The following is a 230,686-nucleotide window of genomic DNA, read 5'->3' as shown; positions in this document are numbered from 1 at the left end:
TGCTTGTTGCTCTATTTCAAGTAATTCATCAAACAGTTCCGTGCCGTCTTCAACACTGAGTTTTTCCGGAGCTACTGAGAATTCACTGGTTTCAATCGACTCATCATCTAAATCCAAGTCATCAAGCAACTCATCCAACAGTTCCGTGCTATTTTGATCAATATCGAGTTCAGATAGCTCTTCATTCGATATCGGTTCACCCAACACTTCATCCAGTAATTGCGTACTGTCTTGCTCTAATTCTGCTAATGGTTCATCCGCTTGTGCGAGATGAGTCGCTCGCAGCCCAAGCTCATCGGTTTCAGGTGTATCAAATTCATCAAGCAGCTCTTCAAGAAGCTCGGTACTATTTTCAGCAACTGGGGTTTCATGCTCAGCCAATATTTCATCGAGTAATGCGGTTTCATCTACCGCGTTGGCTTCCAGATGTTCAAGATCGGCTTGCTCTTCAATAGAAGCAAACAAGTCATCGAGTTCTTGCTCATCGACAACACCTGCACCACTTAAATCAAACTCATCATCGCCTTCTGTATTGAGCAGGTCTAATTCATCGTTCAATAAAGTATCGAGCGTTTCGGTATCTTGAAGTTCAGGTTCTTCATCAAGAGCGTCCAGCTCACTGGCCAACAAATCATCCAGCAATGACTGATCGATATTCCCATCCTCAAGAGGTTCATCGTGTCCTGCATCGCCAGACAACAGAGCTTCAATATCATCCTCTGACATCTGATGCTCATCAGCCAAGTCAAAAGAATTAAGATCGTCGTCCTCGGTTTCTGTTGTCACATCATTGAGCGCCCGCTCCATCTCTTCAAGTCCGAGCGCTTTATCATCACCATTCACTGAAATACCGTTGGCACTTTCATTCAACGCATCAAATTCAGTGTCTAGATCTCCGTCATCGTCAATGCCAACAAACAGATCCTCACTATCCTGACCATCAAGATTGAAATCCAGATCGGTTTCATTCAAATCAGCGAAAACATCATCATCAGAGAAAGCTTTATCTTCTGAAGCGCTTTCTTCCTTCTCATCAGTGGTGCTGAATAAATCATCATCCAATAACAGATCATCGCCGATATCATCCGTTTGTTCCGGACCCAAGGTTACTGGCGCTGCGGTAGGCGTTTCAGAAACTAGGTTGGATGAATTATTATCTTGCTGTGCGGCCGAACGACGATTGAGCAGCAGTAGCACTACAATCGCAATTAGAAGCCCAGGAATAAGAGCCAGCAGAGCCACTAACCAACCGTTTGAGAGTAGGTTATCCAACGATGAGGGAGCGAGACGCTGTGCTTCTTCGGCTTTGCGTCGTTCTTCTTCGAGCAGTTTTTCAACTTCACTGCGGATCCTATTTTCATCACCCAGCTCTTGTTTTAACGAACTCACTTCAGTCTGGACTTCAGATAACATGACTCGCAGCGTATGGTTTTTCTCTTCCAACGCCATTACTTCAGTCTCTGAGCTCACCGGCTTAACCGCGTTCTTAATCTCAGGGGCTGGTTTTTCTTCGACTTTGGGTTGAGGAACAACCTCAGGTTGTGTTTGAGCAACTTCCTGTACTTTAGGTGGCGCTACAGGACGAGCAGGTACAGCCGGTGCCACTGGAGCTTGGTTTAATTTCACTTGATGAGCAGCCATGATATTGACTGCTTCTTGGTTACTATTACGGCTAATTTGCGCTAATGACGGCACGCGCAATGTGCTACCAGGGATCAGAGTATGGATATTTTGGTTCTCAAACGCTTGTGGATTGAGCTGATAAATCGCCAGTAACGTCTGTTGTACCGTCACACTGGGAGACGGTCTTAATTGAGTCGCGATTGACCACAAGGTCTGATTGCCCGTTGTCGGGCCGAAAAATTTACCGGGTTCGTTATTGGCCGAATTACGAACAATATTGTCACTGTATTGAGGCGTAGGTTGAACTTGGCCATTAGGACCAACAAGACGAATGCTTTCTGCACTGACGAAAGAAATCTGAGTCACGACCATCACTGCGGCAGGCAGTAGTAGTCGTTGGAAAAATCGACGCATAAAAGGCTCAGTATGTGCTTTGAATTTTGAAGTACGGAGATTGGTTAAATATATCGGATCCTTCCAGCAAAACTATAGACTGGCTGGCAAAAAATGTGTCACGACCGGAATAATCGCAGGAATCTCACACAAATTTCAGCCCTAGCGTGAAGCAAACCCATTTTCACGCGACTAAAAATAAAGCCAGCACTCTGGCTGGCTTTATCAATAGTGATCCTTTTCGACTTATTCTTCGTCGATTTTTGCCCAACTGTCACGCAGGCCAACAGTACGGTTAAACACCAGTGCTTGTGCAGTAGAGTCTTTGCTGTCTGCACAGAAATAACCCATACGCTCAAATTGGTAACCGAACTCAGCTTGAGCCGCAACAAGGCTTGGTTCTACGTAACCTTGAACTTTCACCAAAGATTCAGGGTTAATCGTTTCTGCAAAGTTATCTGCCGCACCAGGATTAGGTACAGTGAATAAGCGTTCATAGAGACGGAATTCTGCTGGAACACCTTTTTCAGCAGATACCCAGTGAATCACACCTTTCACTTTACGACCATCCGTTGGGTTTTTGCCCAATGTTTCCGGATCGTATGAGCAGAAGATCGTTGTAATATTGCCTTGCTCATCTTTCTCAATGCGCTCTGCTTTCACTACATAAGCACCACGCAGGCGGACTTCTTTGCCAAGCACAAGACGTTTGTATTTCTTGTTCGCTTCTTCGCGGAAGTCTTCACGCTCAATCCACAATTCACGGGTGAATGGCACTTCACGCTCGCCCATCTCAGGTTTATTTGGATGGTTAGCAATGGTGAGTGTTTCTACCGTATCGGTTGCAAAGTTTTCAAGCACTACTTTAACCGGCTCCAGCACTGCCATAGCACGAGGTGCATTTTCGTTGAGATCATCACGAATGCACGATTCAAGCGCACTGTACTCAATCATGTTTTCTTGTTTGGTTACACCAATGCGCTTACAAAACTCGCGGATTGCGCTTGGTGTGAAACCACGACGACGTAGACCAGAAATGGTTGGCATACGTGGGTCATCCCAACCGTTGACCAGTTTTTCAGTCACTAGCTGGTTCAGCTTACGTTTTGACATCACCGTATATTCGAGGTTCAAACGGCTAAATTCATACTGACGTGGATGGCACGGAATAGTAATGTTATCCAAAACCCAATCGTACAGACGACGGTTATCTTGGAACTCCAAAGTACAGATCGAGTGCGTAATGCCCTCTAGTGCGTCCGAAATACAGTGAGTGAAATCGTACATTGGATAAATGCACCATTTGTCTCCGGTTTGGTGATGCTCGGCAAAACGCACACGATAAAGCACAGGATCACGCATCACGATGAAAGACGATGCCATATCGATCTTCGCACGTAAGCAGGCTTTCCCTTCTTCAAATTCACCCGCGCGCATTTTTTCAAACAGCACTAAGTTCTCTTCTACGCTGCGATCGCGGTATGGGCTGTGCTTACCGGGCTCAGTTAATGTGCCACGATATTCACGAATTTGTTCTGGTGTAAGCTCATCAACATACGCTAAGCCTTTTTGAATCAGTTCAACAGCGTATTCGTACAGCTTGTCAAAATAGTCAGATGAGTAACACACATCACCAGACCATTCAAAACCAAGCCAAGTCACATCTTTTTTGATCGACTCAACATATTCAAGGTTTTCTTTTTCTGGGTTTGTATCATCAAAACGCAGGTTACACTGCCCCTGATAATCCTGAGCAATACCAAAATTCAGACAGATTGACTTGGCGTGACCGATGTGCAGATAACCATTCGGCTCCGGAGGGAAACGAGTATGCACGGTCGTGTGTTTACCATCCGCAAGATCTTTATCGATAATTTGGCGGATGAAGTTCGATGGACGAGCCTCAGCTTCACTCATCTATAGCACCTCAAAATTCATTTAGTATTGTCAGAAAGCGTTTCTTGTTTTCACGCAGTAAAGGCTAGAAAACAGAAAATATTGCCGCTAATCATCCACAATTCTTGCGTTTGGCACAATAAAAAGTATGGATTTCTTGCGATTATTTCTATGGTTCGGTGGTTATATCGCCAGTTCTAAATAAGTAAAAAGCCTCCGCTTTCGCGAAGGCTTTGATTATGGCTAGAGTATTATTGCGATTATGGCAGTTTTACAGCTGACAAATCTTCGCTTGGGCTGATGGCTTTCATCTCACCCGCAACGATTTCAGCTAGAGGGCCAAGGATAACTTGCAAGTTATTCTCACCCAATTTCACTACGCCTTTCGCGCCAAGTTTCTTCAGAACCACTTCGTCAGCAACTGAACGATCTTTCAGAGTCAGACGTAGACGAGTGATACAAGCATCGATAGAAGTCAGGTTTTCATGACCACCCAGTGCTTTCAAGTATTGACGAGCTAGGTCACCTTTTACTGCATCGTTAGAACCGGTTTCAGTCGCCACTTCTTCATCTTCACGACCTGGTGATTTCAGGTTGAATGCACGAATCGCGAAAGAGAAAGTGAAGAAGTACAGAGCAAAGAATGCCAGACCGATGATGAACAGTGTGACTGGTTTTGTTGCTAGACCCCAGTTCAGCAGGAAGTCGATCAGACCTGCAGAGAAACCGAAACCATGCAATGTGCCAAACATGTTAGCAACAACCAGTGACAGACCCGTGAACACAGCGTGCATTGCATACAGAGCTGGAGCTAGGAATACGAACATGAACTCTAGAGGTTCTGTAATACCCGTTAGGAATGAACAGAATGCTACAGAGAACAGTGCACCACCCACTTGGCTACGACGCTCAACTGGAGCAGCTAGGTACATAGCAAGTGCAGCACCTGGTAGACCAAACATCATTACTGGGAAGAAGCCGTTCATGAATACCCCAGCGCTCTTATCGCCACCGAAGAAACGGTGTAGGTCGCCAGATTTAACCACTTCAGTCACTTCTTTAATCACAGCTGTGATTTCAGGTGTTACGGCATTTTTGAACGCAAAAGTATGTTCTTGACCAACCACTAGAGTTTTCGCTAGAGCAGGATCCACACACAGTTTTTCGAGTGCAGGCAGAGCTTGACCAACCGCTTGAGCACCAGAAACTAGGATCTCTTGACAAGTACCCATACCGAACCAGAAGTAAGAGTTCAGAACATGGTGCAGACCAACAGGGATCAGCGCGCGGTTAAGAGTACCGTAAACAAATTGACCAAGAGCGCCAGAAGTTGATACTGCATGAGCCAGAGCGTCTAGACCGCCTTGAATTGAAGGCCAAACCACACCAGAAATAGCACCAGCAACCAGAGCAAACAAGCCAGCCATGATTGGCACTAAACGCTTACCAGCAAAGAACGCTAGCCATTCTGGCAGACGAGTAGTGTGGAATGCATTGTATGCGTGACCTGCAATGATACCCGCGAAGATACCACCGAAGAATGACATGTTGATTGAAGCATCAATCGTTTTTGCTGTTGCAGTCAGAACAAAGTAAGCCACTGCGCCCGCAAGGCCAGCAGCGCCCGATCCATCTTTAGATAGACCGATAGCAATACCAAGACCAAACAATAGTGGCAGTTGGCTAAAGATTGCATCGCCCGCTGCTGCCATGAATGGAATGCCTAACAGGTCAGGTTGACCCAAACGAAGTAAGAGCGCCGCAACGGGTAGCGTCGCGATAGGCAGCATCAATGCTTTACCTAACTTTTGCGCATATCCAAGAATATTCACCTTAAGTTCCCCCTATAGGATTTTTGTATAATATTGGGAGACTTTTTTTAGTCGCCCAATTTAGTCCTGGTCAGTTTATGATATTAATTTTGCTCCGCAAATTAAAACCTCATCATTTGTGATCCTAATCACCAGAGCTATCAAGAACGAAAGGATTTTGCTAGCCAGATCATAAAACTTATTTTATGATGTAAAAAAACATTATTTAAGCGCTAATATCACAGCGTTTGTTGGTCAGACAGTCGCCGTGTTACACTGTTAAGCAGAGTATTTTAAGCTTAAAGCATTGGTTTGAGCACCACACAATGTGGATTGACCAAAACTTATTTTTAGCCGCAGTTCCTGTGGTCTTTTGCACAAAAGATAATTCGCGACCTGATTGAAGTTAAGCCGCTAAGTGAAGCTACCCTACGCTTGGGTTGTAACCTTGTTTGAGTCGCTAAAATGAATCAAAAAATATCGACAAGAGGATTAGCTGATTATGTATGCGCTAACTAACTGCAAAATCTTTACTGGCAATGATGTGCTAGTAAAACACGCGGTCATCATCAATGGTGAAACAATTGACGCGGTTTGCCCAGAGGAGATGTTGCCATCGGGTATTAAGATGGTCGACCTCAATGGCGCTAATCTCAGCCCTGGCTTTATCGATTTACAACTGAATGGTTGTGGCGGTGTCATGTTTAACGATGAAATTACTGCAGAAACCATCGATATCATGCACAAAGCTAACTTAAAATCTGGCTGTACTAGCTTCCTGCCAACTCTCATCACATCGTCAGATGAAAATATGCGTCAAGCCATCGCTGCTGCGCGTGAATACCAAAGCCAATACCCAAATCAGTCGCTCGGTTTGCATCTCGAAGGTCCTTATCTCAATGTAATGAAAAAAGGCATCCACAGCGTTGATTTTATCCGTCCTTCCGATGACGAGATGATTGAAACTATGTGCGCAAATCGTGACGTAATTGCAAAAGTGACTCTCGCTCCAGAAAACAACAAACCTGAGCATATTGAAAAATTGGTTAAAGCAGGGATTGTCGTTTCAATTGGCCATACCAATGCAACTTATGCTGAAGCGCGCCAAAGCTTTGAATCCGGTATCACTTTCGCTACGCATTTGTTTAATGCGATGACACCAATGGTTGGACGTGAACCAGGTGTAGTGGGTGCAATTTATGATACTCCGGATGTCTATGCTGGCATCATTGCTGATGGCTTCCATGTGGATTACGCTAACATTCGGATTGCACATAAAATTAAAGGCGAAAAGCTCGTATTAGTGACCGATGCCACAGCTCCTGCAGGCGCTGATATGGATTACTTTATTTTTGTCGGCAAGAAAGTATATTACCGAGATGGCAAATGTGTTGATGAAAATGGCACGCTTGGCGGTTCAGCCCTAACGATGATTGAAGCAGTTCAGAATACGGTTGAACATGTCGGTATCGCTTTAGACGAAACTCTTAGAATGGCTACTCTGTACCCAGCCAAAGCAATTGGTGTTGATGATAAATTAGGTCGTATCAAAAAAGGTATGATTGCCAACCTAACTGTTTTTGATCGAGATTTCAAAGTTAAGGCGACGGTAGTTAACGGACAATACGAGCAGAATGAATAATGAATGGCGGACAAATTGGTAACGTAGATTTAGTTAAACAGCTAAACAGTGCGGCGGTTTACCGCTTGATTGACCAGCAAGGACCAATCAGTCGGATACAAGTTGCCGATGTTAGTCAGCTGGCCCCAGCCAGTGTTACCAAAATTACCCGCCAACTCCTTGAACGCGGCCTCATCAAAGAGGTCGCTCAACAAGCATCTACCGGTGGCCGGAGAGCGATTTCACTGACCACCGAAGTCAAACCATTCCATTCTATTGCTGTTCGAATTGGGCGTGATTACATCCAACTTAGCCTTTATGATTTAGGCGGCAACTCCTTGGTCGATGAACATCATGAGTTTCACTACAACACTCAAGATGTGTTGATGTCGAGCCTCATAAAGCAAATCAAACAGTTTATTCAGCAACACACTCCAATCATTGATCAATTAATTGCCATTGGTGTTGCCCTTCCAGGTTTAGTCAATCCTGAAACAGGTGTGGTTGAATACATGCCTAATGTGGCAATCAATGAATTGCCGCTCGGAGCAACCATTCGTGAAGAGTTCCACGTTGAATGCTTTGTCGGTAACGATGTGCGTGGTATTGCTCTTGCTGAACACTACTTTGGTGCAAGCCAAGATTGCCAAGATTCTATTCTTGTCAGTGTGCATCGAGGCACGGGGGCAGGCATCATTGTTAACGGACAAGTATTCTTAGGCTATAACCGTAACGTCGGTGAAATTGGCCACATCCAAATCGATCCATTGGGCGAACAGTGTCAATGTGGAAACTTTGGCTGTTTGGAAACGGTAGCGACAAACCCCGCCATTATTTCGCGTGTCAAAAAGCTCATTGCTCAAGGATATGAATCATCACTCTCAAACTTAGACACCATCACCATTGATGACGTTTGTGAACATGCTAATGCTGGTGATGAGCTTGCCAAACAAGCCTTAGTGCGAGTGGGTAATCAGTTGGGTAAGGCTATCGCTATCACGGTTAACCTGTTTAACCCACAAAAAATTGTGATTGCCGGACAAATTACTGCTGCGAAAGAGATTGTTTTTCCTGCCATCCAGCGCAATGTAGAAAATCAGTCGTTAAAAACTTTCCACCAACATTTACCCATTGTCTCTTCGCAAGTTTACAAACAACCTACCATGGGGGCATTTGCGATGATTAAGCGCGCGATGCTAAATGGGGTTCTGTTACAAAAATTGCTTGAAGACTAAACATTTTAGCTAAGCTTAAGCAACTGATTGACCTATAATGACGGTGGCATTTTTATGCCACCGTTTTTTATTATTAAATTAAGAACATAGCTCATGGATTTGATACTTCTCTCAGCCGCATTTATCGCGGGTTTTATCGCGTTAAAATGCCATTTACCGCCACTAGTTGGTTTTTTGATTGCTGGTTTTGCACTAAATGCTTATGGATTTAGCAGTAATGACACCATTTCTCTGCTCGCAGATCTTGGGGTTACACTTCTTCTGTTTACTATCGGTCTAAAGCTCGAAGTCAAAACATTACTCGCAAAAGAAATCTGGGCAGGTTCGACAATACATAATGTACTGTCTACGGCACTCTTTACTATTTTACTTCTTATTTTCAAGCAATTAGGCCTTGATAGCTTAGCTGAACTTACTTTTGATAAACTCATTTTGATCAGCTTTGCTCTTTCTTTCTCTAGCACTGTCTTTGCCGTGAAATCGCTCCAAGAAAAGGGTGAAATGAATGCCACCTATGGCACATTGGCCATCGGCATTCTGGTCATGCAAGATATTTTTGCCGTTGTATTTCTGACTGCCTCGACTGGGAAACTGCCTGAATGGTATGCCATCAGCCTATTTTTATTACCCCTACTACGTCCGCTGTTTTATGAATTACTAGACTGGGTAGGCCATGGCGAAATGCTCGTTCTATTTGGTATCTTCTTCGCTCTTGTCGTGGGTGCGGGTTCATTTCAATTAGTCGGCATGAAACCTGATTTAGGAGCCCTGATCTTAGGTATGATGCTCGCTAGCCACAAAAAAGCCTCCGAGCTTTCCAAGGCATTGTTTAATCTAAAAGAGCTGTTCTTGGTTTGCTTCTTTCTTAACATCGGGCTCTCGGCACAACCAACGACGACAGGGATCATGTTGGCTCTATTGTTACTGCTATTGTTGCCGATCAAAGGCGCACTCTATTTCTGGGTGATCCATCAGTTCCATTTTCGTGTTCGTACGTCTTTGCTCGCCTCACTGTCACTATTTAACTTCAGTGAGTTTGGCCTGATTGTCGGGGGGCTTGCATTCAAAATGGGCTGGATAAACGGTGACATTTTAGTCGCTCTGGCAGTTTCAGTACCGCTCTCATTTATTCTAGCGGCTCCCATTGAGCGTAAAGGCCATGCGATCTACCAACGTTCGGCGAAATGGTTAAAAGAGCAAGCTGCGGAGTCACTTCACACTCGAGATCGTTTGATTGACCCCGGAGAGGCTCAAGTATTGATTTTAGGGATGGGGAGAATTGGGCGCGGGGCTTACGAAGAGTTAAGAGCACGACATGGTGATATCTGCCTTGGTGTTGAAATCCGTGAAGACGCCGCGCTAAGTCACCGTGAAGAGGGGCGCAATGTGATTTCTGGCGATGCGACTGACCCTGACTTTTGGGAGCGTATTTTTGATACAGGTAAAGTAAAGCTCGTTCTTTTGGCCATGCCTCATCACCAGGCAAACCAAGTGGCTCTTGAACAATTACAAAAACGTCAGTATCAAGGACAGATTGCAGCCATTGCAGAATATCCCGATCAGATAGACAGTTTACTTGAGCATGGTGCCCATGCCGCATTCAACATTTATAGTGAAGCAGGTACAGGTTTTGCCCGCCACGTGTGTGAACAACTAAAACCGAACTTTACAAGACGTTAATAAATAGGGCGAACCTCGCCCTATTGCTTCTTTTCTCACCACTTTTTAAAAAACATCCACCAAAAACAAACTTAAAATGGAAAAAATTTAATCAAAATCTTTTTATTCAAAATAAAACATAACAAAGGGTTGAAGTTTTTAATCAGAATGGCAAATTAAGTTCAACAGATTAAAAAACATTTAAAAGGATTTCATATGTGTTCTATCTTTGGCATCTTGGACATTAAAACCGATGCAGCAACGCTAAGACCCGTTGCTCTTGAAATGTCGAAAAAACTGCGTCATCGCGGCCCAGACTGGTCAGGTATTTACGCCTCCGACAAAGCTATTTTGGCTCATGAACGTCTGGCTATTGTTGGCCTCAACAGTGGTGCTCAACCCCTTTATAGCCCAGATCGCAAACTCATTCTTGCGGTGAATGGTGAAATCTACAACCACAAAGAAATTCGTGAGCGTTATAAAGATCAATATGAATTCCAAACCGATTCTGACTGTGAAGTGATCCTAGCGCTGTACCAAGATAAAGGTGCCGAGCTTCTTGAAGAGCTTAATGGTATTTTTGCTTTCGTCCTCTACGATGAAGAAAAGGATGAATATCTCATCGGACGCGATCATATTGGTATTATCCCTCTTTATCAGGGACATGATGAACACGGTAACTTCTATGTCGCTTCCGAAATGAAAGCTCTGGTTCCAGTATGCAAAACCTTGAGCGAGTTTCCTCCTGGCAGCTACTTCAGCTCGAAAGAACAAGCGGCAACACGCTACTATGTGCGTGATTGGAATAGTTTTGATGAAGTAAAAGATAACGTCAGTAGCAAAGAAGAGCTAACTCAAGCTCTGGAAGCCGCGGTAAAACGCCAATTGATGACCGATGTACCTTATGGTGTATTGCTATCAGGTGGGTTGGATTCCTCCATTACTTCTGCGATTGCCAAACGTTTTGCAGCAATGCGTATTGAAGATGATGAAAAAACTGCGGCTTGGTGGCCACAGTTACACTCATTCGCGATCGGTTTAGAAGGCGCTCCTGATTTAAAAGCAGCTCGTGAAGTAGCAGAAAAAATCGGTACTGTGCACCATGAAATGACTTACACCATTCAAGAAGGGTTAGACGCGATTCGTGACGTGATTTACCACATCGAAACATATGACGTCACTACGATTCGTGCTTCAACACCGATGTTTTTGATGGGTCGTAAAATTAAAGCCATGGGCATAAAAATGGTTCTTTCTGGTGAGGGGGCTGACGAGATTTTTGGTGGCTATCTCTACTTCCATAAAGCGCCAAACGCAAAAGAATTTCACGAAGAAACAGTACGTAAACTGCTGGCTTTAAATTTATTTGACTGTGCTAGAGCCAACAAATCACTCGCAGCATGGGGCGTTGAAGGTCGAGTACCTTTCCTAGATAAAGAGTTTATCGATGTTGCAATGCGCCTCAACCCTGCCGATAAAATGTGTGGCAACGGCAAGATGGAAAAACACATCCTGCGCGAATGTTTTGAGGACTATCTACCAGCATCGATTGCATGGCGTCAGAAAGAGCAGTTCTCCGACGGTGTAGGATACGGTTGGATTGATACTCTCAAAGCCACTGCAGAAGCAAAAATCAGCGATCAACAAATGGAAACGGCCAAATTCCGTTTCCCTTACAATACACCGACTACCAAAGAAGGTTATGTATATCGTGAGATATTTGAAGAACTCTTCCCTCTAGAATCAGCAGCACGCTGTGTACCAGGAGGACCGTCGGTGGCTTGCTCTTCCGCTAAAGCCATTGAATGGGACGAGTCGTTTAAAAACTGCATCGACCCATCTGGTCGCGCAGTCAAAGCGGTACACAAACAAGCCTACTAGCCATTGCCCATTTTATTGCCTACAAAAACAAAAAAGCCAGAGTCATGATGACTCTGGCTTTTCTATGAATATTTCACTATTCGACAATGCTTCTTAGCTCATTTCCCAATCGGTATTTTCAATACTCATCGGCACTTGCTGACTGATCATTTTCACCAGCATGATTGAACGTGTATCACCGTCAGGTTCTTGATAAATGGCTTCAATACCCGCAAATGGCCCTCTGGCCACTCGAATAGTTTGCCCTTTCTCTGGTAATTGCTTCGCCAGATTCTTCATTTGCTCACAATCGAGCTGTTTAAGCTGATAAATGAGATCACCTTGCAGCTCTCTTGGGTGTGGTCCTAAACGAACAAAATCAACAACACCTCGTGTTGAACGCACGGTTGTGAAAGATGGACCGTGTTCAAAATCAAAACGCACAAACATATAAGAAGGGAAAAGCGGTTCTTGAACCATTTGTCGCTTTCCGCGTAGAATTTTTTCAACACAGACGTCAGGATAGAAGCATTCAACATTCTGATTCTCTAAGTGAATCTTCGCGCGCTGCTGCTCTCCACGCTTACAATAGAGTAAATACCAACGTTTCATTTATTATCTTTGCTGCTAGCCAAACTTTTCAGGCATGCTACCACACCCTATGAGCAAAGAGAAAATCTCGCCCTCCCCTCGTCCATAGAAGCCAAACCTAAATATGAGTACATTTTTAGGCTTACTTTGCACTGCATCTATACCCTATGGTTAAGTCACAACCACCCAAAATCAATAACACAAACCAAATAATTCAAGCAGTTATATTCTCGACAAGAATCAATAAATCACAAAGCTCAATTCTTTGCTGCAATACCTTTTTATGGGAAATTAGTTTTCGCAATAAAAATCACATTCAAACCAAGCAAAGTTTCATTAATTTTCATCGATTTACATTTACTTACACCTAGATAGCGTGAAACAAATTATTGCTATGCATTTATTTTGACTGTATAGGTATCAGCCGAATAAAAAACTCTCATGGATGAGTTAAATAAAAATAATGTTTGATGGTTGTTTTCTGAACAACAGATTTCACCAATTGCACTACACAATGATACAGGAATGCTTATGTCCAACCTTAATATCTTCAAACAACCCAATGCGTTCTATTTGATCTTTTCGATTGAATTCTGGGAACGCTTTGGTTTCTACGGTATGCAAGCCATCCTGACCGTATATATGGTCAAAATTATGGGGATGGATGAGTCCGCCTCTTTCGTTCTTTTCGGCGCATTTTCCGCCTTAGTTTACGGATTTGTTGCGATCGGTGGTTGGATTGGCGATAAGGTGATTGGCACCAAGCGGGCCATTACCCTTGGCGCAATCGTCATGATGGTAGGGTATATTTTACTTGGGCTTTCCACAGCCAAACACCCATTAGTAGGGCCAACTTTAATTTACGTCGCGATGGGTTTCATTACTGTCGGCAATGGCTTATTTAAAGCCAACCCATCAAGCTTGCTTGCAAAAATCTACCCTGAGAATGATCCACGCTTAGATGGTGCCTTTACCATGTACTACATGGCCATTAACTTAGGTTCATTTTTCTCGATGATCATTACACCGATCGTCGCAGTAAAAATGGGCTACGGCATGGCTTTTGGGGTCAGTGCCGTGGGGCTCGCCATTACTGTCGTCAACTTCCTATTCTGCCAACGCATGCTAAAGGGCACTGGCTCACCTGCCGACCTTGCACCCGTCAATAAACTGCACTTGGTTTTGGTCGCGGTAGGATCGGTTATTGCCAGCTTGGTATGCAGCTATTTATTGCAGAACTTGAGTCTTGCACACGGTATTTTAGTGCTCGCCGGCCTGTTTATTTTGGGTTGCTATTTTAAAGAAGCCTTCTCCATTTCTGGTATTGAACGTGCAAAAATGTTAGTGGCATTCATTCTTATGCTGCAAGGTGTGGTGTTTTTCGTACTCTATTTCCAGATGCCAACTTCACTTAATTTCTTCGCTATCAATAATGTTGAACATCATATCTTGGGTTTTGAAGTTGCCCCTGAGCAATTCCAAGCTCTCAACCCATTTTGGATCATGATCGCGAGCCCAATTCTGGCAGCGGCCTATGGAAAACTGGGCGATAAATTAGCGATGCCCTTTAAATTCGCGATTGGCATGGCGTTATGTGCCCTCTCCTTCTTAGTTTTAAGCTGGGGAACACTATTTGCCAACGAGCAAGGCATCATCAGCTCAAACTGGTTGATCGCAAGTTATGCTTTCCAATCGATTGGTGAACTTCTCGTTTCTGGCCTTGGTTTAGCCATGGTCGCACAACTTGTACCACAGCGTATGATGGGCTTTGCGATGGGTATGTGGTTCCTGACCTCAGCATCAGCCGCGGTTATCGCAGGTTGGGTTGCAAGCCTAACGTCAACACCGGCTAATGTGGCTGGCGCCACCGAGTCGTTATTGGTTTATGGCGATGTATTTGCCCAAATCGGCTATGTCACTGCAGCGATTGCCTTAGTTACTTTCATGATTGCCCCTAAGCTAACTCGAATCTGTCGTGGTGAATCAGAGCAGTTAGAGCTAGCAACTCAATAATCTTTGAATTGAGTGTTTTAAAGTTGAAAACAGCGCCCAATGGGCGCTGTTTGTTTTAGCAAGCAACAAAGCCTCTAGCCTATCACTCAAGAATACGGCTTGATCAGTGCTGCCATTAATGCAATATGACTCGAACGATCATTCAAACAAGGGATGTAATGGAAAACCTCTCCCCCATTGTGTAGAAAAATCTCTTGGTTCTGCTCTGCGATTTCTTCTAGCGTTTCTAAACAATCCACTGAAAACGCAGGGCAAATCACATCGAGCTTTTTCACCCCTTTATTGGGTAGCGCTTCCATCGTCTTATCCGTGTAAGGCTGCAGCCATTCTTCTTTACCAAACTGGGATTGATAAGTCATCATCACTTTACTTTCTGGTAATCCTAAAGCCTCAGCAAGCAGACGAGTGGTGGTTTGGCAGTGCTCGGGATAGATATCACCATTTTCTGCATAACGCTTAGGTATTCCATGATAGGAACAAAGCAACATCTCACCTTGTCCATTCTGCTGCCATGAAGCTCTTACACTGTCAGCAAGCGCTTCGATGTAGAGTGGATGGTTATGATAATCACGAATAAACTGCAATTCAGGCACGATCGGAAGATGACGTAGTGCTTTTGCTAATCCGTCAAATACTGCAGCCGTAGTCGTTGCCGAATACTGCGGATAAAGAGGCAGAACAACAATAGACTCCACGCCTTGTTGTTGCAGTTTCTGTACACCATCAAACAGGCTAGGCTTGCCATAAGTCATTCCTAGCTCCACTGGTAACTGTGTGATTTCGGATAATTTCTGACGTTGACGCTCGGAATACACCATAAGTGGTGAACCTTCTTCCATCCAGATCGATTGATACAATTTGGCTACTTTTGGTGAACGAGTCGGTAAAATGATGCCATGCAATAGAGGACACCAAAGCCAACGACTCATATCAACCACACGTGGATCGTGAAGAAACTGGCTCAAAAAGGCTTTTACGGCTTCGGGGGTGGGCGCTTGAGGCGTACCTAAATTGGCCAGCAAAACGCCAAGTTTTTTATGATTATTCATGGCTTCCCTTAAAATGCATTCTACAAAGCGTATTACGTCGATTTCTGCCAAAAAGTTTATAAAAAAAGCGGCTTTAATGCCGCTTTATTTCACCTATCAATTCAATCAACACATCAGGTTGATGATTACGCTAACGCTTTTGCGATATCTGCGCTCACTTCGCTGACTTGCTTAGTGCCATCAAACTTCAGATATTGAGTTTTGCCTGCAGCCGCTTCTTTACCGTAGTACTCGATAAGCGGAGCAGTTTGAGTGTGATAAACATTCAGACGAGCACGAACGGTCTCTTCTTTATCATCTTCACGGATAACCAGCTCTTCACCCGTTACATCGTCTTTACCTTCGACTTTAGGCGGATTGTAAACCACGTGGTAAGTACGACCAGATGGTAGATGAGCACGACGACCTGCCATACGCTCAACAATTACATCATCGGCAACATCAAATTCAATCACATAATCAACATTGATGCCCATACCTTTCAAGCCATCCGCTTGCGGGATAGTGCGAGGGAAACCATCGAGTAGGAAACCTTTCTCACAGTCAGCCTGAGCAATACGCTCTTTGATAAGACCTAAAATAATGTCATCCGATACCAATTGTCCTGCATCGATTACTGCTTTCGCTTGCTTACCGAGTTCAGTACCCGCCTTGATGGCTGCACGCAGCATGTCACCCGTTGAAATCTGTGGAATACCAAATTTGTCCATGATGAATTGAGCTTGTGTGCCTTTACCTGCACCCGGAGCACCGAGAAGAATGATGCGCATGTTTTATCCTCATACTAATTGATTTTTATACCGAAGCTCACAGCGCTTGCAAAAACTCACGGTAAGTTTCGGTATAACAGACAGAACAGCCCGCGAAACGAGCTGGCGTGCAAAAATACACGCGTTAATGACCACATTCAAGTGCCGCATTCTATCACAGAAATCGTTTGGCATACCGTTCTAAGACTAAAGAATGTGTTTGAAAGGACAGTCTGTACCAAACTTACTCTCATCAATCACACTCACGTAATCAGCCAAAGAAAAAGCCCGCCGAAGCGGGCTTAATGACCATGGGGACACGGCATCATTAATGTACAGGGCCTAACAACAGATTCATCGCATTCAAGAATTGTGATGGATCTTCCATTGAGCCTCGTTCTGCGAGCATGGCTTGACCAAGCAACACTTCGACCCAGCGGCCAAAAATCTGCTCATCCGCTTCATCGGCCATGCGCTTGACCAAAGCATGTTCTGGGTTAATTTCGAGGATGTATTTTACTTCTGGTACAGGTTGCCCTGCCGCCGCCAGTAGCTTGGCCATTTGAGTCCCCATTTCATCATCATCAGTAACGACAACTGCAGGAGTGTTGGCCAGTTTAAACGTAGTACGCACCTCTTTCACTCGGTCACCAAGGTAACCTTGCACTCGTTCAACCACTGATTTGAATTGTGCCTCAGCTTCTTTATGCTTCTCTTTTTCCGCCTCATCTTCGAATTGGCTAAGGTCAAGCCCCGCTTTGGTGATGGATTGGAACGCTTTGCCATCAAACTCCGGCAGATAATTCATTAACCATTCATCGATGCGATCAAACATCAAAATCACTTCAATCCCTTTTGACTTAAACTGCTCTAAGTGAGGGCTGTTTTTCGCAGCGGTATAGCTGTCTGCAGTCAGATAGTAGATCTTGTCTTGACCTTCTTTCATGCGCTCGACATAAGAAGCAAGGCTGATAGTTTGCTCTTCCGAATCAACATGAGTTGAAGCAAAACGCAGCAAGCCGGCAATTTTTTCACGGTTAGCGAAATCTTCCGCCGGACCTTCTTTCATCACCAAGCCAAACTCTTTCCAGAATTTCTGGTAGTTTTCAGCATCATTGCTTGCCATACGTTCAAGCATCGTCAGTACACGCTTAGTACATGCTTGACGCAGTGACTGAGTGATCTTGTTATCTTGCAGAATTTCACGCGATACGTTGAGAGGCAAATCGTTAGAATCAATCAAACCACGCACAAAACGCAGGTAGGACGGCATGAACTGTGCTGCATCATCCATAATGAACACGCGTTGCACATACAATTTTAAACCATGTTTATGATCACGGTTAAACAAGTCCCAAGGTGCTTTAGCTGGGATATACAGCAAGCTTGTATAATCATTCTTACCTTCGACTTTGTTGTGACTCCACACCAAAGGATCAGAAAAATCATGGGACACATGCTTATAAAACTCTTTGTATTCTTCATCCGTCACGTCAGATTTAGAACGCGTCCATAATGCTTGAGCTTTATTGATTTGTTCCCACTTCATGTCTTCAGTGGCTTTGCCTTCCTCGTCCAACTCTGCCGTTTGGATATAAACGGGAATACCAATGTGATCCGAGTATTTAGAGATCACATCACGCAAACGCCATTCTGAAAGGAACTCTTTACCCTCTTCGCGAAGGTGTAAAATAATGTCAGTACCCCGAGCCTCTTTATTGGTGGTTTCAATGGTGTACTCACCCTCACCTTTCGAATACCACTGCACCGCTTCCGCCGGCGCAGAACCCGCCGCACGAGTGCGAACCGTCACCGCATCCGCCACGATAAATGCCGAATAGAAACCCACACCAAATTGGCCAATCAATTGTGAGCTTTTTGACTGTTCTTGAGAAAGCTTTGAAAAGAACTCTGCCGTACCCGATTTAGCAATAGTACCGAGGTTTTCGATCACTTCGTCACGGCTCATACCAATGCCGTTATCCGAAATCGTCAGCGTATTGTTTTCTTGATCAAATGAGAGCTTGACCCCGAGCTCCGCATCGCCCTGATAGAGATCAGGCTGAGAAAGTGCTTGAAAACGCAATTTGTCGGCAGCATCGGATGCATTCGAAATTAACTCACGCAGGAAAATTTCTTTGTTGGAATACAAAGAGTGAATCATCAGGTGCAGCAGTTGTTTAACTTCAGATTGAAAACCACGCGTTTCTTTATTAGTGGTGGATGTTTCGCTCATAATCGCTCCGTTTACTTCTGTTTCAAACTATTGATCCATCGAGATTCAATGGAATTACCTGGATGTGCAAGTGAGATATGGACAAAAAATGTAAATTCAAGGTCAAAACTCATAAAAACACTGTTTTTTGATTGAGATTGGATTATCCTAACCCGGCATTTTTATCAAAGAAGATAAAAAAAACCAGTAAAGTCTGAGTGTTGTGACAGGGAGAAACTGGGATATCAAATGTTCATACAAGGACATAACTCAAAAGAAGATATCGATGAGTAATATTGGTACTAAATTCATTCTTGCTGAAAGATTTACCTTTGATCCCTTAAGCAATTCTTTAATTGATAAAGAAAATAGTGAAGAGATCATTCGCCTAGGCAGTAACGAAAGCCGGATTTTGTGGTTACTTGCCCAGCATCCCAATGAAGTCGTTTCTCGTAACGATTTGCATGACTTTGTGTGGCGAGAACAGGGCTTTGAAGTTGATGACTCTAGCCTAACTCAAGCTATCTCTACACTACGAAAACTGCTCAAAGATTCCACAAAATCACCACAGTACGTCAAAACCGTGCCTAAACGTGGTTATCAGCTGATCACTCGTGTCGACACGGTAGAAGAAGAGATTCAGCGATCTATAGAAGTGGACGAGTCAGCTCAGCAAAATGCCAATATTGACGTAGCTGAAACGCTCAATTTGATGCCAGCAATCAGCAGCCCACACGCCCAATCTGCGACACAAACAGCCATAAATAAACCGACTCACGATTGGGGAGCTCGACTGATTTTTCTGGTTGCGATGATCATCCCGTTAGCCGTGTTATTACTGACGAACCCAAGCCAATCAAAATTTAAACCTTTGATTGTCGTGGATGATGTTGCCGTCAATATGCCAATCAACCACCCCGACCTATCAAAATGGCTACCGTCTATCGAACTTTGCGTTAAAAAATACAATGAAAAGCATATTGGGGGACGAAAGCCTAAGGAAGTTATCGCAACCGGTGGCCAAAATAACCAATTGACGCTCAATTACATCCATAGCCCTGAAGTCTCGGGCGAAAATATAACCTTACGCATCGTCGCTAATCCTAAAGATGCCATCAAAGTGTGTGAGTAGGATTTTTATGAAAACCAGATATATAGCTATTGGCGTTTTGCTGCTGTCCCTACTATTTAGTGGCTGGCTCTATTGGGGAAGTGATTTCAAGCTAGAGCAAGTATTAACGTCTCGTGAGTGGCAATCAAAAATGGTTTCACTCATCAAAACGAATAGTAATAGTCCGGCCATGGGGCCACTCAGCCGAGTTGATGTCACCTCAAATGTAAAATATCTGCCCAATGGTACTTATTTACGTGTGTCTATCGTCAAACTTTTTTCTGATGATAACAGTGCTGAAAGCATTATTAATATTTCCGAATTTGGCGAGTGGGACGTGAGTGATAACTATCTACTCGTCACTCCGGTAGAATTTAAAGATATTTCATCCAATCAGAGCAAAGACTTCACGGATGAACAACTTAAACTTATCACTCAATTATTCAAAATGGATGCCCAACAAAGCCGTCGAGTTGATATTGTTAATGAAAGAACCATTCTATTTACCAGTCTAAATCATGGTTCTACCGTGTTATTCAGTAATTCATAAATAAAAGTGAGTGGACTTTATGACGCATGACGTCCACTCACTTTGTATGCGTAACGTGCAACACAAGGAAAGTACAATGAATAAAGCACAGATAGCGATATATTACTGCCGACAATGCAATTGGATGTTGCGTGCAGCGTGGTTAAGCCAAGAGCTACTCCAGACCTTTAGCGAAGAAATTGCTTATGTCGCACTTCACCCCGACACAGGGGGGCGATTTGAGATTATTTGTAATGGTGTACAAATCTGGGAACGTAAACAAGAGGGTGGATTTCCAGAAGCGAAAGTGCTTAAACAGCGAGTTCGTGACTTAATTGATCCGGAAAGAGATCTCGGTCATGCCGACCGTCTCTCTCCGGCTAAAAACGAATCGCCTAGCAACCAATAACAGCGCTATAGTTTGGAGCCGATATCATGGCTGAGCAGAATCTCCCCCATGCTCGATATGACTTGCATTTGGTTACCATCCAACACCCCGTAACTCGGCTGATGATTTCCACGGGGAAAAGTCATTGAGCCCGGATTAACAATCCATACATGCCCAGCCCAATCCACCACGGGGACATGTGTATGACCATGCACTAATACATCACCTTTTTTTAACGGTGGAAGTTTTTCCCCGTGATACAGATGACCATGGGTTAAAAATAAACGTTGCCCTGAATCTAATAGCACCCACGCATAGTCCCCCATCATCGGAAAGTTCAGTAACATCTGATCCACTTCACTGTCGCAGTTCCCACGTACCGCAATAATTTGCTCAGCAAATTCATTTAAGCGTTCAGCGACCGCAGGAGGGTTGTACCCCTCAGGAATCGGATTACGCGGACCATGGTTGAGAAGGTCACCCAATAAAACGAGCGATTGAGCTCCAGAAGCTTTATAGAGAGCAAGAGCTTGCTCTGTCGCAGGCAAAGAACCGTGCAGATCGGAGATAAAAAAAAGTTTCATGACAGGCCTCATGTTAAATACTCAGTGATTGTAAGGTGTTCATCACTGAGATGCACTGCTGATTTGTCATCTCTGACCTGTACCATATCTCGTCATAAGATTTTCTGATTTTTCGATCACACAGCGGCAAGATAGCCTTACGTGCCACAGAAGCGTGAAGCGGCTTTGCAGCCTGTCACTAGAGCTAGAGAAAAGATGGTCGATTACGGTTAAACTCTTCATATCGTTATCAAGAGAGGTCGTGAGATAACGCCACCACTCAAAACAAGGAGTCACTATGAGAATTTTGATAACCGGAGGAACCGGGTTTATCGGCTTTGAGTTGATAAAGTTACTCAGTACCCATGAGCTGGTTGTGTTAACTCGCGACATGGCTAAAGCGGCTTTGCGTTTCGCTCATATCCCCAGCCAAAACATACACTATATTGGTTTTTTAGATGAGCTATCTGATCTCAATGAGATTGATGCCATCATTAATCTTGCGGGAGAACCGATCGCTGATAAACGTTGGAGCTCGAAGCAAAAGCAGCAGATCATACGTAGTCGATTAGAGATTACCGAACAGCTCGTCGAAAAAATTCACGCCAGTGCTCAGCCACCTCGCGTTTTCCTTAGCGGTTCAGCCGTTGGTTTTTACGGCGATCAACAGGAACATGCTTTTGACGAGAATCTTCATGTAAAAAGTGAGCACTTCCCTCATCAGGTTTGCCAGCAATGGGAACAACGAGCACTGAAAGCACAATCAGAGCAAACTCGCGTCTGTTTATTGCGGACAGGGATTGTATTAGCACCTGATGGGGGTGCGTTGAAAAAGATGCTTCCCCCGTATCGCCTCGGCTTAGGCGGTCCAATTGGTGATGGGCAGCAATACATGCCATGGATTCATATGCAAGATATGGTACGAGCCATCGTTTTTTTACTAGAAACAGAACATGCTCAAGGGGCTTATAATCTTTGTGCTCCTCATCCTGCCACTAATGCTGAGTTTAGTCTCACTCTCGCCAATGCATTGAATCGACCACATGTGTTAAAAACTCCGCAATGGCTGATAAAACTGCTGATGGGGGAAGCCGCTGAGCTTCTACTCGATAGCATTCGCGCGAAGCCCAAAAAACTGACTGATCTGGGTTTTCAATTCCACTATTCTCGAATTGATCGGGCATTTAGCCATTTGCTGAGCCAAGCCCAGTAAGTGCTCACTTCATCTTCAATGATATGGCTTAACTCAATAAAGGATAGAGATGAAAAAATCCATTTTGATCACAGGTTGCTCAACAGGTATTGGTTACATGGCGGCCAAGCAACTGCAGCTGCGGGGTTATCACGTGATTGCTTCTTGCCGAGATGAACAAGATGTCGCGCGACTAAGGCAAGAGGGCTTCACTTGTCTTCATTTAGACTTGAGCTGTGAACAGAGTATTAATCTTGCCGTAGAACAAGCTCTTGAGATCTCAAACCACCAACTTTACGCCATCTTCAATAATGGCGCTTTCGGTCAACCAGGTGCTTTGGAGGATTTACCCGTTCAAGCCATGCGAGAACAGTTTGAAACAAACTTTTTTGGTTGGCATCATCTGACCACACGCTTGCTCCCCCACTTCCGAAGCCAAGGCTACGGGCGCATCGTCCAAAATAGCTCCGTATTAGGCTTTGCTGCTATGAAATACCGTGGTGCATATAACGCGTCTAAATTTGCCCTAGAAGGTTGGACAGATACTTTAAGGCTAGAGCTACAAGGTTCTGGAATTCATATCAGCTTGCTCGAACCGGGTCCCATTGAAACACAATTTAGATCCAATGCACTACAAGCCTTCCAACGCTGGATAACGGTAGAACAAAGTACTCATCACTTAGCCTATCAACAGCAAGTTGAACGTTTAGGGAAACCTCATTCCAACAACCGCTTTGTGTTACCACCAGAAGCTTGTTTAGCACCTCTGTGCCACGCCCTTGAATCTGCAAACCCTAAAATCCGCTACCGCATTACCACTCCCACTAAAGTATTTGCACTACTAAAACGATGTTTACCAACGCGCTGGCTAGACAAACTGTTATTTAAAGCAGCATAAATTATCTAATTGTCATTATTTAGTAACAATCACTCGGCAAAATTCACAGCGTGCATAAGGCAGTTTTCGCTTATGCACGCAGACCCCTGATTTCCAAGCGTTGCATGTGGTACGACAAAAATGACATTAAACCAATTGAATTGGATAAGTGTCGGTGTTGCGCTGACCTTATTTATATTGCTTTAAACACCTTTGCTTGCAAGCTCGTAAGAGCAACGAAATCACTACCTCAAGGTGGTGATTTCGTTTTGTGCTCACCAATAAGCACTTGCTTTTAACACCATATAAAGCTTGAGTTTTCTCTGCTGCATCCCCATAGTTTATCGAAGCGATGTACCATCCAAACCAAGGATTTGCTATGCCAGCAGCGAATATGATTGATGTTTCTCAGCATAATTTTCACCAAGTATTACAGCACTCCACTCTTTCTCCTGTGCTTTTCTATTTTTGGGCTCCCATCAGCAATGAAAGTACCCAACTTCTACCACACCTTGAGCTGCTCACTGAACAATATCAAGGTGCGTTTGTTCTTGCTCGTCTGAATTGTCAAGAAGAACAAGCTATTGCCGCACAATTTGGCATTCAAGCCATTCCAACGATTGCACTTTTTATTGAAGGCCAACCAGTGGATGGTCTCGGCGGACCGCAGCCCATTGAAGCTATCGAGGAGATGCTCAAACGCCACCTGCCAAGTGATGAAGAGCAATTAATGCAACAAGGGATAGACCTAGTGGCTCAAGAGCAATTCACTGAAGCGCGCTCAATACTGACCACGTTGAGTGATGAGTGGCGCAACAAAGGTGAGGTAAAACTTGCGCTAGCTCGTTGTTATTTAGAAACCGGTGATATCGACGCTGCGCAAGCCATTCTCAGTGACATACCTCTTGAATACCAGCAAGGTGAGTATAAAACCTTACTTGCTAAACTCGAACTGCATCAACAAACCGCGAATAGTCCAGAGATCATTGCATTAGAGCAACAATGGCGTAGTGATTTAGACAATCCAAACTTAGCGATCGAACTGGCTCGACAATACCATCAAGTGAAAAGAGATGAAGAAGCACTGAGCTTACTTTGGTCATGGTTAAGCAAAAACCTCAATGCCCTAGATGGAGATATGAAAAAAACGTTTATGGATATTTTAACGGCGCTAGGACAAGGCCATCCATTAGCCAATCAATACCGTAAGAAACTCTACTCACTTCTGTATTAAGCGAAATGACGGCCCGTCAGCAATTCAAGGTATTAATACCTTAACCACCAAGCATACAGTGGCATTCTTATTGAATGCCATTTTTATCAGTTTGATTGTCAATAAATAAAAATTGACCATTTTTTAGAGCGAAGCTGTAATTTTCTGATCTTAATTTGGTCATCCCCTGTCTTTGAGAGAGAATTTCTGTGCATGGATAATGCTCTTCTACTGTTTGGCTAAATACCCACTTGCTTGTTAAGCATAAAGTGGCTTTATTTCTCAATAATAAAAAGGATACGTCATGGCTATTGATTCATTGATCACTATCGCAGTTCTTGTACTGGCGGTGGTTATTTTCATCTCATCTGCAGTAAAAACCGTGCCTCAAGGTAATAACTGGACGGTCGAAAGATTTGGGCGCTACACACAAACACTCAAGCCCGGCCTCAACCTAATCATCCCTTTTATTGACCGTGTTGGTCATAAAATTAATATGATGGAACAGGTTTTAGATATCCCGGCTCAAGAAGTCATTTCCAAAGACAACGCAAATGTAGTGATTGACGCGGTCTGTTTTGTACAAGTCATTGATGCAGCCAAAGCCGCTTATGAGGTTAGCCAACTGCAACATGCGATTCGTAACCTCACCCTCACCAACATGCGTACTGTATTAGGTTCAATGGAGCTGGATGAGATGCTCAGCCAACGCGACATGATTAACACCAAACTGCTGTCGATTGTTGACCATGCCACCAGCCCATGGGGTGTAAAAGTAACGCGTATTGAAATCAAAGATGTGCAACCACCTGCTGATTTGACCGCCGCAATGAATGCTCAGATGAAAGCTGAACGTAACAAACGTGCTGAAGTCCTTGAAGCTGAAGGAGTACGCCAAGCGCAAATATTACGTGCAGAAGGTCAAAAACAATCCGAAATTTTGAAAGCCGAAGGGGAAAAGCAAGCCGCTATTTTGCAAGCTGAAGCGCGCGAACGTGCAGCCGAAGCAGAAGCCAAGGCAACCACTATGGTTTCCGAAGCTATCGCTAAAGGTGATATGCAAGCGGTAAATTACTTTATTGCTCAAGGCTATACCGAAGCCCTTAAAGCCATTGGTCAGGCCGAGAATGGTAAGATCATCATGCTGCCACTTGAAGCAACCGGCCTAATGGGATCCGTAGCGGGAATTGCAGAAATGTTTAAATCATCACAAACCACTAAGTAGGTGCCCCGTGGTAGAGCTACTCTCACAATTGAATTTCTGGCATTGGTTGGCCTTGGGCTTACTTCTATTAGCCGCAGAGCTACTCGGTACTGCAGGTTATTTCTTGTGGCTTGGCCTATCTGCACTGTTAGTCGGAGTACTGCTCGCCATAATGCCTCTCGGCTGGCAACTGCAGTGGCTGGCTTTTGCGAGTTTTTCTCTAGTGACTACTTGGCTTTGGTGGCGACGTCAATTTAGCCGAGATAAGAAGCAAGATACAGAGCGCGATCTTAATCAAAAGGAAAAACAGTTACTCGGACGTATTATTCCGATAACCGAAGATACCCCTGCAGGAGAGTTTCAAGTATCGCTGGGTGATACGGCTTGGACCGCTCGCTGCGATCAGGAACTTTCTGCAGGGAGCCGTGTTTCTGTCATTGCTGTGGATGGGATTATCTTAGTCGTCAAACCAATCTAAGAACCATCTGTCCCAACATCATCCAGAGAGCAAAGCCAAATTAATTGCATATAAACAATAAGACTCTTCGGAGTCTTATTGTGGGGAGCTTGAACAGCAATGCCCCTTCAACTGTTCGATAATCGGGCACTCGTAGCCTTCATCTCCAGGGCAAGACGCAACCCACTGTTCCAACTGTTGCTTAATAATGGTCAACTCAGCAAGCTTACTCGAGACTTCTTGTAATTTCTCTTGTGCATGAGCACGAACGGCTGCGCTTGTACGATAAGGGTCATTGGCAAGAGTGAGCATGGCCTTACACTCATCCAAACTAAACCCCACCCGCCGACAGCGAGCAATGAGCAGTAAATCATTCACATGCTGCTCAGTGTAGGTACGATAGCCACTTTCCGAGCGTAATGGCGGATTGATAAGACCTTTCTCTTCGTATAAACGAATAGACTTGGCCGTCAGCGAGGTGAGTTTGGCAATCTGGCTAATATTCATAACAAGCTTTAGCAATAAAAGAAAAGGCATGGAAAGACCATGCCTCTATCCAGCGAGAAATGCAATTATTCTTGGCTGATTAACCAAGAGAGAATCGATGCTTTTTCGGCTTTATCGGCTTTTTTGTACCAATCTGCCATCATGTCTACCAGCTTACTTTGAGTGACCATAGGCTGAGTTACCTCTGCACGGTTAGCAAAGGCCCAGTTAGCAAATTCTTGGCGCTCGGCTGCATTGGCTTCACCAAATAAGTACTGGATCATGTCATAAGATTTTGAAACGGATTGAGTCGTAGCTTGACTATTAACTATGGAATCTTGGGCTGCCTGAGCAGTTTTTGCTGGTTCTGATATGCTCTCACTACGTTTTCGATTAATCCCTACATTATTCAGAGCACTAATCGAGGCAATCTTATCTTGAGCATTATAGTTATAGAGTTCATTTTCATAATCTCGAAATACTGAAAAGCCTTTGGCAACTAAAACGTCTTGTTGGAATTCAATAGGCTGCATAGATGAATTCGTCAAAAGAACTGCTGGCTTTTTATCAAAAGTTTTGGCTGTAGCTTCATCCCTAACTACAGATCCTGGCTTCAGAAAAAGACTCTCATTGTCCGCATTAAAACTGACAACCATAGCAGGTGACTTATATTTATTTTGAGTCCCCCCGAAATGAATGACTTTTTCAAGACGAACCAAAAGTTGGTTTAAACCATTAGGTAAAGTCATTTCATCGGTGTGACCAAATGAAATTTCAGGCTCAACGCCATTAACAGCTAAAATCTGGAGGTTTCGGTCTATATTCACCGTCACATCAGCGTAGGTGTTAGAAGAAACAACCATTCCTAATAGCGCGCTAATCAAAAGTTTATTCATTATTACCTCCAAATAAAAGGCGAGCTGTCGCTCGCCTTGGTATGAACTTTTAATCAATATGATTAGAAGTAGTATTCAACACCCATCAAGAAACGAGTTTGGTCATTTGCATCAGCATTGCCTTTGTCGTCGCCGTCAGTCGGTGTCATCATATCGTAGTTACGAACGTCGAAATACAACACTGCTGATGGGTCTAGTACATATAGTGCACGGGCAGTGATTGCACGGCTATCGCTATCAGCTTGAGTTTCGCCACCAAACTTAGCTTTAGTTGTCGCAGAGTAACCTGCTTTAAATAGCCACTCAGATGTTGCCCAGTAAGCCAATGTTGCAGAATAAGCATCTTGCTTTTTCTCAACATTATCAACTTCGTTAGTCATATGTTTCCAAGCAGCTGTCAGACTTAACTTATCAGTAATAGAAACATTACCACCAACTAAGTAATACGCTGCTTGAGCTTCACTAGTAGAGGCCGCTGTTGGTTTAACCCATTTACTACCGTAAGTGCCATCATCTTTGATATTCAACTCCCAATATCCGGCTTTAGCAGCAGTTTTAGTTTCTTCTTTTGAACCTAGATAAGCGCCACCGTGGATACCAAAACGCTCTGCGTTGTAGGCTAATGCGAAACTGACAACTGCATTATCAGTAGATGAATTCATCTTACTTGCAGACAGTGAGTATTTGAAACCGCTATAGTCAGAAGAGTCGAAACGGATCACGTGGTCAGCACGGTCTTGGTAACCAGCACCAATAGCGTTGTGCCAGTCAAACACGTTACCTAGACCTGGGTTTGAGTGTGGCCAGTCAACGTAGTCATAGATAGAAACAAGTTGACGACCCACTTTCACTGTACCTACGCCATCAAAAGCTAGACCCAAATAAGTATCACGACCACCAAATTGACCGCCTGTGTCACCATTGTAAGCATTTGATGTTTCGATTTGCCATACAAAATCAGGTCCGAAATTATTAAAAGATTGTGTACCACGTAGACCGATACGAGATTCGATTTCAACGCCTACAGTATCATCTTTTGCACTGTCACCTTTGCTTTCAAAGTAAAGGTTACCAGCAGCTTGGCCGTAAAGTTGTACGTTATCAGTAAGTTGAGCAGCTTGAACACCTACTGCTGCCATCGCTACTGCTGCACCCAGAAGAGTACGTTTAAACATTTTGTCCATGGATAACTCCTAAAAATGGATATAGCTGTTTTTGATTTTCTCCCTTAAGTTGGCCGCCGAAGGGAGAAGTCATTTCCTTTTCGAGTATCGAAACCGATTCTCTTAGTTGTTGGCACACTCACCGTGTATCCATGTCTGTAGACTAACTCTCGGTTAGAAAACATCAATCAGAACTTAATTTTTATCTAAAAAAATATGAGCCACGGCAAACTTCTGGGGAGTAAGTGATCGAGATCGAATTATTATCAAAACCAAAATAAAACAAACTTAACTTGTTGATTTAAAATGAATTTAAATTTGTTGATTTGTATTTATTTGAAATGCGTCGAATAATAAAGGAGTGATTGATGACTTTTATAAAACAATAAAAACTCATTTATGGACGAAAAATGCGAGGTTGTTTTTGAGCAAAAATAAACCCCAGTAGAGACTGAGGTTTAGATTGTTCGGAGCTAAAAAGTTCCATTTATTTATCAGGGATGCTAAGTACCACCCAATAAACTCGCTATTTTAAGAGTTCAATCAGTGCTTGTTCATCCATCACTGCAACACCCAACTCCGTTGCTTTCGCTAGCTTAGAGCCAGCGGCTTCACCAGCAAACACAATATCCGTATTTTTTGAAACACTCCCTGTCACTTTCGCCCCAAGAGCTTGTAGTGCTGCTTTAGCATCGTTACGAGATAGTTGATTGAAGCTGCCCGTCAATACCACAACTTTCCCAGCCAATACAGAATCTGCCTCAGTTGATGAAATGGCTGCCATTGCTGGCCATGTAACGCCGAGTTCAATCAGTTCAGCAATCACTTTTTGATTACGTGATTGTGCAAAGAAAGCATGTAAGTGACCTGCGACAACGTTACCAACATCTGAAACTTCAATCAGTTGCTCCATGCTTGCCTGTGCAATCGCTTCAAGAGTCAAAAAGTGCTGAGCCAAATTAAGTGCGGTTGCTTCTCCAACTTCACGAATACCCAGTGCATATAAGAACTTAGGTAAGGTTGTTTGTTTGGCTTTATGCAAAGCATCAATCACATTTTGTGCTGATTTAGGGCCCATACGTTCTAGAATCGTCAGTTCGCCAGCTCTTAAACGGAATAAATCGGCAGGTGTAGCCACCATTTCGCGATCGACCAGTTGTTCAATCACTTTGTCGCCTAAACCTTCAACATCAAGTGCTTTACGCGAGACAAAATGCTTCAACGCTTCTTTACGTTGTGCCTGACAAACTAATCCACCTGTACATCGAGCAACCGCCTCACCTTCTATACGTTCAATATCAGACTGACATACAGGGCAATGCGTCGGGAACAAAATTGTTTTAGCGTCAACTGGACGGCGTTCTAAAACAACGGAAACAATCTGTGGGATAACATCCCCAGCACGACGGATCACTACCGTATCACCGACCATCACCCCCAAACGCTCAATCTCATCGGCATTATGTAATGTGGCATTACTCACCGTGACACCACCCACAAAGACAGGTTCCAACTTCGCCACAGGGGTGATCGCTCCCGTACGGCCGACTTGAAACTCAACATCGTTAAGCAAGGTTAACTCTTCTTGCGCAGGAAATTTATAAGCAATCGCCCAACGAGGTGCACGAGCCACAAAACCTAGACGCTCTTGCAATGTAATGTCATCCACTTTGATGACGACACCATCTATTTCGTAAGCAAGAGCTCCTCGACGCTGCAATATATCTTGGTAAAAATCTTTTACTTCCGATAACGAGGCTACAAGCTTGGTTTCAGGGCAAATCGGTAAGCCCCAACTTTTTAGCTGTAGAAAACGTTGATAATGGCTTGATGCCAACATTCCACCTTCGATAATACCGACACTGTAAGCGTAAAATGCTAATGGACGTTGAGCCGTAATTCGAGAATCTAGCTGACGCAAACTTCCTGCGGCGGCATTACGCGGGTTAACAAACTGTTTTTCACCTTTTTTAAGCGCTCGGGCATTAAGGGCATCAAACCCTGCTTTGGGCATAAAAACTTCACCACGCACCTCTAAGCGGCGAGGAAAATCCGAACCTTGTAAGCGCAGCGGAATAGACTTAATCGTACGCACGTTTTCGGTGATATTTTCCCCAGTAGCGCCATCGCCTCGGGTTGCCGCACGAGTCAGCACACCATTTTCATACAGTAAACTTACCGCTAAACCATCTAATTTAGGTTCACAACAGAAATGGCTTTGTTGCACAGCAGGAATACGGTCTGTCATGCGACGATAAAAACTCTCTAACTCAGCATCATCAAACGCGTTATCAAGAGAGAGCATCGGAATCTCATGTATGACAGAGTCAAACCCATCAAGTGGACGCCCACCCACACGCAAACTGGGTGAGTCAGGAGTAATCCACTCAGGGTGTTGCGCTTCTATATCCAGCAGTTCACGCATTAAGCGGTCATATTCTGCATCCGGAATGGTCGGTGCGTCTTCGACGTAATAACGGATACCATGCTCATGCAGGGTTTGTCTTAGCTCGGTTAATCGTTGCTCTACATTTGACATCGTAATTCTCTCGGATGATGAAAAAAGGCTCCGCTATGGAGCCTTTTATTATAACTATAGAAATCTTTGCTTCGTCTAACTCGCCTCAATCTAGGGAAAACCTGAAGCAGTAAGTAGTGGTCTGGCAAACTCACTTACACTCTGGCAGAGCGAGCTTTAAACCCTTGAATTTGCTTACGGTAAGCATCAAGGCGGTTTGGAGTCATCAAGTTGCGAGCATCATCTAAAACATGCCCACCAAGATCATCGGCGATTTGTTGTGCGGTTTTAAGCATCAACTTAAAGTTCTGCTCCGGATCACCAAAACAAGGCAGCGTCATGAAAAATGAGATGCCTTTGGTCGAAAAGTCCGCAGGGTCATCATGCATCAGAGTGCCTGGCTGCATCATGTTGGCAACACTGAACAACACCTTTCCTGTTCCAGAAAGATCGGCATGACGATGGAAAATATCCATTTCGCCAAACAGCAAACCATTTTGTTGCATACTGTCAAACAGCTTAGTTCCAATAAACGGTTGACTACCAGAACAATGTACATTGAGCACAATCACATCCAACTGCTCTTCTTGAGGCTCTTGCTCTTCAATAACGGGAGTCGCTTCAGAGACAGGCTGAGTCACATTTGTTTGCGTTGTAGGCATAACACGTGAAACCTCTGCAACAGGCTTAACCTGTTTCGGTGGATGATATGTCGGTAACGGTTCCACCTCTTCATCATCTTCTTCTGGCTCATCATGAGCGGCAAAATCAGAGATCAAAGGATCATGTTGCTGATTGGGAAGCCCGAAATCGGGTTCTTTACGCTCCTTGCGAATGATTTCAAAATCATCCTCAGCCACAAAATCTCGTGAGGGCGGCTCATCATTTTCAACCGCAATCTTGCGTAAGGGCTTATCTCCGAACTTAGATTTCCCTTCTTTTTTGCTGGTCCATAGACCATGAAACAGCAACGCCGCTATCGCCAACGCGCCAACAATTATCAATACGAATCGCAGTTCCTGCATCTTAAACTCTCAGTATCCCGTTTGATGTTCTGAGCTGTAGCGCCCGACAGGACGTTTATCAGGGTGTGTTTTTGACTTGTCGGGGTACTTTACCAAAACTCTCGTCGAATTTAGAACAACTTAATGTGAGAAGTTGAAAAGATGACGCGTTTTTTGCAGTTTCGTCATTTCACTTCAGTATCAATCAAGTACAATCTTCGTTCGGTTAATCAAGGAGAATACCGTTTTTATGCAGATCAGCTCACGTTCCGGATTCAGCTACTTCTTTTATGGCGTACGTTTAGCCCTTACTCCGGGTATACGCCGTTTCGTTATTCTCCCACTACTGGCAAACGTCATCTTAGTGGGCGGAGCTATGTACTACCTATTTAGCCACTTAGATTCTTGGATCACACAATGGATGGGACAACTGCCTAGTTTTCTTGCTTGGTTAAGTTATGTCCTTTGGCCATTGCTTATCCTAACCATCTTAGCCACCTTCTCTTACTTCTTTAGTACCTTAGCTAATTTTATCGCCTCACCATTCAACGGACTATTAGCCGAAAAAGTGGAAATGCATCTCTCTGGCGAATCTGTCGGTGAAGAGGGGATTGTCGCTCTGATCAAAGATGTACCTCGGATATTGAGCCGTGAGTGGCGAAAACTGCTTTATGTGCTCCCTAAAGCGCTAGGACTTTTTCTTTTGTTACTGATCCCCGCACTGGGTCAAACACTCGGTCCTCTTGCTTGGTTTATTTTTACTGCTTGGATGCTCGCTGTACAGTATTGCGATTATCCCTTTGATAACCACAAAGTTGCATTCCATGATATGCGTAATACCTTGAAACAAAATCAAAGCAAAGCCTACGGGTTTGGGGCCTTAGTAGCTTTTTTTACCAGTATTCCCATTGTGAACTTATTTATCGTGCCAGTCGCCGTCTGCGGCGCAACCGCTATGTGGGTTGAGGTATTCAAGGTGCAACACCCTTCCAATCGCAACGAATAAGCTCCACATAAGTTATAACTTTTTAATCCTTTTCCCTTAGTGAATATGAACTTATTCTCTGCTCATATTCACTAAGTATTCACGCACGCGCTGACTGCGTAACGAATGAAGGAACATCACCATGAGCAAAATCTACGAAGACAACTCTCTTACTATTGGTAACACTCCCCTAGTACGCTTAAACAAAGTGTCACAAGGAAAAGTGCTCGCTAAAGTCGAATCACGTAACCCAAGCTTCAGCGTTAAATGCCGTATCGGTGCCAATATGATTTGGGAAGCCGAAAAACAAGGAAAACTCAAACCAGGCGTTGAATTAGTAGAACCAACCAGTGGTAATACAGGGATCGCCTTAGCGTTTGTTGCGGCAGCTCGTGGTTACAAGTTAACGTTGACAATGCCTGAATCGATGAGTTTAGAGCGTCGTAAACTGCTGAAAGCACTCGGGGCGACTTTAGAACTCACCGAAGCTGCAAAGGGCATGAAAGGAGCCATTGCTAAGGCGGAAGAAATTGTCGCCAGCAACCCAGAGAAATATCTGCTATTGCAGCAATTCAACAACCCAGCTAACCCACAAATCCATGAAAAGACCACTGGCCCTGAAATTTGGGAAGCCACCGATGGTCAAGTCGATGTATTTGTTGCAGGCGTGGGCACTGGTGGCACATTAACCGGAACCAGCCGCTATATTAAAGGCACTCAAGGCAAGGCCATTCTCTCTGTTGCGGTTGAACCAGCGGAATCACCGGTCATTACACAAGCACTGGCGGGAGAAGAAATAAAACCAGCACCACATAAAATCCAAGGTATTGGTGCTGGATTTATCCCTGGCAACTTGGATTTAAGTCTAATTGACCGCGTTGAGCGCGTCACCTCAGAAGAGGCGATCGAAATGGCTCGCCGCCTGATGGAAGAAGAAGGAATATTGGCGGGAATTTCTTCAGGCGCCGCCGTTGTAGCCGCAAACCGAATAGCTCAACTACCTGAATTTAAAGACAAAACAATTGTAACCATTCTGCCAAGCTCAGGTGAGCGTTATTTAAGCACCGCCCTTTTCGCTGGCATTTTTACCGAAAAAGAAAACCAACAGTAATACGTGGTTAAATCAATTTTTCGTTTAAAAAAGCCCCAGTCAGGGGCTTTTTTGTTGATCCCTGCCTCACCTTTGGTAATATCGGCATGTTTTATTTTTAGCTTCAAAATAAAGAAGCCGACGGTTTACACTCAATTGCTCAAATTGCAAAAAATAGCAAAGGCAATTGATAAATTTTGACCAGTCTTAGTTCTGACACGAAAAGCCTGTGACAGTGCTAGCACAAAGCGGGTTATGCGGTTAAGCTAAATCTGGTTAACAAACTTACAAAAAATAAACTCATTGGGGTATAAAACATGTACGAGAAGCAAGTAGAAATCACAGCAGAAAACGGCCTTCACACTCGTCCAGCTGCACAGTTTGTTAAAGAAGCGAAAGCTTTCGATGCAGACATCACTGTGACTTCTAACGGTAAAAGTGCAAGCGCGAAAAGTCTATTCAAGCTGCAAACGCTAGGTCTGGTAAAAGGTACTGTAGTTACCATTTCTGCCGAAGGCCCTCAAGCGAAAGAAGCTGTTGAGCATCTAGTTGCTCTGATGGACCAACTTCACTAATCCGGTCTTCCTTTCAAAGCCATTTTGTTCACGCAAAATGGCTTTGTTGGAAATAACCCGAGAAATACGCTACACATTATCGTTAGCGCATTGTCCACTCTCCCGTTTACAGTTGACCAGTTTAAGGTAAGGCTATGATTTCAGGCATTCTAGCATCTCCAGGTATTGCGATTGGTAAAGCATTACTTCTTCAAGAAGATGAAATTGTCCTAAACACAAACACCATTTCTGACGATCAAGTAGAAGCCGAAGTTGAGCGCTTTTACACTGCGCGCAATAAATCGTCTGCGCAGTTGGAAGTGATCAAACAAAAAGCACTTGAAACTTTTGGTGAAGAAAAAGAAGCCATCTTTGAAGGCCATATCATGTTGCTTGAAGATGAAGAGCTAGAAGAAGAGATTTTAGCCCTCATCAAGAAAGACAAAATGTCTGCCGATAACGCGATCCATACCGTTATCGAAGAGCAAGCCACAGCGCTTGAATCATTAGATGATGAATATCTTAAAGAACGTGCGACCGACATCCGTGATATTGGCACACGTTTTGTAAAAAATGCTCTAGGCATGCACATCGTTTCGCTCAGCGAAATCGATCAAGAAGTAGTCCTAGTAGCGTACGACTTAACGCCTTCTGAAACAGCGCAAATTAACCTGAACTATGTTCTTGGTTTTGCTTGTGATATTGGCGGCCGTACTTCTCACACTTCCATCATGGCGCGTTCTCTAGAATTGCCTGCGATCGTCGGCACCAACGACATCACCAAGCAGGTTAAGAATGGCGACATGCTGATTCTGGATGCAATGAACAACAAAATCATTGTCAATCCAACTGAAGCTCAAATCGAAGAAGCCAAAGCGGTTAAAACAGCTTTCCTTGCTGAAAAAGAAGAACTAGCCAAGCTAAAAGATCTTCCAGCAGAAACGCTAGACGGTCACCGCGTTGAAGTATGTGGCAACATCGGCACAGTAAAAGATTGTGACGGTATCATCCGTAACGGTGGGGAAGGTGTCGGTCTGTACCGTACTGAATTCCTGTTTATGGATCGTGATGCTCTTCCAACTGAAGAAGAGCAATACCAGGCCTATAAAGAAGTTGCCGAAGCGATGAGCGGTCATGCCGTGATTATCCGTACTATGGATATCGGTGGCGACAAAGATCTGCCTTATATGGATCTGCCAAAAGAGATGAACCCATTCTTGGGTTGGCGTGCAGTACGTATCAGCTTAGATCGCCGTGAAATTCTGCGTGATCAACTACGTGGCATTCTGCGTGCTTCTGCCCACGGCAAACTTCGCGTAATGTTCCCTATGATCATTTCAGTAGAAGAAATTCGTGAACTGAAAAAAGCGATTGAAGAGTACAAAGCAGAACTGCGTGCTGAAGGCCATGCTTTCGATGAAAATATCGAAATCGGTGTGATGGTAGAAACTCCAGCAGCGGCAGCCATTGCGCACCACTTAGCGAAAGAAGTGTCTTTCTTCTCAATCGGTACTAACGATTTAACCCAGTACACCCTAGCGGTAGACCGTGGTAACGAGATGATCTCTCACCTCTACAACCCACTTTCTCCAGCAGTTCTGACCGTGATCAAGCAAGTGATTGATGCTTCTCACGCAGAAGGCAAATGGACCGGTATGTGTGGTGAATTAGCGGGTGACGAGCGTGCAACTCTGCTCCTACTCGGTATGGGTCTGGATGAGTTCTCAATGAGCGGCATCTCGATTCCAAAAGTGAAGAAAGTGATCCGTAATACCAATTATGCGGAAATCAAAGCGATGGCAGAAGAGGCTCTCTCTCTACCAACTGCTGCAGAAATCGAAGCTTGCGTTGAAAAATTCATCGCAGCAAAAGCATAATTATTGGTTGATACCAAAGAGATAGGCGATGAAAATAGTCGTCTATCTCTAGCGATTGGTATACTATACTTCGACAGAACAAATTTAAAACGTTAGGAGCATGACACAATGGGTCTGTTTGACAAACTTAAGAAGCTAGTCTCTGACGACAGCGCTAACGCAGGTGCAATCGACATCATCGCACCTCTTTCTGGTGAAATTGTAAACATCGAAGATGTGCCAGATGTTGTTTTCGCTGAGAAAATCGTTGGTGACGGTATCGCGATCAAGCCTGCTGGTAACAAGATGGTAGCTCCTGTAAACGGTACTATCGGTAAAATCTTCGAAACTAACCACGCATTCTCTATCGAATCGGATGACGGCGTTGAGCTGTTTGTTCACTTCGGTATCGATACTGTTGAACTGAAAGGCGAAGGCTTCAAGCGTATCGCAGAAGAAGGTCAATCAGTGAAAATCGGCGATACCATTATCGAATTCGATTTGGCACTGCTCGAAGAGAAAGCAAAATCAACTCTGACTCCAGTTGTTATCTCTAACATGGATGAAATCAAAGAGCTGAACAAACTTTCTGGTTCTGTAACTGTGGGTGAAACTCCAGTTCTACGCGTGACCAAGTAATTCACTTGTGTGATGTTAAAAACGCTGCCTAGTGCAGCGTTTTTTTGTTTTTTAGAGCTTACTGATTAGACTGGTTCGTACTGTTTAACGAAGATACAGATCCATTTGAAAAACCCAGTGCATAACGCAACACTTGCGTTTTCAGTGGGCCAGAACGCTCAGCCAATGCCAACGCAGCATTACGCAGAAACTTCACTGGTGTCATTGAGTTACTGAAGGTTTTGTAGAACAAGTCCATTCCCGTTTGCATCAGTAAATTATCGGGACGACGACGACGCTCATAGCGTTCAAACCGTGTCTGACTTAATACCGCATGATCCTGTGTTTCCGCCAACAACACGGCCACATCTTTAAAACCTAGATTCACGCCCTGCCCTGCTAACGGGTTAATCGTATGTGCTGCATCACCAACCAGCACACAGCGTTTTTTTACATATTGCTGAGCATGGCGACGAGTCAACGGGAAAGAGCCGTGCTGCAGCACTTTGACATCCCCCAGCTCAGCCGGAAAATGCTGAAGAATCTCACCACGCAATTGCTCATGGCTCAAACCTACCAGTTTTCGAATACGCTGGGGTGTGTCATACCACACCAAAGACGCCTGATTCCCCCCCAAAGGCAAGTAGGAGCGCGGGCCTGTTGGGAAAAACTGCTGCCAAGTGGTTTCTTGTTGGATCTGTTCCGTCTGCACATTAATCAACATGCAATGCTGCCGATAATCCCAAGCCGTGATCCCAATATGCGCTAATTGGCGAACTTGTGAATTCGCCCCATCAGCACCAATCACCCAATCACACTCAAGCACAGTGCCCGACTGCAGGGTGACATTGCATCCCTTTTCAGTCACATCCAATTGCGCCAATTGCTCTGGGCACATCAAGGTAAGTTGTGGGTAATGTGAAAATTGCTGCCACAATGCCAATTGAATCACTCGGTTTTCCACCATGTAGCCTAATTGTGGCAAATCCAAGGACTCACAGGAAAAACGTGTACGGCATTCTGGGTGTTCCCACGTTTCTAAGTGGAGGTATGGACAAGCACGCATCTCAACAATACTTGACCAAGCACCAAGCTCCTCTAGAAGTTCTACTGAGGTTTGCGAAATCGCCGACACACGTAAGTCCATAGGTTGCTTAGGCTCAAACGCTGGCGGTACATCAGAATCAATCACTGCAACCTTACGACCTTGGCGCGCAAAGCCGAGTGCTGCTGCAGCGCCTACCATGCCGCCACCAATCACGAGGATGTCAAATTTGTTGCTGCTCATACCCTTTTCCACCACGTATATTATCTAAACGGCATTGTACGGAGTAAGGGAAATATTGCGACATTTTTTACGTTAAAACCTTGCGCGGAATAAGGTAAAAAACCAATCACAACAAGGGTTACAAGAGAATTCCGCCAATTACTAGTCAGTCGGTTTTTAAAGCAGTACAATACGCCGCTTACCGCCGAGAGGGCGGCTAGAATGTGAGCTAAAGCTCAAATGATTGAAGAACTATTGAACGAGCGAAAGTGTGATGAGTAAGAAACTGCTAATTAAAACTTGGGGCTGCCAGATGAACGAGTACGATTCATCAAAAATGGCTGACCTGCTTAACGCTGCAAACGGCTATGAGCTGACAGAGATACCCGAGGAAGCTGACGTTTTACTCTTAAACACCTGTTCGATTCGTGAAAAAGCACAGGAAAAAGTGTTCCACCAACTTGGTCGTTGGAAAACCCTCAAAGATAAAAAACCCGGCGTAGTGATCGGTGTCGGTGGCTGTGTCGCGACTCAAGAAGGTGATTCGATTCGCGATCGTGCGCCTTATGTGGATGTCATCTTTGGCCCACAGACGCTGCATCGTCTGCCAGAAATGATTAAACAGTCGCAAACCACTGACGCACCTGTAATGGACATCTCTTTCCCTGAAATTGAGAAGTTCGACCGTTTGCCAGAGCCACGTGCAGAAGGCCCAACTGCATTCGTTTCCATCATGGAAGGCTGCTCAAAATACTGTACTTACTGTGTCGTACCTTACACTCGTGGTGAAGAAGTTAGCCGTCCAATGGACGATGTGTTGTTCGAGATCGCTCAGCTTGCCGAACAAGGTGTACGTGAAGTTAACCTGCTGGGTCAAAACGTCAACGCTTACCGCGGTGCCACTCACGATGGTGAAATTTGCTCTTTTGCTGAGTTACTGCGCTTAGTCGCAACGATCGACGGTATCGACCGCATTCGCTTTACCACTAGCCATCCACTCGAATTTACGGATGACATTATTGCGGTGTACGAAGACACTCCAGAGCTCGTGAGCTTCCTACATTTACCAGTACAAAGTGGGAGCGATCGCATTCTGACCATGATGAAACGCCCGCACACCGCCATTGAGTACAAGTCGATCATCCGTAAATTGCGTAAGGCTCGTCCTGACATTCAAATCAGCTCTGATTTTATCGTTGCTTTCCCGGGTGAAACCGACAAAGATTTCCAAGACACCATGAAGCTGATCCGTGATGTCGATTTCGACATGAGCTTTAGCTTTATCTTCTCTCCTCGCCCAGGCACGCCAGCCGCCGATTATCCATGTGATCTGTCGGAAGAGGTGAAGAAAGAGCGTCTGTACGAACTGCAACAGCAAATCAACAGTCAAGCCATGCGTTACTCACGCCTGATGCTGGGTACTGAACAACGTATTTTGGTTGAAGGCCCATCGAAGAAAGATTTGATGGAGCTACGTGGCCGTACCGAAAATAACCGTGTAGTGAACTTCGAAGGCTCACCAGAGCTGATCGGTCAGTTCGTTGATGTGAAGATTGTCGATGTGTTCGCCAACTCACTGCGTGGTGAACTGGTACGCACCGAACAAGAGATGAACCTGCGCATTGCGACCTCACCATCAGAAATGAAAGCGAAGACTCGCCGCGAGGATGAGCTTGGGGTTGCTACATTTACTCCTTAATCTCGTATACACTGTCAATAAGTGTCCGGTCACAATCGGACATTTATTGACATACTGAGAGGCAAATTTGAGCAATAAAATCATAACCTTAGAAATCAATCTGGAACCTTCCGATAACCACCGACTCGCCAGCCTGTGCGGTCCTTTTGATGACAACATCAAGCATCTTGAACGTCGCTTGGGAGTCGAAATCAACTACCGCGGCAACTTCTTCACCATCGTGGGTCAACCTCATACTGCCGCCGCGGCACTCGACATCATCAAAACACTTTACGTTGAAACGGCTCCACTGCGTGGTCAAATTGCCGATATTGAACCCGAGCAAATTCATCTTGCCATAAAAGAATCCGGCGTGCTTGAGCAACACAATGAGTCTAGCCTTGCTCACGGCAAAGAAGTGTTTGTCAAAACCAAAAAAGGCGTGATCAAACCGCGAACTCCAAACCAAGCTCAATACTTGATGAATATGGTGACGCATGACATCACCTTTGGTGTTGGCCCTGCGGGTACTGGTAAAACTTACCTTGCGGTTGCAGCCGCGGTGGATGCGCTTGAGCGCCAAGAAATTCGCCGTATTCTGCTGACTCGTCCTGCGGTTGAAGCGGGCGAAAAGCTCGGTTTTCTACCGGGTGACTTGAGCCAAAAAGTCGACCCTTATTTGCGCCCACTGTACGATGCGCTGTTCGAAATGCTCGGATTTGAGCGCGTAGAAAAACTGATTGAGCGCAATGTGATTGAGGTCGCTCCGCTTGCGTATATGCGAGGTCGCACACTGAACGACGCGTTTATTATTCTCGATGAAAGTCAAAACACCACTGTCGAGCAGATGAAAATGTTCCTGACGCGGATTGGCTTTAACTCTCGCGCCGTGATAACGGGTGACGTGACACAAATCGATTTACCACGTGGTGCGAAATCCGGTCTGCGCCATGCGATTGAAGTACTTAATGAAGTCGATGAGATCAGCTTTAACTTCTTCCAAGCTGACGACGTAGTTCGCCACCCAGTGGTTGCCCGAATCGTGAATGCCTATGAAAAGTGGGAAGCGCAAGATCAAAAAGAGCGCAAAGAGTATGAACAGCGCCGCCGTGAAGAGCGTGAAAACAAATTGCTTGAAATGCAGCGCGCAGAAATGACACTCAGCCACAACAATGAGTCCAACCCATCATGAGTATTGAACTGGATTTGCAATTGGCAGTCGAAAATCAAAATGGACTACCAAGCGAAGCGGAGTTTGCTTTGTGGCTCACTCGAACCATCACGCCGTTTCAGCCACAAGCTGAGGTAACGGTTCGGATTGTCGATGAAGCAGAAAGCCATGCGCTCAATTTGAACTACCGCGGTAAAGATAAACCCACTAACGTGCTTTCTTTTCCATTTGAAGCTCCTCCGGGGATGGAAATGGATCTGCTCGGTGATCTGGTGATTTGCCGCCAAGTCGTTGAACATGAAGCCATTGAGCAAAATAAGCCTTTGCAAGCACATTGGGCTCATATGGTTGTACATGGCAGCTTGCATCTGCTAGGTTATGACCATATCGAGGATGATGAAGCCGAAGAGATGGAGTCTCTAGAAACGGAAATTATGCAAGAAATGGGCTTTACTGACCCGTATCTGGCAGAAAAAGAGTAACCTTGTCCGTTAGGATAAGGTCTAAGTGAGCTATCACACTTCTGATAGCGTTAGTGAATTGAGACATAATGAACGAAGACAATTCTCAGAATTCGGAAGGTCCGAGTAGAAAGTCCTTCTTTGAACGCCTAAGTCAACTTTTTCAGGGAGAGCCGAAAGATCGCCAAGAGTTGGTCGATGTCATCCGTGACTCTGAAGTGAATGACTTGATTGACCATGACACCCGAGACATGCTTGAGGGCGTAATGGAAATCGCCGAAATGCGCGTGCGCGATATCATGATCCCACGCTCACAAATGGTCACTATCGACCGCACTCACAACCTAGATGCTTTGGTTGCCATCATGACGGATGCGCAACACTCGCGTTATCCGGTGATCAGCGAAGATAAAGACCATGTGGAAGGCATTCTACTTGCGAAGGACTTACTCAAATATCTAGGCTCCAACTGTGCCCCATTCAACATCCAAGAAGTGATCCGCCCTGCGGTCGTGGTTCCGGAAAGCAAACGGGTTGACCGTCTGCTCAAAGAATTCCGTGAAGAGCGTTACCACATGGCAATTGTGGTGGATGAGTTTGGCGGCGTTTCTGGCCTAGTCACCATTGAAGATATTCTGGAAGAGATCGTCGGCGACATCGAAGATGAATTCGACGACGAAGAGCAAAAAGACATTCGCCAACTGAGCAAACACACCTTCTCGGTGAAAGCGCTCACCACGATTGAAGACTTTAACCACACTTTTGGCACCAAATTCAGTGACGAAGAAGTGGATACGGTCGGTGGTTTGGTGATGACAGCATTCGGGCACTTACCTGCTCGTGGAGAAGTGGTAGACATTGCCGGCTACAACTTCAAAGTCACGGCAGCAGATAATCGCCGAGTGGTGGCTCTTCAAGTAACCGTTCCCGATCTGGAAGCGCTTTCGCAAGTCGCGGAAGAGTAGTCCTCATCCTCTTACCGAGTAAGAGAAAAAGAAAAGAGACGATGAAAACTCTACTATCTCATCGCCTAATGCGGCCGCTTGCGGCCGCTTTTGTTGGCGTTTTAACACCTCTGGCTTTCGCCCCTTATCAATTTTGGCCTTTAGCCTTACTCAGTCCATTTCTTTTATTGCTTCTTTTAAACCAACAAAGCGCGAAACGATCCGCTTTGATTGCTTACGCATGGGGCATAGGTCAATTTGCAGTGGGTATCAGCTGGGTACACGTCAGCATTGATACTTTTGGTGGCATGCCAAAAATCGCCAGCCTGTTTTTAATGACTCTATTGGTCGGCTATCTGGCACTTTATCCAAGCCTTTTCGGCTGGCTACTCAATCGCTTTATTCCGAACAACTCGCGCAGCAAATGGCTGTGCGCCGCTCCTGCTTTGTGGCTGATTACCGATTGGCTACGCGGTTGGGTGATGACAGGTTTTCCTTGGTTATGGCTCGGTTACAGCCAAATTGATAGCCCTCTCGCCAACTTTGCCCCTATCGGAGGGGTTGAGCTCATTACTCTGTTACTGCTGTTTTGTGCTGGTAGCTTAGCTTATGCCGTGCTTAATCGCCGTTGGTTGATGGCTTTGGTCCCTCTTGTGGTTTACGCAACCGGCTATGGCCTCCAAGCGATGCAGTGGGTAACACCGCAAACTGAGCGCACAGCCTCACTTGCCTTGATTCAAGGCAATATCGAACAGGGATTGAAGTGGCAGCCTAGCCAACGCTGGCCAACCATCATGAAATATACCGATCTTACTCGCGAAAACTGGGACGTCGATGTGATCATTTGGCCAGAGGCAGCCATCCCCGCTTTTGAATATGAGATTTCGTCATTTCTGCATAATCTTGATGCTGCGGCTCGTATGAACCAAAGCGCGGTGATTACTGGCATCATTAATCAAAGTGAAGATAAGCGGTACTTCAATAGCGTGCTGACCCTCGGTGACACCCCTCATGGTGAATATCGGTACGACCTCTCCCTGCGCTATCACAAGTACCACTTGTTGCCTTTTGGTGAGTTCGTGCCGTTTGAAGATATCTTGCGCCCATTAGCACCATTCTTTAATTTGCCGATGTCCTCCTTTAGTCAGGGGGCTTACGTGCAACCGAATTTGATTGCGAAAGGTTTCGCGTTTGTCACCGCACTCTGCTACGAAATCATCTTCAATGAGCAAGTACGCGATAATGTGACACCGGAAACCGATTTCCTACTGACGCTTTCGAATGATGCTTGGTTTGGCCGTTCAATAGGCCCATTGCAACACATGGAAATCGCTCGCATGAGGGCATTAGAATTGGGTAAGCCGCTGATCCGCGCCACCAACAATGGAGTGACGGCCGTCACCAACGAGCGAGGACGTATTATGGCTCAGCTGCCACAATTCGAAACTGGCGTGCTAAAAGCCACGGTCACACCGACTCGTGGTAGCACACCTTACTTCCTATGGGGCACGACGCCACTTTACCTTGGGGTAAGTTTAGCCGTTGGGTTCGCTTTCTGGCGCCAACGCCGAGCAAAATAAGCAAAACGGGAAGTTCATCTTCCCGTTTTTTATTGCAACGTTTTTATTCCGACTAGGGTTTCAGTGGTTGGCGACTAAACGCAGTACCACCACATTGCAGACAAGGAGCAATTTCCGTTGGGTGGCTAAACTCTGTTTTATTGCCACATTGATCACACACCAAAACGCCCAGACCAATCATTTCACCAGCTTGATATAACCCTTGGTGTTCTAAATCGGCAAACAGCTCTACCCACTCCACCTTAGTACGATCGGTAATGTCCAGTAACCCCTGCCAGATTGAATTGGCGATCATCAGATAAAACGGGCCGCTTTTGCTCTGCTCGAAGCTTTGTGAGAACTCTTTAAGATCAGCTTTTACATAAGCGGAGATCAGCGCAAGCTCATCCTTGGTCAAATTATTCGCGGCATCCACGTATTTCGCAGAGGATTCAACGATCTCATTGACCCCATTCGAGCTGTGTTTGAGTGTTTCTACTACCTCTTCCAGTAAGGCTTCATAACTTGCTTTCTGTTTTGGCATCTCTCACCTCTCTCAAGCCTGATGGCTGCCGGATAATACCCAAACGACTTGAAGTTGCAGGTAGGCGGCAAGTGCGTTCATCCCCATGAGCATAGATCAACTATGTGATTGGGGTGAGTAAACGCAGCCAACACCGCTGCAGCTTCAAGTAGGAAGGGTATAGCTATTGTTGTAAACCCCTGCTTTCTGTATTCTATGCCGAACCGAAAGACTTCGTTCCTACTGAACTCACAAATTCCAAGATGGATGTCATCGATGCAAGATCAATACAACCCGCAAGATATTGAACACAAAGTTCAACAGCACTGGGACAACAACAAAACCTTCGTTGTTAGTGAAGACCCAAACAAAGAAAAATTCTACTGTCTTTCTATGTTCCCATACCCAAGTGGCCGACTGCATATGGGCCACGTGCGTAACTACACCATCGGTGATGTAGTCTCTCGTTTCCAACGTCTGCAAGGCAAAAACGTTATGCAACCTATCGGTTGGGATGCGTTTGGTCTGCCTGCAGAAAACGCCGCGGTAAAAAACAATACTGCGCCTGCACCTTGGACTTACGAAAACATCGAATACATGAAAAACCAGCTCAAGCTACTGGGCTTTGGTTATGACTGGAATCGTGAATTTGCCACTTGTCGCCCTGAGTACTACCGCTGGGAACAAGAATTTTTCACTAAGCTGTTTGAAAAAGGCTTAGTGTACAAAAAAACCTCATCAGTCAACTGGTGTCCAAACGACCAAACGGTTCTGGCGAACGAGCAAGTGGAAGATGGCTGCTGCTGGCGTTGTGACACTCCGGTTGAGCAAAAAGAGATCCCACAGTGGTTTATTAAGATCACCGCCTACGCACAAGAGCTACTTGATGATCTGGATAACCTCGATGGTTGGCCTGAAATGGTCAAGACCATGCAACGCAACTGGATTGGTCGCTCTGAAGGTGTGGAACTGAAATTTGCCGTAAAAGGTGAAAACACCGATCTTGAAGTGTACACCACACGTCCGGACACTTTGATGGGTGTGACTTATGTGGGCATCGCCGCTGGTCACCCTCTGGCGACAAAAGCGGCAGCGAATAACCCCGCACTCGCCGCGTTCATCGATGAATGTAAAAACACCAAGGTTGCAGAAGCTGAAATCGCGACCATGGAAAAGAAAGGCATGGCGACTGGCCTAACGGCTATCCATCCTTTGAACGGTCGTGAAGTGCCTATCTACATCGCCAACTTCGTGTTGATGGATTACGGTACTGGTGCGGTAATGGCCGTGCCTGCGCACGACCAACGTGACTTTGAATTCGCGACCAAATATAGCCTCGACATCATCCCAGTGATTAAGCCTGCCGATGGTAGCGAGTTGGATGTGTCTGAAGCGGCTTACACCGAAAAAGGCATTCTATTCGCTTCTGGCGAATTTGATGGTTTGGATTTCCAAGCTGCCTTTAATGCGATTGCTGCCAAATTGGAAGCAGAAGGCAAAGGTAAGAAAACCGTTAACTTCCGTCTGCGTGACTGGGGTGTGTCTCGTCAACGTTACTGGGGTGCTCCAATCCCTATGGTGACCACTGAAGATGGCCAAGTACATCCAGTACCAGCAGACCAACTGCCAGTCATCCTGCCAGAAGATGTGGTGATGGATGGCGTGACTAGCCCAATCAAAGCCGATAAAGAGTGGGCAAAAACCACCTTTAACGGTGAGCCAGCACTGCGTGAAACCGATACCTTCGACACCTTTATGGAGTCTTCATGGTACTACGCGCGTTACTGCTCACCACAAGCGGATGACATCTTAGATCCGGAAAAAGCCAACTACTGGCTGCCGGTTGATCAGTACATCGGTGGTATTGAGCATGCGTGTATGCACCTCCTCTATTCACGTTTCTTCCACAAACTGCTGCGTGATGCTGGTTATGTAAAGAGCGATGAGCCGTTCAAAAAGCTACTGTGTCAAGGCATGGTACTGGCTGATGCCTTCTACTATACCAATGAGAAAGGTGGTAAAGAGTGGGTAGCGCCAACCGAAGTGAAAGTAGAACGTGATGGCAAAGGTCGCATCGTTTCTGCAGTGGATACCACTGGTCGTCAAGTTGAGCACTCAGGCATGATCAAAATGTCTAAGTCAAAAAACAACGGCATCGACCCACAAGAGATGGTCGATAAGTACGGCGCTGACACTGTACGCCTGTTCATGATGTTTGCTTCACCAGCAGACATGACACTGGAATGGCAAGAATCCGGCGTTGAAGGTGCAAACCGCTTCCTACGTCGTGTATGGAAACTGGTCCGTGAGCACACTCAGCTTGGCCAAGCACCCGCACTGGAGGCATCTGCACTGAATGCAGACCAAAAAGCACTGCGTCGTGATGTGCACAAAACCATCGCTAAAGTGACCGATGACGTAGCACGTCGCCAAACTTTCAACACGGCGATTGCGGCGATCATGGAGCTGATGAACAAGCTGACGAAAGCGCCAATGACGGAAGCGCAAGATCGCGCGATTCTCGATGAAGCACTGAAAGCCATCACTCTAATGCTTTACCCAATCACACCGCACATCTGTTTTGAAATGTGGGTAGCTCTGGGTCAAAGCAACATCGATACGGCTAACTGGCCAACTTACGATGAAGCAGCACTGGTCGAAGATGAAAAGCTGATCGTGCTGCAAGTCAACGGCAAACTGCGCGGTAAACTCACTGTCGCGGCCGATGCGACTCAACAGCAGGTTGAAGCTCTAGGCATGCAAGACGAAAACGTGCTGAAGTTCATCGATGGCCTGACAGTACGTAAAGTGATTTACGTACCAGGTAAGCTGCTGAATATCGTAGCCAACTAACTCCTCTTTATTGATGAGTCACTAAGCCATTAGTGCACCTAATGAACTAATGGCTTACTTTAATGTCAGTAAACAGGGCTCGCCCTGTTTACTTATCTCAGCTTATCTTACGGTGAGTGAGCTGAGATAAGTATTCTGCCTAATAATGAGATTGAAGCATCCATGCGTAACACTCTTTTCCCTACTTTGAAATGGTCACTGTTGGTTCTAATGACAAGCTTGCTGACGGCTTGTGGCTTCCACTTACGCGGTGATTACGATATCCCACAAGAACTTTCTAACATGTCACTGACCAGTTATGACCAATACAGCACCTTTACTCGTATGGTGCATCGTCAGTTACGCTTAAATAAAATCAACCTTCAAGCTCCAGCAGAAGATCTACCTAATCTACATCTACTCAGTGAAAGCACTGGCGAACGTACTTTATCGCTGTATCAAAATACACGTGCAGCGGAAAAAGAACTCACTTTCCGAGCATCTTATCGCGTCACCGTACCAGAGCTAGGTAGCCGAACATTCACCACTAGCGTTACCCGCAGTTACTTAGATAACCCACTGACTGCATTAGCCAAATCTGTCGAACGCGACATGATTGAAGATGAAATGCGTAAACTAGCCGCGAGCCAAATCGTACGCCAAATGGCTCGTCTGAAAGCGGACTTTGCACGTAAGACTTTGGATGACGAAAGTATTGAAAGCGAAGGTGTGACGGACTATAGCGTTGATACTCAAGAAGTGCTCAATCCCTCATCAACAGAAGGCCGTAGCGAGTAGTTTCGATGCGCATTTACGCTGAAAAACTCGCCGAGTCACTGCACAAAACTCTCTATCCGATTTACCTCGTATTCGGTAATGAGCCACTGTTGATCCAAGAAGCCAAAACCGCCATTGAGAAAGCGGCACAAACGCAAGGTTTTTTAGAGAAACACCGATTTAGTGCGGATGCAGGACTCGATTGGAGTTCAGTGTATGACTGTTATCAGGCACTGAGTCTGTTTTCATCTCGCCAACTTATCGAGATTGAAATCCCTGAATCTGGGATCAATACACAAACGGCGAAAGAGCTAAGCTCACTCTCAGGTCAACTTCACCAAGATATTATCTTGCTCGTCATTGGTCCTAAGCTGACCAAGGCACAAGAGAATGCGGCTTGGCTAAAAACACTTGCACAACAAGCCTGTTGGGTGAATTGCTTAACGCCCGAATTAAGCCGTTTACCGCAATTTGTTCAACAACGCTGTTTTTCGCTCGGCCTCAAGCCGGATGCCGAAGCCGTACAGATGTTAGCACAGTGGCATGAAGGTAACTTGTTTGCTCTTGCGCAAAGCCTAGAGAAGCTGGCACTCCTCTACCCAGATGGTCAACTCACATTGGTTCGCTTGGAAGAGTCGCTGAGCCGCCACAACCATTTCACACCTTATCACTGGATGGATGCCTTATTAGAAGGTAAAGCCAACCGTGCTCAGCGTATTTTGCGCCAACTCATGCTCGAAGAGAGTGAGCCGATTATTCTGATCCGCACCGCGCAAAAAGAGCTAACTCAACTGCTTAAATGGCAACAAGAACGCCAACATACCGCAACCCTTGGTCATCTGTTTGATCGCTATCGCGTCTGGCAAAACCGCAGACCACTCTACTCTGCCGCCTTACAGCGTTTACCTATGGTGATGTTATCTCGGCTAATTGGGCTGTTAACTCAAGCAGAATTATTGGCTAAAACCCAGTATGAACAGCCCGTTTGGCCAATCTTGCAGCAACTCAGCTTAGAATGCTGCAATCCTCAGGCAAACCTACCTTTGCCACAGTAAAAGCGTGGTATACTGCGCCGTTTTAAGCGAAAGCTGTTTTTTATTGAAGATATTCAGAGGACATTCTCTTGCAAGGTGAAGCACTTAAAGACTTTCTTTCCGACAAAGCCGACGACATGAAGGCAGTCGATATCGTTACACTTGATGTGCAAGGTAAATCCAGTGTCACTGATTATATGATTGTCTGCACCGGCACATCAAAAAGACATGTTGCCTCTATCGCCGATCATGTGGCTAGTGAAGCCAAGCTATCAGGCCTGAAGCCGCTTGGCATGAATGGAGAAAATGAAGGTGAGTGGGTAGTTCTGGATATGGGTTCAGTGATGTTGCACGTGATGCAAGAAGCACCGCGCGAGCTGTACCAACTGGAAAAACTCTGGGGTTAGATGTGAAGATTCAACTGATCGCTGTCGGTACCAAAATGCCCAAATGGGTTGAAGAGGGTTTTCAAGAGTACCGTCGCCGCTTCCCTCACGATATGCCGTTAGAATTGGTAGAAATTACTGCGGGTAAACGCGGTAAAAATGCCGATATTGCGCGCATTTTGCAAAAAGAGGGAGAAGCCATGTTGGCTGCGGTACCAAAAGGTAACCGAATCATTACTCTCGATATTCCCGGTAAACGCTGGGATACGGACGAACTTGCCGTACAGCTAGAAAGTTGGAAGCACGACGGCCGAGATGTCTCCATTCTGATTGGCGGGCCAGAAGGCTTGGCTCCCGCTTGTAAAGCCGCCGCCGATCAAAGCTGGTCTCTTTCACCACTGACCTTGCCTCATCCTTTGGTGAGAGTGGTTATGGCTGAAAGCTTATACCGAGCGTGGAGTATTACCACTAACCACCCCTATCATCGAGAATAGAGTGCCATGTTACGCCAGCACACCCCCATACGTGACCATCAAGCCGAAACACACCTGTTTCGTAATCGCGCTATTTTCTCCTTTTTAGCGATTTTGATCTGCATGGGGCTGCTGGTCACCAACTTATACAATATCCAGATAAACCAGTATCAGGACTACAAAACTCGCTCCAATGATAACCGCATCAAAGTGGTACCGATTGCACCGAACCGCGGTCTAATTTTTGATCGTAATGGCGTACTGTTGGCCGAAAACCGCCCCGTGTTCAACTTAGAAGTGATCCCAGAAAAAGTCGCCAATATGGATGACACCATTACGCGGTTACAGCAAATACTGGAGATCAGCCCCGAGAAAATTGCCGCATTTGAAAAAGAGCGCAGCCAAACGCGCCGTTTTAATTCAGTTCCCCTCCTCACTCAGCTCACGGATGAGGAAGTAGCAAAGTTTTCGGTGAACCAACATAAATTCCCGGGAGTCTCCGTTGCTGCCAACCTAAAGCGTTACTATCCATACGGCGATGTTCTAACGCACGTGATTGGTTACGTTTCTCGCATCAATGATAAAGATCTAGAACGTTTGGATCGAGAAGGGAAAAAGCCCAACTATCAAGCAACTCGAGATATCGGCAAACTCGGCATCGAGCGTTATTACGAAGACATTTTACATGGTATTGCTGGCTATCAAGAAGTTGAGGTGAATAGCCGTGGGCGCGTGATCCGCACCCTTAAATATGTACCGCCTATTCCAGGTAAAGATATTGTCCTCAATTTAGACATTGATCTACAACTCTACGCCTATAAATTGCTAGAGGGACGCCGTGGCTCAATGGTTGCACTTGATCCCAAAGACAATGGTGTCCTCGCAATGGTTTCAAGCCCAAGCTATGACCCCAATGCTTTTGTTCACGGCATTTCAGGCAAAGCTTACAGCGATTTATTGAATGATAAGAGCCGACCACTGGTAAACCGAACGACACTCGGCATCTATCCGCCAGGATCCACAGTGAAGCCCTTTATTGCAGTTTCTGCGCTGCAAGATGGCATTATCACTCCGAATACCACTCGAAGTGATCCTGGTTACTGGCGTATTCCCAATACCGATACACGCCCTTTCCGTGACTGGCTCCGCTGGGGACATGGCCGCGTCGACGTGATTAAGTCTCTTGAAGAGTCAGTCGATACATTCTTCTACCAAATTGCCTATGACATGGGGATTGATAAGCTCTCAAGCTGGATGATGCGTTTTGGCTTTGGCGATCTAACGGGCATCGATATTTACGAAGAAAGCAAGGCCAATATGCCGACGCGGGAATGGAAAATGGCTCGCCATAAGGTGCCATGGTATCAAGGTGATACGATTCCAGTTGGAATTGGTCAAGGCTACTGGACAGCAACTCCACTGCAGATCGCTAAAGCGACTTCTGTGCTTGTCAACCACGGGAAAGTAATTGCCCCTCACCTACTGCGTGCCACGATTGATAACGGAGAGCAATTCTCAACTCAAAAAGAAGCGGAATACACAACCTATCCGCCAATCGAAGGAGTCCCACAAAAATACTGGGATATGGCGATTCGCGGCATGTACCTCGTTAACCATGGCGCCAAAGGAACCGCACGACGTGCTTTCCAAAATATGTCTTACGAAACCGCAGGCAAGTCCGGTACAGCGCAAGTATTTGGTCTTGCAGAAGGTCAGAAATACAACGCAAGCGAGTTAGCGGAGCACTTACACGACCATGCTTTGTTTACCGGTTTTGCCCCGGTTAAAGATCCCAAAGTCATCGTCACGTTCGTACTGGAAAACGGTGGCGGCGGTTCCAGTAATGGTGCGCCTGTTGTGCGGCAAATATTTGATCACGTAGTGCTCGGTAAAAAAGAAGAAGAGAAAAAAGAAGAGGTGGTGCAACCATGAAGATGGATCCTGCAACCGGACAAAACCGGGCGCTGTTTGAGCGTTTCCATATCGATTTACCCCTCTTGCTTGGTGTACTTGCGCTGATGGGATTTGGTCTTGTCGTTATGTACAGTGCCAGCGGTCAGAGTCTCGCGATGATGGATCGCCAAGCCATGCGTATGGCGATGGCTTTAGCAATTATGGTATTGCTAGCTCAAATTCCACCACGAACTTACGAAAGTGCTGCTCCAATATTATTTTTCTGTGGCGTCATCTTGTTGCTCTGTGTTCTACTTTTTGGCGAAATCTCCAAAGGGGCGCAGCGCTGGTTAGATCTTGGCTTTGTCCGTTTTCAACCATCTGAATTACTCAAGCTGGCCGTTCCCTTGATGGTGGCACGCTATATTGGAAAACATGCTCTTCCACCATCATTTAAAACCCTTACTGCTTCACTGATGATGGTGTTTGTTCCTACGATTTTGATCGCAAAACAACCTGACCTAGGCACCTCGATACTGATTGCGGCCTCTGGTATTTTTGTGATTTTCTTAGCCGGTATCAGTTGGAAACTGATTATCGCAGCGGCGATGGCGGTGGGAGCATTTGTACCCGTATTGTGGTTCTTCCTAATGCACGAATACCAAAAAACTCGGGTACGTACTCTGTTTGACCCAGAGTCCGATCCACTCGGTGCGGGTTACCACATTATCCAAAGTAAAATTGCGATTGGTTCCGGTGGTTTATCCGGTAAAGGTTGGCTACATGGCACTCAATCTCAATTAGAGTTTCTTCCTGAACGACATACTGACTTTATCTTTGCAGTGATTGCTGAAGAATGGGGTATGATCGGCTTTTTGGTTCTTTTGAGCCTGTATTTATTTATTATTGGTCGCGGACTTTACCTCGCCAGCCATGCACAAACTTCCTTTGGCCGTATGATGGCAGGCAGCATTGTGTTGAGCTTCTTTGTTTATGTCTTTGTAAACATCGGCATGGTCAGCGGCATTTTGCCGGTAGTGGGTGTACCACTACCTTTGATTAGCTATGGCGGTACCTCAATGGTGACACTGATGGCCGGTTTCGGTATTTTGATGTCCATCCATACCCATCGCAAAGCATTTTCGAAGACAATTTAATGAACCGAATTTATTTATACATATTGATTACGTTAATTCTCGCTGGGTGTAGTTCTTCGGGCGGCCGCTATGATATGCCCGACGATCAAGCGCCAGACACACCGCTGTCTGTCGAGCATATTGAGGATGCCGTTCCCCAATATGAACCCTACAGCTTTGGGGGAAATAAGGACTACAACCTACGTGGTCAAAGTTACCGCATCATCAAGAATCCTCAAGGATTCTCTGAAAATGGTAAAGCCTCATGGTATGGCAAAAAATTCCACGGTCATCTCACCTCAAACGGTGAGATTTATGACATGTACTCAATGACAGCGGCACATAAAACCCTACCATTGCCAAGTTATGTGAAAGTGACCAATACCGATAACGGTAAATCAACCATCGTACGCGTCAACGATCGTGGTCCTTTTCACGACGGACGAGTGATTGACCTAAGCTATGCCGCCGCATATAAGATTGGGGTGGTACAAGCTGGCACCGCCAATGTACGAGTGGACGTGATCACGGTGGATAAACCATCAAAACCACGTCCGAAAGGGAAAAACAATGCACTTGAATATGTGATTCAAGTGGTTTCATCACAACATATTGAGCGCGTGCGAACTTTAGCGCAAAACTTAGGTCAGAGTTTATCGGCGCCTAGCTTCGTGGAAAGTACAGAGAGTACTCATCGCCTGTTTCTCGGCCCATTTACTGACGATGACCTGACGCAAACCTTACTTGAACAAGTAAAATCCGCAGGTTACGACAGTGCCTTTGTTAAAACCATTAATAAGCGCGCACAATGACCACTCAAACCTGACCTGAGGAGATCCGGTCTGGTTTGAGACGTTATTTTTGTTAAGATTACGGACACTTAATTAGAACTAAGCATTCACCATGAAAAAATCAATCCTAAAATCCGTGTTAGCGTCTTCTATTACGCTTTCCATCACGTTAAGCAGCACTGCTTTTGCCTCACCTATCGTGACACCAGATGCTCCACAAATCGCCGCCAAGGGCTATGTCCTGATGGATTATCATTCAGGGAAAGTACTTGCCGAAAAAGAGATGAATACCAAGCTCTCTCCCGCAAGCCTAACCAAAATGATGACGAGCTACGTGATTGGGCAAGAGATTAAACGTGGCAACATCTCTCTCAATGATGATGTGGTGATCAGTAAAAATGCTTGGGCGAAAAACTTCCCAGATTCATCAAAGATGTTTGTGGAAGTTGGTACCACCGTTAAGGTTAGCGACCTCAACCGTGGCATCATCATCCAATCTGGTAACGATGCCTGTGTCGCGATGGCCGAACACGTTGCCGGTTCAGAAGATGCCTTTGTCGACTTAATGAATGCTTGGGCAAGCTCATTGGGTATGAAAAACTCTCACTTTACCAATGCCCATGGCTTGGATAATCCAAACCTTTACTCGACGCCTTACGATCTCGCATTGCTAGGTCAAGCTTTGATCCGTGATGTACCGGATGAATACGCGATCTATTCCGAGCAGAAATTCACTTATAACGGCATCACCCAGTACAACCGTAACGGTTTACTGTGGGATAAAAGCATGAACGTCGACGGGATCAAAACCGGACACACCAGTGGTGCGGGTTACAACCTCGTGAGCTCTGCGACTGAAGGTAACATGCGTTTAGTGGCGGTAGTCATGGGAACCGACAGTGAGAATGCTCGTAAAGCAGAAAGTAAAAAACTGCTAGGCTATGGCTTCCGCTTCTTTGAAACCGTTGCACCGCACAAAGCAGGTGAAACATTCGTCAATGAAGCGATTTGGATGGGCGATAAGAATACGGTAGCCCTAGGGGTAGATAAAGATACTTACGTTACTCTGCCTCGTGGCCAAGCGAAAGATCTCACCGCAAGTTTTGTACTTGAGAAAGAACTGAAAGCGCCACTGAAAAAAGGCGATGTAGTCGGTACACTCTACTACCAGTTAGCGGGTAACGATATTGCGCAATACCCTCTGATGGCGCTAGAAGATGTCGAAGAAGGCAGCCTATTTAGCCGTCTTTGGGATTATCTCGTACTCCTATTTAAAGGTTGGTTCTAATAAGCCTACCAATTCCTCTCCATTGATGTGGAGGGAGTCACCAGAAAAACAAAGCCGCTCTATGCGGCTTTTTTGTTCGCTTGAGATTCCATTCGAATGGCTGTAGTATTTCGTCCCGTTTTTCCAATGCTCAAACTGGAGTTTCACTATGCTGACCATCAACTCTGATGCGAAATTAAAAGATTTGCTCGAATTCCCATGTTCCTTTACTTACAAAGTAATGGGATATGCTAAGCCAGAGCTGCCAGAACGGGTGCTGGAAGTTATTCAACGTCACGCTCCTGGCGATTACAGCCCGCGCGTTAAGCCAAGCGCAAAAGGTAACTATCACGCGGTTTCAGTCACCATTCACGCCACCTCAATCGAACAGGTTGAAATTCTCTATAAAGAGCTGGGCGACATCGACATTGTGCGTATGGTGCTATAAACCTCGTTATTATTTTATTTATTCAAATATTTTTGAAAAGCAGCTTTGGCTGCTTTTTCTTTATTTTTCAAAAAATTAATAAACCCATCTTGTTAGCAGGGTCAAAAAGTTCCCCTTGATGTGTAGTTCATTGGTGGTAAGCAGTTTATAATCCAAAAACTTTATATATCTCTGGTGGATGACAATAATGGAAAACCAGCTGTTGGTGAGATGCCTCGGCAGACAGGATTACACTCCGGTTTGGCAGGCTATGCATCAATTCACGGATCAACGTGACTCAACAACACGTGATGAAGTGTGGCTTGTCGAACACAACCCCGTGTTTACTCAAGGACAAGCCGGCAAGGCTGAGCACCTGATCAACACCGGCGATATTCCTGTTGTGCAAAGTGACCGTGGTGGGCAAGTGACTTACCATGGACCTGGCCAATTAGTCGCTTACTTTCTCATTGATCTTCGCCGTAAGCGACTCGGCGTGAGAGAACTTGTCACTCATATTGAAAACTTGGTCATTCACACCCTACAACACTATCACATTGACTCAGCGGCACGTCCTGACGCGCCTGGAGTTTACGTACAAAATAAAAAGATTTGTTCTTTGGGCTTACGCATCCGTAAAGGGTGCTCTTTTCACGGACTCGCACTCAATATCCAGATGGATCTCAGCCCGTTCTTACGCATCAATCCTTGTGGTTATGCAGGAATGGAGATGGTGCAAGTGAGCGACTTCTCTGGCCCAATTGAAAAAGAGCAGGTTGAAAAAATATTAATCCAAAAACTCGTTACCCTACTGGAGTACGAGCACGTCGAATTCAGCACAGAAGCATACAATCATGAGTAAACCAATTCAGATGGAACGCGGTGTAAAGTACCGTGATGCCGATAAAATGGCTTTGATTCCGGTAAAAAATATGCCGGCCGAACAAAAAGAAATTCTGCGCAAACCGGAATGGATGAAAATCAAACTCCCCGCCGATAGCCAACGCATCCAAGATATCAAGGCTGCGATGCGTAAGAATAAGCTCCACTCTGTTTGTGAAGAAGCCTCCTGCCCTAACTTAGCAGAATGCTTCAACCATGGTACCGCAACGTTCATGATCTTAGGTGCCATCTGCACTCGACGTTGCCCATTCTGCGATGTTGCCCATGGACGCCCTAATGCTCCAGAAGCTGAAGAGCCAAAGAAACTCGCACAAACCATTCATGATATGAAGCTAAAATACGTGGTTATTACCTCGGTCGACCGTGATGACTTGCGGGATGGTGGTGCACAACATTTTGCCGATTGTAACCGTGAAATCCGCGCTTTAAACCCGAGCATAAAAATCGAAACTCTGGTACCTGATTTCCGCGGTCGCATGGAAGTGGCACTGGAAGCTTTGAAAGACAATCCACCGGATGTTTTCAACCACAACTTGGAAACTGCGCCGCGCCTATACCGAAAAGTACGTCCTGGAGCTAACTACAAGTGGTCTTTAGAACTGCTGCGTCAATTCAAAGAACAGCATCCAGATGTACCGACTAAATCAGGCTTGATGATGGGTTTAGGCGAAACCAAAGAAGAGATCATTGAAGTACTGAAAGATCTGCGCGCACACGGGGTTAGTATGCTGACTCTTGGGCAATATTTAGCACCAAGCCGTCACCACCTACCCGTTGAACGTTACGTGCCACCAGCCGAGTTTGATGAGCTCAAAGAAATAGCCCTTGAACTTGGTTTTACTCACGCAGCCTGTGGTCCATTTGTTCGTTCTTCTTATCATGCGGACTTGCAAGCCAAAGGGTTAGAAGTGAAATAACCGAACCACATCAAGCCAGCCTCAATGCTGGCTTGATGCATTATCTCGGATGAGATCCTACACCATAATCTGTATACACCAAACGGTTTAGCCTTGAATCCTACGCAGGGGTTCTATAGGCTTAGGTTACGTTTTGATGAATTTTCGCTCATACATTGGCATGTGCTTTTGAGTGAAGACAGACCATAAGGAAAACAATAATGAATCGTATCGGCTTATTCGCTCTGACTGCAGCAGCACTACTGGCTGGTTGTTCATCCAACACCCAGCAAGATAACTACCGCGAAGCCTCTTTTGAGCTCTGTAATACCGAAGTAAATATTTACTCGGTCAGTGATGATGGCCAAGTGCGTATTGTGTGTGCCGATGGTGCGAAGTTTGCGCTAAAAACCGAGAAAACCCTCGATATCATGCGCGATATCAACGTCGACTATTGTGATGGAGAAGGTCTTGGTAAATTTACTGAAAGCAACAAATACTACATGTTCAAGTGTAAATCCGGCACTATGATCAGCGTGAGTAAGTAAACACTCACCACGATGAGCGAATAAAAAAAAGCCTGCATACTGCAGGCTTTTTTATTCTCGTGATGACTTGAAGCGACTCATATCATTGTTCTTCGAAGTCATTCAGCGCTCGCGGATTAAGCATAAACCGGCAGACGTTTACAGATTGCCAATACTTTTTGCTTCGTTGCTTCGATCACGTCTTGGTCGTTGATGTTGTCTAAAACATCACACATCCAGTTAGCCAGATCTTTGGCATCTTGCTCAGTGAAACCACGGCGAGTGATCGCCGGCGTACCCACACGAATACCCGAAGTAACAAATGGGCTACGAGGATCGTTAGGCACTGAGTTTTTATTCACGGTGATGTTTGCTGCACCAAGCGCCGCATCCGCATCTTTACCTGTGAGGTCTTTATCAATCAGATCTACGAGGAAAAGGTGGTTTTCAGTGCTGTTAGATACGATCTTGTAACCACGCTCTTGGAACTGCGCGACCATCGCTTTAGCATTTTTCACTACACGAGCTTGGTATGCTTTGAACTCAGGTTCCATTGCTTCTTTAAAAGCAACTGCTTTAGCCGCAATCACATGCATCAAAGGGCCGCCTTGGCCGCCAGGGAACACCGCTGAGTTCAGTTTTTTGTACATCTCTTCGCCAGCGTTTGACAAAATCAAACCGCCACGTGGACCCGCCAGAGTTTTGTGCGTTGTCGTCGTCACAACGTGTGCAAAAGGTACAGGGCTTGGGTAAACACCCGCCGCGATCAGCCCCGCAACGTGTGCCATATCGACAAATAGGTAAGCACCCACTTTGTCGGCGATATCACGCATACGTTTCCAATCCACGATTTGTGAATAGGCAGAGAAACCACCGATGATCATTTTTGGCTTATGCTCAAAGGCTAGCGCTTCCATCTCATCGTAATTGATTTGACCCGCTTCATCGATACCATAAGGGATGACATTATAGTGTTTACCCGAAAAGTTCACTGGTGAACCGTGAGTCAAGTGACCGCCGTGAGCTAGGCTCATGCCCAATACGGTATCACCTGGGTTAAGCAGCGCCATGTACACAGCACTGTTCGCTTGGGAACCTGAGTGAGGCTGAACGTTCGCGTATTCACAGCCAAACAGTTGGCAAGCACGATCAATAGCCAAGGCTTCGGCTTTATCAACATACTCACAACCACCATAGTAACGCTTACCTGGATAACCTTCGGCGTACTTGTTGGTCAGTTGAGAACCTTGTGCTTGCATTACACGCGGGCTGGTGTAGTTTTCTGAAGCAATAAGTTCAATATGTTCTTCTTGACGAAGCGTCTCTTCCTGAATGGCAGCGTATAGCTCCGGATCATAATCAGCGATGTTCATATCACGCTTAAGCATCTGTATCTCCTGACTCAGATTGACTGAAATTGCAAAAAAACCACACAACGACTCAACGCAAACGTTTTCGTCATCACTTTATGGCGCGCATTCTACATAATTTGATCTTTATCATAAAGCCCAAATTCATGAATTTATCATGCAGTTTTTTCATAAACACTCACGCAGTATTCATCATTACTGACATCTTCCTGCACAATAAGGCGCAAATGCCCTCATGAGGTTCGGTAAAAGATGCCTAAACGATAACACTGTCAATTTTTTGCTTTACACCCTGTAAAGCGGATGTGACATAGGTTTACCTCAATTTTTCATCCCTAGCTACCGGAAATCACTTATTTTCATTAACATCCGCGCAATTCTCTCCCTTGATAACTAAATTTATGGAAAAACATTCACACAAAGAAGATTGGATCGCGATACTAACAGGGACATTTTTGGTCGCTCAAGGCGTCTATTTTTTGCAAGCGGGTAATTTACTCACTGGTGGCACTACGGGGCTCGCGTTATTGATGAGCCAATTTGTACCACTCACTTTTGGCGTACTCTATTTCCTTTCCAATTGCCCTTTTTATCTATTGGCATGGAAACGCTTTGGTGTCCGCTTTGCCTTCAACAGTGCGATCTCAGGAGCTTTAGTCTCCTTGTTTGCAGATCATCTCGCGATGTTTATTACGCTTGAAAAAATTAACGTTGTGTATTGTGCGATAGCCGGTGGACTGTTGATGGGATTGGGAATGCTAATTCTGTTCCGCCACCGTTCAAGTCTTGGGGGCTTTAACGTGTTATGCCTATTTATCCAAGATCGATTTGGCATTTCTGTAGGCAAAAGTCAGATGGCGATAGATGGTCTAATCTTGCTCACGTCATTTTTCTTCGTATCGCCGTTAACGATTGGTTTGTCAATTCTCGGAGCCTTCTTACTCAATATCGTGCTTGCCATGAATCATAAGCCAAGCCGTTACCGCGTGATTTACTAACCCTCGAACACAATGAAGAAATACCGTTTAGGTATTTCTTCGCTTTCTCTGCCGCCACCCTGCCAATAAGGTATTTACAGCACAAGCCACAGCAACACCAATCAAGCTTGCTAAAATATCTTGTACGGAAAAGGTGCGTAATGGTGAAAATGCTTGTAACCCTTCATCAACTAGGCAGCACAATGTCACGAGTCCACCTGCCACTAACACCATGTTGTAGCCACTCTCCGTAACAGACAATACTCGGTATAACGCTAAAGTGAGCAAAAATGCTAACAAACTGTGCAAATGAGTGTCACCACCAACGGCTAGCTCTAATTGATAAACGTAATCGGCGTGGAATCCGGAAGATTTAAGCCACGAAGCTAAAACCGTAGATAACGCGAGCAATCCAAACAATATCGCAGATGCAAGGCGCTGCTGGTAAATTTGTCGGCCTATTTTAAAACGGATGTACAAATGGAGATCTCTAATTTCGGTTCACGACGTGAGGCTAAAGTACAAGCCAACTTAAACTGATGTGTTGATTTTAGGTAATCAGCCAAAAGGTGTCGACTGTTTTTCCCATTCAAACCCCGAGCGAGATGTTCAATCACCAGCCATTTTTGTTCACGACTCCAGAACTTCCATTTAGCTAATCCCACTTGTGATATCGCAATATTGACTGCTGGTGTATAGGGGCCATATAGCGCTGCCTTAGCAAGATATTCACTCAACGCCTCATTCGGCACTTGCTCTTGCGCTTCCTCGTCATGCAACTGTGCCTCAATTTTCAGTAGCGCCGCCCAGCTATCTGGCCATGTGGGACGTAACTCAACACTGGTAAGATACGCCCTCTTTGCCCTATCAAGCGCCTCACCCACTTCATTATCACTGGAAAGATAAGCTTGCCACTGCCAAATTCGGCCTTGTAAAAAATAGTATTGAGGATGACTCGGATTATGTTCGATTGCGCGTTGGATGGCCTTGTGCGCGTCATCAACAGAGATAAGCGTTGCCGGAGAGCGATGATCCCAAGCCAGCAACTCTTTTTCTGCAGTAAGAGCGTACAGTGATGCAATCCCTTGTTGAAAGGCAAAGTAAATTACCCACAGCGTAGATATCGCAATCCCTGCACGCCATCCAAAATGCCCTAGCCGATTCACTGAGTAGCGCTCGATTTATGATCTTCGCCATAATAAGCTTGGTAGTGATAATAACCGCTATAGCGTGATGCTTTTTTAGCATTCAAACGGTTAAGAACAACACCATCAATTCGGCTACCTTGTTGAGTTAACTTACCCACAACTTCACGTACAACTTGGGTACGAGTGTGGTTAGCATCAATCACTAAAATCACAGAATCAACATGTTGTGCCAACATAAAGCTGTCACTAACTGCTAGGCATGGCGGGGTATCAATCACGATTCTTTGGTATTGGCCACGTAAATCCGCAAGAAGCTCACTAAATTTCGTGGATGACAACAGCTCTAACGGATTAGAGGAATACACACCCGCGGTAAGTACATCAAGCCCTGATTGCTCATCATGATATACACAATCTTCAAAACTCTGTGTACCTGTCAACAAATTCGTCACACCCGGTTGTGACCCTGAAATCGCAAAGCGATGCGCAATTGCCGGTTTACGCAGATCACAATCAATCAGAAGCGTCTTTTCCATTTGGGCTAACGATAGTGCTAGATTAATACTCGACGTCGTTTTCCCTTCTCCCGGTAAGCATGATGTCAACATCACCACATGCTGTTCTTGGTTAACATGAGCAAGTAAGTAGCTAGTACGTATGGTGCGTACCGCTTCCGTTAATTCACGCAATTCGGCATCAAAGTAAGCTTTCGCATCCAACTTACCATTACGTTTGCGAACAGCCGGTACCACACCCAGTAAACTTAGTGCCAATTGCTTTTCAACCTGCTTAATGTCAGCAAAGGTATCTGACATCGCATCCGCGATAAACGCAACCACACAAGCAAAACCAAACGAAACCACAAACGCCAACATGACAATTAATTTCTTGTTGGGCTTACTCGGAACTAAAGGTGCGCTAGCTTGGTCGGTGAAACGGGCAATCGTGGTATTAAAATCCCCTGAAGCGCTAGTTTCTTTTTGACGAGCCAAAAATAAATCAAACAACTCACGGTTGGTTTGTACTTCACGCTTAAGCTCAGAATACTTGGCGTTTTTCACAGTCAGCGTCTGGAACTCCGATTTACGCTGATTAAATTCCGTTTGTAGCGAACGCTCGGATTGCTTAGCCGCTTGCAGCTCGTTATTGATACCATTCAATAACTGTTTCAACTCCGAGCGTAAATTCTTACGAACAGCGTCTAACTGAGCAGTCGCTGACTTTAATTTAGGGTGCTTCGGGCCATAGCGCTTGGAAAACTCTGAAACTTTACGCTCAGCATCCACTTCAGCCACTTTCAAATCACGAATGGTTGGGTGGTTAGAAATTTCAGGGATCGACGACAAAGCCGTCAAGTCACTATCATTCTTACTGTAGCTGTTCGCCACCTGATAGAGCGTTTCTGCGGCAACTCGGCGATCGCGTGCTTTATTCATCTGAGAGGTCAGTTCTTCCAACTCTTGACTTGCGAGTCCTTCCACGCCTTGTACATCAACCAAGCCTTCTGACTGCAAAAACGCTTGTAACTTAGCTTCGGATTCTCGTAATTGAGTACGCAGTTCTTCCATCCGGGTATTAAGCCAAGTATTCGCTTTTAGCTCTACCTCTAACTTCGCTTCCAAGTGGCTGTCCATGTACACCCGTGCAATCTCGTTGGCAATTTTCGCCGCCAGTTTAGGATCGCCTGCAGTGTAATAGATATTGACCAACTGGGTCTTGCGGATCGGGCTAATCTCCATCCCACGTTTGAATTTCTCCAAAATTATTTGGCTTTCACGATACACTTCTAACTCTGGATCGATCACTACTTCTTGTTGCTTAAATCCTTGAAGAAATGGCATCCACTCTAATAAGTGTTCTTTTATGCTCGGTGATTGTTCGCTCTCAGGGTTAAGATCAAATTCAGGATCGGAGGCCAAATCAAGCCTATCAATCACTTCTTGAGCAATCGTGTCAGATTTTAGGATTTCAATTTGGGTCAGGTAATACTCCTGACTTTTGGTATCGAGCCCATACACTTCTTCAATTGATACCGCTTTCGCTTGTGTCGATTCAATCAGAATTGTCGCTCGAGCTGTGTACTCGGATCGCATGGAAAGGACAAAAAGCAGCGTGATTGCTGTGACCATGATTGAAAACAGCAAAATACGCCATTTGTAATTAAGCAGTACATTAAAATACTGACGAAAATCGATCACTTCTTCTTGAGTGAATTGTTTACCTGTCATCTCGTGTACCATTACACCCTAAAATTAAAAGAAGCTTTCGGCGACAGTCAGTATGTCACCGGGTTGAAGTTTACTGAGTAAAGTCACTTTGATCGGTTTTGCTTCCGGATCATCACTACTAGAGATAAACAGATTGGTTTTAGATGCACGCTCAGTGAATCCACCCGCAATAGTAATTGCTTGGTTCACACTCAAGCCAGGATGGAAAGGATAGCTTCCAGGCTTCATGACTTGTCCATTCACAAAGAAAGGTCGATATTCAAGAATAGAAACGGATACGTTGGGATTAATCAAATAACCATCTTGTAAACCATCATGGATAGCAATTTTTACCTCTTCCAAGGTTTTGCCTTTTAGACGGATCTTACCTAAAAATGGATAATCAATATTACCGTTATCACTGACGCGAGTTTCAAAAGAAAGCTCTGGCTCGTCATAAACTTGGATGCGAATCTGGTCACCAACACCCAATCGATAGAAATCATCATTTGCCATCGCGAATGACGGTAGGAGCAAAAGGCTCAATAAAAAAGAGAACAAGTACTTCATAACTGGTTACATTACACCCTGAACGGTGAGGTAATACACATTTTGACTATAGCTGAGTGAGTCTATATTCGAGTCTTTCTTTTCTCGGCCAAATCCGACTTCCAACGCTAACCAACGACGAAAATCATAACTAGCACGTAAAGTGGCATTCGTGGTGTCATCTTTACGATTTGATGCAGTATAATCTTCACTCAAACGAGTTAGCGCCGCTTCTGTCATCCATTTGGTATCCCAGTTGTGTGTCCAATTGGCTTGGTAGGTTGCCGCATCAATCGCATCCCCATCACCATCAGAATCCGTCGAGCGTCGGTTAGTCACTAACTGTAATGCTGAATAGGTACGGATTAAGTAAGTAACATCAACGTCCCATGAAAATGAATCAAAATCCTTACGGCTGGCCGCATCAAAATCTTTTTGTTGATAACCCAATTTAGCATTCCCTTGCAACTTACCAGTCGCATCCCAAGATGCACCGATGTAGCCAAAGTAATGATTATTATCTTTGCTGCTTGCACCCGGCGCAATAACGTCATATCCACGAGAGTTAGCAATCACTTGTGCGATAAACGAAGTTCGAGGGAGGGCTTGGTAATAAAAGGTCGAGTTAAAACGCAGCTCATCCCAGTCCTGATACTGAGTAATCGTCCGGTTATTTTGGTACGTAAAATCTTGCCAGCCTAAATTAGTCTCAATACGACCAATCGCCTCTGTTGAACCAAAGCCATAACCGATATTAGCGGTGTGGCTTTCATATTGGTTGTAGTCGAGTCCGAGTGTCGTCTCATTCTCGCCACGCCCTTCGTGAGCTAGCGCTAAGTTATATTGTAAAGCAATACGATGGCGAGAGTTCAGCTCCCAATCACTTGAGAGATCAAGATAGTGATCCGTAAAGTTATCTTGTTGAGAACTAAAATAGGTTCCATTACGAAAACGGTAACCAAGTAGTGTTTTATTGACTTCAGGTTCCACCATAAAGCCAACGCCTGATTCAATGATTGAAAAAGCTGATTTAACTTGCTGTTGGTTAGATTTAGCCAAGTTATCATTGTAACCTGTGGAAAGATTTAAAAATGGCGCAATCGCCATACCAGATTCAGTGGTAATCGGATTCGGGGTAGGTTTCGCGATGCCAAAAGGTATATAAGAGACAGCCAAAGTAATCAAGCTGGCTGAAAGAAGAGAAATATGTTTAATCGGTTCCATTTGCCTGCACTCATTCAAATCTATATTCATTCAAGAGTACGACTCTCAATAAAAAGAGTCCCTCCAACTTAATAAACGTTTTTTCCAACAAAACCTTTGAAAATGGTCAGAAATACAATTTTGATATCAAGCCATAGAGACCATCGATGGATGTAATCAAGGTCAAACTGTACTCGTTTTTCCATTTTATCTACGGTGTCTGTTTCACCACGCCAGCCGTTAATTTGTGCCCAACCGGTAATACCCGGTTTCACTTTGTGGCGTAGCATGTAACGATTGACGATTGTACGGTACTGCTCGTTGTGCGCGACCGCATGTGGCCGAGGCCCAACAATCGACATTGTACCTTGCAAAACATTAAAAAATTGCGGTAATTCATCCAGTGATGTGCGACGAATAAAAGCCCCGAATGGTGTCACTCGAGGATCACCTTTGGTAGCCTGTTGCACTTTACTGCCATTATCCATCACTCGCATACTTCGAAACTTCCAGACTTGGATCGGTTTCCCATCAAGTCCATAGCGGTTTTGTTTAAAAATGACAGGTCCTGGTGAGCTGAGTTTAACCCCGATCGCAATAGCCAATAATAAAGGGCTGATCAGTAGCAAAATAATGCTGCTAAGCACCAAATCTTCAAATCGTTTTACCCAGTTAAGTAAGCCATTAAATGGCGTATCAAAAATACTAAAAGCGTTAACATCACCGATGGTGTACCAACGTGAGTGCAATAAGTTAAACGTAAAAAAGTCAGGCACTATGTAGGTATTCACGGTACTGTCTGAAAACGCATCCAAAATCTGGTTAATTCGACGTTGAGCTTGCATAGGTAAGGCGATGTACACGTTTTGCACTTGACCTGTTTTCGCCAGACTCAGTGCATCGTTAATATTACCCAGAACAGGTGCATTTCCCTCTAAGCGTGACGGAGCACGATCATCGTAGAAACCTTGCATAACAATCCCTAACTCTGGGTTTTTAAGCAAATTCGCTGACAGCTCTTGTCCTTGGGTGGTCATCCCAATAATAACGGCTTTGCGTGTATGGAAGCCTTGTTTGTGCATGTAGTGGATGGTGGCAAACGCTAAAATACGCCATCCGATTAGGGCAATGAACGAGCCCACAAACCAGTTACCCATGACAAGACGCGAAAACTCAATCCCCGTTTTTGAGAAATAGCCTAACAACGTAAGGCTCGCAATGCTGGCAGCCCAACAAAAAGCGGTGTGCAGTGAAAGCGAACGTAGCTTTGCAGTACGCCAACCACTATATATATCTAAGCTTTCAGCGATATAGGAGTAAAAAAGCACTCCTAGCAATGCCACCGAAACATAAGACATTGTTACGACGTGCTGGTTTAACTTAATCGCTATATACATAATTGCTAATATAAAGAAGCTATCGATCAGACGATAAAAAAACTTCCCCTGATAATTAGTAATACGTATTCTGCTTTTTTCCTTCATCACTAAAGGCTCCTGAACTCACGTAAGCTTTTCACGAAGAATAATTTGAATGTATGAATTATTTTTTAAAGACTACATCTTTATCAACAGAAATAGGTGCGTCAATTATAAGACTGGCACTAAATAAGCATTCGTTAAACAATTAAAAAGCATTAATCGATATTAAACACCTTGTAAGAAACGATCCTTTATCTTTAAAAAAACAACAAATTAATCAAAATAAAACCAAGAGAAAACAATAAGAACCCGCACTAAACTTAAGTTTATACTCAATCCAATCACACATGACTACTACGTGGCAATTTCATGAACTGATGATTACGTCCAATATTTAAGAAATAAATATCAAAATTGAGATTAACCAATTACCAGAAGTGAGAATTTAAAAAAACTTCATTGAGAATAAAACTATCCTTTTCATGCTTCGATTAGAATCTATTCAATTTAATGAAAGATGGATTATTCGACATGAGACCTATTCCATTCCTGCTATTGACAGGTTTAATCACCAGCCAAACCGTGTTGGCAGAAACCGCAATAGATTCGACAAAAACACTCAATCCAGCAATCTGCTCAGATAACACTCAGATACTTGAACGTTTGCAGCAAGCAACGGATTTTGTGTCAACTGTCACAGCGCTCCTCACCTCATGCCCAGACAATGCCTTGCAGATCGCCTCATTGGCAACAAGCATTAATCCGCAACTCACTCGGGAAATTTACACTGCGTTATTTCAACAAACGCCCAATGAACAGTTAGTACAACAAACTGTTGAAGCAGTGAAAAGTGTCGCTCTGGAGCAAAGAGCTGATGTAGTACAAGCTGCCATTGAAAATGCGCCTCAAGAACTGGCTCAAGCAATTGTTGATGCAGTAGCAGAAGCAGGCTTAATGGATCCAACGGATATTATCATCGCCGCAATTGCGGGAGGGGCAGATCCTGGTTCGATTACCGAACCTACCGCAGCGGGTATTGCAACTCCGCCCCCCATTGCACTCACGCCAGGTACAACGAATACTTTTGGCACGGGTAATGGTAATGGTGGTGGTACAGCCTCTCCAAACTAGAGAGTTGGCTTTTACGGTAGCTTCATTGTCGTTGATAAGAAATATGTTGATCGGAAACTCAAGCTATTTCGAGCTAGTGTCTTCATTCATACGCTTCTCTTTCATCGACCTTAAGCTACCGATAATACAAAAGCTGAATGTTGCTCGCGTCTTACTTTAGCCAGATCTTTCATTACAACATCTCTTTTGCGTATCATCTTTTCTATCACACCATTGCACATTGAGAGCTCAAACAACGGATGAGTTCAAATGATCGTGTGTGAGTTTTCAATTTCATTTTCGCTAGATGCTAGCTAACTCTGATCAGATATTTTATGGCTTTACTGCGACAACCCCTGTTCATCGCTTTTTTATTATTGATCTTCTGGTTACCCATTCCATTAGGTGGTAATCGCCCTTGGGCATGGTCATTGAATGAAGTTTACACCGCAATTCTGCTCCTCATCTGCCTACTGAGGATCCCTACCTCACAATGGTGGCAAGCCGTAACGCGCGCCAAATTAATCCTTCTGTCTGTCGCAGCGTTTACGTTGTGGTCATGGATACAAAGCTGGCAAAGTCTAGATCTCTCCTCCGATAAAGGATTGGTCTTTATTTCAGCCATCAAGTCACTGCATTATTTTCAGGTGTGCTTAATTGCCACCTTATTGATCGACACACCGCAAAAACTAAAGGTGCTAGCGACCACCATGGTTGCCAGTGGCACTTGCCAAGCTTTTTATGCCGGGGTGGTTTTATTGCTAGAGCTACACACCTCTCCTATTTTTTCACTTCCATTAAGCGAAAGAGCCTCTGGTAGCTTTGTTTATCATAATCACTTAGCTAATTTTCTAATGCTGAACCTCTGCTTGGGATTTGGCCTTTTGATTGCTCAACTTAGCCACCAGACAACCCAAGGCTGGAAAAATACCCTTAAAACATTTCTCACGATCATGATTTCAGATAAGGCATTTATCCGTTTAGGGTTAGTGATCATGGTGATCGCCCTGGTTTTGACTCGTTCCAGAATGGGGAACATCGCATTCTTTACCGCTCTAAGTCTCGGCAGCTTGCTACTACTGATGTTTTATAAAAACAAGCCTAAAAGCATTTACATCTTGATCATTAGCCTCTTTGTGATCGATACCTTTGTGGTCAGTAATTGGTTTGGACTTGATAAAGTTCGTCAGCGCTTAGCGGAAACCAGCTTACAAAATGAATCGCGTGATGATGTGGTTCGCTATGCACTCCAGGCTATCCAAGAGCGACCATTGACGGGATTTGGTAATGGCACTTTTTACTCCACTTTCCCGGCTTATAACCAAGGCAATGTCGCTCTTTTTTATGACCATGCGCACAATGACTATGTTCAATTTGCTCTTGAATCTGGCCTTATTGCCACAGGCTTACTAGGGATTATGGTTCTATTTTCAGCTTGGCAAGGTCTCGCTGCTTTTCGTAAACGCAATAATCCAACAATGCGTGGAATTGGTTTGGGTAGTCTAATGGCGATTATTGGAATGTTAATGCACATGAGCGTTGACTTTCCCTTACAAGCGCCTGCTACAACACTTTATTTTATGCTCTGTTTATTCATGGCTAACTGGAGTATGACCATCCCTACACCGAAATACCGTTTAAAACGACACTCTGCATAACATAAAAGCGAAGGGAGCTGCATCGCTCCCTTCGCTTTTATGTATTGGTTCTGTTAACCCAACCCAAGATAGATAAACCAAGCAGAATAGAGTTCTGGCAACATATTCCCCCGATTCCATCACGCATGATTCATGCGTAATAGCCTTGCCTAGGAAAGAGGTCCATTCTTCTCTGTGCTGCACGTAATTCATATTGTTGCATTCAACTGAGCCCGCGAAGTAGTGTCTGATAACGTTTTTACCAATGAAGCGTTAGCCTTCGAGCTAGAGCTAACAACTTACCTCGAAATAAATACTTCATTAACGAACAGCTTAGTTTCACCAAGAATAAATAGCAGAGGAACCATCTACTAGGCATGATTTAGCTACCGTCAATTGGCAGTATCTAGCTAAGGGGCTCTATACAAAAAAATACCCCGCAAAAGCGGGGTATTGGGTTAGAGATGGAGTCAGTTCGGAAACTTAGTAAACAAACTGCAATCCTTCAATTAACCAACCTCCAGTCCAAACATTAATCTGTTTGATACGTTTGCCTTGAGGTACGGTATAAGTTTCCACTTTTTTGTTACTAGCGTAGTTCTTTGAACCGAGTAAAACGCTCGAACCATTTTTCATCGTGAACTTGATCGCGACGATATGGTACCCGCCCCAGTTGTATAGGCCAGATGTCACTTCTACTGACTGAAGTTGATCAAGAGCAACCGGAGCTTGTAATACACCACCATTGGTACCTTGCACGGGGCCACCAACCAAATTAATGGTTGTAGTCCCAATCGCATCGATAGCGAAACCAGAACGTAAAAACAGTTGGTTATCAGCCGTCACTACACGTTGATACTGCTGGGTATTTGAGTAACCAAAGATTGGTGACTCACCACCGACAGCCACACGCATGGTGCTTGAACGATATGTATTATGGCTTAACCAACTTGGTTCAACGAATGTTGGGATTGTGCCATCTTGATTAACGTTGGTTAAATGGAATGCATGTTGGTTCCAAATTCGAGTTGCATTTTTCCAAGGTTTCGCACTATCCGCTGATTGGTATACATATACCCCGTGATTAATTGAATATTGACGATCAAAGTCATTCGCGGCAACGATCAGCTCAGCATTGTTATCCCCTTCCAAGTCCACAACGATTGGGTATTCCCAAAGTGTTGCCGTGGAGTGCGCTAGCGATACACGTTCTTTGCCCGTTTTGCCATCTAATACACGCACACGTGCATGATCTTGCACGAGCACTTCATCGATGCCATCGTTATCAAAGTCATACGCAGATACACCAATTTTGCCGCTGCCTGTATCGTCGTTGGCCACAGACCAAACACGTTCGCCTTTGCTGTTGTACATGTCAACCGCAGCATAACCGGCGTAAACAATGCCTTTTACGTCGAGATCATTGGTACCATTTTGTGTGGCTAACTCAAATTGCACACCATCAAGCAACCAACCGGCAGACCAAGCTTTGATACCTTTAATACGGCTACCTGCAGGAACGGTAAAGCGTTCGGTTTGCTTAGAGTAGGCATAGTTTTTCGAGCCCATAGAAATCACATTGCCATTGCTCATTCTAAAATCAAGCGCCAACAAGTGATAACCACCCCAGTAATATTTGCCCCAAGTGAGATCTATCGCTTTGATATCTTTTACATTAACTGGAGAATTCAGATTTCCGCCTGTGCCACCCACCAGTGTTGAAGCTGATGCACCAATCGCGTCAATCGCAAAACCAGAACGCACTGAAATCTTACCATCAATAGCTAAAGCGATTGACGATGGATTGTTATTAGGTTGATAACCATAAGTCTTTGATAATTCGCTTGTTTCAACAGCTTGAGCTTTGCCTAAGAAGTTAGACACCGCTTGTACACCACCGCCAGGGTTAGCTGCATTATTAATTTCCCATTTAATGGTGCCATCGTGTTCGAGCACAACGAAACGACTATTTTCAGGACTTGACTCAGTCGCAGGAACAGAAAGAACAACTTCAGGGAAAGCATCATCATCAAGATTAACCAAGGATGAGAACCAAGCAAAATCGCTAATCGGGTATTCCCAGAGTAAGGAGCCGTCAGCATTGTACAAAGAACCATTCATAAAGATTTCTTGAACCTGATCACCATCAAAGTCTCCGCTAATGATCGAAGGTGACCAAGAATGAGCAAATAACAATCCTGTTTCATAACTATAGACACCATCAGCAGAAAGGATTTCAATCGAGGAGTCACCATCAAGATCTGTCAATGTAATGTTGCCTGATGCACCACCACCAATTTTTGTTTTAGCAATTTGCTTTTTAATATTTCCGTAAATATCAATTATGTTGATATAAGGACTAGTAAGGCTGGTAGTCACTATCTCTACAAGTCCATCACCATCTAAATCAGCAACTGCTGGTGAATAACGCGCATCCGCGATCACACCACCATTCGCATAGCTCCACAACTCAGAACCATCCACGCCACTTAAAGCACGTACTAAGCCGCCGTTAGCGTATTTGTTTCCTTCAAACGTCACTACAATCAAATCTGCGACATCTTTTTCATCAATCTTGCCATCACTATTGTCATCATTCAGTTGCGCGACAACAGGCGTCACCATCACTTGGTTAGAGTTAGGTTGGAAAATGCTTCCTTGCCATGACCACTTCAGCTTCATACTTAGAGCTGAACTGTCTCCTTCATAAGGTACAACTCTCATTGAACGTGGTTTTGAAAAATCCAACGTCTCGCCATTGTAGGCTTTGACTGCGCGCATTTGCTCGTTCTGTGTGTTACCACCAAACACCGCAAGACGGTTGTATGAAAGGTTATCCCAGTCACTCAGCATTACCCCTAACCCTTGAGGAGCTTCAACATCAACTTCATGGCCATAAATGTACGCTGGTAGTGAATAACCAGAGCGCTCACCTTCTTTCAAGCAAAAACGTTCACCGGTTTGACGACTCACAATACAAGCTTCAGGATATGTTTCAGAAGCTAAAACGCGCATAGAACGAGGTTTAGAGAAGTCAAGATACGCGCCATTATACGCTTTGACGTTCTTTAGCTCTTCGTTACCAGTGTAACCACTGAATACCGCCAGACGGTTATAAGAAAGATTATCCCAATCGCTGAGCATTACGGAAACTCCGCTAGGTGCTTGTACATCGATTGGATGAGCATAAATCCAACTAGGGAGGGAGTAGCCCGAACGCTCTCCTACTTTTAAGCAGTATTTTTCGCCATTGAGGCGGCTGATAATACACCCTTCTGCTTCATTCGTTGTGGCTTGAGCCACAGTACTACTTAACGACAAAAGACCTACAGCAAGTACAATATAGTGAGACGTCATTTGTAAGACTCCCTTTACCTTGTGTTAATTTTCAAAGCCAGAAACAATATGCATCCGGTTGAGACGTTTTTGTAATTATTATTTTAATAACCTAGAAACTGATATCGTGATATCTCGGATTGCTAATAACAACCAAATGGAATTATCAATACCTGAAAGAACTATTTCAACACAACACCACTATTTTCATGCCTCACTAATGAGACATCTCAAAGTTGAGAGTGTCCAAACCAAGATTCATACATTTAATAAAATCCAATTGATATTAGCAGGCATTCCGAAATATAAAAAATAATTGATTTATTTGATAAAATTAATAACTAACAATTAATTAGACTAATAGACTGCGGATATTATCAGAAAAAATAAAAATAGAAAGGAATCAAAAGAAAAGGAACAGAAAGATAGACTAACAATACATGCAATGTTCACAGCAAGAATGATTCAACCATTTACTCACAGTGAACAAATGCAATAAACACGAAAAGTAACAATAATTTTATAGTGTCCGAAAATTTAACCTATCTATTTATCCATTTAGCCTTTAAAACAAGGAGCATAAATTGAATATTTGTAACCAAATAACGTTTCCACATTCTTCTAGGCTCTTGCATAACTCTAAACAACCACTCAAATCCAGACTGTTGCATCCAAAGTGGTGCCCGCTTTACTTTACCAGCAACAACATCAAAAGTTCCACCAACGCCCATGACAAAATCAACACCCAACGTACTACTCCACTTATTAATGAAGTTCTCCTTTTTTGGTGATGTGATAGCTACAAATAATAATCGAGCTCCAGAAGTTCTTATTTTATCAACTATTTCCTCTTCTTCCCCCCAAAAGTAACCATGATGGTACCCAGCAATTTTTATGTGAGGGTACATTTCTGTAACATTGCAAACAACTTGTCTAACAACATGCTCTTCTGCACCAAGTAAAAAAATAGGAAAACCATTGGTTGCACTCATATTCATTAATTCAAAAAACAAATCAACACCAGCTACTCTTTCATTTATATCATACCCTAAAAATCTAGCACCAAATACAACTCCCATTCCATCAATATTAATTAAGTCGCATTCCTCTACAGACTTAAATAGCTCCCTATCTTTTTGCATTTTTACAATTTTAGCCACATTAACCACAACATGTTGTAAAAATTCTTTTTTTTCAACTCGCTCTTTTATATAAGACACCGTTTCAGTCATACTTGCCACATCCATAGGCACATTCAAAAATTTAATTCTTCGCATAATTCCCCCCTTTCAACCTTATTAGTTAAAATGCTTTATTGATAGCTCTTTGAAATAAACATTATTATTTACCTTGATATCAGGATGCCTATACATACCAATTTTAAGATAATGCTGGTAACCATTATGCATGTTTATACCGTGAAAAGTAGTTTGAGTTGTGTTATTTAGTGTAAATTTTAAAACTCCAACCTCAGCATCAGACCATAAAAAATCAAAACTTAGAGTATACCACTCGTTATAATCAATAGGAAACCAAAATCTTTTTTTCCCATACGCAACTCCAATGCCAAATGTTCCATTTAATTTTTCAGTATATAGATACACAATTGGACTTCTTGCTGGAAAGTTACTCCAATTTTCACCTAGACTAGGATTGGGCTGATCATGCCATTGGGCTAATATATACCAACGATTATAATTATCACTAATAAAATCATCAGGAATCATAATATCAAAGTTATATACCACTCTATCACCAATATTAAACGGATAGTTAATTGATAATTCACTCCTAACACCTGAGAAAATTTTCTTTTGCTCTTCCTTTATATTAAACTGAATGTAACCACTTTTAACAAATACTGTTTCTTCAGGTATAGCTTCTAAAAACATGTATTCACGCAACTCTTCTGAGTTTATAGCTTTTGCCACCTCACCGAGGTAATAATCCCCTTTATCAGCAAATGCAGATGACGTAAAAAAAATAAAAAAATAGAAAATTCTAACTATTGTTAAGACTCTCATAAATACCTTTTAATTTAGGAATAACTTGTAATGAAGTGAAATTATTTACATAAATATCTTTTGCCATGGTAGTGATACCTTTTAACTCATTAGGGGAGGATAGTATAAAATCTAACTTTTCCGCCAAACTTAATATATCACCAGGTTGTACTAAGTAACCAGAAACACCATCAATAATTATTTCTGGTATAGCACCAACAGGTGTTGTAAGTACTGGTATTTCACAAGCCATAGACTCGATAATAGTCATTGGTAACCCTTCATTATAGGTAGGTAGAACCATTACTGCACAAGAACTAAGTAGTTCTTTCTTTTTATCCTTTCCAATCCATCCATGTAAAGTAACTTTGCTTTTCAAATTAAGCTCATTGATCAACTCTTCAACTTTATTATTCTCACCACTACCACAAAGGTGAAGATGATAATCATCATGCAACATAGAACATGCTGACAGCAATTCGTAAATACCCTTCCTTTTGATAAAAGCACCTAAAAATAATATATCTCTATTTTTTCTATTAATTAAATCAGGCCTAATATCAACATAATTATTTATAACAACAGGATTTTTACCAGATATCGAATGAATATATTCACGCCATCCTTCAGAGAGTACTATAAAACAGTCACACTTATTAATCGTCCATATAATCATTTTTTTTATTAATCGACTTTTCATATTAAAGTAATCTTTAAATTCCGAACCATGAAGATGAATTATAGTTTTGTTATTAAAAAAAATCGAAACAATAAGAAACATTAACTTTCTAAAAAAACTACCATTGTAAGACATATGGCAATGCAATATTATTTTTTTGTACTTTAGGCATATGAGTGTAAATCTAAAAATAGATAACAAAAATAAAATAAGATCATGAAATTTATTTTTTCCCATATGACTAATTAATCTAACGTGTTCAATTCCTTCAAAGACACCATCATTAATATAGCCACTTATAACTGAATCTATTCCTCCTGGAGCTCCAGTACCAATTGTAACTACTTTAATTTTCATTTTTCAGCGCTCCATAAGTTTACATTTGTATCAGTAGCTCCATTAAATGAAACTATCCTGGCAGGATTACCAACCACGACAGCATTATCAGGTATTGTCTTAGATACCACGCAATTAGCACCTATCACAACATTATTCCCAACATAAATATCTCCTATAATACAGGCACCAGGCCCCACATATATATTATTGCCTAATCGAGGAGATAATCCAGAAACATGACCTATAGTAACGTTGTGAGCTATTGTAACATTATTTCCAATTATTACCCCTTTAGAAAAGGCAGTACCAAATACATGGTACATACAAAATCCATAGCCAATCTCATGTCTAAACCCAATATCACTTGTATAAACTCGTTTATAGTAATAATGAAACAACCTAAAAAAAACACTTAAAATAAGAGTTCGTTCAAATTTTTTTGACAGCCTCATCCAAAAAGTAAACTTAAAACCTTTATTAAACATTAATGCTTTAACAAAGGATAAAAGTGATACGCCATTTCCATATCTGTACAAATCAGATTTTATTATGACAAACAATCCATTATTTTTCATAAATTACCTCATTTATTAAACTATAATATTTTTTGGCAATTTCACTTTCAGAGAAAAATTCAGAGCGCTTGATCAGTTCAATTCGATTGTGTGCTGGCTTGATATATTGTTTTATAATAGCTTCAGCTAACATGTTAAAATCTCCGACAGGAACTAGAACTCCATGAATTCCATCTTCTAAAATCTCACGTGGTCCAAAATTACAGTCCGTAGAAACTATCGGCAATCCAAAAGACAACGCTTCCACAAGGACATTTCCAAAACCTTCCCATGCAGAACACATGACAAAAACATCTGCCGATTTGTAGTACTTACCTAGGTAATCAGTATATCCAATAAAGTTAATTTCACTTTGCAAATCATTTTCTTTAATAAACAAAGCAATATTATCGAATTCAATACGATCAAATACACCACCAACAATATTCAATCTAACTCTATACTTTTCTTTAATCTTTAAAACAGCTTTAATCACTGTTAGATAATCTTTAGGCTTTGATATTCGGCCGACAGCCAATAGGTTAATAAAATTTTTATCTTTCTCAACACTTTCAATGCAATCAATCTTTCTTACAGGGTTGTATATTGTTTTTATGCTACTATCCCTACCCATTAATTCTTTAACTTGATTGGCGAGACCATTTGACACACATACCACTTTCGATGCTAGTCTATATATTTTTTTTACATAGAATTTTAAAATAAAAATTTTAAAAACGCTTTTACTTCTCCAATGCTCATGCAGAGAGGCATGCTCAGTTACAATTATTTTCGCTTTATGCTGTGCTAAACGCCCAGAGATTAAACAAGCTGCATTTGTATCCGTATAAGCTGAAATAATAATATCAGGTTGAATTTCATCAATTAACTTCGCCAATTTAAAGATAGAATATAGATTTCTTTTCACTTCTAAAGAATATAATTTAAAACCCAGTTCTTGAACTTTTTGTGAGTTTTCACCAATAATAGAGTCAACTATAAAATGAATATCAAATGAATATTTCAAAGCTAATTCTTTAGCTAGAGAAATAAAGACTTGTTCAGCTCCACCGAATCCAAGCCTCGAAATTCTAAATATAATTTTCATTTATTAACCCCTTTAATAGCTCTCAAAAAATCATACAACACTGGTGATAGTAATATTATTTTTTTTCTGTATGTTATATTTCCCACAAAAAGATATTTGATAAATAAAAATTTAAAATTTAAATTCACATCTATTGGTAAGCTTCTCCCAAGCGAACAGCGATAAAGGAGATACGATAAATTAATAAGAATATAGTCCTTTACTTTTCCATCTATTTTATTTATTTCATAATAGTATTTTAAAAGATCACAATAGTAAGACTCCTTAATATTTATAGTTGCTCCTTGTTGATTAATTCTGTATCCGTATAAAGCTTTATTGATTGAATATATAATTTTGTCATTCATGTATAATCGTGAAATTGCCATCATATCTTCACAAAACTTAACTCCTGGTGGAAAGAACTCATTAGTTTCCTTGAGTAATTCAGATTTAAAAACACGACACCATGGATACCACATTGAGCGGCAATATATATCATTCTGTATGCTTCTCAATGAATTAACTCCAAAATTTCCATGCACAAATACACTATCCAAACCAAACAGGAAATTTTCGTCTTCAAATTGCTTAAATCCAAACTCTATAATATCTGGTTCGTATTTATCAATTGCATTTATTATATTGTTTATGTAACCATCTAGTAGAATATCATCAGAATCAAGAAATGTAATAAATTTCCCACGGCTAATATTGATTCCATTATTTCTTGCAATGCTTACTCCAAGATTTTCTTGTTTCTGTATAATAATTAATCCTGAGTTTATCTCTTTTTCAAAGACACTTAATACTAACGAGTATCCTTCATCAGTAGAACCATCATCAATAATTATTAATTCCACATCAGTGGAACTTTGTCTAATGTAAGACATAATACAGCTCACGATATAATCTTCAGAATTGTACATTGGAACAATAATTGACAGCTTCATAACTCACCGATAACTTAATGTATAAATAATTCGAGAAAATACTTCTCTTGGATTAGTAAAAAACAGCACAATAGTTTTCACGCCAATATAAAACAAAAATCGTGTTCTCCTAAAAACAAAATATACCATTAAATCAGCAATAAAATATGAAAATAATGACACATATGCCGCCGCAATAATTCCAAATTTAGGTATCAATAAGTAATTAAGTGATAAACTAAACACAGCAACAATAAGTGATTTTATAAACTCATATTTTATCAATCCATACAATATCAACAATCTAGAGTACAATGCCGCTGGCAATATTAATAACCACTCCCAAGATAACACTTCTAATATTTTTTCAGAACCATTAAACTTATCCCCGTACAATGTGTTTATAATATAGTCGGAAAATATAAATACGGAGCTTGACATTATTATTGCAATAACAAGAATCATTGCAAGAACCCCTTGGATATATTTTTCCTCATCCAATGACTTCTCATTAATTCTTGATGATATACCGAGATAAAATGTCATTGTTACAATACTACCAACAAATAAAAACTGTGTAATTAATCTTGATGCAGCACTATAAATTCCCACTTCATTTTCGGACATAATGAAAGATATTAGCAATATATCTGCCTGCATAAACAAGGGGAATAATATTGATGACGCCATTAATGGCATAGCTTCTTTAAATAGGTTTTTAGCAATACATGGATTAAACTTAAATATATTAAAGTTATTATTATCTTCCATTCTTAAAAATATAACCAATAATATTATTATCTGAACGAAAGCTTGTAGTGGAATAAACATTATAACTAATGGATAGGTATACCCATTTATTAATGCATAAAACATATATATAATTGCTATTACTCTTGATGTTATTGCAGATAGCGCAATAACTTCTGGCCGATTGATAGATTGAAAGTACAATTTAATAACTGTTGCTCTAGAAAAATACACTGTTAATAATACTGAAAATGCAATTACCATTAGATCATGTTCAATCATCCCATCGTAAACATAATATAGAACTAAAAACACCGAAATAATATGCAATATAAAGCCAGCGAATTGCATGATTAATACCGTTGATATATATTCAAGATCCCTTTTTTTATTACTCAAATCACGAATAATTAATTGATCTAATCCTAAAACAACTAGAAATAGCGTAATAGCCGATATTGTTTGAACCATGCTCAACTTACCTAGATTTTCTGGCCCGAAAAACCTAGCTACCATGACGACACTAACCAAACCAAACGCGATAGTTGTTATATTTTCTACAGAGTACCAAGCTGCTTTTTTAAGGTTGTATAATTTAGACATTTAATCACCGTGAATTCTTTGTTATCGTTAGATTTGTGATCAGCAAAAATAAAAACCATAAAACATTTGTTGACAAGAGAAATGTAGTCTCCGTAATATTGTGTAATACAGCAAAAATTAGAATACTTAACATGAAAAATTTTGACTTAGTATCATTTAGCATTAAAACCTTTACTAAGGTATCAGCTATATATAATAAAAATAGGAAAAAGCCAATAATACCCAGAGATATTATGATATCAATATAACCACCATCTGAAGCTGCTAAAACTTCGACCCAAAGAGGACTATGTAGGTATAATTCTGTGTCATAAACCTCTGACCACTCACCTTTTCCCCAAACAGAATTAAATCCAAAACCAGTAATTAAGTAATTCTCTGCATGTAAGATCATTGTTATCCATAGCCGCCCCCTTCCCGTTAGAAAATCCTCATTAATGTTATAATAAAAATAGTCTAGAATATCAAATCGATAATAAACAACAACTAAAGAGAAAAATATTGTAAGAGTTAACAAAAACATTAACAATGGTACATATGCATTAAAGTTTATTTTAAAAAATGAAGATGAAAAGCAATAGCCCAAAATAATAGAAATAAAAAACAAAGATATAGATGTTTTTGACAATGAAGCAAAAAGTAAAACAATAGAAATAATAAAGAAAACCAAAACAAGTTTACTTCTATTGCAACGCCCGCTGTTTAATATAAAAATTGAACACAGCGCCATAATTAGTCCAAAATTATTTTTGTGGTTATAAAGACTATTCATGCCATCTGAGCTTATAGAGGCGTTAAAAAAGATTACCATATATAATAAATTTATTGATATTACTATTATCGCCGAATGAAATAGCACTTGGTATATTTTATCTGAAGAGAGTTTTGTTGATATTAATAAACAGGTTAAGAACATCATAGTTTGAATTAATGTTTCTTCTACTGTGTCTAGAGACCATCTCGACCAAGTTGCACTTAATCCACACCATAGTAGAACAGAAATCAATGGAATGTTTGATTTAATCCCATTAACTATGATTTGATGATCTTTAATACTAGCAATAAGAAATGTACAAAAAACAATAAAAAGAACTTTCCTATCAAATAAATTATGCCCTAGTAACATCAAAGTGCATGCTAGCAATAAGACATTTGAAAGAATTCTATCTCTGTTAAAAATATTGTACATTATACACTAACTCAATACTCATTAAATGTGTTAATTTTATGTTTAACTTATCCCAAACTAAGCTTTATAAACAATCATCAGCTTAGTATGGGACGTTCTTTGCTTATTTAGACTGCTATACCGCGAGTATCAATCACCACTTTCTTAGCAAACTCGGTTTTATCCGCCGCTTTAAACTCTTTGTGGTCTACCAACACAACCACAATATTGGCGAGCTCAAGCGCACGCTCCAGAGAAACCAACTCGATACCTTGCTTCGCAAGTTTGCTTGGTAACTCAGTAATATTAGGTTCAACTGCCAACAGTTGACCCACTTTGCTCTCAGCCAGATGTTTAGTGATATCCAACGCTGGACTTTCACGCAAATCATCAATATCGGCTTTAAATGCTAAACCTAGGCAAGCAATAATCGGTTTTTTAAACTGATCTGCAGCCTGCTTAACCTGATCGACAACCCAATGAGGTTTACCATCGTTGACTTCACGTGCAGTACGGATTAATTGAGCCTCATCCGGGCAGCTGTTGACGATAAACCATGGATCTACTGCAATACAGTGCCCACCGACACCAGGGCCAGGGTTAAGAATGCTCACGCGAGGATGGCGGTTAGCTAAGCGGATCAATTCCCACACATTGATTTTAAGTTTGTCGCACACCAACGACAGTTCATTGGCAAACGCAATGTTGACGTCACGGAATGAGTTTTCGGTTAACTTTGCCATTTCGGCTGTACGAGCATTGGTGACGATGCACTCACCTTTTACAAAGGTTTTGTACAACGCGACCGCCTTTTCACTACAAGCTTTACTGACACCACCAATGACGCGGTCATTACTCACCAGTTCTTGTAAAACGTAGCCGGGTAATACGCGTTCAGGGCAATAAGCAATCTTCACATCTGCAGCGATGCCTTTTTGCTGTGGGAAAGTGAGATCAGGACGAGCTTCTGCTAGCCACTGTGCCAACTTTTCAGTTGTACCTACTGGAGAAGTACTTTCTAGTACCACCAAGTTACCTTTGGCTAAAACTGGAGCAATCGTTTTTGCTGCGGCTTCAATATAGCTCAGGTCTGGTTCGTGGTTTTCACCTTTAAATGGGGTGGGTACCGCAACCAAAAATGCGTCAGCTGGCTCAGCGGTTAATGTGGCTTTTAATTTGCCAGTCATAACTGCACTGCGCACCACGATATCAAGATCGGGTTCAACAATATGAATTTCGCCTTTATTGATGGTATCAACCGCGTGCGCGTTAACATCAACACCAACCACATCTAATCCACGTGAAGCCAACACAGCTGCGGTTGGTAAGCCAATGTAACCAAGGCCAATCACTGAAACTTTACTAAACATCTTTCATCCCCTGATGAGCTATTTCGCTAAAATGTCCGCAATACGTTGGCAAGCCTGACCATCCCCATAAGGGTTGTGCGCCTGACTCATCGTTTGATAAGCCTGCGGATCAGTCAAAAGTAAGCTCAACGCATCACAAATTTGTTGTTCGTCTGTACCAACGAGTTTTACCGTCCCTGCCGCCACAGCTTCTGGTCGTTCTGTGGTTTCACGCATGACTAAAACTGGTTTACCGAGTGAAGGGGCTTCTTCTTGAATGCCACCCGAGTCGGTTAAAATAATGTGTGCGCGATCCATTAAGTAAACAAAAGGCAAATACTGCTGTGGTTCAATCAGCACAATATTGCTAACCCCTTTGAGGAGTTTATTTACGGGTTCACGCACATTCGGATTAAGGTGTACGGGATAGAGAATTTGGCATTCTGGATGCTGTTCTGCGGTATTGATCAGCGCTTGGCAGATACGCTCAAAACCACCCCCAAAACTTTCACGACGGTGCCCTGTCACTAGAATCAGTTTTTTACTCGCATCGAGCATTGGGAATTGGCTAGCTAATGTCGCCTGTAGATCACTATCGGTATGGATCTTCTCGCGAACCGCCAGCAAGGCATCAATCACCGTATTTCCTGTAACGAAAATATTGTCTGCGTTGTAGTTTTCTTGCAGCAGATTGGCTTGAGAAGTTTCTGTGGGTGCAAAATGGTACTGCGTAAGCGCGGCAGTAAGCTTGCGGTTACCCTCTTCTGGCCAAGGGGAGTAGATATTGCCCGTTCGAAGTCCCGCTTCGACATGCCCTACCGGAATTTGTTGGTAGTACGCAGCTAAAGACGCGGCAAAAGTGGTTGCGGTATCACCATGCACTAAAACGACATCTGGCTTTTCACTACTCAACACTTGCTGCATACCCAGTAGGATTTTACTGGTTACGCCACTGAGAGTTTGTCCTGGCTCCATAATGTTGAGATCAAAATCTGGGGTGATAGCAAAAAGCTCTAGCACTTGATCCAACATTTCTCGATGCTGTCCGGTCACACAGACTTTGGCCGAAAAGCGGCTATCTTGGCATAGTTGTTGTACTAACGGTGCCATTTTGATCGCCTCTGGGCGCGTACCAAATACGATAAGAACCTTTTTCACTTCCCTACTTCCTCTCAACACTCTTCACATCAAACGTAAGAAAAACAAACCTGACACTCCTAATAAGGAGTGCTATATAAGCAAAGTCTCAATTAATTTATTTAAGGGTTAACTCGTTTATTTAATTTCGACTATTTAGATTTCAAATGTATTGCAAACGGCATTTTTGATTATTTTTCATTTGCCTTTTACACAGACGGTAACAACGCAAAAAATACCTAAGATAGAAAGTAAGCCATATGTTCTTGAGGTTATCGCCAATAAAACCAAGACTTACGTAAAATAAGGCCGATGACACTAAGTGTTATTCACGTCCTTTCTCCCCATCAAGCCATACTCTCTTGGTTGGTGATGGCATTCTTCGAGGTCGCCATACCATTTTTTCCCCAGTATTCAATCAAAGCTTGTGCTCCCGCTTCTATCAATGCCGCGGTTTGATGAAATACCGTCATATTGCGTTGGTAAGGGTCTGGTACTTCTTTTTCTGTGGTTGCTGCATATGAGAGAAACAACCCAAGCTTACTCCGACAAGATAGAGGACATAGATCAATTAAGTCGGCGAGGTTGGTTTTATCCATCGCATAGATAAGATCGTAATCGAGGAAGTCTTGTTGCGTGATTTGTCTAACCTGGCTCACCGCCAAACAATATCCTTGACTCTGTAATGCTTGCAGAGCCTTTTCATCCGGAGTGGTTTTACCCTTCATTTTTATTGTGCCAGCACTGCTCACAGAGATATTTAATTTCTGCTGTCGAATTTTTTCTCGCAGAATAATCTCAGCCATCGGAGATCGACATAAGTTACCGGTACACACTACCAGTATCGATAAAGGCTTATTTTTCGTATCCAATAAATTAGGCATCAGAGGGCAATGGTTCAAACAATACACACTAAACTGGCTATAAGGTTATCCTAAGCCGACCGACAATGCGTGTCTCATAATTGAGCCAAGAATTAATTAGAACTAAAGCAGTAAAATAAAAGTAGTTTTGCTTCCCGAGCTTATATAAAAACTTGGCAATTTGAATCAAAAATACGACAAGCTAAATTTACTTAGTGATGGTTATTGACATAAATAAAATAACTTAATTAAACGTAATGATGATCGGGAGCCTAAAAGCGCTGCGGGAATTGGAAATGAATACGATTGTTTCACAACGTGATTGGGAAGGGATAAAACACACCACCGCACAAAGCGATGGTGTGGATATAACTAAAATTAGTGCTGAGCACGGCCTTTTACATCTTGCTGCAGCTCATGATTGAGCTCCGCTTCAACGTGACCAGGCGCTTGGGTTGAACCCGAAATTAATCGATACATTGCCGGTATGACTAATAAGGTAACCAAGGTTGCAAAGCCCATCCCAAAGAAAATCACCGTACCGACAGCAATGCGGCTTTCATAGCCTGCACCTGTCGAGATAATCAAAGGAATAGAACCCGCAAGCGTCGTAAATGCCGTCATCAGAATTGGGCGTAAACGGCGAGCAGACGCATCAATGATCGCTTTTTCAAACTCGACACCACGATCACGTAACTGGTTAGCAAATTCAACAATCAAAATACCGTTTTTGGTCACCATACCGATCAACATGATCATGCCAATCTGGCTGTAGATGTTCATCCCTTGCCCCATGACGAAGAGGCCAAGGAAGCCTCCAAACACCCCCATCGGCACCGTCAGCATCACCACTAATGGGTTGATAAAGCTTTCAAACTGCGCAGCCAGCACCAAGTACGCAACCAGCAGAGCCAAAGCAAACACGATCGCGACACTCGATTGGTTCTCTTTGAAATCCTTTGACTCTCCCGAGTAACTCACCGAGATATCACTTGGCAACATCTCTTGAGCTTTTTGATCAAGAAAGTTCAGCGCTTGACCTAGGGTATATCCCGCTTCTAAGTTTGCCGTAACGGTAATGGATTTCTGTTTGTTGTAGTGCGCCAGACGAATGGCTGAGGCAACCTCATCAATCCGCGTTACGGTATCCAGAGTCACTAAATCGCCGGTCGAGGTACGCATATAGATTTGGCTGAGATCCGCCGCATTGTTAAAGCTGTTTTCATCACCACGCAGATACACATCATACTCTTCACCACGTTCCACAAAGGTGGTGACTTTTTTACCGCCGAGCATCACTTCTAAAGTATCGGAGATCGATTTTACGCTGATCCCTAACTCAGCAGCACGCTGCTTATCAATCGTCACGACCAGTTCTGGTGTTTTTTCTGAGTAATCGATGTCGGCCCCTGTCATAAACGGCGATTTTTCCGCTTCCGCTTCGAGCTTTTCAGCCCAATTCTTCAGTTCAGAATAGTCCGACCCTCCGAGAACAAACTGCACAGGCTCATTCGATCCCCCTCTAAATCCGGGCATGAATGGAAACACACGAACATCGGGAATACCCGCTAACGCTTTACGCACTTGGCCTAAGGCTTCTTGGGCGGTCACGCTACGTTCATTCCAGTCATCCAAAATCATGATCACAAAGCCGGTTTGGTCACCTGCGTTCCCCCCAAATGCGGGAGATTGGATGCTGAATGATTTCAAGAAACCTTGCCCTAACATTGGCATCAGGCGTTGTTCGACCAAGTCCATATTGGCCGCCATGCGGTTATAACTGGTCGCATCCGCGCCGCGAACAAAGGCAAAAATCACCCCGCGGTCTTCTGACGGCGTTAACTGCGCAGGTACTAACTGCATCAAGCCATAGCTGCCGCCAATACAGGCCATAATCACCAATGGTGCAGTCCAACGCCAACGGATAGCCCTACTCACGACTTGGCGATAACCACGCTCTAACTTGGCAAACAATCGATCGATAAACAGATTAAAACGGCCTGGTTTCACATTGGCTTTCAACAGTTTACTGCCAAGCACGGGCGTCAAAGTCAGCGCAATGAGAGAGGAGAAAATCACCGCCATCGCAAGCAGTACCGAAAACTCGGTAAACAGCAGTCCTACCATGCCATCCATAAAGGAGATCGGCAGAAACACCATTACCAACACCAAGGTGGTTGCAATAACCGCAAAACCTACTTCACGGGTACCTTTATAAGCGGCCAGCAGTGGTTTTTCACCCCGCTCGATATGATGGAAAATATTCTCCACCACCACAATGGCATCATCCACCACCAGACCAATCGACAAAATTAATGCCATCAAGGTGATCAGGTTGATCGAAAAACCAAAATAATAAGCGGCCATAAAGGCGGAGATAAGCGAAACGGGTACCGTCACGGCAGGGATTAACGTAGCACGTAGCTGACCGATAAAGATGTACAGCACTAAAATCACTAACCCACCGGTCACAAACAGTGTGCTGTATACCTCGCTGATCGACCGTTCAATAAACACCGTTGAGTCATAATCGATGGCTAAGCGTGTCCCTTTCGGCAAAAACTGCTGAACCTTATCCACTTCTTGATGTACACGCTTCGCTACTTCTAACGGATTAGCATCCGATTGCGGCACAATCCCCATACTCACGTTGACGATGCCATCACTCTTAAAGGTCGAATTCTCGTTTTCTGCACCAATAAATACATCTGAAACATCTTTAAGATAAATCGGGGTACCATCACTTGCCCGCTTCACCACCAGATATTCAAAATCCTCCGGTGACTGGTATCCGCGCGCCGTACGCACCGACATCACGGTTGAGTCGTTACGAACTTGCCCCCCTGGGCTTTCAATGTTTTCTTTATTCAACGCATCAGAGATATCACTGGTGGTTACGCCGCGCCCTGCCATCAATTCTGGCTTGATGCGCACATACATCACTTTGTACAAACCACCGGAAACATCCACCGAGCTGACGCCCGAAATAAGGCTAAAACGATCGAGCAGTACCCGCTCGATGTAATCGGTCAATTGAGTTCGATCCATTTCTGATGAACTGAGATTGATGTAGACCGAAGCCTGACCTGAGCCGTTATTTTTGAACACTTGCGGATCGTCCGCCTCTTCAGGCAGTGACCGTTGCGCACGTGCGACTGCGTCACGAATATCACTCACACCGGTATTTAAGTCATAACCGAGTTCAAACGTTACCGTGATACGCGACATACCATTGCGGCTAATCGAGGTGATTTCATCAATGCCACTAATGCCCGCCAGTTGGTCCTCCAACACGCTGGTGATTTGGCTTTCAATGATAGTGGCAGAGGCACCTTGATAGCGCGTCGATACAGAAACCACGGGGCTTTCAATATCTGGCATTTCACGTACGGCAAGCTTGGTAAAAGAAACCACACCAAACACGCACAGCAGCATACTCAGAACCAGCGCCGCAACGGGCCGCTTAACCGAAATATCCGACAACCACATTATTTGTCATCCTTTTTCAGCGGACGTCCTTCCACTGTCACTTCACTCACTCGCGCGTTATCACGCAGATTGACAATGCCTTGCACGACAATTTTTTCACCAATCTCTAAGCCTTTTTCAATCACGACTTGATTCTCAACCCGTGCACCAAGGCTGACTTCGCGACGTTTAGCCACACTATCGTCGCCAATCACGTACACAAAACGTTTAGTGCCAGAATATTCCAAAGCCTGAACTGGAATAATCGGCGCATTCATCGCCGGGAAGCTGATGTGTGCTGACATCAGCATGCCGGGTTTTAAGTGTTGTTCCGGATTCGGGAAATGGACGCGAACCCGCAGATTCAGCGTTTCTTGATTAATGCGTGAATCGACGGCCACCACCGAACCTTCAAATTGGCGATTTGGCCAAGCCTCACTACTTCCTAGCACTTTCATACCTTTGCTGAGCTGTGGTAGATAACGTTCTGGAATTTGCAGATCGAGCTGCATCAAGGAGAGGTTGTCGAGCGTCAATAACTCTGAGCCAGCACTCACCCACTTACCTCGGCTAAAATCAATAAAGCCAACCGTACCATCAAATGGCGCGGTGATATGCAAATCCGCGAGATTTGCTTGTGCGGCATTCAATCTCGCTTGGCCAATTTCCACGCGCGCACGCTGCGCATCAATTTCGGTTGGAGTGATGGCATTGCGTTTCAACAAACGCTCGTATTCGGTGAGTTTACGTTGTTCGTCTTGTAAATAAGCTTTTGCTTCAACTAATGCAGCTTGAGCTTTGTCATCGTCCAACTGAATCAACAGTTGGCCTTTTTTCACTTGTTGATTAGCTTGTACCGCAATCACATTTACCTTGCCGGTAACCTCTGGAGCAATTTCCACCGATTGTTGTGCTTTGATTTTGCCGACCAAAGAAAGCGACTGAGAAATTTGCTGAGATTGCACTTGTTCGGTCACCACCGAGATAGCCGGAGATTGAGAAGGTTCTTTGGCGGATAACACGGCGCTGTGCATCAGCACCGTCAATAATGTCAATGAAAGTACAGTGTTTTTGTTCATGATTTGGCTTAGTGTCTAGAAAATGCGTTTATATTGTAGCGAGTTATACGCAACTTGAACGTCAAGGAACGTAAAGATTGCCAGTAAAAGTGTAAGGCGCGCTGTGACTTCAGCAGCTAAAATGCTCAATTCCTTGCATCTTTGCCCAAAAAGACAGCATTCGATTCAATTTGCTAAAAAAACAGTTTACAGGGGGAGCGAGTTTGATAAGATGCGCTCCGCACTTGAGCGATGTGTTGGGAAAACATCACTTAAGCTTTTCAGTTAGTGAAAAGAAAACACCCTGGAGGGGTTCCCGAGTGGCCAAAGGGAGCAGACTGTAAATCTGCCGGCTCCGCCTTCGATGGTTCGAATCCGTCCCCCTCCACCATATTCTTCTCGTAAGAGAAGCTCTTGATTGATGCGTTGGGAAAACGTCAGTTAAGTCTTTTCAGCGATGAAAAGAAAAACACCCTGGAGGGGTTCCCGAGTGGCCAAAGGGAGCAGACTGTAAATCTGCCGGCTCCGCCTTCGATGGTTCGAATCCGTCCCCCTCCACCATATTCTCTCGTAAGAGAAACCCTTGATTGATGCGTTGGGAAAACGTCAGTTAAGTCTTTTCAGCAGTGAAAAGAAAACACCCTGGAGGGGTTCCCGAGTGGCCAAAGGGAGCAGACTGTAAATCTGCCGGCTCCGCCTTCGATGGTTCGAATCCGTCCCCCTCCACCATATTCTTCTCGTAAGAGAAACCCTTGATTGATGCGTTGGGAAAACATCAGTTAAGTCTTTTCAGAAGTGAAAAGAAAACACCCTGGAGGGGTTCCCGAGTGGCCAAAGGGAGCAGACTGTAAATCTGCCGGCTCCGCCTTCGATGGTTCGAATCCGTCCCCCTCCACCATATACAAAAAAGCCAGCTCATTGAGCTGGCTTTTTTGTTGGCTGCAATAAAATATCTCCGTTTCAGCATCCATAAAAAAGCCCCGACGCGCGGGGCGAAAAGTGATTGAATCCTATAGGGGTGACTCAATCAGGATGATGCGTGTTTCGTATGGACGTAACACTTGGTGCGCCAATACGCGCTGTAATTCAATCCCGGGATAGTTGCCTAGCAAGTAGAGCGCATCATCGAGCGGTAATTCTGGCAAAACACACTCGGTTTCGTGACCGTAATAGTTGTTCAAACAGATCAATACTTGTTTCTGATTGCGGCGCTGATAAGCAAAAATCTCTTTATGCTCCGGCAGCAAATCGGTGTAATCACCATCAGTGATCACGGCCACCTTTTTCCGCAGAGATAACAAGCGGCGATAGAAATAGAATACTGAGTTTGGATCTTCCAACGCAGCTTGTGCGTTAATCTCAGGGTAGTTACTCGCAACGTCAATCCACGGCTCACCTTGCGTAAAACCTGCATGTAAGCTCGCATCCCATTGCATTGGCGTACGAGAGTTATCACGAGATTTTTGCGCCAAAATCGCCAGCATGTCACTTTCCGGAAGTCCCATTTGCTGCACCATCATCTGATGGATATTAATGCTCTCCACATCACGATACTGCTTGATCGAAGTAAAGCCTGGGTTGGTCATACCCAACTCTTCACCTTGGTAGATATAAGGCGTGCCTTGCATTAAGTGAATGGTAGCCGCAAGCATTTTGGCAGATTCTACTCGGTACTGCTGATCATCACCTAAACGGCTGACAATCCGCGGCTGATCGTGGTTACACCAAAACAGCGCCCCCCACCCTTTACCATTCAGTCCCGTTTGCCAATGATTAAAAATTTTCTTGAGTTGCAGAAAATCAAACGGCGCTTTCGTCCACTTTTCGCCATTCGGGTAATCGACTTTCAAATGATGGAAATTAAACACCATAGAAAGTTCTCGCCCATCGAGCGCAGAATATTGTTGGCAATGTTCTAAGGTGGTTGAAGACATTTCGCCAACGGTGACGCTGCCATAACGCTGGAAAACATCGCGACTGACTTCTTGCAGATACTCATGCACTCTTGGACCATCGGTGTAAAAACGACGCCCATCACCGATGTCATCATTGGCAAAATCTTGCTGTTTGGAAATCAGGTTGATCACATCAAGCCGGAAACCATCCACGCCTTTTTCAGCCCAAAAACCAATAATTTTTTTCACCTCTTCCCGTACTTGCGGGTTTTCCCAATTGAGGTCGGCCTGCTCTTTGGCAAACAGGTGCAAATAATACTCACCGGTCGCTTCATCTAGCGCCCACGCACTCCCCCCGAATTTGGATTGCCAGTTGTTTGGCACTCCACCGTCAACTGGCTTACGCCAAATATAGTAATCACGGTAAGGGCTATTGCGATCGCCCAGTGCAGATTGGAACCAAGCGTGCTCGGTTGAGGTGTGGTTGACGACAATATCCATAATGATGCGAATGCCGCGCTGATGCGCTTCTTTCAACAACTGTTCAAAATCTTGCATCGTGCCAAAATCAGGATTGATCGCGTAGTAATCGGCAATGTCATAGCCATTATCCACCATTGGCGACTGATAAACTGGGGTCAACCAAATGGCATCAATCCCAAGCTTTTGTAGATAGTCCAACTTGCCGATGATCCCTTGCAGATCCCCCATGCCCTTTGCACCACTATCACAAAAACTTTTCGGATAAATTTGATAAATTGCAGCGGTTTTCCACCAAGGCATGGACTGGGTTGAGCTACTCATACGACTCTCACTTACTCAAAAACTGACTCAATAACAGAAAAAGGAGTGGCGAAAGCCACTCCTCACTCAGGAAGAAATTAGGCGGCTGATACAGCCAACTTGCCAGAACGCTGGGCACGCTTGTACATCAACAATGTCAGCGTTACTGGTACCGCAATCGCAATCAGCATCGCGACCAGATAAATGCTCCAATACTGTGGTTGAATGGAGAGAATACCCGGCAAACCACCCACACCAATCCCGTTAGCCATCACCCCAGCACTACCACACACCGCCGCGGCTAAGGCGCTCCCAATCATGGCACTGAGCATCGGGAATTTGTATTTGAGGTTGATACCGTACATCGCAGGCTCCGTCACCCCAAGGTAGGCTGAAATTGCCGCTGGGATTGAGATATCTCGCTCGCCGTGCTTTTTACTGATGATAATGATGCCCACTACTGCCGATGCTTGCGCAATGTTGGATAGCGCAATCAAAGGCCAAATTGGCGTACCACCCAGCTCTTGCATCAGCTGCAGATCTACCGCGTTAGTGGTGTGGTGAATACCAGTAATCACGAGAGGCGCATACAGAAAGCCAAACAGCGTCGAGCCAATTACCGCAAAATCCCCCGTCATCGCCGCTTTCGCCGCAAATGCAACACCATCACCAATCACGCGACCAAATGGACCGATAAAGGCGTGGGCAAGCACCACAGAGAGAATAATTGAAACAAACGGCACTACCACCAAATACAGGTAAGAAGGGACAATACGTCTTAAGTTGTTTTCAATAAAGGCCAGCACTACACCAGCTAAAATGGCAGGGATAACTTGGGCTTGATAACCGACTTTTTCAATCGCAAATAGCCCAAAGTCCCACACTTCCGGCACTTGCTTACCAATCAAGTAAGCATTCATCAATTGCGGAGAAACCAGCGTTACCCCAAGGGTAATACCGAGAATTGGCGTGCCACCAAGTTTTTTCACGGTTGACCAACACACACCAACAGGTAGGAAGAAGAAAATGGCTTCGCCAATCAACCACAAAAACGCATGAACTGATGCCCAAAACTGACTGATTTCGGTCAGTGTTTTGCCATCAAACATGCGAATGTCGCCAATCACATTACGAAAACCGAGGATCAAGCCACCGGTGATGATCGCAGGCAGCAGAGGTACAAAAATTTCAGCTAAATGGGAGATGCCACGCTCTAGCACATTCATGTTTTGACGCGCAGCCACTTTGGCATCGTCTTTTGAAACCGCTTGTTTACCTGTTTGTTCCAGCAGCATTTTGTATACGTGATCGACTTCGGTACCAATCACGACTTGAAATTGTCCAGCATTGGTAAAGCAGCCCTTTACCATACTAAGCGCTTCCAAGCCCGCCTTATCAGCCTGCTCTGGCTGATTCAGCACAAAGCGTAAGCGTGTCAAACAGTGAGTAACGCTCGCAATATTGCTTTCGCCCCCCACCAGCTCGATAAGACGCGTAACGTCTTGTTTCGCAATCTTACTCATATCCTCGTCCACCCTATTGAATTGTTATGTTTGTAGCAATTGGGAACAGTCCCAAATCAATTGGTGCGATATTGACACAATGCATAACAGATAAAAATGGGAACAATCCCATTAATTGAATGCGATCACATTGTGCGTTATTTGCGCATGATTTTAGTGTAGTAAAAAGAGAGTCAAACTCGCGAAACAATACGATTCACGAATCATCAAAGGGCATAAATAAAAAAGAAGGAGGCCGTTACCGCGATACTGGCATCTGTGTTAGATGCACACAGCCGTTTTCAGGGCCACACAGTTGCTCGATCAGTAAATCGGCAGCTAATTTGCCCGCTTCACGATAGCCGGGGTCAACACTAAAAATGTTCGGAAATAGAAAAGAGAGCAGTTCATTGCCCCCAACACCAGTCACCACCACATCATCACGTTGCAGCTCTTGTAAACGCTTAATCACCCCGAGTGCCAAAGTATCACTGGCACACACAATCGCTTGAGTTTGCTCAGTCAGCACTTTATCCACTAGCTGATAGGCGCTTTCATGGTGTAGCTGCCCGGTTTGGTAATTCGCGACAATCTTATGCTGTGTGCACCAGTTAAGGTAAGCATTAAGCCGTTGCTCACCCGTGGTTTTATCACGCGGATCAACCCCAATAAAGGCAATATCCCGTAACTGTTTTTGCGCTAAATGCTGTAAGGCACGCTCAATCACGCCAGTATTGTCATAATTGATGGAGGAAACATCCTCACTGTGCATCGCCAATAACACGCAGCGATGTTGCCAGTGAAGCAGTGCATCATGGTCGATATCCGTAAAACCAAACACGATCACGCCATCCACTTGTCGTTTGGCGAGCACTTTTAAGTGAGCGTTCGTTTTTTCGTGGCTAAACTGGCTCTCCATAATCACCACATCATAACCGTGAGCATAAAAAGCTTGCAGCATAGTGCTGACCGCTTTGTTTTCCGAAGGCGAATCGAGACGTGAGATGATAATGCCCACGACTTTTTGGCTGCCACCACGCATGGTTTGTGCCGATTTGGAAGGCACATAACCCGATTCTGCGATCACCTGCTCTACGCGTGCACGCGTTTCAGGCTTCACTTTGGGATCATTGGTCAGCACTCGGGATACGGTTGATTTACCGACACCAGAAAGTCTCGCAATGTCTAAAATGGTCAGTTTTCGATTCATGTGCTGTGGGATATTCATTTAAAAAGAGAGGAATAAAGCCGCTATCGCGACCTTATTTTTTCACTCGCAGTAGATAGTGTGGCACGTCACGAATACTATCAAGCACCACCGTTGCCAACGCTTCACCTTGTTCAGTTACCGGTTTACCCGTGCGTACGAGAATCTTAGTACCCACGCCGGCCGCTTCGGCTGCCATCATATCTTCCGCTTTATCACCCACCATGACCGAATTGGCCATGTCGATTTTCAGAAAATCGCGCGCAGAAAGGAACATGCCCGGCTTAGGTTTACGGCAATCACACTCTTCTTTGTATTGCCCAATTCCATGTTCAGCATGGTGCGGACAGTAATAGATGCCGTCAAACTCAACGCCATTATCCGCAAAGTTCCAGTCCATCCACTGAGTGAGAGAGATGAAACGTTCCTCGGTAAATTTGCCGCGTGCGATTCCGGACTGGTTGGTGACCAACACCAATAGATAGCCCATACGCTGCAAAGCTGCAGTCGCTTCAAACACACCTTCAATGAATTGGAAATCGTGCTCATCATGCACGTAACCATGATCAACGTTGATCACGCCATCACGGTCCAGAAATACGGCTGGTTTTGCCAAAATGCTATCTCTTTCAAGTCACTTTGCGCGAATTATTGCACGCTTTATTTTTTTCATCACTATCTATATTTTTTTCGTCACTATCTAATAACGTTCTCGTCTAATCACTCACAACCATTTAGACGTCTAGACGTAAAAATATCTATTGACTTAAACTCGGCAAGCCCATAGCATCGACTACCAATTGAGTAAGAGGCTAATAGATTATTCTGCCTTTAGCAGTACAGGGTTGCACATGATTGAGATTAAAAGCGTAAATAAAGTGTTCTATCAGGGGGATAAAGAAATCCATGCCCTGAAAGACATCAATTTATTGATTCCACAAGGCACCATTTTTGGGGTGATTGGTTCATCCGGTGCGGGAAAAAGTACGCTGATCCGTTGTGTCAACATGCTAGAAAAACCGACCAGCGGCCAAGTGATTGTGGATGGCGTTGACCTAACCACACTAAGTCAGCAGCAGCTCTGCGCGGCTCGCCGCAATATCGGTATGATTTTTCAGCATTTTAATCTGCTTTCTTCACGAACTGTATTTGAAAACGTCGCTCTACCACTAGAGCTTGCTGATAAGCCACGTCAACACATCGAAACCAAAGTCACCGAACTTTTGGCGCTGGTTGGATTGGATGATAAACACGATAGTTATCCCGCCAATCTTTCCGGTGGTCAAAAACAGCGTGTGGCGATTGCCCGCGCTTTGGCAAGCGATCCTAAAGTGCTGCTGTGTGATGAAGCGACCAGCGCGCTCGATCCAGCGACGACGCAGTCAATTCTAGAACTGCTCAAAGAGATTAACCGTAAACTCAACCTAACCATTTTGCTGATCACCCATGAAATGGATGTGGTGAAAAGCATCTGTCACGAAGTGGCGATTATTGGTGGTGGAGAGCTGGTTGAAAATGGTACCGTCGGCGATATTTTTGCCCACCCTAAAACCGCGTTAGCGCATCAATTTATCCGCTCAACGTTGGATTTATCGATTCCAGAAGATTACCAAGCGCGCCTGCAACCCACTCGCGTGGCTAGGAGCTACCCACTGGTGCGTTTGGAATTCACTGGAGCCACTGTTGACGCCCCGCTGATGACGCAAATTGCCCGTAAGTACAACATTGATGTCAGCATTCTGAGCTCTGATCTCGATTACGCCGGCGGTGTGAAGTTTGGCATGATGGTGGCTGAAATTTTTGGAAATGCCGACGATGATGAAGCCGCGATTCGTTACCTACGTGAGCACAATGTAAAAGTGGAGGTGCTGGGTTATGTCCTTTAATACGATTGCACAATGGGTTACGCTGAACAGCGATCTACTCCTAACTGCCACATGGCAAACGCTGTACATGGTCGCGATTGCGGGCGTGGTCGGTTTTGCACTGGGTATTCCGCTTGGGGTGATTCTACACACCACTAAAAAAGATGGCTTGCTAGAAAACCTACCGCTCAATCGCATTCTTGGTGCAATTGTTAACGTAGGTCGCTCCGTCCCCTTTTTAGTGTTGATGGTCGCGATCATTCCCGTCACCAAACTGATTGTCGGCACCTTCATCGGTACCACGGCGGCGATTGTCCCTCTTACGATTGGAGCAATTCCGTTTGTAGCGAGACTCATTGAAAGTGCACTGCTTGAAGTACCAACCGGCTTGGTGGAAGCGGCACAGTCTATGGGGGCGACGCCACTGCAAATTATTCGTAAGGTACTGCTGCCTGAAGCGCTACCCACGATTTTAAACTCAGTCACAATTACTCTCGTGACACTGGTCAGCTACTCAGCCATGGCAGGTACCGTTGGCGGTGGGGGTCTGGGCGATGTGGCGATCCGCTACGGATTCCACCGTTACGACATCACCATCATGGCGGTGACGGTGGTCATGCTGATTGTGCTGGTGCAAATTATTCAATCCATCGGTGATGCGTTGGTACGCCGCGTCGATCATCGATAAGCAAAACAAAAGCCTTTTTTGAACAAGGAGTTCATCATGAAGTTTAGCCTGAAAAGTTTACTGACTATCGCTGCTGCTGCCTCAACCCTGATTTTGGCAGGCTGTGGTGAAAAAGCGGTGGATAACAACAAAGTAAAAATTGGTGTTATGGCGGGTGCTGAAGCACAAGTGGCGGAAGTAGCAGCCAAAGTTGCTAAAGAAAAATACAATCTGGATGTCGAACTGGTCACTTTTACTGACTATGTAACGCCAAACGCAGCATTGGATGACGGTTCTATCGATGCCAACGCGTTCCAACATAAACCATATCTGGATAAGCAAATCGCCGATCGTGGTTACAAACTGGCGATCGTTGGCAACACCTTTGTTTACCCAATCGCAGGTTACTCAAAACAGATCAAATCAGTTGATGAGCTACAAGATGGTGCACGCATTGCGGTTCCAAACGATCCAACGAACCTTGGTCGCTCACTACTGCTGCTACAACAACAAGGTTTGATCAAACTGCGTGAAGATGTAGGTCTGTTGGCGACCGTACGTGATATCGTTGAAAATCCAAAGAAACTTGAGATTCTAGAATTGGATGCAGCCCAACTGCCACGCTCACTGGATGATGTTGCTCTGTCTATCATCAATACCACTTACGCGAGCTCAATCAACCTGACCCCAGAAAAAGATGGCATCTTCGTTGAAAACAAAGAGTCACCTTACGTCAATATTTTGGTTGCCCGTGAAGCAAACGTGAACGCCGAAAACGTACAAAACTTCAAGAAAGCCTACCAAACCGATGAAGTCGCTAAAGCCGCGTCTGAAATCTTCCAAGGTGGCGCCGTAAAAGGCTGGTAATCGTTTAATTTCAAACGTTCGTCTTTGAAAACGAACTCTGGAAATAACATCAAAAAAGGTTGGCTTTAAGCCAACCTTTTTTATTACCGCGATCCTTTTAATACAGATAGAAAGACCGTTAATGTGGATTCTTTCCCGACTCTACTTCAAATGATCCCAAGAAATATTGGAGACAATCCGGCATGATTCACAACAAAAATGGAAGATGTCATGCAGTGGCTCATCCAGCAACCACTCTCCGCCACACTTAGGGCAAAGGCGCGCTTTTTCTTGCGCAAGGCTACTGCCTCCAACCCGATACTGATAGTAATAGGTTGGCACTTTAGTCAGAAATTCAATCCGGCCACGTAAGTCCCAACCTCGGCGAAACAAATCACTGTCAACATCGCAAATTTCATGCAGTGCTGCATGTTCAGCCTTGCACGCTCCAGCCATTTGCAACTCATCACACGCTTGCCATTCGGTTTGCCATTTGATCACGGCTTTATGATCACCATTAAAGGTCGGTGGGTTACGGTATAGCGGGATCGGCAGCAAGGTTTCACCACTGCGTAACGGAGAGCAAGTGTGCACATACGTGGTGTACAGCACCTGCCAGCTCGGAGTTTCCTCTTCCGCGGCTTGTTCTGAATTAATGTCTAACCCGAGCACACGTACTTTCGGCGCGAGTAAACAAGCCTCACTTAAACGGCTCACACAAGCTTCAACGTATTGCGAATGGAATTTCGGGTGCAAACTCTCTTTTTCTGGGCATACGGCGCGCACGTAAAACACCCCCTCACCCAGCACTATCGGAAACTCGCGTCCCAGCACTTGTCCGTTGTAACGTAGTGCATCCATCAAGCCATTGATCGCTTTATCCACCGCGCTAATGGTGGTGTTATCAAAACACTCAAACTCTAACTCAACCACGTACATCTCAATTTACCTTTGGTTCAAGTTGCTCTAAAAATTCAGCAAGGCCGGCCGTCAGCACTTCACGCTGCGCTGTCCCAAGCTTTTCGAGGATCACATTACCGGTCAAGTTACAGATGGCAATCACGGCCATTTCATCGTTGGTGGTGGCGATAAATACGGTTGGTTTTTGCTTAAGGCGACGCTGCATCACCAGATGCCCCAAAATATTTTCTTGCAGGCGGGTGAAATCGTCCTCACTCCAGACTTGCAATAACGTCAGTTCACGCCCTCTCCACTGCGCAGGCATATCTGCACTAAAGTGGCTGGCGTAAAACGCTTTAATATCCTCGTGCAGCGTCAGCTCAATCGCTCGTTCAACATGACTGAAATCGGCCCACACCTCACGATGAACAGGACGCCAGCGCACCGCATCGGCTAGCTCTTCGACTACACAAGGCGAAGCCAGTCCCAACAATTCGTCATTTTCCGGTAATTGACCGGTTTGCTGTGCACAATGTTGTAGAAAACGCTGACTGAATGCACTCAAGGCTTGCACTACGCTTTGCGTCATAATCATCTCCATGTTGAGTTTGCGCCGCCTCGTTAATGACACTGGCACTGGGATTGCGTAAAATTCTGCACATTCTAATTGAATCGACTGAAAAACATGAGCAAATATTCCGACGCCAAAGAACTGGCAGGCCTAACACTGGGTAAAAAAACCGAGTATGCCAATCACTACGATCCTACCTTGCTGCAACCGGTTCCTCGTAGTCTGAACCGCGATGACCTGCATCTCGGCGCAACCCTACCTTTTCAAGGCTGCGATATTTGGACGCTGTATGAGCTGTCTTGGCTCAATCAGAAAGGTTTACCGCAAGTGGCGATCGGAGAAGTCTCAATTCCTGCGACCAGCGCGAATTTGATTGAATCCAAATCCTTCAAGCTCTACCTCAACAGCTACAACCAGACTCGTTTTGAGTCTTGGAATGAAGTACAAGCACGTTTGGTGCACGATCTTTCTGCTTGCGCAGGAGAAACCGTCACCGTTCACGTGAAATCCCTGCACGAATACACCGCAGAGCCAATTGTGACCATGCAAGGTGAGTGTATTGATGATCAAAACATTGAAATTAAAGACTACGAATTTGATCACACCTTACTGCAAGGTGCCGCTCAGGGTGATGAGGTTCACGAAGTGCTGCACAGCCATCTGCTCAAATCAAACTGCCTAATCACCAATCAACCCGATTGGGGCAGCGTAGAGATTGCTTACCACGGCAGCAAGATTAACCGTGAAGCCTTACTGCGTTATATTGTTTCTTTCCGTGAGCACAATGAATTTCATGAACAATGCGTTGAGCGTATTTTCACAGACCTCATGCGCTACTGTCAGCCACACACGTTGACAGTCTATGCTCGCTATACTCGTCGCGGAGGTTTAGACATCAACCCATTCCGCTCGAATTGCCAGTCTGCACCGGAACATAACCAGCGCATGGCGCGACAATAAGGATACGACTTAGGATGAGATTTCTACGCTGGATAACCATAGCGAGCTTACTGCTGATTTCAAGTTGGGCACAGGCCACCATTTATTCTTCCCCCATGCTCAATGAAGCTAATGGTTTGGTAGAGATCTCCCCGTTGCAAGCAAAAAAAATGGCGCAGCAATACCTCGATGATCGCCATTTAGCCGATAAGTTGGAAAAGCATCCCGCAACCATCGCCCGCGACGAAGCCGACAGCCGAACGCGAACTCCCGGCAGTACCGTTGATGCCATGATGATTTTGGCGCAAGCGCTAGATAACCTCGGTGAACATGAGCAAGCACAATTAGTGCTGCATGATGCCAAAATGCTCACCCAACAATATCAACTCCCGTACTTGCTGCTGGATGTGCAGATCCTGAGCACTCGTCTGACTTGGCAAAATGGGGGCGATACCACCATTGCCAATCAAGCACTAAATGAGATCACTAAGCAATATCAACTCATTGAAAATGCAGATCAAATTGCCAAAGGGATTGATTACAAAATCACCTTATTGCGAGCAGAAATTGCCTCGCAAGCCAATGATCTCGAATTAGCCGATACCTTGTTCAACCAAGCCAAGCCTTATTTGGAGACATTACAAGACGAAAAGCCTGCTATCGAATATCACTTGGCCTTGGGTGAGCACCATCTCAGCCATGAGCGTTATAACCTTGCACTTTCAGAATTGCTGATTGCTTACTGGAGTGCGATCGAGAGTAACTCCGGCGTGCTGTTAGCCAAAGCCAATACCTTGTTAGGTAAGCTTTTCTTCAACCGACAAGTATTGGATAAGGCATTGGATCACTTTTCACAAGCGGCTGACTTTTACGGCCGTTATGAACAATCCCCCTTTCTGCCTGCCGTTCTCAAACAAATGGGTGATATCTACTACCAACAAGGAAAATACAATCTTGCTTTGGTGCATTATTTCAATGTCATCGATCATCAAAATAATAATGCGCGGCTCAGTGACGAAATTGAAATTCGAATTAATCTCGCAGCCACCTATTTACAGCTCTACAACTATCCCATCACTGAGCAATATTTAACCAGTGCAGAAGAATTACTCACTATGACCGATATTCCACGCTTAAATGGGCACGCTGCACTACTACATTCTGGGTTAGCGTATTACCAAAATATCAACCAAGAAACTGTACGTTATGCAGAAATGGCGCTCCAGATAGGACTGTCGATTCAAGATGATTATCTGCAAGAGCAAGCTTATCGCTTACTCTCTCTGGGATATGAGAAAACCGGATCACTAACAAAAGCGTTAGAGAGTTTTAAAAAGAGTCAACAACTTGCCCAAAAAAGGCAAAATAAACTCAATCAAATCAGTGAAGATGCTTTCCGCCAACAACGCGAATTTATTGAACAAACCTTGCATTTGGTTGGACAAGAAAAACGTCTGCAAGAAACAGAAAACCAATTTTCTCAATTACGTAAAATTGCCTTTTTCTTACTGGTGATTAGCTTAGTTCTTTTTATGATCAACTTTCGACGTGGTTATATTGTGCAGCGTCAACAAGATGAAATTTCTGAACTGCATGACACTTTATTTACGCACTCACGTTCACGCCTCAACAACCTGAGAATGCTCAACGCCAAGCTACCGAGTTCATTAGAGAACAGCCACCGAAACTACGAGCAATGGCAGCTCGGAGAATTAATTCAACAACCTCTAAACGATCGCTTACGTTTTGCTTTGATTGATATTCCATTCATGCGCAACATGTATCTGCAAAATGGATACACCGCCGGTTTAGAATTAGAACGCGCTTTTGGCGATTTTCTCAAAGAAAAAATAAAAGAGCCGAATCGGCTGTATCATTTTTCTGACGCTAGCTTGCTTTATATTGAGAAAAATGGCGAACAACGTAGCGACCCAGAAACATTATTCAACCAGATTCAATCTTGGCTGAATGAATTTGCGACAGATCGAAAAATAAATCGGATAGTTCGTATCGGTATCACCGATTATCCATTTTTACCCCGAGCTTATACCGCCATCAATGATAAGGAACTGCTCGATATTTTGTTAATGGCGACACATATTGCTCGGGAATTAAGCCTTAGTGAAAGTCAAAGCCACTGGGTGTATTTAAAAGCGATTGAGAATGCGCCTGCCGCCAGTTTCGCTTCTGAGAATATTCGCCTCTCTTGCAAACAAGCGATAAATCAGGGGCTGATCAAAGTCCATTCTTCTTATAAGAATGAGGAGAACATCAAAAAACTATTAAAAGATGGATAAATGCTGCCCAGTCGACATAAACACCGAGTGACGTCCGCAAAATATTTGCTATTATCGACAAATCAATAAATAGGATCTGGATTGATCCTCTACTATCTAGTTTGTTGTACATGGGCGTTCTAGAACAAGATATCCAAGCAGAGCTTCAAAAACTGAAATCTCAGTTAGAACAAGTACGTTTGACACAAAGGGATACTTCGTTCAAATTTAACCGAGAGCAGCAAGTTCTTAAACGAATGGTCACTTCATTGGCTACGACCTGTCACGGCAGTAGTCAACGACTAAACCAAAGTTTAGAAGAGCTCTGTTTTGCATTAGAACAACAAAAAGACATCAGCACGCTGATCCCTCAACTGGCTGTGCTGGAACGCATGTTGAAACAACAGTCATTGGCCATGGACAAACAAAACAGTCATCTAGATAGCCAGTTACAACACAGTGGTGAAACGTTACTGCGTGTGCCAGGCTTACCAGCCAAAATCAAACGCGATCTTCGTGATCTACTGAGTTTTACCGCCGCTCAGCCACTAGAGAAAACCCAACAAGCACTGCGTTTGCTGGAAATCTATGAACGTGCTGTCAAAATCCAGTGCGCCAATCCAAATTTGGCCCTCAATGAAATCACTCAGCAAGCGGATCGTGAGCTACTCCATCGTTTGTCTATCGATCTTCTGCATTTGATTACTGAACTCGACTTTAATGGAGAGTCAGGCGATCAGTTGAGTGATATTCGCACCAAACTTCTGCTTGGGGTGAACACGCATACCCTACTTGAATTGACTCTCGAAGTGCTTCGTCTAGTCATTGATGGCAGCCATGCAGAACGCAAAGCGGCCGAAGCTTTCTTAGAGCAAGTCAATCTCTCGATTGGGAATAACTTAAAGAGTTCGGCGCAAAATCTTGAGCAAACTCAAAGCTATATGGCTCATCGCCAAGAGATGAACAGCGAACTGAGCAGCCTAGTCGCTCGCAGTCAAACCGCATTAAAAGAGCAAACAGAGTTAGAAGCCCTTAAGCAGAAAATGACGCCTTTACTGCGTGAGATGTCATCGCTTTCTGAACGGTTAACCTTAGCAGAACAGCGCGAACAAGCCCTGCTTGAACGTATCCGCTACAGCAAAGATCAGATGGAAGCGCTCTCTGACTTAGCGCAAGACTACCACCGTCGACTTGAAGACCAAGCTTTACGAGCGCAACTCGATCCACTCACCAAAGTGTATAACCGTAGTAGCTTTACTGAGCGACTTGAACACGAGTATCGACGCTGGATCCGCACTCAGCACAATCTACGCGTGGTGCTGTTTGATATTGATAAGTTCAAATCGATCAACGACAGCTTTGGTTATGCCGCTGGAGATAAAGCGCTGAGCATTATTGCCCGCACAATTAAAAAAGAGTTGAGTGATAACGACACGGTGGCGCGTTTTTCTGGAGAGGAGTTTATTCTCTTACTACCTGAGCGCTCAGAGAATGAAACTTATCAAATCATTCATCAAATTCAGCTCAATGTGTCGAAGCTGCCGTTTAAATTCCGCGATAAGAATCTGACCATCACGCTCTCAGCGGCAAGCATTCGTTTTGTCGATTCAGATACCCCAGAAACGGTGCTGGATCGCCTAAATCTCACCTTAAATGAAGCGAAAAGTATCGGCCCTAGTCAGTTGGTCTGGAAGTAATTTGCATACTATTTGAGCATTATGATGAATAAATTGTGCTCAACTTCACAATTACCCCTTTGTGCTATTTTCTTACCTTAAGTGATACCTCTAGATTGAAATCAGATATATCAAGAGGTTATCTCCCTTCTCTGGGTATTTCTGCTACTCTTGTTTTATAACAAATGCTCAACATCATGCACAGGCATGACCTCAACCTCAGGTTGAAGGAGGACACTATGATTATTCAAGTCAGCCCCGCAGGCAGTATGGATCTGCTTTCACAGCTGGAAGTCGAACGCCTGAAAAAAACGGCTTCAAGCGATCTGTACCAGCTTTACCGCAACTGCAGCCTTGCAGTTTTGAACTCTGGTAGCCATACCGATAACTCGAAAGAGCTGCTCGATAAATATAGAAATTTTGATATCACGGTCATGCGCCGCGAACGGGGGATTAAGCTTGAACTGGCTAACCCACCTGAACATGCGTTTGTCGATGGGCAGATCATTAAAGGGATCCAAGAACACCTTTTTTCAGTATTGCGCGACATTGTTTACGTCAACATGCATTTGGCCGATAGTCAGCGCCTAAACCTGACCAATGCCACTCATATTACCAACCTTGTCTTTGGTATTTTGCGTAATGCGGGCGCACTGATTCCGGGAGCAACGCCGAATTTGGTCGTCTGTTGGGGTGGGCATTCGATCAATGAGGTCGAATACCAATACACTCGTGAAGTCGGTCATGAACTCGGGCTACGCGAACTGAACATCTGTACTGGCTGTGGCCCCGGCGCGATGGAAGGTCCCATGAAAGGCGCAGCCATAGGTCACGCTAAACAGCGCTACAGTGAATACCGCTATTTAGGTCTGACCGAGCCCTCCATTATTGCCGCTGAGCCGCCAAACCCAATAGTGAATGAACTGGTGATTATGCCGGATATTGAAAAACGTTTGGAAGCATTCGTGCGTATGGCACATGGCATCATCATTTTCCCAGGAGGCCCAGGCACGGCAGAAGAGCTGCTGTATATTCTGGGCATCATGATGCATCCAGAGAACGCCGATCAACCAATGCCAATCGTTCTAACCGGCCCCAAACAGAGTGAAGCGTATTTCCGGTCTTTGGATAAATTCATCGCTGATACTTTAGGTGAAGCGGCACGTAAGCATTACAGCATTGTGATCGATAATCCGGCTGAGGCGGCTCGCATCATGAATAATGCGATGCCACTGGTTCGCCAACATCGAAAAGATAAGGAAGATGCTTACAGCTTTAACTGGTCACTGAAAATTGAACCTGAATTTCAACTGCCTTTCGAACCGAATCATGAAAGCATGGCGAACTTAGATTTGCATTTGAACCAACGACCAGAAGTGTTGGCCGCCAATCTGCGCCGAGCGTTCTCCGGTGTGGTAGCGGGTAACGTGAAAGCGGAAGGAATTCGAGAGATTGAACGCCACGGACCTTTTGAAATGCATGGAGATCCGATTCTGATGAAGAAAATGGATCAGCTGCTCAATGATTTCGTAGCACAAAATCGTATGAAACTGCCCGGCGGCAGCGTTTACGAACCCTGTTATCGAATCGTGACCTAAAGAAAGCATCCCCTCATGACCGATGTTACTGACAGGATGGGGCGACGGGTAGTAATCCTGATGAATTTGATTACAATAAGGGCCTTACAAGCCCTTATTTTTTGATGATTTTTGGTTATGTCTCTTCATCTTGTCATTATTGATGCTCTTAATTTGATCCGTCGCGTTCACTCTGCGCAGCCCGATGCGAATGACATAGCCAGAACGGCAGAAACGACCACCCGCACTCTGCAACGCATCATTAATGAAGCTCAACCTAGCCACATGATTGCAGTGTTTGACCACCATCTGCCTGATCGTGGTTGGCGCGCCGAATTACTCCCCACATACAAAGCCAATCGTAAACCCATGCCGAAAGTATTGCAGCAAGGGCTCGAAACCATTCAAGACGCTTGGTGGCAATTAGGGATTGATTCTCTGCTGTCAGAAGGGGATGAAGCGGATGATTTGGTAGCGACACTGGCTTGCAAAGTGGCCGCACATCAAGAGAAAGTGACGATCATCTCGACGGATAAAGGCTACTGCCAACTGCTTTCGCCAACCTTACAGATTCGCGACTACTTTCAACAGCGCTGGTTAGATGAACCCTTTATTACTCAAGAGTTTGGGGTAACGCCAGCACAATTAACCGACTATTGGGGGTTAACGGGCGTAAGCTCAAGCCAAATTCCCGGCGTGGCCGGTATTGGTCCGAAAGCCACAAAAGAAATTTTGAACCAATTTAGCAATATCGAAGAAGCCTATCTAAGCCCTGAACTCGCCGAAAAATACCGAAAAAAACTCGAACCACAAATAGAGATGGCTCGAATCTGCAAGCAGATCAGTACGTTAAAAACCGATATCGAGCTAGGCTTTAACTTGCAAGATATCCGTTTTAACCCATCGCCTGCCGACTAGTTCAGCACCCCATCCAACGTTAACGAGCCGCTCACTGGCTCTTTAACGCGGCATAGCTAAACCAGCCCCAACCCAGCATAAACATCAGTCCCCCAAAAGGCGTAATCGGGCCAAACCACTTCACACCCGTGAGTGCCAACGCATACAAACTACCACTAAAACAAAGGATACCAACCAAGAAAAATAGCCCCGCACGACGAAAGCCTTTTTGTGCAGCAGGTTGAATCGGTAACAGCAATAACACGCCACAAACCAACAAGGCCAATGCATGAATAAATTGGTACTGCACACCCGTTTCAAACACACCAAGTAGATAAGGGCTTAAGATCTTTTTTAGGCCATGCGCGGCAAATGCGCCCAATCCCACCGCAATCCCTGACAACATACCCCCAATGGTGAGTAAATACTTACTGTTCATCCTCTACCTCATCTTCTTTAGCTTAATGGCTATGTTCATGCTGCAAGATATCCACTTGCTCACTGCGCGCTTTTTTCAGCATCCAATCACGAAACGTGGCAATCCGCCCCACGTCCGCTTGCTTTTCATGGCAAACCACATAGAAGGCATTATTGGTCATTAGCACTTCATCAAACGGAGCAATTAAGCGCCCGGCATCAATTTCGGGTTGTGCTAATACGTTATTGCCTAATGCTACCCCTTGCCCGTGTGCGGCCGCTTGCAACACCATAGTGGAGTGGCTAAAAATGGGGCCGTGGTTCACATTGACATTATCTAGCCCGTTCTCTTTGGCAAATTGTTTCCAATCCTTACGCGACGTATCGTGCAACAGTGTATGAAGCGATAAATCTTTTAAGGTCTCCATTGGCTTATTGCCAAGTAGCAAAGCTGGCGAACAGAGAGGGATCAGAAATTCTTGATATAACTTATCGGCACGTAAACCCGGCCAATTGCCCCGTCCATAGTAGATCGCCACATCGACATCATCCGTCAGTGAACCTTCATCCATATCCACTGCTTTGATACGCACATCGATATCCGGTTCTTGTTGGTTGAAATCCGCTAAACGTGGCACTAGCCATTGAATCGCAAAACTCGGCGGCAAACTGATAGTCAGCGCCCCTTTTTCACTACGCTCAAGTAATTTATCTGTCGCTTCAGCTAATGAACTGAAAATATCTTTTATGTCGAGGAAATAACTTTGCCCCTCTTCCGTTAGGAGTAAAGAGCGATTTCGGCGGCGAAAGAGTTTCAGACCTAAAAACTCTTCTAACGCTTTGATTTGGTGGCTAACTGCGGCCTGTGTCACAAATAATTCTTCAGCAGCTCGGGTAAAACTCAAATGGCGAGCAGCCGCTTCAAACACTTTTAACGAATTGAGGGGGGGCAATCTTCTGGACATAGAGATACTCGGTTAAAGATTAGTTTTTTTAATCTGAAACATTATAATTTGTCCGTTGCTAACCGACCAGAGAAAATCTATATTTCACCGCGCAGCAGCGGCCTGAACGGCTTGATTTCCTTGTAAATCAATAGGCTTAGTTGTTGCGATGTTGTGTTTGCAAACTCGAAATTCGAGTTAGGTAGTTTCTACCATCTGTTTTGTGCAGTTATCCCTGCCACAAAACAAATACTTCCTGTATTTATTTTTGACCTGTCTGTCAAATTTTTAGCACCGCCTTTTGGCGGTGTTTTTTTATCTGCATTTTCTGGCTCCAGCCAGTAAATACTGAGCTTATATACCCAAACAACTTGGAGTTGCAGGTAGGCGGCAAGAGAGTGACAAATTTGTCTGGAACAAATTTGCACAGCCATCGGCTGGCCTTTGGTGAGAGCCAAGGATGGCTCTCATAATCCCCATGAGCATAGGTAAACTATGTGATTGGGGTGAACGAGCGTAGCCAACACCGCTGCAGCTTCAAGTAGGAAGGGGATAAAGCGAAAAAAAACGCAGAGCCTGCCAAGCAAACTCTGCGTTCTCATCCATTCTCGATCGCGTTATGGACGATACACTTTCACATTGCTAAACCCTTGCTCTTGCAGGTAGAGCGCTTGTAAGCGGCTCATCACACCACGTGAGCAGTACAGCAAGTAAGTTTTCGACTGATCCAAATCACCAAACTGGGTCGCTAGCTTGTAGAACGGCAGATGCTTCACTTCAACGCCTGCGATCTCAAGTGGACTTTCATCCTCTTCGTCTGGGCTACGAATATCCAGTACAACAGCGTTGCTCTCTTCTGCACTGTTCACCAGCTCCACTTCAGGCGCTTTTTCCAGTGACTCTTTACCAATCTCGCGAATGTCGATTTGGCGTGCGTTGTACACCACTTGTTCAAGCAGAGAAAAATCGAATTTAGCTTCTTCTTCTTCCAACTTCTCTTTAATCGCTTTCACGGTTGGGCTTTTTGAAATCACACCACAGAACTCAGGCATGGTTTTCGCGAAATCTTCCGTGCCGATTTCACGCGCTAGACGAATGATGTCTTCTTTATCCCAGTTAATCAGTGGGCGCAGAATCAAAGTGTCCGTTACATTATCGATATGGCGCAGGTTAGTCAGCGTTTGGCTAGACACTTGACCGAGTGCTTCACCCGTCACTAATGCTTGAATACCAAACTTCTCGGCCACCATACCGGCTGCGCGCATAAACATACGTTTCAGCACAACGCCCATTTGACCATCATCGATTTTCTCTAAAATCTCAGCCACAACAGGCTCAAAATCGATCGCGATAAAACGTACTTTGGCGGATGAACCGTATTTTTGCCACAAGTAGTAAGCGGTTTGCTTCACTCCAATCTCGTGAGCTGGGCCACCAAGATTGAAGAAGCAGTAGTGAACTTTCGAGCCACGTTTGATGTGCAGATAGCTCGACACGCCTGAGTCAAAGCCACCAGAAATCAGGCTCAACACATCTTCTTGAGTACCTAGCGGGAAGCCCCCCAAACCTTTATGACGTGCAATCACTTGATTCAGAAGTTCATCAACCACTTCCACTTGCACGGTCACATCAGGATTGGTCAGTTTCACTTTAGCACTTGCTACGGCTTGATTAAGGCCACCACCGACATAACGCTCAAGCTCAATCGAGGTAAAATCATGTTTACCGCGACGCTTCGCGCGCACCACGAACGTTTTGTTTTCGATATTGGGGCGGTTCAGCTCCAGCACTTGCTCATAAATGTTATGCAGATCGGTGAACGTTGACTGCTGCACTTCCAGAATTTGCTGGATACCCGGAGTGGTGGTCAGAATCTCCAACACTTGCGCATAATACGTATCGCAGTTAGCCGTCACTTCAATATGATCGCGACGATTGAATACCGCCACCCCTTGTGTGCGGGCTTTCACAATAATTCGAATATTGCTTTCAAGGATCTTTGTGAAACGCTTACGTACCGATTCACTTTTCACAAAAATTTCCGGATGGGGTTTGACGATAAATTTCATAAGCTTATTCGCAATCTAGATGAACAATGTGGCGTTTGGCTTCAACCAGCTCTGAAATATCAAGCCGTTTGGGGCATTCACGCTAAAGGGGCGGCATTATACACGATTCCATCAAAGAGAGAAAAGCCCGTAAAAAAGGCAAGTCATTCGACTTGCCTTTGTGAATCACCTCTCAGCAGAGAAGTTCCTTACTGGTTGGCGGGCGCACCAAGCGAAGGAACTTCATCGCTGTACAACGGATCCCCTTGCAAAATGCTGATTTCGACTCGGCGATTGATTGTACGCTGCGCTTCGGTATCGTTGGGACCAAGCGGCTGAGTATCGGCCATGCCGCGTACCTGTAATCGCTGATGATCAAAGCCTTTCACTTTCTCCATCTCCTGCGCCACTGAAACGGCACGCTGCGCGGAAAGATCCCAGTTTGAACGATAAAGCTCAGAATCCAGTTTTTGGTTATCCGTATGCCCCGTCACTCGTACTTTGCCGGGAATGTCTTTCACCAAATCCGCAATTTGACGCACTAGCGGACGGAATTTCGGTTGTAAGAAAGCCGACCCTTCAGGGAAAGCGCCCTTCTCTCGGATCCGAATATCAATCTGTTGCCCCAAGTTTTCCACCTCAATCGCGCCTTGTTCAATCTCACGTGATAAGGCTTTTTTTATGCTCTCAGCAACCGTTTCCATCTGTTCAGACATGGCTTGCGCTTGCTGCTGTTGCATTTCCGATTGGGTATTCTGATTTTCTTGGACGGAAGTTTCTGCCGACTGACCACCGGTTAGCTGACCAGAATCGCGTTGGTTACCACCAGCCCGGTCTGATTCACCTTCTTGGAATTCAAGCGTTTGCTGGGTGATATCGATGGTTTGTTGCATGATCACATCAATCGGCGTCGGCTCTGGGCGTCCAGGACGAAACTCTTGAGCAATAATGCTAGTGCCTTTAGGAATGTCTTTGACTTCCAGGCGGTTTTGCACACCAAATGCAAACTTCATCGAACCCGCAATCTGCTTAAACTTCAGTACATCCATCTCGGAAAACGAGAGTAAGAGTACGAAGAAACACATCAGCAGTGACATCAAATCCGCAAATGTACCGAGCCAAGCGGGTAAGCCGGGAGGGGGACATTTACATTGTTGTTCGTCATCCATAGGAGGCTCCGCTACTCTTTATCAACATCAAGAGCACGCTTACCAGCGTTAAGATAATTCTTCAAATAGCTATCGATAACCCTTGGGTTTTGACCATCCTGAATCGCCAATACACCATCCATGATCAGACGGCGATTGAGGGTTTCCTGATCGCGGCGCAAGGCCAGCTTGTCGGCAATCGGGAAAAAGAGCATGTTGGAAAGTACCGCACCGTACAGTGTGGTTAACAGTGCTACCGCCATCGCAGGCCCGATCGATTTCGGGTCATCCATGTTGGACAACATAGCTACCAGACCAACCAGCGTACCGATCATTCCCATCGCAGGTGCCACGTCACCAAAAGCGCGGAAGACTTGCGTACCTTTACTATGGCGCTCGTCAGTCAAAGCAATATCTTTTTGCAAAGTGGCGCGCACGACATCGGCATCATGTCCATCCACCAGCAGGTCAATCCCCTTTTGCATAAAAGGATTCGGGATTTCCATCTCTTCCAGAGCGAGAAAACCACCTTTACGTGCCGCATCCGCCATTTCCACGATCTTGGCAATCAAATCTTCAGGCTCATCCGCTTTAAACATAAAGGCTTTAGCGGCGATTTTTCCCGCACCAAAGAACTGCCCCATGGTGAATTTCATCATGACAACAAACACCGATCCCCCCACCACGATCAGGACAGATACAGTGTCAACGAACATCATGAGGCTGCCGCCTAGCACCATTGCCATGACAACGAATGCCATGCCACCAATAAGGCCAACCAGTGTTGCTAAATCCACGAAGAACTCCTCAGGCTACACATTCGCGATAATGAAAAGCTTACCCTCATTATCGGCAACAGAATAAATTCTTTAATGAAATTGTCAGAATAGAGAACAAAAACCTTACTCAAGTGTATACGCAAACAGGCCGAAGATGCACCTGTGGCACACAGAGTTTTTACCCTTGGGATTGTGACTTTGTGGGCTTTTTTCCATTTCGTTATCTAACACGGTAAAAAAGCGTTCTATTTCTGACAAAATCGCTTGGTTAAATTTGACCAGCTCAGCCCCCTGAGGTAACTTTCGTGCATCTTAAGTAAGGCATACAGATTATGGCGAGTAAGAAACCGGAAAACATGTCCTTCGAGTCAACCATCGAAGAACTAGAGCAGTTGGTTGAACAACTGGAAAGTGGCGATCTGGCGCTGGATGAAGCACTGAGAAAATTTGAACGTGGTATTACGCTTGCCAGAGCCGGTCAACTGAAGTTGGATGACGCAGAGCAACGTGTACGCATCTTACTCAGTAACAGTGACGAAGCGCCACTCAGTGATTTTAACGACTTATCCGAGTAAGCCATGCTCGGTATTACGGCCTGAACAACTTATAAAGACGAGTGCTCTATGATTGAGGCGTTATCCTCATACCAACAACGAAATAATCAGCAACTGGATCTGTGGCTGAACCGAATTCCCTTTCAGAGCTTACCTTTGATTGAGGCGATGCGTTACGGGTTACTTCTTGGCGGCAAACGTGCTCGGCCTTACTTAGTTTACATTACTGGGCAAATGCTCGGCTGTGAGCTAAATGAATTAGATACTCCGGCTTCGGCGGTGGAGTGTATTCATGCTTACTCGCTGATTCATGACGATTTACCAGCGATGGATGATGATGAACTGCGCCGCGGTAAACCCACTTGCCATATCCAGTTTGATGAAGCCACCGCCATTTTAACTGGCGATGCCCTGCAAACACTGGCGTTTACCATTTTGGCCGAAGGCGCTCTTTCTGCTGCTGGCGAAACACAGCGCGTCGCCATGATCCAAGCCCTCGCAGAAGCTTCTGGCGCGCAAGGCATGTGCCTAGGTCAGGCGTTGGATTTGGCAGCCGAAAATCGTTTAGTTTCACTGGAAGAATTGGAAACCATTCATCGCAATAAAACCGGCGCGTTGATGCGCTGCGCGATCCGTTTAGGGGCATTGGCTGCCGGCGAAAAAGGCCGCGCGATGCTACCGCATTTAGATCGTTACGCAGATGCAGTAGGCCTCGCATTTCAAGTCCAAGATGACATTCTGGATATCATCAGTGACACTGAAACCTTGGGGAAACCGCAAGGTTCTGACCAGCAATTGAATAAAAGTACCTACCCTGCTCTTTTAGGCTTAAAAGGAGCACAGGAAAAAGCACATACTCTGTTACAAGAAGCGCTTCTGGCTTTAGAAGCAATTCCCTACAATACTGAGCATCTAGAAGAGTTCGCCCGATATGTCGTCGAGCGCAAGAACTAAACAATAAGCGCGCATACTTATGACTCTTGATATTTCAAAATACCCAACATTGGCTCTGGCGAATACTCCTGACGAGCTGCGCAGCCTTCCAAAGGAAGTGCTGCCAACACTGTGTGACGAATTACGAACCTATTTGCTCAACTCGGTGAGTCAATCCAGTGGGCATCTCGCTTCAGGCTTAGGCACCGTTGAGCTAACGGTGGCGCTGCATTACGTCTACCATACTCCTTTCGACCATTTGATTTGGGATGTAGGCCATCAAGCTTACCCACACAAAATTCTCACTGGTCGTCGTGATCAAATGCCAACCATTCGCCAGAAAGATGGGTTACACCCTTTCCCTTGGCGTGAAGAGAGCGAATACGACACGCTCTCTGTCGGTCATTCCTCGACCTCGATCAGTGCCGCACTCGGTATGGCGATCTGTGCGGGCAAAGAAGGTAAAGACCGTAAAGTGGTGAGTGTGATTGGCGATGGCGCGATTACCGCTGGTATGGCATTTGAAGCCATGAACCACGCGGGGGATGTTCACCCTGATATGTTGGTGATCCTCAACGACAATGAAATGTCGATCTCTGAGAATGTGGGCGCACTCAATAATCACTTGGCGCAAGTCTTATCTGGTAGCCTGTACACCTCGATCCGCGAAGGCGGCAAGAAAGTGCTGTCTGGCATTCCGCCGATCAAAGAACTGGTTCGTCGCACCGAAGAACACCTAAAAGGCATGGTGGTACCCGGCACGCTGTTTGAAGAGCTCGGCTTTAACTACATTGGCCCAGTGGATGGCCATGACGTTCTGGATCTGATCAAAACCCTGAAAAATATGCGTGAGCTAAAAGGGCCACAGTTCCTCCACGTGATGACCAAAAAAGGCAAAGGCTATGCGCCAGCGGAAAAAGATCCGATTGGTTATCATGGCGTACCCAAATTTGACCCTAGCCACCACAGCTTGCCAAAAAGCAACAACACGCAGCCGACTTTCTCAAAAATTTTCGGCGATTTCCTGTGTGATATGGCCGCGCAAGATCCGAAATTAATGGCGATTACGCCAGCCATGCGTGAAGGCTCCGGCATGGTTCGCTTCTCAAAAGAGTACCCAAGCCAATACTTTGATGTAGCGATTGCTGAGCAGCATGCAGTGACACTCGCGACTGGTATGGCGATTGCGGGTTATCACCCGATTGTGGCGATTTACTCAACCTTCTTGCAACGTGGTTACGATCAACTGATCCACGATGTGGCCATCATGAACCTTCCGGTCATGTTTGCCATCGATCGAGCAGGGATTGTCGGCGCTGATGGTCAAACGCACCAAGGTGCGTTTGACTTGAGCTTTATGCGCTGCATTCCCAACATGCTGATCATGGCTCCGGCGGATGAAAACGAGTGCCGCCAAATGCTTTACACCGGCCACCAACATCAAGGCCCGAGCGCGGTACGTTACCCTCGCGGCAACGGTATGGGCGTCGCTCTAGAAAGTGGCTTTACTGCCTTGGAAATTGGCAAAGGCCGCTTGATGCGTGAAAGTACCGCCAGTGCGGGTGAAAAAGTCGCGATTATAAGTTTCGGCACTCTGCTGCCTAACGCTTTAGCAGCGGCAGAGAAACTCAATGCGACCGTGGCCGACATGCGTTTTGTCAAACCACTGGATGAAATCCTCATCAAGCAGTTGGTGCAGACTCATGACGTACTGGTGACCTTGGAAGAAAATGCGCTGGCAGGCGGTGCCGGTGCAGGTGTGATTGAGTTTATGATGAAAGAGAAGCTCATTAAGCCTGTACTCAATTTAGGCTTGCCTGATGAATTTATTGTGCAAGGCTCACAAGAAGAGATGCACGCAGAACTTGGGTTAGATGCAGCAGGTATCGAACGCGCTATCCGCGATTATCTGGCCAAATAATGCAGATCTTGTAACACCACCACATTGTTAGGTAGAAATAAAAAAGCCTTCATGACGAAGGCTTTTTTATTGGGCTGATCCAACCAGCAATGGCTAGCGATTGCTGAGCAGAGATTCTTGCCAACCAAACTCGCTCAGTAAACCTTGCCACACCTCATCCAGACCCGCGCGAATCACTAGCGGCTGCTGGGTATAAGGGTGAACAAAGCGTAACTCACTGGCGTGGAGCATTAAGCGTTGCGCTGAGAAGTGTTCACGAAACAGTCGGTTATGCACTCCATCACCATGGGTGGTATCACCCACAATCGGATGACGCAGATGCGCCATATGGCGACGTAACTGATGTTTACGCCCAGTCTTCGGTTGCATCTCCATCAAACAGTAACGCGTTGTGGCAAATTTTCCGGTCGAAATAGGCAGCTCCACTTTCGCTAGCGGGCAATAAGCGGTCACTGCTGACTGCGCTTCTTTATCTTGCTTGGCAAACTTATCGGCGATTTTGTCGAGCTCTTCTTTGAGCGGATAATCGAGCACATCCGCCTCTTCAATCCAGCCGCGCACAATCGCGTGATAGGTTTTCTCCATTTGATGATTGGCAAACATCGGCATCACATCAGAGGCAATTTGGCTCGATAGCGCAAAGACCAACACGCCGGATGTCGGGCGATCCAAACGGTGCAATGGGAAAACGTGCTGACCAATTTGATCGCGCAAGGTCTGCATCACAAACTGAGTTTCATGCTTATCGAGCCATGAGCGATGCACCAACATGCCTGCGGGTTTATTAACCGCCACTAAATATTCATCTTGATAAACAATGTCGAGCATTTATTGGCACGCCTTGTCGATTTGCAGGATCACCGTGAGTACCGCTTGGTGATGGGGTTGTGTTTTCCACACTTCAGAAAAATAAGGCTCCAGCGCAAAACCACGCGGCACCGCATTTTGAGCGATCGCTTGTTTCATCTTGGGCAAAAAAATCCACTGCAACCACTCATGGGGTAAAAGGGTATCCACAGCAAACGGCTCTTGGCTCGCCAGCGCTTGTGGTGTCGGGGGTGTCGCTTGCCACAATTGCGCAGTACGCAGTGTGGACTCTAATTCATCGAGTAACTTCACCAATGCGGAGTTGAACAACATAATTCGTCCGGTTTATTTCTACGTTGACCTTGAAAAAGTGCCATAGAGTACCATTTATTGGAGAAAGAAAGTTAGGATCAATTTCCGCATGGATACCATTCATACCCTCACAGCACTACTGCAAAATAGTGGCTGCCAGTACCAAATTTTTGATCTCGGTCGTCGCGTGCAACCGATCGATAGCCGCCAGTTTGCTCAAGTAGAATTGGGTCAGCAAGCCTACCCGTTCCCAGTACAACGCCATGCACAATTCGCTATCGCTTATTGGAATGAGCAGCATCAGCCTTGGATCTGGATGTTGAAATTTGCTTTGGATGAACGTGGCTTATTGCAACAAGCCGATGTGGGGCAATTTATTCAATACCTGCTTGAAGCGATGGGCAGCCGCCTTAATCAGTCATTGAGCGAAGAGCAGCAACAAAAGCTCGCGAGCAATCCTTACACTTTCAAACCCAGTGAAGACAAACTCGCGGTGCTGCATAGCCAGATCCGCGCCCAGCTTGGCCTAGCCTGCAGCCAATATTACGAGCATGCTCAGCACTATTTCGCAGGTGGTTTGGGTTGGGATAAGTGGCACACTATCGGTTTGCAAGGGATTACTGATATTTGCGCCCGTTTAGAGCAAGAGCAAAATGGAGTGTTGATCCGCAGTGCACTGACACATTTACCCGCGCAACCACTCTACGCCGTGTTAGGGGCATTAGAGCATGTCACCTTGCCGAAAAAACTGGCGGAACGGTTAAGCGAGCTTGCGGATGCAGAAGTCAAAGCAAGCGATCCGGATCTGTTTTTGCTCTCGGCATTAGTGCGAGCCTTAGCCGGTGCGCCTACCAATATCTTGGATGCGACTTGCGATGCGATTCTCGCCTCACCTGCACTTTGCCATCAAGAAGTGTTGATTGCTCTCGCGGGGCGCAGTTGGAACTGCCTACAGAATACAGGGCGTGCACAGCGCTTTTTAGTTCGTTTAGCGCAAACGCAAAATCAAGCGTTATTTAATCAGTTGTTTGCCGATGTGGTCATGCTGCCTGCGCTGCGTGGAGTGATGCTGCCTTTGCTGCATGCCAGCCCATCACCAGAATTGGCACACGCACTGCAACAACTCCAACAGATGACGCGAGGATAAACCATGCTTGGCGATTTACTCTTGATACTGGCACTCTGTTTTGCCGGATTTCTGTTTTGGCAGCAGCGCCATCAAGCCGAAATCGCCAAACAAGCGATTCAACGTCACTGCGATCAGCTTGATTTACAATTGCTCAATGTAGCCTTTGGCCAGCATAAGCTGAAAACACCTTCTGGAGCATGGCGCTGGCATACGATTTATCTGTTTGAGTTTTCGTCACTTGGTGATGATTGCTACCAAGGCAAGTTAGAAATGCAGGGATTTAGAGCGGTACGTTTTGCTCTGCCACCACATCGGATGGGGTAGCGCGTTCTGCCTCTGCTGTCCATACGAACTGACTGCAAGGGCCGTAGAATCCATCAAAATCCGCGCGGTGTTCAAAGCCTAACTTTTGCAAAAGAGTACGCGCGGCCTCATGTTGAGCCTTAATGGTCGCGACCACAATCTGCAAGCTGAAACGCTGACAAATAATAGGAAAGAAAGCATTTAATGCTTCACTAGCCAGTCCCTGCCCCCAATAAGCTTTATCAAATAAGAAGCCGAGTTCTGCGCGCCCTTCACTTTCAAATTCGATGAACACATGCCCCATGTACTCACGATTATAATTATCAAGCACCGCCATGGCGAACAAAGAAGCATCGTGCAATACTCGTTGGAACAGCTGCTTCGCCGCGGCTACTGTGGTTGGCCCATTCATCTGAGAACGGTTTTTCGCACAATAATTGAGCACCAAAAAATCAGACTCTAGCGCCTCGGTGTAAGGGATAAGTAGCGTTCTGCGCGTCGCGATGGTCACGGACATTCCTTGTACAGAAGATCAATCAAACGGAAAAAGCGCCTTCCCGAAACAGAAAGGCGCTATTTATTTCACCTGACCTTGATCAGGTACCTTTCATCCCAACGATTGAGAGATGGAAGGTAAAGCCGCTGACGTTGTTATTTTAATGGTGTACCGAACCCGTAATGCGCTCATTTTATTAAGCTTAGTGTGCGCGGGTTCTATAGCCTGAAATATTCAAAAGCACAGTGACAAACTGGCAATGGTTATTTCAGTTGCGAGAGATAATAAGATTAAGGAAAGCCCCGACACAGTATGTCGGGGCTTAATCTTACTCGCAGCATCCGGCTACTTAAATGTGCTCCATGCATCATCCTTAACTCGCTGATCCTTTCAGCGAACTCCGAGCATCGCCGTCCTAGCGGTGTCCTACTCTTCCTGATGCCAAATTATCCTATTCAGCGATCGTCACTTGTTCCTTGAGCGGTGTCCTTGCCATCATCCTGATGGTGTTCCCTCTCACATCCTTAGAGTGTCCTAGTCTTCCTTGCAGCTCACGTCTCTGTGGGCTAACGCTATCCTTGGCGTTTCCTGCATCCTGCGGTGGTTATCCTCACCACTTCTCATCCTGAGAATTACAGTTCCTAGGTCATTTCCTTCGACAAGAGATAATTTACCCGTTTTGCTTTTTCGTACAAGCCACTAAGAGAATCCAAATAAAACAGCACAGAACGAAATCAGAAAATACCTTTAAATTTCAAAGTGATAAATCGATTACATCATTATTCCCGCATCCATTCACTGCCTTGGCTTACACAAGATGTAAGCGATCTCTCACAAACCATTGCCCCTTTTGCTCATCAGACTTTCTCAGTAAGATGGCAACACACCAGAATAAGGAACCATTATGCTGACCAAAGACGTGTCACAAGAGCTGGAAGAGATCCTCACTAGCCTCAGCCAACAAGGTAAAGAGCCTTCTGTCGCGCTGGTCAAAGCGCGCTTAAAAACGCCTGTACCTATGCCTGCGATCATTGCCACCATCAAAAGTTGGAAAAGCACCCAGCGTATCCCCAAGGTGGAAATCGCTACTGCTAATGCCAGTAACAACCTTGAGCAGCGCATTGAAATGTTAGAGCAGACGATTATGCAGCTCACGGCACGTATTGAAGCGCTCGAAACGACAAACACAGGAGCTCAATAATGAACATTTGGGTCGATGCCGATGCGTGTCCGAAAGTGATCCGTGAAACACTGATCCGTGCAGCAGAACGCACTGGCGTGATGTGTACCTTCGTGGCAAACCATTTGATCCCACTGCCCAAGCGCGACAACATTCGCGCGCTACAAGTCTCTTCGGGGTTTGATATTGCCGATAATGAAATCGTAAGACGTACTGAAGTGGGCGATTTAGTGATTACGGCAGATATCCCTCTCGCCGATGAAGTGATCAGCAAAGGCGGTTTGGCGCTGAATCCCCGTGGTGAGCTATACACCAAAGAGACCATCAAAGCGCGCCTGAATATCCGCGATTTTATGGATACCATGCGCGCCAGCGGTATTCAAACCGGCGGCCCTGCCGCGCTTTCACAGACTGAACGCCGCGAGTTTGCCAATCATCTGGATCGTATTTTGGCGAAACGCTCAGTGTAATCATCACTCTCTCGATGTAAAAAAGCCTGCGATATACGCAGGCTTTTTCTTGTGCAGAGCAAACACTATGGCGTGTAGTAAGTGGCTGCGCCAGGGCCAACTGGCAGACCCAACACAAATACCCATACGTAAAACAGTAAGCTCCAACCCACCATAAACACCACTGAATATGGCAACATGGTGGCGATCAGCGTACCGATACCGAGGTTTTTCATATAACGTGTCGCCACCGCCAGAATCAAGCCGAAGTAGCTCATCATCGGGGTGATGATGTTGGTCACCGAATCACCAATACGGTAGGCGGCTTGAATCACTTCTGGGGCATAACCGACCAGCATCAGCATAGGTACGAAAATCGGCGCGGTGACTGCCCATTGCGCTGACGCCGAACCAATCATTAAGTTGATGTAACCACACATCAAAATGAAAGCGAAGAACAACATGGGACCCGTTAGACCAATGTCTTTCAGGAAATCGGCACCTAATACTGCCAACACTTGACCAAACTTAGTCCAGTTAAAAAACGCGACAAACTGCGATGCAAAAAACACCAACACAATGTACACACCCATTGAAGACATGGATTTAGACATCGCATCAATCACATCGCGATCGGTTTTCATGGTGCCTACCACGCGGCCATACACATAGCCAGGGATAGCAAAAAACACGAAAATAAACGCCACGATGCTCTTTAAGAATGGCGAACCGGAAACTTGGCCATCAGCACCACGTAAAATGCCATCGGCAGGAACAATCGTCCACGCTAAGAGTGCACTCACCACCAGCACAGCCACACCCGCATACGCTAACGCTTTTTTCTCAAGTGATGTTAGCAGACCCATTTTGTCTTGGCTCAGATCATCACTGGCTTCGCTGACATGATATTTGCCGAGTTTAGGCTCAACAACTTTCTCCGTCACCAATGCACCTAAAATCGTGATCACGAAAGTCGATGCGGCCATAAAGTACCAGTTAACTTCAGGGCCAACACTATAGGTTGGGTCAATCATACGAGCAGCTGTTTCAGTAATGCCCGATAGTAGCGGATCAACCGTACCAATCAGCAAGTTCGCCGAGTAACCACCGGAAACCCCCGCAAACGCCGCAGCCAAGCCCGCTAATGGGTGACGACCTAACGAATGGAATAGCATCGCAGCAAGTGGAATGAGCACCACATAACCTAATTCAGATGCGGTGTTAGAGATGATGCCTGCAAACACCACAGTGAAAGTCACCATGCGTTGCGAAGCCCCCATCACCAGGCCACGCATCGCAGCAGAGAGCAAGCCTGAGTGTTCTGCAATCGCGACACCCAGCATCGCCACCAATACCGTACCTAAAGGTGCAAAGCCAACAAAGTTTTTCACTAAGTTGGTCACGATCAGCTCAAGTCCGTCCGCATTAAGTAAGCTAACAACTTGGATCATGCCATCAGCAGCGCGGCCTTTCGCACCTTCCGGGCGCGGGTCAATCACTGAAAGCTCAAAGTATCCCGCGATGCCTGAAGCCACCAGTAGTACAACACAGAAAATGGCAAATAAAGTGATGGGATGGGGTAATAGATTCCCCAAATATTCGACACCATCGAGAAAACGGGTAATAAAAGGTTTCTTAGGTGTATTTTGATTTATTGAAGCAGATGAACTCATCTGTTCCCTCCTTGTCTTGATTCCTATGCATTTGTGACAAAAATGTCAAAAGCGCGGGCAGAGTACTCGACAAGAAAGGTAAATTAAAAAGCAAAGATGTTACAAAATCTATCTGAAATAACAATATTCATCCAATTTTAAAAAATTAACCAGATGATCATTACAAAGAACAACCATCTGGTTAGAAAAATATCTCGCTATGAATCGGTTATCCCGCAATCCATTAACGCTGAACGGCTTTAAATCGAGGGTTAGACTTACAGATCACATACAAACGGCCACGGCGTTTGACGATTTGACAATCTGGGTGACGATTTTTAGCGCTTTTTAGCGAGCTGAGCACTTTCATTTGGATTCCTTAGCAAACTGACCAAAACGACGAGCAAAGTTAGCGACGCGGCCTTCTTTCTGTACCACGCGCTGTTTACCGGTATAAAACGGATGAGACTCTGAAGAAACTTCAACAGTGATATAGGGATAGGTTTTACCTTCCCACTCAATAGTGCGATCGGTTTGTAAAGTCGAACCGACCACAAAGTAGTGATCGACAGTCGTATCGTGGAACACCACTTTACGATAATCAGGATGAATGCCTGCTTTCATTTTAAACTCAACACCTCAAATTGTTATGTTATAACATATTAATTAATAATTATTCTCAAGGTGATTTGCAAGCGATTTTTACGCCGAGCTATGCTATTTTTGCGCTCTCAATACCTATAAATACAGATAAAAAACATGTATCCCATTGAACCTGTTGCGATTATTGAAAGTCCGTACCAAGAAAAATTTGCGGTACCAAGACAACCTCGATTAGTGCCGAGTGCCACCGCTCGAATCAAACTGTTGGGGGAATGTAACTGTGCAGAGGCCATTCGCGGTATTGAGCAATTTAGCCATGTGTGGCTGCTATTTTTGTTCGACCAAAACCTCGCCGCAGGTTGGAAACCCACCGTACGTCCTCCTCGTCTCGGAGGGAATGAACGAGTCGGTGTGTTCGCCTCACGAGCGACTTTCCGCCCCAATGGGATTGGTATGTCAGCGGTTGAACTACGTGGTGTCAGCAAAGAAGGCGACCAGTATTATCTTGAGCTCGGCAGCGTTGATTTAGTTAATGGCACACCGATTATTGATATCAAACCTTACATCCCCTACTCCGATTCAATTGTGGATGCACAAGGCGGTTATGCGGAGCAAGAACCCGAACGCATTCGCGTAACGTTTGCCGATGCCGCTCAGCAAATACTCAAAGCACATCCAGAAGGTGAAATTCGTCGTGCGGTGATCAGTGAAGTATTGGCACAAGATCCGCGTCCGGCTTACAAAAAAAATCGTGCTGACGACAAGTTATATGCGGTGAATTTGTACGATTGGAACGTGAAATTTACCGTTAACGCTGAAGCAATCGTTGTCAACGCAATTGAACCCTTTTGACAAAACCATTTGGCTGATATTATTAGCGCCCAAATTCGCTTTATAACGTTACTCCTATAAATAAAGCGATCCCTTAAACTTTGATGAAACGGATACCATAGAATGCGTACCAGTAAATATCTTCTTTCCACTCTGAAGGAGACTCCAAACGACGCAGAAGTCGTGAGCCATAAGCTCATGCTACGTGCAGGTATGATCCGTAAGCTGGCTTCAGGTCTTTATACTTGGCTGCCTACCGGTCTGCGTGTACTGCGTAAAGTCGAAACCATCGTTCGCCAAGAGATCGATAATGCTGGTGCAATCGAAACCTTGATGCCGGTGGTACAGCCGTTTGAATTGTGGGAAGAGACTGGTCGCTCTGAAAAAATGGGGCCAGAGTTGCTGCGCTTTACTGATCGCCATGAACGTCCGTTTGTATTAAGCCCAACCGCAGAAGAAGTGATCACCGCGCTCGTTCGTAATGAAGTGAACTCTTATAAGCAACTGCCACTGAACCTGTACCAAATCCAAACCAAATTCCGTGACGAGCGTCGTCCACGTTTTGGTGTGATGCGTGCGCGTGAATTCTCAATGATGGATGCTTACAGCTTCGACATCGACAAAGACGGCCTGCAAAAATCTTATGACGCGATGCACGCAGCTTACTGCAAAGCTTTCGATCGCATGGGTCTGGATTACCGTCCAGTGCTGGCAGACAGCGGTGCAATTGGTGGTAACGGTTCACAAGAGTTCCACGTTCTGGCAGAAAGCGGCGAAGATCTGATCGTATTCTCAACCGAATCAGACTACGCAGCGAACATCGAAAAAGCAGAAGCACTGGCACCAGCGACTGAAGCGGCTGCGCCAACTCAGGAAATGACGTTGGTGGATACTCCAAACGCGAAAACCATCGCGGAATTGGTTGAGCAACACGGTCTGCCAATCGAAAAAACCGTGAAAACGCTGTTTGTAAAAGCCTCTGATGCGATCGATGCATCTATCATTGCACTGATCATCCGTGGTGATCACGAACTGAACGAAATCAAAGCAGAAAATCTGCCAGAAGTTGCCTCTCCACTGGAAATGGCCAACGAAGAAGAGATTCGTGCGTTGATCGGAGCTGGCCCTGGCTCATTAGGTCCTGTAGGCCTAAAACTGCCATTCATCGTTGACCGTACGGTTGCAGTCATGAGCGATTTCGGCGCTGGCGCGAACATCGACGGCAAACACTACTTCGGTATCAACTGGGGTCGTGACGTTGAACTTGGCAAAGTTGAAGATCTGCGTAACGTAGTAGAAGGCGATCCAAGCCCATGTGGCAAAGGGACTCTGATGCTTAAACGCGGTATTGAAGTCGGTCACATCTTCCAGTTGGGCACCAACTACTCTGAAAAAATGAACTGTGGCGTGCTCGATTCAAACGGTAAAAACGTCATCCTTGAGATGGGTTGTTACGGCATCGGTGTATCTCGTGTCGTGGCTGCTGCCATCGAACAAAACCATGACGATTACGGCATCATCTGGCCAGATGCGCTAGCGCCTTTCCAAGTGGCGATTGTGCCAATGAACATGCACAAATCTGAGCGCGTTCAGGAAGCAGCAGAGAAGCTGTACGCAGAGTTGACTGCGGCAGGCATCGAAGTACTGTTTGATGATCGTAAAGAGCGTCCGGGCGTGATGTTCTCTGATATGGAACTGATCGGCGTGCCACACACTGTCATCATTGGTGATCGCAGTATGGATGAAGGCCACTTCGAATACAAAAATCGCCGTAATGGTGAGAAAGAAGCAGTGGCAATGGAGTCAATCATCGACTTTATCCAAGCCAAACTGGCTTAATAGTTAGTCACATTCGCTTACAAAGGCTGCCTTCTGGCAGCCTTTTTATTGCCTGCCATTAATACTGGATTCATTTTTCTCCCCCTACACTGAGTCAAAACCAGAGGAGATAAGCCATGGATCTTAAATCATTACTCAACCAAGCACTGAGCTCAGACCTTGTCAAAAAAGGCAGCGAGCAGTTGAAAACCTTAAGCCAAGATAAAAACCAACTCAGCACGCTAGGAGCTGGAGCTTTAGGTGGCGGTCTGCTTGGTATGTTACTTGGCTCTAAAAAAAGCAAAAAATGGGGCAAAAGCGCTTTAAAAGTTGGTGGAGCGGCGGCGCTCGGTGCGCTCGCCTACAAGGTCTACAACGATTGGAATGCCAATCAAAAAGGCAATACCGCACCAACCCCTTTTGATGAAAGCAATCCTCGCCATGAGCTGATCATTTTAAAAGCCATGATTGCCGCCGCGAAAGCCGATGGGCATGTGGATGAGCAAGAGATGGCGCGAATCCAACAAGCGATTGAAGAGCTAGGCGCAGATAACCAAGTACAACAATTGGTGGAACAAGAACTGCGTAAGCCGCTGGATCCTGCTGAAATTGCTCGCTTTGCGCAAAATCCGGCTCAAGCCTCTGAGCTTTATTTGGCTTCATTATTGATTGCGGATGAACAGAACTTTATGGAAAAAGCCTATCTCAACGAACTGGCTAAACAGCTCGGCTTGGATGATCAATTGGTCGCGCAACTGAACTTACAAGTTACTGGTCAGTAATTAGTCATTCATACGGATTCCTTGAGCCAACGCAAGCTGTAGGTTTGGTATTTTTCTGCTCTCAGGGTATATTGAGAGCAGTTATCATTTGAGGACGAACCCATGCGAGTTTACGACTGTTGTGAATTGGTACGCGAGCTTTACGCGCAAATTGGTAGTGGTGATCAAGGCTATATTCCGCAAGCCATCAGCTGCGCTGTACGTGCATTAAACGAGATTGCGGCTGATACCGCCCTACCACTGGCAGCACGAGAAAAAGCGGCGTTTGCGGCGGCGAATTTACTGATTTCCGATTTTGAGGATTAATCACCATGAATCTCGCGAATTTTGCCACTATGGATCCGATCATGCTGATGAGCATCATTAACATGAAACTGCGTGACGACTTTGGTGGCGATTTGGATAAATTGGTTAACTATTTCGATATGGATCGCAGCGCGTTAGAAGCTAAGCTAGCGAGCGCTGGTTTTGAATTTTTACCGCAAGTCGGCCAATTCCGCTAAGCCAACGGTTATCGCAAAGCGCCCTTTATCAAATCGGGGCTGACAAAACGAAAAAAGCGCCGAGATTTCTCTCAGCGCTTTTTGTTTGTCCTTAAGTTTAAGGTACCTACTTAACCAAGGTATTTACGGGCATTTTGGAACATACGCATCCAAGCGCCATTCTCACCCCAGTTATCTGGGTGCCACGAGTTCGCTACAGTACGGAACACACGCTCAGGGTGCGGCATCATAATCGTCACACGACCATCTTGAGTGGTTAAACCGGTAATCGCATTCGGTGAGCCGTTCGGGTTGCTTGGATAAGCTTGGGTTGGCTGACCAAAGTTATCCACGAAACGAATCGCTACGGTGCCAGATTGCTCAATTGCCGCCAGATGCTGAGCATCACGCACTTCCACACGACCTTCACCATGAGAAACCGCAATCGGCATTCTTGAACCCGCCATCTCGCTAAAGAACAGCGATGGCGATTTTTGCACTTCGACTAAGCTAAAGCGCGCTTCAAAACGATCCGATTCGTTACGCACAAAACGTGGCCAAAGCTCTGCGCCCGGGATCAAATCACGCAGGTTAGACAGCATTTGACAGCCGTTACACACCCCAAGTGAGAAGGTATCTTTACGTTGGAAGAACTGCTCAAACTGCTCACGCGCTTGGGCGTTAAACAGAATCGATTTCGCCCAACCTTCACCCGCACCCAGTACGTCACCGTAAGAGAAGCCACCACAAGCCACCAGACCTTGGTAAGCATCGAGCACGGTTTGCCCAGTCAGAATGTCGCTCATATGCACATCAACCGCATCAAAACCAGCGCGGTCAAACGCTGCCGCCATCTCAACGTGTGAGTTGACGCCTTGCTCACGCAAAATCGCCATTTTCGGACGCGCACCCTTAGCGATGTACGGCGCAGCAACGTCGGCTTGCACATCGTAGGTTAACTTCGCATTCAAGCCCGGGTCGCGGTTATCTTGTTTGGCCGCAAACTCTTGATCGGCACACGCCGAGTTATCACGCAGCGCTTGCATCTTATGGGTCATTTCCGCCCAGATGGTGCGCAGTTCAGTACGAGAGCGCTCAATCAAGACTTCCTCACCACAAGTGATCAGCAAGCGATCCGACGCTTCTACTTCACCAATCACGTGAGCACACGCTTCTAAGCCATGGGCGGCAAGCGTTGCCAGAACAGCATTCAGCTCATCATTTTTCACCTGAACCACAGCGCCAAGCTCTTCATTGAACAGTCCCGCCAATGCATCATCACCCAAGGTTTCAATATTGGCTTTGATACCGCAATGACCTGCGAAAGCCATTTCTGCCAACGTCACCAATAAACCGCCGTCGCCTTTGTCGTGATAAGCTACCAGCTTGTCGTTACGCACAAGAGTTTGCACTGCAGCAAAGAAGCCTTTGAGCTGCAACGCGTTATCCACGTCAGCCGGCTTATCACCCAACTGTTTGTACACTTGCGCCAATGCGGTTGCGCCAAGACGATTTTGACCATTACCCAAATCAATCAAGATTAAGCTTGTCTCGCCAAGGTCAGTACGCAATTGTGGGGTCACGGTCTTGCGAATGTCTTCCACACGTGCGAAAGCAGTGATGATGAGTGACAGCGGCGAAATCACTTCTTTTTGCTCGCCATTTTCCTGCCATTTGGTTTTCATCGACATCGAGTCTTTACCCACTGGGATAGTGATACCCAGTGCTGGACAAAGCTCTTCACCGACCGCTTTCACCGCTTCATACAGACCGGCATCTTCACCCGGATGGCCCGCTGGAGACATCCAGTTCGCCGAAAGTTTGATGCGTTTCAGCTCGCCAATATCGGTTGCGGCTATGTTGGTAATAGCTTCACCGACCGCTAAACGTGCAGAGGCACCGAAGTCTAGCAGCGCAACTGGGGTACGCTCACCCATCGACATGGCTTCGCCGTGGTAAGAATCAAAACTCGCGGCCGTTACCGCGCAGTTAGCCACTGGTACTTGCCATGGACCGACCATTTGATCCCGCGCGACTAAGCCCGTGACTGAACGGTCACCGATGGTGATCAAGAAAGTTTTTTCTGCCACCGCAGGTAAACGCAGTACACGATCCACGGCTTCATTAAGCTCAATACCAGAACGCTCTAGCGCTGGGCTTGAAACTTTCAGTGTGCTCGCTTCACGATGCATTTTCGGCGGCTTACCCAGCAGAATATCCATTGGCATATCGATTGGCGTGTTAGCGAAGTGGCTGTCTTCCAGCGTCAAATGGCGCTCTTCGGTCGCTTCACCCACTACAGCATAAGGCGCGCGCTCACGCTGACAGATGGCATCAAACAGCGGCATATCTTCCACTGCAACCGCCAGCACATAACGCTCTTGCGATTCGTTACACCAGATTTCCAGTGGGCTCATGCCCGGTTCATCATTCGGCACATTGCGCAGTTGGAATTTACCACCGCGATCACCGTCATTGACTAGCTCAGGCAGCGCGTTAGAGATACCGCCCGCGCCCACATCATGGATAAAGGCGATCGGGTTTTTGTCGCCGAGCTGCCAGCAACGGTCGATCACTTCCTGACAGCGGCGCTCCATCTCTGGGTTTTCACGCTGCACGGAAGCAAAATCCAGATCTTCAGCAGACTGACCTGAAGCCATGGAAGAGGCCGCACCACCGCCCAGACCGATGTTCATCGCAGGGCCACCGAGCACGATCAGTTTGGCACCAACCGGGATCTCTTTCTTCTGAATATGCTCAGCACGGATGTTACCCATACCGCCAGCGATCATGATCGGTTTATGGTAGCCACGTACCTCTTCACCCGCATGTGAAGCCACTTTTTCTTCATAAGTGCGGAAATAACCTAGCAGGTTCGGACGACCAAATTCGTTGTTGAACGCAGCGCCGCCCAGTGGGCCTTCTAGCATAATATCCAACGCATTGACGATGCGGCTTGGCTTACCAAAATTACTTTCCCATGGCTGTTCAAAACCGGGAATACGCAAGTTCGAAGTAGTAAAGCCCACCAAACCCGCTTTTGGCTTACCGCCAATACCCGTTGCGCCTTCATCACGGATTTCACCACCAGAACCTGTCGATGCGCCCGGCCAAGGAGAAATTGCCGTTGGGTGGTTGTGGGTTTCCACCTTCATCAAAATGTGCGCATCTTCATGGTGATAGGTGTATTGACGGCTATCTGGATCTGGGAAAAAACGGCCAACCGTCGAGCCGGTCATTACCGCGGCATTATCTTTATAAGCGGAAAGCACATAATCCGGCGTCTGTTCAAAGGTGTTTTTGATCATTTTGAACAGCGATTTGTCTTGTTTAATCCCATCAATCGTCCAATCTGCATTGAAGATTTTGTGACGGCAATGCTCAGAGTTGGCTTGTGCAAACATCATGAGTTCAATGTCGTTAGGATTGCGACCCAGTTTGGTGAAGCTCTCAACTAGGTAGTCAATTTCATCTTCAGCCAATGCCAGACCTAGGGAAACGTTTGCCTCTTCAAGCGCACGACGCCCCCCCGCCAACACATCAACCTGAGTCATCGGCGCAGGCTCTGCTACGCTAAACAGTTGCTGTGCATCGGTGAGTTCTGCGAACACCACTTCCATCATACGATCGTGCAGCAGCGCCTTAAGTGTTGCGATTTGTGCGGCGGTCAGCGCCGTTTCTGCTTCAACATAATAAGCCGTACCGCGCTCAAGGCGCTTGATGCCACGCAGGCCACAGTTATGGGCAATATCCGTTGCTTTTGAAGACCAAGGAGAAATGGTTCCGGGACGCGGGGTCACTAATAACAGTAAACCTTGTGGTTCATGTTCTTGAATGGTTGGACCGTAAGTGAGCAGTTTTTCGAGCTTTTCCAACTCTTGCGGATTGAGCTCTGCCTTGAGATCGGCAAAGTGCATAAACTCGGCGTAAATGCCTGTCACTGGGAGGTGTTGTTCACGACACGCGGTGAGGAGCTTGTTAACACGAAACTCTGAAAGAGCTGGGGAGCCACGCAAAATTCTCATGTGCTTAGGTCTCTATGTCCAATTGATTGAGGTGTAATTGGCATAAACTCTTTGAAATACAGAACATTAAACTCTATTTGTTGAATGTATGCCGATTTCACCTCTACTGATGGCTGCGCATTATAGAGGATTTCTTTTTGTGACGTAACACCAAAAGCAACCGTTTGCGTCATTTTTTTCGTTAATTTTGAGTTACGACCCATTTGCACAAATCTTCGAGCAAAATGACAGCTTAATCAGTGAGGACTTTGCCAAAACCAGCGCCTTTGATATAAAGGCATCTGTCTTGATGAGAGAAAACCCAAATTGATGACTCCTTTTGCATATAAATTCCCCGTTCGCGCACTTTGGCTAGGCCTATTGAGCCTTATCTTAGTCGGTTGCCAAATCGACTCTGAGCCCAAAAGCGAGTTGGAAAAAATCCGTGAACGTGGGGTTTTACGTGTAGGCACTCTCAATAATCCCCTCTCCTACTACATCGGCCCAGATGGCCCAACAGGATTAGATTACGAATTAGCCCGCGAATTTGCTAAAGAGCTTGGCGTGAAATTGGAAATGAAGCCGGCATATCGCCTTTCTAGCCTATTCCCAGCCCTAAAAAATGGAGAGGTGGACATCATTGCCGCAGGCTTAAGCCAATCGGAAGATCGACTCAAAGATTTCCGTGCAGGTCCAGCTTATTATTATGTTTCACAACAGGTGGTCTACAAGAAAGGAGGCTGGCGTCCACGCAACTTCAAACAGTTGGTCGAAAAGCAGCAAGAACTTTTAAAAGATAATCCTGAATTGGCCTTTTTCAGCGTGGTAGATGATTCCCATTTTGAACATACCTTGCAGGCTAAACAGCAAAAATACCCAGACTTTCAATTTCATGTCGATAGCAATTCCGATGTAAATGACTTACTGAAAAAGGTCTCACAAGGTGAGTTACTGTTTACTATGGCCGACTCTGTTGAAGTGTCGCTTTCTCAACGTGTCTACCCAGAACTGACTGCCGCCTTTGAACTGACCGAAGACCAACCCATTTCATGGTTTACACGTCGTGCCGACGATGAAAGTTTGTACGCTTTAATGATTGAGTTCTTTGGTAATCTCAAACAATCGGGCTATTTGGCTTCATTGGAAGAAAAATACATCGGCCATATTGGTGCCTTTGACTATGTCGATACCCGCGCATTTATTCGTGCCTTAGACACTCGGTTACCTAAATGGACGCCCCTTTTCCAGAAGTATTCGGCGGAATTTGATTGGCGCTTAGTCGCGGCATTGGCTTACCAAGAATCACACTGGAACCCTTATGCAAAATCACCCACCGGGGTGCGGGGCTTGATGATGCTGACCCTTCCGACTGCCCGTAGCGTCGGCGTGGTTGATCGTCTGCATCCGGAACAATCGATCCGCGGGGGCGTCGAGTATTTACGCCGTATGATGGAACGCGTTCCCGCTTCTATCCCTGAGCATGAAAAGATCTGGTTCGCCTTGGCCTCTTACAATATTGGTTATGGGCATATGATGGATGCGCGTCGCTTAACCAAAAATCAAGGCGCAGACCCCGATTCTTGGGCGGATGTAAAAGACCGCCTTCCCCAGCTACAACAGAAGAAATACTTTACTCAAACTCGTTATGGCTACGCGCGTGGTGATGAAGCACGTAACTATGTTGAAAACATCCGTCGCTATTATCAAAGTATTATCGGTCATCTTGAGCAACGTCAGCTCATGACGGGAGATGACAACATTGAAGATCTTGCGGTAATTGCTCTCGATGAGGAGGCGCTGACCGATGAGGTTGGTACTGAAGACATTGAATCTGATGATGTACAACTGGAGTCAGACGCCACAGACAATACTGACCCGAGTAGCACACCATTAGATGAGAATAAAAAATAGCCACTTGATTTTTGAGAAGAAAACACGTAAATCAATCTGTGAACGACATCGCTTTCCTGTCGTCAAAAACAGGTAACATTCAAACGCAATAATAAAGCGATAAATTCAATAGACTTAGAGTTCTTGAAACGGCTGAGTGGTCATTTCAACAAAATAATAGGTCAATATTAGGGCTCCCTGACTCTCACGAGCAGGGGTTTTATGTCAGTCAGTCGTAGGAGGGTGTTTTATGTTGAGACGTAAACGTCAATCAAAACTCCTGAACAAAACCGTATCTGCCAATCGTCGTCGCCGTATGTTGGCCAACAGTAAGAAAAAAGTGTTGGCTCGTCATCGCGCTTTCGTACAGCAAATAAACTAACTCGTTACACCTCGAATGGCAAACATCGTTGCAGATGTTTGCCAAAGATTCACTTCTCTTCTTTTCTTTCTGCATCCCGCTTCGCTTTGATCTCTTTCCGACGTCGTTGGAAAAATGCTTGGAGCTGAGTACGACACTCTTCTTCTAATAGCCCTTTTTCTACCGTGGCATAATGATAAGCCGCCTGACTACTAAACAAATCCATCACCGTTCCTGCGGCTCCCGCTTTCAGATCTGGCGCACCGTACACAATTCGTTTCACTCGGCTATGCAGCAACGCCCCTGCACACATAGGGCAAGGTTCTAACGTGACGTATAACGTAGTATCGAGCAGACGATAGTTGTTAAGCACATTCCCAGCTTTACGAATCACTTCAATCTCTGCATGTGCTGTTGCATCATGATGAGTAATAGAGCAATTCCAACCTTCGGCAATGATTTTACCATCGCGGACTAATACGGCACCGACAGGGACTTCTCCCTGCGCTTCTGCTTGCGCCGCTAGCGTGATGGCTCGACGCATAAATTGTTCATCTTGAGGAGAAAACTGAGATTCGGGCAAAACCACACTCCTACGAGCATTAAAAACGTGATTCTAACGGAGATCGTAGCAAAAACGAAAGCCAGCCCAAGAAAAAGCCCACTCGCTTGAGTGGGCTTACAACGCATGATTAGGTAAAAATTACATGCTATAGGTATAAGGCGCTTGGATCCCCAATGGAATACCCACCGCCCAATACGCTAGCAAGAAGATTGACCAGCCAATCAACATCGCAATCGAGTAAGGCATCATCATCGAAGCCAAAGTACCGATGCCCGTTGCTTTCACATAGCGTTGGCAATACACCACCACCAGAGGGAAGAACACCATCAGTGGAGAAATGATGTTAGACACTGAATCACCAACACGGTACGCCGCTTGAGAAAGCTCAGGTGAAATCCCTACCGCCATCAACATTGGCACAAGAATAGGACCAATCAACGCCCATTTTGCTGATGCTGAACCCACAAGCAGGTTAACCATAGCCGTCAGCAGAATCATCCCCACAATCGTGGCTTGTCCCGGTAAGTTCATCGCTTTCAGACCTTCTGCACCATACAGTGCCAACATTGTACCAATGTTGGATTGGCCGAATGCCGAAAGGAACTGAGCACAGAAGAATGACATGACGATATAAGCGCCCATCGTCGACATAGTGCCAGACATAGCCTTGATGACATCGTTGCTGTTCTTAAAGGTTCCCGCAACACGGCCGTAGACGATACCCGGAATGATAAACAGGATAAAGATCAGTGGCACAATCGACTTCATGATCGGCGCAGTAAAGGCGGTGATCTCACCTTCAGGAGAGCGCAAAGCTGAGTTTTCTGGCCATACCGCCGCCACCAATAGTGCAATACCCACCACCATTGCCCAGCCGGCATAACGGAAGGCAGTTGATTCAATCGCAGTGAACGACCCCAGATCAGGTGCGGATTCCGCATCTTCATCCACTTTCGTCGCCGCCAAGCGTGGTTCAATCACTTTGTCCGTCACGTACCAGCCAATCGCCACAATGATGATTGAGGAAAGACCGGTGAAATAAATATTGGCTAACGGGTTAACTTGGTATGACTGATCCAACACTTGCGCTGCCGTTTGAGTAAAACCAGCTAGCAGAGGATCAATACCAGACGGAATAAAGTTCGCCGAAAAGCCGCCAGATACACCAGCAAATGCCGCTGCAATACCGGCCAACGGATGACGACCTGCAGCATGGAAAATAATACCGCCTAGTGGAATCACCAGCACATAACCCGCATCTGCCGCGGTATGTGAAACAATCGCCACCAAAATAAGCATTGGCGTTAACAATTTCACAGGCGTGACATTAAGCATTTTTTTCAGGCCTGTAGTAATAAAGCCTGAAGAATCTGCCACGCCCACCCCGAGCATAGCCACAAGAACGATACCCAGTGGCGCAAAACTGGTAAATGTAGTCACCATATTGGCCAGAAAATGAGCCAGTGATTCGCCAGTGAGTAGGTTTTTGATCTCTAAAGCCTGACCTGTACGCGGGTTAATTAAGTCAAAACTTAAATTGGAGAGTAGAGCAGAGGAAACCCAAACGATGACCAGTGCCCAAAAGAAGAGAATGGCAGGATCGGGGATTTTATTTCCTGCTCGCTCAATGAAGTTTAAAAAGCGATCCATCCCACTTGGCTTCGCGGATGGCGCTTGATTGATAGCTTGGTTACTCATAGTAAATTCCATAATGTGATGTTGCTGCGTGAGGCCTTATTAAATTGGCCTTCTGTATCCGTTTCAGATATCCGTGTGCCCCTTTGAAACAGGTCACAATGAAACGGAAATTTTTCAATAGGCATTGTATAGAAACGGCCTAACCAAAGCACAGAGTTCGTTCTCTTTTTACATATTTAGAGACATATTTTGCAAAAATGGCAAACCAAAGACACATAGTCGAAACACAATCAAAAAGACAACACATACAAAATTGAAACCAATTTGCAAAATCTCAGATTACTTAAATCATCACAAAACCTGTAAAGAGGCCAACATGATGAGATGGCTAGCCAATGGACGCTAACGTTTCACGGTCGTGAACTTCATGAAATCACACGGAGTCTAGAGTAAAGAGAATTGAGGGGTATTTTATAAAAGAAAACAAAACGGCAGACTAATCAAACTCGCTGTATTTAGAAATCATCGTTTTCAACGTGACCGATTGCACGGCCCCCTGACGATCATGCCATACCGCTTCGATGGTCACTGTTTTGAGCGAACCAGAAACTGTCGCAGCAGGAACCGCCCAAGATAAAACATACAAGGGATGTGAGGCATCATTCCCTGAAACAATACTGCTATCAAAATTTGCCACAGACGTCGACGGTACCGCAGAAGAGGCTCCACGCGTACGAAACCATTCCAATTTTTGCTCAGCAAGATTTAGCGCTTCAATACTGTGCATCGCGTAATCAGCGCGTTGCTCGATATAAGCTTGTAATTTCACTAAACCAAGCGCACCAATACCAATCAACACAAATGAGATCATCACTTCGATCAAGCTAAAGCCACGTTGCTTATTGCGCATTCCAGCTTCCTTCTTTCCAGCGCGGCTTTACAAAATTACTCGCAATATGATCGATCACATCTTTATTAAAATTAAATACTAAGGAGTTATTAAATGCCGCTGCCTGGCCCGAGCTATCAAGAAACTGCCCACCAGTCACAGTAAATGAACCGTGTTGATAATAAGAGGCAATCGTTCTGAATGAGTCTGGTATGACACTTGGATTGTGATTTAAATATGTATTCGCTTCAAAAGAGGCCCAGTGCTGTGTTGATGGAACATAGTCCTTATTGAAATGAAACAACACTCCTTTTAACTCTCCATTACCCATAACGGAAAAAATCCCTTCATGAACCAAAATCAATACACCAGGTGTTTTATGAGAAGCTTCAGAAACCTTTTGCGTATAAACAGCATTAAGTTCACACCCCCCTTCAATCCATAGGTAATAATGTTTATTTTCTATTTGTTCCAATATTTTCTGTCCGCAATCAGGAACAATATTAGGTTGACCATTCGTATTTTCTGGAGCAAGAATTTGCGTGAACTTTGGATTGTTCTTTATTTTTTCATGCTGCTCCTCACTGACATCAAAGAACTCTTCAAATAAGCTCATTTCTGGTTGCTTAACAAAATCACTACCGATGGGCAGAGTTCCTGACGCACTGGATTTGTGTGTGGTTTGACAATCCTTCCCCGTTGGATTTAAGAATCCAGTATAGGGCGGTTTGTTAGGAATTAAGACTCCATCATTTTGTATAGCACCAGATGCATCAAAAATATTCTTATAGCGTAGCGCAATACATTCCCACCCATCTGAATTAAAAACACCAGGGTCTGGAATAATATTAACACTCCCTCGAACATAAATATCAGAAGCTGATTGAATTGCACCATGAGCCATATTCCCTGAGATGAGAATATCTTTAACTAATGAAGAATAACCATAGTGGGAAGTCACTTTATACCCTGAACTGATTAAACTAAATTGAGGTATAACACCTAAGCCACTACCACAATCAGTAATCGTACCTGGGAGCCCATTGTAAAATAAAAACTGTGAATAACCACACTCTAGCCCACCCTCTGCGAGCCAGTGCTCTTGCCTAGCTTTTACTTCATTTTGTGCACGTTTAATCTGATAAAAAAGATTTTTATACGAACCGAGCGTCACAACCAATGCGATTGAAAGCAAAATAGCGGTAATCAGTAAAGTCGCGACACCTTTTTGATATTGAATCATTATTGCCAATTCCTTTGCTGAATCTGTAATGAAATAGCATGAGAGATATTAGGGGTATCTTTTAATTTCGCCATAATAGAAATCGTCATTAACGAACTATTGACTGATTGACCAGATAAAGGCGTTTCTGAAATTTCAAATTGATCAATTTTGATTTGTTTCGGGTCAAATAAATCAAAACATCCTGTCGCAGCAGAGACAACGCTGAGTGGTGAGGCGGAATCCTTTTGGCAGTACTCCAACATGTCATTATTTAATTGATAGACCGTATTGCTCACCTTGGTGGATGATTTTCGATAAACATAACCAATTTTATTCGATGCTCGATAGATCACACCGACAGCACCAGATAGCCGCATAGATTGATTACCCACATCGTCAAAACCAGCACGCTGGATATCCTCTTTCATCTGCTGCATAACGCTGCTGACTTGCTGAAGCAGCATAATTTCTTTACTGCGTTGCGCTGCCGCTTTTTGGTTAGACAAAAAGACAGTCCCGACAATAGCTAAAGCCATCGCCCCCACCAAAGCGGCAACCATAAATTCAATCAGCGTATTACCTTGCTGGTTAGCACTTTTCAAAGCCATATTTTGCCTCATTTTCGGTGCAAACTTTGATTCGCCCAGCCCGATTGTGCACAGTCACTTTGATTGAATCTGCAGCAGGTTCCGACGGTTTAATAAAAAGGCTACCCGCTTCCTGAGGATTGCCCATTACATGATCAAATTTGACCTCTGTTAGTGTATTGGTCTTCGATACAAATACATTTTGATATCGCTGACCTTGCAACAGAGCAACCGTATTACTTGCATCGATCGCTGCCACATCCGATACGCTGGATAGCACCAGTTGCCATTGACCCGTTATAGAAGGCAATCCTTGAATATGCACCCATAAGTCCTGATTTCGAAAAACAGCTTCAGATTTAGCTTGAATGAGGAATCCCTGTAATTCATTGGCTAAATTGGTCATCTTCGTTTGCTGGCTCACCTTTGAGAAATTGGGGGCAGCAAAAAGCAACATTGTGGTTAATACCGCAACGGTGATCAAAAGCTCCAGCAAAGTAAAGCCGCGATGCATTTCCCAAAATCCTTTGCAAACTGTGAGAGGATGGTGAATCAACTTGCATAGATGCTAACAGCTATCAAAAATGGCGTTGTTTTATAAAGAGAAGTAATGGAAATGATTCGAAAAATTTTCTGCAAGCCAAGTGTGAGTCAGCAACAAGGTATGACATTGATCGAATTAATGATCGCGGTCGTGATCGTGGGAATTTTAGCGAGCATCGCTTACCCAGCCTATACCAACTATGTCAAAGAAGGTCATCGTAAACAGGCGATGGCTGATATGGCCAAAATTCAGCTCTATTTAGAAGAAAAGTACAACAACGGCTATACGGCTACAGGTATCGTCGATGCTCAAAAGGTATGTAATTCTTTTTGTAGCGTAGACAGTGATCGTTACAAGATTGTGGTCGAAACCGCAGCCACTAGCTATGCGATTACAGCCACTCCGCAATCCAGTAAAGGACAAAATAGTGATCAATGCGGCGGTAGCACCTACACCTCTCTCACGTTGAATGAGAAAGGAGTGACATCACCAAGTGCGTGTTGGAAATGACCAATCCGAATATCAAAGTAATAAATCATTATTGAATGATTTACCGAAATAAGAAAAGACCAGCAAGCTGGTCTTTTCGATAGTGACTCATTGAATCTTGATTAACTGGTTAGGTCATCAAAAAACTTCTTCACACCATTAAAGAAGCCTTCAGCTTTCGGCTTGTGTTTCGTCGCCGCTTCGCCACCGCAAGACTCTTCAAACTCTTTCAGCAGCTCTTTCTGGCGAGCACTCAAATTGACTGGGGTTTCGACCACAAGTTTGACAATCAGATCGCCTAATGCTGCAGAGCGAACGCCTTTCACACCTTTACCGCGCATGCGGAACATGCGGCCAGTTTGGGTTTCAGCAGGCACTTTCAAGCTCACGCGACCATCGAGTGTTGGCACTTCTACTTCGCCGCCCAGAGCCGCCATCGCGAAGCTCACTGGCACTTCACAATACAAGTTATTGCCATCACGCTCGAAAATGTGGTGCTCTTTGACATGTACTTGTACGTACAAATCCCCTGCTGGCGCGCCCATTTCTCCGGCTTCACCTTCACCGGCAAGACGAATGCGATCGCCCGTATCCACACCCGCTGGAATTTTCACATTGAGTGTTTTGGTCTTTTGCTTACGACCTTGGCCATGACAGACGTTACAAGGATCTTTGATGATCTTGCCTTTACCATGACAGGTTGGACAGGTTTGCTGCACAGCAAAGAAGCCCTGACGCATCTGAACTTGGCCATGACCATGACAGGTTCCACAAGTTTGTGCTGAGGTGCCTTTTTTCGCACCTGAGCCATCACAAGCGTCACAGTGTACTAATGTCGGTACTTCAATCTCTTTCGAGCAGCCACGAACCGCTTCTTCAAGGCTCAGTTCCATGTTGTAACGTAGGTCGGAACCACGTTGTGCTCTTGGACCACCGCCACGGCGACCACCACCAAAGATGTCACCAAACACGTCACCAAAAATATCGCCAAAGTCAGCACCGCCACCGCCGAAGCCGCCGCCACCAAAACCACCCGCGCCTTGTTCAAACGCCGCATGACCATATTGGTCATAAGCCGCTTTCTTCTGCGCATCGGTCAGAATTTCATACGCTTCTTTGACTTCTTTAAACTTTTCCGCCGCACCAGCATCTCCCGAGTTGCGGTCCGGGTGGTATTTCATCGCAAGGCGTTTGTATGCCTTTTTAATATCACGCTCGGAGGCGTCACGGCCTACGCCTAATACTTCGTAAAAATCACGTTTTGACATGTTCTCAGTCACCAATTTGTTACTGCCAACGGCTACGCCGCTCGGTGGGTATCGATATAGATAAGGGGGATCCCGTTGCCTTTATCTTTAGCGACACGCTTCAAACAGACGGGCGTAAGAGTTACCTCAAACGCCCGCTGCTTCAAAGTTCAATAAGAACTCAGCAAACCGCACGCATTATTTCGTGCGGTATCGCTCAATTACTTCTTATCGTCGTTAACTTCTTCAAACTCAGCGTCAACTACGTCATCTTCTTTTGTTGAAGACTGTTCAGCGTTTGCACCTTGTGCTTGAGCTTGTTGCTGTGCGATTTCCATCAGCTTCTGCGCCGCTGCCATCAGTGCTTGCACTTTGGCATCGATTTCCGCTTTGTCTTCGCCTTTTTTCGCTGTTTCTAGCTCGTTGATCGCTGTTTCGATCTTCGCTTTCTCATCCGCTGGCAGTGCTTCGCCCGCTTCTGTGATTTGTTTGCGAGTCGCGTGGATCATCTGGTCTGCTTGGTTACGTGCAGTTGCTAGCTCTTCGAACTTTTTGTCCGCTTCTTTGTTCGCTTCAGCTTCTTGAACCATTTTTTCGATTTCAGCATCGCTCAGACCGCCAGAAGCTTGGATCGTGATCTTCTGCTCTTTACCAGTCTGTTTGTCTTTCGCTGAAACGTGCAGGATACCGTCCGCATCCAAGTCGAAGATTACTTCGATTTGTGGCATACCACGTGGTGCAGCATTGATACCCTCTAGGTTAAATTGACCCAGAGACTTGTTGTACATCGCTTGCTTACGCTCACCTTGCAGTACATGGATAGTTACTGCGCTTTGGTTATCTTCCGCCGTAGAGAACACTTGGTTCGCTTTGGTTGGGATAGTGGTGTTTTTCTCGATGAGCTTGGTCATCACACCGCCCATGGTTTCGATACCCAAAGACAGAGGCGTTACGTCTAGCAGCAGAACGTCTTTTACTTCACCCGCCAGAACACCACCTTGAACCGCAGCACCTACCGCAACCGCTTCATCAGGGTTCACGTCTTTACGTGGCTCTTTACCAAAGAATTCAGCTACTTTCTTCTGAACCATTGGCATACGCGTTTGACCACCGACTAGGATAACGTCAGTAATCTCGTTCACAGACAGGCCTGCGTCAGCCAGAGCAACTTTCAGTGGCTCCAGAGAACGTTGAACCAAATCTTCAACCAGCGCTTCCAATTTCGCACGAGTCACTTTGATGTTCATGTGCTTAGGACCGGTCGCATCTGCCGTGATGTATGGCAGGTTAACGTCTGTTTGCTGCGCAGAAGAAAGTTCGATTTTCGCTTTCTCAGCGGCTTCTTTCAGACGTTGCATTGCAAGCGGGTCGTTACGCAGGTCGATGCCTTGGTCTTTTTTGAATTCGTCAACCAGGTAGTTGATCATACGGTTATCAAAGTCTTCACCACCTAGGTGAGTGTCACCGTTGGTAGACAGAACTTCGAAGGTTTTCTCGCCTTCAACTTCATCGATCTCAATGATAGAGATATCGAATGTACCACCGCCAAGGTCGTATACCGCGATGGTGCGATCGCCGCCTTGCTTGTCTAGGCCATAAGCCAGAGCAGCTGCGGTTGGTTCGTTGATGATACGTTTAACTTCTAGACCTGCGATACGGCCAGCATCTTTGGTTGCTTGACGCTGAGCATCGTTAAAGTAAGCAGGAACAGTGATAACCGCTGCAGTAACTGGTTCACCGAGGAAATCTTCCGCGGTTTTCTTCATTTTCTTCAGAACTTCAGCAGACACTTGAGGAGCCGCCATTTTTTGGCCTTTCGCTTCAACCCAAGCATCACCGTTGTCAGCCTTAACAATTTTGTAAGGCATGATTTTAATATCGCGCTGAACTTCTTCGTCTTCAAAACGACGACCGATCAGACGCTTAATTGCAAATAGCGTATTTTGTGGGTTAGTGACTGCTTGACGTTTTGCAGGTTGACCCACCAGAGTTTCACCGTCTGTATATGCAATTACAGAAGGAGTAGTACGCTCACCCTCTGCGTTTTCGATTACGCGAGGCTTGTCGCCGTCCAATACAGCAACACATGAGTTTGTAGTACCTAAGTCAATACCAATGATTTTACCCATCAGGCTATCTCCAAAAAAATTCTATGTTCGATTTGTATACCCCTAATGTGGGGATGGAGAATCGGGTTTCAACCCCTACTCACAAACCAAAACGGGCTTGTTTGCTTCTCGTATGCCCCTTAAATAAGGTCTTCAAAAACCATTTCAAGGGTAAAAGTGAAAAAAATTCAGATTTATTGCGTTTTGGGCATAAAAAAGCGAAGCCAATCAGCTTCGCTCTTCGTTTTACATGATTTGCTGGCGACTCAATGATGAGTTACTTAGAAACCATCACCATCGCAGGGCGCACCACTCGACCATTCAATTCATAGCCTTTTTGCATCACAAACATCACCGTGTTTGGCTCATGCTCGGCGCTTTCTTGAATCGACATCGCTTGGTGGAATTCAGGATTGAAGGTTTCACCGTGTGGATTGATCTCTTTCAAGCCGAACTTCGCAATGGTGTCTACGAAAGTTTTGTGCGTCAGTTCCACACCTTCCAGTAGAGGTTTGATGGCTTCAACTTCGCTATCCGCGGCTTGAATCGCACGCTCAAGGTTATCAATCACTGGCAGCAATTCTTCAGCAAAGCGGCTAAGTGCGAATTTACGCGCTTTATCCACTTCTTGCTCGCTACGGCGACGCATGTTTTCGACTTCAGCACGCGCACGCAGCACATTGTCTTGCTGCTCTTTTACGCGCTCTTCGCTCACAAGCAGTGCTGCTTCTAGCTGAGCAATTTTTGCTTCTTTCTCATCAAGCTCATCCGCAGCTTGGTTCCAATCGATATCGGCATCTGTACCTACAACTTCAGCTTCGTTTTCAACCGCTTCTTGTTGCAGTTGCTCGTCTTTGTTTTTGATCTCTTCGTTGCTCATGATATCTCCAAAATTCACTTCATACTGGTCAGGAGAAATCGCCTAGTTGTCGATTTCCCAACACAAAAATTCGCATAAAAGCACAACTTGCCCTTATTATGGGGACGATGAATTCTGATTCAAGCCTAAATCGGTTGGAAACCCTATGAAAAAGCCATTCAACGTTCTTGCCATTATCGGCAAACCGCGAGATCAACAAGCAATTCAAACGCATAAAGAGATTTACCACTGGCTGATTTCACTAGGTTATTCGGTATTTATTGATGATCGTTTACGAGAAATTCTGACTGATTTACCAAGCGAACACTTTGCAAGTTTGATTGAAATCGGCAAAAAAGCGGATTTAGCCATTGTGGTCGGAGGGGATGGCAATATGCTTGGCGCGGCTCGCGTATTGTCCCGCTTTGATATCAGTGTGATCGGGGTCAATCGCGGCAATTTAGGCTTTTTGACCGATTTAAACCCAGAAGATTTCCAACTTCGATTACAAGAAGTCCTCAACGGCAAATACCTACAAGAGACTCGTTTTTTGCTTGAAGCGGAAATTCATCGTCACGGGCAAATCAAAAGCCATAATGCAGCCTTGAACGAAGCCGTGCTTCATCCGGGTAAAATAGCGCATATGATTGAATTTGAAGTCTATATCGATGATAACTTCGCTTTCTCTCAGCGCTCCGATGGGTTAATTGTTTCCACCCCAACAGGTTCTACCGCTTACTCACTTTCCGGTGGTGGCCCAATCCTTTCGCCAAGCCTCAATGCAATCACCTTGGTGCCGATGTTTCCACACACGCTCTCATGTCGACCACTGGTGGTCGATGGCAATCGCCGCATCAAGCTTGTTGTCTCACCAGATAATCGTGGCACTCAAGAAGTCAGTTGCGATGGGCAAATCTCACTCCCAGTCTCCCCTGGTGATGAAATTCATATTTATCAAAGCCCTAATGTACTGAAACTGATCCATCCCGAAGATTACAGCTACTATCATGTCCTGCGTACCAAACTGGGTTGGTCAAGTAAGCTGTTTTGATTCCGCTCACAGATTTCATTCATGAATAGAAAAGGCTGTGAAAAAATTTACCTGTGCAGCTTTACTGTATAAAGAAACAGTATAAACTGTTTCTTTATACAGTATTGGTTAATCATACAGGTGCAAACATGCTGGCTCATTTGAGTATCAATAACTTCGCTATCGTAAAATCGCTGCAATTGGAATTGTCAAAAGGAATGACCACCATCACAGGTGAGACTGGTGCAGGTAAATCCATCGCGATTGATGCTTTAGGTTTATGCCTTGGTGGTCGAGCCGAAGCCAGCATGGTGCGTCAGGGTGAAGATAAAACTGAAGTCAGCGCGGCATTTCATCTGGATAACAATCTACTTGCTAGCCGTTGGTTAGAAGATAATGAACTGCTTGAAGGCAAAGAGTGCATTCTGCGCCGTATCATCACCAAAGATGGGCGCTCAAAAGCTTTCATCAATGGCAGCCCTGTTCCGCTCTCTCAGCTCAAGACGTTGGGACAACTGCTGATCAATGTACATGGCCAACACGCACATCAGCAACTCATGAAACCGGAATATCAGCTCAGTATGCTTGATCAATACGCAGGTCATGCAGACTTGCTCAAAGCCACGCGTCACGCCTACCAAAATTGGCGTCAAGCGAGCAATCAACTCAAACAACTGCGCGACAATAGCCAACAGAACCAAGCTCAGTTGCAGCTTTTGGAATACCAAATTAAAGAACTCAATGAATTAGCTCTCGGTGAAGAAGAATTTGTCGAACTTGAACAAGAGCACAAACGCTTAGCCAATAGCGGCGATCTGGCACTCAACTGCCAACGTGCGATTGAACTACTCAATGAAGGTGAAGAGGTTAACGCCTTGGGTCTATTGCAGAATGTTAGTCATACGCTAATAGACTTAGCTGAAATGGATAGCAAACTGACAACGCTCCCTTCAATGGTGGCAGAAGCATTGATTCAGCTTGAAGAAACTTACCATGAGCTGCGCAACTATCTCGATTCGATTGATGTCGACCCAGAACGTATGTCATATGTTGAAGAACGCTATTCCAAAGTGATGTCGCTCGCACGTAAACACCATGTGCTTCCAGAAGAGCTGTATCAGCATCATCAAGCGCTGCTACAGCAGATCGCTCAGTTGGATTGTTCTGATGAAAAAATGTCAGCACTGGCGAGTGAAGTGGAAGTGCTCTACCAAACTTTCGTTACTGCTGCGGACAAACTGCATAAATCACGTACTCGCTACGCGAAAGAGCTAGATAAGCTGATAAGCCAAAGTATGCATGAACTGAGCATGGAAAAAGCTCAATTCAAAATTGAAGTGTTACAAGATAACGCGCACTCTTCACCATTAGGCTTTGATGCGGTGACGTTTTTAGTTTCGACTAACCCCGGACAGCCACTGCAACCGATCGCCAAAGTTGCTTCTGGTGGTGAACTGTCGCGCATGTCATTGGCAATTCAAGTGATCACCGCGCAGAAAGTCGATACCCCAAGCCTGATTTTTGATGAAGTCGACGTAGGTATTTCAGGGCCAACGGCAGCGGTTGTCGGCAAACTATTACGCAAATTAGGTGAATCAACTCAGGTACTGTGTGTTACCCACTTACCTCAAGTCGCAGGTTGTGGACACCATCAACTGTTTGTCGCCAAACAGACCAAAGCAGGCAAAACTGAAACGCAAATGCTCAAACTGGATCAAGAACAAAGAATTGCAGAACTGGCACGTTTGCTTGGAGGCAGTCAAATTACTGAATCTACACTCGCAAATGCCAAAGAGCTATTAATCGCAGCCTAGTTTCATACCGTATTACTGGATTTTTTTGTTCAGCTTTGCAACCAAATTCAAAATTCACAGTCTCAATAGGCTCAGAGCACGATCGAGGTTTTTACATCTGCTCTGAGCTTGTTTATTATCAGCCAAGTTTTTAGCCCTGAGGGACAGAGAGTTTTAACAATGCAGTTTACTAAGTGGTTCATCGCCCTTCCCCTTGCCGTCACCGCCTTATCAGGCTGCTCTTTACTTGAGCGCTTGGTGTATCGAATTGATATCAATCAGGGTAACTATGTTGATCAACAATCGGTTGATCAGCTCAAGTTTGGCATGAGTAAAGATCAAGTTCGCTTTGTTCTCGGCTCACCTATGTTGGTTGAAAATGGCTATCCAGATACTTGGTATTACATTTATCACCACACCCAAGGCCATAACGATCCAGTACAGAAAAACCTGATCGTGAAATTTAACGATGGTGGCAAGCTAGTCAATGTCGCGGGAGATTTCCCTGCTGGCGATTCTTTCTTCGAAGGCGTCAACTAAGCGCACTTTGCTGAGTAAAAAAGAAAAGGCTTTCATAAGCCTTTTCTTTTTGGTGTTGATTCTTCAGCCGTCACATTAACTTTGACTAGCGGCAGCTTTGGCTTGCTCCGCACGTTTACGGCGAATCTCTTTCGGGTCCGCCAATAATGGGCGATAAATCTCAATCCGATCTTTATCTCGCACCTTAGCATCCAACTTCACATTCCGGCTGAAAATGCCCACTTTATTGACCGTCAGATCAATCTCAGGATACATCTGCAAAATACCTGAAGTACGGATGATCTCTTCCACCGTTGCCGATTGCTCAACCACCAGCTTGAGTACACGTTGCTCATGCGGTAACGCATACACCACTTCAACATGAATCATTTCACTGCTCATCATCACTCTCCATACACCTGTTTTGCTCGGCGAGTAAACGCATTCACCATATTGCTGGTCAATTCATTAAAAATTTTGCCAAACGCCAACTCAATCATTTTGCTGGAAAACTCAAACTCCAAACGCAGCTCAACTTTACACGCAGCTTCATCCAACGGAGTGAAAAACCATCCACCGCGCAGCGTTTTAAAAGGCCCATCCACCAAGCTCATGGCAATCGACACCCCGGGCGTCAATTGATTCGAGGTGGTAAACGTCTTACTGATCCCCGCTTTTGAAACATCCACCGATGCCACCATATGTGCCTCACTCTGCTCCAGCACACGAGAACCCGAACAACCGGGCAAAAACTCAGGATAACGCGCCACATCATTGACCAAATGAAACATCTGCTCTGCACTAAACGAGACCAAGGCAGAACGACTCACTTGTTTCATTTTCACTCCTTACCACGACTCAAACAGCTTGGGAAAACGGATTGTACTTTCATCCCCCCAGCACCTCAAGCCATCAGGCTCGAACAACACAATACAGCGCTTGAGTCATCGCGCAGATAACCGTATGCTACGGCAAACAAAAGCGTTTCCTAACCGCTGACCAATCCGTATAATGCGCCCACTATGACAAAAAAGAAAACCAATACCAAAGCGGGTAGCAACACTATCGCGCTGAACAAAAAAGCTCGCCACGAATACTTCATCGAAGATGAATTTGAAGCTGGCATGGAGCTACAAGGCTGGGAAGTCAAATCACTTCGCCAAGGTAAAGCCAACATTGCAGAAAGCTACGTCTACATCAAAGATGGCGAAGCCTTCATTTCCGGTATGACCATCATTCCGTTGCAGCAAGCCTCCACTCACGTGGTAGCCAACCCTACTCGTATCCGCAAGCTGCTACTTTCACGCCGCGAGCTGGACAACCTGTTTGGCCGCATCAACCGTGAAGGGATGACACTAACCGCATTGTCACTCTACTGGTCTCGTTCGTGGGTCAAAATCAAAATTGGCGTTGCGAAAGGTAAGAAACTGCACGACAAACGTGAAGATCTGAAAGAAAAAGAGTGGCAACGCCAAAAAGATCGAGTGATGAAGAGCGCATTGCGCTAATAGTAACCACTTGAAAAATGGGAGCTAGACAGAAGCACGTATTCTGGTACTATGCACCCGTTACCTCTGGGGCTGATTCAGGATTCGACGGGAATTTTGCAGTCTGAGGTGCATGCCGAGGTGCGGTAGGCCTCGTTAACAAACCGCAAAAAAATAGTCGCAAACGACGAAAACTACGCACTAGCAGCTTAATACCCTGCTCAGAGCCCTTCCTCCCTAGCTTCCGCTTGTAAGACGGGGAAATCAGGAAGGTCAAACCAAATCAAGCTGGCGTGGATTCCCCCACCTGAGGGATGAAGCGCGAGATCCAATTCAGGTTAGCCATTCGTTAGCGTGTCGGTTCGCAGGCGGTGGTGAAATTAAAGATCGACTAAGCATGTAGTACCAAAGATGAATGGTTTTCGGACGGGGGTTCAACTCCCCCCAGCTCCACCAAATCATTAAAAAAGACACCCTCGGGTGTCTTTTTTGTTTTGCGGAAAGAGAAACTATTTCAGTTCCTCTTCCATCACCATGTTTTATTGAGTTCAGCATAAACCTGCAACTCACCCGAAATATCCTGCCAATCCTGAATCCGTTCTAAATCCTCAGCTTTCATCAACTTGAAGTTAAAATGCTCTTCATAAGGTTTATGAATTTCGGTATGGAGCTTGATGGCATCGCTATAAAACTCAAACAACCAGTAGTAAGCCGTTTCGTTACTGACTTTGCCAGTGAAATCATTTTCTATGCTGCTCCTTGGCAGCAGCTTGACACTACGCACTCGGTACAAATAGCGCCCCACTTGTTGTGTATCACTCAACGAATCGCGAACCAGAGCCACTACATAGCGAACTTCACGAATGATATTACGGTGAATATTTTGCCTATTGGTTGCGAATAGTTGTGTGTGATAGCCCTTAAGTAAACCTTGTCTCGCATTTTCTAAATAAGTGGTTTCTCGCCCCAACTCATTGATCGGCGTAATCATGGTTAAGCCATGATGCCTTACCGTCTTCACACCATATGGGGCAATGCGAGCAGAATCTTCAATGTAAAAATAATCCGCAGGATAACTCCCCAAATACTGAGTGAGATCTCCGCATCCCAACGCCTCAATCAAATACTGTTTCAACCAGACATTATGTGGCGTTTTTTCGTCATTAGGCAGTAGTGCAAAAGCCCCAATACCGATTTCCTTAATCGCTTCAGCATAAGGGTTTTCAGCACTGTTTTGCTCAGGGAAATAACCTGGGTAGAGAGCAAAGGCACCTTTCACTGGTCGGCTTTTTAGCGGTGCTTCATAATCCATGTTTTCTAGGTGAATAATGGCATCCCTGTAGCGGTGCATTTGGTTAATCGCATCTTCAGGTACAGCATCGCCACCTTTAAACAGCTGAGTATCAATTCGGTATTTCGCATCGAATAGCAGCAAGAAAGCTTCGCCATTGGCAAGCTTAGCTCGGATCACAATATCGGGTTTGTGTTTACCAAGCCAAGTGCGGTTTTCCTCCCCTTTTGGGGTGAAAGCAGGCTCATGGGCAATATCTAATTCCATGCCATCACTTTTGCGTTTAAACAGAAAGGCTGAAGCCATTTCATTGTTAGCCGCTTTTCGAGAAGACCAGCAGCGCCCTAATTCACCGATATTGCGTTGTACTTCTTCAAATCCTAATGATTTAACAATCGAGATCACTTCTGTGAAACACCACACTTCATAGACATCGGCGACCGATTTCACCGCCAATTGCGCATCACCGCCTTCGACCTGATGCAAATAGTGTTTCAACTGCTGCCACACCTTATACACTTTGGCGTAGCCATGACCTTGCTGGAGCACTTTCGATTCACTCACACCGCCGGCTAGCTCTCCAACTTCGCGCCAGAGTGGGTATTTGAGTGCTTGACTGACCGAGTGATACCAATCAGAAATTTGCTTTTGAAATGAACTCGACAAGCTATTTTGCTCATCTTGATCTAAATGATATTTGAACTTGGATAAGCCTTGCTTGGACTGAACTAGGATGTGCTTGATGAACCTATTTTCTGGCGTGTTGACACTTAACTGCTTAATGGTCACCGGTAAACGGCTGTTTATCCGCTTTGCTTTAATAAGCTCTTGGGCACGTTCTTGTTGTTTGGCGGAGAGTGGCTTATTAACTCGATCTAACTTCAGAGCGCGAGTCGAAGATTGCAAACGGTTATGTGGAGCATTGAGAATTCGCTTAATTCCAAGATTAAACTCATTAAACAGACGCTCAAATTGCGCTAACCAAAAAAGCTCAAATCGATCGCGAGACTCGTTTGATTTCGCGTGCTGTTGGCTAGTTTTTCCCGCAATCGCATAGCGCCAAAATGGGTATACCGCATCCACTTGGCGACTCATCATGCTGAGATCGGTGTCCACGACCATTTTGGTAGCAAAGACCGTAAACTTTAACTCAACGCAGCATCGTACTCCCTGACGAAGGTACTCGATAACGAGTTGGCAATCGCCCACATCATTACCAAAATTGAGCATGGCTTGTAGGGCATTTCGTCTATGGCTAAGCGAAAAGCTCTCTTCAAGAAGCCGGTATTTATGACACATCTTGGGGGAACCCCGATCAACCTCATCTTTAAACTCAATCTCAAACCAATAGGGTTTGTTTTCAAAAAAGAAAGGTTTTTCTAGCGGTTCACCCTTTTCTAAACTTAATGGATTTTCGCCCAACAGCACCTTGCTCTGAGGCGTTAACCACTCTCGCCGCGCATAAGTTCGGTCAAGTTTCGCTCTTGGCGAAGCTAAATTGTCAGCAGTAATAAAAATCTCGAAATCATCATGCTGATAACAAATGGTTTCACGTTGAGTGTTGGCCATACTTTACTTCCACACTTCTCTATCCATTAAGGCCAAAATGAGCAAAAACCATTGTTTAGCTGTGCGGTCATGGCTTTTAATTTCTTCTCACTACGCCACTCAACTTCAACTTTTCCCTCTGTATCCCCCTCAAAATGGCGCAGTAGATCAGGGCGTGAGATCGACTCATGATTCGGCAAAATAGCCGTAAGTTGCTCCTGCAAAACCTCTGTCAGTTGTTCAAGTAAATTGTGGCCTTGCGAAGTGCGTACTTTATCTTCATCGCCTTCAATACGCGGTAGAACCTTACACATTAAGTAATCATCGAACACTGCGGCTAGCTCTGTATCCGTTTTTGGCGCAAAGCAAATCACGCTAAGACAGAGTTCATTAAACGCACGGAAAGCCAGTTCAAACGGCGTGTTTTTAAGCACGTTATTTATCGCTTTGAAGAACGCTTTGGTTTTACTCGCATCACTATCCGCATCAACATCATTGAACTCTTCAATTTTTCTCACATGACTCAAGATGGGATAGCTCAAGGTGTTCGCACTTTTCTTTTGATCGCTCTCGAAAAACTCATCAATCTCGTTAGGGAAAAACTCACCGAAATCAAAACTCATCGCACGGTCAATCACCTTACGTGAAAATCCATGCGTCGTTTCATCCATATTCACTGTGCCAGCAACGATTAAATTAAATGGGATTGGCAAACCATACTCACAAAAACAGTGCCATAAATCGTCATATTTACTATCAGCCAGTTTTAAGCTTTCACGCAGTTTTGTGTTATAGGCTTGTTCAGCACCGTTCTCACCATTAAGTTGGAGGAATGAGGGTTTTAATAGTGCATCACAGCTGTAGCGAAAAGAATCGCCACTCTCCCAACACCACTCTCGGGTTTCTAATACCGACAAATAATCTGCAAAATACTGTTCAACTGGCGCGAGGTTCATCTCATCTAAACACAGCCAGTAAGGCGGAACATCCTCAAGTGCTTCAGCTTCACCACTGACGACCAAGCGCTTGCCTTGTCCGTCTGAATCCACACACTCAATGTTCAAATTTTCATTATCCGCAATCGCACGCCACGCCTGCGCCATAAAGGTCAGTACATCAGTGGTGATGTACTCCGCATGCCCACCTAAGCGTGAAACATAACCGAGTAAATCACTTGGTTCATGCCAGTCTGGACGCACTGAAGTTAAACAGTAAGTGCTACTCAATAGACCACGAGCTTCAGCTTGCTTGCGCACAAAACGAGTCTTGCCAGTGCCAGAGATACCAGCGAGTAGAAGGAAGGGTTTAGGTAAAGCAAAATGGCATCTTGAATGATTTATTAATTTATCTCTATCAATAATAGTTTTAGTTACTAAATTATTACCATTTACTTTAAACATATTGAGCAAACGACCATAAGCACTTTCAGGCTCAGCTATCGTCAAGAATATCTCATTTCCTTTCCTAAAAAAACAACCTATGTTCTGTGGCTTAATAATAGAATTAGAATTTTCATCGCCGATATATCTCTTTAAAACATCTCCAGTTAATGAAAGCCTATGTTCAGACTTTGATGGTGGCTTACCATATGTTAAATCAACACTCTCGCTTACATTCAAAATGTTAAGCTTGATTTTTTCACGAATATTAGATTCTTTTTCAAAATTTCTATCAGGGAAAAATATAACTCGAGCTTCAACTGGAACCAAACAAAATCCACCTGCTCCTCTTAGCCCCAATTCATTCCCATTAAATCTATGAATCCAAACCAACTCTTGCATAGTCCTACCTTTTACAATATTTCACTAAGAGCTAACGCTATATTCTTTGCAAATAGTGGAGGTACAGCATTTCCTATCATCTTATAATTATTCCCCTGAGAACTAATAAATATAAAATCATCAGGAAATGTTTGTAACCTTGCAGCTTCCCTTACTGTAATACTTCTTGCCTGAGTGGGATCTGGATGTATATGTCTTAACCCATCTTTATATAAATGAGCAGGAATAGTATTACTTGGCTTATTTAAACGCAAAACATGATATTTATGAACTGATGACGTTTTCCCTGTTTTCTCCGTATACAGCATTTTAAGATTTTCACTATTAGAATATTCATTTTTTCCAGAGAGAATATCATCAGCCAACAATTTAAAAATATTAATATCCCTTTCATTATGAAAACGAGGCTCATGATTGTTAATTTTTAATTTTCCTTCAACAGCCCTATGTGAAATTTTATTTTTAACTATATCTAAAGGATATAATCGAGGAAGATCAGAAATGGCATCTTCAACTGTTTTAACAGAGTTGACTTTTAGAGAGTTTAATTTCTCATAAAATTTAATCACTCTTCCCCTGTAATCAGGATATTCACTTTTACTAATTGCAACAATAATAACTCTTAGCCTTTTTTGAGGAACACCGAAGTCAGCCGTGTCAAAAAGTGCATCATATCTCAAATTTGTTGAGATATGATAACCAGCTTTCTCAAAAGCTTCTGTGACTCGTTCAACTATCGGAATACCACCAGGTGCTGCACTCAACATTCCTTGTACATTTTCAAAAATACAAGCTTTAGGCCTAAAATACTCAACAACCTTTATGTATGATTCGAACAAAAAATTTCTATAATCCTCATGCATACCTTTATCATCACGAATTCTCCCTGCAATTGAATAAGCTTGACAAGGTGGTCCTCCAATAACAACATCAATTTTTTTTCCGCCGACTAAACGCTCTAGTCCTATAGAACTTCCATATTCGACATCATTATTGTATCCCTTGATTAGCTCATTAGTCCTTTGAATATCAAATTGAATAACTTTGGACGTTGCATCTTGATAATTCCATTTACTTTCAAGGCGATTTCGTAGGGTTCTTACTGCATGCTTATCCCACTCAACTGCAGCTTTTATTTCAAATTTTCCCGATTGTTTGAAACCTTCAGTAAGCCCACCACAGCCGGCAAATAATTCGATTGTACTTAACATTAATACTTACCCATTTTTATTATTTGCTTACCTAATGCAAAACCCAATAATGGCGGAACGGCATTTCCAATTTGCTTATACTGTTGTGTTTTAGGACCTACAAAATGAAATTTATCAGGAAATGACTGTAGACGAGCATTTTCACGAGCTGTAGGAACTCTGTCCCATTTATAATGAAAGTGATTTCTATGACCTGTATCAATTGTTTTTGAAGGCTTTTGACTATGGTACCTGGTCCAGGCTTCATTGAATTTTCTAGAATCACCAACGCCAGGAGGTAAGTCCTTATGGTTTCCTCCTTCTGGAACTTGTCGAATAACAGACACTACTAAATCTGAATGTTTAGTACCTACATGGTTATAAAGTAGCTTAGAATCTTTACGCATTATTTTCTGATATTGACTTTGTGCTTCAATTGAATACTCAACTTGTTCATTTCCCAAATCTAAGACTAAAGAAGGAAGATCTCCAATAGCTTCTTCACACGTCACATAATTCTCTTCATTATGAGTTGGCTTAGGAAACTCAAATTCAACCTCACCTAATACACCAACAAAGAACATTCGTTTTCTTATTTGAGGTATTCCATAATCAGGGGCATACATTAATTTTTCAGATGAAGAATAGCCTAATCGCTTAAATTCATCGAGTATTGCTCGCCGAGCTCGTCCTTGATATAGATTTGCAATACCTGGTACATTTTCAATTACAATAAATTGTGGCTTTATACGCTCAGCCAATTGGAAAACTGAATAGAAAAGTTTATTCCTTTTGTCATTTTCATTCCGCGTTCCTGTCAAAGAGAAACCTTGGCATGGCGGACCTGCTACAATTATCTCAACTTTTCTCCCATTAATTTCTGACACAATCTTTTCTATACTTTCAGGCTCAGACAAATCCAATTGCAATGCTCGAGCATGAGGGTGATTATGAGCAAAAGTTTGAAGAGCCGGAGCATCTATATCAACACCAACAATGCTTTCAAAACCAGCCATTTCAAACCCATATGAAAGTCCACCGCATCCGGAGAACAAATCAACTAAGTATTTATTTTTCTTCATGGTTAACTACTACTAAAAATTCTTGATGTAAGGCCTTAGGGCAAAGCATATTTTTTGCACTCTGCACCTCTACCAAATTATATTTACCTAATGTCTTTAATGTTCTTGACACATTACTGACGGCTCTGCCAGTCAAATTGGCAAGCTCGGTGACTGATTGTGGCTGCTGTTCAGCTATCACTTTTAACAGATATTGGTTTTCTTTCGATAGCACATTGGCCACCGATTTCAGTGAGTCAAACCAAATATCGACAGGGTAATCTGGGTCTGAAATTTGCCCTCGAATACCAATCACGCAACGTTTTTGCTTAGCAATGTCCATTCTTCTCTCTTGACTGGCTTTTATAAACCGCTGTACGTCTGTACATAGGGTGCATATCTTATCAGCTGCTGATTATGGAGCAAGATGATTTTTCCCTCTACACCAATCCTAACGACATTCCCCCAACACCTGCTTACAATTAACCCAATCCGCCGCCATCAAGGGGCTTGAGTCAAACCGCTTCATTCGTATACTGGGCGCTCAATCACTAGGAAGTTGTTTGTATGAAATCCAACCAAAGCTTACTCAGTAACGTTCTGATCAACATTGTTATTCCAGTGGTGATTTTGAGCAAAATGAGCGGTGAAGATAACCTTGGCCCAACGTGGGCATTGGTGGCCGCGTTAGCCTTTCCCCTGCTGTTTGGGGTGTACAGCTTTATTCAAGAGCGCAAAGTCAATTTTTACTCGGCGCTCGGCATGATTAGCGTGTTGCTCACTGGTGGCATTGGCTTGCTGCAACTCGACCCTGCTTATATTGCCATTAAAGAAGCGGCGATTCCGGGGCTGATTTTTGTGATTCTGGTGGTCAGTAATCTGATTGGGTATCCGCTAGTGCGTAAAATGCTGCTCAATGAAGATATTGTCGATCACGACAAGCTGCACAGCGCGTTAAGCACGCCAGAGAAGAAGGCGGAGTTTGAGCGTCGGGTGAATGTCAGCTCTTATCTGATTGCGTTCTCGTTTTTTGTTTCAGCCGTGCTCAACTATGGCTTGGCGAAGTGGATTGTGAAAAGCCCTGCGGGTACGGAAGCGTTTAACGAAGAGATCGGTAAAATGACGGCGCTGAGCTTTCCGGTGATTTCACTGCCGGTGACGATTTTGATGATGGGCGCGCTGTTCTATCTGTTTAGAAGCCTGTCTAGCATCACAGGTCATAAGATGGAAGATTTTCTGCGGAGCAAGTAATCACTTCGCATCGAACCATCAAGATAAACAAAGGGCTCAACTGAGCCCTTTGGTTTTATTTGTAAGTCTTACTCGCCTGCGAATCTCGCCATCATGTCGCGTGCGACTGCTTCTGCGACTTTGATGCCGTCAATCCCTGCTGACAAAATGCCGCCCGCATAACCCGCGCCTTCACCGGCTGGGTAGAAGCCTTTCAGGTTGAGGCTTTGGAAATCTTTGCCGCGCTTGATGCACACAGGAGATGAAGTACGCGTTTCCACACCAGTCAGCAAGCCATCTTCAGAAGCAAAGCCTTTGATTTGGCGATCAAACTCAGGGATCGCTTCACGAATCGCTTCTACCGCAAAGGCAGGCAGCGCTTTGGAAAGGTCGGTAAGCTTGATGCCCGGAGTGAAAGAAGGCTGTACATCGCCCAGTTCACTTGGGTTACGGCCTTTCAGGAAATCACCGATTTTCTGCGCGGGCGCATCGTAAGTTTCGCCGCCCAGTTTATAAGCGTTAGCTTCCAGTTCACGTTGCAGACGAATGCCCGCCAGCGGATCGCCTGGGTAATCTTGCTCTGGCGAAATACCGACCACAATTGCGCTGTTGGCGTTACGTTCGGCACGCGAATATTGGCTCATGCCGTTGGTGACAACGCGCCCTTCTTCCGACGTTGCTGCCACCACTGTGCCGCCCGGACACATACAGAAGCTGTACACGGTGCGGCCATTTTTACAATGGTGTACCAGTTTGTAGTCTGCCGCGCCTAGAATCGGGTGGCCCGCACTGGGTCCAAAGCGCGCTTCATCAATCATGGATTGCTTGTGTTCAATGCGGAAACCGACTGAGAAAGGCTTGGCTTCCATGTACACACCACGCGCATGCAGCATCTCAAAGGTATCACGCGCACTGTGGCCGACCGCGAGCACCACGTGACGAGATTGGATCTCTTCACCGTTCGATAGCGTCACGCCGGTGATTTGACCATCTTGCATGTGGATATCGTCAACGCGGGTGCTAAAGCGAATTTCGCCACCCAGTTCGATGATTTTCGCGCGCATTTTTTCAATCATGGTCACCAGTTTAAAGGTACCGATGTGCGGCTTACTCACATATAAAATTTCTTCTGGCGCGCCTGCTTCAACAAACTCGGTGATCACTTTGCGGCCGTAGAAGTTGGGATCTTTGACTTGGCTGTACAACTTACCATCGGAAAACGTACCTGCACCGCCTTCACCAAACTGTACGTTAGATTCGGTATTCAGAGTACGCTTACGCCAAAAGCCGAAGGTATCTTTGGTACGCTCACGCACCTCTTTGCCGCGCTCAACAATGATCGGGTTAAAACCCATTTGCGCCAGCACTAAACCAGCAAACAAGCCACAAGGGCCAAAACCAATCACCAGTGGACGCTCAGGTAGGTTCTCAGGTGCTTTTGCGACAAATTTGTAGGACATATCCGGCGTTGGGCGCACATGCTGATCTTTGCTAAATTTGGCGAGCAGTTTTTCTGGGTTCGCCACTTCCACATCAACGGTGTAAATCAGTTGGATATCGCTTTTTTTACGAGCATCGTAGCCACGTCTAAACAGAGTGAAAGAGAGGACTTGCTGAGCAGGAATTTTCAACTTGGCAGCAATGGCATCAAGCAGCGCGCCTTCCTCATGGTTGAGGGGCAGCTTAAGTTCAGTTAAACGTATCATGGGATGTCTCGTGGGTCATGGGTGTCTTAGCCTCACCACTGGCGTGGCGGCTCACAATGGCGCGCATTTTACGAGAATTCGCCTCCACTGTCATATTAAAAGCTCTGTCATAATAAAAGCTCAGATCAGGCTGGAAATAGCCACCATCGAAACGGCTTGGGTTGAATTTTAGCGGCGGCGCAGTATCATCCCCGTTCTTGATTTTTGCGTACACTGTAGGTGTGCAAAACGGCTAACTAGATAGAGCGAATTGTCATGGCTTTTGTCGTCACCGATAACTGTATCCAATGTAAATACACCGACTGTGTGGCGGTGTGCCCCGCGGATGCATTCCATGAAGGGCCGAACTTTATGGTGATCAACCCGATTGAGTGCATCGACTGTGGGCTGTGTGTGCCGGAATGTACCGCGCAAGCCATTTTTCAGGAAGATGAATTGGTGGATGACCAACGGATTTTTATCGAACTCAACGCTGAGTTGGCGGAGCATTGGCCAAATTTGACCGAAGTGAAGCCGGCGATGGAAGACGCCGCAAAGTGGGATGGTGTGCCGAACAAACTGGATATGTTGGAGAAGTAAAACCCAGCCACGAGCTTGAGCGCGCAGTGCCTTAGGACAAAAAGCCTTGGGATAAGAAGCCTTGAGATGAAAAAAGCGTCGGACAATCCGACGCTTTTTTTGTTTTAGGCATAAATGATTAGCTGTGCTGACGGCGCATATTGTCGAGAATGATCCCCGTTGCCATCGCGACATTGAGTGATTCTGCACCGCCAAAGGCCGGAATGGTGATCTTATCCGTCACGTACTGCGCCGCTTGCTCACGGATACCGTGTGATTCACTGCCCATCAATAAGATTCCTTCCGCTTTAAATGCGGTTTGGTGCACGCTCACCCCTTCCAAAAATGCGCCATACACCGGCAAATTCGCCTTGGCTAAATAGTCGGGTAAATCCACTTGGCTGACTTGTACGCGGCCAAAGCTGCCCATCGTGGCGCTGATGGTTTTCGGGTTATACGGGTCGGCACAATCTTGGCTGGCGATGATGTGAGAAATGCCATACCAATCCGCGACACGAATAATGGTGCCCAAGTTACCTGGGTCGGAAACGCCATCCAACGCAATCATCAACCCTTGTGCTTTCGGAACCTCAATGTGTGGGATCGCCACCACCGCAATCGCAGCGTTGTTGCTCACCAAGGTGCTGACTTTGGTTAAATCATCCAAGGTCGCTTCAATACACTCGAAACCGGTTAAGGCTTGTGCGTGCTCGGCGAGAAACTCGGCGGTCGCAAAAATGTGTTGTACTTTCAGCGTGCTGTTGGTCAGTTCTAGGACGTTTTTCTCGCCCTGAACTAGAAATAAGCCGTGCGCTTTGCGCTGTTTCTTCTGCCCTAAAGCGCGAATCAATTTGAGTTGGGTTTTCGAAATCATGGTGCTGTCCGAGATAAATGCCGGCGAATTATAGTGCAAAGCCCCTACGAGCTAAAGGGGCGCGTAGGGGAAGCCATTAAACCAACACAATGGCAGCTTTCGATTGCCAAGCGCGCTAGGCTTGAGCAAACTCGCCTAATGCTTGTAATGCCTGCTGCGCTTTCTCTTTTTGCACGAAAATATGGTCGTGGTAATAACCTGCAATCACATTGGCGCTAATGCCATGCTCAGCAAGCTTAGTGGCAAATGCGGCGGTTAACCCGACGGCTTCCAAACTGGAATGCACAGTTAAGGTGATCAAACTAAACAACGCGCTGCTCTCCAGCCCTGCTTGCTGCGCCTTTTCAGCTTCCAACACTAACGTCAGACCTTCTGGCTCACGAAAAGTGGCGATAGGCTCTAAAGATAAATAGTCACTCAGTACCCCATCGACTGTGCAGAACACGTAATCTCCCGCCATCAGCTCTGGCGACATGGATTGCAATAGTAGATCTAAGTTTTTGATTCCTGACATGCTTTATTCCTTTTTAATCGATACATCTCGTGCCGATACAATAAAAAGCGCTTCTCCATAAGTACATGGAATAATCTTAATTTAGTATCAGTTCGGCTAATCATTTCTAGCCAACAGTTGGTACCACAAAGCATGTGGGGTATTTAGGGGCATCAAAAAAAAACGCCCTACGTTTAACAGGGCGTAGCTCAGAAATGAGCGAGAGATCAGTGGCGCACTTTAAATAGCTGCACTAATTCATGGATCAGCCAAGTGGCGGCCAATAAATCGGCGCTGCCGCCGGGGCTTAAGTGTTTTTCAATCAGCGCGCTATCGAGCGCGGTGAGGGCTTGTTCGATTTCTTGATATAAAAAGCCACCTTTGGCGAGCAGTTGCAGCGCTTGTTCTTGCACAAAATGCAGCGCTGCCAATCCACCCCGTGAAACAAGATTGCTGTCGTTATTATTGGCCATCAACACCAATAAGGTATGCCACAAGGCTTGCTCGGTGCTGGCTCCTTTGGTTAAACAGGCTTGGTAGGCTGGCAGCGCATGTTGCATGACCATAGCAAGGCCTGAAGCAGCTTCACCGCGTGCGCCGGTTAATCCATACTGGCGATAAATACGCTCGCCTGCGGTTTCGGGCGCCGATTCACGCTTCGCTTTTAGCTCATCGATAACCAAAAACTGGCACGCTTGGCGAATGGTTTCACCTATATGCTGCGCATCGATTTTGAGTTGATTGGCTTTAAGCCACCCTACCGAGCCACAAATAAGCCCCAAGATGAAAATCATCCCTTTGTGGGTATTCACCCCTTGTGTGGCCACAAACATGGCTTGCTCAGCTTCAATGCCAATCGGGCGCAAGGCGCTCAGCAGCTGAGCCGCCGGATTTCCCGCACTCTCCCAACCAGCACTGACAAAAGAGTGCAGATAAGGCGCGATCGCCTCGGCGCTGGCGATAAAAGAGTTGAGATCCATATCGCGGTGCGCGCCATTATTGGCAGTATCCACCAAACCCGGTTTAGGGGTGAGATGCACCTCCAACATCATGGCATGGTAGGCCAGATGCCCCACTAAGCGGGGCAAGCTGAAGGTCTTTGAACCTGAAGAGGAAGACGCTTGGCTAGGCAGTTCAAGCAGCAGATCAAGCGCAGCAGGAATAGTCATGCGTCATCTCCTCAATTTTTGCCAACAAAGCTTCGACACTGTGCCGCCGTGAGCGAGCACAGATCACCGCATCGCGTTCACACAGTAGGCAGCGCCGTCTTGGCAACTGCGCACCTTGGCGCGAAATAATATGTCCATCGACATCAATCACATCCAGATCCATCAGTCGTCCCAGCGGGTGCTCGCGTTCAATCTTCATCATGGCTTTTTTCAGCATGCTGGCCGACGGAGCCTGAATCACCAAAAACGCTTCCGGCCCGGTTTTTTCCACCAACAACTGACAAGCCACTTGCGGCCAACCCGTTTTCTGACACAGCTCTTGAATAGCACGAATACCTGCATCCATCACGGTTTGACTGGCAGCATTGAGCTTAAGCGCGCCCGGCATGTTAACCGTGAAAGAAACCAGAGGCAGTGAATGGCGTTTTAGCCACTCACCTTGTTGCCGAACCCGCACTTCTTTACGCAGAAGGAGCTGGTCCAGACTGACTGAAAGATCCGGATGGTGACTCATAGGCTTTTTACCTGCTTGATAACATCAATGATCGAACCGTCACGGTAGTGAACAAAAGCAACGGTCTTGTCTTCGAATTCCAGCGCTTGAGGTTTGCCCGTCAGCAACTCGGCACGCTGTTGCAACGCTTCAATCTCGACAACGGGCAGTTGCGCCTCGATGAAACGTGCTTTCAGTTCGGGACGATTCGGGTTTACCGCGATACCTTGATCCGTCACCAACACATCAATGGTGGATCCTGGGGTAATGACGTTAGTGACTTTCTCGACCACGGTCGGAATGCGGCCACGCACCAAAGGCGCCACAATAATCGATAAGTTTGCCGCGGCCGCCGTGTCACAGTGACCGCCGGATGCGCCGCGAATTACCCCATCAGAGCCGGTGATCACGTTAACGTTAAACTGGGTATCAATTTCCAGAGCGCTGAGGATCACCACATCCAGCCTATCCACCGCCGCCCCTTTCGAGCTAGGGTTAGCGTACTCGTTAGCAGAAATTTCCAGATGATGTGGATTGCGCGCTAACGAGCCCGCCGCCACCGAATCAAAACACTGCACATCGAGCAAGTAATCAATCAGCCCCTGCTCATGCATATCGACCATAGTTGCGGTGATACCACCGAGGGCGAAAGAAGCGCGAATGTCTTGGCGCAGCATCTTCTCTTTCAAAAAGCGCGCAACCGCGAGCGATGCACCGCCCGAGCCGGTCTGCATCGAAAAACCATCATAGAAATAGCCTGAATGCTCAATGACTTCCGCAGCGCGTTTGGCAATGAGCAGCTCGCGAGGGTTGGTGGTCATGCGCGTGGCATCCCCACCGATTTTGCTTGGGTCGCCCACTTCCGCCACTTGCACCACCGCATCAACACGATCTTGAGTAATCGATGCAGGGAAATTCGGGAAACCAACGATGGCTTCGGTCAACATCACCACTTTTTCAGCGTGTTCGGCATCAACTTTGGCATAGCCGAGTGAGCCGCAATTGGACTTGCCTTTAAAGCCGTTGGCATTACCAAATTCATCACAACAAGGTACGCCAATAAACGCCATGTCGATGTACAGCTCACCGCTTTGGATCAAATGCACACGACCACCGTGCGAGTGAATATGCACTGGCTCATCAAGCAAGCCGTTAGAAATGCTGTCGGCTAACGCTCCGCGGATCCCTGAGGTGTAAATCTTGCTCACCACGCCGTTTTTGATGTGTTCAATCAAAGGCGAGTGACAAGAGGTGAGCGAGCTTGAGGCCAGCGTGAGGTTTTTAATCCCCAATTCGGCAATCACCTCCATCACCAGATTGACGGTTTTATCGCCGCCGCGAAACGCATGGTGGAAAGAGAGGGTCATGCCATCTTTTAAACCAAGATCGACAATCGCTTCGCGGATCGAACTTTTCACCTTACGGTTTTTCTTGGCAGGCTCATCCAGCAGATGCGGCGTGATCGCGTGCGCTTGGGTGTAGGGCGACAACGCGTAGCGTTCCACTTCCAGCACAGACAGAGGGTTATTTAATGTATTGATACTCATGAGATGACCTTTAGTGTTTGATGCCGGATTCAGCACGTTGCAGTGTCCAACGTGCGCGTTCGATGATGGGTCCATCGACCATTTTGCCGTTAAGGGAAACCACGCCCAGCCCTTTCGCCGCGGCTTCTTCGGCAGCTTCGATGACTGCGATGGCGTGATCGACCTCTTTTTGGGTTGGAGCAAACACGTTGTGCAGCAGGTCAATCTGGCGCGGGTTAATCAGTGACTTGCCATCAAAGCCAAGCTGCTTGATGTGCTCCGCTTCACGCAAAAATCCCTCTTCGTTATTGGCATCGGAATAGACGGTATCAAACGCCATGATCCCGGCAGCACGCGCCGCTTGCAGAATGGAGCAGCGTGCAAACAGCAGCTCAATCCCTTCCGCTGAACGCTGAGTGCGCAGATCGCGCACATAGTCTTCCGCGCCAAGCGCAATCCCAATCAGGCGGCGGGAGCTAAAGGCAATCTCAACCGCGTTGTTGATGCCTTGCGCGCTTTCAATCGCGGCCAACATACGCGTGCTACCCACTTCACGTCCGCATTCACGCTCGATCTGCTCGATGACTTTTTCCATCTCAATCACATCGTTGGCGTTATCGGTTTTCGGCAGACGCACCACTTTGGCTCCGCCGCGCACCACGGCATTAAGGTCTTTGATGCCGAATTCAGAATCGAGCGGATTGACCCGCACCACGGTTTCCATCTCTTGATACATAGGGTGTTGCAGCGCATGGAACACCAACATCCGCGCGGTGTCTTTTTCACGCAGCGCGACCGAGTCTTCCAGATCGAACATGATCGAATCCGGTTGATAGATAAAGGTATTGCTGAGCATGGCGGCATTCGCGCCCGGCACAAATAACATACTGCGACGAAGTTTGGTCATGATAGTTGGCTCCACTCAATGTTCTGAACATCACAAGCGCGCATCACCGCTGCTTGAACACGCGCGCGGATCACGCAATCCAGCGCGCCTTTGTCTTCAATGGTGACCAACGCATCGTGCACTTGCATCGCGTCGAGGGTGTGCAGCACGACCTGACGAATCGCATGACCAAATTGCTGCTCGACGGTACTGTCTAACACCAGTTCAATACCGCCATCGTTATTGGGTTCAATCCGAACCTGAAGATCACTGGATTCCAGTGTTCCCGCAAAGGCGGGATGGGCAATTTTCATGGGTACAACCTTGTTTATGAGTTATTGGAAAAACACCATCAGCATCGCGTTCATACCGCTAACCGTTGCGGTGCGGCCTGTTGCGAATGATCCACATAGTGCTGACAGAGGTAGGAATAAGTACTGCTCGGTACCAAATCGGCAATTGCGGAGACACCAAAATGCTTGAGCAAATGACGTACACGAGAGGCTGAAATCGGCTGCGAGGCTTGCTGACTGCGCTCAATTTCAACGACTTGGATCGGCGCACTGACATCGTGCGCTTCTTCTAACCAGCGGCGCATGGCTTGGTTGTAGTGACGCGTCACCGTACAAATCGGCTCACTGCCGACAAAGCGGTGCGTAATGCCAAGGGCAGGCGCGATAGAATGGCGAAAAATACTTAAATCCAGCGCGGTATGGGATTGATTGACCACTTGCTGATCTTTAATAAAATAACTGGGGAAGGTCGCGCGTGAAATAATATAATCTGAACAAGAATGAATGGTTAAATTCAATAAATGTTTACTACCCGCCTTAATCATGGCCATGCGGTCTGCATAAGAGAAATCTTTATTCTCTGCTTTTACCACAAATAAATGCACCCAATCACATTGTTCACAGGCTTGTTCAATTAAATATCGATGACCTAAGGTAAATGGATTGGCATTCATCACAATACTGCCAATTTTACGGCCAGACATTTTTAATAACTGCAACTGCTTGCAATAAACAGAAAGGCGATTTGGGCTATTTTCTAATAACGCAATATGCGGTTCGACTTTATCAACCAAGAAAAAACCACACTGTCTGAATAAATCAACATTGGCTGGCTTAGTAAATAAAAAGAGTGAAAAACGCCCCATTTCATAAGCAAAGTTGGTTAATTCGGTCATCAGTTTGAGCGCAAAACCAGTGCCTTGCAGCGCAGGCGAAACCGCGATGGACTTCAACACATGCCCTGCAATTCCGCCGCAAGCGATGATTTGGTTTGTGCCATACGCCACCACAAAATGCTCGACATCCTCATCCACGGTCAGCTGATGCTGGCAAAGGAACTCTTTGATCTGTAATAGTTTAGTTCGATTTTTGGTTGAAACTCGCGAGAAGGTATAAATATCCACCATGGTCGGCTTCCTCACCTATTTTTTCTGGCTTTATTATCTAAATTCAGCCGAAAAGGTTTAATGAGGGTAATCACTTTATTTCCCGCGGTTAACGCTCTTTATGGTTTTAATGAATTTAACTCTTATCTCTTTGATTTTTAATTTTATTTTAAATTTAAATCATAAAAACCATTGAGATTTTTAAAGCCACTGGTTTGGATGACTATTTTCACAATTATCACTGACTATTTTATTTAATGTAGTAAAGGTCTTAATAACCTCATTGGACATGGAATTATGAACGAGAAAACCCTACATTTAGATAAAAAGTCCGCAACTGCAAGTGGATTTAATCTAAGCCAAACGAAAATATTTGGCACTCCACTCCCTTTATTTTTATTTTTACTGATCACTGTATTAGCCGCTCATTTTACTGACACTTTACCTAGCGGTCTGGTGGGTGGTTTTGCTTTTATGTTTGTTATCGGCGCAATATTTGGCGAAGTTGGCAAACGTCTACCGATTTTTAATAAATACATCGGCGGTGCGCCGGTAATGATTTTCTTGGTGGCCGCTTGGTTCGTGCACATGGGCTGGCTCAGTGATCGCGAAATCAAAACCGTGACCGAAGTGATGGATAAGAGCAAATTCTTGGATCTGTTCATCGCGGTGCTGATCACCGGCTCAATTCTGGCGGTCAACCGTAAACTGCTGATCCGCTCTTTGGCTGGCTACATTCCAACCATTCTCGCTGCGGTGGCGGGTGCTGCGGTGTTCGGTATCGCTATCGGCCTCGTATTTGGTATCACGCCTGATCGCATCATGATGCTGTACGTGCTACCGATTATGGGTGGTGGTAATGGCGCTGGCGCTATCCCGCTTTCCGAAATTTATGAATCGGTCACTGGTGGCTCGAAAGAGCAATACTACTCGGTTGCTATCGCGATTCTGACTATCGCCAACATTGTGGCCATCGTCGCCGCAGCGGTGATCAACATCATCGGCGAAAAAATGCCGTCACTGACCGGTAATGGTGAGTTGGTACGCCGCACTCAGTTAGATGTGAGCGAAGAAGCGAAAAACCTGACAGTGACCCACCGTGAAATTGCCATCGGTTTAATGCTGGCCGCTTGTGTGTACACCTTCTCTTATGCGCTATCGAAAGAGATTTTGCCCGGTTTTGGCACCATTCAAATCCACACTTTTGCTTACATGGTGGTGATCATCGCCATCCTTAACGCGGCGGGTTTGTGCAGTGATGAAATCAAAGAAGGCGCGAAACGCCTGTCGAACTTCTTTTCAAAACAGATGCTGTGGTTACTGATGGTCGGCGTCGGTATTGCGTACACCGATCTAGCTGAAATCATCAACGCGCTGACTTTTGCCAACGTGATCATTGCTACGGTGATTGTGCTTGGTGCAATTATCGGTGCCGCTTTGGGTGGCTGGGCAATGGGCTTCTACCCTGTTGAAGCATCCATTACTGCGGGGCTATGTATGGCTAACCGCGGTGGCTCGGGCGACCTTGAAGTGCTTGCTGCCTCTAACCGTATGAGCTTGCTCTCTTACGCGCAAATCTCTTCACGTCTGGGTGGCGGCATTGTGCTGGTCATCGCCAGCGTCGTATTCGGAATGTTTGTTTAACCCTTTAACCCTTGCTCCTTGGGATTATTTGGCGCGCTTAGCGCGCCTTTTTTTCTCTCCGTTTTCAACCCTGTTTTTACCACTGGAAGTGACCATGCAATCAACCTCACTGTTCCTCGAAGGGATTAATTTGCTGACGCTGGGGATGGGCTTTGTGTTCATCTTTCTGATTTTCTTGGTGTATGCCACGCGTGCGATGTCGCAATTGATTGTGCGTTTTGCCCCGCCGGAAGTGCCAGCCAAAACCACCAATAAAAAAGCCTCTGCCAACAAGGCCAAAGCCAACCCAAATCAAAACCAAGGTGAATTGCTCGCGGTGCTCACGGCCGCTGTCCATCACCATAAAACACAACAAAAACTATCTTAAGTGAAGGAGAAACCACAGATGACTCAGGCGATCAAACGCGTTGGTGTTACGGATGTCGTATTGCGCGATGCTCACCAATCTCTTTTTGCCACCCGTTTACGAATTGACGACATGCTGCCGATTGCGCAGCAGTTAGATCAGATCGGCTATTGGTCTTTGGAATGTTGGGGAGGCGCGACCTTTGACAGCTGCATCCGCTTTTTAGGCGAAGACCCATGGCAACGTCTACGTTTACTCAAACAAGCCATGCCCAATACGCCACTGCAAATGCTGCTGCGCGGGCAAAACCTGCTTGGCTACCGCCACTATGCCGATGATGTAGTGGATACTTTTGTGGAGCGTGCGGTGAAAAACGGCATGGATGTATTTCGCGTGTTCGATGCGATGAACGATGTACGCAACATGCAACAGGCGCTGCAAGCGGTGAAAAAGATGGGCGCGCATGCGCAAGGCACGCTCTGCTACACCACCAGCCCAGTACACAATTTACAAACTTGGGTCGATGTGGCGCAGCAACTGGCGGAGCTCGGCGTCGACTCAATAGCCCTGAAAGATATGGCCGGCATTTTGACTCCGTATGCCGCTGAAGAGCTGGTGTCTACCCTGAAAAAGCAAGTGGATGTCGAGCTGCATCTGCACTGCCACTCCACCGCTGGCCTTGCCGATATGACTCTGCTTAAAGCAATTGAAGCAGGCGTGGATCGAGTGGATACCGCGATTTCCAGCATGAGTGGCACTTATGGTCATCCGGCGACCGAATCACTGGTCGCAACCTTGCAAGGCACGGGCTACGACACCGGATTGGATATCGCCAAACTCGAACAGATTGCAGCTTACTTCCGTGATGTACGCAAAAAATACCACGCCTTTGAAGGCATGATGAAAGGCAGCGATGCGCGCATTTTGGTGGCTCAGGTTCCCGGCGGCATGCTGACCAACATGGAAAGCCAACTCAAACAACAAAACGCGCTGGATAAACTCGATTTAGTGCTCGAAGAGATCCCACGCGTACGTGAAGAACTCGGCTTTTTGCCTCTGGTCACCCCTACCTCACAAATTGTCGGTACACAAGCGGTGATCAACGTGGTGCTGGGTGAGCGTTACAAAACCATCACCAAGGAAACCAGCGGTGTGCTGAAAGGGGAATACGGCAAAACGCCAGCACAGGTTAACACTGAGCTGCAAGCTCGTGTATTGGCGGGCGCAGAAGCCATTACTTGTCGCCCTGCGGATTTGATTGCCGCCGAAATGCCAACCTTGCAAGACCGTGTATTGCAGCAAGCCAAAGAGCAGCATATCACCCTCGCCGAGAATGCGATTGATGATGTACTGACCATTGCGCTGTTTGATCAGGTAGGCTGGAAGTTTTTAGCTAACCGCCATAACCCAGAAGCCTTTGAGCCTGTGCCACAACTGGCAAGTACAGCCAACACTCCGAAAGCGCCAACAGAAAAAAGCAAAGTACAGCCCGTGGAAAGTCACGGTGTGTACACCATTACGGTCAACAACCAAAGCTATGTGGTGAAGGTGGATGAAGGCGGTGACCTGACGCATGTTGCTCCCGCGCCATCAGCCAATCACACACCAGTACCGAGTGCAGCAGAAGGTGATAACCTCGCCGCACCGCTCTCTGGCAACATTTGGAAAATTCATGCCTCAGCCGGAGATGAAGTGGCTGAAGGCGATGTCTTGCTGATTTTAGAAGCCATGAAGATGGAAACCGAAATCCGCGCGCCACGTGCCGGAGTGATCAGTGCGATTGAAGTCAATGAAGGCGATGCCGTACAAGTCGGCGATGCTTTGTTGGTATTGTCGTAATCAGAGGCGGAAAGTATGGAAAATATTTTAGCCATGGTGCGTGATTTTGGCCTGTTCCACCTTCAGTGGGGACAGGGCATCATGATCCTTGTTGGGTTAGTGCTGCTCTATCTTGCCATCGTCAAACGCTTCGAGCCTTTGCTGCTGGTACCGATTGGTTTTGGTGGAATCCTCTCAAATCTGCCCGATGCTGGGCTTGCCATGTCAGCCATCGAAAATGCCGTGTATGCGGCCAAACCGGAAGTGATGACGGCATTTTCAGAAGTGCTGCAACTCAGCTCCTACATGCCTGCAGACATCAAGCAAGCCTTGAGCAGCGCAACGCCACTGCAGATGACCACCTTGCACCTGCTCGCTGAGCAGTACCAATACAGTGATGGCATGCTGTATCTGTTTTACAGCATTGCGATTGCCTCTGGCGCGGGCCCGTTAATCATCTTTATGGGCGTAGGCGCGATGACCGATTTTGGTCCTCTGCTCGCCAACCCCAAAACTCTGCTGCTCGGCGCGGCGGCTCAGTTTGGTATTTTCACCACCGTATTGGGCGCATTGGCATTAAGCAGTTTAGGGGTGATGGATTTTAGCGTGGCGCAAGCGGCGGCGATTGGCATCATAGGCGGGGCTGATGGCCCAACCGCGATTTATGTATCGAGTATGCTCGCACCTGAATTGTTGGGAGCGATTGCGGTCGCCGCTTACTCTTACATGGCGTTAGTTCCTATGATTCAGCCGCCGATCATGCGGGCGTTGACCACACAAGAAGAGCGCAAAATTCAGATGCAGCAGCTGCGTCAGGTGCACAAGCTGGAAAAAATCGGCTTTCCGCTCCTACTGCTGATCTTGATTGCTCTCTTACTGCCTTCGGCAACGCCACTGCTCGGCATGTTCTGCTTTGGTAACTTGATGCGCGAATGTGGCGTGGTGGAGCGTTTATCCGATACGGCGCAAAACGCCCTCATCAACATAGTGACCATTTTCCTTGGCTTGTCCGTCGGCTCCAAGCTGATGGCTGATAAGTTCCTGCAGCCTCAAACCATCGGCATTTTGGTGCTCGGTATTGTAGCGTTTTGTGTCGGCACCGCAGCTGGGGTGTTGATGGCGAAACTGATGAACCGTTTCACCACCACCAAACTCAATCCGCTGATTGGCTCAGCTGGAGTTTCGGCTGTACCGATGGCGGCACGCGTCTCCAACAAGGTTGGGCTTGAAGCCAATGCGCAGAACTTTTTGCTGATGCATGCCATGGGCCCCAACGTCGCGGGGGTGATTGGCTCTGCGGTCGCCGCTGGGGTAATGATCAAATATGTGATGGGCTAAACATAATTGGTTGGGGTTTCTTAGACCCCAATCAATAAGCCTCATTTATAGCAAGGATAGACTCGCCGGCATGAACATATCCCTCACGCAATTTTTACACACCAAGGTCTGCCAGACGCTTTCGTTTCAACAGAGGGTCGGCGCTCTTTTGGTGGCTATGGTGGTGATCCAGCTTTCGCTGGTGGCTGGCTTTTTTCATCAAACCTTAAGTGAAACCTTACAAGATCAGATCAGCACCAAAGCGCTAATCCAAGCGCGCGAAATTGCGACCGACCCCAATCTCATCGTGCTGATCCAACAAAATCGGCTTGCTGAAGTGCAGGCCAAAATCGATCGTTTACAACGCATCTCGGATGCCAATTTTATTGTGATTGGTGATGCCAATGGCATTCGCATCGCGCATCCGGATGAGCAAAAAATCGGTTTACCGATGCAAGGCGGTGACAGCCGTCGTGCATTAAAAGAGGGCGAATATTACACCTCAACCCAAAAAGGCAGCCTAGGCTGGGCCATTCGTGGCAAAGCCGCGATTGTCGCCCCTTCGGGAGAGATCCTCGGCGTGGTTTCTGTTGGCTACCTGCTCGATAACATCAGCAGTTGGCTGCGGGTTTACTCCTACCCAGTGATTTTCACTGTGCTGATTTTAATGCTGCTTTCTGCGCTTGGTGCTTGGCTCTTTACCCGCCATATCAAACAGCAGATGTTCAATATGGAGCCGGAAGAGATCGCCATGAACCTCAACCTACAGCAGTCGATTTTACAAAGTGTGTATGAAGGTATCGTCGCGATCAGCTTGAAAGGGGAAATCCTGTCCGTCAATGCTAAGGCACTGAATATTTTAGGCATTGCCCACCAGCCGAATCATTTGATTGGGCGTAATGTTCAAGAGTTTATCACTCCAACCTGCTTTTTTATGGGCGCAAGCCCGTTTGGCAAGTTGGCGCAGCAAAACCGTGTCAGCCAGCAAGATGAACTGATCAGCTGTAATGGTGAAACCTTGGTTGCGAATCGGGTGCCAATCAATTCTGGGCAGCAACAAATCGGCTGGGTGGTCAGTTTTCGTCGCCGCAATGATTTCAACACGCTCACCTCGCAGCTCACCCAGATCCGTCAACATAACGATAATTTGCGCGTGATGAGTCACGAGTTTGCCAACCGCCTCTCGACCATCGGCGGCCTAATTCAAATCGGTGCATATGACGAAGCAGTGAAAACCATTCGCCGCGAAACGGCAGAGCAGCAACAGCTGATCGATTTCATCGCCCAAACTTTTCACCCGAAAGTGATCGCGGGGTTACTGCTGGGGAAATACAGCCGCGCCAAAGAGTTAGGACTGTGTTTAGAGTTCGATCCGCTATCGCATCTGCACCAAGAGCCGCAGTGCATGACCTCAGATGAACTGGCGGCGGTACTTGGCAATCTGCTGGATAACGCGTTTGAAGCCACGCTAAAAAATCCACACAGCAATAAAACCATTTCCCTGCTGCTGACCGATAACGGTGCGGAGTTGGTGATTGAAGTGGCGGACAACGGCATCGGGATCTCGGCCGACATCGCGCAAACTTTGTTTCTCAAGGGAGTGAGTAGCAAAAACCAAGAAGGACACGGTATCGGACTTTACCTTGTCCATCAATTTGTCACTCAGGCTCATGGATCGATTCTTATCGACAGTGCGGAGCCGCAAGGGACTATTTTTTCTATTTTTATTCCCAATAGACCCAAAACGCTTGCGGCGGAAAACCTTCCAGCGCTTGCCGAACGGGCATAAGAAGAGTTTGATTATGATGGAATTAATCGACGTATTGATCGTAGAGGATGAAACGAGTATTGCTGACGTGCACAGCTTTTATCTCAAACAAACCGCCCGCTTTCGCCCAGTCGGCGTGGCACAAAGTATCAACGAAGCGCGCAATATGGTGCGCATTCTCAAACCTAAACTGATTTTCTTGGATAACTATCTGCCCGACGGGCGTGGCATTGAGTTTTTGAAAGAGCTAACCCATCAACCGCAAGCGCCGGATGTCATTTTTATCACCGCCGCTTCGGATATGGAGACCGTGCGCGAAGCGGTACGCTGCGGGGTTTTTGATTACCTGTTAAAACCGATCGCCTACGATCGAGTACAAAACTCGCTGGAACGGTATCTGAAATACATCAGCTCGCTGCGCGCCAATGACAGTGTGAATCAACGACACGTCGATGAGCTGTTTAATTTTCAAGCCAAAACCGATCAGCTTGATGGGTTGCCGAAAGGGATTGATGAGCTGACCTTAATCAAAATCCAAGAGATTTATCACCATGAACCGCAAGCGGCCTACACCGCAGAATTGTTAGGACAAGCGATTGGGATCAGCAAAACCACGGCCAGACGTTATCTTGAATATTGTGTGGCCAGTGGTTTTCTGGAAGCCTGCATTCAGCATGGTCGGGTGGGCCGTCCTGAGCGGCTTTATCAAAAGCGCTAACCCACCCAGCATGTTGAATGCATCAGGCATGAGTTACAAAGTGTAATGGAAGGGGATCACTTCAGTGCTCTCCCCTATTTCCAACATCCCTTCTAAGTTGTTGCTGTGACACTGACAAAGTGGGATCACAAATACCCCTTCTTCATCTTTATCGCGTTTCACCAACATCGCCTGCGACGAAGGGATTAAACAGTTGATTTCAGCACAAAACGCTTGGCTATTTCGGCTAAAGTGCTGCCAATAGGCCAACCAATTTTCTCGCGCTTCGGCGGAAGCCAAATCTCTAGAAACTTTTCTTACTAACATCGCATCACCACTGTGGCTATTGAGTCGCCCTATTACAATGGATTTCGACTCACCTAAGCATGAAGCGATTCAAAGTTCACCGTAGCGATAAAAATCTTATTGGTTTTTATGGCGTTATCTTGCTAACACCACGCAACCCTTGCCGATTGAGTGCTTAATGAATGTAACGGAAAATCGTGCGATTAATGCCTAGCGCCTCACCCAACCAGCGGATCTGGTCATCTTGATGGTCATAAGCGTCATCTCCCGATACCGGATGAATGAGTACACTCAACGCACCGCGATTCGCCTCTAACCACTCGATAAGCCCATACTGATTATCGCGAAAATGCAGTTCAAACATCGGTTTGACATGCGGGCCAACACGGCGTGGCACTAGGCCAAATAAAGCGATCACATCACGGCGTTCACGGGCAATTTGTTGGCGAAAACGTTCAGCGACGATCGCTTGGTCTGGATCAAAATAAACATGAGCATGAAACATAGTAACTCCTTAGGAGATAACAATAGGACGAGGTCAGCATAGCGCTACACTAAGCACAATATCAGCAGGCGAATTTGCACAATAAGGTCGATTTCTTCGAACGAGAGTGCAAAACACGCTGCCCCTATAACGCAGAATGACTATCAGTTTGGCTAACCTGCGCCGGAATTTGCGCTTGCAACCACTGGCAAAAAACTTGCGTCGCGTCAGTGGCTTGGTGAGTAATCAAAAAGTAGCCAGCCTTGGCCCGAATGGGAGCAAACGGGGTGACCAAACGCCCCGTATCGAGTTCGTTTGAAAGTAAGGCAGTACGCGCCATTGCAATCCCCACTCCGGCCTCTGCAGCTGACATCGCCATATCCGTGCGGTTGAAGTAGTGATCACGCCGCTCAGGCAAGGTAATTCCCATCTGGTGAGCCCAGTAGTGCCACTCTTGGTCGCGTGCCGCATTCGCCCACGGCATCGCATCATGCAGTAGCACGACCTGCTGCCAATTTTCTGCGTTTGCCCAATCCTCCTGTAACCAGGAATGAGCCGCGAGATAGGTCGCGCTCATCACGGGTAATAACCACTCCTCCATCAATAATTGCGCATCTCGCCGCGGATAAGGGAACGCGCCATAATCAATCGCCAGATCGTAATCACGCCGATCACTATCCACCAACGCACCTTCCGCGAACGTTTGAATCTGAATCTCAGGATGGCGGCGATAAAAATCCTCTAAGCGCGGCACCAACCATTTAAACGCAAATGACGGTGTCAGTTTCAGCCGGATCTCTTTTCGCTCCGTTGATGGCACCAAACTGTGAATGGTCTGCTCAATATCTTGATAGCTACGTTGCACCGTCGTCAGTAGGATTCGCCCCGCCTCAGTTAAACGCACCCCGCGAGAGTGCCGTTCAAACAAGCTAAAACCCAACTGCGCTTCCAACTGCAACATTTGTTGGCTGATCGCCCCCGTGGTGAGGTGAAGCGCCGCTGCAGCTAAGCTAAAACTGGAGTATTGAGCTACCTGCATAAAAGTATGCAAACTGGCAACTTGCTGGCTTTTTAACATAGGCTTGCTTTTAGTTTTACTAAAGGGTGGTGATAATTTTTATCGATTGTTAACAAAAAGTAAACCTCAGACACTAAGCCGAAAATTGAGCAAGGAGTCAATGATGGAGATTTTGGTCTTAGGTAGTGGCGTGGTCGGGCTAACTAGCGCTTGGTATCTCGCGCAAGCTGGCCACGATGTGACGGTCGTTGATCGCCAACCACGTAGTGCTGAAGAAACCAGCTTTGCCAATGCTGGGCAAATTTCCTATGGCTACTCTTCCCCTTGGGCCGCACCAGGCATTCCGCAAAAAGCCCTGAAATGGATGCTAGAAGAACACGCGCCACTGAAAATTCAGCCATCGCTCGATCCTGCGTTACTGAGTTGGATGGGTAAGATGCTGCTCAACTGCCAACTTTCGCGCTACCAAATCAACAAATCGCGGATGTTGGCGATTGCCAACCATAGCCGTGAGTGTTTAAAAGCGCTCAATCAAACCTACCAACTCGATTACCAAGGCCGACAACGCGGTACTTTACAAGTATTTCGTGATGAAAAGCAGTTAGCCGCGATTGAAAAAGACATGCAGCTTCTGGCGCAAAGTGGCGTACGTTTTGAGTTGCTGAATGTCGCGCAATGTCTGATTCATGAACCGGGGCTCGCCCCAGTGCAGGAAAAGCTAGTGGGTGGTCTATGGTTACCGGATGACGAAACGGGCGATTGTTACCTGTTCTGCCAACAGTTAACCGAACTTGCCAAGCAACAAGGTGTGCGCTTTCACTTTGATTGCCACATCCAACAATTGGTTAATGAAAGCAAAAAGATCATCGGTGTCCAAACCGATTTAGGCTTGCTCAAAGCAGATGCGTATGTGGTGGCACTGGGCAGTTATTCAACCTCGTTGCTCAAACCGCTCAGCATTGATATTCCTGTCTATCCAGTAAAAGGATACTCGCTAACCTTGCCGATTATTGATGAGGAATTTGCGCCGCAATCCACGGTGATGGATGAAACCTACAAAGTGGCACTCACCCGTTTTGCCGATCGAATCCGCGTAGCAGGAACGGCAGAGTTAGCCGGTTTTGATCCCGCGATTCCAGAAGCACGCAAAGCGACGATTGAAATGGTGGTACGCGATCTGTTTCCACGCGGCGGTGACTTTGCGCAAGGGCAATTCTGGACGGGATTTCGCCCGATGACACCTGACGGTACACCAATCATCGGTGCCACTCCCTATACCAACCTCTACACCAATACGGGGCATGGCACACTGGGGTGGACCATGGCCTGCGGCTCCGCCAGCATTTTAGCGGACGTGATCACTCAGGGCGAAAGCACACTGAGCCGATTAGGGCTAGATCTGTTCCGTTATCCGAAAGCATCCTAAATGCGCGGCCTTTTGACTCTGCCTGCAGGAGCATGGCAGAGTCATCTCTCACAATTCGCATGCCACCAACCCACAGTGTAAAACTTCAATAAACCGAATAAATGTTGGTCATTTCTTATTGAATCTCAACTGACTCAACCAAAGCATAAAATTTTTATCTAGCACACATCGCCCACCAGATTGACCAAAAATTCACCACATCATCCAATACTCAGCCCGTAGTACAGCAAATAAACAGTTTTTGTGTTCAGCGTCACGCATCCATTGTTTGCCAGATAAAAGAATTAACATTTGAGTTACAAAAAGATTAATATACCGAACACACAACAGACACAATAAACACAACAACTCATTTACAGGGAAACTACTTATGCAGTCATTTGTTGATTTTCTGAATGGAATCATCTGGAGTCCGGCGCTGATTTATCTCTGCCTTGGCGCTGGTTTGTTTTATTCCATTCTGACTCGTTTTGTACAGGTTCGTCACTTCTTCGAAATGTGGCGTCTACTTCTAAATAATAAAGAATCCTCAAAAGGGATCTCCTCTTTCCAAGCACTGGCAGTCTCACTCTCTGGTCGCGTGGGTACGGGTAACATTGCCGGCGTTGCAGCAGCAATCGGTTTTGGTGGCCCAGGTGCGGTATTCTGGATGTGGACCGTTGCCTTTTTTGGCGCCGCTACCGCATACGCAGAATCGACTCTGGCGCAAATTTATAAGGAAGAAGACAACGGTGAATTCCGTGGTGGTCCAGCGTATTACATCGAAAAAGCCATGGGGCAAAAATGGTATGCCTGGATCTTCGCAATTGCCACGATCTTTGCTTGTGGTGTGCTGTTACCGGGCGTGCAATCCAACAGTATTGGTAATGCGGTTGAATCTGCGTTTGGTTCTGGCCCTATGATTGAAACCGCTATCGGTACCTTTAGTTTCGCCAAAATTTTCACCGGTACAGTGGTTTCTATCCTACTCGGCTTCATTATCTTTGGTGGTGTAAAACGTATCGCAAGCTTCACTCAGATCGTCGTACCGTTTATGGCGCTAGCGTACATCATCACCGCTTTCGTGATCATTCTGCTCAACATCGGTGAAGTACCACGCATCATCGCGATGATTGTAGGTGATGCATTCTCGCCGATGGCCGGTGTAGGTGCAGCGATTGGTTGGGGGGTAAAACGTGGGGTTTACTCTAACGAAGCTGGTCAAGGTACTGGCCCACACGCTGCAGCGGCAGCCAGTGTAGAACACCCAGCACAGCAAGGCTTAGTACAATCTTTCTCTATCTACATTGATACCTTGATGGTCTGTTCAGCCACCGCGTTCATGATTTTGATCACGGGAGCCTACAACGTACACGGCGCGGGTGAAGGCATCTTCCTTGTACAGAATTTGCCAGCGGATATCATCGCAAGTAGCCCAGCCTTTACCCAAATTGCCGTAGATAGTGCATTACCCGGCATTGGTAAACCGTTCGTGGCGTTTGCGCTGTTCTTCTTCGCTTTCACTACGATTTTGGCTTACTACTACATCGCCGAGACGAATGTGGCCTATATCCGCCGTACCTTCAAAGTCGATGGTTTGATGTTTGTGCTCAAAATCGTGCTCATGGCTGCCGTGTTCTACGGTACGGTCAAAACCGCCAACTTGGCGTGGGCTTTAGGTGATGTGGGCGTCGGCTTGATGGCCTGGCTCAACATCGTCGGCATCATCATTATCTTCTTTATGTCTAAGCCAACCATGGCAGCACTAAAGGATTATGAAGACCAACAAAGACAAGGCGTGACCGAATTTACTTTCAACCCAGTGAAACTTGGCATCAAAGGTGCGACGTACTGGGAAGGAAAATATCTTCGCAAAACGGGCAAAGCCCCAACCGCGGAAGTGAAAGAGACCCAAAGGGTAGAGCAAACTAGCTCACTATAAGAAAAAGCAGTGAACACAACATAAATAAGTCAAAGGGTTAGCATTCGCTAACCCTTTATTTTTCAACTCAAGGTGAAGGTTACTTCGTTTTCGGTTCGATAATATTGAACCAGAACTCGAAGTTATCTAGCATTCCTGCAATATCGGTCAGCGCTTTGGCGTTGCCTTCTATCGTCGCCTTGCCTTCTTTAGCTAACTGTTGAATGGTCGTTTTGCCCATCAACACCTGATTCAATTCAGAACGATTCAGCGTCAATGTCATATCTGGCTTATCCGATTGAATACCTTTTAAGTTATTCAAATGGGCGTTTTCCAGTTCAACCAAGAATTTCTCGTTCACGTCCGGCAGAACGAAGTTAATGGTGTAATCCACTCCCGCAGCTTTATCGCCATTGAGACGTACGCCGAGGTAATCAAGGAACAGTTCGGTATCCATCGCCACCACCATATCCGCACTGGCCGTTTTCGTCGCTGAGACGGTTGGTAAACCATTGCGCAGTTCATAAGCCCCCATCAAATAGGTGTTACGCTCACCAGCAGATTCACTCTGGTAACCCAATTGCTCTAAGCAGTCGGCTTGCAAGTAACGCGCCTGCTTATTGCTCGGCTCTGCAAACACGGCTTTATCGACAATCTCTGCACACCAACGGTACTCACCTTGATCAAACGCAGCCTGTCCTTGCTTGAGAACATTGGCCATGCCGCCCATTGCCGCCACGTATTTCGGTGCCGCATCGGTAGGTGATAGCGGGCGCAAGGTCGCAGGGTTCATATCAAAGTAACCCAGATATTTGTTGATCACCGCTTTGGCATTGCGATGGTAGCTACCGTGATAACCGCGGTTATACCATTCTTTCGCTAGCACATCAGGAACATGGAATTCATCCTGAATCTCATTGATGGTGACACCATGGTTAGCCAAACGCAGCGCCTGATCGTTAATGTAACCGTACATATCACGCTGTTTACGTAGGAAATAGTTGATGTTGTCATTGCCCCAACGTGGCCAAGAATGTGAAGCGAACATCACATCCGCCTTTTTCGCGTACCTATGAATCGATTGATTGATGTATTTACTCCATGCTTGCGCATCACGCACTTCCGCACCACGCAGAGTGTAGACGTTGTGTAAACCACCAACGGTGTTTTCTGCCATCCACAAGGCTTTAAACTGTGGGAAGTAGGTGTTCATTTCCGCTGGCGATTCGGTTCCCGGCGTGTTCTGGAACTCCATGGTCACACCATCGATCACCACTGTTTCCGTTTGTTCAGTGATCACTTTCGTTGGTGCAATCAGGCTAACTTCACCTTGTGCTACGTTTTTACCAATCGCAGCATCGACTTGCCCCGTGGCACCTTTCGGCAACACGTTACCATATTGGTACGTGGTACGGCGCGACATGGCGTTCCCCGCCAATACGTTCTCTGCAACTGCATGATCTAAGAAACCTTTTGGCGCGATGATCGGCACTTCACCACGATCCACTTGCTCTTGGCTCACAATCCCTTTTACGCCACCAAAATGGTCAGCATGCGCATGGCTGTAAACTACGGCTTTCACCGGACGCTCACCCAACTCTTGATTCACAAAATCCAGAGCGGCTTTTGATGTCGCAGGAACCGTCAGAGGATCAAACACAATCCAACCGGTATCCCCTTTCACAAAGGTGATGTTCGCCAAATCGTAACCACGAACCTGATAAATGCGATCAGTTACTTTATACAGACCGTGGTGCATATTGAGTTGAGCTTGGCGTTGTAAACTTGGATGAATACTGTCGTAGTCACGCCCATCCAATAGGAAGCTGTAATTACCGAGTTCCCAAACCACCTTGCCGTTGGCATCTTTGATTTGGAGATCTTTTTGCTGTGCGATCAAACCTTTCTCGACCAGTTTGAAATCTTCTTGATCAGCAAATGGCAACGTGCTGCGTTGCTCTGCAGCAAAAGCCTGTGTGGTTGCACTCGGCGCTTTGGTTTCTGCAGTAAAAGAATGGGCCAAAACTGGTGCTGAGGTGGCAACCAATACAGCCAACAAGGTAGGTTTACAGACTGTTTTCATTGGATATCTCTCTTTCTGAGTCATTAGGGAACAAGGACAAGAATATGAGAGAAATTGCTGCAGAACGATTCGCCAAACGATAATCAATAGTTAAGCATTGCTTAACTATCAACAGAGCACAGCCTCAATTTGCTCACGCAACCAGATCAAGCCTTTGTCTTGTTGTTTGGCTTTGTGCCAACAGATAAACGTTGGAACAGCACGAATGTCAAACGGTAACGGCTGAATAGATAACCCCAGTTTTTCTGCCCACATATCGGCCAAACGCTTAGGCGTAAAACACAGCAGATCCGTCACCGATGCGGTCGCCATAAGGTTCAACATCGAATCACTTTGATAATGGACTCTACGTGCAGGCAATGCTTGTTCCACCAAGCTGGAAAACAAATAGTTCCCAAAACGGCGACTGGTTAATGCCGTGTGTTTTTCAGCAAAAAACTGCTCAAAGCTCAAGGAATTCCCTAGCCGAGGATGATTTTTGGAGTACACCACTACTAAAGCTTCTTCGGTGATCTGAGTGGTGATAATCGAAGGATGGCTGATGGGAAGTAAGGCTAAAAATAGATCGGCTTCTCGCTCACTCAGCACCTGACTGGGGGTGAAATGGTCATCTTCATAGGATTTTAAATTGACCGTGATATGCGGAGCGATGTCGCTGATTTTTTGCAGCAGTTGCGGCAACACGACCAAATCAAAATACGCCTGTCCACCGATGATAAATTCGCGAGTGCTGGTTGTAGGGTCAAAACTCGCATCCGCTTCAAGTCCAAAACGAATCGCACTTAAACCTTCGGAAATGTGTTTGTGCATATTGAGTGCGTGCTGAGTCGGCTGTAATCCACGCCCTTGCCGGACAAACAGAGGCTCCCCCACTTGTTCACGTAAACGAGCCAAATTTTGGCTAACCGCAGCGGAAGTCATGTTCAACTTTTCTGCCGATCTGTTCACCGAGCCTAGCGTCATCACAGCATCAAACACTGTCAGTAGGTTTAGGTCATAATCTCGCAGCATTATCTCATCCGTTTTTATCCTGATCACACTTGAGCGATCTTACTCGATCTCACCTCCCCCTGCCCCGCAACTTTGTGACGTCTTGCTACTGAGTTAACTTTTTAACCGGCTTTGTTCACTCACCCAACACGTAGCAACGTAGCATCGACTCACGGGTAACAAAGCAAAAAAAAAGGGCTAGCCGATGGCTAACCCTTTATACGTTCCCAGAATATCAACTTATGCTGCAAGCTCTTGCGCTTTAACAGGCTGTACGCGCTTTTCGCCGATAGGCAGAACAACGCGACCGTATTCATTGTTCAGCACTTGTGCCATCGCAAAGTAGATTGCGCTTGCACCACAGAAAATGCCTTCAAAACCAGCAATTGTGCCAATCAGCTCGCTACCAGTGAAATCACGAGCAGCCAACAGAGCAAACAGAATCGTCAGTGAACCGAATACCACTTGCTTGGCAGTTGGGTAGCACAGAGAACCAATGAACATAAAACCAGTGAAGATACCCCACAGAGCTAAGTACCAACCCATGAAAGGCGCTGGGCTTGCAGGCAGACCCATGTGTGGCATTACGATCAAGCCAACCAGCGTCAACCAGAACAGACCGTAAGAAGTAAATGCCGTTGTACCGAAGGTGTCACCACGCTTAAAGCACATGATGCCGACGATAACTTGACTCAGACCGCCGTAAAAAATACCCATCGCCAGAATCATCGAGTCGATTGGGAAAAAACCTGCGTTATGGATATTAAGCAGAATGGTGGTCATACCGAAACCCATCAGACCGAGTGGTGCTGGGTTGGCTAGCTTAGTTGACATGTGAACTTACCTTCAGAGTGTGAATTCAAAAATGTTTGTAAAAATTACGCGCGGATTTTAATTAACCGACAGACAAAAGAAAAAAGATCTTATTGGAAACTTAGATTGTTGAAATAGTTGGTTACAGGTGCGAATAAAAAATCGCCCAACCGAAGTTGAGCGATAAAATAAATCATTTAAATACAATTATTTAGCAAGAAACTTTATCCCAAAACCAATTTGGTTGGGTTGGTGACTCCCAAACTCCAGGACTATTCTTTGCAATAAAACACTGGCCGTTGAAGGTGACTTTGTCACCATTTGCCACCTTAGTTACCCCTGGTTGCCACACAATGGCATCTGTAGGTGCGGGCTCTGTCGGTGGAACCGGAGTCGGTGTTGTCGGCTCCGTTGGTGGCACTGGATTGGTCGGTGGTACAGGCTCCGTTGGCGGAACAGGATTGGTTGGAGGGGTTGCTTCACCGGAAACCAATGCCCAAGGGCCACCTAAAGTAGGATCATTACCTTGCGTCCACCATTTAGCTTGGTAGATTGCGCCTTTGTAACTGACCTTATCACCATTGTTGTATACCTTTCCGGCATCCCAAGCGGATACGCCACCCGCGGGAGGATCTGTCGGATCGGTAGGTAATGGATCGAGTTTTTCTACTACGCGGACTTTCGGCCAACTCGCGTGAGAACCATACAAGTTTGTCACACATTTCTCGTAATCCCCTTTCACTAAAGCGGAATAAGCGGTTTGGAAACCGACCAACTCACACTCAAACGAGTAACCACCCGGACGATCTGGGTAATATTTCCAGTTACCATCCCAGTTGGTGTAAAGCACATCGGTCGCACCATTAAGGTTTAAACTGCCGTAGGGCAATTGCTGCCAGCAAGTGTTCTTCTCATCCGCTTCGATCGGAATTTGATAATGAGCCGCTAAGCCTTCCCAGTAACGAATACGGTTAACTGGCTGTCCTTTGTCTTTGTTCTGCTCGCCGCACTCAATACCACCGTTAATAATATTGATTGTGGTACCGAAACCGTAGCCAATCCCTGCATCAATTTCACGTTGTGAAGGAACCCAAGTACGATCGATCACGTGTAACATCGCCGGTTTCGGTGCTTGCGGAGTCAGGAAAAACCAGATTGCAGAGGCAAGGTTCAACCATGAATCCGCCACTAAACCTGGGTTATTAAGTAATACGGTCGCATCACCATCAAACATGGCTTCAGAGAAAGCACCATAGTTAAAGTGGTAAGAAAGCTGTTTTGCACCACGGCCAAAGTATCCCTGACCCGTTGCACAAGGCCACTTCTTATTCTGCCAATCATTCTGGCCACACCCTGTGGTATAGCCCGTTTGTCCTTCAGACCAGCCCATCTCCCGCACATGCACCAAAGCCTGCTGCCACTCTTCCAAAGCTAATGGGTTATCAGAAATGTTGTCTTTTGCAATATGCCCACCGGTTTCTTGAGCAAAGTGAGCAAACGCTGTCACGATCGATTTTTTACAAATTGCGTCTGAGTTACGGCCATCGGTATATTCAGCACAAAATGCTGGGAATTTACCAATCGCACGCAAGAAACGGGTATAGGTGTATTCTGGCGCCGCCATATGAGTGAGGAAATCCCACTCAGACTCAGGAAATACGCGCTCAACCCGTTTCACGTTATCAGGGTTTGTCGCCAGTCCCGGTTCAATCGCATCGACAATCGCGTTGGAGCGTGTAGCTAAAGCATTTGACCAAATACCGTACATAGGATTGGCGGTTTTGGCTTGCTCTGCCGCGGCAATATCGGCTTTAGCCACCACATACCCACCCGGGTTTTGTGGATCTGGTTGAATATTCATGGCGGCTTGCACAGGCAAAGCGCATGCCACGGCTACCCACCACGCGGTATGTTTGAGTTTAAACATGGATGAAAGTCCTTCTCTCAACTTGATAATCCATTTGAGAGTAGGCTTATTGATAACTAATTTAATAGGGAAAAATAAGAAAAAAGCCAGAATTGCGAGCCATTTCAGGACGATGTAAATCGTACGTCTGCGCTCTACACTAAGTTTTTGAACAGAAATACAAAATCAACAGAATCTGTGGAGAAAAGAAAAACCTCAGGCTATGCCTGAGGTTTTATATACACTTTGCGGAATATTATTCCCACTCAATCGTTGCTGGCGGCTTACCGGAGATGTCATACACCACGCGAGAGATGCCATTCACTTCGTTGATAATGCGGTTGGAAACCTTACCCAAGAACTCATAAGGCAGGTGCGCCCAATGTGCGGTCATAAAGTCGATGGTTTCGACTGCACGCAATGACACAACCCAATCGTACTTACGGCCATCGCCCATCACACCAACAGAACGAACTGGCAAGAACACAGTAAAGGCTTGAGAAACCTTGTTGTACAGATCCGCTGCATGCAGCTCTTCAATGAAGATCGCATCCGCACGACGCAGCAAATCACAGTACTCTTTCTTGATCTCGCCCAGTACACGCACACCAAGGCCAGGCCCTGGGAATGGGTGGCGGTAAAGCATGTTGTAAGGTAAGCCAAGCTCAAGACCGATCTTGCGCACTTCGTCTTTAAACAGCTCACGCAGTGGCTCAACCAAGCCCATTTTCATGTCATCTGGCAAACCGCCCACGTTGTGGTGAGATTTGATCACATGCGCTTTACCGGTTTTTGAAGCCGCAGATTCAATCACATCTGGATAGATAGTGCCTTGTGCCAACCATTTAGCGTTTTTCAGTTTTTTCGATTCTTCATCAAACACTTCAACAAACACACGACCGATGGTTTTGCGTTTCGCTTCTGGCTCATCAATGCCTTCCAGTGCTTTCAAGAAACGCTCTTCTGCATCGACTTTGATGATATTGAGGCCAAATTTGTCCCCAAACATATCCATCACTTGTTGACCTTCGTTCAAACGCAGTAAACCGTTATCCACGAACACACAAGTCAGGCGATCACCAATCGCACGGTGAACCAGCATGGCAACCACAGAAGAATCCACGCCGCCAGAAAGACCAAGGATCACTTCATCGTTACCCACTTGCTCTTTAATACGTGCAACGGCATCTTCAATGATAGATTCTGACGTCCACAGACGTTCACAGCCACACACGCCAAGAACAAAGTTCTCTAGCATCTGCAAACCGTTTTGAGTGTGGGTTACTTCTGGGTGGAACTGCACACCGTAGTATTTCTTCTCTTCATTGGCCATCGCGGCGTATGGGCAAGTGTCGGTTTCACCGATTTTTACGAAATCAGCTGGAATTTCGACCACTTTGTCACCGTGGCTCATCCAAACGTCTTGAGTCAATTCAAGATCTTTAAACAGCGCTGATTCGCCAGAGACTTTCACCTGAGCATAACCAAACTCACGCTCATCAGAGGTCGCTACACGGCCACCTAACTGCTCAGCCATGGTCTGCATGCCGTAGCAAACACCAAATACTGGCACGCCACTGTCAAACACATATTGTGGGGCACGTGGTGAATTCGCTTCTGTCACGCTTTCAGGGCCACCAGAAAGAATAATGCCGTCTGGATTGAATTCGCGAATGTCCGCCTCTTCTACATCCCAGCTCCACAGCTCACAGTACACACCGATTTCGCGCACGCGACGGGCAACCAGCTGGGTATATTGAGATCCGAAATCGAGGATCAGAATTCGTTGGTCATGAATATTCTTAGTCATTGTTTAGCAGTCTTATCAGCCAAGTATTAAAAACAGGAAGTCTTAAAACGGAGGCGAGTCTACTCGCCTCACATTCAGTCATCAAGCATTAAAGCAAACGTTTACGCTTAACCCAGACGGTAGTTTGGAGCTTCTTTCGTGATCTGCACGTCATGTACGTGAGACTCTTTCATACCCGCACCAGAGATGCGTACAAATTGAGCTTTAGTACGCAAATCTTCTACTGAGGCAGAGCCAGTCAGACCCATACAAGAGCGTAGGCCGCCCATTTGTTGGTGGATGATCTCTTTCAGATGACCTTTGTAAGCGATGCGGCCTTCGATGCCCTCTGGAACCAGCTTGTCCGCAGCGTTATCGGTTTGGAAGTAACGATCTGATGAACCTTTTGACATCGCACCCAGTGAACCCATACCGCGATAGGCTTTGTAAGAACGGCCTTGGAACAGAATGACTTCGCCCGGTGCTTCTTCGGTACCAGCGAACATAGAGCCAACCATCACACAAGATGCACCAGCAGCAATCGCTTTAGAAATATCGCCAGAGAAACGGATACCACCGTCTGCGATAACAGGAATACCGAACTCTTCAGCCACGCCAGCCGCATCCGCAATCGCAGTAACTTGAGGAACACCCACACCCGTTACGATACGAGTCGTACAGATAGAACCTGGGCCAATACCGACTTTCACAGCACTCACGCCCGCTTCAATAAGAGCGCGCGCACCTTCAGCGGTCGCCACGTTACCACCGATGATTTCAAGGTGTGGGTAAGCCGCGCGAGTTTCACGGATACGTTGCAGAACACCTTCTGAGTGGCCGTGAGAAGAGTCGATCAGCAGTACGTCAACGCCCGCTTCAACCAAGGCTTTAACACGCTCTTCGTTGCCTGGAGCAGCGCCAACAGCAGCACCAACACGCAGACGACCTTGGTCATCTTTACATGCATTGGGTTTGCTTTCGGCTTTGTGGAAGTCTTTCGCGGTGATCATGCCTTTAAGTTGGAACTCATCATTCACCACTAGAATTTTCTCAACACGCGCTTTGTGCATCTCTTCTTGCACTTCAGCACGGCTTGCGCCTTCTTTTACCGTCGCTAGGCGCTCTTTTGGCGTCATGACTGCGGCAACCGATTTGGTGAGGTCAGTAACGAAACGAACGTCACGGCCAGTGATGATACCAACCAGTTCATTGTTTTCTGTTACAACAGGGAAACCCGCAAAACCGTGGTGGTAAGTCAATTCCATTACATCAGCGATGGTTTGTTCAGGGCGAACCGTCACAGGGTGAGTAACCACACCGGCTTCAAAGATTTTCACTTGGTGAACTTGAGCTGCTTGCTGTTCAATCGACATATTCTTGTGAATAAAGCCAATGCCGCCTTCTTGAGCCAGAGCGATCGCAAGACGTGCTTCCGTGACAGTGTCCATAGACGCTGAAACCATAGGAATGTTCAGCGCAATATTTTTGGTCAACCGAGTGCGAAGATCGGCAGTGTTTGGAAGAACGGTGGAATGAGCAGGGACGAGTAGAACATCGTCAAAGGTTAGAGCTTCTTTTGCGATTCGTAGCATGTGCAATATCTCACAACAGGAGTGTTAACAACGGAAATCCACTTCATCGTTTCGCCTAATAAAATGGATTTATATTTGATATTGCGGACGGATTATACGCCCGAGGCAATCGGTTGACTACACATTTTTTCATTTTTTATTTGCATTTCACCCCTTGATATGTATTATATTGCGGCTAATTTCCATACCCACGTCTGAGGAATCAGCGTTGTCTTCTTCTCTCGCCAATCGAAATATCTACACAGTTTCCCGTTTAAATTCTGAAGTTCGTTTATTACTGGAAAATGAAATGGGGATCGTCTGGTTGGTGGGTGAAATTTCAAACTTCTCCGCCCCCGTTTCTGGTCACTGGTACCTCACCCTAAAAGACAGCCAAGCGCAGGTAAAATGCGCGATGTTCAAGGGTAATAACCGTCTGGTTAACTTCAAACCGCAAAATGGTCAGCAAGTGTTGGTTAAAGCTCGACTCTCACTGTATGAACCGCGTGGTGACTACCAAATCATCCTAGAAAGCATGCAACCTGAAGGGGATGGCCGCCTGCAACAACAGTTTGAACAACTGAAGATGCAGCTCGCCGCCGAAGGCTTGTTTGCTCAGACGCGCAAGAAAGCACTTCCAGAAAACCCTCGCTGTGTGGGGATTATCACCTCACGTACCGGTGCCGCACTGCACGATATTTTACACGTGCTCAAGCGCCGTGACCCGAATTTGCCCGTAGTGATTTACCCCACCCTAGTACAAGGCGAAGATGCCGCGATTCAAATTGCCCAAGCGATTGGCCGTGCCAATTCACGCGCGGAGTGTGATGTGTTGATCGTGGGTCGTGGAGGGGGTTCTTTAGAAGACTTATGGTGTTTTAACCATGAAATCGTGGCGCGTACCATCGCCGCGAGTGAAATCCCAATTATCAGTGCTGTTGGTCATGAAATTGATGTGACGATCGCTGACTTTGTCGCCGATGTGCGCGCCCCAACCCCTTCAGCGGCAGCAGAACTCGTTAGCCGTGATCATCGCCATAAACAGCAAGCACTCCATCAATGGCAAGCCAAACTGGCCAGTGCCGTGCGCCACTATTTGGCGCAGCAGCATACGCAATTTGCCCGTTTACAGCACAAGCTCGATAAACAGCACCCTCAAGCTCGTTTAGAGCGCCAGCAGCAGCAACTTGATGAACTCAGCTTGCGTCTTGAGCAAAAGATGCAGCAACGTCTGGCAACTCAACAGCAACGTTCGGATCGCTTGAGTCATAAGATCCAGCTCAACTCTCCTATCCACCAGATCCGTCAGCAGCGTTTCAACTTGATCCGACAAGAACAGCACATGAATCAGTCGATCCAGCATCATTTGATCCATGCTCGTCATCGCCTTGCTTTACTCAGTGAAAAGTTGGATGCGGTCAGCCCTCTTGCAACATTAGCACGTGGCTATTCGGTGACACGCACGGCTCAAGGCGAGCTAGTGCGTTACGGTAATCAAGTGAAAGCGGGCGACACTTTGGTCACCCAATTAATTGACGGAGAGATTGTCTCTACTGTAAATCCTCGTTAGCCGGCTGAAAGACAAAACGGATTTTTGATTTCGATTTCAGCTCATTACACTGATTGCAAAAATAGTTGGCAGCACCACAAGCCTGCAGTTTTTCTAATTCACTGTCACACTCGGGGCACATCCCCACTTTACGATAATCCTCATCACAAGCAGCACAGTGATACTGACCCGTCCACTCTAGCTCTTGACCACATTTCGGGCATGGATTGTCCATGACTCTCTCCTTATCGTTTTGCATTGCGTCACATAATCTAGTGCAAAGAGATCATATGCCATGATCCTTATCACGCCTAATGGGTTTAATGCGCAGCATTTAATCAATACCTGATACTCTTTTAAACAAGATCCTCGCTTGATCATACGCTCAGAAGGCATTGATCAGCGATCTGCCCTCAAAAGAACTTTTATATAACCACCCACCGAAAGCATAAGTTACATATCCTGCATTTCGATTTTAAACAGGATTATAAACCAAACAAGTAATCACAATGCAGATTGTTTAGAATATACTAAAAAGATCCCTCTAATCTTGCCGGTTCTATGTAAGTTATCGCTTCAATGTGCTGTTCATCGACTTGTTTCAGCACCACTTTGATCAAACGAAATGCTTCCAAACCGTTGACATGCGTGCCTCCACAAGGAATACGTGCCGGAGCACCTTCATGTAAGTCACACACCCAGTAGCGAGAATCGGTTAGCGTCGTACCTTCACACTCAATATGAATTGAACTCGATAACGCTAACCACTGCATAAGCTGCTGGTTAGTGTTTTCCTCTATCAAATCTAGATCTTTTAGCACGTCATCACTATTTAATCCGCGCTTACGCAGTGTTTTTCCTAATCGATACAAATCCGTTGAACAATCTGGGGTTACAAAACTGGAGATTTGAGCATAGCTGTTGAAATCAAAATACCCATGTGGATCTTTACGGTCTGCATCTTTACGCCAGTAGTTCTGAGCCAATACCTTATTCAGCGCTAAGTAAGCAAGATGGCCGGCACTATGCCCTCGGCTTAAACTTGCCTGATATTGAGCATCCACCACCAATTTAACGCTCTCACCCACTTTAAGTGCAGGTGGCATTGAGTTTAGGCGGTGTACAACCACAAATAACCAACCACTCTCGTCACGTTTTACGGGAATGTCATTTCCTACGTATAAATGGCCGGATGCTTGTTCAATCACGCCCACTAAACAAGCAGTAACGGGGTATTCGTTACCTTGCCAGATAAGTACACCGCGATCTGCCGGGTGATCTGGCCAGATATGACTGACTGGGTGAAATGGGGTTTTATCTGTCACCACATCAACCCCAGCAGAATGGGGTTGGCACAGCATAATTTGAGTATCAAGGGCGGTAATCCCTTGTGGAAAAGTGACTTCTGTTGCGCAATAGCTCATGCAATAACAATCCTTTAAAAACAAAAAAGCCCAAGTAAACTTGGGCTTTATAAATTATTTTCTGCGGTTTTTCACCATGCTCATCAAGCGCTTACGTTGTCGCTCTTGTGAGAGGGTCATTTTATTCGTCTTACCTTCAAATGGGTTTTCGCTATTTTGGAACTGGATACGAATCGGGGTACCCATGATTTCTAGCGATTTACGGTAATAGTTCATCAAATAACGCTTGTATGAATCTGGCAGCTCGTTCACTTGGTTACCGTGGATAACGATGATCGGTGGGTTGTAACCACCCGCGTGTGCATATTTCAATTTCACACGACGGCCGCGCACCATAGGCGGCTGATGATCATCGGTGGCCATTTTCATAATACGAGTCAGTACAGACGTTCCCACACGCGTGGTTGCAGAGCGATACGCTTCTTGCACCGATTCAAACAAGTGACCGACACCTGTGCCATGCAGTGCAGAAATAAAGTGGATGCGTGCAAAATCAACGAAACCCAGTCGACGATCGAGCTCTTTCTTCACGTGTTCTTTGACATCAAGACTCAAACCATCCCATTTATTCACCGCAATCACGATGGAGCGGCCAGAATTTAGAGCAAAACCAAGCAGGCTAAGATCTTGATCGGAGATGTTCTCACGCGCATCGACCACCAACAATACCACGTTAGCATCTTCAATCGCTTGTAAGGTTTTGACTACCGAGAACTTCTCAACGGTTTCATTGATACGCTTACGGCGACGCACGCCCGCAGTATCAATCAACACATATTCACGCTCATCACGTTTCATTGGGATGTAGATAGAGTCACGCGTGGTTCCCGGCATATCGTAAACCACCACTCGCTCTTCACCCAGAATGCGGTTAGTCAGTGTTGATTTACCCACGTTTGGACGACCGATGATCGCCAGTTTAATCGGCAAGTCTTGCAGGCGCTTGTATTCGGCTTCTGCTTCTTCTTCGCTATACTCTAGCTGCTCTTCTTCTGGATCTTCTTCGTTGGTCAGATCTTCAAGTTGAGCTTGCTCAGATTCCATTTGCTCAGCAAACGGATTCAGCGCACGGTCAATCAATGCGCCCACACCACGGCCATGCGCGGCGGCGATCTGGTACATCTGATCCATACCGAGTTGCCAGAACTCCGCCGAAGCGGCATCCGCATCGATTCCGTCAACTTTGTTCACAACCAAAATTGCTGGCTTTTCAATACGGCGCAGATGCTGAGCAATCGCTTCATCTGCGACCGTCAGACCCGCGCGGCCATCTACCATAAACAGCACCACATCAGCTTCATCAATCGCAGCGAGCGATTGCTGTGCCATTTTGGTCTCAACGCCTTCTTCAGAGCCATCGATACCGCCGGTATCGATCACGATAAATTCGTGCTCACCCAACTTAGCTTGACCGTATTTACGATCACGAGTTAAACCAGGAAAATCCGCAACTAATGCGTCCCGCGTGCGAGTGAGTCGATTAAACAGCGTCGATTTACCGACGTTTGGACGCCCAACAAGAGCAACAACAGGTACCATAACAACCTCTACAAAATGTCATCTTATGTAGTTATAGGTAAACACTCTGTCACAAGCGCTAAATTTTTACCTATAACCACTTTATGTATCACCATGATGGTGGAGTGCAGACCGCTCCCCATAATTGGGAGCCGCTAGCAATAAAACGGCTCCTAACTGTTTCCAGCCAGGAGCCGCGTGTGAATCATATCACAGTTTATTGTTGAATCGTCAGCTTCTTTATTTGACCATCACGAGTAACAATCACGTAACCGTCATTCAAAACCAGCGGGCCGACCGCAAAGCCGCTGTCGTTAACCAGTTGCTGAGCAACAAACTCACCGCTATTACGGTCAATCCAATGCAAGTAGCCTTCAGCATCCCCTACCACCACATAGTCACCAACCATTTTCGGTGCAGTAAGCAAGCGGTGTTCCAACTGGGTATTGTTCCAAATTTCGGTTCCGCTGCGTGTATCTACCGCCACCAAATGGTCTTTATCGGTCACCAAGTAGAGACGGCTTCCATCCGTTGCAAGATCGGTGGCAGAAGAATAATTACGCTTCCAAACTGGCTGACCAGAACGTAAGTCAATAGCGATCAGTTGGCCATTAAACCCAACCGTAAACAGCGTACCACCGATGACCAAGGGAGAAGCATCTACATCCACCAAGCGATCGATTTCTGTCGCCCCTTTTGGCTGCCCTACTGGCTGTTGCCAAATCAATTGGCCACGTTCGGCAATCGCAGCAGCCAGACGACCACTAGGGGTTCCCCAGAACACGCCACCCGAAACCGCGGTCGGACGGCTATCACCACGCAATGTTAAGTTAGGAACTTCAGTGCTTATCGTCCATTTTTGCGCGCCATCTTCTTGATTGAGCGCAATCAAAGCACCACGGCTGGTATTCACGATCACGATATTGTTGTCAGCAGCGGGAGCGGCAAGAATTTCACCTTCTACCACAGAGGCCCACAAAGGTTCCCCCGTTTCGGCGTCCAATGCATTGACGACACCATTTTCGCTACCAATAAACAATTTACCAAAAGCGGCAGTGATACCACCGGATAAGCGAGCGGATCCATTGACTTCCAGATCGGTAGTCCAAATCACTTTACCGTTTTGCGGATCAAGCGCTTTCACAACACCGTCACGGCTCGCCACATACACTTTGTCATAAGCGTAATCAGGAGCGAGTTTTGAAAAGTAATGACCAACACCGTTGCCGACCGAAGTACTCCATAACGTTTTAGGCGTAAACTCGCTTTTCACAATAGGGAGCGGCGCCATAATGACGTTTTCTTCTTCACTGGCACAACCTGCGAGCAGTGCTAAGACCCCCGCAGCAACCAACACTTGATTGAACAGCTTCTTCATCAGGGAGTGCCCTTACTTGGCCAGATCGTCCAGTTTCATTTGCAAAGTTTGGCTTGCATCATCGGCTTGCTGTGCTTCGGTATAAGCCGCATAAGCACCCGCGCTATCACCTTTACGCATCAGAATGTCGCCACGCAACTCTGCCACTCGACCAGCCCAAGATTTTTCTTGGATATTGCTTAGTTGAGTGAGCGCATCGTCAAATTGGCTTTGCTCGGCTTGTAGACGAGCAACGCGGAATGTCAGCAATGGTTTCAAGGCTGGATCTTGCGTTGCCCCTTTTGCCCATTCCAACTGAGCCAGAGCTTCGTCCAACTGACCCGCATCGACCTGTGCTTTGGCTAACTGCATCGCAGCGAGCACCGCGTATTCTGTTTCTTTATTCGCGTCAATAAAGGTTTGGATAGAACTTTCCGCGTCAGCACCTTTGGCAACCAGTGCATCCATCGCTTGACTGTAATTGTGTGAAGCGGCTTCTTGAGCGGCGACCACCGTATCTTGGTAATAACGCCAACCAAATAGGCCACCAAGACCAATCACAGCACCAAAGATCACGGCTTTGCCATTCTCTTTCCACCAATCTTTGATCGCTTCAACTTGTTGTTCTTCAGTATCGTAGAGTTCCACTTCCTGTCCTCTTATTTAAAACGTGCTGCGGGAGAATTACGCTAAATGAGCCAATAATTGAGCTACTTCAGCTTGAGCAACAGTGCTCTGTTCGCCACCCGCTAAATCTTTAACTACTACGGTTTGAGCGGCGACTTCATCTTCACCCAATACCAATGCAATGGCTGCGCCCACTTTATCCGCGCGTTTAAATTGCTTTTTAAAATTGCCCCCACCAAAGTGAGTCATCACGCGCAGACCCGGCACTTGTTCACGCAGTTGTTCAGCGAGTTTCATTCCCGCCATCATAGTGCCTTCACCCGCGGTCACCATGTACACATCCACGCTACGACGAACTTCGGTATTACCCAAGGTTTCCATCATCAGCACTAAACGCTCTAGGCCCATAGCGAAACCTACCGCAGGAGTTGGTTTACCGCCGAGTTGCTCAACCAGGCCATCATAGCGACCACCGCCACAAACGGTACCTTGTGAACCCAGACTTTCGGTGATCCACTCAAAAACCGTGCGGTTGTAGTAATCAAGGCCGCGTACCAAACGCTGATTAACCGTGTATTCGATGCCTGCGGCATCCAGAAGTTCACACAAACCTGCAAAATGTTGTTTTGATTCAGCATCCAAATAATCAGACAACTGTGGTGCATCACCCAGAATCGCCTGCACATCGGGATTTTTTGAATCCAATACACGCAGCGGGTTGGTGTACATACGGCGTTTGCAATCTTCATCCAGCACATTTTGGTACTGTTCTAGATATTCAATTAAAGCGCTACGGTAATTGGCACGCGCTTCTAGTGAACCAATTGAGTTCAGCTCCAAACGAACATGTTCAGCGATACCCAGTTCACGCCACAGGCGTGCGGTCATCATGATCAGTTCTGCATCCACATCTGGACCATCTAAACCAAACACTTCCACACCACACTGATGGAATTGGCGGTAACGGCCTTTCTGTGGGCGCTCATGGCGGAACATCGGTCCCATGTACCACAGGCGCTGTTCTTGGTTATACAGCAAGCCATTTTCGATACCGGAACGCACACAGCCTGCCGTGCCTTCAGGACGCAGTGTTAAGCTGTCACCGTTGCGATCTTCAAAGGTGTACATCTCTTTTTCCACAACATCGGTGACTTCACCAATCGCGCGGCTAAACAGATGGGTCATCTCAACGATAGGCATACGAACTTCGCTGTAACCGTAAGCGCTGATTACATTTTTCACCACGCCTTCCACTTTTTGCCAAAGTGGAGACTGGGTTGGGAGGCAATCGTTCATGCCTCGGATTGCTTGAATAGTTTTTGCCACAATTCTTACCGTAATATCGTTGAGATTAATCTTGTTCTATTTGCTGGATATTGATGCGATTTTTTTCGTCCAGTTGCGCCGCTTTCGCGCGAATTTTTGCTTCCAATTGAGCAACCAGATCATCGTTATCAAATCGCTCTTTCTGGCGTACGCCATCTTCATAGAACGCGCTTTTCTTATTGCTGCCCGCTAAACCTAAGTGAGAAACTTCCGCCTCACCTGGGCCATTCACCACGCAACCAATGATCGACACATCCATCGGTGTCAGCACATCTTCGAGACGTTGCTCCAGTGCGTTGACCGTGCCAATCACATCGAATTCCTGACGTGAACAACTTGGACAAGCAATAAAGTTGATGCCACGCGAACGAATGCGCAGCGATTTTAAAATATCGAAGCCGACTTTGATTTCTTCAACCGGATCAGCCGCTAGCGAAATACGCAGCGTATCGCCGATACCTTCGGCAAGCAGCATACCAAGGCCAACTGCCGATTTAACAGAACCAGCACGCGCGCCACCGGCTTCAGTGATCCCTAAATGCAGAGGTTGATCGATCTTTTTCGCCAATAGGCGATAAGATTCCACCGCGAGGAACACATCCGAAGCTTTTACGCTAACTTTGAACTGATCAAAGTTGAGACGATCGAGGATATCAACATGACGCATCGCCGACTCAACCAGAGCTTCAGGCGTGGGTTCTCCGTACTTAAGCTGGAGATCTTTTTCCAGCGAACCACCGTTGACCCCAATACGAATTGGTATGCCTTTATCACGTGCGCAATCGACAACTGAGCGGATCCGCTCTTCATTACCGATATTGCCGGGGTTGATGCGCAAACAATCCACACCGTATTCCGCTACTTTCAGAGCAATACGATAATCAAAATGAATATCAGCCACCAAAGGGACAGAAACTTGTTGTTTGATAAGCTTGAAGGCTTCAGCGGCTTCCATCGTTGGGATAGAAACACGCACAATATCCGCACCCACTTTTTCCAAAGACTTGATCTGCGCAACCGTGGCAGCCACGTCTGTGGTTCGAGTATTGGTCATGGACTGTACGGCGATGGGTGCACCATCACCAATAGGAACGTTGCCCACATAGATACGTTTCGAAGGGCGACGCTTGATAGGAGACTCATGTTGCATAGACATTTTTCTAAGGTAGGGTCAATCTTGCTACTTTGCCGGAAGTATACCCAGAAAGGTCGACGGGTTCACTCGCTAATGTGATTGATACGCCCTCTGGCGCACCAAGCACCACTTTATAAGGACGTAAACCATTCAAACTAATACTCTGCCCTGCCGTTTTCACCCCTGTTGATAAGGTTTTACCGGTGGCATCTTTCACTTGGATCCAGCAGTCGGCAGAAAAATTCAGCACTAGCGGTGCTGAAACATTTTCACTAGAACTAACCTCTGGTTCAGCTTGAGCGGCAGGGGCTGCTGGAGTTGTTGATACGACTTCAGGTTGTACCACAGGAGGAGCGACCGCTGTTGTTTCTACGACAACAGGAGCTTCAGTGGTCACTTCAGCTTCATTTGAGGTTGAAGGCGCCTGTTCATTACCCTCTGTTGGTTGTGGTTCTTCCATCAGTGGCGTTTCTTCACTCGGCGGCGCACTATTTTGTAAATCATTCAGTGGTGGAACCGTCGCAAATTCTTCATTAGCGATATTCTCCTCTTCCACGGGCTGAGCATCCGGCGTAGTAGTCGGTTCAATCACCATCTGCGGGGGAATTAAGCTGTTTTTTTGGCTGTTCTGCCACCACCATAAGGTGGACATTCCGACAATCACGGCAAAGACGACCCAAGTAATGATCATAATGCGTGTATCATGCAGCTGACGTTTGGTTTTCTTAGAAAAACTTTTCATGTCAGGTTGTGTAGGTGGCTGCTGACAGTAACTATCATCAAAAGCGCACAAGATATCAGACTCACGAATCCCCACCGCCTTTGCATAAGAGCGTAAGTAACCACGCGTGAATGTTGCGACTTGACCATCTTCAAAACGGTTTTCTTCAATGCTTTGGATAATCGACAGACGTAATCGAAGGCGATCGGCAACTTGGCGCTGAGTCAGCCCCAGATCTTCGCGCTTTTGTTTCAGCAACGTACCTGGCGCTACTTTTTCAATCACTTGTTCGTTGATGTCGGTTTGGTTGTGGTCTTGTTGTTCAGTAGTCATCCGTAATTTCAATCTCTTAGTCAGGACTAAGCGGCTTAAGTCGCTCACTTTTATTTTTCATTATAGGTAGTGAGATGACAGCTTAGCTTAATCGGTGCAATCAGTTAGCGCTTCGCTTCGGTATAGCTCAAATCAAGTTTGAGAAATTTGCCCCATTCTAATAGATATTGTTGACTAAACAATAAAGAAATGGCCAATAAATCACAGTTAGTTCAAGGTTTTTCTTCGATTTGACATTTAGAGGCGGCAATTTGTTGCTATGTTAAGCAAAAATAAAGCCAGAGAAATGTCTCTAATGCCGATCAGTTAAGACTTTAATCGGCAGATCAGTTGAACGATCCTGCCTGTATGTAAAAATCCGGTAGACCCTGTTTATCGGATTTTTTTATGCACGTTTCTCAAGCCCTCGACATCATCAACAGTTATAAACCCAATCACGTTGAAACACTCGCAGACCTCCTGCCCATTGAACTCATCAATAGTGCTTATCAGCTTACGGATACCGTGACTCTAAGAAAACGAAAGCTCACTTTAGAGTCGATGGCATGGTTACTGGTTGGCATGGCTATCTATAACGATAAATCCATGGCTGACATTGTAAATATGCTCGATATTGTTGACCGCACAGGCAAGCCATTCGTTGCTCCAAGTGCATTAACACAGCGAAGAAAAAACCTTGGTGAGTCAGCGGCTAAAGCGCTCTTTGAGTGTACGCAACGTCATTGGTTCAAACAGGCTAACTTACCAAACTGGAACGGACTTACGTTACTGGGTGTTGATGGGGTTTTATGGCGAACAGAAGACTCAAAAGATAACGCTGAAGCGTTTGCTAAGCCCACTAATCGGGATGGTAAAGAAACACAGTACCCACAGGTACGTATGGTCTGTCAGATGGAGCTGAGCAGTCACTTAATCACAGGCAGCGCTTTTGGCTGTTATACCGTTAATGAAATGAAGCTGGCAGAGCAGCTTATCGACACAACCCCCGATAACAGCTTAACGCTCTTCGACAAAGGCTTTTACTCCCTAGGTTTACTTCAAGCATGGTGTTCGCAAGGCATCAATCGACATTGGCTTATCCCCATGAAAAAAGGGCTGATTTATGAAGTTGTTCAGTCTTTTGGCCGACAAGATAAACTGATAAAACTGAAGAGTAACCCGCAAGCGCGTAAGAAATGGCCAGAGCTAGAAGAAGAGGTAGTGGTACGTTTAATCACGAGAGCTAAAGAGGGGAAACAATACGATGTTCTCACCTCAATGGTTGACCCGATGCGTTATCCGAAATCAGATATAGTCGGTTTATATGAATACCGTTGGGAAATTGAACAGGGGTACCGAGAGCAAAAGCAATACATGCTTGGTAACCGTCTTACACTGCGAAGCCGACTCCCAGAGCTGGTGAGACAAGAGCTCTGGGGAATACTCCTGACATACAACTTAGTCAGATATCAAATGGTGCAGATGTGTAATACGTTGAATGGAGACTACTTGCCATACCAACTGAGCTTCAATGGAGCCTTAGCCCACATCATGCGCCTAATAGTGGGACTTCCCTACTCGTCACCAGGAGCAATACCAAGGCAACTGCAAAACTTCTACGCAATGAGTGGAAGCTTAATACTTGAGCCAAGGCGAGAAAGAGCCTTCCCTAGAGTCGTGAAGAAGAAGCCAAGCCGATACCCTAGAAAATACAATGCCGCTCACCTTAAGTGAACGGCATTAGAGAAATGTCTCTGGCTTATCTCGTAGGTAAGTTACAGCGTTTTCACAGGGATGGCTTGCGCATCAAATTGCTTGCTCTTAGTCCGTTTGGTGCGGTCAATGACATCCCCCACCAACTGGCCACAAGCGGCGTCAATATCATCACCACGTGTCTTACGGATCGTTACCGTATGTTCATACTGCATCAAAGTTTTTTGGAAACGATCGATGCGTGAATTACTTGGCTTCTTGTAGGGTGAGCCCGGATACGGGTTAAACGGGATCAAGTTAATTTTACAAGGCGTACCTTTCATGAGCTCAGCGAGTTCATGGGCATGCTCAGTTCCGTCGTTTACATGATCCAGCAGCACATACTCCACGGTCACCTTGCCACGGTTGGCATTCGATGATGCGATATAGCGACGTACTGTGGCTAAAAATTCTTGGATATTCCAGCGATCATTGATCGGCATAATTTGGCTGCGCAGCTCATCATTTGGCGCATGCAATGAGATGGCGAGTGCCACATCAATTTGGCCGATCATCTGCTCTAAACCAGAAACCACACCGGAGGTGGAAACCGTTACGCGGCGCTTAGACAGACCAAAGCCGAGATCATCAAGCATAATCTCTAACGCAGGGATGAGGTTTTTCATGTTGAGCAGAGGCTCACCCATACCCATCATGACCACGTTAGTGATGGGGCGACGTCCAGTTTCTTTCTCTAGGCCGATTTCACGTGCTGCACGCCAAACCTGACCAATGATTTCTGAAACGCGTAGGTTACGGTTAAAGCCTTGCTGAGCCGTTGAGCAGAATTTACATTCCAACGCACAACCCACTTGGGAAGAAACACACAAGGTCGCGCGGTCTTCTTCTGGGATATACACCGTTTCAACATCCTGATCCCCCACACGCATTGCCCATTTGATGGTGCCATCGGCTGAGTGTTGCGCTGCCGATACGTAGGGTGCACGGATCTCACACTTCGCTTTGAGCTTTTCGCGGAGTTGTTTGTTGATGTTGTTCATTTGATCGAAGTCATCACAACCAAAGTGATAAATCCACTTCATGACCTGTTCGGCACGAAACGCTTTCTCACCCAGCTCTTCGGCAAAAAACGTACGTAAACCCTTGCGGTCAAAATCGAGTAGATTGATTTTTTCTGTGGTCATGGTGCCTCTCAAGAAGACGGAACAGTAATTAAGGGCGCGAATTGTACAGCCTTTATGCAGCAACAACAAGGGCTGCAAAACCGTGTCTTTTCTAAGGCATTAATTCTTGTTCGGTTGTTTTTTATGCAAAATTTAGGCTCCACATCGGGAGCCTAAATAGATCTATTCAAAGGCTATGGACGAGGGCAGATTTCTGACTCTGGAAAGAAGAATTCAATTTCACGAGCGGCCGATGCTGGGCTATCACTGCCGTGTACTGAGTTATAGCGCATGCTCAGTGCATAATCGGCACGCAGCGTACCGCAAGCCGCTTCTTCCGGGTTGGTTTTTCCCATCAATTCACGGTAGCGTGCAATGGCGTTTTCACCTTCCAACACTTGCACCATGATCGGACCTGAAGTCATAAATTCTTTCAGGGGTTCGAAAAAGGGTTTGCCTTCGTGCTCAGCGTAAAAGCCGCTTGCTTGCTCTTCAGACAAGTGAACCATTTTCGCTGCAATGATCTGTAAACCGGCTTTTTCGATACGATGGTAAATCTCACCAATCAAGTTACGCTTCACCGCATCCGGTTTAATGATCGAAAATGTTCTTTCTAGAGCCATAAAATTTCCTTTTGTTTATTGTGCTTGTTTTAATTCTCTTAATAAAAACAAGGCAGCTTTACAAGCTGCCTTTGAATTTATGCTTGCTGCATCATAATTCGTGCGAGCATTTTCACGCCCATGCCCGTCGCTCCGGCAGCCCATTTATCGCTGGCTGACTTGCGATACGTGGCTGAACAGTCAAAGTGCAACCAACCTTTTTGGTAGCCTTCGACAAAGTAAGAGAGGAACGCCGCTGCGGTACTGGCTCCTGGCGTATAATCGCCATTACTGATGTTCGACAGATCCGCAAAGTTAGAAGGCAGCATTTCACGGTGGAATTCAGCCAGAGGCAGAGCCCACAGCGCTTCATTCTCTTCTTTTGCCGCAACCAATGCTTGTTGGCTCAGTGACTCATCATAAGAAAGCAGTGCGTGGTAATCATTACCCAACGCGTTTTTCGCCGCACCGGTTAAAGTTGCACAATCGATGATCAGTTGTGGGTTTTGCTCGCTAGCGTAGATAAGGCCATCCGCTAGCACCAAACGCCCTTCCGCATCGGTGTTCATGATTTCAACGGTTTTGCCATTTTTGTAGGTGATGATGTCACCAAGCTTCAACGCACGACCTGAGACCATGTTTTCCGCACAGCAAAGGATCAGTTTCACACGCTTATTGAAACCGCGCATGATCGCTAAGCCCAAAGCGCCCGTGATCATACCTGAGCCGCCCATGTCTGATTTCATGGCTGACATCATATTGGAAGGCTTCAAGCTGTAACCACCTGAGTCGAAAGTAATGCCTTTACCCACTAAACACGCGAACACCGGTGCGTTTTCATCGCCCGTTGGGTTGTAATCCAGTTGCAGCATGGCAGAAGTGCGTTCAGAGCCACGACCGACAGCGTAAATGCCTTCCCAACCTTCGGTGAGCAGATCTTTGTCTTTCACGATACGGTAAGAAACATGTTCCGGCGCGAGAGACTTGATGAATTCTGCAGCCATCGTCGCCAGTTGGCGTGGCGCCACTTCTTCTGCGCTTTTGTTGATAATATCGCGCGTCCAGTCGGTCGCTTTAATGCGAGCTTCCAGCTCAGCTTGTTCAGCAGAAGCTAACGCTTTCCACTCAACCGTATTGCGTTTTTTCGCATCGCGGTAACCTTGATAGAAAGCCCAAATGCTCTCCAAATCCCAACCTTCTCCAGCCAGGAATACCGTGCGGATACCTTGATTATCTAACTTACGAGCTGCGCGTTGGATCGCGCTGAAATCTTGTGCTTGAGCCAAGTGAATGGTTGCACCTTGCTCTGCAAAGGAAATGAGCGCTTTCTCTCCCCACTGAGGCTGGGCAGCTTGAGTGCTCAAAAATACAGACATCTGTGTAGACATGGTTTCTCCTTGTCTTAAATATTGGCTTTGCCTGTGCCATCTCATTAAATCGCCACGATGTTAGCATTATGTCGTGACAAAATGTCAAACGAATAAAAAAACGGACCAAGTGGTCCGCATTTTTTGATAAGAATTGTTAACTCTGTGAGGTTTCTGGTTATTCAAACTCGTCCATCCAGCACAGAATCACCGCTTCGAGGATTTTTTCGTTGGAATGATTCGGATCATCTGCAAAATCTTCCAACTCCATAATCCAACGATGCAGATCGGTAAAACGTACGGTTTTGGGATCGACATCGGGAAACTTATCACACAACTCAATCGCGATATCGCGCGAATCTGTCCATTTCATGATTGACCTTCCGATTGGTTATGCCTCGGCCTTCACCGAGGCTGAGAATTAATGATCTTCTGACGCGTGGTTCAGGGTGTATTTCGGGATCTCGACCACGAGATCTTCATCCGCCACGCGAGCCTGACAGCTGAGACGAGATTCTGGCTCAAGACCCCACGCTTTATCCAGCATATCGTCTTCCAGCTCATCACTCTCTTCCAGTGAATCAAACCCTTCACGAACGATACAGTGGCAAGTGGTGCAAGCGCACGATTTCTCACACGCATGCTCAATGGCGATACCATTTTTGAGTGCCACATCCAAAATCGTTTCCCCGGTTTGCGCTTCTAACACTGCGCCTTCCGGGCAAAGGGTTTCATGAGGCAAAACAATAATCTTAGGCATGTTGGTAGTCTCTTCAAATCTCGTCAACGGAGTGGCCAGCCAGTGCGCTACGAATCGATTTATCCATTCGTTTTGACGCAAAATCTTGGCTTGCTTTATCTGTGTCTTTTATTCCTTGCTCAATGGCATCCGCATTATCGCCATTGCGCAGTTCAATCAATCGCTCGATCGCTTGTAGTAAAATGTGGCGCTCTTGCTCTGTGAGCAGCTCGTCACCATCCGCTTGCAGTGCAGAGATCAAACCTTCAATCACGCGATCGGCTTCCACACGCTGCTCAGCCAACGCACGCGCCAGCATGTCCTCTTTAGCATAAGCCATTGAGTCTTTCAGCATCTGAGCAACTTCATCATCACTCAAACCGTAGGAAGGCTTCACCTGAATTTCCGCCTGCACACCGGTACTTTTTTCCAGTGCGGTCACGGAAAGCAGACCATCTGCATCCACTTGGTAAGTCACGCGAATATGCGCTGCGCCCGCCGCCATCGGCGGAATGCCTTTTAGTGAAAAACGAGCCAGCGAACGGCAGTCATCGACCATTTCACGCTCACCTTGCACCACATGCACGCTCATTGCCGTTTGCCCATCTTTGAAGGTGGTAAACTCTTGCGCACGCGCTACAGGAATCGTGGTATTGCGTGGAATGATTTTTTCCACCAAACCGCCCATGGTTTCAATGCCCAAAGACAGTGGGATCACATCCAACAGCAACATTTCTGCATCCGGCTTATTGCCTGCAAGAATGTCCGCCTGAATCGCCGCACCAATCGCGACCACTTCATCAGGGTTAATGCTAGTCAGTGGCGTGCGGCCAAAAAACTCACCCACTTGCTCGCGCACAAACGGCGTGCGGGTTGAACCACCTACCATCACCACTTCGAGCACTTCATCCGCTTCCACATCGGCATCTTTCAACGCACGACGACAAGCAAGCAGCGTCTTTTTCACCAATGGAGCAATCAGGTTTTCCAACTCTTCACGAGTGAGAGTACCTTGCCAGCCAAGCACATCAAGCTCAGCTGTCATATGTTCAGTCAGATCAATTTTGGCTTGGGTCGAAGCATTAATCAGCGTGCGATGTTGCTCCGCCGTTAAGCTCGTAAGTCCGATTTGTGCTTGCAGGTGATCGGCGATCAGGTGGTCAAAGTCATCACCGCCCAATGCAGAATCACCACCAGTCGCGAGCACTTCAAATACGCCGCGAGAGAGACGTAAAATCGAAATATCAAACGTACCGCCGCCCAAATCGTAAACCGCAATCACCCCTTCTTGGCCTGAGTCCAAGCCATAAGCAATCGCCGCTGCGGTAGGTTCGTTGAGTAAACGCAGCACATGCAAACCCGCTAACGCCGCGGCATCTTTGGTGGCAACGCGCTGCGCATCATCGAAATACGCAGGAACAGTAATGACCACACCCGCTAAATCGCCGCCCAAAGTGGCCGTCGCGCGTTCTGCTAAGGCTTTCAAAATATCCGCAGAAATCTGAATGGGGTTTTTGTCACCTTGCGCGGTTTGCACAATTGGCAAACCTTTTTCGCTTGCTTTAAAGCGGTAAGGCAGGTGAGGATAACGCTGATTAATGTCTTGCAGTGAACGTCCAAGCAGACGTTTTACCGAGATCACGGTGTTGTGCGGATCGGTTTCAGCTTGTTCACGAGCCGGATAACCCACTAGAGTTTCATCGGCGCCATAATTCACCACGGACGGAAGAATACTGCGCCCTTGGTTATCCACTAGTGTACTCGCGGTACCACTGCGCACAGAGGCCACCAAAGAATTCGTGGTACCTAAATCAATACCCGCAGCCAATTTATGCTGGTGTGGTGCCGAACTTTGACCCGGCTCTGCAATCTGAAGTAATGCCATCAGTTGTTCCTTTGAATCTTGAATTAGCCAAGCAGTTGGTCTTCGACTCGTTCTACTTCATTTTTGAGTTTGGCAATAAATTTAAGCTTTCTGACTTGGTCGGCCGCCGCTAGCCACTCACTCTGTGCTAAGAGTTGTTGCAACTGAGTCAGATAAGCGCGCTGCATTTTGGTCACTTTGTTGTCGAAATCCATCAATGCCGTTTCTGGCTCTGCATGCGATGTGACGGATTCCAACTCTTCACGCAGCTCCATCTGTTCCATTAGGAACATCGGATCTTGCAGCGTTTGCTGCTCGGAATTCATCTCAATACCTTGTAAAGACAAGAGATATTCTGCACGGCGCAGAGGTTCTTTCAGCGTTTGGTAAGCGTCATTAATTTGCGCTGCTTGCTGCACCGCCAGTAGGCGATCACGCTCAGAAGCGGTAGCAAAATTATCCGGATGGAATCGTTTTTGCAACGTTCTGAACTGAGAAGAAAGAAGGCTACCATCCAGTTCAAACTGAATCGGCAGCCCAAATAATTCAAAATAATTCATCTTGATAGCGGTCCTGTAATCGAGAAGTGTCTCGATGGTCAGTTACCGTTAAACGTTGAAGCTTTCACCACAACCACATTCGCTTTTGACATTTGGGTTGTTGAATTCAAAGCCTTCGTTTAACCCTTCTTTTTTGTAATCGAGTTGAGTGCCATCTAAATAGACCATGCTTTTGGTGTCAATGATCACTTTCACACCATGGCTTTCAAATACGTGGTCTTCTTCGTTGAGATCATCAACAAATTCGAGCACATACGCCATTCCGGAACACCCAGTCGTCTTGACGCCAAGACGTAAACCAAGGCCTTTTCCACGATTATCCAGAAAAGTTTTAACTCGGCTTGCTGCGGTTTCGCTAAGAGTGACGGCCATACTTCAACCTTATGATTTCAATAAATTAAAGGGTGGGAGCTGCGACAGCTCCCAAACGAATTAGTGTTGATGCTTTTTCTTGTAATCCGCAACGGCGGCTTTGATGGCATCTTCGGCTAGGATTGAGCAGTGAATTTTCACCGGCGGCAATTCGAGCTCTTCTGCGATTTCGCTGTTCTTGATGGCTGCCGCTTCATCAATGCTCTTGCCTTTCACCCACTCAGTCACTAGCGAGCTAGAAGCGATTGCGCTACCACAGCCGTAAGTTTTGAATTTTGCATCTTCGATGATGCCTTCTGGTGATACTTTGATCTGCAGACGCATTACGTCGCCACATGCCGGTGCACCAACCATGCCGCTGCCTACAGAAGGATCTTCTTTATCAAATGAACCAACGTTACGTGGGTTCTCGTAATGGTCAATGACCTTTTCGCTGTATGCCATGTTCGTTACCTCGAATCCTTTATAACCTTGGTGTGATTAGTGGTGTGCCCACTCAACCGTATTCAAATCTACGCCGTCTTTGTACATATCCCACAGTGGAGACATATCACGCAGCTTATCCACTGCTACACGGATCAGTTCAATCGCATAATCAATCTCTGCTTCTGTCGTAAATCGACCGAAAGAGAAGCGAATTGAGCTGTGCGCTAATTCATCGTTCAGACCCAGAGCACGCAATACGTAAGAAGGCTCAAGGCTAGCTGAAGTACATGCACTGCCTGACGATACCGCTAAATCTTTCAGTGCCATCAGCAGAGATTCGCCTTCAACAAAGGCAAAGCTCACGTTAAGGTTGTGGGGTACACGTTGCTCTAGATCACCGTTGATTGTCACAGCTTCCATATCTTTGATGCCAGCCAGCAAACGCTCACGCAACGCGAGTGCGTGGTCATAATCTTTCTGCATCTCTTCTTTGGCGATACGGAACGCTTCACCCATACCAACAATTTGATGGGTCGCTAAGGTACCAGAACGGAAACCACGCTCATGACCACCACCGTGCATTTGTGCTTCTAGACGGATACGTGGCTTACGGCGTACATACAGGGCACCGATGCCTTTGGGGCCGTAAATTTTATGGGCAGACAGTGAAATCAGATCTACTTTCAGCTCTTGAACATCAATCGCGACTTTGCCCGCCGATTGCGCTGCATCAACATGGAATACCACTTTACGTGAACGGCACAGTTCGCCGATCGCTGCGATATCTTGGATCACGCCGATTTCGTTATTCACATGCATTATAGAAACCAAAATGGTGTCATCACGCATCGCGGCTTCAAGTTTAGCCAGATCGATCAAACCATTTGATTCTGGATCAAGATAAGTCACCTCAAAACCTTCACGCTCCAATTGGCGCATGGTATCGAGCACGGCTTTATGCTCAGTTTTGCTGGTGATAAGGTGTTTACCTTGCTTGTTATAAAAGTGGGCAACCCCTTTAATCGCAAGGTTGTCAGATTCTGTTGCACCCGAGGTGAAAACAATTTCACGTGGGTCTGCATTCAGTAGCTCTGCGATTTGCTCACGCGCAGTGTCTACGGCTTCTTCTGCCTGCCAGCCATAACGGTGTGAACGTGACGCTGGGTTACCGAAGATACCGTCCATCGTCATGCACTGAACCATTTTTTCAGCCACACGCGGATCAACTGGGCATGTTGCTGAATAATCTAGATAAATAGGCAGTTTCATTTTCTACTCCAGTGTAAACCTTGCCGCTATGAGCGAACATTAATACCAAAAGGCGCAGCACCAATGGTGACTGTTTTTGTGTTATTTTGCGAAACCCTTTGGTTGACCGAAAGATGATGATCTTGTCGATCCGAAACTTCGATAACTTCGTTATCCACCATCAGCTCACCGAGCGTGATGTTATTTAAAAAGTCGGTAATACGTGAACTGAGATCACGCCACAGTGTGTGAGTCAGACAGCGAGTTCCACCCTGACAATCGCCTTTCCCGTTACACTTGGTCGCATCAACCGACTCGTCAACGGCTGCGATCACGGTACCGATAGAAATGGCATACGAGTCCATTCCTAGGCGATAACCACCGCCGGGGCCGCGCACACTGGCGACTAAGCCCGCTTTACGCAACTTAGAAAACAGTTGTTCTAAGTACGAAAGAGAAATGCCTTGGCGCTCAGAAATATCCGCCAATGGTACTGGGTTTTGTTGCGAATGCAGAGCCACATCTAACATGGCTGTTACCGCATATCTTCCTTTAGATGTCAGTCTCATAATCACACCGTATCCACACTGTTTATGTGGCTGGAAGTTTTTCATACTTGAGTTTTTTGGTCAAGTATTTATTTGACTAATTTAGTCAGGTATTTAACCCTGAGACTTATAAGCTCATTTTTTATGCACAATCGACTTTTGCACAGAGGTTAGAATCCCACGCAAAATATTGATTTCCTGAGCTTCAGGTCGAGCACGCGTAAACATTCGGCGCAGTTTATTCATCACCTGTCCCGGCTGCTGCGCAGAAATAAACTCGGTTTGAGTAATCACTTTTTCAAGATGCTCGTAGAATAGCTCCAGCTCTTGATGACGCGGGTATTCCTGACCTCGCTGCTCTTGGCTCTGATTCTGATCCATCGCCAGAAATGCCATGCGCACTTCATAACTCAGCAATTGCACTGCCATTGCTAAATTGAGTGAGCTGTATTCTGGATTCGCAGGCACACACACATGGTAGTGGCACAATTGCAGCTCATCATTGGTCAATCCGGTACGTTCGCGGCCAAAAACCATCGCAACATGATGCTGCTCAGCTTCTGCGATCAGCTTTTCACCACATTGACGCGGTTCCAACATTGGCCAATCTAAAGTTCGAGAACGCGCACTGGTACCGACGACTAACCCACAGTCAGCAACGGCCGCTTCAAGCGTTGGAAAGATCTGTGCATTGAGTGCTATTTCGCTCGCTCCAGCCGCCAGTGCGATCGCTTGAGCATCAACCTGACACTGGGGATCCACCAACACCATTTGGCTCAGTCCCATGACTTTCATCGCCCGAGCGGCCGAACCAATATTTCCAGAGTGAGAAGTGCCGACTAATACGACTTTCACGCGATCTAACATTATCTGCTCACAGTACTCCAAACAAAGCCGCGCGATAGTAACACAAACCTGACTAAAATGGTCAGACCCTTTGCTTCCTCAGACAACCAAGCGCACAAAAAATAACCACTTCCCTTTTTGATTTGTTTTGGTATACTGCCGCCCGCTTTTTCGTTCTTTAACATCCGTTGGGAAACTTGTATGCATCCAATGCTAAATATCGCTATTCGCGCCGCGCGAAAAGCAGGTAACCATATTGCCAAATCTCTGGAAAACGCAGAGAAAATTCAAACTACTCAGAAAGGCACCAACGACTTTGTCACTAACGTCGACAAAGAAGCAGAAGCGATTATCGTTTCAACCATCAAAAGCTCTTACCCTGAGCACTGCATCATTGCAGAAGAAGGCGGCCTTATCGAAGGTAAAGATAAGGAAGTGCAATGGATCATCGACCCACTGGATGGCACCACTAACTTTGTAAAAGGTTTACCTCACTTCGCTGTTTCTATTGCTGTACGCTTTAGAGGCAAAACTGAAGTCGCTTGTGTTTACGACCCAATGACTAACGAACTGTTCACAGCCCAACGTGGCGCTGGTGCACAGCTCAACAACGCTCGTATTCGCGTTCAGCCAATCAAAGATCTGCAAGGCGCAGTTTTGGCAACCGCTTTCCCATTCAAACAAAAACAACACTCAGAATCTTTCATGAAGATCCTCTCTGCGATGTTTGTTGAATGTGCGGATTTCCGTCGTACTGGTTCAGCAGCGCTGGATCTGTGCTACCTAGCGGCAAACCGTGTTGATGGTTACTTCGAACTAGGCCTGAAACCTTGGGACATGGCTGCGGGTGAACTGATTGCTCGTGAAGCGGGTGCTATCGTAACTGACTTTGCTGGCGGTACTGATTACATGCAATCGGGCAACATCGTGGCATCAAGCCCACGCGGTGTGAAAGCCATTCTGCAGCACATCCGTGAAAACGGTAACAGCGCAATCTTGAAATAATATCTGCTCCGTCACAGCTGATATCGCCCTGCCATTATGGCAGGGCTTTTTTTTATCTCTATTAACCAATCGTCTACAGCTTGATGATAAATCAGGCCATCGCGGAATACGCTTGATAAAAAAACCGCTGCCAGTGCAGCGGTTTTTCATTCAGGGAATCGAATAGAAATTAAGGCATTTCATCCAATTCAGCACCCTCTTTCTCTACTTGTGGAGGCAACAAGTGCTCACGGGTGATACCGAGTTTCAGCGCCAGTGCTGATGCCACATAGATAGAAGAATAAGTACCGACAGTGATACCTAGCAACAAGGCTAGCGCAAAACCGTGGATCAACGCACCGCCTTTTGCAAACAATGCAATCACCACAAACAAGGTCGTACCCGAAGTGATCAAGGTTCGACTCAAGGTTTGAGTAATAGAGCTATTCATGATCTCTGCCGGTTCTTCTTTGCGCATTTTGCGGAAGTTTTCACGGATCCGGTCAAATACAACAATAGTATCGTTGAGTGAGTAACCGACTACCGTCAGCAATGCGGCAACAATCGTCAGGTCAACCTCGATCTGTAAGATAGAGAAGATACCTAGCGTAATGATGACGTCATGCGCCAATGCCAGCACCGCCCCCGCCGCTAAACGCCATTCAAAACGCACAGAAACGTAGAGCAAGATACACAGTAAAGAGACCAAAATCGCCAAGCCACCTGCTTCAGTGAGTTCATCACCCACGTTCGGACCAACGAACTCGATACGGCGCATTTCAACATTGCCGCCCGTGCCTTCTTTGATCGCAGCAAGAATTTGGTTACCTAGCGTTTCGCCAGCCATATCCTCACGCGGGCGCAAGCGCACCATCACATCACGCGCAGAACCGAAGTTTTGCACAGTGGCATCACCAAAGCCTTTCGCTTCAAGCGCGGTACGGATTTGATCTAAATTGGCAGGCTGTTCAAAGCCAACCTCAATCAAAGTACCGCCGGTGAAATCAAGACCCCAGTTGAGCCATTTGGTAGACAGAGTAAACATCGACGCAGCGATCATCGCCAGCGATAACGCAAAGGCGAATTTCGACCAACGCATAAAGTCGATCATTTTGTCTGCTTTTAGGATTTGAAACATAACTTACCCCAGCCTCAGATCGACAATTTGTTGATACGTTTGCCGCCATACAGCAGGTTCACGATACAACGTGTACCCACAATCGCGGTAAACATAGAGGTTAAAATACCGATAGACAGCGTCACTGCGAAGCCTTTAATCGCACCGGTACCGACTGCAAACAGAATGATCGCCGTAATTAAGGTGGTAATGTTGGCATCGGCAATGGTACTGAATGCGTTCGCGTAACCTTGGTGAATCGCTTGCTGCGGATTTTTACCTTCACGTAACTCTTCACGAATACGCTCAAAAATCAGCACGTTGGCATCGACTGCCATACCCACTGTCAGCACGATACCTGCAATACCCGGCAAGGTCATGGTCGCACCCGGAATCATCGACATCACACCAATGATCAACACTAGGTTTGCCATCAGTGCCACGTTAGCGATCATGCCGAATTTGCGGTAGTACAACAGCGTAAACAACATCACTGCCACCATACCCCAAACACAGGCCTGAATACCCATATCGATATTCTGTTGACCCATTGATGGACCAATGGTGCGCTCTTCTACGATAGAAATTGGCGCAATCAAAGCACCAGCACGAAGGAGCAGAGCAAGGTTATGGGCTTCTGCCGGTGAATCAATCCCAGTAATACGGAAGTTACGTCCCAATGCCGACTGAATCGTCGCTTGGTTAATCACTTCTTCTTGCTTAGTCAGGATCACTTTACCTTCTGGAGAACGCTTACCGCTGTCTTTGTATTCTGCAAAAACTGTCGCCATCAGCTTGCCGATGTTCTTTTTCGAGAACGCCGACATCTTATTTCCACCTTCGCTATCGAGCGAAATGTTCACCTGTGGGCGACCATATTCGTCCGCGCTTGAGCTTGCATCGGTAATGCTTGAACCACCCAGAATCACACGCTTTTTCAGAACCACAGGACGACCATTACGATCGAACTTGATTTCACTGCCTGCTGGCGCACGTCCTGCGGCAGCCGCGGCGAGATCGGCTTTATCGTCCACTTCACGGAATTCAAGCGTTGCGGTTGCGCCTAAGATTTCTTTAGCACGCGCCGTATCTTGTACACCCGGTAGTTCCACCACGATGCGTGTCGCACCTTGGCGTTGAACCAGAGGCTCAGCCACACCCAATTCGTTCACACGGTTACGCAGAATGGTGATGTTCTGTTCAACGGCGTAGTTACGAATTTCCTGCAAGCGAGCTTCGGTAAACTTAGCCAGCAGCACAAAACGGCCATCGGTTTCTGAAGTCGTAAAAGTCATGTCACGATGTTTCGACTCAAGAAGCAGTTTGGTTTGTGCAAGCTGTTCTGCATCACGCAGTGTCACTTCAACTGCATCGGATAGCGGGCGAATAGCACGGTAACGGATTTTTTCGTCACGCAGATCGCTACGGAAAGATTCTTCTTGTTGAGTGACCAATTTTTCCATCGCCGCATCCATGTCCACTTCCATCAGGAAGTGCACACCACCACGCAGGTCAAGACCCAATTTCATTGGTGCAGCACCAATCGACTCAAGCCAGTCCGGTGTAGAGGCCGCAAGGTTAAGCGCGACGATTTTGTCATTACCTAGTGCTTCACTGATGATATCTCGGGCGCTGATTTGCGTATCCGTATCATTGAAACGAACTAAGATTGAGCCATTCTCAAGAGCAATGGATTTTTTGGAGAGTTGCGCTTTATCGAGCGCAGAGGTGACAGCATCCAGCGTTGACATATCAACAGAGGCGCCACGCGCCCCTGTAATTTGGATAGCTGGATCTTCACCGTAGATATTTGGAAGTGCATACAAGGCTGCAATGGCGATGGTAAACACCACCATCAGATACTTCCATAACGGATAACGGTTTAGCACAGCGAGGATCCTATGGCTGTTTTAAAGAGATTTCAGCGTACCTTTTGGCAACACTGCAGTCACGAAGTCCTTCTTAATCACAACTTCGTTGTTGGTGTTCAACTCGATAGTGATGTAAGCGTTGTCTTCAGCAATCTTAGTGATACGACCAACCAAGCCACCGCTAGTGAGCACTTCATCGCCTTTTGCCATGGATGACATCAGGCTTTTGTGCTCTTTTACACGCTTAGCTTGTGGACGGTAGATCATGAAATAGAAGATCACTGCGAACATCGCGAGCATGATGATCATTTCAAAACCGCCACCTTGTGGGGCACCTTCGCCTGCGGCATGTGCTACAGAAATTAAACTCATTGAGAAACGTCCTCTAAGTTATTGTTGTTTAATGTTGATTCTATTGGGATGCACAAGGTTGAATTCAAGCGGCTTAGCGCATAAATCCAACCCAGTGCACGAAATCAGGCTTTGTCTTTTTGTAGTGGTGGCACTTCGCGGTTACGACGCGCGTAGAACTCGGCTACAAATTGGTCAAAACGGTCTTCATCAATTGCTTTACGAATACTTTCCATTAGGCGTTGGTAGTAACGCAAGTTATGGATGGTATTCAAGCGAGCACCGAGGATTTCGTTACAACGATCCAAATGATGCAGGTATGACTTCGAATAATTTTTGCAAGTGTAACAGTCGCAATGCGGATCCAGTGGTGTTGTATCCGTTTTATGTACTGCATTACGGATCTTGATCACACCACCTGTCACAAACAGGTGACCATTACGTGCGTTACGGGTTGGCATTACGCAGTCAAACATGTCGATACCACGACGAACACCTTCCACCAAGTCTTCCGGTTTACCCACGCCCATTAGGTAACGCGGCTTATCTTCCGGCAGTTGTGGACAGGTATGTTCTAGCACGCGATGCATATCTTCTTTCGGCTCACCTACCGCTAGGCCGCCGACCGCGTAACCATCAAAACCGATTTCCGTCAGACCTTTTACGGAGACATCACGCAAGTCTTCATACACACCACCTTGCACGATACCAAACAGGTTGTTCGGGTTTTCGAGCTTGTCGAAGTGGTCGCGTGAGCGTTTTGCCCAACGCAGCGACATTTCCATCGATTTTTTCGCTTCATCGTGGGTCGCAGGGTATGGCGTACACTCATCAAAAATCATCACGATGTCTGAGCCCAAATCTTTTTGGATTTCCATCGACTTCTCGGCATCCATAAAGATTTTGTCGCCGTTGACTGGGTTACGGAAATGCACGCCTTCTTCTGTGATCTTACGGATATCGCCTAAGCTGAATACCTGAAAACCGCCTGAATCAGTCAAGATAGGACCTTGCCAGTTCATGAAATCGTGCAGGTCACCGTGCATTTTCATCACTTCTTGGCCAGGGCGCAGCCATAGGTGGAAAGTGTTACCGAGCAGAATTTGCGCACCGGTCTCTTTCACTTCTTCTGGCGTCATCCCTTTTACGGTGCCGTAAGTACCCACTGGCATAAACGCAGGGGTTTGCACTGTGCCGCGTTCAAAGGTCAATTGACCACGACGGGCATTGCCGTTTTTCTTTTTCAATTCAAATGTTAATTTCACGAAGCCTCCAATGTCAGAGAAACAGTCTGACCGTTTTTACCCACCTAATGGCGTAAACTTACGCTATCAGCAGGTCGATAATTCAAGCCTTATTGCCATCAATAAGGCTCTTTGCGGAGCGGTCGCGTTTCCCTGCGAAAAAGGTCTGTACCTTTTCTGGCTACTGCCAGCACTCGTTTTCGTTATCGCCAATCACTTAAAGCTACAGCGCCAAGTGATCGGCGATGGATTACGCTTTAGTCGTCTGCTTGCGAATAAACATCGCATCGCCATAACTAAAGAAGCGATATTGCTCTTTTACCGCATGTTCATAAGCGGCCATGGTGTGCCCATAACCAGCAAACGCACTCACCAACATGATCAAGGTCGATTCAGGTAAGTGGAAATTGGTGATCAAGCAATCCACCAACTGGTATTGATAACCTGGGAAAATGAAGATTTCGGTATCACCAAAGAAAGGCTTTAATTCTGTGCCTTTTTTCAGTGCATCTTGCGCGGCACTTTCTAGCGAGCGAACCGATGTCGTACCCACCGCAATCACTCGACCGCCACGCGCTTTGGTTGCGGCAACGGCATCCACCACTTCTTGCGGCACTTCTACGTATTCCGCATGCATGTGGTGATCATGGATATTGTCCACGCGCACTGGTTGGAATGTTCCCGCACCAACATGCAGGGTCACATACGCCAACTCAACACCTTTGGCTTGGATCTGCTCCAGCAGTGCTTGATCAAAATGCAAACCGGCCGTTGGTGCTGCCACCGCGCCCGGTTTTTGGTTGTAAACGGTTTGGTAACGCTCTTTATCCGCATCTTCATCAGGACGATCGATGTAAGGCGGCAATGGCATATGGCCAATTTGGTTGAGAATATCCAATACCACGGTTTCCGCAGTAAAACGGATTTCAAACAACGCATCGTGACGCGCCTGCATCACCGCATGAAATTCATCATTTTCGCCCAAGTACAACTCGGTACCCGGTTTTGGCGGCTTTGATGAACGAACGTGTGCCAAAATCGTGTGTTCATCAAGCATGCGCTCCACCAACACTTCTAACTTGCCGCCGCTGGCTTTGCGCCCAAACATACGTGCAGGAATGACTCGTGTGTTGTTAAACACCAGCAGATCACCCGGTTCAACAAGTCCGAGAACATCTTTAAAGGTTCCATCCGTCAGTTGACCGCTATTGCCGTCAAGTTGGAGCAATCGGCTCGCTGTACGTTCTGCTTTTGGGTAACGAGCAATCAGCTCGTCTGGGAGTTCAAAGTGAAAATCTGAAACTTGCATAGCTCTTTCTTGATTAAGTGATCAGTAGTGTTGCCCGATTTCGCGGCGCGCCAGTATATACCTAAGTGCGTTCAAGATACAGGAATGCTGCAAAGCCGCACGCTCCGCAAGGTAACCGTTTGTAAAGACCGAATGGCGCTGAGGCCAAAGTTCAATGAGCAAATCCATTACGTTCACCTTATCCACATGAAAGGTATATTTCGGCTCAAGTTCGCAGAAGTTACCTGTCAGTAGAGCTATAGTGAATAGGAAAGGGTTAGAACCCCCCCGTTCAAGTTTCTCTTTTGACAAAGGAGTTGGCGATGATCAAAGTTGAAGACATGATGACACGTAACCCGCACACTTTGTTACGTACTCACACCCTCAATGACGCAAAGCATCTCATGGAAGCGCTCGATATTCGGCACATTCCCGTGGTGGATGCGAACAAGAAATTATTGGGCATTGTTACCCAGCGAGATTTGTTGGCCGCTCAAGAATCAAACTTGCAACGGATAGCCCAAGACCCCTCTTACACTCTGGATACACCACTCTACGAAGTCATGCACACCGATGTGATGAGCGTCGTTCCCCAAGCAGGGCTGAAAGAAAGCGCGCTGTATATGCAAAAACACAAAATTGGGTGCTTGCCTGTCGTTGCGAAGAGTGAGTTAGTCGGCATCATTACTGACAGTGATTTTGTGACTATTGCGATCAACCTGCTTGAGTTGCAAGAAGAAAGTGAACCAGATGAAATGGATGAAGAACAATAAATCAGCGGCATCGCGTTTTTCAACACAACGCAGTTGTACTCGGCGCAGATAAAAAAGGCGGCCAGATGGCCGCCAAAGGTTCGCACAGAATGGTGGATTATCGATTAGTGAAATTGATCTTCTTCGGTTGAGCCAGTTAATGCCGTCACTGAACTGTTACCACCTTGAATGGTGTTGGTCATCTTATCGAAGTAACCCGTGCCCACTTCTTGTTGGTGCGCCACGAAGGTGTAGCCTTTTTCAGCCGCTTCGAACTCACGACGCTGAACCATCTCAACATAGTGACGCATACCTTCACCTTGCGCGTAAGCGTGTGCTAACTCAAACATGTTGAACCACATGTTGTGAATGCCCGCTAACGTGATGAACTGATACTTGTACCCCATATCCGACAAGGCTTGTTGGAAATGCGCGATGGTTTTCGCATCCAAATTCTTCTCCCAGTTGAACGACGGTGAGCAGTTGTAAGCCAGCAGTTGATCTGGGTATTGCGCATGAATCGCTTCAGCAAATTTACGCGCCTCTTCCAGATCCGGTTTCGCAGTTTCACACCACACCAAATCTGCGTAAGGAGCATAAGCTAAGCCGCGAGAAATCGCTTGGTCAATGCCCGCACGCACGCGGTAAAAGCCTTCAGAAGTGCGCTCACCGGTTACAAAATCCGCATCATAGGGATCACTGTCTGATGTGAGCAAATCGGCTGCGTTGGCATCGGTGCGAGCAATCACTAACGTGGTAGTACCTGACACGTCAGCAGCCAAGCGTGCGGCAATTAGTTTTTGTACCGCTTCTTGAGTAGGAACTAACACTTTGCCGCCCATGTGGCCACATTTTTTCACGGAAGCCAGTTGATCTTCAAAGTGAACGCCAGCAGCGCCCGCTTCAATCATCGATTTCATCAACTCATAGGCGTTGAGTACGCCGCCAAAACCCGCTTCCGCATCGGCCACGATCGGTAGGAAGTAATCAATGCCACCTTCATCTTCAGGAGATTTGCCATTTGACCACTGGATTTGGTCAGCGCGACGAAACGCGTTGTTAATGCGGCGTACCACTGACGGTACTGAGTCAACCGGATAGAGAGATTGGTCTGGATACATGGTGCCTGCAGTGTTGTTATCCGCCGCAACTTGCCAGCCGGAAAGATAAATCGCTTCGATACCCGCTTTGGCTTGTTGCACCGCTTGACCGCCAGTGAGTGCGCCCAAACAGTTCACATACCCTTTTTTCGCTGAGCCATTCACCAGTTCCCACAACTTGTCTGCACCACGTTGGGCGATGGTGTTGGCAGGCACAACCGAGCCGCGCAAACTCACCACTTCTTCAGCGGTATAGGTGCGTTTCACATTTTTCCAGCGTGGGTTGGTTGCCCAATCTTTTTCTAGTGCTTCAATTTGTTGGCGACGAGTCAGTGTCATAATCTATCCCTCTGATTTATTGGTTGCCTGTTGGCAGCTCGATTCCTTATTCGATCAGTACTGCGCACGCTGATCGTAAAGTGGTTTCACGTTACTGGTTTTATAGAGGCCTACGGCAAGTAGTCGTAGCCCGGTATGGTTAAGAAATTCGGTAGCTCTTGGCTGGTCGTTAAGCGCTCCATCAATTCGGCCGCTTCAGTAAAACGTCCTTGTGCAAAACGGGACTCACCCACTTCGCTTTTCACCACCTCAATCTCTTGTTTGAGGTAGTCGCGAAACAGTTCGTTAGTGACCACTTGCCCGTTATCTAACGTTTTGCCGTGTTGGATCCATTGCCAGATGGAAGCGCGTGAAATTTCTGCTGTTGCGGCATCCTCCATCAAACCGTAGATCGGCACGCAACCGTTGCCTGAAATCCATGCTTCGATGTATTGCAACGCAACGCGAATGTTATGGCGCATGCCATGCTCAGTGCGTGGCCCATCGCAAGGCGCTAAAAGATCGGCCGCAGTTATCGGAGCATCGGCCATCCGGCTCACATTGAGCTGATTTTTGCGCTCACCAAGCACTTCGTTAAACACGGCCATCGCGGTATCAGCCAAACCGGGGTGTGCAACCCAAGTGCCATCGTGGCCATTGGTCGCTTCAAGCATTTTGTCGCCGCGAATTTTTTGTAGCACTTGCTCGTTCACCGCAGGATCTTTGGCGGGAATAAACGCCGCCATCCCGCCCATCGCAAATGCGCCGCGTTTATGACAGGTGTAAATCAACAAACGGGAATACGCATTGAGGAAAGGCTTATCCATGGTCACCACTTGGCGATCTGGTAACACGCGATCTGGGTGCTTTTTCAAGGTTTTGATGTAGCTGAAAATGTAATCCCAGCGTCCACAGTTCAGACCGACAATATGCTCTTTGAGTGAGAACAGAATCTCATCCATCTGAAATACCGCAGGCAACGTTTCAATCAGCACCGTTGCTTTGATGGTGCCAGTGTCTAAGCCAAAATAATCTTCCGTGAAATGGAATACCTCGCTCCACCACTGCGCCTCTTGATAGGCTTGCAGCTTAGGTAGATAGAAATAAGGGCCACTGCCTTTTTTCAATAGTGCGCGGTGGTTGTTGTAGAAATAGAGCGCAAAATCGAACAGTGAACCGGGAATCGTCAAGCCGTTGTAAGTGACATGCTTTTCTTTGAGATGCAGACCGCGCACGCGGCAGATAAGTACTGCAGGGTTGGCATTGAGCTCATAACGCTTGCCATTGTCTGGATTGGTATAGCTTATGCTCCCCAGAATCGCATCACGCAGATTGATCTGACCATCCAATACCTTGTCCCACGCGGGCGACATCGAATCTTCAAAATCAGCCATAAAGACTTTCACATTCGCGTTGAGTGCATTAATCACCATTTTGCGATCGGTCGGGCCTGTAATTTCCACGCGGCGGTCTTGTAAATCGTTAGGAATGCCGAGAACTTTCCAACTCCCTTCTCGAATATCTTTGGTTTCTGATAGAAAATCAGGCAACTGACCTTGGTCAATAAGGGTTTGTTTTTGTTCACGCAAGGCCAGCAACTCATCAACTCGTGAGGCAAAACGCTCACAAAGGTGCTGTAAAAAAGTTTGGGCTTCGACAGGGAAAATGGCTTGATGTTCGGGCGCAAGATCTCCCACCACATCAAGCTTGCCTTGGGTCGTTTTTGCTGCGGTTGATTGTTGAGTTAATTCGGCAGTATTGGTTGACATAAATTCCTTCCTTGAATCGCTCACCAAGAACATTTGTAACTTTAAAACTACAAATTTGAACCACTAACTTTGCTGATTTACTGTGCATTAAAGTCACCTAAAGCGACTCTCTTTGCAAGATGAAAAACACTAGACATAAGTCTTAACAACGCCAATAAACCTTAACTCACAAAGCCTTTTCACGAAAGAGTAAAAGTTAACCGAACGTTAAATTTGAAGTTTTATCCGGTTACTTATCAAGCCTAAGAGAATAGGCAAAATGCGTAACTCATTACGTAATTTAATTACATTAAAAATTGAGTGAGAAAATACACTCAAACAAGTGTTTAAATTTTCAGAGATGACGAAAAAGGCGGTTCTTATTGGGTTGAGGCAGGTCAAAACGAGCGTAATTTAAACAGCGTTTAAATCAGAATGTGTAAAATTCACATTGTGAATATTTACAATTTTATGAAAGCCTCACCAATTTTGACTTGTGAAATTTCACAATAAAAAAATTACTAACCAGATAAAATACTTAAAAGCACGCTTTTTACAGCGTGCTTTCACTAGATAACTTCAACTTAGAATGTACGACCAATCGCTAAAGCAGTTCAGAAACCACTTGAGATAATTGTTCAAAAGTGTGCGTTCGCGAGGAGCTTGGTCGCCAAACCAAACCAATTTCCCGATACGCTTTTTGACCGGGGGGATCGACAACGACTAAATTCTGGTTATCCAACAGGCCATGATCAATTGCCATTTGTGGAATAAAAGTCGTGCCTAAACCGTTAGCCACCATTTGTACCAAAGTGTGTAAACTGGTAGCGGTAAATGGGTTGATTTTCTCTTTGTCAGTCAATTTACAGGCCGATACTGCATGCTCTGTTAGACAGTGTTCATTTTCTAATAAAAATACGGACTCATCCGGTAAATCATCATACTTAATCGGAACACGGATGCGATCCGCTTGATGACGGCTGATCACCATACGAAACGGATCATGCCCAACGATGCGCGTTTCCATATTGCCAATCTCAACCGGCAGCGCCAGTATCAATACATCCAATTCACCACTGCGCAGTGCTGAAAGCAGATTGCTGGTGGTATCTTCACGTAGCAATAGATGCAATTTGGGGTAGCGTTGGTTAATTTCTTGCACTAAATCACCAAGCAAAAAAGGCGCTATCGTGGGAATGCAGCCCAATCGAAGTTGCCCTTCCATGCCATCACCTTGACAAAGTTTGCCCAGTTCAACCAGATCTTGCCCTTTGGCTAACAGCTCGCGTCCATGCTTGACGACAAGCTCTCCCGCCCGAGTAAAAACTAATGGACTTTTCTTATCTTGCTTTTCATACAACGGGCAACCAATCAATTCTTCGAGGTTTTGAACGCCCTTGCTCAACGTTGATTGGCTCACAAAACAGCGCTCTGCAGCCTCACTAAAATGACGCGTTTCATACAGCGTCACTAAATAGGACAATTGTTTCAGGCTCGGCCATTTACTCATGATTTTATCAGTACCTTAGGTCAAACTTGCTTCACAGTTAACGGATTCCATATTTATCGCTTTTTTCGATTAACTCAATCTATTTAATTCGCTTTTTTCAATCCTACAATCTGTACTATAGTTTGTCCCGTTCAAATACGGACTGAGCCGTGGCTCCATGTCACGTCTTAGCAATTACCATACTTCTTAGGAGCAAAATAATGGTACTAGTTGGTCGCAAAGCCCCTGATTTTACTGCTGCAGCTGTTCTGGGTAACGGTGAAATCGTTGAAAACTTCAACTTCGCTGAGTTTACAAAAGGTAAGAAAGCGGTTGTTTTCTTCTACCCACTAGACTTCACTTTCGTTTGCCCATCTGAGCTGATTGCATTCGACAACCGTTACGAAGACTTCATCGCGAAAGGCGTAGAAGTGATCGGCGTGTCTATCGACTCTCAGTTCTCTCACAACGCATGGCGTAACACTGCTGTTGAAAACGGCGGTATCGGTCAAGTGAAATACCCACTGGTTGCAGACGTTAAACACGAAATCTGTAAAGCCTACGATGTAGAGCACCCAGAAGCAGGCGTTGCATTCCGTGGTTCATTCCTGATCGACGAAGAAGGCATGGTTCGTCACCAAGTGGTTAACGACCTACCACTAGGCCGTAACATCGATGAAATGCTACGTATGGTTGACGCACTGAACTTCCACCAAACTCACGGTGAAGTGTGCCCAGCACAATGGGAAGCAGGCAAAGCAGGTATGGAAGCATCTCCAAAAGGCGTTGCAGCATTCCTGTCTCAATACTCAGCAGACCTAAAATAAGACTCTTAACCCCGCGCTCAACACGGGTGGTTGGAAAAAATAAAGCGAAAACGCTACGCCAATCAGTTAAGAAGTAAAGTCATCAAAAGCCCAAAGCAATGCTTTGGGCTTTTTTCTATCTAAAATGTCGCCTCTTTCTCTCCCCCCTGTTGATTGAACTGCACCATTTAGATCAAGGGCTCATCATCATTAAATGGGTAATTCATACGCTAAACTTTACCCCTATTCTGACTCATTCAACGCTCTGACTGCTGCTATCATGGAGACCAATTTGCTTTATCTAGCCGGAGATAACTCTATGAATTATCAAGTTGAAGTCTGCATCGACAATATTGAATCCTTGCACAACGCCATCGAGGGAGGCGCGACCCGCATTGAACTTTGCTCTGCACTTGCGCTAGGTGGGCTAACCCCAAGTGCAGGGTTGATGCACAGCGCAGGCAGAGTGTCATCAATTCCGGTTTACGCCATGATCCGCCCAAGAGAAGGGGATTTTTTCTATCACGATGACGATCTCATCATCATGGCGCAGGATATTCATACCGCCCATCAAGCCCATTTACAGGGAGTGGTACTGGGTTTACTCAATGCCAATGGCACGATTGATGTTCAACGCAGCAAACCTTTAGTGGATTTAGCCCACTCGCTCGGTCTAGGCGTTACTTTCCACCGCGCTTTTGATCTCTGTGCAGATCCAAAGCAAGCGTTAGAAGACATTATTGCTTTAGGTTGCGAGCGCATTTTAACGTCTGGTTTGGCTCGCACTGCCTCTTTAGGCATTGATCGCTTAACTCAGTTGGTTCAACAAAGTGCGGGGCGCATTTCAATTATGGCGGGCGCAGGTGTTAACGCGCAAAATGTGGCGGAAATTGCCGTGGCAAGCGGAGTGAAAGAGCTGCATTTGTCTGCAAAAACGACTCGCCCAAGTCTGATGCAGTTTATTCGTTCCGAAAGCAAAATGGGCGCTAGCGACTGTGATGATTTTATTATCCCGGTAACGAACACGGAAGCCCTACAACAAACCGTACAAGCTCTCAACTCCATCAAGGCAAACTGAACTTACGAAAGCACGCTGCTATGCTTAACTCATCAAAGGAGAGATGACATGACAAAATTGGATAAGAAAGTCTATGAGCGTGAGCTAGAGCAGCTGCAAGTTGAACTGGTGAAGTTACAAGAGTGGGTCAAGCAAGAGAAACTCAAAGTGGTCGTCATCTTTGAAGGTCGTGATGCTGCGGGCAAAGGCGGGGTGATTAAAACCATTACCGAAAAACTCAATCACCGTGTTTGCCGAGTCGCCGCCCTACCCGCGCCAACCGAAAAAGAGAAAACCCAATGGTACTTCCAGCGCTATGTGGCTCATTTGCCGGCTGGTGGCGAAATCGTGCTGTTTGACCGCAGTTGGTACAACCGTGCAGGGGTTGAAAAGGTAATGGGCTTTTGTAGCGAGGAAGAACATCAAGAGTTTTTACGCTCCTGCCCTGAATTTGAGCGCATGTTACAACGCTCAGGAATTATTTTGCTCAAATACTGGTTTTCGGTGTCCGACGAAGAACAAGAAAGACGTTTTATAGAACGCATCGAAACCCCACTCAAACGCTGGAAATTCAGCCCGATGGATCTTGAATCCCGAAAGCGTTGGGCGGCCTATTCCCGCGCCAAAGATGAGATGTTTGCGTATACCGACACCAAACATTGCCCGTGGTGGGTAGTGCCTTCTGATGATAAAAAACGGGCTCGCCTCAACTGTATCAGCCACTTATTAAGCAGTATTGAGTATCACGAGATTGAATATCCACCCATTGAGCTGCCTGAGATCAATAAGCAGGGTTACGTTCGACCACCGATTGAAGACCAAACCTTTGTACCGCAGCGCTACTAATAACCGATACCCAACAAACTTGCCGCTAAGCGGCAAGTGCGAAAGGATAGCACCTTGCTTACAAACTTGGTTTCTTTAGCACATCATCAATACCTTGATCGCCCAGATGGCGTACGTCTTTACCTTTGACGAAATAGATGATGTATTCACAGATGTTTTGACAGCGGTCACCTACCCGCTCAATGGCACGCGCCGACCAGATAACCTGCAGAATATGTGGAATATTTTTCGGATCTTCCATCATATACGTCATCAGTTGGCGCACCACCGCTTCGTACTCTTTATCCAGTCGATCGTCTTGCTTATAGATGTCGGCTGCGGCTTCCACATCCATCCGCGCAAACGCATCGAGCACTTGATGCAGCATGGCAATCGCTTGGCGGCAAAGTGGCTCAAGAGACACTTGGAACTGGTGTTGTTTCGCCGGTGGACGCTCGATCGCAATATAAGCCATTTTCGTCGCCGAATCGCCAATGCGTTCAAGATCGGTAATGGTTTTGATGATGGCCATAATCAAACGTAAGTCTTTGGCTGTCGGCTGACGTTTGGCAATAATTCGCGTACACGCCTCATCAATCGAGACTTCCATCGCGTTAACTTTGTGATCATCGGCAATCACACGTCGCGCCAGTTTTTCATCGTCCTCATGCAAGGCTTGCATGGCTAAGGTCAACTGCTGCTCCACTAAGCCGCCCATAGTCAAAACTTGGCTACGAATGGACTCCAACTCCACATTAAACTGACCTGAAATATGTCGACCAAACTGCATGGCATATCCTTATTGAAACTGGCTGAAAACGCTTAACCGTATCGCCCTGTAATGTAGTCTTCGGTTTGCTTTTTCAATGGTGAAGTAAAAATAGAGTCGGTATCTGAGTATTCAATCAACTTTCCCATATGGATAAATGCCGTGTGATCGCTCACGCGTGCCGCTTGCTGCATGTTATGGGTAACGATGACGACCGTATATTTGGTTTTGAGATCGTGGATCAGCTCTTCAATGGTCAAGGTTGAGATAGGATCCAGTGCCGATGTTGGCTCATCGAGTAAAAGCACTTCTGGCTCAATGGCAATCGCACGAGCAATCACCAGACGCTGCTGTTGCCCCCCCGATAAACCAAACGCATTTTCGTGCAGACGATGCTTCACTTCGTCCCACAATGCGGCTGCACGCAAAGAACGTTCTGCAGCGTCATCTAAAGTGCGGCTATTTTTAATCCCTTGCAAACGTAGCCCATACACCACATTTTCATAAATCGATTTAGGAAATGGATTGGGGCGCTGAAACACCATCCCGACTCGGCGGCGCAACGTTGGCACATCGACATCAGGATGATAGATATTTTTGCCATGCAGCTTTACTTCCCCTTCCACTCGCGTCCCTTCGACGAGATCGTTCATACGGTTAATGCAGCGCAAAAGCGTCGATTTACCACAGCCGGAGGGGCCGATAAACGCCGTGACTTGGCCTTTGGGAATGCGCATGGAAATATCACTCAAAGCACGACTTTGTTGATAATACAGGCTTAAATGTTCAATCGAAATCGCCGTCTGCTGCTCAGTGAGATTGTTCACATCCAAAGGCGGTACGTAGTAGCCCAACGTAGGGTTGGCGGAGTACATAATTAATCTTGCCCCAAAGTTCGGTATTTTTCCCGTAAGTTATTACGAATGCTGATTGCGGTTAGGTTGAGCGCCACAATCACCGTTACCAACAAAAATGAGGTGGCGTACACCAATGGGCGAGCGGCTTCAATATTATTGGTTTGAAAACCGATATCGTAAATATGAAAACCCAAGTGCATAAACTTACGCTCTAAGTGGACGAATGGAAACTCGGCATCCACAGGCAAGCTAGAGGCGAGTTTTACCGCCCCCACCAACATCAGAGGAGCCACTTCTCCCGCTGCACGTGCAATCGCCAAAATCAATCCGGTAATGATCGCTGGGCTTGCCATCGGTAAGACAATGCGCCAAAGGGTTTCAAATTGGGTGGCCCCTAATGCTAAAGAGCCATGGCGCACTGAAATCGGGATGCGCGATAGACCTTCTTCTGTCGCCACAATCACCACAGGCAGCGTCAACACGGCTAAAGTCAGAGCAGACCACAGCAACCCAGGTGTCCCGAAGGTCGGCGTGGGTAACCGCTCAGCATAAAATAGGTTATCAACTGAAGCGCCTATGGTGTAAACAAAAAAGCCAAGGCCAAACACCCCATAAACGATGGAGGGAACGCCAGCCAAGTTGATCACGGCCACCCGAATCATACGAGTAAACGCGCCTTCTTTAGCGTATTCATGCAGATAGATTGCGGCGATGACCCCTAGCGGCATAACAATGATCGACATGATGATCACCAAAAAAACCGTGCCAAAAATGGCAGGAAACACGCCTCCTTCCGAGTTAGACTCCCGTGGCGAGTCAGATAAAAAGCGCCACGCTTGCTTACCCCATTCCGCCAGTTTTTCAGCAAAATTCATGTCATTGGGGTACCAAAAATCTAAGATTTCACTCAGCGGAACCGATATGGTCTCCCCGCGCATGTCCACTACATGCAAAAATTGCTGATCTAATGGTGCACGAAGTGCATCCAACTGCACTTGCACTTCCGTCAGTTCAGCTTCTAAACGACTTTTACGTAACACATAGTTTTGCAAAAATTCATCGGTCAACCGGTTGTTCAACTGCTTGCGGCGCTTTTCCAGACGCAGTTTTTCTAAACTGCCGCTGATCACTCGCACTTGTTGCTCGACCATTCTATCTGCCTGCTGGCGGATCGCCTCCGCTTCGAGCAGAGCTTGACGTAAATGATCGCTAAGCTGCTGTTCTTTAGGTCCCGTTAAAGAATCAAAGCTGACTGGCCGACCAAACAGTTGCCCACCACGGCTTCGTTCAATCACCGCCCATCCTTGTGGAGCGCCTTTGAACTCGGTTTGAAACTCAAGCAGAGCAATAAAATCCGAGCCATACAGCTCGCGATTCGCCACTTTAATATTGAGTCGAGTTGCCAATCCGGCCGCTTCAATCTCCGCCGGTAATGGCAGATTCATCTCTTTTAAATGGCTCACAGGCACACTTTCCTGAGCATAAAGCTGCCCGACAACGGTTTTCCCCTCTAGGGTTTGCCATTGCAATAAAGGGGCAGGCCAAAAATAGGTTAAGCCACGCCAACCAATCACCAACAATAATCCAAGCACTGCAATTAAGCTGACACTGACCGCGCCCCCGGTTAGCCAAATCCAAGGAGCACCGGATTTAAACCAATTCACTATTTTGCTCCATCACAAAGAACGGTATTTTTCACGTAGCCGTTGGCGAACCCACTCCGCTAACGAGTTCACCGCAAACGTAAAAGTTAACAGCAGTAACGCTGCCAAAAACAGAATGCGGAAATGGGCGCTTTGCACTTCAGATTCGGGTAATTCAACCGCAATCGTCGCCGATAAGGTACGCATCCCTTCGAAAATGTTCCAATCCAGTAGCGGAGTGTTTCCGGTAGCCATGAGGACAATCATCGTTTCCCCCACCGCGCGTCCAAGCCCCATCATGATGGCGGAAAATATCCCTGGGCTTGCGGTTAGCAACACGACATACATTAATGTTTGCCAAGGGGTTGCCCCCAACGCTAAAGAACCATCAGAAAGGTGTTTCGGTACCGAGAAAATAGCATCTTCCGCGATAGTAAAAATGGTAGGGATCACCGCAAACCCCATCGCAAAACCAACCACTAAAGCATTACGCTGATCATAACCAATACCGTGCTGTGCTAAATACACCCGCAAGTCACCAGCAAACAGGGCATTTTCCAACTCACCACTGTAGGCCAAAATCAGAGTCGCGATCCCAATCAACACCGGAATTAAAATCAGTGCATGCCAACCATTAGGAATACCACGGAGCAATACTTTCGGTAAATGTGACCAAATGAACCCCACCAACATTGTTGAAAGTGGCATCAGCAACATTAACGCAAGCACCGCCGGAAGGTGGCTTTCCACAAAAGGGGCAAACCATAATCCGGCTAAAAAACCAATGATCACGGTAGGTAAAGCTTCCATCAGTTCAATAGTGGGCTTAACCACTCGTCGCATTGATGGTGTCATAAAATAGGCGGTATAAATTGCGCCTAACACCGCAATCGGCACAGCAAACAGCATGGCAAATGCGGCCGCTTTTAAGGTACCAAAAGCAATCGGCACTAGGCTAAATTTCGCCTCAAAATCGTCGGTTGCCGCAGTCGATTGCCAAACAAACTCCGGTTCTGGGTAACTTTCGTACCATACCTTTTGCCACAGTGCTGAAAAGGAAACTTCAGGGTTACGATTCTCAATGTGCGCCAAGCGAATACGTCCTTGATCGTAGCTTGCCAAAAACGCTTCATTATTCGACATCGCAACCATCTGTGGCGCCTGTTGGTAGGCACGCTCAAACAACACCAATTTTTCACTGGTCGTGTAGTGACTTTGCAACGTTCCATTACGATAGAAACTGTAGAAACCTTTGCTGTTGGTATCTGGCAATAAATACTGCACTTCAGACGCTAACTTAAAGTTGCGGATCTGCGTGAGATGACGTTCACCATCACGTAAGACATCAAACCATTGCGACACTAAGCCATCACTATGTACAGCCAGTAAAGAAAATGCTCCTGACAGTAAATAGAGCTGAGTGACTTGGTGATGGCTATCTCCGGCACTGAGATCCACTACCTCACGGATCTGCCCTTCTTGATTATCTAATGATGCAACGACTAACTCAGAGTTCGTGCGCAGATAAAGCGTTTTTCCATCAGGCGTCAGCTGCAACTGACTCAGCTGAGCAAAGGGGGCATGAAAAGCAAACCGCGCCAACTCTCGTCCGGTTTGGCGATCCACTCGTATAATCTGTACTTGCTGCGCTTGATCATAAGTAGCGAAGATCACTTGCTGCTCAGTAAGCGCAAATGTGATTTGCTGGAGCGGAAGTTCACTCAAACGCCAATCATCCGGCAAGGCCAAACGTTCCAAATTCGGAGTAAACTCCCGGCCTTGGGCAGTCATCGAGTGAGACAGTTGCGGATATAGCACCGCCACTTGGTTGTCTTCTCCTACCAGCGCAAACCAACCTTGGGCAGCAGGGGTTTGTGCCCACAGTCTGGGTTTAAAACCTATCGATTGAGTGCGAATAGGCTGTTCACCCGCTTTTCTTAATGACCAAAACTGCCCATCACCATCGGCTGAGAGAACAAAAGCATTTTCACCATAGTCACCAATGGTCATAAACAGAGGATTAGGCGTTGTAATCGGCTTTACCGCCACATCCCCATGCCACTTGCCATCCCCAAACAGAGGCACAACCACCATACCCAAATAGATAAAAATCAGTACCAGCGCCCCTAACACACTCACGCCACCACAGGTCACTGCAAAACGCACCACACGGTCTTTGACTAACCGTGCGCGATCACGTTCTTTCAATGAAAATGGTTGTCTGACCATGCTTGGGATTACCTACAGATTGGGGGAGTGTCATAATATTTCCGTTGGGTGACAATTATATTACAGCTCACAATAAATTACTGAAATCAAAACAACTCTATGACACTGAAAGCAGTGCAATAAAAGTGTCACAAAAATCACTTAGTTTGCAGTACTTCTACTGATGGTTACGTCAACTCAAAACGGCAAAGGTAAAATATGAGTGCGGATAAGCTGTACATCGACAAGGAACTCAGTTGGCTCTCGTTTAACGAGCGCGTACTACAGGAAGCGGCGGACAAAACCGTGCCGCTGATTGAGCGGATTCGCTTTCTGGGGATATTTTCTAATAACCTTGATGAATTTTATAAAGTGAGATTCGCCGATGTAAAACGGCAGATTCTGATTAACCGAGAACGAGGCAGTAACGACATCTCCAAGCACCTCCTCTCTCGCATGCAAAATAAAGCCCTTAAACTCAATCAAGATTTCGATAACCTTTACAATGAGTTGATTCTAGAAATGGCCAGACGGCGCATTTTCTTGGTCAATGAAACCCAGCTCGATGACATTCAACTTAAGTGGGTAAAAAAATACTTCCAGAAAGAAGTGCTGCCACACGTCACCCCGATTATGTTACGAGATGACATCGATGTGATGCAGTTTTTGAAAGATGAATACGCCTATATTGCGGTAGAAATGTGCAGCGGCGATGAATTTAAATATGCGCTGATCGAGATCCCGACAGACCAACTTCCCCGCTTTGTCATGCTGCCTGAGCAAAAAGGCAAACGGCGCAAAACCATCATTCTGCTCGACAACATTATTCGTCTTTGCCTCGATGAAATTTTCCGTGGTTTTTACGATTATGACACGCTCAACGGTTACGCAATGAAGATGACCCGCGATGCCGAGTACGATTTACGCCACGAAGTCGAATACAGCTTGCTCGAACAAATGTCAGAAGGCTTAAGCCAGCGTTTAACCGCCCTTCCAGTGCGTTTTGTATATGAGCGCGAAATGCCGGAAGCGATGCTGAAATTCTTATGCTACAAACTGAAAATCTCCCACTACGACAGCCTCATCCCGGGCGGGCGCTACCACAACTTCAAAGATTTCATTTCCTTCCCTAACGTGGGGCGAGATTATTTAGAAAACAAACCGTTACCACCTATGCCTTGTGCCGATTTTGAAGGCTATGCCAACGTCTTTGATGCGATTCGCGCGCAAGATATTTTGCTGCACTACCCTTACCACAGCTTTGAGCACATGACGGAACTGGTGCGCCAAGCCTCTTTTGACCCCAAAGTAGTCAGTATTAAAATCAACATCTATCGCGTTGCGAAAGATTCACGCTTGATGAACTCGCTGGTCGATGCGGTACACAACGGCAAACGCGTGGTGGTGGTGGTCGAGCTGCAAGCACGTTTTGATGAAGAAGCCAATATCGAATGGTCTCGCATCCTGACCGATGCTGGTGTGCATGTCATTTTTGGTGTGCCGGGTATGAAAATTCACGCCAAATTGCTGCTCATCACTCGTAAAGAAGACGATGAGTTCGTCCGTTATGCGCACATTGGTACAGGTAATTTCCACGAACGAACCGCGCGTATTTATACCGACTTTGCCCTGCTCACCGCCAACCAAGAGCTCGCCGCCGAAGTCCGCGCCGTCTTTGGCTACATTGAGAACCCCTTCCGCCCAGTGAAGTTCAATCACTTGATTGTTTCACCGCGCAATTCTCGCACCCAAATCTATCGCTTGTTGGATGGTGAAATCGCCAACGCAAAAGCTGGGAAAAAAGCCGCCATCACTCTCAAGGTTAATAACTTAGTCGATAAAGGCTTAATCAATAAACTGTATGGTGCGAGTGCGGCAGGAGTGAAAATTCGCATGATCATTCGCGGTATGTGTTCACTCGTCCCCGGTGTAGAAGGCGTTAGTGACAATATTGAGATCATCAGTATTATTGACCGCTTCCTTGAACACCCTCGTGTATTGATTGTACATAATGACGGCAATCCA

At 46.0% G+C, this 230,686-nt stretch carries 206 protein-coding genes, 4 tRNA genes, 1 other RNA gene and 2 pseudogenes (2 of these 213 running past the window's edge); 91 read left to right on the top strand and 122 right to left on the bottom strand.

Translation table 11 applies throughout. The annotated features are described in order from the left end of the window. The 3 genes from MKA69_RS08755 to nagE all read right to left on the bottom strand — a co-directional run. A protein-coding gene (locus MKA69_RS08755) for a FimV/HubP family polar landmark protein (protein WP_305847857.1) crosses the window boundary here: on the bottom strand, positions 1–2,037 show its beginning. It extends 2,571 nt beyond the left edge of the window; 2,037 of the gene's 4,608 nt are visible here — the first part of the coding sequence; the start codon lies at positions 2,035–2,037; its stop codon lies off the left edge, out of view. A 225-nt stretch (positions 2,038–2,262) separates the two neighbouring features. Beyond that, positions 2,263–3,933, bottom strand: a complete 1,671-nt coding sequence (gene glnS / locus MKA69_RS08750; RefSeq protein WP_095456925.1) for a glutamine--tRNA ligase — start codon at positions 3,931–3,933, stop codon at positions 2,263–2,265. 239 nt (positions 3,934–4,172) lie between these two features. Further along, the gene (nagE, locus tag MKA69_RS08745) at positions 4,173–5,744 is read right to left on the bottom strand and encodes an N-acetylglucosamine-specific PTS transporter subunit IIBC (protein WP_305847856.1); all 1,572 of its coding nucleotides are present in this window, start codon (positions 5,742–5,744) and stop codon (positions 4,173–4,175) included. A 481-nt stretch (positions 5,745–6,225) separates the two neighbouring features. On the opposite strand from nagE, the gene nagA reads away from it, so the two are divergent. From nagA to asnB, 4 genes are all read left to right on the top strand, one after another. After that, on the top strand, positions 6,226–7,365 hold the full coding sequence (gene nagA, locus MKA69_RS08740) for an N-acetylglucosamine-6-phosphate deacetylase (protein WP_000271128.1): 1,140 nt from the start codon (positions 6,226–6,228) through the stop codon (positions 7,363–7,365). Further along, a complete protein-coding gene (locus tag MKA69_RS08735; protein ID WP_055033319.1) occupies positions 7,365–8,579 on the top strand; it encodes an ROK family transcriptional regulator in 1,215 nt (404 codons plus the stop codon). Before nagA ends, MKA69_RS08735 begins: the two co-directional genes overlap by 1 nt. 93 nt (positions 8,580–8,672) lie before the next feature. Continuing rightward, positions 8,673–10,259: a cation:proton antiporter family protein gene (locus MKA69_RS08730; protein ID WP_000364233.1), complete on the top strand. Its 1,587-nt coding sequence runs from the start codon at positions 8,673–8,675 to the stop codon at positions 10,257–10,259. A 195-nt stretch (positions 10,260–10,454) separates the two neighbouring features. Beyond that, complete coding sequence (asnB, locus tag MKA69_RS08725) at positions 10,455–12,119, top strand: asparagine synthase B (protein WP_000337020.1); 1,665 nt, start codon at positions 10,455–10,457, stop codon at positions 12,117–12,119. Positions 12,120–12,212: 93 nt separating this feature from the next. Here asnB and rfaH read toward each other — a convergent pair whose 3' ends face one another. Next, entirely contained in the window at positions 12,213–12,710 is a 498-nt protein-coding gene (rfaH, locus tag MKA69_RS08720) for a transcription/translation regulatory transformer protein RfaH (protein WP_305847855.1), read from the bottom strand. 510 nt (positions 12,711–13,220) lie between these two features. Between rfaH and dtpA the strand changes: the two genes are divergently transcribed. Beyond that, positions 13,221–14,702, top strand: a complete 1,482-nt coding sequence (dtpA, locus tag MKA69_RS08715; protein ID WP_170938032.1) for a dipeptide/tripeptide permease DtpA — start codon at positions 13,221–13,223, stop codon at positions 14,700–14,702. 86 nt (positions 14,703–14,788) lie between these two features. Here dtpA and hemH read toward each other — a convergent pair whose 3' ends face one another. From hemH to htpG, 3 genes are all read right to left on the bottom strand, one after another. Further along, positions 14,789–15,751 carry a ferrochelatase gene (hemH, locus tag MKA69_RS08710; protein ID WP_001059273.1) on the bottom strand — a complete coding sequence of 321 codons (963 nt, stop codon included), beginning with the start codon at positions 15,749–15,751 and terminating at the stop codon, positions 14,789–14,791. A gap of 125 nt (positions 15,752–15,876) precedes the next feature. Beyond that, positions 15,877–16,521 (bottom strand): adenylate kinase, encoded by a 645-nt coding sequence (adk, locus tag MKA69_RS08705; protein WP_305847854.1) that lies wholly within the window; start codon positions 16,519–16,521, stop codon positions 15,877–15,879. A gap of 307 nt (positions 16,522–16,828) precedes the next feature. Next, positions 16,829–18,736, bottom strand: a complete 1,908-nt coding sequence (htpG, locus tag MKA69_RS08700) for a molecular chaperone HtpG (protein ID WP_305847853.1) — start codon at positions 18,734–18,736, stop codon at positions 16,829–16,831. Positions 18,737–19,001: 265 nt separating this feature from the next. Between htpG and MKA69_RS18205 the strand changes: the two are divergent. The 4 genes and pseudogenes from MKA69_RS18205 to MKA69_RS08685 form a co-directional block, all read left to right on the top strand. Next, positions 19,002–19,362: pseudogene (locus tag MKA69_RS18205) on the top strand (transcriptional regulator); the annotation flags it as partial. A gap of 137 nt (positions 19,363–19,499) precedes the next feature. Continuing rightward, a pseudogene (locus MKA69_RS18200) lies at positions 19,500–19,847 on the top strand (transcriptional regulator); the annotation flags it as partial. A gap of 7 nt (positions 19,848–19,854) precedes the next feature. Then, positions 19,855–20,376, top strand: a complete 522-nt coding sequence (locus MKA69_RS08690) for a regulatory protein ToxS (protein WP_000857960.1) — start codon at positions 19,855–19,857, stop codon at positions 20,374–20,376. A gap of 76 nt (positions 20,377–20,452) precedes the next feature. Beyond that, a complete protein-coding gene (locus MKA69_RS08685; protein ID WP_001030444.1) occupies positions 20,453–20,764 on the top strand; it encodes a SelT/SelW/SelH family protein in 312 nt (103 codons plus the stop codon). A 5-nt stretch (positions 20,765–20,769) separates the two neighbouring features. On the opposite strand, the gene yfcE is transcribed toward MKA69_RS08685, so the two are convergent. Further along, on the bottom strand, positions 20,770–21,327 hold the full coding sequence (yfcE, locus tag MKA69_RS08680) for a phosphodiesterase (protein WP_000764923.1): 558 nt from the start codon (positions 21,325–21,327) through the stop codon (positions 20,770–20,772). 277 nt (positions 21,328–21,604) lie between these two features. Here yfcE and MKA69_RS08675 point away from each other — a divergent pair, with 277 nt between their 5' ends. The 5 genes from MKA69_RS08675 to MKA69_RS08655 all read left to right on the top strand — a co-directional run bounded on the left by MKA69_RS08675 (position 21,605) and on the right by MKA69_RS08655 (position 26,270). Then, on the top strand, positions 21,605–22,519 hold the full coding sequence (locus tag MKA69_RS08675) for a TIGR01777 family oxidoreductase (RefSeq protein WP_305847852.1): 915 nt from the start codon (positions 21,605–21,607) through the stop codon (positions 22,517–22,519). Between the two features lie 49 nt (positions 22,520–22,568). Further along, entirely contained in the window at positions 22,569–23,396 is an 828-nt protein-coding gene (locus MKA69_RS08670) for an SDR family oxidoreductase (RefSeq protein ID WP_095459496.1), read from the top strand. A gap of 358 nt (positions 23,397–23,754) precedes the next feature. Next, positions 23,755–24,609 carry a co-chaperone YbbN gene (locus MKA69_RS08665; protein WP_305847851.1) on the top strand — a complete coding sequence of 285 codons (855 nt, stop codon included), beginning with the start codon at positions 23,755–23,757 and terminating at the stop codon, positions 24,607–24,609. A gap of 283 nt (positions 24,610–24,892) precedes the next feature. Then, the gene (locus MKA69_RS08660; protein ID WP_000963390.1) at positions 24,893–25,813 is read left to right on the top strand and encodes an SPFH domain-containing protein; all 921 of its coding nucleotides are present in this window, start codon (positions 24,893–24,895) and stop codon (positions 25,811–25,813) included. A gap of 7 nt (positions 25,814–25,820) precedes the next feature. Beyond that, positions 25,821–26,270: an NfeD family protein gene (locus MKA69_RS08655; RefSeq protein WP_055033326.1), complete on the top strand. Its 450-nt coding sequence runs from the start codon at positions 25,821–25,823 to the stop codon at positions 26,268–26,270. Between the two features lie 75 nt (positions 26,271–26,345). Here MKA69_RS08655 and cueR read toward each other — a convergent pair whose 3' ends face one another. The 5 genes from cueR to zipA all read right to left on the bottom strand — a co-directional run bounded on the left by cueR (position 26,346) and on the right by zipA (position 32,337). Continuing rightward, positions 26,346–26,756, bottom strand: a complete 411-nt coding sequence (cueR, locus tag MKA69_RS08650) for a Cu(I)-responsive transcriptional regulator (RefSeq protein ID WP_009355484.1) — start codon at positions 26,754–26,756, stop codon at positions 26,346–26,348. Between the two features lie 65 nt (positions 26,757–26,821). Continuing rightward, complete coding sequence (locus MKA69_RS08645; protein WP_305847850.1) at positions 26,822–27,631, bottom strand: DUF2057 domain-containing protein; 810 nt, start codon at positions 27,629–27,631, stop codon at positions 26,822–26,824. Between the two features lie 62 nt (positions 27,632–27,693). Continuing rightward, positions 27,694–28,815 carry a porin gene (locus MKA69_RS08640; protein ID WP_305847849.1) on the bottom strand — a complete coding sequence of 374 codons (1,122 nt, stop codon included), beginning with the start codon at positions 28,813–28,815 and terminating at the stop codon, positions 27,694–27,696. A gap of 505 nt (positions 28,816–29,320) precedes the next feature. Next, complete coding sequence (gene ligA, locus MKA69_RS08635) at positions 29,321–31,333, bottom strand: NAD-dependent DNA ligase LigA (protein WP_305847848.1); 2,013 nt, start codon at positions 31,331–31,333, stop codon at positions 29,321–29,323. 134 nt (positions 31,334–31,467) lie between these two features. After that, positions 31,468–32,337: a cell division protein ZipA gene (gene zipA, locus MKA69_RS08630; RefSeq protein WP_095467910.1), complete on the bottom strand. Its 870-nt coding sequence runs from the start codon at positions 32,335–32,337 to the stop codon at positions 31,468–31,470. A 229-nt stretch (positions 32,338–32,566) separates the two neighbouring features. On the opposite strand from zipA, the gene cysZ reads away from it, so the two are divergent. From cysZ to crr, 5 genes are all read left to right on the top strand, one after another. After that, positions 32,567–33,322, top strand: coding sequence for a sulfate transporter CysZ (gene cysZ / locus MKA69_RS08625; protein ID WP_001167415.1), 756 nt, complete (start codon positions 32,567–32,569; stop codon positions 33,320–33,322). Positions 33,323–33,443: 121 nt separating this feature from the next. Then, a complete protein-coding gene (cysK, locus tag MKA69_RS08620) occupies positions 33,444–34,412 on the top strand; it encodes a cysteine synthase A (RefSeq protein WP_055027475.1) in 969 nt (322 codons plus the stop codon). Between the two features lie 296 nt (positions 34,413–34,708). Next, positions 34,709–34,966 carry an HPr family phosphocarrier protein gene (locus tag MKA69_RS08615; protein WP_000273061.1) on the top strand — a complete coding sequence of 86 codons (258 nt, stop codon included), beginning with the start codon at positions 34,709–34,711 and terminating at the stop codon, positions 34,964–34,966. A 134-nt stretch (positions 34,967–35,100) separates the two neighbouring features. Then, positions 35,101–36,822 carry a phosphoenolpyruvate-protein phosphotransferase PtsI gene (gene ptsI / locus MKA69_RS08610; protein WP_305847847.1) on the top strand — a complete coding sequence of 574 codons (1,722 nt, stop codon included), beginning with the start codon at positions 35,101–35,103 and terminating at the stop codon, positions 36,820–36,822. 108 nt (positions 36,823–36,930) lie between these two features. Continuing rightward, on the top strand, positions 36,931–37,440 hold the full coding sequence (gene crr / locus MKA69_RS08605; RefSeq protein WP_000522239.1) for a PTS glucose transporter subunit IIA: 510 nt from the start codon (positions 36,931–36,933) through the stop codon (positions 37,438–37,440). Positions 37,441–37,498: 58 nt separating this feature from the next. On the opposite strand, the gene MKA69_RS08600 is transcribed toward crr, so the two are convergent. Next, positions 37,499–38,707: a 2-octaprenyl-3-methyl-6-methoxy-1,4-benzoquinol hydroxylase gene (locus tag MKA69_RS08600; RefSeq protein ID WP_305847846.1), complete on the bottom strand. Its 1,209-nt coding sequence runs from the start codon at positions 38,705–38,707 to the stop codon at positions 37,499–37,501. Positions 38,708–38,960: 253 nt separating this feature from the next. Here MKA69_RS08600 and miaB point away from each other — a divergent pair, with 253 nt between their 5' ends. From miaB to lnt, 5 genes are all read left to right on the top strand, one after another. Next, positions 38,961–40,385 carry a tRNA (N6-isopentenyl adenosine(37)-C2)-methylthiotransferase MiaB gene (miaB, locus tag MKA69_RS08595; RefSeq protein WP_055028732.1) on the top strand — a complete coding sequence of 475 codons (1,425 nt, stop codon included), beginning with the start codon at positions 38,961–38,963 and terminating at the stop codon, positions 40,383–40,385. Between the two features lie 67 nt (positions 40,386–40,452). Beyond that, positions 40,453–41,556, top strand: coding sequence for a PhoH family protein (locus MKA69_RS08590; protein ID WP_000066202.1), 1,104 nt, complete (start codon positions 40,453–40,455; stop codon positions 41,554–41,556). Beyond that, positions 41,553–42,017, top strand: a complete 465-nt coding sequence (gene ybeY, locus MKA69_RS08585; RefSeq protein ID WP_000021215.1) for an rRNA maturation RNase YbeY — start codon at positions 41,553–41,555, stop codon at positions 42,015–42,017. Before MKA69_RS08590 ends, ybeY begins: the two co-directional genes overlap by 4 nt. 68 nt (positions 42,018–42,085) lie before the next feature. Next, entirely contained in the window at positions 42,086–42,961 is an 876-nt protein-coding gene (gene corC / locus MKA69_RS08580; protein WP_001001300.1) for a CNNM family magnesium/cobalt transport protein CorC, read from the top strand. 41 nt (positions 42,962–43,002) lie between these two features. Next, complete coding sequence (lnt, locus tag MKA69_RS08575) at positions 43,003–44,520, top strand: apolipoprotein N-acyltransferase (RefSeq protein WP_305847845.1); 1,518 nt, start codon at positions 43,003–43,005, stop codon at positions 44,518–44,520. A gap of 52 nt (positions 44,521–44,572) precedes the next feature. On the opposite strand, the gene MKA69_RS08570 is transcribed toward lnt, so the two are convergent. Next, positions 44,573–45,043 (bottom strand): zinc ribbon-containing protein, encoded by a 471-nt coding sequence (locus MKA69_RS08570; RefSeq protein ID WP_055027478.1) that lies wholly within the window; start codon positions 45,041–45,043, stop codon positions 44,573–44,575. A 255-nt stretch (positions 45,044–45,298) separates the two neighbouring features. Here MKA69_RS08570 and leuS point away from each other — a divergent pair, with 255 nt between their 5' ends. The 13 genes from leuS (at position 45,299) to MKA69_RS08505 (ending at position 58,385) form a co-directional block, all read left to right on the top strand. Continuing rightward, complete coding sequence (gene leuS / locus MKA69_RS08565; protein ID WP_305847844.1) at positions 45,299–47,875, top strand: leucine--tRNA ligase; 2,577 nt, start codon at positions 45,299–45,301, stop codon at positions 47,873–47,875. Positions 47,876–48,037: 162 nt separating this feature from the next. Then, positions 48,038–48,652 carry an LPS assembly lipoprotein LptE gene (gene lptE / locus MKA69_RS08560; RefSeq protein WP_305847843.1) on the top strand — a complete coding sequence of 205 codons (615 nt, stop codon included), beginning with the start codon at positions 48,038–48,040 and terminating at the stop codon, positions 48,650–48,652. Positions 48,653–48,657: 5 nt separating this feature from the next. Then, positions 48,658–49,686 (top strand): DNA polymerase III subunit delta, encoded by a 1,029-nt coding sequence (gene holA / locus MKA69_RS08555; RefSeq protein ID WP_305847842.1) that lies wholly within the window; start codon positions 48,658–48,660, stop codon positions 49,684–49,686. A gap of 68 nt (positions 49,687–49,754) precedes the next feature. Further along, on the top strand, positions 49,755–50,072 hold the full coding sequence (rsfS, locus tag MKA69_RS08550; protein WP_095476069.1) for a ribosome silencing factor: 318 nt from the start codon (positions 49,755–49,757) through the stop codon (positions 50,070–50,072). Positions 50,073–50,074: 2 nt separating this feature from the next. After that, positions 50,075–50,545 (top strand): 23S rRNA (pseudouridine(1915)-N(3))-methyltransferase RlmH, encoded by a 471-nt coding sequence (gene rlmH, locus MKA69_RS08545; protein ID WP_000701619.1) that lies wholly within the window; start codon positions 50,075–50,077, stop codon positions 50,543–50,545. A gap of 6 nt (positions 50,546–50,551) precedes the next feature. After that, positions 50,552–52,456 carry a penicillin-binding protein 2 gene (gene mrdA, locus MKA69_RS08540; protein WP_055028738.1) on the top strand — a complete coding sequence of 635 codons (1,905 nt, stop codon included), beginning with the start codon at positions 50,552–50,554 and terminating at the stop codon, positions 52,454–52,456. After that, on the top strand, positions 52,453–53,574 hold the full coding sequence (gene rodA / locus MKA69_RS08535; RefSeq protein WP_055028739.1) for a rod shape-determining protein RodA: 1,122 nt from the start codon (positions 52,453–52,455) through the stop codon (positions 53,572–53,574). Before mrdA ends, rodA begins: the two co-directional genes overlap by 4 nt. Further along, complete coding sequence (locus MKA69_RS08530) at positions 53,574–54,365, top strand: septal ring lytic transglycosylase RlpA family protein (protein WP_055028740.1); 792 nt, start codon at positions 53,574–53,576, stop codon at positions 54,363–54,365. The genes rodA and MKA69_RS08530 overlap by 1 nt, the downstream gene beginning before the upstream one ends. A gap of 91 nt (positions 54,366–54,456) precedes the next feature. After that, entirely contained in the window at positions 54,457–55,632 is a 1,176-nt protein-coding gene (locus MKA69_RS08525) for a serine hydrolase (RefSeq protein ID WP_055027480.1), read from the top strand. Between the two features lie 148 nt (positions 55,633–55,780). Next, positions 55,781–56,059: a DUF493 family protein YbeD gene (ybeD, locus tag MKA69_RS08520; protein WP_000955768.1), complete on the top strand. Its 279-nt coding sequence runs from the start codon at positions 55,781–55,783 to the stop codon at positions 56,057–56,059. Between the two features lie 187 nt (positions 56,060–56,246). Beyond that, positions 56,247–56,900 carry a lipoyl(octanoyl) transferase LipB gene (gene lipB, locus MKA69_RS08515; protein ID WP_055028741.1) on the top strand — a complete coding sequence of 218 codons (654 nt, stop codon included), beginning with the start codon at positions 56,247–56,249 and terminating at the stop codon, positions 56,898–56,900. Beyond that, positions 56,893–57,858, top strand: a complete 966-nt coding sequence (lipA, locus tag MKA69_RS08510; protein ID WP_000042595.1) for a lipoyl synthase — start codon at positions 56,893–56,895, stop codon at positions 57,856–57,858. The genes lipB and lipA overlap by 8 nt, the downstream gene beginning before the upstream one ends. A 200-nt stretch (positions 57,859–58,058) precedes the next feature. Next, positions 58,059–58,385, top strand: coding sequence for a lipoprotein (locus tag MKA69_RS08505; RefSeq protein ID WP_001079736.1), 327 nt, complete (start codon positions 58,059–58,061; stop codon positions 58,383–58,385). Between the two features lie 116 nt (positions 58,386–58,501). Here the strand turns inward: MKA69_RS08505 and glyA are convergent, their stop codons facing one another. Next, on the bottom strand, positions 58,502–59,752 hold the full coding sequence (gene glyA / locus MKA69_RS08500) for a serine hydroxymethyltransferase (protein WP_154138694.1): 1,251 nt from the start codon (positions 59,750–59,752) through the stop codon (positions 58,502–58,504). A 383-nt stretch (positions 59,753–60,135) separates the two neighbouring features. Between glyA and MKA69_RS08495 the strand changes: the two genes are divergently transcribed. Continuing rightward, positions 60,136–60,732 (top strand): YitT family protein, encoded by a 597-nt coding sequence (locus MKA69_RS08495; protein WP_055035690.1) that lies wholly within the window; start codon positions 60,136–60,138, stop codon positions 60,730–60,732. A 27-nt stretch (positions 60,733–60,759) separates the two neighbouring features. On the opposite strand, the gene vpsQ is transcribed toward MKA69_RS08495, so the two are convergent. From vpsQ to vpsL, 6 genes are all read right to left on the bottom strand, one after another. Continuing rightward, on the bottom strand, positions 60,760–61,191 hold the full coding sequence (gene vpsQ / locus MKA69_RS08490; protein WP_055027484.1) for an exopolysaccharide biosynthesis protein VpsQ: 432 nt from the start codon (positions 61,189–61,191) through the stop codon (positions 60,760–60,762). Beyond that, positions 61,170–61,877 (bottom strand): exopolysaccharide biosynthesis protein VpsP, encoded by a 708-nt coding sequence (gene vpsP / locus MKA69_RS08485; RefSeq protein WP_305847841.1) that lies wholly within the window; start codon positions 61,875–61,877, stop codon positions 61,170–61,172. The genes vpsQ and vpsP overlap by 22 nt, the downstream gene beginning before the upstream one ends. Continuing rightward, the gene (gene vpsO / locus MKA69_RS08480) at positions 61,874–64,087 is read right to left on the bottom strand and encodes an exopolysaccharide regulatory tyrosine autokinase VpsO (protein WP_305847840.1); all 2,214 of its coding nucleotides are present in this window, start codon (positions 64,085–64,087) and stop codon (positions 61,874–61,876) included. Before vpsO ends, vpsP begins: the two co-directional genes overlap by 4 nt. 24 nt (positions 64,088–64,111) lie before the next feature. Further along, positions 64,112–64,636 carry an exopolysaccharide export protein VpsN gene (gene vpsN / locus MKA69_RS08475; RefSeq protein WP_000876131.1) on the bottom strand — a complete coding sequence of 175 codons (525 nt, stop codon included), beginning with the start codon at positions 64,634–64,636 and terminating at the stop codon, positions 64,112–64,114. A gap of 6 nt (positions 64,637–64,642) precedes the next feature. Beyond that, a complete protein-coding gene (gene vpsM / locus MKA69_RS08470; protein WP_305847839.1) occupies positions 64,643–65,839 on the bottom strand; it encodes an exopolysaccharide biosynthesis beta-barrel protein VpsM in 1,197 nt (398 codons plus the stop codon). A gap of 68 nt (positions 65,840–65,907) precedes the next feature. After that, positions 65,908–67,305: an exopolysaccharide biosynthesis glycosyltransferase VpsL gene (gene vpsL, locus MKA69_RS08465; protein WP_305847838.1), complete on the bottom strand. Its 1,398-nt coding sequence runs from the start codon at positions 67,303–67,305 to the stop codon at positions 65,908–65,910. Between the two features lie 465 nt (positions 67,306–67,770). Here vpsL and MKA69_RS08460 point away from each other — a divergent pair, with 465 nt between their 5' ends. Then, positions 67,771–68,370, top strand: a complete 600-nt coding sequence (locus MKA69_RS08460; RefSeq protein ID WP_158120447.1) for a hypothetical protein — start codon at positions 67,771–67,773, stop codon at positions 68,368–68,370. 314 nt (positions 68,371–68,684) lie between these two features. Then, positions 68,685–70,007, top strand: a complete 1,323-nt coding sequence (locus MKA69_RS08455; RefSeq protein WP_305847837.1) for an O-antigen ligase — start codon at positions 68,685–68,687, stop codon at positions 70,005–70,007. 462 nt (positions 70,008–70,469) lie between these two features. Here the strand turns inward: MKA69_RS08455 and MKA69_RS08450 are convergent, their stop codons facing one another. From MKA69_RS08450 to vexG, 14 genes are all read right to left on the bottom strand, one after another. Continuing rightward, the gene (locus MKA69_RS08450) at positions 70,470–73,343 is read right to left on the bottom strand and encodes a beta-prism lectin domain-containing protein (protein ID WP_305847836.1); all 2,874 of its coding nucleotides are present in this window, start codon (positions 73,341–73,343) and stop codon (positions 70,470–70,472) included. 521 nt (positions 73,344–73,864) lie between these two features. After that, entirely contained in the window at positions 73,865–74,599 is a 735-nt protein-coding gene (locus MKA69_RS08445; RefSeq protein WP_305847835.1) for a WecB/TagA/CpsF family glycosyltransferase, read from the bottom strand. 21 nt (positions 74,600–74,620) lie between these two features. Continuing rightward, positions 74,621–75,346 carry a heparin lyase I family protein gene (locus MKA69_RS08440; protein ID WP_305847834.1) on the bottom strand — a complete coding sequence of 242 codons (726 nt, stop codon included), beginning with the start codon at positions 75,344–75,346 and terminating at the stop codon, positions 74,621–74,623. Continuing rightward, a complete protein-coding gene (locus MKA69_RS08435) occupies positions 75,324–76,361 on the bottom strand; it encodes a glycosyltransferase family 4 protein (RefSeq protein ID WP_305847833.1) in 1,038 nt (345 codons plus the stop codon). Before MKA69_RS08435 ends, MKA69_RS08440 begins: the two co-directional genes overlap by 23 nt. Next, positions 76,358–76,918, bottom strand: coding sequence for a serine O-acetyltransferase (locus tag MKA69_RS08430; protein ID WP_055051604.1), 561 nt, complete (start codon positions 76,916–76,918; stop codon positions 76,358–76,360). The genes MKA69_RS08435 and MKA69_RS08430 overlap by 4 nt, the downstream gene beginning before the upstream one ends. Further along, positions 76,908–78,005: a glycosyltransferase gene (locus tag MKA69_RS08425; protein ID WP_305847832.1), complete on the bottom strand. Its 1,098-nt coding sequence runs from the start codon at positions 78,003–78,005 to the stop codon at positions 76,908–76,910. Before MKA69_RS08425 ends, MKA69_RS08430 begins: the two co-directional genes overlap by 11 nt. Continuing rightward, positions 78,002–78,937 carry a glycosyltransferase family 2 protein gene (locus MKA69_RS08420; RefSeq protein WP_305847831.1) on the bottom strand — a complete coding sequence of 312 codons (936 nt, stop codon included), beginning with the start codon at positions 78,935–78,937 and terminating at the stop codon, positions 78,002–78,004. Before MKA69_RS08420 ends, MKA69_RS08425 begins: the two co-directional genes overlap by 4 nt. A gap of 3 nt (positions 78,938–78,940) precedes the next feature. Further along, positions 78,941–80,269 carry an oligosaccharide flippase family protein gene (locus tag MKA69_RS08415; RefSeq protein ID WP_305847830.1) on the bottom strand — a complete coding sequence of 443 codons (1,329 nt, stop codon included), beginning with the start codon at positions 80,267–80,269 and terminating at the stop codon, positions 78,941–78,943. 4 nt (positions 80,270–80,273) lie between these two features. After that, positions 80,274–81,458 (bottom strand): O-antigen ligase family protein, encoded by a 1,185-nt coding sequence (locus MKA69_RS08410; protein ID WP_305847829.1) that lies wholly within the window; start codon positions 81,456–81,458, stop codon positions 80,274–80,276. A 107-nt stretch (positions 81,459–81,565) separates the two neighbouring features. Next, a complete protein-coding gene (vpsB, locus tag MKA69_RS08405) occupies positions 81,566–82,807 on the bottom strand; it encodes a UDP-N-acetyl-D-mannosamine dehydrogenase VpsB (RefSeq protein WP_305847828.1) in 1,242 nt (413 codons plus the stop codon). 18 nt (positions 82,808–82,825) lie between these two features. Then, complete coding sequence (gene vpsA, locus MKA69_RS08400; RefSeq protein WP_000756759.1) at positions 82,826–83,944, bottom strand: UDP-N-acetylglucosamine 2-epimerase (non-hydrolyzing) VpsA; 1,119 nt, start codon at positions 83,942–83,944, stop codon at positions 82,826–82,828. A 326-nt stretch (positions 83,945–84,270) separates the two neighbouring features. Next, a complete protein-coding gene (locus MKA69_RS08395) occupies positions 84,271–84,807 on the bottom strand; it encodes a low molecular weight protein-tyrosine-phosphatase (RefSeq protein WP_081020163.1) in 537 nt (178 codons plus the stop codon). A gap of 357 nt (positions 84,808–85,164) precedes the next feature. Further along, positions 85,165–88,275 (bottom strand): vibriobactin export RND transporter permease subunit VexH, encoded by a 3,111-nt coding sequence (gene vexH, locus MKA69_RS08390; protein WP_305847827.1) that lies wholly within the window; start codon positions 88,273–88,275, stop codon positions 85,165–85,167. Beyond that, a complete protein-coding gene (gene vexG / locus MKA69_RS08385; RefSeq protein WP_055032057.1) occupies positions 88,275–89,333 on the bottom strand; it encodes a vibriobactin export RND transporter periplasmic adaptor subunit VexG in 1,059 nt (352 codons plus the stop codon). Before vexG ends, vexH begins: the two co-directional genes overlap by 1 nt. Positions 89,334–89,618: 285 nt before the next feature. On the opposite strand from vexG, the gene MKA69_RS08380 reads away from it, so the two are divergent. The 4 genes from MKA69_RS08380 to MKA69_RS08365 all read left to right on the top strand — a co-directional run bounded on the left by MKA69_RS08380 (position 89,619) and on the right by MKA69_RS08365 (position 90,210). Further along, positions 89,619–89,703 (top strand) — tRNA-Tyr (locus MKA69_RS08380). A gap of 85 nt (positions 89,704–89,788) precedes the next feature. Beyond that, positions 89,789–89,873, top strand: a tRNA-Tyr gene (locus tag MKA69_RS08375). Between the two features lie 83 nt (positions 89,874–89,956). Then, positions 89,957–90,041, top strand: a tRNA-Tyr gene (locus tag MKA69_RS08370). Between the two features lie 84 nt (positions 90,042–90,125). Then, positions 90,126–90,210: transfer RNA gene (locus tag MKA69_RS08365), tRNA-Tyr, on the top strand. Positions 90,211–90,322: 112 nt separating this feature from the next. Here MKA69_RS08365 and treC read toward each other — a convergent pair. The 4 genes from treC to gmhB all read right to left on the bottom strand — a co-directional run bounded on the left by treC (position 90,323) and on the right by gmhB (position 95,315). Then, positions 90,323–92,011, bottom strand: coding sequence for an alpha,alpha-phosphotrehalase (gene treC / locus MKA69_RS08360; RefSeq protein ID WP_305847826.1), 1,689 nt, complete (start codon positions 92,009–92,011; stop codon positions 90,323–90,325). A 77-nt stretch (positions 92,012–92,088) separates the two neighbouring features. Beyond that, a complete protein-coding gene (gene treB, locus MKA69_RS08355) occupies positions 92,089–93,513 on the bottom strand; it encodes a PTS trehalose transporter subunit IIBC (RefSeq protein WP_055029777.1) in 1,425 nt (474 codons plus the stop codon). A 238-nt stretch (positions 93,514–93,751) separates the two neighbouring features. After that, complete coding sequence (gene treR / locus MKA69_RS08350; RefSeq protein ID WP_305847825.1) at positions 93,752–94,702, bottom strand: trehalose operon repressor TreR; 951 nt, start codon at positions 94,700–94,702, stop codon at positions 93,752–93,754. Between the two features lie 52 nt (positions 94,703–94,754). After that, on the bottom strand, positions 94,755–95,315 hold the full coding sequence (gene gmhB / locus MKA69_RS08345) for a D-glycero-beta-D-manno-heptose 1,7-bisphosphate 7-phosphatase (RefSeq protein ID WP_001108096.1): 561 nt from the start codon (positions 95,313–95,315) through the stop codon (positions 94,755–94,757). 235 nt (positions 95,316–95,550) lie between these two features. Here gmhB and metN point away from each other — a divergent pair, with 235 nt between their 5' ends. The 3 genes from metN to MKA69_RS08330 are packed head-to-tail and all read left to right on the top strand — an operon-like array spanning position 95,551 to position 98,098. Next, positions 95,551–96,585 carry a methionine ABC transporter ATP-binding protein MetN gene (metN, locus tag MKA69_RS08340; protein WP_305847824.1) on the top strand — a complete coding sequence of 345 codons (1,035 nt, stop codon included), beginning with the start codon at positions 95,551–95,553 and terminating at the stop codon, positions 96,583–96,585. Then, positions 96,575–97,252, top strand: a complete 678-nt coding sequence (locus MKA69_RS08335; RefSeq protein ID WP_055027494.1) for a methionine ABC transporter permease — start codon at positions 96,575–96,577, stop codon at positions 97,250–97,252. The genes metN and MKA69_RS08335 overlap by 11 nt, the downstream gene beginning before the upstream one ends. A gap of 36 nt (positions 97,253–97,288) precedes the next feature. After that, entirely contained in the window at positions 97,289–98,098 is an 810-nt protein-coding gene (locus tag MKA69_RS08330) for a MetQ/NlpA family lipoprotein (protein WP_305847823.1), read from the top strand. A 141-nt stretch (positions 98,099–98,239) separates the two neighbouring features. Here MKA69_RS08330 and MKA69_RS08325 read toward each other — a convergent pair whose 3' ends face one another. Beyond that, positions 98,240–99,016 carry a Zn-ribbon-containing protein gene (locus MKA69_RS08325; RefSeq protein WP_305847821.1) on the bottom strand — a complete coding sequence of 259 codons (777 nt, stop codon included), beginning with the start codon at positions 99,014–99,016 and terminating at the stop codon, positions 98,240–98,242. A 1-nt stretch (position 99,017) separates the two neighbouring features. After that, the gene (syd, locus tag MKA69_RS08320; protein WP_305847820.1) at positions 99,018–99,566 is read right to left on the bottom strand and encodes a SecY-interacting protein; all 549 of its coding nucleotides are present in this window, start codon (positions 99,564–99,566) and stop codon (positions 99,018–99,020) included. A gap of 96 nt (positions 99,567–99,662) precedes the next feature. On the opposite strand from syd, the gene queF reads away from it, so the two are divergent. The 5 genes from queF to xni all read left to right on the top strand — a co-directional run bounded on the left by queF (position 99,663) and on the right by xni (position 106,934). Beyond that, a complete protein-coding gene (queF, locus tag MKA69_RS08315) occupies positions 99,663–100,508 on the top strand; it encodes an NADPH-dependent 7-cyano-7-deazaguanine reductase QueF (RefSeq protein ID WP_055032054.1) in 846 nt (281 codons plus the stop codon). A 14-nt stretch (positions 100,509–100,522) separates the two neighbouring features. Beyond that, positions 100,523–102,784 carry a tetratricopeptide repeat protein gene (locus tag MKA69_RS08310; RefSeq protein ID WP_305847819.1) on the top strand — a complete coding sequence of 754 codons (2,262 nt, stop codon included), beginning with the start codon at positions 100,523–100,525 and terminating at the stop codon, positions 102,782–102,784. A 110-nt stretch (positions 102,785–102,894) separates the two neighbouring features. Further along, positions 102,895–104,460, top strand: a complete 1,566-nt coding sequence (locus MKA69_RS08305) for a GGDEF domain-containing protein (protein WP_305847818.1) — start codon at positions 102,895–102,897, stop codon at positions 104,458–104,460. A 218-nt stretch (positions 104,461–104,678) separates the two neighbouring features. Next, the gene (gene ppnN, locus MKA69_RS08300; RefSeq protein ID WP_305847817.1) at positions 104,679–106,037 is read left to right on the top strand and encodes a nucleotide 5'-monophosphate nucleosidase PpnN; all 1,359 of its coding nucleotides are present in this window, start codon (positions 104,679–104,681) and stop codon (positions 106,035–106,037) included. 117 nt (positions 106,038–106,154) lie between these two features. Next, positions 106,155–106,934 (top strand): flap endonuclease Xni, encoded by a 780-nt coding sequence (gene xni / locus MKA69_RS08295; RefSeq protein ID WP_305847816.1) that lies wholly within the window; start codon positions 106,155–106,157, stop codon positions 106,932–106,934. Between the two features lie 31 nt (positions 106,935–106,965). Here the strand turns inward: xni and MKA69_RS08290 are convergent, their stop codons facing one another. The 6 genes from MKA69_RS08290 to pomA form a co-directional block, all read right to left on the bottom strand. Then, on the bottom strand, positions 106,966–107,352 hold the full coding sequence (locus tag MKA69_RS08290; RefSeq protein WP_001086374.1) for a DUF423 domain-containing protein: 387 nt from the start codon (positions 107,350–107,352) through the stop codon (positions 106,966–106,968). A 22-nt stretch (positions 107,353–107,374) separates the two neighbouring features. Next, on the bottom strand, positions 107,375–108,295 hold the full coding sequence (locus MKA69_RS08285; protein WP_305847814.1) for a transcriptional regulator GcvA: 921 nt from the start codon (positions 108,293–108,295) through the stop codon (positions 107,375–107,377). A 188-nt stretch (positions 108,296–108,483) separates the two neighbouring features. After that, positions 108,484–108,708 (bottom strand): hypothetical protein, encoded by a 225-nt coding sequence (locus MKA69_RS08280; protein WP_162231940.1) that lies wholly within the window; start codon positions 108,706–108,708, stop codon positions 108,484–108,486. Between the two features lie 183 nt (positions 108,709–108,891). Beyond that, positions 108,892–110,343, bottom strand: coding sequence for a tRNA uracil 4-sulfurtransferase ThiI (gene thiI / locus MKA69_RS08275; protein WP_000668908.1), 1,452 nt, complete (start codon positions 110,341–110,343; stop codon positions 108,892–108,894). A gap of 188 nt (positions 110,344–110,531) precedes the next feature. After that, positions 110,532–111,491 carry a flagellar motor protein MotB gene (locus MKA69_RS08270; RefSeq protein ID WP_055043919.1) on the bottom strand — a complete coding sequence of 320 codons (960 nt, stop codon included), beginning with the start codon at positions 111,489–111,491 and terminating at the stop codon, positions 110,532–110,534. An 11-nt stretch (positions 111,492–111,502) separates the two neighbouring features. Continuing rightward, positions 111,503–112,216, bottom strand: coding sequence for a flagellar motor protein PomA (gene pomA / locus MKA69_RS08265; protein WP_320197311.1), 714 nt, complete (start codon positions 112,214–112,216; stop codon positions 111,503–111,505). Between pomA and MKA69_RS18195 the strand changes: the two genes are divergently transcribed. The 4 genes from MKA69_RS18195 (at position 112,125) to dxs (ending at position 115,657) form a co-directional block, all read left to right on the top strand. Further along, on the top strand, positions 112,125–112,334 hold the full coding sequence (locus tag MKA69_RS18195) for a hypothetical protein (RefSeq protein ID WP_320194364.1): 210 nt from the start codon (positions 112,125–112,127) through the stop codon (positions 112,332–112,334). The two genes, pomA and MKA69_RS18195, sit on opposite strands and share 92 nt — an antisense overlap. A 247-nt stretch (positions 112,335–112,581) precedes the next feature. Further along, the gene (gene xseB / locus MKA69_RS08260) at positions 112,582–112,824 is read left to right on the top strand and encodes an exodeoxyribonuclease VII small subunit (RefSeq protein WP_000157117.1); all 243 of its coding nucleotides are present in this window, start codon (positions 112,582–112,584) and stop codon (positions 112,822–112,824) included. Positions 112,825–112,872: 48 nt separating this feature from the next. Next, positions 112,873–113,757, top strand: coding sequence for a (2E,6E)-farnesyl diphosphate synthase (ispA, locus tag MKA69_RS08255; protein ID WP_000568606.1), 885 nt, complete (start codon positions 112,873–112,875; stop codon positions 113,755–113,757). A gap of 19 nt (positions 113,758–113,776) precedes the next feature. Beyond that, positions 113,777–115,657, top strand: a complete 1,881-nt coding sequence (gene dxs / locus MKA69_RS08250; protein ID WP_134818497.1) for a 1-deoxy-D-xylulose-5-phosphate synthase — start codon at positions 113,777–113,779, stop codon at positions 115,655–115,657. Positions 115,658–115,750: 93 nt separating this feature from the next. Here dxs and truC read toward each other — a convergent pair whose 3' ends face one another. Further along, positions 115,751–116,485 carry a tRNA pseudouridine(65) synthase TruC gene (gene truC, locus MKA69_RS08245; RefSeq protein ID WP_305847813.1) on the bottom strand — a complete coding sequence of 245 codons (735 nt, stop codon included), beginning with the start codon at positions 116,483–116,485 and terminating at the stop codon, positions 115,751–115,753. Next, positions 116,486–116,797 (bottom strand): YqcC family protein, encoded by a 312-nt coding sequence (locus tag MKA69_RS08240; RefSeq protein ID WP_000898498.1) that lies wholly within the window; start codon positions 116,795–116,797, stop codon positions 116,486–116,488. 88 nt (positions 116,798–116,885) lie between these two features. Between MKA69_RS08240 and MKA69_RS08235 the strand changes: the two genes are divergently transcribed. Further along, positions 116,886–117,923 carry a DUF3549 family protein gene (locus MKA69_RS08235; RefSeq protein ID WP_158120419.1) on the top strand — a complete coding sequence of 346 codons (1,038 nt, stop codon included), beginning with the start codon at positions 116,886–116,888 and terminating at the stop codon, positions 117,921–117,923. Positions 117,924–117,926: 3 nt separating this feature from the next. Then, on the top strand, positions 117,927–118,229 hold the full coding sequence (locus tag MKA69_RS08230; protein ID WP_055027502.1) for a DUF3301 domain-containing protein: 303 nt from the start codon (positions 117,927–117,929) through the stop codon (positions 118,227–118,229). On the opposite strand, the gene MKA69_RS08225 is transcribed toward MKA69_RS08230, so the two are convergent. Further along, on the bottom strand, positions 118,186–118,719 hold the full coding sequence (locus MKA69_RS08225) for a GNAT family N-acetyltransferase (protein WP_305847812.1): 534 nt from the start codon (positions 118,717–118,719) through the stop codon (positions 118,186–118,188). The genes MKA69_RS08230 and MKA69_RS08225 overlap by 44 nt on opposite strands. Positions 118,720–119,608: 889 nt before the next feature. Here MKA69_RS08225 and MKA69_RS08220 point away from each other — a divergent pair. Both MKA69_RS08220 and MKA69_RS08215 read left to right on the top strand, forming a co-directional pair. Beyond that, a complete protein-coding gene (locus tag MKA69_RS08220; protein ID WP_055027504.1) occupies positions 119,609–119,905 on the top strand; it encodes a hypothetical protein in 297 nt (98 codons plus the stop codon). Next, positions 119,905–120,354: a YaiI/YqxD family protein gene (locus MKA69_RS08215; RefSeq protein WP_001028757.1), complete on the top strand. Its 450-nt coding sequence runs from the start codon at positions 119,905–119,907 to the stop codon at positions 120,352–120,354. The genes MKA69_RS08220 and MKA69_RS08215 overlap by 1 nt, the downstream gene beginning before the upstream one ends. A 65-nt stretch (positions 120,355–120,419) precedes the next feature. Here MKA69_RS08215 and MKA69_RS08210 read toward each other — a convergent pair whose 3' ends face one another. From MKA69_RS08210 to MKA69_RS08200, 3 genes are all read right to left on the bottom strand, one after another. Beyond that, positions 120,420–122,006: an AbgT family transporter gene (locus MKA69_RS08210; protein ID WP_305847811.1), complete on the bottom strand. Its 1,587-nt coding sequence runs from the start codon at positions 122,004–122,006 to the stop codon at positions 120,420–120,422. A gap of 223 nt (positions 122,007–122,229) precedes the next feature. Further along, on the bottom strand, positions 122,230–122,355 hold the full coding sequence (ykgO, locus tag MKA69_RS08205; RefSeq protein ID WP_000866542.1) for a type B 50S ribosomal protein L36: 126 nt from the start codon (positions 122,353–122,355) through the stop codon (positions 122,230–122,232). Continuing rightward, on the bottom strand, positions 122,352–122,609 hold the full coding sequence (locus MKA69_RS08200) for a type B 50S ribosomal protein L31 (RefSeq protein WP_000643442.1): 258 nt from the start codon (positions 122,607–122,609) through the stop codon (positions 122,352–122,354). Before MKA69_RS08200 ends, ykgO begins: the two co-directional genes overlap by 4 nt. A 135-nt stretch (positions 122,610–122,744) precedes the next feature. Between MKA69_RS08200 and tsaA the strand changes: the two genes are divergently transcribed. From tsaA to MKA69_RS08175, 5 genes are all read left to right on the top strand, one after another. Then, positions 122,745–123,440 carry a tRNA (N6-threonylcarbamoyladenosine(37)-N6)-methyltransferase TrmO gene (gene tsaA / locus MKA69_RS08195; protein ID WP_000283248.1) on the top strand — a complete coding sequence of 232 codons (696 nt, stop codon included), beginning with the start codon at positions 122,745–122,747 and terminating at the stop codon, positions 123,438–123,440. Positions 123,441–123,542: 102 nt separating this feature from the next. Then, the gene (locus MKA69_RS08190) at positions 123,543–125,258 is read left to right on the top strand and encodes a proline--tRNA ligase (RefSeq protein WP_305847810.1); all 1,716 of its coding nucleotides are present in this window, start codon (positions 123,543–123,545) and stop codon (positions 125,256–125,258) included. Positions 125,259–125,374: 116 nt separating this feature from the next. Continuing rightward, a complete protein-coding gene (locus tag MKA69_RS08185; protein ID WP_305847809.1) occupies positions 125,375–126,019 on the top strand; it encodes a tellurite resistance TerB family protein in 645 nt (214 codons plus the stop codon). Positions 126,020–126,121: 102 nt separating this feature from the next. Beyond that, complete coding sequence (locus MKA69_RS08180; RefSeq protein ID WP_001267016.1) at positions 126,122–126,325, top strand: YaeP family protein; 204 nt, start codon at positions 126,122–126,124, stop codon at positions 126,323–126,325. Positions 126,326–126,330: 5 nt separating this feature from the next. Then, positions 126,331–126,522 (top strand): DUF4250 domain-containing protein, encoded by a 192-nt coding sequence (locus MKA69_RS08175; protein WP_095482292.1) that lies wholly within the window; start codon positions 126,331–126,333, stop codon positions 126,520–126,522. A 110-nt stretch (positions 126,523–126,632) separates the two neighbouring features. On the opposite strand, the gene purL is transcribed toward MKA69_RS08175, so the two are convergent. Continuing rightward, positions 126,633–130,526, bottom strand: a complete 3,894-nt coding sequence (gene purL / locus MKA69_RS08170) for a phosphoribosylformylglycinamidine synthase (RefSeq protein ID WP_305847808.1) — start codon at positions 130,524–130,526, stop codon at positions 126,633–126,635. Next, entirely contained in the window at positions 130,523–130,729 is a 207-nt protein-coding gene (locus MKA69_RS08165; RefSeq protein ID WP_170938008.1) for a hypothetical protein, read from the bottom strand. Before MKA69_RS08165 ends, purL begins: the two co-directional genes overlap by 4 nt. A 106-nt stretch (positions 130,730–130,835) precedes the next feature. On the opposite strand from MKA69_RS08165, the gene mltF reads away from it, so the two are divergent. Next, positions 130,836–132,416, top strand: coding sequence for a membrane-bound lytic murein transglycosylase MltF (mltF, locus tag MKA69_RS08160; RefSeq protein ID WP_055029795.1), 1,581 nt, complete (start codon positions 130,836–130,838; stop codon positions 132,414–132,416). A gap of 229 nt (positions 132,417–132,645) precedes the next feature. Continuing rightward, entirely contained in the window at positions 132,646–132,777 is a 132-nt protein-coding gene (locus tag MKA69_RS08155; protein ID WP_000946181.1) for a hypothetical protein, read from the top strand. Positions 132,778–132,826: 49 nt separating this feature from the next. On the opposite strand, the gene tadA is transcribed toward MKA69_RS08155, so the two are convergent. The 6 genes from tadA to MKA69_RS08125 form a co-directional block, all read right to left on the bottom strand. Continuing rightward, entirely contained in the window at positions 132,827–133,339 is a 513-nt protein-coding gene (tadA, locus tag MKA69_RS08150; RefSeq protein ID WP_095470298.1) for a tRNA adenosine(34) deaminase TadA, read from the bottom strand. A gap of 120 nt (positions 133,340–133,459) precedes the next feature. Then, the gene (locus MKA69_RS08145) at positions 133,460–135,019 is read right to left on the bottom strand and encodes an AbgT family transporter (protein WP_055031890.1); all 1,560 of its coding nucleotides are present in this window, start codon (positions 135,017–135,019) and stop codon (positions 133,460–133,462) included. A gap of 436 nt (positions 135,020–135,455) precedes the next feature. Further along, on the bottom strand, positions 135,456–135,869 hold the full coding sequence (locus tag MKA69_RS08140) for a prepilin-type N-terminal cleavage/methylation domain-containing protein (RefSeq protein WP_055027506.1): 414 nt from the start codon (positions 135,867–135,869) through the stop codon (positions 135,456–135,458). After that, positions 135,859–137,091: a hypothetical protein gene (locus tag MKA69_RS08135; RefSeq protein ID WP_305847807.1), complete on the bottom strand. Its 1,233-nt coding sequence runs from the start codon at positions 137,089–137,091 to the stop codon at positions 135,859–135,861. The genes MKA69_RS08140 and MKA69_RS08135 overlap by 11 nt, the downstream gene beginning before the upstream one ends. Then, positions 137,091–137,681, bottom strand: coding sequence for a type II secretion system protein J (locus tag MKA69_RS08130; RefSeq protein WP_305847806.1), 591 nt, complete (start codon positions 137,679–137,681; stop codon positions 137,091–137,093). Before MKA69_RS08130 ends, MKA69_RS08135 begins: the two co-directional genes overlap by 1 nt. Further along, positions 137,662–138,174 (bottom strand): Tfp pilus assembly protein FimT/FimU, encoded by a 513-nt coding sequence (locus MKA69_RS08125; RefSeq protein WP_187374832.1) that lies wholly within the window; start codon positions 138,172–138,174, stop codon positions 137,662–137,664. Before MKA69_RS08125 ends, MKA69_RS08130 begins: the two co-directional genes overlap by 20 nt. 96 nt (positions 138,175–138,270) lie before the next feature. On the opposite strand from MKA69_RS08125, the gene MKA69_RS08120 reads away from it, so the two are divergent. Continuing rightward, a complete protein-coding gene (locus MKA69_RS08120; protein WP_305847805.1) occupies positions 138,271–138,714 on the top strand; it encodes a type IV pilin protein in 444 nt (147 codons plus the stop codon). A 101-nt stretch (positions 138,715–138,815) separates the two neighbouring features. On the opposite strand, the gene dnaJ is transcribed toward MKA69_RS08120, so the two are convergent. The 3 genes from dnaJ to grpE all read right to left on the bottom strand — a co-directional run bounded on the left by dnaJ (position 138,816) and on the right by grpE (position 142,928). Further along, positions 138,816–139,961 carry a molecular chaperone DnaJ gene (gene dnaJ, locus MKA69_RS08115; protein ID WP_000043912.1) on the bottom strand — a complete coding sequence of 382 codons (1,146 nt, stop codon included), beginning with the start codon at positions 139,959–139,961 and terminating at the stop codon, positions 138,816–138,818. Between the two features lie 200 nt (positions 139,962–140,161). Further along, complete coding sequence (dnaK, locus tag MKA69_RS08110; RefSeq protein ID WP_000516151.1) at positions 140,162–142,069, bottom strand: molecular chaperone DnaK; 1,908 nt, start codon at positions 142,067–142,069, stop codon at positions 140,162–140,164. Between the two features lie 256 nt (positions 142,070–142,325). Beyond that, on the bottom strand, positions 142,326–142,928 hold the full coding sequence (gene grpE, locus MKA69_RS08105) for a nucleotide exchange factor GrpE (protein ID WP_055043930.1): 603 nt from the start codon (positions 142,926–142,928) through the stop codon (positions 142,326–142,328). Positions 142,929–143,073: 145 nt separating this feature from the next. Between grpE and nadK the strand changes: the two genes are divergently transcribed. The 3 genes from nadK (at position 143,074) to bamE (ending at position 146,270) form a co-directional block, all read left to right on the top strand. Then, complete coding sequence (gene nadK, locus MKA69_RS08100; protein WP_095456970.1) at positions 143,074–143,958, top strand: NAD(+) kinase; 885 nt, start codon at positions 143,074–143,076, stop codon at positions 143,956–143,958. A gap of 128 nt (positions 143,959–144,086) precedes the next feature. Next, the gene (gene recN, locus MKA69_RS08095) at positions 144,087–145,751 is read left to right on the top strand and encodes a DNA repair protein RecN (RefSeq protein ID WP_305847804.1); all 1,665 of its coding nucleotides are present in this window, start codon (positions 144,087–144,089) and stop codon (positions 145,749–145,751) included. Positions 145,752–145,910: 159 nt separating this feature from the next. Continuing rightward, complete coding sequence (bamE, locus tag MKA69_RS08090) at positions 145,911–146,270, top strand: outer membrane protein assembly factor BamE (protein ID WP_001160907.1); 360 nt, start codon at positions 145,911–145,913, stop codon at positions 146,268–146,270. A 75-nt stretch (positions 146,271–146,345) separates the two neighbouring features. On the opposite strand, the gene MKA69_RS08085 is transcribed toward bamE, so the two are convergent. Continuing rightward, complete coding sequence (locus MKA69_RS08085; protein ID WP_055027511.1) at positions 146,346–146,651, bottom strand: RnfH family protein; 306 nt, start codon at positions 146,649–146,651, stop codon at positions 146,346–146,348. A gap of 2 nt (positions 146,652–146,653) precedes the next feature. Beyond that, positions 146,654–147,088, bottom strand: coding sequence for an SRPBCC family protein (locus MKA69_RS08080; RefSeq protein ID WP_000815880.1), 435 nt, complete (start codon positions 147,086–147,088; stop codon positions 146,654–146,656). Between the two features lie 183 nt (positions 147,089–147,271). Between MKA69_RS08080 and smpB the strand changes: the two genes are divergently transcribed. Continuing rightward, complete coding sequence (smpB, locus tag MKA69_RS08075) at positions 147,272–147,757, top strand: SsrA-binding protein SmpB (protein ID WP_000162689.1); 486 nt, start codon at positions 147,272–147,274, stop codon at positions 147,755–147,757. A 68-nt stretch (positions 147,758–147,825) separates the two neighbouring features. Then, positions 147,826–148,192: a transfer-messenger RNA gene (gene ssrA, locus MKA69_RS08070) on the top strand. 73 nt (positions 148,193–148,265) lie between these two features. On the opposite strand, the gene MKA69_RS08065 is transcribed toward ssrA, so the two are convergent. Genes MKA69_RS08065 through MKA69_RS08045 form a run of 5 tightly spaced genes read right to left on the bottom strand, consistent with a single transcriptional unit; the run spans position 148,266 to position 154,950 of the window. Further along, entirely contained in the window at positions 148,266–150,596 is a 2,331-nt protein-coding gene (locus tag MKA69_RS08065) for a DUF2357 domain-containing protein (protein WP_305847803.1), read from the bottom strand. Between the two features lie 26 nt (positions 150,597–150,622). Next, a complete protein-coding gene (locus MKA69_RS08060; protein WP_175230672.1) occupies positions 150,623–152,356 on the bottom strand; it encodes an McrB family protein in 1,734 nt (577 codons plus the stop codon). 11 nt (positions 152,357–152,367) lie between these two features. Beyond that, positions 152,368–153,567 carry a DNA cytosine methyltransferase gene (locus MKA69_RS08055; RefSeq protein WP_114708114.1) on the bottom strand — a complete coding sequence of 400 codons (1,200 nt, stop codon included), beginning with the start codon at positions 153,565–153,567 and terminating at the stop codon, positions 152,368–152,370. Then, complete coding sequence (locus tag MKA69_RS08050; RefSeq protein ID WP_114708115.1) at positions 153,567–154,628, bottom strand: DNA cytosine methyltransferase; 1,062 nt, start codon at positions 154,626–154,628, stop codon at positions 153,567–153,569. The genes MKA69_RS08055 and MKA69_RS08050 overlap by 1 nt, the downstream gene beginning before the upstream one ends. Then, on the bottom strand, positions 154,615–154,950 hold the full coding sequence (locus MKA69_RS08045) for a MarR family transcriptional regulator (protein WP_114708116.1): 336 nt from the start codon (positions 154,948–154,950) through the stop codon (positions 154,615–154,617). The genes MKA69_RS08050 and MKA69_RS08045 overlap by 14 nt, the downstream gene beginning before the upstream one ends. A 224-nt stretch (positions 154,951–155,174) precedes the next feature. Between MKA69_RS08045 and MKA69_RS08040 the strand changes: the two genes are divergently transcribed. Further along, complete coding sequence (locus MKA69_RS08040; protein WP_000841479.1) at positions 155,175–155,858, top strand: VC0807 family protein; 684 nt, start codon at positions 155,175–155,177, stop codon at positions 155,856–155,858. Between the two features lie 68 nt (positions 155,859–155,926). Here MKA69_RS08040 and MKA69_RS08035 read toward each other — a convergent pair whose 3' ends face one another. Continuing rightward, positions 155,927–157,543 carry an NAD(P)/FAD-dependent oxidoreductase gene (locus MKA69_RS08035; protein WP_281051782.1) on the bottom strand — a complete coding sequence of 539 codons (1,617 nt, stop codon included), beginning with the start codon at positions 157,541–157,543 and terminating at the stop codon, positions 155,927–155,929. A 255-nt stretch (positions 157,544–157,798) separates the two neighbouring features. On the opposite strand from MKA69_RS08035, the gene fdxA reads away from it, so the two are divergent. Continuing rightward, on the top strand, positions 157,799–158,122 hold the full coding sequence (gene fdxA, locus MKA69_RS08030; protein WP_053034133.1) for a ferredoxin FdxA: 324 nt from the start codon (positions 157,799–157,801) through the stop codon (positions 158,120–158,122). Positions 158,123–158,240: 118 nt separating this feature from the next. Here the strand turns inward: fdxA and MKA69_RS08025 are convergent, their stop codons facing one another. From MKA69_RS08025 to citC, 8 genes are all read right to left on the bottom strand, one after another. Continuing rightward, positions 158,241–158,975 (bottom strand): RNA methyltransferase, encoded by a 735-nt coding sequence (locus tag MKA69_RS08025; RefSeq protein ID WP_053034134.1) that lies wholly within the window; start codon positions 158,973–158,975, stop codon positions 158,241–158,243. Positions 158,976–159,090: 115 nt separating this feature from the next. Beyond that, positions 159,091–159,489: an ACT domain-containing protein gene (locus MKA69_RS08020; RefSeq protein ID WP_305847802.1), complete on the bottom strand. Its 399-nt coding sequence runs from the start codon at positions 159,487–159,489 to the stop codon at positions 159,091–159,093. A 206-nt stretch (positions 159,490–159,695) separates the two neighbouring features. Continuing rightward, the gene (gene citG, locus MKA69_RS08015) at positions 159,696–160,637 is read right to left on the bottom strand and encodes a triphosphoribosyl-dephospho-CoA synthase CitG (protein ID WP_305847801.1); all 942 of its coding nucleotides are present in this window, start codon (positions 160,635–160,637) and stop codon (positions 159,696–159,698) included. Then, positions 160,615–161,151, bottom strand: coding sequence for a citrate lyase holo-[acyl-carrier protein] synthase (gene citX, locus MKA69_RS08010; RefSeq protein WP_096070612.1), 537 nt, complete (start codon positions 161,149–161,151; stop codon positions 160,615–160,617). The genes citG and citX overlap by 23 nt, the downstream gene beginning before the upstream one ends. Further along, positions 161,148–162,677, bottom strand: coding sequence for a citrate lyase subunit alpha (citF, locus tag MKA69_RS08005; RefSeq protein ID WP_305847800.1), 1,530 nt, complete (start codon positions 162,675–162,677; stop codon positions 161,148–161,150). The genes citX and citF overlap by 4 nt, the downstream gene beginning before the upstream one ends. Positions 162,678–162,687: 10 nt before the next feature. Beyond that, a complete protein-coding gene (citE, locus tag MKA69_RS08000) occupies positions 162,688–163,563 on the bottom strand; it encodes a citrate (pro-3S)-lyase subunit beta (RefSeq protein ID WP_000164137.1) in 876 nt (291 codons plus the stop codon). Continuing rightward, positions 163,560–163,856, bottom strand: coding sequence for a citrate lyase acyl carrier protein (gene citD / locus MKA69_RS07995; protein WP_000684014.1), 297 nt, complete (start codon positions 163,854–163,856; stop codon positions 163,560–163,562). Before citD ends, citE begins: the two co-directional genes overlap by 4 nt. 50 nt (positions 163,857–163,906) lie before the next feature. Continuing rightward, complete coding sequence (gene citC / locus MKA69_RS07990; RefSeq protein ID WP_305847799.1) at positions 163,907–164,962, bottom strand: [citrate (pro-3S)-lyase] ligase; 1,056 nt, start codon at positions 164,960–164,962, stop codon at positions 163,907–163,909. 276 nt (positions 164,963–165,238) lie between these two features. Here citC and MKA69_RS07985 point away from each other — a divergent pair, with 276 nt between their 5' ends. From MKA69_RS07985 to MKA69_RS07960, 6 genes are all read left to right on the top strand, one after another. Further along, positions 165,239–166,585 carry a 2-hydroxycarboxylate transporter family protein gene (locus tag MKA69_RS07985; RefSeq protein WP_055032044.1) on the top strand — a complete coding sequence of 449 codons (1,347 nt, stop codon included), beginning with the start codon at positions 165,239–165,241 and terminating at the stop codon, positions 166,583–166,585. Continuing rightward, positions 166,578–166,952, top strand: a complete 375-nt coding sequence (locus MKA69_RS07980; RefSeq protein WP_000483003.1) for an OadG family protein — start codon at positions 166,578–166,580, stop codon at positions 166,950–166,952. The genes MKA69_RS07985 and MKA69_RS07980 overlap by 8 nt, the downstream gene beginning before the upstream one ends. Before the next feature lie 18 nt (positions 166,953–166,970). Then, positions 166,971–168,770: a sodium-extruding oxaloacetate decarboxylase subunit alpha gene (gene oadA / locus MKA69_RS07975; protein ID WP_305847798.1), complete on the top strand. Its 1,800-nt coding sequence runs from the start codon at positions 166,971–166,973 to the stop codon at positions 168,768–168,770. Positions 168,771–168,785: 15 nt separating this feature from the next. Continuing rightward, the gene (locus MKA69_RS07970) at positions 168,786–170,087 is read left to right on the top strand and encodes a sodium ion-translocating decarboxylase subunit beta (RefSeq protein ID WP_000427753.1); all 1,302 of its coding nucleotides are present in this window, start codon (positions 168,786–168,788) and stop codon (positions 170,085–170,087) included. Positions 170,088–170,157: 70 nt separating this feature from the next. Then, on the top strand, positions 170,158–171,855 hold the full coding sequence (locus tag MKA69_RS07965) for a sensor histidine kinase (RefSeq protein WP_114717684.1): 1,698 nt from the start codon (positions 170,158–170,160) through the stop codon (positions 171,853–171,855). Between the two features lie 13 nt (positions 171,856–171,868). Next, positions 171,869–172,552 carry a response regulator gene (locus tag MKA69_RS07960; RefSeq protein ID WP_000970287.1) on the top strand — a complete coding sequence of 228 codons (684 nt, stop codon included), beginning with the start codon at positions 171,869–171,871 and terminating at the stop codon, positions 172,550–172,552. Between the two features lie 33 nt (positions 172,553–172,585). Here MKA69_RS07960 and MKA69_RS07955 read toward each other — a convergent pair whose 3' ends face one another. From MKA69_RS07955 to MKA69_RS07945, 3 genes are all read right to left on the bottom strand, one after another. Continuing rightward, positions 172,586–172,858 carry a hypothetical protein gene (locus MKA69_RS07955; RefSeq protein WP_000961034.1) on the bottom strand — a complete coding sequence of 91 codons (273 nt, stop codon included), beginning with the start codon at positions 172,856–172,858 and terminating at the stop codon, positions 172,586–172,588. Between the two features lie 154 nt (positions 172,859–173,012). Beyond that, positions 173,013–173,342 carry a DOPA 4,5-dioxygenase family protein gene (locus MKA69_RS07950; protein WP_000468219.1) on the bottom strand — a complete coding sequence of 110 codons (330 nt, stop codon included), beginning with the start codon at positions 173,340–173,342 and terminating at the stop codon, positions 173,013–173,015. Between the two features lie 124 nt (positions 173,343–173,466). Next, positions 173,467–174,399: a LysR substrate-binding domain-containing protein gene (locus MKA69_RS07945; protein WP_305847797.1), complete on the bottom strand. Its 933-nt coding sequence runs from the start codon at positions 174,397–174,399 to the stop codon at positions 173,467–173,469. 103 nt (positions 174,400–174,502) lie between these two features. Here MKA69_RS07945 and MKA69_RS07940 point away from each other — a divergent pair, with 103 nt between their 5' ends. Together MKA69_RS07940 and MKA69_RS07935 are read left to right on the top strand one after the other, a co-directional pair. Beyond that, the gene (locus MKA69_RS07940; RefSeq protein WP_305848234.1) at positions 174,503–175,765 is read left to right on the top strand and encodes a D-amino acid dehydrogenase; all 1,263 of its coding nucleotides are present in this window, start codon (positions 174,503–174,505) and stop codon (positions 175,763–175,765) included. 370 nt (positions 175,766–176,135) lie between these two features. Further along, on the top strand, positions 176,136–177,686 hold the full coding sequence (locus MKA69_RS07935; protein ID WP_001190510.1) for a sodium:alanine symporter family protein: 1,551 nt from the start codon (positions 176,136–176,138) through the stop codon (positions 177,684–177,686). Positions 177,687–177,765: 79 nt separating this feature from the next. Here the strand turns inward: MKA69_RS07935 and MKA69_RS07930 are convergent, their stop codons facing one another. The 6 genes from MKA69_RS07930 to guaB all read right to left on the bottom strand — a co-directional run bounded on the left by MKA69_RS07930 (position 177,766) and on the right by guaB (position 186,838). Next, positions 177,766–179,748, bottom strand: a complete 1,983-nt coding sequence (locus MKA69_RS07930; protein ID WP_305847796.1) for an alkyl/aryl-sulfatase — start codon at positions 179,746–179,748, stop codon at positions 177,766–177,768. Positions 179,749–179,856: 108 nt separating this feature from the next. Further along, complete coding sequence (locus tag MKA69_RS07925; RefSeq protein WP_305847795.1) at positions 179,857–180,759, bottom strand: LysR family transcriptional regulator; 903 nt, start codon at positions 180,757–180,759, stop codon at positions 179,857–179,859. A gap of 219 nt (positions 180,760–180,978) precedes the next feature. Beyond that, positions 180,979–181,572, bottom strand: a complete 594-nt coding sequence (locus MKA69_RS07920) for a GPR1/FUN34/YaaH family transporter (RefSeq protein ID WP_000104914.1) — start codon at positions 181,570–181,572, stop codon at positions 180,979–180,981. A 190-nt stretch (positions 181,573–181,762) separates the two neighbouring features. Further along, a complete protein-coding gene (locus MKA69_RS07915; protein ID WP_305847794.1) occupies positions 181,763–183,478 on the bottom strand; it encodes a chitinase in 1,716 nt (571 codons plus the stop codon). 235 nt (positions 183,479–183,713) lie between these two features. Further along, positions 183,714–185,267, bottom strand: a complete 1,554-nt coding sequence (guaA, locus tag MKA69_RS07910) for a glutamine-hydrolyzing GMP synthase (RefSeq protein WP_000164602.1) — start codon at positions 185,265–185,267, stop codon at positions 183,714–183,716. A 107-nt stretch (positions 185,268–185,374) separates the two neighbouring features. Continuing rightward, on the bottom strand, positions 185,375–186,838 hold the full coding sequence (guaB, locus tag MKA69_RS07905) for an IMP dehydrogenase (RefSeq protein ID WP_000944166.1): 1,464 nt from the start codon (positions 186,836–186,838) through the stop codon (positions 185,375–185,377). A gap of 208 nt (positions 186,839–187,046) precedes the next feature. Here guaB and xseA point away from each other — a divergent pair, with 208 nt between their 5' ends. Beyond that, entirely contained in the window at positions 187,047–188,387 is a 1,341-nt protein-coding gene (gene xseA, locus MKA69_RS07900; protein WP_305847793.1) for an exodeoxyribonuclease VII large subunit, read from the top strand. Here the strand turns inward: xseA and MKA69_RS07895 are convergent. The 8 genes from MKA69_RS07895 to rodZ all read right to left on the bottom strand — a co-directional run bounded on the left by MKA69_RS07895 (position 188,368) and on the right by rodZ (position 196,807). Then, positions 188,368–188,601, bottom strand: a complete 234-nt coding sequence (locus MKA69_RS07895) for a zinc ribbon domain-containing protein (RefSeq protein ID WP_000369854.1) — start codon at positions 188,599–188,601, stop codon at positions 188,368–188,370. The two genes, xseA and MKA69_RS07895, sit on opposite strands and share 20 nt — an antisense overlap. A gap of 295 nt (positions 188,602–188,896) precedes the next feature. Then, entirely contained in the window at positions 188,897–189,790 is an 894-nt protein-coding gene (locus tag MKA69_RS07890; RefSeq protein ID WP_055033502.1) for an alanyl-tRNA editing protein, read from the bottom strand. 54 nt (positions 189,791–189,844) lie between these two features. Continuing rightward, positions 189,845–191,329, bottom strand: a complete 1,485-nt coding sequence (der, locus tag MKA69_RS07885) for a ribosome biogenesis GTPase Der (protein ID WP_000249401.1) — start codon at positions 191,327–191,329, stop codon at positions 189,845–189,847. A 196-nt stretch (positions 191,330–191,525) separates the two neighbouring features. Continuing rightward, complete coding sequence (gene bamB, locus MKA69_RS07880; protein WP_000732724.1) at positions 191,526–192,686, bottom strand: outer membrane protein assembly factor BamB; 1,161 nt, start codon at positions 192,684–192,686, stop codon at positions 191,526–191,528. A 12-nt stretch (positions 192,687–192,698) separates the two neighbouring features. Beyond that, entirely contained in the window at positions 192,699–193,313 is a 615-nt protein-coding gene (locus MKA69_RS07875; protein ID WP_000424773.1) for a YfgM family protein, read from the bottom strand. 36 nt (positions 193,314–193,349) lie between these two features. Next, positions 193,350–194,618, bottom strand: a complete 1,269-nt coding sequence (gene hisS / locus MKA69_RS07870; RefSeq protein ID WP_009355507.1) for a histidine--tRNA ligase — start codon at positions 194,616–194,618, stop codon at positions 193,350–193,352. 25 nt (positions 194,619–194,643) lie between these two features. After that, positions 194,644–195,768, bottom strand: coding sequence for a flavodoxin-dependent (E)-4-hydroxy-3-methylbut-2-enyl-diphosphate synthase (gene ispG / locus MKA69_RS07865; protein WP_001163461.1), 1,125 nt, complete (start codon positions 195,766–195,768; stop codon positions 194,644–194,646). Between the two features lie 10 nt (positions 195,769–195,778). Further along, entirely contained in the window at positions 195,779–196,807 is a 1,029-nt protein-coding gene (gene rodZ / locus MKA69_RS07860; protein ID WP_305847792.1) for a cytoskeleton protein RodZ, read from the bottom strand. 387 nt (positions 196,808–197,194) lie between these two features. Here rodZ and MKA69_RS07855 point away from each other — a divergent pair, with 387 nt between their 5' ends. After that, positions 197,195–198,520, top strand: a complete 1,326-nt coding sequence (locus MKA69_RS07855) for an IS4 family transposase (RefSeq protein WP_305847582.1) — start codon at positions 197,195–197,197, stop codon at positions 198,518–198,520. Positions 198,521–198,561: 41 nt separating this feature from the next. On the opposite strand, the gene MKA69_RS07850 is transcribed toward MKA69_RS07855, so the two are convergent. The 12 genes from MKA69_RS07850 to trmJ form a co-directional block, all read right to left on the bottom strand. Continuing rightward, positions 198,562–199,683, bottom strand: a complete 1,122-nt coding sequence (locus MKA69_RS07850; protein ID WP_055031990.1) for a bifunctional tRNA (adenosine(37)-C2)-methyltransferase TrmG/ribosomal RNA large subunit methyltransferase RlmN — start codon at positions 199,681–199,683, stop codon at positions 198,562–198,564. Positions 199,684–199,856: 173 nt separating this feature from the next. After that, positions 199,857–200,285, bottom strand: a complete 429-nt coding sequence (gene ndk / locus MKA69_RS07845; protein WP_001162850.1) for a nucleoside-diphosphate kinase — start codon at positions 200,283–200,285, stop codon at positions 199,857–199,859. Positions 200,286–200,362: 77 nt separating this feature from the next. Further along, positions 200,363–201,652, bottom strand: a complete 1,290-nt coding sequence (gene pepB, locus MKA69_RS07840; RefSeq protein WP_055028801.1) for an aminopeptidase PepB — start codon at positions 201,650–201,652, stop codon at positions 200,363–200,365. 157 nt (positions 201,653–201,809) lie between these two features. Further along, positions 201,810–202,004: a Fe-S cluster assembly protein IscX gene (iscX, locus tag MKA69_RS07835; protein ID WP_055027527.1), complete on the bottom strand. Its 195-nt coding sequence runs from the start codon at positions 202,002–202,004 to the stop codon at positions 201,810–201,812. A gap of 48 nt (positions 202,005–202,052) precedes the next feature. Next, positions 202,053–202,391, bottom strand: coding sequence for an ISC system 2Fe-2S type ferredoxin (fdx, locus tag MKA69_RS07830; RefSeq protein ID WP_001124187.1), 339 nt, complete (start codon positions 202,389–202,391; stop codon positions 202,053–202,055). 13 nt (positions 202,392–202,404) lie between these two features. Continuing rightward, entirely contained in the window at positions 202,405–204,255 is a 1,851-nt protein-coding gene (hscA, locus tag MKA69_RS07825) for a Fe-S protein assembly chaperone HscA (protein ID WP_305847790.1), read from the bottom strand. A gap of 23 nt (positions 204,256–204,278) precedes the next feature. Further along, positions 204,279–204,794, bottom strand: a complete 516-nt coding sequence (hscB, locus tag MKA69_RS07820) for a co-chaperone HscB (RefSeq protein ID WP_305847789.1) — start codon at positions 204,792–204,794, stop codon at positions 204,279–204,281. A 48-nt stretch (positions 204,795–204,842) separates the two neighbouring features. After that, complete coding sequence (gene iscA / locus MKA69_RS07815) at positions 204,843–205,166, bottom strand: iron-sulfur cluster assembly protein IscA (RefSeq protein WP_055028798.1); 324 nt, start codon at positions 205,164–205,166, stop codon at positions 204,843–204,845. 60 nt (positions 205,167–205,226) lie between these two features. Beyond that, positions 205,227–205,610, bottom strand: a complete 384-nt coding sequence (gene iscU, locus MKA69_RS07810) for a Fe-S cluster assembly scaffold IscU (RefSeq protein ID WP_000331703.1) — start codon at positions 205,608–205,610, stop codon at positions 205,227–205,229. 36 nt (positions 205,611–205,646) lie between these two features. Continuing rightward, entirely contained in the window at positions 205,647–206,861 is a 1,215-nt protein-coding gene (locus tag MKA69_RS07805) for an IscS subfamily cysteine desulfurase (protein ID WP_055027530.1), read from the bottom strand. A gap of 26 nt (positions 206,862–206,887) precedes the next feature. Next, positions 206,888–207,409 carry a Fe-S cluster assembly transcriptional regulator IscR gene (iscR, locus tag MKA69_RS07800; protein ID WP_032470117.1) on the bottom strand — a complete coding sequence of 174 codons (522 nt, stop codon included), beginning with the start codon at positions 207,407–207,409 and terminating at the stop codon, positions 206,888–206,890. A 114-nt stretch (positions 207,410–207,523) separates the two neighbouring features. Beyond that, positions 207,524–208,255, bottom strand: coding sequence for a tRNA (cytosine(32)/uridine(32)-2'-O)-methyltransferase TrmJ (trmJ, locus tag MKA69_RS07795; protein WP_055064815.1), 732 nt, complete (start codon positions 208,253–208,255; stop codon positions 207,524–207,526). Between the two features lie 180 nt (positions 208,256–208,435). Between trmJ and suhB the strand changes: the two genes are divergently transcribed. Next, positions 208,436–209,239 carry an inositol-1-monophosphatase gene (suhB, locus tag MKA69_RS07790; protein WP_000553438.1) on the top strand — a complete coding sequence of 268 codons (804 nt, stop codon included), beginning with the start codon at positions 208,436–208,438 and terminating at the stop codon, positions 209,237–209,239. Positions 209,240–209,408: 169 nt separating this feature from the next. On the opposite strand, the gene secF is transcribed toward suhB, so the two are convergent. The 5 genes from secF to queA all read right to left on the bottom strand — a co-directional run bounded on the left by secF (position 209,409) and on the right by queA (position 215,110). Further along, positions 209,409–210,356 carry a protein translocase subunit SecF gene (gene secF, locus MKA69_RS07785; protein ID WP_009355508.1) on the bottom strand — a complete coding sequence of 316 codons (948 nt, stop codon included), beginning with the start codon at positions 210,354–210,356 and terminating at the stop codon, positions 209,409–209,411. A 14-nt stretch (positions 210,357–210,370) separates the two neighbouring features. Continuing rightward, the gene (secD, locus tag MKA69_RS07780; protein WP_081018537.1) at positions 210,371–212,224 is read right to left on the bottom strand and encodes a protein translocase subunit SecD; all 1,854 of its coding nucleotides are present in this window, start codon (positions 212,222–212,224) and stop codon (positions 210,371–210,373) included. Between the two features lie 21 nt (positions 212,225–212,245). Then, positions 212,246–212,578: a preprotein translocase subunit YajC gene (gene yajC / locus MKA69_RS07775; protein ID WP_000053139.1), complete on the bottom strand. Its 333-nt coding sequence runs from the start codon at positions 212,576–212,578 to the stop codon at positions 212,246–212,248. 104 nt (positions 212,579–212,682) lie between these two features. Further along, positions 212,683–213,822 carry a tRNA guanosine(34) transglycosylase Tgt gene (tgt, locus tag MKA69_RS07770; RefSeq protein WP_000778619.1) on the bottom strand — a complete coding sequence of 380 codons (1,140 nt, stop codon included), beginning with the start codon at positions 213,820–213,822 and terminating at the stop codon, positions 212,683–212,685. A gap of 229 nt (positions 213,823–214,051) precedes the next feature. Then, the gene (queA, locus tag MKA69_RS07765; protein WP_055028792.1) at positions 214,052–215,110 is read right to left on the bottom strand and encodes a tRNA preQ1(34) S-adenosylmethionine ribosyltransferase-isomerase QueA; all 1,059 of its coding nucleotides are present in this window, start codon (positions 215,108–215,110) and stop codon (positions 214,052–214,054) included. 302 nt (positions 215,111–215,412) lie between these two features. On the opposite strand from queA, the gene MKA69_RS07760 reads away from it, so the two are divergent. Continuing rightward, entirely contained in the window at positions 215,413–215,862 is a 450-nt protein-coding gene (locus tag MKA69_RS07760) for a CBS domain-containing protein (protein ID WP_000598457.1), read from the top strand. A gap of 104 nt (positions 215,863–215,966) precedes the next feature. Here MKA69_RS07760 and aceA read toward each other — a convergent pair whose 3' ends face one another. The 3 genes from aceA to MKA69_RS07745 form a co-directional block, all read right to left on the bottom strand. Further along, a complete protein-coding gene (gene aceA, locus MKA69_RS07755) occupies positions 215,967–217,280 on the bottom strand; it encodes an isocitrate lyase (protein ID WP_000176891.1) in 1,314 nt (437 codons plus the stop codon). A 110-nt stretch (positions 217,281–217,390) separates the two neighbouring features. After that, positions 217,391–219,028, bottom strand: coding sequence for a malate synthase A (gene aceB / locus MKA69_RS07750; RefSeq protein WP_305847788.1), 1,638 nt, complete (start codon positions 219,026–219,028; stop codon positions 217,391–217,393). A gap of 583 nt (positions 219,029–219,611) precedes the next feature. Next, entirely contained in the window at positions 219,612–220,517 is a 906-nt protein-coding gene (locus MKA69_RS07745) for a hydrogen peroxide-inducible genes activator (RefSeq protein ID WP_000049511.1), read from the bottom strand. Between the two features lie 200 nt (positions 220,518–220,717). Between MKA69_RS07745 and MKA69_RS07740 the strand changes: the two genes are divergently transcribed. The 3 genes from MKA69_RS07740 to ppk2 all read left to right on the top strand — a co-directional run bounded on the left by MKA69_RS07740 (position 220,718) and on the right by ppk2 (position 223,205). Continuing rightward, positions 220,718–221,323 (top strand): peroxiredoxin C, encoded by a 606-nt coding sequence (locus MKA69_RS07740; protein WP_055035534.1) that lies wholly within the window; start codon positions 220,718–220,720, stop codon positions 221,321–221,323. Between the two features lie 298 nt (positions 221,324–221,621). Continuing rightward, complete coding sequence (locus MKA69_RS07735) at positions 221,622–222,380, top strand: copper homeostasis protein CutC (RefSeq protein ID WP_055033517.1); 759 nt, start codon at positions 221,622–221,624, stop codon at positions 222,378–222,380. Between the two features lie 48 nt (positions 222,381–222,428). Then, entirely contained in the window at positions 222,429–223,205 is a 777-nt protein-coding gene (gene ppk2, locus MKA69_RS07730) for a polyphosphate kinase 2 (RefSeq protein ID WP_055032106.1), read from the top strand. Between the two features lie 58 nt (positions 223,206–223,263). On the opposite strand, the gene phoU is transcribed toward ppk2, so the two are convergent. Genes phoU through MKA69_RS07710 form a run of 4 tightly spaced genes read right to left on the bottom strand, consistent with a single transcriptional unit; the run spans position 223,264 to position 228,682 of the window. Continuing rightward, positions 223,264–223,974: a phosphate signaling complex protein PhoU gene (gene phoU, locus MKA69_RS07725; protein WP_001159459.1), complete on the bottom strand. Its 711-nt coding sequence runs from the start codon at positions 223,972–223,974 to the stop codon at positions 223,264–223,266. Positions 223,975–224,006: 32 nt separating this feature from the next. After that, a complete protein-coding gene (gene pstB / locus MKA69_RS07720; protein WP_055028788.1) occupies positions 224,007–224,828 on the bottom strand; it encodes a phosphate ABC transporter ATP-binding protein PstB in 822 nt (273 codons plus the stop codon). 2 nt (positions 224,829–224,830) lie between these two features. Continuing rightward, positions 224,831–226,477 (bottom strand): phosphate ABC transporter permease PstA, encoded by a 1,647-nt coding sequence (gene pstA / locus MKA69_RS07715; protein WP_055028787.1) that lies wholly within the window; start codon positions 226,475–226,477, stop codon positions 224,831–224,833. Positions 226,478–226,486: 9 nt separating this feature from the next. Continuing rightward, positions 226,487–228,682, bottom strand: coding sequence for an ABC transporter permease subunit (locus MKA69_RS07710; protein ID WP_305847787.1), 2,196 nt, complete (start codon positions 228,680–228,682; stop codon positions 226,487–226,489). Between the two features lie 198 nt (positions 228,683–228,880). Here MKA69_RS07710 and ppk1 point away from each other — a divergent pair, with 198 nt between their 5' ends. After that, positions 228,881–230,686: the 5' portion of a polyphosphate kinase 1 gene (ppk1, locus tag MKA69_RS07705; RefSeq protein WP_305847786.1), read on the top strand. It continues 300 nt past the right edge of the window; only the first 1,806 of its 2,106 coding nucleotides appear in the window; its start codon is at positions 228,881–228,883; its stop codon lies beyond the right edge, outside the window.

The sequence above is a fragment of the Vibrio sp. AH4 genome, assembly GCF_030710545.1.
In the GTDB taxonomy this organism is placed as follows: domain Bacteria; phylum Pseudomonadota; class Gammaproteobacteria; order Enterobacterales; family Vibrionaceae; genus Vibrio; species Vibrio metoecus.
The sequence above is the reverse complement of the archived record's forward strand: the minus strand, read 5'-3'. Positions and strand labels throughout refer to the sequence as shown.

Coding starts and splice junctions, on each gene's coding strand:
- htpG (WP_305847853.1), bottom strand. CDS start 18,736: ATGAGCGAAACATCCACCACTAATAAAGAAACGCGTGGTTTTCAATCT.
- MKA69_RS08395 (WP_081020163.1), bottom strand. CDS start 84,807: ATGCCTAATTTATTGGATACGAAAAATAAGCCTTTATCGATACTGGTA.
- MKA69_RS08495 (WP_055035690.1), top strand. CDS start 60,136: ATGGAAAAACATTCACACAAAGAAGATTGGATCGCGATACTAACAGGG.
- vpsO (WP_305847840.1), bottom strand. CDS start 64,087: ATGACAGGTAAACAATTCACTCAAGAAGAAGTGATCGATTTTCGTCAG.
- bamB (WP_000732724.1), bottom strand. CDS start 192,686: ATGAAGAAGCTGTTCAATCAAGTGTTGGTTGCTGCGGGGGTCTTAGCA.
- MKA69_RS08440 (WP_305847834.1), bottom strand. CDS start 75,346: ATGAGAGTCTTAACAATAGTTAGAATTTTCTATTTTTTTATTTTTTTT.
- rfaH (WP_305847855.1), bottom strand. CDS start 12,710: ATGAAACGTTGGTATTTACTCTATTGTAAGCGTGGAGAGCAGCAGCGC.
- yfcE (WP_000764923.1), bottom strand. CDS start 21,327: ATGAAACTTTTTTTTATCTCCGATCTGCACGGTTCTTTGCCTGCGACA.
- MKA69_RS08325 (WP_305847821.1), bottom strand. CDS start 99,016: ATGTACGTGGTTGAGTTAGAGTTTGAGTGTTTTGATAACACCACCATT.
- rodZ (WP_305847792.1), bottom strand. CDS start 196,807: ATGACTACTGAACAACAAGACCACAACCAAACCGACATCAACGAACAA.
- MKA69_RS08310 (WP_305847819.1), top strand. CDS start 100,523: ATGAGATTTCTACGCTGGATAACCATAGCGAGCTTACTGCTGATTTCA.
- ybeD (WP_000955768.1), top strand. CDS start 55,781: ATGCTGACCATCAACTCTGATGCGAAATTAAAAGATTTGCTCGAATTC.
- MKA69_RS07955 (WP_000961034.1), bottom strand. CDS start 172,858: ATGTTAGTAAGAAAAGTTTCTAGAGATTTGGCTTCCGCCGAAGCGCGA.
- ybeY (WP_000021215.1), top strand. CDS start 41,553: ATGAGTATTGAACTGGATTTGCAATTGGCAGTCGAAAATCAAAATGGA.
- MKA69_RS08435 (WP_305847833.1), bottom strand. CDS start 76,361: ATGAAAATTAAAGTAGTTACAATTGGTACTGGAGCTCCAGGAGGAATA.
- MKA69_RS08600 (WP_305847846.1), bottom strand. CDS start 38,707: ATGAGCAGCAACAAATTTGACATCCTCGTGATTGGTGGCGGCATGGTA.
- queA (WP_055028792.1), bottom strand. CDS start 215,110: ATGCAAGTTTCAGATTTTCACTTTGAACTCCCAGACGAGCTGATTGCT.
- mltF (WP_055029795.1), top strand. CDS start 130,836: ATGACTCCTTTTGCATATAAATTCCCCGTTCGCGCACTTTGGCTAGGC.
- MKA69_RS08085 (WP_055027511.1), bottom strand. CDS start 146,651: ATGAGCAGTGAAATGATTCATGTTGAAGTGGTGTATGCGTTACCGCAT.
- MKA69_RS07915 (WP_305847794.1), bottom strand. CDS start 183,478: ATGTTTAAACTCAAACATACCGCGTGGTGGGTAGCCGTGGCATGCGCT.
- MKA69_RS08290 (WP_001086374.1), bottom strand. CDS start 107,352: ATGAACAGTAAGTATTTACTCACCATTGGGGGTATGTTGTCAGGGATT.
- MKA69_RS08410 (WP_305847829.1), bottom strand. CDS start 81,458: ATGTACAATATTTTTAACAGAGATAGAATTCTTTCAAATGTCTTATTG.
- iscR (WP_032470117.1), bottom strand. CDS start 207,409: ATGAGACTGACATCTAAAGGAAGATATGCGGTAACAGCCATGTTAGAT.
- MKA69_RS08445 (WP_305847835.1), bottom strand. CDS start 74,599: ATGCGAAGAATTAAATTTTTGAATGTGCCTATGGATGTGGCAAGTATG.
- holA (WP_305847842.1), top strand. CDS start 48,658: ATGCGCATTTACGCTGAAAAACTCGCCGAGTCACTGCACAAAACTCTC.
- MKA69_RS08640 (WP_305847849.1), bottom strand. CDS start 28,815: ATGGACAAAATGTTTAAACGTACTCTTCTGGGTGCAGCAGTAGCGATG.
- smpB (WP_000162689.1), top strand. CDS start 147,272: ATGACAAAAAAGAAAACCAATACCAAAGCGGGTAGCAACACTATCGCG.
- vpsN (WP_000876131.1), bottom strand. CDS start 64,636: ATGAAGTACTTGTTCTCTTTTTTATTGAGCCTTTTGCTCCTACCGTCA.
- MKA69_RS07745 (WP_000049511.1), bottom strand. CDS start 220,517: ATGAGTAAATGGCCGAGCCTGAAACAATTGTCCTATTTAGTGACGCTG.
- MKA69_RS07805 (WP_055027530.1), bottom strand. CDS start 206,861: ATGAAACTGCCTATTTATCTAGATTATTCAGCAACATGCCCAGTTGAT.
- fdx (WP_001124187.1), bottom strand. CDS start 202,391: ATGCCTAAGATTATTGTTTTGCCTCATGAAACCCTTTGCCCGGAAGGC.
- MKA69_RS07740 (WP_055035534.1), top strand. CDS start 220,718: ATGGTACTAGTTGGTCGCAAAGCCCCTGATTTTACTGCTGCAGCTGTT.
- MKA69_RS07855 (WP_305847582.1), top strand. CDS start 197,195: ATGCACGTTTCTCAAGCCCTCGACATCATCAACAGTTATAAACCCAAT.
- ppnN (WP_305847817.1), top strand. CDS start 104,679: ATGATTATTCAAGTCAGCCCCGCAGGCAGTATGGATCTGCTTTCACAG.
- MKA69_RS08675 (WP_305847852.1), top strand. CDS start 21,605: ATGAGAATTTTGATAACCGGAGGAACCGGGTTTATCGGCTTTGAGTTG.
- MKA69_RS07710 (WP_305847787.1), bottom strand. CDS start 228,682: ATGGTCAGACAACCATTTTCATTGAAAGAACGTGATCGCGCACGGTTA.
- MKA69_RS08335 (WP_055027494.1), top strand. CDS start 96,575: ATGTCCTTTAATACGATTGCACAATGGGTTACGCTGAACAGCGATCTA.
- iscU (WP_000331703.1), bottom strand. CDS start 205,610: ATGGCATACAGCGAAAAGGTCATTGACCATTACGAGAACCCACGTAAC.
- MKA69_RS08145 (WP_055031890.1), bottom strand. CDS start 135,019: ATGAGTAACCAAGCTATCAATCAAGCGCCATCCGCGAAGCCAAGTGGG.
- MKA69_RS08525 (WP_055027480.1), top strand. CDS start 54,457: ATGAAAAAATCAATCCTAAAATCCGTGTTAGCGTCTTCTATTACGCTT.
- suhB (WP_000553438.1), top strand. CDS start 208,436: ATGCATCCAATGCTAAATATCGCTATTCGCGCCGCGCGAAAAGCAGGT.
- MKA69_RS07935 (WP_001190510.1), top strand. CDS start 176,136: ATGCAGTCATTTGTTGATTTTCTGAATGGAATCATCTGGAGTCCGGCG.
- MKA69_RS08690 (WP_000857960.1), top strand. CDS start 19,855: ATGAAAACCAGATATATAGCTATTGGCGTTTTGCTGCTGTCCCTACTA.
- dnaJ (WP_000043912.1), bottom strand. CDS start 139,961: ATGTCAAAACGTGATTTTTACGAAGTATTAGGCGTAGGCCGTGACGCC.
- adk (WP_305847854.1), bottom strand. CDS start 16,521: ATGCGCATCATTCTTCTCGGTGCTCCGGGTGCAGGTAAAGGCACACAA.
- trmJ (WP_055064815.1), bottom strand. CDS start 208,255: ATGTTAGATCGCGTGAAAGTCGTATTAGTCGGCACTTCTCACTCTGGA.
- guaB (WP_000944166.1), bottom strand. CDS start 186,838: ATGCTACGAATCGCAAAAGAAGCTCTAACCTTTGACGATGTTCTACTC.
- MKA69_RS08045 (WP_114708116.1), bottom strand. CDS start 154,950: ATGGACATTGCTAAGCAAAAACGTTGCGTGATTGGTATTCGAGGGCAA.
- MKA69_RS08305 (WP_305847818.1), top strand. CDS start 102,895: ATGGGCGTTCTAGAACAAGATATCCAAGCAGAGCTTCAAAAACTGAAA.
- dnaK (WP_000516151.1), bottom strand. CDS start 142,069: ATGGGTAAAATCATTGGTATTGACTTAGGTACTACAAACTCATGTGTT.
- MKA69_RS08460 (WP_158120447.1), top strand. CDS start 67,771: ATGAGACCTATTCCATTCCTGCTATTGACAGGTTTAATCACCAGCCAA.
- rodA (WP_055028739.1), top strand. CDS start 52,453: ATGAAGATGGATCCTGCAACCGGACAAAACCGGGCGCTGTTTGAGCGT.
- pepB (WP_055028801.1), bottom strand. CDS start 201,652: ATGTCTACACAGATGTCTGTATTTTTGAGCACTCAAGCTGCCCAGCCT.
- bamE (WP_001160907.1), top strand. CDS start 145,911: ATGCAGTTTACTAAGTGGTTCATCGCCCTTCCCCTTGCCGTCACCGCC.
- MKA69_RS08570 (WP_055027478.1), bottom strand. CDS start 45,043: ATGCCAAAACAGAAAGCAAGTTATGAAGCCTTACTGGAAGAGGTAGTA.
- pomA (WP_320197311.1), bottom strand. CDS start 112,216: ATGGCAATGGTGCTAGGCGGCAGCCTCATGATGTTCGTTGACACTGTA.
- MKA69_RS08730 (WP_000364233.1), top strand. CDS start 8,673: ATGGATTTGATACTTCTCTCAGCCGCATTTATCGCGGGTTTTATCGCG.
- MKA69_RS08140 (WP_055027506.1), bottom strand. CDS start 135,869: ATGCGCAATAAGCAACGTGGCTTTAGCTTGATCGAAGTGATGATCTCA.
- miaB (WP_055028732.1), top strand. CDS start 38,961: ATGAGTAAGAAACTGCTAATTAAAACTTGGGGCTGCCAGATGAACGAG.
- leuS (WP_305847844.1), top strand. CDS start 45,299: ATGCAAGATCAATACAACCCGCAAGATATTGAACACAAAGTTCAACAG.
- vexG (WP_055032057.1), bottom strand. CDS start 89,333: ATGAACAAAAACACTGTACTTTCATTGACATTATTGACGGTGCTGATG.
- MKA69_RS08025 (WP_053034134.1), bottom strand. CDS start 158,975: ATGATTTCGAAAACCCAACTCAAATTGATTCGCGCTTTAGGGCAGAAG.
- MKA69_RS08240 (WP_000898498.1), bottom strand. CDS start 116,797: ATGTTGTTCAACTCCGCATTGGTGAAGTTACTCGATGAATTAGAGTCC.
- MKA69_RS08235 (WP_158120419.1), top strand. CDS start 116,886: ATGGATACCATTCATACCCTCACAGCACTACTGCAAAATAGTGGCTGC.
- MKA69_RS08415 (WP_305847830.1), bottom strand. CDS start 80,269: ATGTCTAAATTATACAACCTTAAAAAAGCAGCTTGGTACTCTGTAGAA.
- thiI (WP_000668908.1), bottom strand. CDS start 110,343: ATGAAATTTATCGTCAAACCCCATCCGGAAATTTTTGTGAAAAGTGAA.
- MKA69_RS07945 (WP_305847797.1), bottom strand. CDS start 174,399: ATGTTAAAAAGCCAGCAAGTTGCCAGTTTGCATACTTTTATGCAGGTA.
- ligA (WP_305847848.1), bottom strand. CDS start 31,333: ATGTCAAATGTAGAGCAACGATTAACCGAGCTAAGACAAACCCTGCAT.
- ptsI (WP_305847847.1), top strand. CDS start 35,101: ATGATTTCAGGCATTCTAGCATCTCCAGGTATTGCGATTGGTAAAGCA.
- lipB (WP_055028741.1), top strand. CDS start 56,247: ATGGAAAACCAGCTGTTGGTGAGATGCCTCGGCAGACAGGATTACACT.
- MKA69_RS08020 (WP_305847802.1), bottom strand. CDS start 159,489: ATGTCAGGAATCAAAAACTTAGATCTACTATTGCAATCCATGTCGCCA.
- zipA (WP_095467910.1), bottom strand. CDS start 32,337: ATGCAGGAACTGCGATTCGTATTGATAATTGTTGGCGCGTTGGCGATA.
- MKA69_RS08155 (WP_000946181.1), top strand. CDS start 132,646: ATGTTGAGACGTAAACGTCAATCAAAACTCCTGAACAAAACCGTATCT.
- vexH (WP_305847827.1), bottom strand. CDS start 88,275: ATGTGGTTGTCGGATATTTCGGTTAAGCGGCCCGTTGCGGCGCTGGTT.
- xseB (WP_000157117.1), top strand. CDS start 112,582: ATGGCGAGTAAGAAACCGGAAAACATGTCCTTCGAGTCAACCATCGAA.
- MKA69_RS08065 (WP_305847803.1), bottom strand. CDS start 150,596: ATGGCCAACACTCAACGTGAAACCATTTGTTATCAGCATGATGATTTC.
- MKA69_RS07985 (WP_055032044.1), top strand. CDS start 165,239: ATGAACGAGAAAACCCTACATTTAGATAAAAAGTCCGCAACTGCAAGT.
- MKA69_RS08230 (WP_055027502.1), top strand. CDS start 117,927: ATGCTTGGCGATTTACTCTTGATACTGGCACTCTGTTTTGCCGGATTT.
- MKA69_RS08055 (WP_114708114.1), bottom strand. CDS start 153,567: ATGTTAAGTACAATCGAATTATTTGCCGGCTGTGGTGGGCTTACTGAA.
- citG (WP_305847801.1), bottom strand. CDS start 160,637: ATGACTATTCCTGCTGCGCTTGATCTGCTGCTTGAACTGCCTAGCCAA.
- glyA (WP_154138694.1), bottom strand. CDS start 59,752: ATGCTTAAGCGTGATATGAACATCGCTGATTATGATCCGGAGCTATAC.
- MKA69_RS08330 (WP_305847823.1), top strand. CDS start 97,289: ATGAAGTTTAGCCTGAAAAGTTTACTGACTATCGCTGCTGCTGCCTCA.
- MKA69_RS08040 (WP_000841479.1), top strand. CDS start 155,175: ATGAAATCCAACCAAAGCTTACTCAGTAACGTTCTGATCAACATTGTT.
- MKA69_RS08190 (WP_305847810.1), top strand. CDS start 123,543: ATGCGTACCAGTAAATATCTTCTTTCCACTCTGAAGGAGACTCCAAAC.
- MKA69_RS08670 (WP_095459496.1), top strand. CDS start 22,569: ATGAAAAAATCCATTTTGATCACAGGTTGCTCAACAGGTATTGGTTAC.
- treB (WP_055029777.1), bottom strand. CDS start 93,513: ATGAGTAAGATTGCGAAACAAGACGTTACGCGTCTTATCGAGCTGGTG.
- MKA69_RS07965 (WP_114717684.1), top strand. CDS start 170,158: ATGAACATATCCCTCACGCAATTTTTACACACCAAGGTCTGCCAGACG.
- fdxA (WP_053034133.1), top strand. CDS start 157,799: ATGGCTTTTGTCGTCACCGATAACTGTATCCAATGTAAATACACCGAC.
- MKA69_RS08735 (WP_055033319.1), top strand. CDS start 7,365: ATGAATGGCGGACAAATTGGTAACGTAGATTTAGTTAAACAGCTAAAC.
- citD (WP_000684014.1), bottom strand. CDS start 163,856: ATGAAAATTGCCCATCCCGCCTTTGCGGGAACACTGGAATCCAGTGAT.
- cysK (WP_055027475.1), top strand. CDS start 33,444: ATGAGCAAAATCTACGAAGACAACTCTCTTACTATTGGTAACACTCCC.
- MKA69_RS07920 (WP_000104914.1), bottom strand. CDS start 181,572: ATGTCAACTAAGCTAGCCAACCCAGCACCACTCGGTCTGATGGGTTTC.
- nagA (WP_000271128.1), top strand. CDS start 6,226: ATGTATGCGCTAACTAACTGCAAAATCTTTACTGGCAATGATGTGCTA.
- lipA (WP_000042595.1), top strand. CDS start 56,893: ATGAGTAAACCAATTCAGATGGAACGCGGTGTAAAGTACCGTGATGCC.
- MKA69_RS08450 (WP_305847836.1), bottom strand. CDS start 73,343: ATGACGTCTCACTATATTGTACTTGCTGTAGGTCTTTTGTCGTTAAGT.
- MKA69_RS07960 (WP_000970287.1), top strand. CDS start 171,869: ATGATGGAATTAATCGACGTATTGATCGTAGAGGATGAAACGAGTATT.
- MKA69_RS07895 (WP_000369854.1), bottom strand. CDS start 188,601: ATGGACAATCCATGCCCGAAATGTGGTCAAGAGCTAGAGTGGACGGGT.
- ndk (WP_001162850.1), bottom strand. CDS start 200,285: ATGGCTCTAGAAAGAACATTTTCGATCATTAAACCGGATGCGGTGAAG.
- mrdA (WP_055028738.1), top strand. CDS start 50,552: ATGTTACGCCAGCACACCCCCATACGTGACCATCAAGCCGAAACACAC.
- MKA69_RS08425 (WP_305847832.1), bottom strand. CDS start 78,005: ATGAAAATTATATTTAGAATTTCGAGGCTTGGATTCGGTGGAGCTGAA.
- MKA69_RS08505 (WP_001079736.1), top strand. CDS start 58,059: ATGAATCGTATCGGCTTATTCGCTCTGACTGCAGCAGCACTACTGGCT.
- citC (WP_305847799.1), bottom strand. CDS start 164,962: ATGGTGGATATTTATACCTTCTCGCGAGTTTCAACCAAAAATCGAACT.
- lptE (WP_305847843.1), top strand. CDS start 48,038: ATGCGTAACACTCTTTTCCCTACTTTGAAATGGTCACTGTTGGTTCTA.
- der (WP_000249401.1), bottom strand. CDS start 191,329: ATGGTACCTGTTGTTGCTCTTGTTGGGCGTCCAAACGTCGGTAAATCG.
- MKA69_RS08080 (WP_000815880.1), bottom strand. CDS start 147,088: ATGAAACAAGTGAGTCGTTCTGCCTTGGTCTCGTTTAGTGCAGAGCAG.
- MKA69_RS08420 (WP_305847831.1), bottom strand. CDS start 78,937: ATGAAGCTGTCAATTATTGTTCCAATGTACAATTCTGAAGATTATATC.
- ispA (WP_000568606.1), top strand. CDS start 112,873: ATGATTGAGGCGTTATCCTCATACCAACAACGAAATAATCAGCAACTG.
- MKA69_RS08280 (WP_162231940.1), bottom strand. CDS start 108,708: ATGGCTGTGCAAATTTGTTCCAGACAAATTTGTCACTCTCTTGCCGCC.
- iscX (WP_055027527.1), bottom strand. CDS start 202,004: ATGAAATGGACAGATTCGCGCGATATCGCGATTGAGTTGTGTGATAAG.
- hscA (WP_305847790.1), bottom strand. CDS start 204,255: ATGGCATTACTTCAGATTGCAGAGCCGGGTCAAAGTTCGGCACCACAC.
- MKA69_RS07950 (WP_000468219.1), bottom strand. CDS start 173,342: ATGTTTCATGCTCATGTTTATTTTGATCCAGACCAAGCGATCGTCGCT.
- aceA (WP_000176891.1), bottom strand. CDS start 217,280: ATGACACTGACTCGTCGCCAACAAATTGAAGCACTAGAAAAAGATTGG.
- MKA69_RS08200 (WP_000643442.1), bottom strand. CDS start 122,609: ATGAAAGCAGGCATTCATCCTGATTATCGTAAAGTGGTGTTCCACGAT.
- yajC (WP_000053139.1), bottom strand. CDS start 212,578: ATGAGTTTAATTTCTGTAGCACATGCCGCAGGCGAAGGTGCCCCACAA.
- asnB (WP_000337020.1), top strand. CDS start 10,455: ATGTGTTCTATCTTTGGCATCTTGGACATTAAAACCGATGCAGCAACG.
- treC (WP_305847826.1), bottom strand. CDS start 92,011: ATGAGTAGCTCAACCCAGTCCATGCCTTGGTGGAAAACCGCTGCAATT.
- corC (WP_001001300.1), top strand. CDS start 42,086: ATGAACGAAGACAATTCTCAGAATTCGGAAGGTCCGAGTAGAAAGTCC.
- MKA69_RS08175 (WP_095482292.1), top strand. CDS start 126,331: ATGAATCTCGCGAATTTTGCCACTATGGATCCGATCATGCTGATGAGC.
- MKA69_RS07735 (WP_055033517.1), top strand. CDS start 221,622: ATGAATTATCAAGTTGAAGTCTGCATCGACAATATTGAATCCTTGCAC.
- truC (WP_305847813.1), bottom strand. CDS start 116,485: ATGCTCGACATTGTTTATCAAGATGAATATTTAGTGGCGGTTAATAAA.
- MKA69_RS08035 (WP_281051782.1), bottom strand. CDS start 157,543: ATGATACGTTTAACTGAACTTAAGCTGCCCCTCAACCATGAGGAAGGC.
- MKA69_RS08060 (WP_175230672.1), bottom strand. CDS start 152,356: ATGCAAGAGTTGGTTTGGATTCATAGATTTAATGGGAATGAATTGGGG.
- MKA69_RS08180 (WP_001267016.1), top strand. CDS start 126,122: ATGCGAGTTTACGACTGTTGTGAATTGGTACGCGAGCTTTACGCGCAA.
- nadK (WP_095456970.1), top strand. CDS start 143,074: ATGAAAAAGCCATTCAACGTTCTTGCCATTATCGGCAAACCGCGAGAT.
- MKA69_RS07925 (WP_305847795.1), bottom strand. CDS start 180,759: ATGCTGCGAGATTATGACCTAAACCTACTGACAGTGTTTGATGCTGTG.
- MKA69_RS08530 (WP_055028740.1), top strand. CDS start 53,574: ATGAACCGAATTTATTTATACATATTGATTACGTTAATTCTCGCTGGG.
- vpsM (WP_305847839.1), bottom strand. CDS start 65,839: ATGGAACCGATTAAACATATTTCTCTTCTTTCAGCCAGCTTGATTACT.
- crr (WP_000522239.1), top strand. CDS start 36,931: ATGGGTCTGTTTGACAAACTTAAGAAGCTAGTCTCTGACGACAGCGCT.
- guaA (WP_000164602.1), bottom strand. CDS start 185,267: ATGACTAAGAATATTCATGACCAACGAATTCTGATCCTCGATTTCGGA.
- citX (WP_096070612.1), bottom strand. CDS start 161,151: ATGAGTCACCATCCGGATCTTTCAGTCAGTCTGGACCAGCTCCTTCTG.
- treR (WP_305847825.1), bottom strand. CDS start 94,702: ATGAATCGAAAACTGACCATTTTAGACATTGCGAGACTTTCTGGTGTC.
- cysZ (WP_001167415.1), top strand. CDS start 32,567: ATGCAGATCAGCTCACGTTCCGGATTCAGCTACTTCTTTTATGGCGTA.
- pstB (WP_055028788.1), bottom strand. CDS start 224,828: ATGTACTCCGCCAACCCTACGTTGGGCTACTACGTACCGCCTTTGGAT.
- MKA69_RS08125 (WP_187374832.1), bottom strand. CDS start 138,174: ATGCATCGCGGCTTTACTTTGCTGGAGCTTTTGATCACCGTTGCGGTA.
- MKA69_RS08050 (WP_114708115.1), bottom strand. CDS start 154,628: ATGAAGAAAAATAAATACTTAGTTGATTTGTTCTCCGGATGCGGTGGA.
- MKA69_RS08135 (WP_305847807.1), bottom strand. CDS start 137,091: ATGATTCAATATCAAAAAGGTGTCGCGACTTTACTGATTACCGCTATT.
- MKA69_RS08130 (WP_305847806.1), bottom strand. CDS start 137,681: ATGGCTTTGAAAAGTGCTAACCAGCAAGGTAATACGCTGATTGAATTT.
- syd (WP_305847820.1), bottom strand. CDS start 99,566: ATGACGCAAAGCGTAGTGCAAGCCTTGAGTGCATTCAGTCAGCGTTTT.
- MKA69_RS08120 (WP_305847805.1), top strand. CDS start 138,271: ATGGAAATGATTCGAAAAATTTTCTGCAAGCCAAGTGTGAGTCAGCAA.
- cueR (WP_009355484.1), bottom strand. CDS start 26,756: ATGAATATTAGCCAGATTGCCAAACTCACCTCGCTGACGGCCAAGTCT.
- MKA69_RS07970 (WP_000427753.1), top strand. CDS start 168,786: ATGGAAAATATTTTAGCCATGGTGCGTGATTTTGGCCTGTTCCACCTT.
- MKA69_RS08210 (WP_305847811.1), bottom strand. CDS start 122,006: ATGAGTTCATCTGCTTCAATAAATCAAAATACACCTAAGAAACCTTTT.
- queF (WP_055032054.1), top strand. CDS start 99,663: ATGAGCAAATATTCCGACGCCAAAGAACTGGCAGGCCTAACACTGGGT.
- glnS (WP_095456925.1), bottom strand. CDS start 3,933: ATGAGTGAAGCTGAGGCTCGTCCATCGAACTTCATCCGCCAAATTATC.
- dtpA (WP_170938032.1), top strand. CDS start 13,221: ATGTCCAACCTTAATATCTTCAAACAACCCAATGCGTTCTATTTGATC.
- MKA69_RS07850 (WP_055031990.1), bottom strand. CDS start 199,683: ATGACCACAGAAAAAATCAATCTACTCGATTTTGACCGCAAGGGTTTA.
- ykgO (WP_000866542.1), bottom strand. CDS start 122,355: ATGAAAGTGCTCAGCTCGCTAAAAAGCGCTAAAAATCGTCACCCAGAT.
- MKA69_RS08165 (WP_170938008.1), bottom strand. CDS start 130,729: ATGGGTCGTAACTCAAAATTAACGAAAAAAATGACGCAAACGGTTGCT.
- MKA69_RS08220 (WP_055027504.1), top strand. CDS start 119,609: ATGCTGACCAAAGACGTGTCACAAGAGCTGGAAGAGATCCTCACTAGC.
- ppk2 (WP_055032106.1), top strand. CDS start 222,429: ATGACAAAATTGGATAAGAAAGTCTATGAGCGTGAGCTAGAGCAGCTG.
- aceB (WP_305847788.1), bottom strand. CDS start 219,028: ATGTCAACCAATACTGCCGAATTAACTCAACAATCAACCGCAGCAAAA.
- lnt (WP_305847845.1), top strand. CDS start 43,003: ATGAAAACTCTACTATCTCATCGCCTAATGCGGCCGCTTGCGGCCGCT.
- MKA69_RS08430 (WP_055051604.1), bottom strand. CDS start 76,918: ATGAAAAATAATGGATTGTTTGTCATAATAAAATCTGATTTGTACAGA.
- citE (WP_000164137.1), bottom strand. CDS start 163,563: ATGACCAAACTTCGTCGCAGTATGTTATTTGTGCCGGGCGCGAATGCC.
- tsaA (WP_000283248.1), top strand. CDS start 122,745: ATGTATCCCATTGAACCTGTTGCGATTATTGAAAGTCCGTACCAAGAA.
- ispG (WP_001163461.1), bottom strand. CDS start 195,768: ATGCAACATGAGTCTCCTATCAAGCGTCGCCCTTCGAAACGTATCTAT.
- recN (WP_305847804.1), top strand. CDS start 144,087: ATGCTGGCTCATTTGAGTATCAATAACTTCGCTATCGTAAAATCGCTG.
- MKA69_RS08270 (WP_055043919.1), bottom strand. CDS start 111,491: ATGGATGACGAACAACAATGTAAATGTCCCCCTCCCGGCTTACCCGCT.
- xni (WP_305847816.1), top strand. CDS start 106,155: ATGTCTCTTCATCTTGTCATTATTGATGCTCTTAATTTGATCCGTCGC.
- phoU (WP_001159459.1), bottom strand. CDS start 223,974: ATGCAGTTTGGTCGACATATTTCAGGTCAGTTTAATGTGGAGTTGGAG.
- MKA69_RS08455 (WP_305847837.1), top strand. CDS start 68,685: ATGGCTTTACTGCGACAACCCCTGTTCATCGCTTTTTTATTATTGATC.
- MKA69_RS08645 (WP_305847850.1), bottom strand. CDS start 27,631: ATGAATAAACTTTTGATTAGCGCGCTATTAGGAATGGTTGTTTCTTCT.
- MKA69_RS08215 (WP_001028757.1), top strand. CDS start 119,905: ATGAACATTTGGGTCGATGCCGATGCGTGTCCGAAAGTGATCCGTGAA.
- metN (WP_305847824.1), top strand. CDS start 95,551: ATGATTGAGATTAAAAGCGTAAATAAAGTGTTCTATCAGGGGGATAAA.
- MKA69_RS07940 (WP_305848234.1), top strand. CDS start 174,503: ATGGAGATTTTGGTCTTAGGTAGTGGCGTGGTCGGGCTAACTAGCGCT.
- MKA69_RS07760 (WP_000598457.1), top strand. CDS start 215,413: ATGATCAAAGTTGAAGACATGATGACACGTAACCCGCACACTTTGTTA.
- hemH (WP_001059273.1), bottom strand. CDS start 15,751: ATGAATAATCATAAAAAACTTGGCGTTTTGCTGGCCAATTTAGGTACG.
- oadA (WP_305847798.1), top strand. CDS start 166,971: ATGACTCAGGCGATCAAACGCGTTGGTGTTACGGATGTCGTATTGCGC.
- iscA (WP_055028798.1), bottom strand. CDS start 205,166: ATGGCCGTCACTCTTAGCGAAACCGCAGCAAGCCGAGTTAAAACTTTT.
- MKA69_RS08665 (WP_305847851.1), top strand. CDS start 23,755: ATGCCAGCAGCGAATATGATTGATGTTTCTCAGCATAATTTTCACCAA.
- vpsB (WP_305847828.1), bottom strand. CDS start 82,807: ATGTTTAGTAAAGTTTCAGTGATTGGCCTTGGTTACATTGGCTTACCA.
- MKA69_RS08285 (WP_305847814.1), bottom strand. CDS start 108,295: ATGTCCAGAAGATTGCCCCCCCTCAATTCGTTAAAAGTGTTTGAAGCG.
- MKA69_RS07930 (WP_305847796.1), bottom strand. CDS start 179,748: ATGAAAACAGTCTGTAAACCTACCTTGTTGGCTGTATTGGTTGCCACC.
- hscB (WP_305847789.1), bottom strand. CDS start 204,794: ATGAATTATTTTGAATTATTTGGGCTGCCGATTCAGTTTGAACTGGAT.
- MKA69_RS08615 (WP_000273061.1), top strand. CDS start 34,709: ATGTACGAGAAGCAAGTAGAAATCACAGCAGAAAACGGCCTTCACACT.
- MKA69_RS08660 (WP_000963390.1), top strand. CDS start 24,893: ATGGCTATTGATTCATTGATCACTATCGCAGTTCTTGTACTGGCGGTG.
- grpE (WP_055043930.1), bottom strand. CDS start 142,928: ATGAGCAACGAAGAGATCAAAAACAAAGACGAGCAACTGCAACAAGAA.
- MKA69_RS07890 (WP_055033502.1), bottom strand. CDS start 189,790: ATGAGCTATTGCGCAACAGAAGTCACTTTTCCACAAGGGATTACCGCC.
- MKA69_RS08685 (WP_001030444.1), top strand. CDS start 20,453: ATGAATAAAGCACAGATAGCGATATATTACTGCCGACAATGCAATTGG.
- dxs (WP_134818497.1), top strand. CDS start 113,777: ATGACTCTTGATATTTCAAAATACCCAACATTGGCTCTGGCGAATACT.
- secF (WP_009355508.1), bottom strand. CDS start 210,356: ATGTTTCAAATCCTAAAAGCAGACAAAATGATCGACTTTATGCGTTGG.
- MKA69_RS08185 (WP_305847809.1), top strand. CDS start 125,375: ATGGATCTTAAATCATTACTCAACCAAGCACTGAGCTCAGACCTTGTC.
- citF (WP_305847800.1), bottom strand. CDS start 162,677: ATGAGTATCAATACATTAAATAACCCTCTGTCTGTGCTGGAAGTGGAA.
- purL (WP_305847808.1), bottom strand. CDS start 130,526: ATGAGAATTTTGCGTGGCTCCCCAGCTCTTTCAGAGTTTCGTGTTAAC.